Raw genomic sequence first — 230686 nt, forward strand, 5'->3', positions numbered from 1 at the left:
GCCGAGCACCGGTTCGATTTTCAGTGAAATTGAGGAGGAGGACGCAAAGTGACATTTCATACCAGGATTCGGGGCCTGGCGCTCATGGCAACCGTTACGGTCGCCATGGGGTTCAATGCGCAGGCACAGGACAAGATCGACCTGCTTTATTCCGATGTCACCTCGGCCGATGTGCCGCGGTCACAGGCCATGACAGGCATTTTCGCGGACGAAATCAGTGACGATTTCAACCTGAAAGCCCATTTCAATGGCACGCTGGTCAAGCAGGGCGCGGAACTGGTCGCCGTCCAGCGCGGCAATCTCGATCTGGCCATCCTGCCGCCATCGGATTTCGCTGAACAGGTGCCGGCATTCGATATTCTCGGTGCTGCCTATGTCGTGCGGGATGCGGACCATCTCATGCGAATTTTCAACAGCGAGGTCGGCGATACGTTCCGCGAACTCGCGCGCGAAAACATGGGGATCGAGATCCTTGCGCCCGCCTATTACGGTCGCCGCCAGGTCAATGTCGTCGGTGACAGGAAGATCATGACGCCCGCAGACATGTCCGGCATCAAGCTGCGCATGCCCGGCGGCGAAAGCTGGCAGTTCCTCGGCAAGGCGATCGGCGCCAATCCGGTGCCGATCGCTTATCCAGAGGTTTATACTGCCCTTCAGACCGGCGTGATCGACGGGCAGGACAACCCGCTTCCCAACGACAAGGCGATGAAATTCTACGAGGTGACGGATCAGATCGTGCTCACCGGACACAATGTCGGTTTCGGCATGCTGATCATGAGCGCGGACCGGTTCGACAGCCTGAGCGAGGAACAGCAGCAGACCCTGCGCGATGCGGCGGAGAAGGCCTTTACCTGGTCGAATGCGCAGTATCTGAAAGAGGAAGACGAACTCGTATCCTTCTTCAAGGAGGAGGGGCTCGACGTCTACACGCCGGATGTCGACGCTTTCCGCACCTATGCGCAAAAGCAATATCTCGATTCGGACATGTCTAAGGACTGGCCGGAAGGCATGTTGGACAAGATCAACGGTCTTTGAGGAGGAGCGGGACTACGGACTGAGGAATCATGAGAGCGTGCGAGATGTCGCACGATAGTGAGGACATCCTGCAACGGGAGACCGGCGGGATGCAAACAGGAGGAAAAAGAAATGATCAATCGCAGAAATCTATTGGGCGCCGTTGCGTCCGTCGGACTGGCATTTGCAAGCATCACACCGGCGCTGGCACAGGACGTGCCGCAGCTCCGGTTCTCGGCGGTGTTTTCCGAGCAGGATATCCGAGCGGACATGATGAAGCAGCTTCAGGAAAACGTGGCCGATATCGCCGACCTCGAGCTTTATTACGGCGGCAACCTGTTCAAGCAGACCACCGAGATCATCGCCATCCAGCGCGGCAATCTGGAAATGGGCAACGTCTCGCCCCAGGATATCGCCTCGCAGGTACCGGCCTTTTCGATTCTGACATCGGCCTATCTGTTCCGCGACGCAGAGCATCTGAATGAATTCTTCAAGAGCGATGCCGGGGCCGAGATGAAGGCCATGGCGGAAGATCAGCTTGGCATCCATATTCTCGGGCCGACCTATTTCGGCACGCGTCAGGTCGGTTTGCGCATCGACAAGGAGATCAACACACCAGAGGACATGGCCGGCGTGAAGCTCAGAATGCCCGGCGGCGATGCCTGGCAGTTCCTCGGCCGCGCACTTGGCGCCAACCCGACGCCGATGGCCTATGCCGAGGTCTATACTGGTCTCCAGACGGGCGCGATCGACGGTCAGGACAATCCGCTGCCCAATGTCGAGAACATGAAGTTCTACGAAGTCATGGACCAGATCGTGATGACCTCGCATCTGGTCGGTTATGACCTGCTGGTGATTTCCCAGAAGGTCTGGGATTCCTTTACTGACGAGCAACGGGCGGAATTCGAGGCGGCAGCGGACGAGGCGATTGCCTGGAGCACCGAGCAGCATCTGGCGCGTGAAGGCGAACTGGCTTCGTCGTTCGAGGAACAGGGCCTGAAGATCTACACGCCCGATGTCGATGCCTTCCGCGAACATGCCCAGAAAATGTATCTTGATTCCGACCTGTCGAAAGACTGGCCGGAAGGCATGCTGGATCGCATCAACGCACTCTGAGCCGATGCATTAACCGTCAATGTCCGCACCCGGCGTGCCGGGTGCGGTCCGTTCGAGGCAGAAAACCTTGCAGAAACTGATGCAAACAGGCGCATGGCTGCACCGCAGGGCCGAGAATATCGCAGCTTTGATGCTGGCGGTGATGTTCTGCGCCTTCATTGTACAGGTCGCGTTCCGCTATCTTCTCAACCTGCCGATCGGCGGTGCGTCCGAGCTGACGATCCTGATGTGGCTGTGGCTGGTGCTCTGGGGCGCGGCTTTCGTTCTGCGCGAATCCGACGAGATCCGCTTCGACTTCGTGCTGGCGCTCGCCAGCCGTCCGGTCCGGCGCGTGATGTCGGTGCTGGCGGCGGCAGCGCTCCTGTTTCTCTACGGCTATTCGCTGCCGGCGGTATGGGACTACGTAACCTTCATGAAGGTCCAGGAGACGTCCTATCTCGATATCCGCTATGACTACGTCTATTCGATCTACGTCATCTTCGCCGTCGCGACACTCGTGCGCTATGCTTGGCTGTTGTGGTGTGCCCTGACAAATCGTTATGTCGAACATGCCGAGCGCGGGGAGCATGAGGAATGATGGATCCCTTCACGCTCTGCATCATTTCGATCGTTCTTCTGGCGCTTATGGGTTTGCCGGTCGGCCACGCGATGATCGCCTCTTCAATTCTGTATCTGATGCTTGCCGGCCTCGATATGGGCACGGCTGCCGAGCAGATCCTGAATGGCCTGTTCTCGAGTTACATCCTTCTCGCCGTGCCGCTGTTCATCCTGGCGGCCGAACTGATGAATTCCGGAAGCATGACTCTTCGCCTTCTGGCGTTCTGCAATGCATTCGTCGGCCGGTTTCCGGGCGGGCTGGCTCTGGTCAACGTCGTGCAAAGCATCATCTTCGCCGGCATGTCCGGCTCCGCGCTCGCCGATGCGGCGGGCACCGGCAAGATGATGCAGAAGATGATGACGGAGGGCGGCAAATACCCGCCCGCCTTCGCCGCCGCCCTGACGGCATCCACCGCCGTGATCGGGCCGATCATTCCGCCATCGATCCCGATGGTCATCTACGCGCTCGTTTCGGATGCTTCCATCGGCTACCTGTTTCTGGCGGGCATGATCCCGGGGCTTTTGATGGGACTGGTGCAGGCCGCCATTGTTCTCACAAGCGCGCGCCGCCGATCGTTCCCCGTCGAGGAGCCGGTTCCGGTTCGCAAAATGCCGGGCATTGTGGTCAAGGCCTTTCCGGTTCTGATGATGCCGGTCGTGCTGCTGGGCGGCATCTATGGCGGTGCGACCACACCGACGGAAGCAGCCGCGATCGCCGCGCTCTATGCGCTTGTCATTTCCGCTCTGCTCTACAACAGCGTCTCGGCAGGCGCGGTCTATCATTCACTGCTGTCGAGCGCGCGCACCACGTCGTCGATCGGCATGCTGATTGCCGGGGCTCTAGTCTTCAATTATGTCGTGACGATCGAGAACGTGCCGACAATGCTGAGCCAATGGCTTTCGGGCTTCGATCTCTCGCCGGTGATGTTTCTGCTGATCGTCAATCTCGTTCTTCTGGCGCTGGGCTGCCTGCTTGAAGGCACGACGGTGCTTCTGGTCATCGTCCCGGTGTTCATTCCCACGGCCAACGCGCTCGGCATCGATCTGGTGCATTTCGGGGTCGTGTGCGTGGTCAACATCATGCTTGGCCTGATCACGCCGCCATACGGCCTGCTGCTGTTCGTCATGTCGAACATATCCGGCAAGTCATTGCACGCAATCATCCGCGAAATCCTGCCTTTCCTGCTGGCGCTGATCGCCGCATTGCTGTTGATCACGCTGGTCCCGGATATCTCGCTCTGGCTTCCGCGGCAGTTCGGTTACAAGGGGTAACAACACATGAAAAAACCGGTTTATGTCCTCAACGGACCGAACCTCAACCGGCTCGGCCTGCGCGAGCCGGACATCTACGGTCACACGACGCTCGCAGAAGTCGAGGCGTTGTGCAGGCAAGCGGCGGGCGAGGAGGGGCTGGTGTTTCGCCAGACCAATTCCGAGCAGGAGATGATCGAATGGATCCACGAGGCGATTGACAGCTCGAGCGCCCTTTTGATCAACCCTGCCGCCTTCACCTTCTACTCGATGGCGATGATGGATGCGTTGAAGATGTATCCCGGCCCGATGATCGAGTTCCACATTTCCAACGTCCACAAGCGCGAGCCGATGTACCACAACTCGCTGGTCTCGCCCGTGGCAACGGCGGTGATGGCCGGCTGCGGCGCGCGCGGCTATCCCCACGCGGTGCGGCTGCTGCGCGAAATGGTGGCGGAAGGATATTGAGGGGCCGGATATTACAGCCGGCTAGCAAAATTGCGCGAATTGGCTCTGACATAGCAACCAGGCCGGTTTCGGTTCAGCCCTTTCTGCGCGGGCTTTTTCCAAGACCGAAGGTCTTGCGCAGGCTTCCGTCCACGGCCTTTGCCGGCATGAAGCGGCGCAGCCTGCTCAACAGCGTCGCCTGGCCACCGACGGGCCAGCGCATCTTGTCTGGGCGCGTGATTGCGGCGAGGACCGTTTCGGCAACCACGCTCGGCGGCGGCGCCGTCCTGATCTGGTTTTCCACGGTCTTGATGGCGGCTTCGGCCTGATCGGCATAGGCGCCGGGCGGGGCCTGGGTGCGTGCGGCGTTGGTGTCGATATTTGTGCTTGTAAAAGCGGGCTCGATCAGCAGGACGCGAATATTGAAGTCGCGCACCTCGTGATCGAGCGATTCCGACAGGCCCTCAAGGGCGTGCTTGCTGCTGGCGTAAAGCCCCATGAACGGCGCCGGCAGAAAGCCGAGCACGGAGCTGATATTGACGATGAGCCCGCTGCGCGCCGCGCGCATCGACGGCAACGCGGCGCGGATCATGCGAAGCGGGCCGAGCACGTTGACATCGAAAACCCGACCGGCTTCGACTGGCGTGGTGTTTTCGACCGGCCCGCTCAGTGAAACGCCCGCGTTGTTGATCAGGATGTCAATCTTCCCGGCTTCGGCGAGGACGTAATCGACGAATGCCGTCACGGAGGTATCGCTCGTCACATCGACTGCGGCGAACTGAACCCCGGGAATTGCCTCCGCCCGGTTCGGATCACGGGCACCGCCGAAGACGCGGTAGCCCCTTTCGGCAAGAAGGCGGGCGGTGGCCTGGCCGATGCCCGACGATGCCCCGGTGATAACGACGACTTTCTGCTCGGCCATCACGGCCTCCTTTGCTTGTTGTTCAACTGGTCCCGCTGAGCCTCGATGCGGGAAATGGGGGAGCAACCGGAAGCCGCTCCTCCATATTCCGGTGTTTCCCATCCGTTATTGCGTATTGAGGATCGCGCCCGTTTCCTCCGAACCGTCCATGTGGGTTCCCTCCGGCGCCTTGATGCGGAACCATGTTGCGTAAAGGGCGGGAAGGAACAGCAGGATCATCACCGTGCCGACGGCCGTGCCGCCGATCAGCGTGTAGGCCATCGATCCCCAGAACACGGAATGGGTGAGCGGGATGAAGGCGAGCACGGCGGCAAGCGCGGTCAGGAGCACCGGCCTCGTCCGCTGCACGGTCGCCTCGATCACCGCATGGTAATCGTCGAGACCTGCCGCCTTGTTGTCCTTGATCTGCTCGGTCAGGATCAGGGTGTTGCGCATCAGGATGCCCGCAAGTCCGATCAGGCCGATGATGGCGTTGAACCCGAAAGGCTGGTTGAAGATCAGCAGCACCGGCACGACGCCTGCCAGACCGAGTGGTCCGGTCAGCATCACCATCGTCATCGTTGACAGGCTGCGGACCTGAATGATGATGACGATGAGCATCGCGGCGATCATCACCGGGAAGACCTTCACCAGCGCGGCATTGGCCTTGATCGATTCCTCGATATTGCCGCCCATCTCGATGCGGTAGCCGGGCGGAAGCGAGACGACCAGCGGCTGAAGCGCCTTTGCCACCTCTTTCGAGACCTCCGGCGGCTGCATCGCCTCGTTGATTTCCGAGCGGACCGTGACGACCGGCGTGCGGTCGCGACGCTTCATGATCGGTTCCTCGAAGGTGATTTCCGCGTGACCGATCTGATCGAGCGGTATGGCCCGGCCGTCCCTGGTGATCAGCGAGAAGTCCGACAGTCTGGACGGATCAAGCCGCTCCCCGCCACCGCTGCGGGCGACGATCGGAACATTGCGGATGTTTTCGCGCATCGCGGTGACCGGGATGCCGCTCAAAAGCAGTTGCAGTTGCTGAGATGCTTCCGCAGGCGAAAGGCCGATCAGGTTGAGACGGTCCTGGTCCGGGACGAAACGGACCACGGGAACGCGGTCGCCCCAGTCGCGGCTGGGCTGGCGGACGTCGGGAACCGTCTTCATGATTGCGAGTGCCTGTTCCGACAGCTCGTACAGTTTTTGCGGGTCGGGACCCATGATGCGGAATTCGACCGGGAACGGCGTGTAAGGCCCGAAGACCAGTTGCGACACGCGCACATAGGCAGCAGGCGCCAGACCGTCGGAAACGGCTTCGCGAAGACGGTGTTTCAGCGCCTCGCGGGCCTCGGCATCGGGCGTCAGCACCACGATCTTGGCAAAGGACGGGTCCGGCAGTTCCGGCGACATGGCGAAGAAGAAGCGCGGTGCCCCCTGGCCGATATAGCTGGTGACGATTTCAGCCTCCGGCTGGTTTTCCAGCCAGTCTTCGATTGTCTCGACAGCTTTTGTCGTGGTCTCGATGCTGGTTCCTTCCGGCAGCCGCACTTCCACCAGAACCTCGGGGCGGTCCGATGTCGGAAAGAATTGCTGTTTCAAAAGGCCCATGCCGAAGACGGAAGCCGCCATGATGAGCGCGACGAGGCCACAGGTCACGAATTTGTAGCGGACCGCGAATGCGATGAGACGGCGAAGCCTGCGGTAGTTCGGCGTGTCGTATATGGCGTGGTGACCGCCTTCCACCGGCTTGATCTCCGGCAGCATCTTGACCCCGAGATAGGGCGTGAAGATCACCGCCACCAGCCATGAGACGATGAGGGCGAAGCCGACGATCCAGAAGATGTTCCCGGCATATTCGCCCGCCGTGGACCGGGCAAAACCCACCGGCATCAGGCCGATCACGGTCACGAGCGTGCCGGAGAGCATCGGCGCTGCCGTGTGGCTCCAGGCAAAGGCCGCCGCCTTTGTCCGCTCCATGCCTTCTTCCATCTTCACGATCATCACCTCGATGGCGATGATGGCATCGTCGACGAGAAGCCCGAGCGCCAGGATCAGCGCGCCGAGCGTGATACGGTCGAAGAAGCGCCCGGTTTCGAGCATGATCAGGAAGACGACGCCGAGCGTGAGCGGCACGGCGAGCGCGACCACCAGCCCGGCGCGCCAGCCGAGGCTGATCAGGCTGACGAACAGCACGACGCCGAGCGCCATGGCGAATTTGAGCATGAACTCGCCAACGGCCCCCTGGATGTTGACGGCCTGATCGCTCACCTTCGTCAGCGTTATGCCGAGCGGCAGGTTTTCGGCAATGGCTGCGGAACGCGCTTCAAGCGCCTTGCCCAGTTCCAGTCCGTTCCAGCCCTGCTGCATGACGACGCTGAGCATGATGGACGGCTCGCCGCCATTGCGAATGACATAGGTGGGCGGGTCTTCATAGCCGCGTTTGACGTCGGCGATATCGGAGAGCTTGAGCGCGCGCCCGTTCGCCACGATCGGTGTATTCGCGATCTCATCGATGCTGTCATAGGCGCCGTTGAAACGGATGAAGACCTGCGGTCCCTCCGTATCGATCGACCCGGCCGGGGTCACGGTGTTGCGGCGCTGCAGGGCGGCGGCGATATCCTGCGCCGATATGCCCAGCGTCGCCAGCTTGGCATAGGAGAACTCGACGAAGATCTGCTCGGCCTGTTCGCCGAGGATATTGATTTTCTTGACGCCCGGAACATGCAGCATGTCCTGCCGGATCGTCTCCGCCTGCCGCACCAGATCGCGCATCGGCATACCTTTTGCTTTCAGGGCATAAAGGGCAAAGCTGACATCGGAATATTCATCGTTGACGAATGGGCCGAGCACGCCCTGCGGCAGGTTGCGCGCTTCGTCTCCCAGCTTCTTTCGCGCCTGGTAGAATTCCTCGGAAACGACGCTGGCCGGCGTGTCGTCCCGCATCGTGACCGTCAGGTAGGCGTAACCGGGCCGGGTGGTGGTTTCCACGCGGTCGTACCAGGCGAGCTCCTGCAGCCGCTTTTCCAGCGGTTCCGCGACCAGTTCCTGCATTTCCTGCGCCGTGGCGCCGGGCCAGACGGCCGTGACTGTGAGTGTCTTGATGGTGAATGACGGGTCTTCCGCCCGGCCCAGCTTGACGAAGGCATAGGCGCCGGCGGCTGCCAGAAGGACGATGAAGAACAGGGTGACGGCGCGTTCGCGGACGGCGAGCGCGGAAAGATTGAAGCCGGTCAGTTGAGCACCTGTCAGTTTTTTGTGGCGGTGCGCACGCTGGCACCGTCGCTGAGGAGATAGACGCCGAGGGCGACAACGCGCGCTCCGGGGGCGAGATTGGTGACGGTTGCCGTCTCGTTGCCGATCCGCTGAAGCGTGACGTCGCGGAAATGAACGGTGGATGTCCGCTCATCCAGCACAAAGACGCCCGTGCGGGTTCCATCATCGACAACGGCGCCGACAGGGACATCCGTGAGCGCCGATGCCTGGCTGTTTTCGAGGCTGATGGTCACGGTCGCACCGAGCGGGGCCGATGCAGCCGAGCCCTGCAGCACCCAGCGGGTTTCATAGGTCCGGGTCTGGGGATCGGCCGCATCCGATATCTGGCGCAGGCTCGCGTTCTCCGCGCCGTCGCGGCCATAGATACTGGCCTTGGCGACAGTCCCGATTTTCGGCCGCAGATTTTCCGGCAACCAGACCAGCGCCTCTCGCGGACCCGACTGGGCAAGTCTGACAACCGTCTGTCCCGCAGAGACGACCTGCCCCGGTTCGCCCAGCGTTTCGACGACCGTGCCGTCCGCATCGGCGACCAGTACCGCATACTCGACTGCGTTTTCGGCGACATTCGCGTCTGCCCTGGCGGCGGCAAGCTGGGCGCTGGCGGTATCGAGCGCCGCCTTTGCCCGCTCGTACTGCTGGGAAGAAACCGCCTGAGACTTGAGAAGAGACGCAAAGCGCTTCTCATCGGCCTCGGCCTGGACAAACGTCGCCTGGGCCGCAATCACGGCGTTGCGTCTGGCGGCAAGCGCCAGCTTCAGATCCGTTTCGTCGATCCGCATCAGCGGTTGCCCGGCTTTGACCTGGTCGCCAAGACCGACATATCGTTCGACGATCTTGCCGGGAACGCGAAAGCCGAGGTCGCTTTCCACGCGCGCCGCGACCGTTCCCGTGAAGCTCCGATCGAATGCGGCAGGGGGCTTGGCCCTGGCGATGTCGACAAGGGGCGGCAGGCTGCGCGGGTCCGCAGCCTCGGCGTTCCTGCTCGCCGACGGCAGCAGGAATACGGCCGCTCCCAGTCCCGAAAGAACGAGAGCGGCGGATATCGAGATAATGATTTTTCGTCTCACAGGTCTGGCCTTATTGCGCATGATGGCGTAAATTAGATTGCAATCTAAATCTAATGTGACTTAGATGTCAATCTAAATCTAAAAGGAAGATCCAGATGCGGGTGAGCCGTGCACAGGCAGAAGAAAACCGGGACAGGGTCATCACCGTCGCAAGCCGTCTGTTTCGGGAGCGTGGTTTCGACGGGATCGGGCTCAAGGATCTGATGAAGGGGGCCGGCCTCACGCAGGGCGGTTTCTACAAGCAATTCCAGTCCAAGGACGACCTAGCCGCCCTGGCCTCCAGGCGTGCGCTTGAGGAGGCCACGCGACGGTGGTCGGATGCCGCCGCGGACAGTGACGATCCGCTGGGCGCCGTTGCCGCATTCTATCTCTCCAGGGACCACAGGGGAGAGAAGGCTGAAGGTTGTCCGATCGTTGCTCTTGGAGCAGATGCCGCGCGTCAGAGCGCAGAGGTTCGAAAACCGTTCGAGGACGGAATTCGGGCCCATTGCGAGGTTCTGGATGAAATGATGGGAGGCGTCGCGGCCAAGGATCCGAGCAGCAAGGCCATGGCAATCCTCTCGATGATGGTGGGGGCCGTAACGCTGTCGCGGCTTATCGCGGACGAGCATCTGTCGGAAGGATTTCTGGATGCCGCCACGGAAGAGGTCAGGCGTATTGCCGCGCGTGATGACGATAATTGAAGGCGATACGGCCTGACCGGGCTTTGCCGATCAGCCCCTTGCATCGCGCTTGAAGCCGAACCAGGCAACGGCGCCCGCGACCAGGATCACAACGACATTGAGCCAGAGCACATCCGTTTCGCCGCGCACAAGATGGAAGGCGAGGGCTGCCAGTTGCAGGACCGTCATGCCCGCCGCGGCAAGGTTTGTAAGCCATGGCAGGATCCGCGATGCGGCCGGAAGAATGATGCCGACGGCACCCAGCAACTCCATGGCGCCGATGAAGGCGATGAGCGATGGCGGAACGTCCATGGTCCAGTGCCAGCCCAGGGCGGAAAGGGCTTGCGGTGTCCGGCTCAGCTTGAGGACGCCGGCATAGGCGAAAAACAGGGCAAGGACTGCGCGTCCCGCCCACAGGCTGATGTTCCAGATCCGCATGAAAGGTCTCCAGGATTTGCGTGGGCATGGCCGTATATGATAGCATTGACTATCGTCTGTATATGAGGGTCATAACTATCATATGGAGTCAAGTGCATGAAGGTCTGGCCCGATGGACACCCGAAGGGAAAGGCGATGGCCAGGCGGCAGAGGGACATCCTCGATGCCGCCAGAGCCTGTTTCGTCCAGACGGGTTACGGGGGAACGAGCATGGACGCGATCGCGGCTGCGGCCGACATTTCGCTCATGACCCTCTACCGTCACGCCGAAAGCAAGGACGACCTGTTCGCCGCCACGATCAGCGATGCATGTCGCGCAACAGACGACGTGGAACGCCGGTATTTTGAATCGCTGATCGCTTTGCCGTTTCGCGAATTGCTGGTCACCAGTGGCATTCACATGCAGGCCAAGTTCTTCCGGCCGGACAATATCGCATTAATGCGGCTGGTGATCGCGGAGAGTTCGGTCTTTCCCCATCTCCTGCAACTCGCCTATGAGGGCATTCCGGGACATTTCGAGAGCCTGGCGGCGATCATCATTTCAGCCAAGTGCGACGCCGATGATGAAGACATCGCGGAAGCCGCCCGCCTCTATATCGATTGCCTGCTGGGGGGCGAGGTGCTGCGCCTGCTGCTCGGACAAGGGGAGCGCCCGGACGCGGATCAGCGCCGCAGGGCGGAACGGGCAGCGGATGTCGTGCTGGGTATGCTCGAGGCAGGGCCGGCTTGCTGAAATGCAGTCCATGAGGTTGCACAGGCAATCGCTCTCCTGTTCCTGGCCCGTCCGGCGCGCCGCGCCGGATCATGTGGCAAACCAGCTGGCAATCAGAACCATTGTAAAGCTCAATCCGCCCAGGAGCGCGGCAAGCAGGAATGCGGAGGAAAGCAGAATGCCCAACAGGCGGAATATGGTCTTGCGGGTCATGTCATCATCCTGTTCTGACGGAGTTGGATTGTTCGGCACGATGGAGACCGGACATGTCCATGCCCCGGATTGCAGAAGCATTGCGCCCGGCCGTTTGGTTTCCGCAATCCTGTTGCAATCCTGATGATGGAGAGGTCTGACAGGGAACCCGCGGAGAGACGATGAGACTGCTGCTGATCGAGGACGAGAGAGAACTGGCGAATGCGCTGTCGGCGGCGCTTGGCCAAAAGCAGCGGCGCCGGTCTCGGCCTCAGTCTGGTGAAGCAGATCGTCGCAAATCATGGCGGTGAGGTTGTCATGCAAAGCGGTCCCGCCGGGACAGAGGTGACGATCCGGCTTTAGAGCTCGTTTCGATCTGAATGGATCAGGTCAGCGCTCTATCCATGTTGAAGTCCCGCAATCCGTTCGGAACCGGTTTCAGGAGTGACCATGATGGCGAGTGAAAAACGAAACGATCTCGATCGAACCGCGACAGCCCCGGACGGCAGGCATCTTCCGCTGAACCGCAGGGGCTTTCTCGCCGCCGCGCTGTCGGCGGCGGTCGCGTCCGGCGCGTCCGGAGTCAGCCCGGCCCATGCCGGCGGCCCCCCGAGGCCGCAAGGACCGCCGGTGACGACATATGCGTGGGAATACGCCTATGTCTACGCCTATGGATAGTGCGGGACGACCGGTCGATATTGTGGACCGGTCGTCCTGTCGCCGCGCCGATGACGGCGAGACCGTCTGTTGCGTGGCACCATGCATGGGCGCCCGGCATGACGCTGCCGTCACGCTTCGGCTCTGCCCTTTCTCCTCAGTGTGATCTGCGTCAGGAGTACGCCAGAGAGACACAGCAGCGCGCCCAGGACGAGGGACAAGGTCACTTGATCTCCCATGGCGACGACGCCGAGCGCCATGGCGACCACGGTCTGCAGGAGCGCGAAGGGCGCGACCCGCGACATGGGCAGCCGCCCGAGCAACCAGAACCACAGCGCGAACCCGACCCCGGCGCCGAGGAGCGTGGCATAGGCGAGCGAGCCCCACGCCGCCAGATCCGCCTGGCGGACGGCCTGCCACTGGCCCGTTTCCAGCAGCGACGAGGCCAGCAGGGTTTCGGGCACGGTGAAAATCGAGAGCCAGGCCATGAGGCGCATCGGCGGGATCGGCCCGAGGCGCTTGGCCAGCACATTGCCCAGGCCCTGCGCGGCAGCGCCTCCGAGCACCAGCAAGGCTGCGGCAACCGGAACGCCGGCGCCGGGATCGGCCATTGCCAGCGCCACGCCGAGAAAGGCGATCGTGAGCCCGAAAAACACCTGCCCCGTAGGTTTCTCGCCCAGCAGCGGCCAGGCGAACAGCACGGTGAACGGCGCCATCAGCTGCGCCATGACCGCGGCGATCCCCGCCGTGCCGAGGTGGATCCCGGCGAAGGTCAGGCCAAAGCACAGGCCCCCGAAGAACACCGAAATCACCGCGCAGGCCAGAATTTCGCGTCGGCTCGCGCCGCGCGCGAAGGGCAGGAACAGCACCGCGACGCCGGCGAAGCGCAGGGCAACGAAGAACAGCGGCGGGAAGCTGTCCACCCCGACCTTGGTGGTGACGAACTGAATTCCCCAGATCAGCGGGACGAGCAGCGCCGCGCCCAGTTCCTTCGCGCTCATCGTGCTGCCAGCCCGGCGGTGAATTCGGCGAGCTCCCGGTTGAAGCGCGCCGGGCGCTCATAAAACGGGGCATGACCGGCGCCATCGTAGACGGACATCCTGGCCCGTGGGTTCAGATCCAGGACGCGGCGCGACATCTCGTAGCGAGTATGCTGTTCCTCGTCCCCCCAGCTCAGGAGCAGTTCGGGCAGTTGCGCCCAGACCGTGTCAAGACCCTCGCTTTCCAGCATGACGACGGCTTTCTGGACCGCCCGTGGCACCATGCCGTTATAGACCAGCATCTGTTCCAGATCCGCTGGATCGGGCGGCGTGGCAAAGCAGGACTTCAGAAAACTCGCATAGGCCTTAACCCGTTCGGCAAGGTCCTCCGACCCGAGCGGTCCGGCATGGTGCAGAGCGGCGATGCCCAGAAGCGCGGGGTCCAGCCGGGTCACCGCCCCCACGAGGTTCACGCCGGCAACATGCGCCGCGCCGTGGTGACGCAGGAAATAGCCGGTGATCAGCCCGCCGAAGGACCAGCCGACGATCACCGGCCGGCGGAACCCGGCCGCATCGATCACGGCCTTCAGGTCATCGGCCCAGCGTTGCGGATCGGAATATCGGCCAGTCTCGTCGGGGCGAGAGGAATCGCCGTGTCCGCGAAGATCGTAGCTCAGGATCCTGTGGGTTTCCGCCAGCGTGCCGCCGGTCTGCCGGATCCAGCTCAGCCGGCTTTGACCGAGCCCGTGGACGAGGACGATTTCCTTGCCTTCCTCCGGGCCGTGAAGCGCTGCGGAAAGGGTCAGCCCGTCGGATGTTTCGACACGGAAACTCCGGGCGGTGAAGGTGGCGCGAGTGGTCGCATCAAGCATAGTGATAAATCCAATCTATAGTGATCGCTAAACAAATACAGGCTTGCGCGGAGGCGTCAAGATATGTTTAGTGATCACTATGGAAAAAGAATCCCAACCCACGCGTGGCCGCCGTCGAGGCTTCGACCGCGACGAGGCCGTCGATATGGCGATGCGGCTGTTCTGGCGGCATGGCTATGAGGGCGTGTCGATCAACGATCTGACCGGCGCCATGGGGATTGCGCCGCCCAGCCTCTATGCCGCCTTCGGCACCAAGGCCGATCTCTACCGCGAGGCGCTGCAGCGCTATACCGACCGGCCGGAGACGCAGTTTCATCCCGAGCCGAGGGGTACCCTTGCCGAAACCATCCGGCATCTGCTGGAGACGGCCGCCGATGCTGTGACTTCGCCCGAAGGCGAGACTGGCTGCATGGTTTCGACGGGTCTGCTGGCCTGCGGCGAGGCGCATGCGGATCTTGCCCAAGAGGTGGCGGCGATCCGCAAAGGCATGCATCCGCAACTCGTCGCGCTACTGAAACGTTGGCTTGCGCCCCGGAACGCGCAGGCAACCGCGACCTACCTCCTGACCCTTATGCAAGGCATGGCGATTCAGGCCCGGGATGGCGCCGACCGCGCGACGCTCCAGCAGATCATCGAGATTTCCCTGTCCGGCCTGCCCGGAAACGAAGCGGCGAAGCCTGACGCCTGATCCCTGGTATGAGCCTGCGGCCCCCTTGCCGTTCCTTCTCCTGTCTCGCCCCTCTCGCGGGGAAGGCCGCATCGCGTCAGAAAGAGGTCATCGCCGAAGCCATGCCTCCGCAATATCGATGCGCACAAGCGATAAGTCGTTGTTAAAAGACCCCCTTGCGCAGACATAGCGGCCGCGCGGCGCAGGCTGGACTTCATTTGGTTGATCGAACCCCTTGACCGGTCCGAAGTTGCCACCCATATAGTTGAGTATCTACTCACTCAATTATACGGCAGAAAATATGGCGCGTCCCCTCAGTGAAGAAAAGCGACAGGCACTGCTTGACGCCGCGGCCGAGCTGGTCGCCAGCCTGGGCACCGGCGCGTCCACGGCCAAGATCGCAAGGGCGGCGGGCGTTTCCGAGGGGACGCTGTTTACCTACTTTCCAACCAAGGACGATCTGCTCAACCAGCTCTTCGTCGCAATCGAAACCGATCTTACGGAGACGATGCTGGCGCCTTATCCCGCGGACGTTTCCGACAGGGAGCGGCTCTGCATGGTCTGGAACCGTCTGATCGACTGGGGCCTGGCACATGCCACGGCGCGCAAGGCGCTCCGCCAGCTGAAGGTGTCGGGTCGCGTGACGGCGGAAAGCCGCAATCGCTGCCATGCCATGCAGCGGGATGCGCGAACCATGGTGGAGGCATGTCTCGCCGGCCATGCCGCGCCCGACAGGATCGGTTTCTACATCGATACCATTCTCTTCGACCTGGCCGATATCAGCATCAATGCGATCACCGCCAGACCGGAGGAAAGCGCGACCATCCGTCAGGCCGGGTTCGACCTGTTCTGGAAGGGGTCTGCCGCCTGAGTTTTAACCAAATAATGAGTATGTAGTCACTCATGGAAAGGAACCGAAAATGACCAGCAGCAAGGGCTTCACCGAAGCCGATGTTCCGGATCAGTCCGGCAAGACCTTCATCGTCACCGGCGCCAATGCCGGCGTCGGTTTCGAGATCGCGCGGGTGCTCGCCGCAAGGGGCGCGCGCGTCCTGCTTGGCTGCCGCGAGCAGTCCAGGGCGCAGGATGCCATTGCCCGCATCAGGAGGATCACGGCGGATGCCGATCTCGTGTGGTTGCCGCTCGATCTCGCCGATCTGGAGAGCGTTCGCTCCGCAGCCGCGATTGCCATGGAGGAGAAGCGGATCGATGCGCTCGTCAACAATGCCGGGATCATGGTTCCGCCGCTGACGCGCACGAAGCAGGGGTTCGAATCGCAGTTCGGCGTCAATCATCTCGGCGTGTTCGCGCTCACCGCGCTGCTTCTGCCCAAACTGGAGCAGACGCCGGGCGCGCGCGCGGTCGTGACCTCGAGCGTCGCGCATCTGAAGGCCAAGATCGACTGGGACGATCTGAATGCCGACAGGAGCTACATCAAGAATGATCGCTACGGCGCCAGCAAGCTGGCGAACGCGCTGTTCTTCTTCGAGCTGGATCGCCGCCTGCGCGCGGCGAATTCGCCCGTCACCGTGGTCGGCGTCCACCCCGGCATCGCCGCAACGAGCCTTGGCCGTCACATGGGGATTGCCCGGCTTGCAGGCCCGATCGTCGGCCTTGTGCTCAACAGCGCCGACAAGGGCGCATGGCCGGCGCTTCTGGCCGCGACCGGAAAAGTGGAGCCGGGCGGCTATTACGGTCCCGCCGGGTTTGCCGGCATTCGCGGTGTCGCCGGCAAGGCAAAACGCGCGCCGCAAGCGCAGGATCCCGCACTTGCCGGGCGGCTGTGGGAGGTTTCGGTGGCAATGACGGGGATCGATCCCGGTCTCCCGGCCGCCTGATGTCACGGGCGGCGCGCCATCGCGCCGCTTCGTCTTACACTTCAACTGAAAATGGTGATCATATGTCTGAAAAAATCTGGTTTATCACAGGGGCCTCACGCGGTTTCGGCCGCATCTGGGCCGAAGATGCGCTCAAGCGGGGTGACAAGGTCGTTGCAACGGCGCGATCGCTGGACGCCGTCGCGCCGCTTGCCGATACATTTGGCGATGCCGTCCTGCCGCTGGCGCTGGACGTCACAAACAGCGACCAGGTAGCCGAAGCCGTCGCCAGGGCGCACGCGCATTTTGGCCGTCTGGATGTGGTCCTGAACAATGCGGGCTATGCGCTCATCGGTGCGATCGAGGAAGGGAGCCTCGACGAGGTTCGTGCCGAGTTCGACACCAACGTCTTCGGCGCCCTCTCCGTCATCCAGGCGGCCCTGCCGTTCCTGCGGGCGCAAAAGAGCGGCCACATCGTCGGCGTCTCGAGCGTTGCGGGGGTCTATGCCGGCGCGATCACCGGCTTCTACAACGCCTCCAAATGGGCGTTCGAAGCGCTCCACGAGAGCCTGTCACAGGAAGTCGCGCAGTTCGGCATCAAGGTCACGATGCTGGAACCCGGTCCGTATGCAACGGACTTTTCGAGCCAGTCCTCGCTGAAGCTTACCACCGGCCTCAATGCCTATGCGGAAACGAGAGCGCAGGCGTTTGCCGGCGGTGCGACCACGAATTTCGGCGATCCTGCCGCAACCTCGACGTTGCTGTTCACGGTTGTGGATTCGGCGGAGCCTCCGCTACGCATCTTCCTTGGCACGGAAGGGCTGTCAGTGGCGCGCGCGGCCTATGCCGAGCGTCTTGCCTTGTGGGAAGCCTGGGAGGAGGTTTCGAATGCGGCCCAGGGCGCGCCCAGGAAGAAAGTCATCGACCTTTGACCGGGATGTAAAACGAGGCCGGAGCATTGCCGCGCCGGCCTCGTGCAGGCAAGGGCGAACCGGCTGCCGCCGTCGCGCTGCGGCCGGAAATCGGCTGATGGAGCCGGTCATACCAAGGACCGATGATTAGAACCCATATGACCGGAGCGATTTTGAAAGCCGGCTAGGCGAAAACCGCAGTCGTAGCATAGCTACGGCGAGGATTTTCAACGACGCGGGCTTTCAAAAGCGCCCGGCCCTGAAAGGGTGCGGCTGGAATGGCCCCCGAGGGCGTCAAAATCCTCGCGCGATGCTCCAGCATCGCTCTGCGGTGTTTTCCTACTCGGATGGCCATTCCAGCGCGCATCATATGGATCCTAATCATCGGTCCTTGGTATCAGGCAGCGCGCCGCCCGGCGCTCGGTCAAAGGGCGTGCGGCAGGACGTCGAACATGTGCATGACGGGCGGTGCGGCGAGCAACGGCGCGGTCAGCGGCCGGTTGGCCGCCATATGCGACGATGCCCGGTGCGCGGCGAGCGCGGCCTCGTCCTCGTAGATTTCGATCAGCGTGTAGCTGTCGGCAAGGGTGCGCGACCTGAACAGTTCGTACAGGCGATTACCCGGTTCGCTGGCACGCACCGCGGCGGCCTGAGCGGCAAAGAGGCGCTCGAATGTCGCCGCGTTGCCCGGCGTCACCGTGAGTTCGACCATCATCCCGATCATTGTATCGCCTCGCATCTGTAGCTGGACGGAAGCCCGGCCCCGCCGCGGGGCCGGATCCAGTTTTCAATCATCATGCCTGCGACAGAAACGTCTGCGTGGTGAAGGCGTTGGCATAGAAAGGTGCGATCTCGGCCACGAAATCGTCCTGCTGCTTGCGGGTATAGCCGGATGACGCGTCGTAGATGACGTTGGTGTTGTAGCCGAGGTCGTGCGCGTTGCGCATCGAGGATTCGACGCACTGGCGTAGCGAGAAGCCGGCGAGATAGATGTCGAAAATGCGGTTGTTGCGCAGATAGCCATCGAGCGTGGTTCCGACGAAGACGCTGCTGCCGCCGGCGCGCTCGCGGACGACATGCTCGCCCTCCGCAGGCTCGAAGCCGGGGAAGAAATCGGCTTGCTCGCCCAGGAACGAGCCATAGTCGCGCATCATCTTGCGCAGGCCGTATTTTGCCTCGCCCAGGACCTTGAAAGTGGGCTCGAACTTCAGAGAGGCGTGGATCACGTGCATGCCGCGACTCCGGGCCTCTGCGAGGATGAGCTTCGAATTGGCGATGGCGGTGTCGACCTGCTCGAGGTCCTGAAACGACGGATAGATGCCACCGGTCGGCGAAAGCCAGTCGTTGACATATTCGATCAGGATCAAGGCGCTCTTGGATGCATCGGTCATAGTGTAACTCCTTCAGATTTTTTGTGGTGCTAGAACGCCGTGCGTCCTTCTGGACGCACAAGGACGCTCTAACTTATTGAATTTGCGCATCGTTTTTTTCGAGCCGATGCGCTAAGCGGCGATCATCGCGCCGTGCTGGCGCAGGTGATCGCGGAACAGCTCGGGATAGGCGTCGGTCACGGCGTTCCGGACGCTGGGGCGCCCGGCAAGTGCCGCGCGCCACGGCGCCACGCGGGGCAGGCCGGCGAAGATCGGGGCCGCCACTTCCGGGTCGATGATCCCGAAATAGCGGAACAGCGGTGCGTAGACCGCATCGACCAGACCAAACGCGGCCCCTGCGAAATAGGGCCCGTCACCCAGTTCCGCCTCGAGCTTGCTCAGCCGATCGCGGAAGGCGGCTCGTTTGGTGTCGGCGGTCTCCGTGTCCTTGGCGTGGAGGAACTGCCACCCTTCGGCAAAGGTCTGGGTGGCGAATTCGATCCAGGCGCGGTGGCGGGCACGCAGCAATGCATCGTCGGGATACATTGCCGCGCCACCCTGCGTTTCGTTCAGATATTCGCAGATCACCACGCTTTCGAAGAGGATCGCATCCCCGCCGTCGGGCTGGCGCACCTTCAGTACCGGCACCTTGCCGGTCGGCGACAGCGCCAGAAACCAGTCGGGCTTGGCCGACAGATCGATATTGACCCGGTCGAACGCCACACCCTTCTCGAGCAGGACGATCGCGGCGCGCTGCACGAACGGGCACAGCGGGTGGCTGACGAGAGTCAGGTTTTGCGCAGTCATGATAGTGCCTCTCTGTGCGGAGAACGGATCAGAGCGACTGGCCGCCCGATATGTCGAACGTCGTGCCATTGGCCCAACCGAGATCGTCGGACAGGATGGCGGCGACTGCGCCACCGATATCGTCGGGCTCGCCGACGCGGCCGAGCGCGATCGTTGCGGCGACAAAATCGTTGATGTTCTTATCGTCGCGCACACCGCCACCGCCGAAATCGGTCGCAATGGCACCCGGCGCGATCGCGTTGACGCGGATCTGGCGTGGGCCGAGCTCGACGGCCATGAACTTCGTCAGCGTCTGCATCGCCGCCTTGGCCGCGGCATAGAGGCCATAGCCCGCCATCGTCGTGCGAACAAAGGCGGTGGAAACGTTCAGGATGCGCCCGCCATCGGCGATCAGCGGCAGCAGTTTCTGGGTCAGGAACAGCGGTCCGCGCAGGTGCATGTCGACCATCCGGTCGAACTGATCCTCGCTCGCGTCGGCCACCATCGCATAGACGCCTTCGCCGCCATTGTTCACCAGATAGTCGAACCGTTCGACGCCGAAGGTCTTTTCCAGCGTGTCGGCGACGGCGCGGGTGAAGTCGGGAAAGCTTGCCGTGTCGGTGACGTCGAGCGCCATCATCGCCGCCTTTCCGCCCAGGGCCTCGATTTCGTCAACCAGCGTCTGGGCTTCTGCGGCGCTGCTTCGGTAGGTGCCGATAATGTTGACGCCGCGCCGGGCGAGATGCAGCGCCATATTGCGGCCGAGGCCGCGGCTGGCACCGGTGATAAGGGCTGTTTTCGTGGTCATGGTGTATCCTCATTGGATGGTTGTTGTATGAAGCGGCACCATCGCGGCACCCTTCCATTATCCCGAAGATAGGTGATGCCTGTCCGCAATGCCCCTCCGATCCGCTCAAGTTTTTGCCTGATTGTCTCAATCGCCTTGCGGCGTGGATCGGGCGTGCTATGATCTGACCATGACAGACGATCTCAGACCGCATATCGACATCGCGCTGCGCCACGCGCGACCCGGATTGACCGTCTCGGCGATCCCGCGGCTGGAAATCAGCGTGGGCGAGGCGACCACGGACAAGGCCCCGTGCCTGTATCGCTCGATGATCTGCTTCATTCTGCAGGGGTCGAAGCAAGTTGCGATCAACGAGGATCTTTTAAGTTACGATCCCGCGCATTACCTCATCAGCGCACTCGATCTGCCGCTCATCGGCCAGATACTGGATGCCGATGACGGCCAGCCCTATGTTGCGGTGTCGCTGGTTCTGGACCCCGCTCTGCTGGCCGATATTGCCTCGACCATGCCGCAGGTTCGCGACGGCGATCCCCGTGGCATCGGCATTGCGATCAACCCGATGACGGCGCCGCTGCGCGACACGCTGCTGCGGCTTTTGTCCCTGCTCGATACCCCGGACGACATTCCCGTGCTTGCCCCCATGGCGGAACGGGAATTGCTTTATCGTCTCCTTCAGGGGCCGCAGGGGCGCCTGTTGCGCCAGATCGCCCAGCCCGAGGGCGCGCTAGGCCGTATCCGGCGCGCTGTGGGGTGGATCCGGGACAACCAGAACGCCCGCCTGAGCATCGAGGCGCTGTGCGATGCAAGCGGCATGAGCCGCGCCAGCCTGCATCGCCACTTTCTGGCGATGACCGGCCTGAGCCCGCTTCAGTATCAGAAACAGCTTCGGCTTCAGGAAGCGCGCCAACTGTTGCTGGCCGGGGACCATAATGCATCCGAGGTCGCCTTCGCGGTCGGTTATGAGAGCGCTTCGCAATTCAGCCGCGAATATCTCCGGCAATTCGGAGCCCCGCCGGCACGCCACGTTCGCCAGGTCAGGCAGGCGATCGGTGGCGCCATGGGCTGACCGGGCGCCGTCCGCGACCCGGGTGCTCGCTTCGCTGACAAAATGCGGAAACTTATGAATCACAGCAAAACCGTCTTGGGAATCCTGAATGTCGAGCCGTCCTAGAGCTCTGCTTAAAGAATCGCGCAGTTGAAGAGAGCGCCACCTCTCTCGTGCGCGAACGAGGAGAAATCGCGGCGATGCCCTTTGAGATCGCTGTGAAGCGCTTGGGGCCCGAGCAGGGACTAGAGTCGAGTTGGCTGCTGCGTTAGGTTTCAGACAAGAGGAGTCGAAAATCCCACCTAGCACCCCGGCCCATTCGCGTACGGAGTTTCCGTCGCTGACAAAGCTTAAGTATCTTAAATATAAAGATATTTTTGGTAGCGGAGGAGGGATTTGAACCCCCGACACAAGGATTATGATTCCTCTGCTCTAACCTACTGAGCTACTCCGCCAACCTGCGCACCGTCGGGCGGTGACAAGGGATCCGGCGCTTTGCGCGGGACGGGGCGTTATTAGGGCCTGCGGCAGGGGGTGTCAAGCGTCAAGGGCGGGTTTTCCGATCGGTTTGCGGGAGAGGTTTTCGCGCCCGGCGCGGCAGCTTGATCCGGGGCGGCGATGCCGGCGCAATCTTTGCTCGAAATCTCCGGCGAAAAGGCCTATATGGGCCGGACGAAGGAGCTTATATGGCGATTGAAAACAAAAGCGAGGACTGGCAGGGGCGCTATTCGCCCAGTCTCGAGAGCGTGGAATCGCTGGCGATCGAGGCCTATGCCAAATTGCCCGAGGCGTTTCGGGCGCTGACCGGCGACCTCGTGATCGAGATCGCCGATTTTCCGAGCGACGAGGTATTCGAGGACATGGCGCTGGAAACGCCCTTCGATCTGCTCGGCCTGTTCGAGGGCCGCGGCGTTTCGGAGCGCTTCACCATGGAAACCGGCGAGATGGTCAACCGGATCACCCTCTATCGCCGACCGATCCTCGATTACTGGGCCGAAAACGAGGAAACGCTGGGCGATATCGTCAGCCACGTGCTGATCCACGAGATCGGCCACCATTTCGGCCTGTCGGATGACGACATGGAGCGGATCGAGGAAAGCGTCGACGACGACGCGGACGACGCCCGGCGCTGACGCGCCGGACGCTGTCTCATCAATCCGGACGGATGAAATCGCCGGTCTTGTTGTCCATCACCCACAATTCGCCCGATGAAATGTCGAACCAGGCGCCGTAGAGCTTCAGCTTGCCCTGTTTCTCGGCCTCCTTCACATTCGGGAAGGAGCGCAGATTGGCGAGCGAGTTGCGGATTGAAATCCGCTCCAGCGCGGTCTGGCGCTCGCCTTCCGTCATGATCGAATTGGAGTTGATCTGGGCGGCGGCGGGCTTCAGCAGGTTGATCCACTTGCCGATGAAATCCCCCGGCGACAGCGGATCGGCATTGGGCGAAAGCGCTGCGTGGATGCCGCCGCAGCGACCATGGCCGAGCACCACGATATTCTTGACCTTCAGCCCCTCGACCGCGAATTCGAGGGCGGCGGAGGTGCCGTGATACTGGCCGTCCGGCTCATAGGGCGGCACCATGTTGGCGACATTGCGCACCACGAAAAGCTCGCCCGGGCTGGCATCGAAAATCGTTTCGGGCGCGGCCCTGGAATCACAGCAGGCAATGAACAATGTCTGTGGTTTCTGCCCTTCCTCGGCGAGTTGGCGATAGCGGGCGCTTTCTTCGACATAGCGTCCGGACATGAAGTTCTTGTAGCCATCGAGAAGGTATTTGGGGAAAGAGTCCATCAGTCTGCCGTCCTTCTTCCAAAGCATTTCCGGAGGAAACCGGATCACCGGAAATGCTCTATCTATTGTTTTTAAGCGCGTCCGGACGGAAAACCGGTATCCACTTTTCCTGAACGCGCTCTCAGTGCCGTGTTGGTTCTTCAGCTTCTTTTACGTCGCCGGGACGGATGCATCAATTGACGAAGGCCAACTTTTGCGAATGGCGCCCGCAGACTTTGCGCATCCTTTTCCGGCATCAACTCGTCAGCGCCTTCGCGCACCGCGCGCGTCAGGGTTTCGAATACGGAAGCGGTCGATTTTTCAAGCGCCTCGGCCGGCGGCTTGCCGGCGAGCCTTGCGGCCAGAAACAGCGCGGAAAACAGGTCGCCGAGCCCGTTCGGCGGATTTTCGACGCGCGCATGCTCGGCAAGCAGGGCCTGTCTGCGATCGACGAACAGCGCCGCCACGCCCTGCTTCAGCATCGAATGGGCCGAGGTGACCACGACTTCCGCAGGACCGAGCGCAAGCGCGGCGTCGATCGTCGCCGTATTGTCCTCAAGCGCGCGTCCCGCAAGCCATGAAAGTTCGAATCGGTTGGGGGTCGCGATATCGGCGAGCGGCAGAAGCCGGTCGCGGATCGCGATCGCGGTCTCGTCCCCGACATAGAGCCCGCCCTCATCGCCGATCACGGGATCGCAGAGATAGAGGAGATCGGGATTTTCGGCGCGCAGGCCTTGGACCAGTTTTGCGATCCCTTCGGCCTGGCCGGCATTCGCGAGATAGCCGCTGATGACGGCGCGAACCTCGCCGCGCCAGCGGCTTTCTCCGAGTTCGCGCAGCGCCGTCGCGAAAGCCTCGCCTTCAAATTGCAGCCGCGTCGCGCGCCCGTGGCCGGGGTGCCAGGGCAGCACGACGGTGGGCACGGACCATGTGTTGTGACCAAGCGTTTCCAGTGCAAAGACGATGGCGCGGTTGCCAATCTTGCCGCGCATGACGTAGCTTGAAATCGCGATAACGGCGCCATCAGGCATTTCGAATGTCATATTGGGCCCTGTTGGTGCCTGGGGTGAATGCAACCCCAACGATAAAACGGCGAAATTGTTTTGCCATTCGCCTCAATTACGCTCTAAATCGCCTATTGGAGCAAGCTGTCAAGCGCCTGTCATGGCCACAGCGTTTAACGATATCCGAATGGCGCGAAAAATCGCCCAAAATAGCGGCTCGATCCGCTGACATAAAATAAGCTGGAGGAAACATGGACACCAAAGCCGACCAGAAGCGCAAGTCCCTGATGCAGCAGGCCGAGCGCCTCGCCAGGGAAAGCAACAAGGCTTACATCAATCCGGCTTTCATGTTCGACCATGCAAGTCCCGAGGATCTGGAGCGTTACACACCCGAAGCGATCGCGGCCGCGGCATACCATGCGGCCGATGAGATCGCGGCCTATGACGGCGGCGACGCGCGGGTCACGATCGGCGCGGTCGAAGGCATCGCGCCGGAGGGCATCGCAACCGACGTGATCACGGTCACCGACCGCAACATGCCGTTCATCTATGATTCGGTGATGGCGGAGATCGCGGAATTCACCAATGACTTCATGCTGGCCGTGCATCCGATCCTGGTCGTGACGCCGGGGCAGGCGCCGGTGGCGTTTTCATCGGATATCGAGCATGCAGAAGACGACCGCGTCAGCCATGTCCAGGTCCATGTCCGACAACTGGCGCCGGAAACACGCGCGCGGCTGAAGGCGCAGCTCGAATATATCCTGAACCATGTTCGTCTCGCGGTCGCCGGCTGGCCGGAAATGCTCGCCAAGCTCGAAACCGCGATGCAGGAGATGAAAACCCGCGCGCCGGCCGCACTCGCGGATGCGCGGGAGGAGGCGCTTGCCTTTCTCGCCTGGCTGCGTGATGGCAACTTCACCTTTCTCGGCATGCGCGAGCTTGTCTATCTCAAGGATGCGGACGGCGCGCGGGTCGAGCATGTGCCGGACGCGGCGACCGGCATCCTCTCCGATCCGGAAATGCGGGTGCTGCGGCGCGGCCCCAATCCCGTGGTCTCCACGCCGGAAATCATCGGCTTTCTCGAAAGCCCGAAACTGCTTCTGGTGACCAAGGCCAACACCACCTCCACGGTCCATCGCCGCGCCTATATGGATTATATCGGCGTCAAGCGTTTCGGCGAAAACGGCGAGGTGGTTGGCGAGCTCAGGATCGTCGGCCTGTTCACCTTCACCGCCTACACCCAGTCGGCGGTGCGCATTCCGCTCTTGCGCGCCAAGATCGCCGATGTCACGCGCCGCTTCGGTTACGAACCGAAGAGCCATGCGGGGCGGATGCTGCAGAACATTCTGGAATCCTATCCGCGCGATGAACTGTTCCAGGCCCCGGTGCCGCTGCTTGCCGATTTCTGCGAGCAGATCATGGCGATTGCCGATCGGCCGCGCATCCGGGTGCTGAGCCGGATCGACAATTTCGATCGCTTCGTCTCGGCGCTCGTCTATGTGCCGCGCAACCTTTACGATTCGCGCCTGCGCGAGAAGATCGGCGACTACCTGGCCAGCGTCTACAAGGGCAGGGTGTCCGCCTATTATCCGTCGTTTCCCGAAGGGCGTTCGGCGCGGGTGCATTTCATCATCGGCCGGCGCAGCCTGGACAAGACGCCGGATGTGCCGCAGTCCGAACTCGAAGCCGAGGTGACGCGTCTTGCCGCCGACTGGACGGAACGGTTCAAGGAGCTGACCGGCCCCGGCGCGCCGGAGATCGAGGCCAATGACGCCTACCACGAGGCCTTCTCCCCGGATGACGCCTATGCCGATCTCGGGCTGATCGGCTCCGCGGCGAAAGAGGGCATGCGCATCGATTTCTACCGCGACCGGCATGAGGACGAAGCGGAGGTGCTTCGTCTGAAGATATTCCATGGCGGTTCCCATGTGCCGCTGTCCCGGCGCGTGCCGCTTCTGGAAAATCTCGGCTTCTCCGTCGTCTCGGAGCGGACCTTCGAACTGGAATATGCCGAAAGCGGCGTGGCCGGCAGGGAGGTTGTCCTTCACGACATGGAATTGCTGGTTGCGGGGGATGTCGATCTCGATCTGGAGGGCGATGGCGACCGTCTGGAAGAGGCCTTCATCGATGCCTTCCGCGGCGCGATCAGCAATGACAGCTTCAACCGGCTGGTTCTGCTGGCGAGACTGAGCGGACGCCAGGCCAACGTGCTGCGCGCCTATGCGCAATATCTGCGCCAGGCCGGCGTCAACTATACCGGCGACTATATCGCCAATTCGCTCTGCCAGTATCCGGTGATCGCCCGGGCCTTGTTTTCCCTGTTCGAGACCGCCTTCAATCCGGCGCTCACCGAGGATGCCCGCAGTCAGGGCATGAAAAGCGCCCGCGGCACGATCATGGAAGGGCTGGAGGGCGTGCCCAATATCGATGACGACCGCATCCTGCGGCTGTTCGTCAAGCTGATCGACGCAACGCTCAGGACCAATTATTTCCAGACCGACGAGAATGGCGCGCCGCGCCCCAACCTCGCCTTCAAATTCGCATCGCAGTCGCTTGCTATCCTGCCGCAGCCAAGGCCGTTCCGCGAGGTCTATCTCTACGGCCCGCAGGTGGAAGGCGTGCATCTGCGCTTCGGCAAGGTCGCGCGCGGCGGGCTCAGGTGGTCGGATCGCGGGCAGGATTACCGCACCGAGGTGCTGGGTCTGGTCAAGGCCCAGCAGGTGAAAAACGCTGTGATCGTGCCGGTCGGCGCCAAGGGCGGCTTCTACCCGAAAAACCTGCCCCTCGGCGGCAGCCGCGAGGAGGTGTTCAACGCCGGACGCGAGGCCTACAAGAGCTATATCCGCACCCTGCTGTCGATCACCGACAACATCATCGACGGCGAGGTGGTGCCGCCGAAGGATACGGTGCGTGCCGATGAGGACGATCCCTATTTCGTCGTCGCCGCCGACAAGGGCACGGCAACCTTCTCCGACACCGCCAATGCGTTGGCGCAGGAGGCGGGTTTCTGGCTCGACGACGCCTTCGCCTCCGGTGGTTCGGCGGGCTATGACCATAAGAAGATGGGCATTACCGCGCGCGGCGCCTGGGAGGCGGTGAAGCGGCATTTCCGCGAGATGAACATCGATATCCAGACCACGCCGTTTACCGTGGCCGGCGTCGGCGACATGTCGGGCGATGTCTTCGGCAATGGCATGCTGCTGTCTGAACAGATCCGGCTGGTCGCCGCCTTCGACCACCGCGATATCTTCATCGACCCCGATCCCGATCCGGCAACGGGCTTTGCCGAGCGCAAGCGGCTCTACGACCTGCCGCGCTCGAGCTGGCAGGATTATGACCGGGAGAAGATGTCGGCAGGCGGGATGATCATCTCCCGCAACGAGAAATCGGTGCGGCTGACGCCCGAGGCGGCGGCTGCGATCGGTCTCAAGGCCGAGGAGTATTCGCCGTTCGATGTGATGACGGCGATCCTCAAGAGCCAGGTCGACCTGCTCTGGTTCGGCGGCATCGGCACCTATATCAAGGCCGCCGGCGAAACCAATGCCGAAGTCGGCGATCGCGGCAATGACGCGATCCGCGTCAATGCCAACGAGCTTCGCGTCAAGGTCATCGGCGAGGGCGCCAATCTCGGCGTCACCCAGAAGGGCCGCATCGCCTTCGGTCTGAAGGGCGGGCGCTGCAATTCCGACGCCATTGACAATTCCGCAGGCGTCAACTGCTCCGACGTCGAGGTCAACATCAAGATCGCGCTGGCCTCGGCCATGCGTTCGGGCCGGCTTTCGCGCGAGGACCGCGACCACCTGCTTGCGGAGATGACCGAGGCGGTGGCCGAAATCGTGCTCGAAAACAACTATCTCCAGACGCTGGCGATCTCGCTCAGCACCCGCGAGGGGCTGCAGAGCCTGCTCTCGCTGTCGCGGATGATGGACGTGCTGGAGCGCGAGGGCCATCTCGACCGCGCCGTGGAAATGCTGCCGGACGAGGAGGCGCTGAAGACGCGCCGCCAGGCCGATCAGGCGATGACCCGGGCCGAGACCGGGGTGCTGTTGTCCTACGGCAAGATCGTGCTGTTCGACCAGATCCTGGAAAGCGATCTTCCGGACGATCCCTATATGGAGCCGATGCTTTACAATTATTTCCCGGAACGCATGCGCAAGGCATTCTCCGACGATATCGCCGGCCATCGCCTGCGCCGGGAAATCATCTCCACCGGGCTTGCCAATGACGTCATCAACCGCGGCGGTCCGGAATTCGTTATCAATGCCTGCGACATGACGGCGGCGACGCCTGCCGAGGTGGTCAAGGCCGGTATCATCGCCCGCGACGGTTTCGCGATGGAGGAGGTCTGGGAGGCGGTCCATGCGCTGGACGGCACGATCGACGGCGATGTCCAGAACGCGATCTATGCGCAGCTTCGCTATCTGTTCCGGATCCTGACTCATCTCTTGCTGCGAAACGGCCTTGCCGACGGCGATATCGCCGGGTCGGTCAAGAAGTTGCGTGATGCCTTTTCCCTGTTTGAGGCCGACATCGAGGGCCTGTTGCCCGAGGCGCGGGCCGAATGGCTGGCGGAGCAGGAGGCGAGCTGGCTGCAGGCGGGCGTGCCGGAGGCGCTGTCGCGGCGTCTCGCGCATCACCTGGCGATGATGTTCGTGCCGGAGGCGCTGCAGATCGCAAGCCGCAGCGGCCAGAGCCTGGAAAAGGCCGCCAAGGCCTATTTCGAGGTGACGCGGATGTTCTACGTTTCGCCGCTCTTGTCGGCGGCGGCCCGGATGAGCCCCAGCGACTTTTACGATTCGCTCGCGCTGGCGCGCTCCATGGACCAGATTTCCGCAAGCCGCCGCGATCTTGCGGCCAATGCGCTGATCGGCCATGGCGGAACGGCGGAACCCGTCGAGGCCTGGCGCGAGGCGCATGCCAAGCGGGTGCTGCAGGTCACCGACCAGCTCTCCCGGCTTGCCGCTTCGGGTGATCCGACCATCGCCAAGACGACCGTGGCGGCCGGCCTGCTGGGCGACCTCGCGCGCGATCTTGTCTGATCGCTTGCGAAACGCCTGCCGTCATTCTATCGGATAGTGGCAGGCGTTAATAAGGGGCGACGGGGGTGACACTGGCTGAGAGCGAGGCCGACGGACGCGTGGCGGGCCGGTCGGGCATCCTTGGTTGGATGTTCTTCGACTGGGCGGCGCAGCCCTTCTTCACGGTGATCATCACATTCATTTTCGGCCCCTATTTCGTGGCCTCGCTCGGCGCTGACAAGGTTGCGGGCCAGACGGCGTGGGCGAATGCCGCGACGGTGGCGGGCGTCGTGATCGCGCTCACCGCCCCGCTGGCCGGCGCGCTGTCGGATGCAACGGGCGGCAACAAGCGCTTCATCGGCAGCCTCGCCATCGTCCAGATCGCGGCCCTCTGCCTGCTCTGGCAGGCCGCGCCGGGGACCGGCTATTTCTGGCCGGCGGTCATGATCGTGCTCGCCACGGTGGCCGCCGAGCTTTCGGTGGTCTTCAACGACGCCATGCTGCCCCGTCTGGTCGAGCGGGGCGCGATCACCCGGATTTCCAACGACGCCTGGGGGCTCGGCTATCTCGGCGGCATGATCTTCCTCATCCTGTTCCTGCTGTTCCTGCCCGCCGATCCCGATACCGGCCTCACCATCCTCGGCAATCCGCCGCTATTCGGGCTGTCGGCGGTTGAAGGCGAGCCGGCGCGCCTTGCCGGGCCGCTTTCGGCGCTATGGTATCTGGTGTTCCTGACGCCGATGATCCTGCTGACGCCCGATCACGTGAAAGCCGAGGCGGCGGGAAGGCGGCTGAAGGGCTGGCTTGCGGACTTTTTCGCGACCCTTTTAAGCCTCCGTCGCCGCCCGGCGCTGTTCCGCTTCTTTATCGCGCGCATGCTCTATATGGACGGGCTCAACGGTCTGCTGATCCTCGGTGGCGCGTTTGCCGCCTCCCTGTTCGACTGGTCGATCACCGAAATCGGCATCTACGGCATGATCCTCAACGTCGCCGCCATTCTCGGCTGCTTCTGCGCCGCCCGCCTCGGCCACCGCGTCAGCGCCGGGCGGGTGGTGATCGTCACGCTGTCGATGCTGATTTTCGCGACCCTGGGCGTGGTGTCCACAAGCGTCAACGCTACCGCATTCGGTCTGGTGCCGCTGTCGTCGGCGGATGGCGGGCTGTTCTCGTCCGGGGCGGAAAAGGCATTCCTGTTCTATGGCGTAATCATCGGCCTCGCATTCGGGCCCGTGCAGGCGGGCTCGCGCGCGTTTCTGGCGCGGGCGGTGGATGTCGCTGAATCCGGCCGCTTCTTCGGCCTGTTTTCGCTCACCGGCCGGCTGACGAGCTTCATGGCGACGGCGGGCTTCGCGGTGCTCACAAGCTGGACGGGCTCGCCGAATATCGGCATGGCGAGCCTGCTGGTGTTTCTGGTGGCGGGGCTGGCGCTGTTCGTGCCGGCGGCGGCCGCTGTCAGTGACGGAAGGTCCTGACCCCGGTGAACACCATCGCCACGCCATTGGCGTTGGCGGCGTCGATCACCTCCTGGTCGCGGATCGAGCCGCCCGGCTGGATCACGGCGGTGGCGCCGGCGGCAACGGCCGACAGCAGCCCGTCGGCAAACGGGAAGAAGGCTTCCGAGGCAACCGCCGAACCGCGTGTCATCGGCTCGGGCCAGCCGGTGGCCTTCGCGGCTTCCTCGGCCTTGATGCCGGCGATGCGGGCACTGTCGATGCGGCTCATCTGGCCCGCGCCGATGCCGGCGGTCTGGCCATCCTTGACATAGACGATCGCGTTCGACTTGACGTGCTTGGCGATCGCGAAGGCCATCTTCATGTCTTCCAGCTCGCGGTCGGTCGGCGCGCGTTCTGTGACCACGTTGAGGGCGATCTCGTCGATCATCGCGGTATCGCGCGATTGCACTAGGAAACCGCCGGCAACCGTCTTGAAGTTCATGCCGCGCGCGCGCGGGTCCGGCAGGCCGCCGGTGGTCAGCAGGCGCAGGTTCTTCTTGGCGGCGAGGATTTCACGGGCGGCGTCATCGGCGTCGGGCGCGATGATCACCTCGGTGAACAGCTTGACGATCTCCGACGCGGTCTCGGCATCGAGCGTGCGGTTGAGCGCGACGATACCGCCAAAGGCCGACTGGCTGTCGCAGGCAAGCGCCCGCTTGTAGGCCTCGACCAGCGTCTCGGCCCGCGCCACGCCGCAGGGGTTGGCGTGCTTGATGATGGCGCAGGCAGGCGCCATTTCCGGCGGGAATTCCGCGACCAGTTCGAAGGCGGCGTCGGTGTCGTTGATATTGTTGTAGGAAAGCTGCTTGCCCTGATGCTGGACGGCGTTGGCCACGCCCGGCCGCTTGTCGCCGGTGACGTAGAACGCCGCCGACTGGTGCGGGTTCTCGCCGTAGCGCATTTCCTGGCGCAGCGTGCCGCCAAGCGTCATGTGGCGCGGATTTTCGATCGACAGCGCCTCGGCGAACCAGCCTGAGATTGCGGCGTCATAGGCGGCGGTGCGGGCATAGGCGCGGGCTGCAAGCGTCTGGCGCAGTGCGTAGTGCACGGCGCCGTTGCCGGCTTCGATTGCCTCGCGGACCTCGTCATAATCGGCCGGATCGGTGATCACGGTTACATAGGCGTGGTTCTTGGCCGCCGCGCGGATCATGGCCGGGCCGCCGATATCGATGTTTTCGACCGTTGTCGGATAATCGCCGCCGGCGGCGCGCACTTCCTCGAACGGATAGAGATTGATGACCGCGAGATCGATCCCGGAAATGCCATGTGCGCGCATCGCCGCCTGATGCTCCTCGTCGTCGCGGATCGCCAGCAGGCCGCCATGGACATTCGGATGCAGCGTCTTGACCCGGCCATCCATGATTTCGGGAAAACCGGTGATGGCGGAGACATCGGTCACTTCAAGGCCGGCTTCGGCCAGCGCCTTGTGGGTGCCGCCGGTTGAAAGCAGCCTGATCCCGCGGGCCGCAAGCGCGCTTGCGAATTCGACGATGCCGCTCTTGTCGGAAACCGAAAGCAGCGCGGTTTTCACGATGACGAGATCGGGTGCGGGAATTTTCTTGGAGGCGACAGCCATGGCGATGTCCTTCGGGCGGTCGCTGCGGAGGCCGCAGCGCTGAAATACGGGGATACCTGCGGCGCTTTAGCATGGTGCGCGGCAATTATAAACCGTGCCGAGGCCGCTTTGGCGCGTGTCCACTTATATGAGATCGCCTCAGTCGAGACGTTTGAACTGCCAGGCGATGTCGGCGTGTTCGGCGATCTCGGCGGTGATCACGATCTGGCGCGAGGCCTTGGCGCCCGTGCTTGCGGCAAAGAAGACGTCGTCTTCGAGCTCAGGCGCCATGCCCGGGGCTGTGAACAGCCAGCTTTCATTGTCCGGCGCGGTCATGAAGATCGTGTCGGCGTCCTCCCGCATCGTCCAGATGGACGGATGGAGGTGGAAGCGGATGGTGGCGACATGGCCGTCGCGGGCGAGCGGCAGGGCGTCGTGCGGGCGGCGGAACCGGTCTATGCCGGAAAGCGCATGCCCGTCCCGCGAAAGCGTCAGGCTGCGTTCGCAATAAATCCGGAACCGCGACAGATAGCCGTCATGGCGCATGACGAGACGGTCATCGCCGCGCTCGTCCTCATCCCGTTCAACCGCGATATGGCGCAACCCGCCGAAGGCGACGGGGCCGAGAAAGTCCGAGCGGGAGAACCGGATCGAGGAGTGGTCGTCGATCGTGGCCGTGGAATGGGCGGCGGTGGCGCGCGCCATGCGGGCCGCATCGCTGCGCGGGGAGGCGGGAACGCCGGCATTGACGATGAAGCGGTTCCTGCCCGATGACAGCTCGAAGGCGGTCGCGCCGGCATGGGCGGTTTTCGACAGATGCGCGGAGAGCGGCTTTCCGGCATCGGCGATCAGCACGGTTCCGCCGGCCTCCAGCCGCTGGAAACCGGTATGGGGCAGGGCCTTGAAACCGGCGCTACCGATCTCGTCATAGCGCAGCAATGCGGAAAGCGCGGTCGAGGGCACCCGGCCCGAGCCGTTGAACAGCGCGAGCTCGCCATCGCTGTGGCGGAAGAAATTCAGCGCCGCATAGGCTCGGTCGATGCTGGCGAGCAGGCGTTTGGGTAGCGGCTGTTCGAGATTGATATAGGTCTGCCTAAGCGGCAGAAGACCGAGCAGGAGCCGCAACAGCGCGTCGGGGCAGCGCGAGATATGGCCGCCATCGGGCAGGATCTGGCGGGCAAGTTCGTCATCGAGCCTTTGTCGCGCCTCGGACTTGCGCCGGTCGGAAAGATCGAGGCTGATCGAGGCCATGGCGAGCGTCATGGCGACCTGCAGCTTCAGCTCATCGCGCGCCATGCCGCGATAGCGCCGGCGCAGCAAGCGCTCGTGACGGATGACAGCATCGATGAATCGGCGATAGAAGGCGGCGTCCGCGCCCTTGAGGATGACAGTGGAATGGCAGAGCCAGGCATTGAGCCGCGTTGCGACCGTTTCGGTCGTCCAGCTTGGGCCCGTCCGCGTCCGGTGGCGGCGAAGGAAACTCAGCACCGCGGCGCGCGCGAATTCATTGGCGCTGCTGTCGCGCTGGGTTCTCAAATGCCGGAGCCATCCAAAGCCGGACACGATCCGCTCGAAGGTTGGGCTCGGCATTTCACAGGAAAAGAGCGGTCGGCCTTCCGTCAGCAGCAATTCGCCGGCAAAGGCGAAGCGGCCGGAAACGATGTCCTCACCCTCCAGCGGATCGGCGATGCGCAGATCGGTGGGCGCCACCAGCAATTGCGGCGTTGCGCCGCCGGGCCAGCGCGGCAATGGCAGCGACAAGACGGCCGCCCTGGCGCGCCGGAGGGATTCCTCGGCGTACAGAAAGGCATATCGTGCGATTTCCGCGCCCGGAAAAACCAATTTCAGACCCTTTTTATTTGTTTCGTTCGCCGGAAACCGGCGTGACCCGACCTTACGGGGTAGCGCAAGAGCCTGAACACTTGCTTAACAGGTTGTGTTTCGTCAGTTTCTGCTTACCCGTCTGTCCGTCGGAGCGCGACCGCGTAGAAGCCGTCGAGCCCGGTCTTGCCGTCAAGTTGTGCAGCCGGCGTGGTCCGGATCGCGCCGTTGGCATCGAAGAACGGCGCAAGCGTGTCGGGTCGTCCAGCGGGGAAGGCCGCGCGCTCCGCAGGCGCGCCATCGGCCAGGAGCCGCTCGACGACGGTTTCGCCTTCCAGTGGATCGAGCGAACAGTTGGAGAAGATAACGATTCCGCCGGGGCGCACCAGATCGAGCGCACGCCGGGCCATGGCATATTGCACCTCCGCCAGCTTCTCGATGTCGGAGAAATCCTTGGTCCAGAACACGTCCGGGTGCCGGCGCGCGGTGCCGGTGGACGAGCAGGGAGCGTCCAGAAGGGCGGCGTCGAACGGCACCTCTGGCTGGTATTCCATCATGTCGGCTGCGATCGTTTCGGCGGAAAGCTGCAAGCGCGCGAGGTTCTGCTCCAGCCGCCGGAGCCTGCTTTTGGAGCGCTCCAGCGCGGTCACCTGGCCGCCCTGCATGACCAGTTGCGCGGTCTTGCCGCCGGGAGCGGCGCAGAGATCGATAACGCGCTGGCCCGTGAGATCGCCGAACAGCGTTGCCGGGATCGCTGCGGCGGCATCCTGCACCCACCATTCGCCCTCGGCAAAGCCGTCCATGTCGGAGACCGCGCCGGAGGGCGCATCGAGGCGGATCGTGCCTGTGGAAAAAAGGACCGTGCCGCCAAGCCGCGCCGCCCAGCCTTCCGGATCGGACTTGACGCTGATATCGATCGTCGGCGGCTGAAGCTGGGCGCGGCCGATGGCGTGGGCCGTGTCCGCGCCATAGACGGCGGTCAGCCGCTCCGCGAACCAGTCGGGAATCGGGCTCACGCTTTCGAGTTCGTCCAGGATTTTCGCCTTGCGCCGCGTCATGCCGCGCAGCACGGCGTTGACGAGGCCGGAAAACCGCTTGTTGCGCGGATCGGCATTGGCCTGTTCCACGGCGATATCGACGGCGGAGTGATCGGGCACGTCGAGATAGAGGATCTGCGCGGCGGCGATTGCCAGCACATGCGACAGCGCCCGCGCGCCGCCCGGTAGCGGGCGGTCGAGCAGAGAGGCGATCGCCTGGTCGATCATCGGCTTGTGGCGAAGCGTGGTCAGCACCAGCGCGCGGGTGAGCGCCCGGTCGGCGGGGCCGAGCGCGCGGTAGGCGGGATTGCCGTGTTCGGTGTCGATCATGCCGTCGAGCGGCGTCTTGCGGTCGACCACGGCGGCGAGGATTTTGGAGGCGGCGGCGCGTGCTGCGTAGCCGGGCTTGTCGTTCGGACGGTCCTTATTCGGGGCCGTCCGCTTCATGTCATCATTCAAGACCAGGGACCTTTGAAGGGCGGTTCATTGCCGTTGCCGGTGTTGGGAACCGACTGCGATCTGCGGGTCGCTGTAGCAGGCCGGTAGCTCTGCGTCGAGGTCTGCCCCATGCTTGCGGCCTGATCGCGAAGGGCCGCGATCCGGTTTTCGGTGTTGGGGTGGGTCGAGAACAGATTGTCCATGTTCTGCCCCGAGAGCGGGTTGATGATAAACATGTGCGCCGTCGCCGGGTTGCGCTCGGCGCGTTCATTATGGATCGCCTGGGCGCCGTGATGGATTTTCTGCAGCGCCGAGGCAAGCGCCATGGGATTGCCGCAGATCTCGCCGCCGCGCCGGTCGGCCGAATATTCGCGGGTGCGGCTGATCGCCATCTGCACCAGCGCCGCTGCCATCGGGGCGACGATCATCATCAGCAGAACGCCGACAATGCCGAGCGGATTATCGCGTCCGCGCCCGAAGAAGAAGGCGAAATTGGCGAGCATCGAGATCGCGCCGGCAAGGGTGGCGGTGATCGTCATGGTCAGCGTGTCGCGGTGCTGGACATGGGCGAGCTCATGGGCCATCACGCCCGCAAGCTCATCGCGCGAGAGCATTTTCACAATGCCGGTCGAGGCGGCGACGGCCGCGTTTTGCGGATTGCGGCCGGTGGCAAAGGCGTTCGGCTGCGGGCTGTCATAGAGGTAAACCTTGGGCATGGGCAGGCCGGCCCGGCCGGCAAGCTCGCGCACCATGCCGTAAAATTCCGGCGCAGTGCGTTCGTCGACCTCCTGGGCGCCGTACATTTTCAGCACCATGCGGTCGGAATTCCAGTAGGAGAAAACGTTCATGGCGGCGGCGGCGAAGAAGGCGATCACCATGCCGCTCTGGCCGCCGAGCATATAACCGATGCCCATGAACAGCGCCGTCATCGCGGCGAGCAGCATGGCGGTGCGAACGAAATTCATGTCGAGGTCTCCTGAAGCGACAATGAGGAACTCTTCAGATTGGTTGAAGCTTGCCCTATAATTGGTGCATGGTTGCGCATATATCAATATTGCGGCGACGCAGGGTTTGATTGACGAGAGACGTGGCATGACAGACGGAAACGACGGCAACAGCAACGAAAACGATATCGCCGGCCTGCCATCGGCAGCCGATCTGGCGGCGCTGACGTCGACGCCGGAAAAGCACACCGACGCGCCCGATGCGGCTCTCCGCGACCTGCCCGAGGCTGCGAAACGGGCCCTTTCCGAGGCCGAGGAACGTCGCCGCAACGCCGAGGACGCGGCTCGCAATGCGGCAACCGAGGTCGGTGGCCGTGGCGGGCTCGACCCGGCCCGGTTCGGGGACTGGGAGATCAAGGGCCGGGCAATCGATTTTTAACCATAGGTAAAAATTCCTATTGATGTCACGGAAACAAAGGAATAAATTCCTTTGTCATGAATCGCCTCTTTTTCACATGCGCGCTGGTGAGCGCCGTTTTCCTGTCGCTGCCGCTTGGCGCCGGCGCTGTCGAGATATTCGCCGGGCCGGTGAGCGCGAAGGTCGTGCGCGTTGTGGATGGCGATACGATCGCGGTCGAGGCGCGCCCCTGGCCGGGGCAGATCATCGAGACGCTCGTTCGGGTGCGCGGGGTGGACACGCCAGAGCTTCGCTCGTCCTGCGGGGCCGAGAAGGAAGCGGCCAATATTGCGAAAGACTATGTGATCTCGCTGCTCAACGAGGGCGACCGGGTGGAGCTGCGCGCGATCGCGGGCGACAAGTATTTCGGCCGCGTGGTGGCCGATGTCGGCGTGCCCGAGAAGGGCGATCTCAGCACATTGCTGCTGACCGGCGGCTATGCCGTTCCCTATGACGGCGGCCGCAAGACGCCGTTCGTGTGCCCGTCGTCCTGAGGCTCACGTCGCGTCTGCGTGGGTGAGGATGTTGAGCAGCAGGCCATCGGGATCGCGCACGAAGAAACGGCGCACGCCCCAGGGTTCGTCGGCGGGGCCATAGGCGAGGGCAAGGCCCATCGCCTCCGCACGGGCAAGGGTCTCGTCAAGATCATCGACCTCGATGGAAAGATCGGGCACCGGCGTGCCGGAACCGCCTTCGCTTGCGAAAGCGATCTGGACCTGCGCGCGTTCATCCGACGCCAGGGTGACGATCCAGCCGTGATCCATCACCGGTTCGAGCCCCAGCAGTTCCTCATAGAAGCGGCGGCGCTCCGGGATCGACTGTGTGGCGATGTTGGCGACGATTCGCTTGACGGTCATGTTTCCCCTTCGGCTTTTCCAATTGCGCGCGTGGCCAAAATCCGGTTCAGATCGAAGCCCCTGCTTCATTGAAAAAGTGTAATTTTTCCGGCCGGAATTTCAAGCCGACCTGCTTGCGGCGCATCCCGGCCTCGATCTCCGCGACGCGCACGATCAGGCGGCCGGCGCTGCCGCAATCGACATAGAGAAATGTGTCGGAGCCGAGATATTCGTCGATCTCGACCGTGCCGGTGACCTGTCCCTCGCCGGGGGCCACAACCTCGATATGTTCGGGGCGAATGCCGAGCGATGTCGGCCCATCGCCTGTGCCATCCGGCAGCGCGCCGCCGCCATGGCCTTCGATGGCGTATTTTCCGTCGCCGCCGGTACACGGCAGGATGTTCATCTTCGGCGAGCCGATGAATTGCGCCACGAACAAATTGTCGGGTTTCTCGTAGAGGTCGCGTGGGCTTCCGATCTGCATGATCTTCCCGTCCTTCAGCACCACGATCCGGTCGGCAAGCGTCATCGCCTCGACCTGGTCATGGGTCACGTAGATCATCGTCGTGCCGAGCGTCTCGTGCAGGCGGGCGATCTCGAAACGCATCTCGACGCGCAGTGCCGCATCGAGATTGGACAGCGGTTCGTCGAACAGAAAGCCCTTCGGCTCGCGCACGATCGCGCGGCCAATCGCGACGCGCTGGCGCTGGCCGCCGGACAGCGCCTTGGGGCGGCGGTCGAGATAATCGTCGAGCTTCAGGATTTCGGCGGCGCGGCCGACCTTTTCCTCGATTTCCGATTTCGGGCTGCCGGCGGTCTTCAGCGAAAAGCCCATATTGTCGCGCACATCCATATGCGGATAGAGCGCGTAGGACTGGAACACCATCGAAAGTCCGCGTTCGGATGGCAGTCGGTCGGTCACGTCGTCGCCATCGAGCAGAATGCGGCCGCGGCTGGTCTCCTCGAGCCCGGCGATCATCCGGAGCAGCGTCGACTTTCCGCAGCCCGACGGGCCGACGAAGATCACGAACTCGCCATCGCCGATCTCAAGGTCGATGCCCTTGATGACCTGCAGGTCGCCGAACCATTTTTCCACGTTATCGAGCTTTATGGAGCCCATATCATTCTCCTTCAGCCTGCAGCATGTCGTCGCCCATGGCCCAGGCGAGATGGATGGCCGCCGTCCAGGTGAACAGCTTGCCGCCCAGCCCCTCGCCGGAAAGCGGGTCGAAATATTCGTAGAAGCCGGATTTTTCCACGGCCTTGCGGGTGTCGGCCCGAAGCCGTTCGGCAAGCGCCGTCTCGTCCTTGTCGGCAAGGCCGATTGCGATCATGTAGTTGACCACCGACCAGATCGGACCGCGCCAATAGCGCCGGCTTTCGAACTGCTCGTCGCGCGGGTCCCAGCTCGGAAAACCATAGCTGCAGTTGTCGAGAATGGCGGCGATTTCGGCGACAGAGCGGTTCTGTTGATCCGGCGTGCCGGCATCGGCGTAGAGCGCCATGGCCGAGGCATTGGTGAAGGCGGTCGAGAGCCCGCCAGAGCGCAGGTCCTTGGCAACGAAGCCGCCAACATCCTCGCTCCAGAAGGTTTCGCAGCCTTCCTTGGAATGCTTCAGCCAGCTTTCCGCCTCGTCGCGGATGCCCGGCTCGCCGAATGCGTCGGCGAGTTCGGCAAGGTCGCGGTCGCCGCGCATCAGCGCGAACTGGACGCAGGGGTCGACCATGAAGAACGGGCCGTTGCGGGCGATTTCGAGATGATCCCATCGACATTCCTGACCGAATTTCACGATCGCGAGGTAGCGGTTATACTGCTCCGCAGTTGGCCGTTCGGAGGGGTCGACATGGGTGATGTCGCGGCGCGGCAGGTCGCCGAGGTCTTCGGGCACGGCAACCTCGGCCATGCCGATATCCCAGTCCGGGCAATTGTCGCGGCCGGATTCCCACGGGTGGATGATGCCCACCACCCCGGTTTCATCGGGATCGCGATAGGTGTGGAACCAGCGGTGCCACCGGATGAGCTTGTCGAACAGCGCCTTCGCCCGTGCGCGGTCTATCGCGCCGCCGGTCTTCATCATCGTCAGCATCGCGCTTGCGGCGACCGGCGGCTGGGAGTGGCCGGAGGAGGGAGGGACGGTGTTGGATTTCCACATTTCCGGACCCGGAAAGTAATCCGGGTCGGTCTTGTGGAAGATGATGTGCGGCACCATGCCGTCGGCCCACTGCCCGGAAAACAGCGTCTCGATCTCGACCCAGGCCCGGTCGCGGTCGAAGGTGGCGAAGCCGAGCGCGGCGAACACGGAATCCCATTCCCACTGGTAGGGGTAGAGCCGCGCCGTCGGCACGGTATAGCCGCCCCGGTCGTTCATGCGGAGAATGTCGATCGCCTGCTGCTTGAGGGATGTGTGCATGCTCATCCTTTCACGCTGCCGGCGGTCAGGCCCGCCACCAGGAAGCGCTCGAACCAGAGGAACACGAACAGCACGGGTACGGTTGCAATCACCGCACCTGCCATCAGGTGCTGGCGCGGCACTTCCGAGGAATTGAGCGAGACGACGCCGCGCGAGAGCGTGAACATGTTGATGTCGTCGAGGAACATGAAGGCGAACAGGAATTCGTTCCAGGCGATCATGAAGACGTAGAGCGCGACCGAGGCGAGCGCCGGCAGAGCGAGGGGAAGCGTGATCTTCATGATCACGCCAGGCCGCTTCAACCCGTCCATCAGCCCGGCCTCCTCCAACTCGGACGGCAGGCCACGGAAATAGCCCTGCAGCATGTAGAGCGCGACCGGGATGGTGGTCGCCGGATAGACGATCATCAGCCCGAACAGCGAGTTTCTGAGGCCGATCTGGGAAAAGGCCGAATAGAGCGGGATCACCAGCACGATGGCCGGCACCATGTAGATCAGCAGGATCGAGCGCGACAGGAAGTTCTGGCCGGGAAACCGCAGTCTTGCCACCGCATAGGCGCCGGGCACCGCGAACACCAGCGTGATCACGACGGTGGCGACCGAGACGATCGCCGAATTCATCAGGAACGTGCCGAAATGATAGGTGGTGAACAGCTCGATATAGGAGCTGAACAGGCCGGAAAGCCCCTGCGACAGATCGATCGAAAGATCGAGCGGGTTCGCGACCAGCGATTGCTGGCTCTTGAAGCTCGTCATCACCATCACATAGAAGGGCAGGGCCACGACGATGGTGAACAGCGTCAGCCCCAGCCCCTTCATGAACCGCAGGAACACGACTTCCAGATGATAGCGGCCGATATTGCCGGCTGGCTGGTCGTGGAGGACGGCGATAATCGACCAGGTGAGCGCCGCGATGAAGGCGACGAGCGCCACAAGCTGATAGAGTGTGGTGTAGAGCAGCGACAGGCCAAATGGCTCGCCGAAGGTCACGAGCATCAGCACCGCGAAGATGGCAATGACAATGACGGCCTGAAGCCTTGTGCCGCGCGCTTTTGGCCGGTCCCGGGTCTTCACCGGCGACAGGATGTAGATCGCCGCGCCGATCGCGCCCGCGAGCGACGCCACCCACACCTGCGGCGCGCTGGGCTCGCCGGCGAACAGCGTGTAGATCAGGCCGATGACGACCATCCAGACCGCGCCCCAGAAGGCCCCGACAAGGATGGCGGCGATGAAACCGGTTCCGATACGCATCATCCCTCGTCCTGCGGTGAGAATTTGAAGAACAGCAGCGCGAATGCCAGAAGCACGACGAACACCACCACCGCGACCGCGGCACCCGCGCCGAGATTGGAGACGGCGAATGCCTGTTCATAGACATCGACCGTCAGCGTGCGCGTTCCCGCAGCCCCGCCGGTCAAGAGGAAGATGTCGTCGAACTTGTTGAAGGTCCAGATGAAGCGCAGCAGGAACAGCACCGCCAGAATGCCGACAAGCTGCGGCAGCGAGATGTACCAGAATTGCTGTAGCGGCGTCGCGCCATCGATCTCGGCCGCTTCGTAGACATCGGTCGAAAGCGCCTGCATGCGGGCCAGAATGAACAGGAAGGACAGCGGGAAATAGCGCCATGCCTCGAATGCGATGACCGTCGTCAGCGCCACCGGGAAATCGAAGGTGAAGCCGAACACCGAAATCGGAATGTCGCGCTGACCGAAGAAATCGATCGGCGTGCCGATCATGCCGGAGCGTACCAGCAGCGCGTTGAGCGTGCCCGAATAGGGATCGAGCAGGATTACCCAAGTGAAGGCGACGGCGATGACGGGGGCGACATAGGGAAACAGGAACAGGCCGCGCAGCGCGGTGCGGCCGCGAAAGCTCTGGTTCAAAAGCTGCGCGGCGAACAGGCCCAGAACCAGCGCGCTCGCCGTGCCGAAGACGGTGTAATAAAAGGTGACGCGCAGCACCTTCCAGAAATCCGGCGAGGAAAAGATGCGCGAGAAATTGTCGAGCGTGAACTCGAAATTGGTCAGGATGTTTTCCGCGCTGCCGAAGGCTGCCGGGTCGCTGTCGCGCGGGTTCACCGGCGTCTGCAGATAGGCGGTGTCGGCGATCACCTGAAGACGGATGCTGTCCCGGAATTTCGGCGGCAGATCGCCAAGCGTGCAGCTCACCTGCCGGTCCTCGACCACGCAGCGCTCATCGACGCCGGTCACCGTCAGGCCATCGGGCACGATGTCGACGAAGCCAGCCTCGTAGATCGAGGCATCCTGAGAGGTGTTGCGCAATCGGTATTCGAGTTCGACCGCATCGCCGGCGTTTTCGATATCGCCGCGAATGCGCTCATTGATGTTGAGCTGCGGCGGGCGCAGGTCGGAAAGCTGAACCGGCTTGAACGAGATCCAGAAATTGGCGATCAGCGGCATCAGCACGACGGCGAGCACGATCAGGAAGGTCGGCGCCAGCATGGAATAGGCAAAGCGCATCTCGCGCCTGGCCATGCGGCCTATGGTCTTCGGCGGCCCTTTCGGCGTCGGTTCGGTTGTGTCTGTCATGCAATCGGTTCCGGAGATAGGGTCGACCGGGCGACCGTCAAAGGCCGCCCGGCGGTTTTGCCCTCAAGGGAAATCAGTTGATCGCCCCAAGCTCCGAATTGAGCTTCTCGACGGCCTGCTGACCGTCGATCTCGCCGTCGATATACTGGCGCACGACCTGATTGATGATCTGGCTGTTGATCATCTTGGAGGCGAGCGCGAGCTGGCCTTCCTTCACACCCCAGCGATTGGCGGTTTCAAGACCAGTCACGATCTTGTCCACCGTCGCTTCCGGGTAGAGATCGGCAAGTGGGGCCTTGCGATCAACGCCGACCGGCAGCGTCGCCCATTCCTCGACGAACGCTGTGGGTTCATCCGCGGTGCCGCGACGGACCGGGAACTTGCCTTCCGGCGCCATCGACAGCGTGCTCATATAGCCCTCATCCATCGAGAACTTGATGAAGTCGGCGGCGACATCGATATTGGCGTCCGCGGTCACGCCGAGATAGCGGATATCGGCCCAGGCCGCACCATCCGGATTGGAGGGGCCGGAGAAGGTGGTAACGACATCGGTCTTCTGCGCCAGTTCGGTGGAGGTCGGGTCGTCATTGATGGTCGGCGGCGCGCTGTCGCGCAGGCCCGCAAGCTCATCGAGGATGAAGGGCGACCAGATGATCATCGCCGCCTTGCCGTCGAAATAGAGCGAGCGCGACTGGTCCCAGTAGAGTTCGCCGGCGGGCGATGCATCGGCCAGCGTCTTGTAGAATTCCAGAACCTCGATCGTCTTCGCCTCATCCAGCGGCTTGAAACCGTTTTCATCGACCGGCGTCACGCCGTTTGCGAGGAAGACATGCTCCAGCACCTGGCTCATATAGTTGTCGTCGATCTTGGTGGCGGCGACGAAGCCGTAGATTTCCGGCGGATTGTGAAGCGCCTCGATCGCTGTTGCGATGTTCTCGTAGGAATCCGGCGCGGCAAGGCCGTTCTCGTCGAACAGATCCTTGCGGTAGATGATCATCTGCGTCCAGCCATCGACTGGCACGGCCGCGGTCATGCCCTCGAACTGCGCCATTTCGATCGCGCCGGGCGCGAAGGTGTCGATGCCGAGATCGTTGACGATCTCATCGTTGATTTCGACGTCCAGAATGCCGGCTTCGGCCCAGGGCAGGACATATTGCACGGTGTGGTAGATCACGTCGGGAAGGTCGCCGGCGGCAAAGGCGGCGGTGGCGCGGGTGCCGAGATCGGTCTCGGTTACCGGAATGACCTGAACCTCGTGGCCGGTCGCTTCCTGGAAGGCGTCGGCGATTTCCTGCTGCTTGGCAAGGCGCTCCGGCTGTTCCTCGGTGGTCCAGAAGCGGATCGTATCGGCCTGCGCCATGGTTGCGGTGCTGGCGGAAAGCGCCAGAGCGGCGGTCAGTTTGCTCAAAGTCGACATATAAGTCCTCCCTCATTTTCAACCGGCGGCGTGCCGGTGCCGAACTCCTGCGGGGCAAAAATGCGATCGACCGGGGCGGCCCCTGTCCCGGTGTCGTTGGCAAAATCCATCATATGCGGCCCGAAGCACCGGGTCGGCGTTTCGCTTTGAAAAGCAGACTTCACCGAAGGTGAAGCACCCTCCCTAACGCGTTGGGCGCGTCTTTTGTTGCACAAAAAATACGCCTGACCGCTTCTTAGGCAAAAATGTAGCGCCGAAAGCGACACGGGGTCAAGACGCGGCGGCATTTCGGCCCTTTGCCACTTTGGTCTGATGGGGCTTGGGACCGACGCCCGCGCGAGGAACAAAGCCACGGGCCGCACGTTGGCTCACTGTCTATCCACGCAAAACAGGATTGGGGAACGTCGTATGGTGAAGGGCGCGAGATGGCTGAAACCGCTGGCCCGCACGGGCTATTTTGCCCGGGGCATGGTCTACACCATCATCGGACTGTTCGCGTTGCTGGCCGCCATCGGCTCCGGCGAGAACAAGGATACCAAGGGCGCGCTGGAGACACTGCTGGGCCAGCCCTTCGGGACGGTGCTGATTGCGCTGTTGATCATCGGTCTTGTCAGCTATGCGGTCTGGCGGCTGTTCCAGTCGGTCATGGATCCCGATGAGCACGGCACCAAGCCGACCGGGCTTGCCGTGCGCGCCGGGCTTCTGGCCAGCGCCTTCACCTACACGCTGCTCGCCTTCTATGCGCTGTCTCTGATTGCGTTTTCAGGCTCCGGCGGCGAAGGCGGCGGGCAGTCGCCGGCGCAATATATCGCCGGTTTCATCGGCTCGCGGCCCGTCTCGCTCGGCCTTGCGGCGATCTTCGCCGGCGTTGCGATCGCCCATTGGGTCAAGGCGGTCAAGCGGAAATACGCCGATCACCTGAGGGCGTCGGAAGAGGTGATGGCCTATGTCCATCCGATTTCGATCGCCGGGCTGACGGCGCGCGGCGCCGTGTTCGCGATTTTGTCGGTCATGTTGGTGTTTCGCGGCCTCACCGCCGACGATGCCTCCGGCACGCCCGGCATCAAGGAGGCCATGGAGTTCATCCAGGGGCTCCCCTTCGGCGCCATCCTGCTTGCCGCCATGGGCGCCGGCGTCATCATGTTCGCCGCCTATTCCTTCGCGGAAGCGATCTGGCGGGAGATCAATATCGAGGATGCTTGAGGCGGGGGAGGCCTCTTGTTCTCTGAAGAGCAACTATCGGAGACCGGAGCGTCCGTAGCTCGCAGTTTGCCGCCAAAGCTATCCTTTCTACGGGCGTCATCCTCGGCCTTGTGCCGAGGATCTAACCACGCTCCCACACGAGCGGCGTTGGCGTCTTGTAATAGGTTGTATTCTAACTGACTTTTCGTCCGACACGCTTGTCGTGTTGATACGTGCTTAGATGCTCGGGACAGGCCCGAGCATGACGGCGGTGAGTGGGGCGAGCTTGGCCAACATTCTGAAAGCATACACGCTCTATTTGCTTTCGAACTCGGTCGGCGCGGTCTCGCTGAGAAGGTCGCCGCGGCCGCGAGACCGGCGCTCCCGTTCCATGCGCCGCTGGAGGCTGGGGTCGATATCGGTGTTTTGCGGAATGCCCGTTTCTTCTCGGACCTTTTTGGGAGCGGGTTCAACCGGCTTTTCCTCGGTGCCGGAGAAACCGGAAAGCGCCGATTTGAGGTCGTCATCGTCGAAGCGCAGGCGATAGATCGGCTCCGGCAGCGAGAAGCCGTTGGACTCGAGCGCGCGTTTCACCAGCCGCATCGCCTCGGACCGCGCCTTGGCCCAGTTGGTGCTGCTCTGGTCGATCCAGCCGACGAAATAGAGCACTACATTGGAATCGCCGAGTTCCTCGATCCAGGCATCGGCTTCGGGGTCATCGAGAATGAAGTCCTGCCCCGCGATGGTTTCAAGCCCGATCTTCAGGGCCAGGTCGAGATCGCTGTCGGCGCTGACGCCGAGTTGGAAGGTGAAGCGGCGCTGCGGATTGACGGTATAATTGGTGATCGCGCTCTTGAACACGGTGGCGTTGGGAATCCGGATGTGATTGCCGTCGACTTCCATCAGGATGGTGGCGCGTGAGGTCAGGCTGATGACGAACCCCTCGAAGGCATCGATCTTGACGAGGTCCTTGGGCCGGAATGGCTGGCGGATGGAAAGCAGGATACTTGCAATATAATTCTCGACCGTGTCGCGCACCGCAAAACCGACGGCGAGACCGACAATGCCGGCAGCGCCCAGCAGCGTGCCGAGCAGGGCGGTTGCGCCGAGAATATCGAGCGCCAGGACTCCGCCGATCACGAAGAACACGATCCGGACGACCTGACGCAGAAGATCGGCGATGAAGGCGTTGGGCGCGATCCGCGACCACGGCCAGCTTCGCGATGCGAGATAGAGGCCGAAAACGATGACGATGACGCAGACGACGAAGGCCACCAGCAGCAGCGGCAGGTAGCTCAGCGCCTGTGCGGCCCGGTCTTCCAGCCTGTCATAGACCGGCTCCAGCCGTTCGCCGAGCGAGGTTTCCACCATGATCCGGCCATTGACGGCGACGACGCCGTCAAGGCTGCCGGCAAGCTCCCTGGCGCGGCTTGCAAGCTGGGCCTCCTGAACTTCGCCGCCAAGCGTGACAACGCCATAGTGCACGGAAACGTCGACCGTCGACAATCCCTCGATCTGGCTGAAAATGCCCTCAAGCCGGTTCCGGATCGCGGTGTCCGCGGTGGCATCGGCATCGCCCGGCACAGTCCGCGCGCTCTCTGCCTGCGTGGGTTGTTGCGCCAATTGTGCGAGAGAGGGAGACGCCGGGGAGAGCAGGATCAAAGTTGCAATCGCCAGGCGTCGGAGAAGCGTGACGCATCCTGCGGTGCGTCCGCCAGTGCAAAACGACAAAAACCCGCGGGCGCGCCGCGGGAGGGTAGGAAAAAGGGCCCGGTGCGGGCCCTTTTTTGTGGCGTTGACTGCCATGCTTACGGCTGCGTGCGGCGGAAGAACGGGCCGCGGAAGGCCGAGATCGCAATGCCTTCGTCGCGGTGGTTGCCGCCGGCAAGAGCCGCAAACCATGCGCCTGCCGCACCGAGAACAGCGCCGGCGCCGGCCGCGAAGGCGGTGATCGTGGAGGCCGAATGCATCAGCTGCATCATTTCGGCGCTCACGTCCGGATCCGCAGCGGCAGGGGCTATCGCGGACGAGATCGCCGCCGAAAATCCGGCCGCAAGGCCCATCGCCACGGTGGCGAGCGCCCAGACAACGATGCCGTGAATGCCGTCGCGGAATTCGCTCTCGTCCGCGGTGCCATCGCCGAAATGCGAGCGCATGCGGCCCGCGACGTAGCCGCCGGCGCTGGCGCTGGCGAAGGGGATGAGAACCAGCCACAGGCCGACGAGGAAGATCCCCCAGGTGAGGCCGTCTTCAAGCGTAGGGTCGGCGGTTGCGAGACCGATACCGGCGCCGAACTGCGTCAGCACCACGGTCAGCGCGCCGGCAACAACTGCGCCGGCGAAAATGGCGCCCCATTCGATGTATGAAACGCCCGGCCTTGCGGCGGCGGTGGTTACGGGTTTGTGATCAATATCACTCATGATCACGCCAGCCCAAGAACGGACAGGATGAACATGACGACCACGATCAGTCCGACGAGATAAATAATACCACTCATTTTTCTGCTCCGATTGAAATTGATATCCGGTACAACGGCTTGACGCCGCGAACGTTCCGCAACCGGCCTGTTTTTTCAGGTCGGCGCATCGATCCCAGGTCGTGGCTGGGCTCGGGAACGGCCTTTTTCGAAGGGAGAAAGTCGGAAATCTGCAAAACGCCCGTGGACCGGGGCGGAGAGTTTCGCCACTTTGCGGCTGAGGAAAGCACTATCGGGAGAACAATGAAAATGTCGCATCGCCGCCTGCGTTCACAAGACTGGTTCGACAATCCGGACCACGCGGATATGACCGCGCTCTATCTCGAGCGGTTCATGAACTACGGCACCACGCCGGAGGAACTGCGCTCCGGCAGGCCGATCATCGGCATTGCCCAGAGCGGCAGCGACATTAATCCCTGCAATCGCCACCACCTCGATCTCGCGCGCCGGGTGCGCGATGGCATTCGCGACGCCGGCGGCATCCCGATCGAGTTTCCCTCCCATCCGCTGTTTGAAAACTGCAAGCGCCCGACGGCGGCGCTCGACCGCAATCTCGCCTATCTCGGTCTCGTGGAGATCCTTTACGGCTATCCGCTGGACGGGGTGGTGCTGACGACGGGTTGCGACAAGACCACGCCCTCGGCGCTGATGGCGGCGGCCACGGTCAATATCCCCGCCATCGTCTATTCCGGCGGGCCGATGCTCGATGGCTGGCATGAAGGCGAGCTTGTCGGCTCCGGCACGGTGATCTGGCGGTCGCGGCGCAAGCTTGCCGCCGGCGAGATCACGCGCGAGGAATTTCTGGAAGCGGCGCTCGATTCCGCGCCGTCGGTCGGCCATTGCAACACGATGGGCACGGCCTCGACGATGAATGCGCTGGCCGAAGCGCTCGGCATGTCGCTCACAGGCTCGGCGGCGATCCCGGCGGCCTATCGAGAGCGCGGTCAGGTCGGCTATCGCACCGGACGCCGCGCGGTGGAGCTCGTCAACGAGGATATCCGTCCGCTCGATATTCTCACCCGCCCGGCCTTTCTCAACGCGATCCGCGTCAATGCCGCGATCGGCGGATCGACCAACGCCCAGCCGCATCTGGCGGCGATCGCCCGCCACGCTGGCGTCGAACTGAAGCCGGAGGACTGGCAGGACTACGGTTACGACATACCGCTGCTCGCCAATGTCCAGCCGGCCGGCAAATATCTCGGCGAACGGTTCCACCGCGCCGGCGGCGTGCCCGCGATCATGTGGGAACTGTTGAAGGCCGGCAAGCTTGATGGCGGCGCGCCGACGGTCACCGGCGCGACCATGGCCGACAATCTCGAAGGGCGCGAGGCGGTCGATCGCGAGGTGATCCTGCCTTACGACAGGCCGATGCAGGAGCGCGCGGGCTTTCTGGTGATGAAGGGCAATCTCTTCGATTTCGCGATCATGAAGATGAGCGTGATTTCCGATGCATTTCGGCAGCGTTATCTGATGGAGCCCGGCCATGAGGGCGTGTTCGAGGGCAAGGCCGTGATCTTCGACGGCTCGGAGGACTACCACGCCCGCATCAACGATCCGGCGCTTGATATCGACGAGCGCACCATATTGGTCATCCGGGGCGCCGGGCCGCTCGGCTGGCCGGGCTCCGCCGAAGTGGTCAACATGCAGCCGCCGGATCATCTCATCAGGAAGGGCATCACCAGCCTGCCGACAATCGGCGACGGGCGCCAGTCCGGCACGGCCGACAGCCCATCCATCCTCAATGCGTCGCCCGAGAGCGCTGCGGGCGGCGGTCTCGCCTTCCTGCGCGACGGCGACACGATCCGCATCGATTTCAACCAGGGGCGCTGCGACATGCTGGTCGATGACGCCGAATTGGAGAAACGCAAGGCCGAGGGGCTGCCGAAGGTGCCGGACGACGCCACGCCGTGGCAGCGGCTCTACCGCCAGACCGTGACGCAACTCTCCGACGGCGGGACGATCGCCGGCGCGGACGAGTTTCGCGATATCGCCCGCCGCCCGCCGCGCCACAATCACTAAGCGCGCGCAAAAACCGGGCGAGGGTTAAAAAGCAACCATGAATACGGTATCTTTAGAAATTGCGGATACAGCTATTGACAATCGCGCTGTTGCCTTTTTCCGGGGCGGGACAGCGCATTAGGCAAGTTTGCCGTTGAATATGGCCCGGTCGCGCGGGCGATGCGGTTGACGCGAAACTTTCAGAGTGTGTTTTCCGGGCGCGAAATTGGCTTCCGGATGTTGAGACCCAAAGGAGGGTCATGTGGTACGAGTAAGCGTGTTTGGCATCGGCTATACCGGCACCGTTTCCGCGGCCTGCCTCGCCGAGCAGGGTCATCAGGTGGTTGCGGTCGATATCGATCCCGCCAAGGTCGCCTCCATCAATGCCGGGCGTACGCCGATCGTCGAGGAACGTCTCGATGAGCTGGTTTCGACCAATCACGCTGCCGGCAGGCTGTCGGCGACCACGGATATCGCCGAGGCCATCCTGAACACCGATGTCTCGATCGTCTGTGTCGGCACGCCGGGCGAGGATACGGGCGCGATCGGGCTTTCCTATGTCACGGCGCTCTGCCGGTCGATCGGCGCGGCGCTGGTGGAACGAAAGGGCCATCACAGCGTCATCCTGCGCTCCACGCTGGTGCCGGGCACGATGGAAAGCGTGTGTGTGCCGGAGCTTGAACGCGCCTCGGGGCTGAAGGCCGGTACGGATTTCGGCGTCGGCTATTTCCCGGAATTCCTGCGCGAGGGCACCGCGGTCGCGGATTACTTCGAACCGTGCCTGATCGTCTACGGCGCGATGGATGATCCGACGATGGCGATGCTGCGCGAGCTCAATGCGAGCCTGCCGGGCGAACATCACGCCGTCGACATGAAGACCGCGGAGATGATCAAATATACCAGCAATAGCTGGCGCGCGACCAAGATCACCTTCGCCAACGAGATCGGCAACATCGCCAAGAGCGTCGGCGTCGACGGCCAGGCGGTGATGAAGATCCTCTGTTCGGACCACGAGGTGGCGATGTCGCCCTATTTCCTGCGCCCGGGCTTCTCCTTCGGCGGTTCATGCCTGCCCAAGGACCTGAGGGCGCTGCGCTTCCTCGCCAATTCCAACGATGTCGCCGCGCCGCTGCTGGAAGGCGTGCTGGAGGCCAACGAGAACCAGATCGCCCGCGCCGAGGCGCTGGTGAAGCGGTTTGAAGGGCGCACGGTCGGCATGGTCGGCATCAGCTTCAAGCCGGGCACGGACGATCTGCGCGAAAGCCCGCTGGCGGCGCTCGCCAGCCGGCTTCTGGATGGCGGCTACGAGGTGAAGATCTACGATCCTTCCGTCAAGGCTGCCTATGACGAGGGCATGAGCGGGGCGGGCCGCGGCAATGACAGGATCGGCGATCTGCCGGAAAGGCTCGTCGGTGATTTGAAAGACCTGATAGCGTTGTCAGATATCATCGTGGTCGGCCATCGCTACAAGGAGGCCGTCGCGCCGCTTTCCGCGCTGATCGGCGACAAGCCGATGGTCGATCTTGCCCGCATCGCGCCGGGCGTGGTCACGGGCGATGCCTATGAGGGGATCTGCTGGTAGGAACGGGATGCTCTATCATATCCTCTACATATGCACGGCCGTGAATATTGCGCTGTTCGCCGCGCCGAACGTCGTCGGCAAGTCCGGCACGCTCGCGCTGACGATCGGGGTGCTCGGCATCTGGCGCTATTCGTGGGGGATATTGAATTTCATCCGCGCGAAATACTACATGCGCTTCGCCTTCCCGCGCCGCCGCAGGCGGGCCGAGGCGCTCTATGCGCTGCAAACCTATCGGGCGCATGCCTTCTTCCTGGTGACCACCTACAAGATCGATCCCGCGATCACCGCGCCGGTCTATCGCTCGATCTTCGAGGCGGCGCGAAACTCCGAGGGCGGGGCGACGATTGTCGCCTCGGTCGTCGATGCGAGCGATATCCGCCTGATCAAGGCCGTGTTCGCCGGTTCCGATGCAAGCCGCGGCGGTTCGGTCTCGCTGGTGTTCGACCGGATTGCGGGCACCGGCAAGCGCGATGCGCTGGCGACATCGCTGCGCACCATCAGGCGTCTCAATCCGACGCGTCACGACATGATCTTTCTGGTCGACGGCGACACACGGGTGCCGGCGTCCCTCGTGGCCAAGTCGGCGCCTTTCTTCACCGACGAGAAGATGGGCGCGCTCACCTCCGACGAGGTTTCCGATGCGACCGGTGGTCGGCTTTTCCAGGACTGGTTCCACCTGCGGTTTGCCCAGCGCCAGCTCATGATGAGCTCGATGGGGCTCAGCGAACGCGTGCTGACCCTGACGGGGCGCATGTCGGTGTTTCGCGGCGACCTTGCGACCCAGCCCGGCTTCATCAGCGGCGTGCAGCACGATTTCATCGATCACTGGCGCTTCGGCCGGGTGAACTTCCTGACCGGCGACGACAAGTCGACCTGGTTCTGGCTTCTGAAGCACGGCTACAAGATGGGCTATCTGCCCGATGTGAAAACCGTTTCGGTCGAAACTCAGCCGCGCGACAGCTTTTATGATTCCGCGATTGTGCTGATGCGGCGCTGGTTCGGCAACACGCTGAGGACCAGCAATCGCGCGCTGGCGCTGCCGGCGAGCCGGATCGGCTATTTCACCTGGTGGTCGATCCTGGACCAGCGCATGTCGATGTGGACGACGCTTGCCGGGCCCTGCGGCATGCTTCTGGCGGCCTATGTCTTCAATCCTTACGTCTTCCTCGCCTATCTCGCCTGGGTCATGGCATCGCGCTACGTGATGTGCACGATGATCTCGACTTTCCGGGCCGGCGGGTTCCCGGTCACTTACCCCTTCCTTCTCTATTTCGGCCAGATCGGCGGGGCGCTGGTCAAGACGTACGTGCTGTTTCGCCTCGACCGGCAGAAATGGACCCGCCAGAACACCGCAACCGGAACCGCCCGGCAAGAGAAGGGCTTTCTCGGATCCGACGGATTTTCTTTGTATCTTCATGCGCTCGCAGTAGCATGGCTGATACTGGGCATGATCTGGTTCGTTGATATTTCGGGCGCATAGGAGCCTCGCATGCTTATGGAACACCATCCGAACGCCGAAACCGACGCTGAGGAAACCGCGATCGAATTGCCGGATAATGGGCATGACACCGATCACCCCTCGATCTGGATGCCGTTTTCGGTGTTCATCGACGGGCGCGAGCTGGAAGGGATCGGCGTTTCGCTGGTCGCTGCCTATGCCGGCGGCTGGCATGGCGGGGATATGTCCGGCGATCGCGTGATCGCCCGGTTCAGCTTTCAGTTCGAGGGCTATTCCGTCGTGCTGCCGATCGAGGTTCGCGCCGAGCTGGAATCGGCAAGCGGCGGGGTCTACAAGCTGGTGTTCCTCAATCCCACTGGTCCGCATCTGCCGCATCTGCGCTATCTGATGAACGCCTATCTGGCGGGCGATCTGGTGCAGATCAACGAATTGCTGCGCGTGCCGCCGGAAGCGCGGCAGAAATCGGTGGCGGCACCCCCGCCGCGCAAGAGTTTTCGCGAAAGGATGCGGCGTATGGCGGGCGCGGGAATGGTGGCGGCCCTGACGCTTGGCCTGATCGCGCTCACGCTTTACACCATCCACTATCACATCTTCGTCCACCGGGTGCCGGGCCTTGCGACCGTCACGCCGGCGGGGCTGCCGCTGACGGCGCCCGAGGCCGGGCAGATCGCCTATGTGGATGCGAATGCCGGCGAGGGGGACGTGGTGTTCTCGCTGCAATCGGCGCGCGGCGGCATGCTGAATTTCTCCAATCCCTGCGATTGCAGGATCGTGCTGACCGAAAACGGCGCGGTCGGCGCCACCGTTCTGCCCGGAACCCCGATCGCCTATGTCAGGACCGATGATGCCGGCCCGACGATCAAGGTCACGATGCCGGACGATCTGGCAAAACTTCTGCTGTTCGGCGCAGAGGCCCATGCCTCGCTACCGAATGGCGACGACCTGCCGCTGACCGTCAAGGACGTCAAGGCCGAGGACGGCGCGTCCGGCACGACGGCGGCGGTGACCTTCAGCGCCGCGCCCGATGCGCTGACGGCGGCCGATATCGGCAAGACTGTTGCGCTGACGGTGACCAGCAAGCCCTATGCGAGCTTCCTGGAGCGGATCAAGACCCGGCTTTCACGCTTTACCGCCACGAAGGAGATGAGCGAGCGGGCCAAGGCATGGCCGTTGATCGGCAATGCGCAGGCCGCGACGGAGACGGGCCGATGACGTCCGTCTATCCGCTCATCATGTGCGGCGGCGTGGGCATGCGGCTGTGGCCGCTGTCGCGGGCGGAAACGCCGAAGCAGTTTCACCGTGTCGCTGGACGCGGCTCGCTGAGCTTCTTCCAGGCGACCGTCCAACGTCATGGCGGCCCCGGCTTTCACGAGCCCTATGTCAGCGTAAACAATCGCTATGAGACGCTGGTGCGCGCGCAGCTTCACGCGATCGGCCGCAAGGGCGAACTGATGATCGAGCAGAGCTCGCGGCACACCGGCCCGGCGGTGCTCGCGGCCGCCTTGGCCATCGAGGCCCGCGATCCCGGCGCGCTGATGGCGGTGCTGCCTTCTGACCATCTGATCGAGGGCGATTTCGGCGCGGTGGTGCTGTCGATGCGCGCGGCCGCTGAGAGCGGTCACATCATGCTTTTCGGCATCCGTCCCGCCTACGCCGAAACCGGCTATGGTTATATCGTTGACGACGGGCCGAATACCGACTTCGCCGGCGCGCGCAACGTCTCTCATTTCATCGAGAAGCCGCCGCGCGAGACCGCCGAGAAACTGATCGAGAATGGCAATGCCTATTGGGCGTCGGGCGTCAGCCTGTTCCGCACGGATGTGCTGATTTCGGAATATCAGCGCCTCGACCCCGAAACGACGGAGACCGTCAAAGCCGCGGTGGTGCGGGCGGCCCGGGAGCCGGGCCGCACCGTTCTCGATGACCGCTGCTTCCGAAAGGCCCACGCCGCGGCAACCGAAAGCGTCGTGTTCGAACACAGCGACCGGGTGTTGATGGCCCCGGCCGCGATCGCCTGGAACGATGTCGGAAGCTGGCGCTCGCTCTACGAGATCGGCAGGAAGGACGGCGATGGCAACGTCCTGAGCGGCGACGTCGTGTCGGTGGATACGGGCAATTCCTACATCCGCGCCGAGGATGGCAAGCTGATCGCGACGATCGGCGTCGACAACCTCGCCATCATCGACACCGAGGACGTCCTGCTGGTCGCCGCGCTTGACCGCACCCAGGACGTGCCGCAGGTGCTCTCCGCGCTGAAGGAACGCAAGGGCGATCTGACCAAGCCGAAATGGGCGCATTCGGGAACGCCGTTGAAGACCGGCCCCGGCTTTCGCCTCGCCGAACACGAGATCATACCGGGGGCGGTGTTGACGATCGAGGCGGAGGAAAGCCGCCGCCGGGTGCTGACGATCTGCGCCGGAACCCTTCAACTGGAGCAGGATGGGAGCCGGCGCGTCGGCGAGGCCGGAGACAGTTTTACCATTCCCGCCGGCCATGGCGGCGTGCTGCGCAATCACGGGGATGTCACCGCGACGCTGATCGAACTGCAGTATGACGCCGACGACCTGAACGACACGCCCTTCCTGGTCTCCGGAGGCGAGGCAAGATGATCCGCGTCGGGCGCGTTCATGGATGTTGCGTGGCCTTGCTGCTGCTCGCCTTCGCGCCTGTTGCCGACGCGCATGATCATAATCGCCTGGCCGAGATCAACCGCAATGCGGACAGCCTGCTCGAGACGCTGAAGAGCGACGCGGCGGGCATCGCGCCGACGCTTGACGCGGCGCGAAAGCTGCTGGACGAGGCCGGCGTCAAAACTGTGCCGCAGCCCCCGGAACCGACAGCCCGATCCGCCGAAGCAGGCGAAAGCGCGACGGCGCCCGCCGAATTCGACACGGTGCTTTTCGCGCCGCTCCTGCAGCAGATCGCGCTGGAGACCGGCAATCTCGGTCACCGCGAACTGATGGAGGCGGCCGCGCCCTCGGGCGGCCAGGCGCTGTTGCTGAAGCGCGGGGCGTTTACGCTTGCAGGTCTGGCCGACGCGCTCTCCGGCGATGGCGGCGTGCTTGCGGCCGCAGACAATGGCTACCGCCTCGCGCTCCCGCTTTTCATTTCCGAAGACGCCGCGCTTGCGATGAGCGACGGCGACCGGCTGGAAATGGCGACGGAGCGGGGGGTCTTTATCATCAATGAGGGGCTGCTGACGATCCGCGACGCCGAGGTGACCGGCACGGATGCTGCGCCAAGAGTTGTCGATTTTCATCCCTTCATCCTGACCGTGCGCGGCGGCCGGGCGGAGATCGAAGACAGCCGGTTTTCCGCTCTCGGCTATGACGGGCAGCCGCTGATGAGCGGGATCAGCTTTGCCTCCAGTCGCTTTGCCGGCAAGCGGAGCAGCGGACGCGTTACCGGCAATATCCTGGAAAATATCCGCTCGGTGGAAGCGACCGGCATTGCCGATTTCAGCTTTTCCGAAAACCGGATCGATGGCGCGCGCGGCATCGGGCTCAGGCTCGAGCGGGTAGATCATGGCGTCATCAGCGACAATCTGGTCGTGGCGAGCGGGCAGCACGGGCTGCTGATGATCGGCGGCAAGAAGACGGTGGTGAGCGGGAACGTGATGGCGGAAAATGCCGGACGCGGCATTTTCGCCCGCGACGGCGTCGGCCATGCGACGATCGCGGACAACGTCCTTCTTGCAAACGGCGTCGAGGGGATTTCTGTCGCGGGCGGGGCCTGTGTCGATATTTTCTCCAACGCCGCCCTTCGCAATCGCGCCGATGGCATTCGCGTGGCGCAAAGCCTCGGGGTGCGGATTTCCGGCAATCTGCTTGCGCGCAACCAGGGCGCGGGCATCGCGGTTACCGATGCGATCTCGCCCGATGACGAGACCGAGATTACCGACAACATCTTCCTCGCCAATGTTTCCGGCATCTCGGCGGAACGCTTCTCGCGTCTGTTGTTGAGACAGAATGATCTGTCCAACCAGTTGCCGGTGCTGTTTGCCGGCGCGCTGCAATATGAAACACCGCGCTATCTCACCTTTCAGCGCAGTCTCTCCAAGGCATCCGATGCCGGTTTCCGGATATCGGCCGACGCGTCCGCCCCGCCATCGCTGTTTCGCGGCAATGGCGGGCAGTTCCGGCTGTCCGATTTCACCGGATGCCACCCCGGGGAGGGCGAGTGATATGGCGAAGGCCCATGCGATTTTCGCCGTATTGCTGTTCTTGCCGGCCCTTGCTTTCGCCGGGGACGGATCTGTCCGGACTGTTGCCTCGATCTACGACAATGCCCCGCGCCTCAAGGATATCCGGGCGCGGATCGTCGCCGATGAGCCGGTGACGATCACCGAGCTTCAGATCCTCGCCGATGTCGGCGACGGGCTGGCTGCCTACAAACTGGCAGAGCGGCTTCTGGCGATGAACCGGCCGGACCTCAATGGCAAGGCGGCGCACTATCTCGCGATCGCGGTGAATGATGGCCGCACTTATGCCGTACCCCCGCTGTTCGCTATCCTGTCGGATCGGACCAGCGATATTTCGCCGGTGCGGCTCGCCCATATCGAAAACGCGCTCAACCGCCAGGCGGCGACCGGAGACCCCGCATCGGTGCTCGCGCTGGCGCGGCTTTATTTGCAAGGCCATCCATTCGGCGCCAGGCCGGAGAAAGCCAAGGCGCTGTTGCGGGCTGCCGTCGACCAGCAATTCGTCGATGAAGCGCTCGCCCTGCAGATGGCGATGTTGATTGCCTCCGGCGCGCCATTGTCGGCGGAGGATGAAGCGGCGGTGCGCGCCTATTTGCGGGTGGCGCAGGAAAGCCCGGACATTGGAACGCGCACGGCGGCTGAAAACCTGCTACGCGCCTTTGCAGAACCGGAAGCTCTCTCGGGGGAGGATGAGCATGGATAGCATGAAAACGATAGCGGCATTGTGTGTTGCGGCCGGCCTTGGTTGCGGTATTGCCCAAGCCGAAGAAGCTCAATCGCTTTACGGTTGCGCCAATCTGGCGGAGAAGGGCGAGCCACAGGCTCTGGAGGGCAAGGACGGGTATTTCTTCACCGTGATGGGCGATATCGCGATGAAATCGGTCGCCGATCCGGCGCTGGCGGAGAGCGTCGCGGCGTTCTCGAAGCTGTTGAAGGCCCACGGCACCATTCTCATATTCGTGCCCGTTCCCACGCGCAGCCAGGTGCTGGCAGACAAGGTGCCGCAAGCGGCATGGCTCTACGGCTACAAGGAAAACATAAATACCGAAATCTATCAGGAGGCGATCAAGCGGCTGAATGACGCCGGCGTGGTCACGGTCGATCTGTTGACGCCGATGAAAGCAAAGGCCGCCGATGACAGCCCTGTTTACCAGAAGGCCGATCCGCTTTGGACCACTGAGGGCGCGCGTTTTGCCGCGGAGGCGATCGCCGGCAAGATCACGGCCATGCCGCAATCGCGCAAGGCCAACCTCATGACCTTCACGACCACAAAGGGAGAAGACTACACGCGCCGGTCGGACCTGCGCGAGGCGATCCAGGCCCATTGCAGCGAAAGCCTGCCGCCGGTGACGGAAACCCGCTACGAGACCGTGGGCGAGGAAGCCTTCGCCGCTGATCGGCCGTTCAATATACTGGGCGCGGAGGCGCCGGCGCCGGTTGTGCTTGTCGGGTCGCGGTTTTCGGCCGATGGCCAGAGCCATTTCGACGGGTTCCTGAAACAGTTCTCAAACATGGACGTCGATAACCGGGCGAGCGCTTCGGCCAATCCGTTCAAGTCGATCACCGACTATCTCCGGTCCGGCGACTTACAGGCAAAGCCGCCGCTCTTCCTGGTATGGGAGGTGCCGCCCGGCAGCAATCTCGCAAGCTACGGTCCCGAGCCGTGGGAGACGCTCGAGGCGAGCGCCGCCGGTGATTGCGGATCGGATGGCTGCGGCGCGGCGGCGAAAGGAAGCGAATGAAGCGTTTGAGCATTCCCGGATTGCGAAACGCCGGCCGCGGTCGCGCCCGGTCACTTCTGTTGGCGCTTGCGCTATCGGCGGCGGCATCGACGGCAATGGCGCAACAGCCCGTCATCGATTTCCGGCCGCCCGATATCGAGGCGGCGAAGGTGTGCGCTGACCGCAAGTCCAACGACGCGCTGGAGCTGCAATGGTCGAACTGGGATGGAAGGCAATTGCCGCCGGGCGTCGAATACCGCGATCTCGACCGCGAGCTGATGCGGCTGCGCAATATTGATGCAGACAAGTATTTCGACACGGTCAAATCCGCCTACGACCTGCGCCGCCAGGAAGACCCCTATTACAGCCGGGCGGCCTATCTGCTCGATGTCGTGGCGCTTTATGTCGAGGCGGAGCGTTTCGACGAATTGAAGGCAACCGGCTTCGTCACGGAACTGGAAACCATCGGGCCTTCGGCAACGCCGGGCACGATCAACTTCCTCGCCGACCTTTATCTGGAGGGCAAGGCGGTGCCGCAGGATATCGATCGCGGCATCCAGCGCAAACTTCAGGCCGCCTATAACGGCGATCCCGACGCGGTTCTCTTTCTGGCCGAGAAGACCAGCAAGGGGGAAGATGTCCCGGGCTGGGACATGGATCCGCAACTCGCTTTCACGCTCGGCTTTTCATCGCTGCTCGGCAATCTCGACAACGCGATCTGCGGTCGGGTGCGCCGCATCGCGCGGGCGTTCGAAAGCGGGGAGGTGATCGCGCAGGACCATGCGCTCGCCGAGGCATGGTATCGTTTCGCGGCCGATCTCGGCGACGACCAGTCCGCCTGGCAGACGGCGCGCTATCATCTTTCCGGCGAAGGCATTGAGAAGGATAACACGACCCTTCTGCGCTACCTCCAGCAAGCCTTCGACGCCGACATCGTTCCGGCGAAAGTCCAGATGGCAAAGCTCTACGAGGAGGGTGACCTGGTGCCGCCCGACCTCGGCCGGGCTATGGCGATCTATGATGATCTGGCTGCCGATGGGGAGCCTGTCGGCTATGAACGCGCAATCCAGCTTCTGGCGCGCCGCGGCCTCGATACGCCTCAGGACCGGCAGAAATATGAAGACATGCTTGAGGCCCTGACGAAACTACCCGATGCGCCGGGCTGGGCGTTTTCGCGGCTCGGCGTGCTCACCCAGGAAGAAAACGGTCTTTGGACGGATCAGGAGGCGAGCCGGCGCCTGTTCGAGGCGGCCGCGGAGCGTGGCGATGGCGAAGGCAAGCTTCATCTCGCTCGCCTCTATCTGCGCGACGGCGACGCGCAGGATCACCAGAAAGCCATTGCAATACTTGAGGACCTTATCTCGACAGAAGCCAAGGCGGGCGCGATCGACGCGCTCAGGAATGCGCTGCTCTGCACGGCGCCCGACGGACCGCAGATTGCCGAGTGGGCGCGATGGAAATCGCTCGAAAACGAGGACTGGTGGCGGCTGTTCGAAGACGTGACAGAGGCTAAACTGACCGACAAGGCCGACGCCTTCGCCGATCTGCAGACCTCCGCGATCGCGGGCAGCATGAAAGATGCGGGCGGCGTCGCAGCCATCCTGACCGAGCTTGAACCCGCCCGCGTCGACGACATCATCGAACACTGGCGGGCCCTCGTGCGCGATCATGACGGCGGAGAGGCCAGCGTTCTGGAGGGCGCCTACAATGCTGTCGATACCGACGCCCGACGCGAGAAAATCCGCTCCGCCCTGCAACAGCTTGCCGATGGCGGTGATATCGCCGCCATGGCAGCGCTTGCCGAAATCTACATGAATGAAGACGATGCGGCATCGCTCAAGAAAGCGACGGATCTGGTTGAAGGGGCCGGCGGGCGGATGAAGGGGTCGGTCCTCTGGCATCTTGACGATGCCTACCGCGAGGCGGGAAAAGGCCGTTATCAGCCACCGGAGACCTTGCTGAACGAGATCGCGGCCTTCGGCGATTTCCAAGCGCTTCTGTTCGCGGCCGACAGGGTGAAAAGCGACGAGCGGCGGGCATTTTACTATGATCGCGCGGAGCTGATCATGCCCTGCGATATCGACGCGCTCGGCGTCAAGGCAGGCTATGCGCTCGACGCGGGTCGCCCGGACACCGCCGACGAGGCGCTTACGGTCGCGTTGGCGCTTTCGCCGGAAGAGGGCTGGCAGCAGGTGAAGCTCGGCGATATCTACCTGACTCTCGGTTCGATTGCCGATCGCGAGGCTGCTTTCAAGCTTTACACCGAAGCCTATGAACAGGGCTACAGGCCCGCCGCATGGCGACTTCTGGACTGGTATTCCGATCCGGGCAGCCGGTTCTATCAGGAAGACGACCATGTCAAGCTTCTGACCGAGCTGCTCAACAGCGCCGAGCCGGACGAGCTTTACAGCATCGCCAGTCGGTTGAAGAAGGCGCCCGATAGCGTCAGGGCCAAGATCAGCCAGGTCTTCGACATGAAGGATGCCTATCGTCAGGCAGCAGGCGCGGGCAATCCCGTTGCCATGCGCGAACTCGCCAAACTGCTGCGTGACGGCGCTTCCGTGGAAAGCGAGAAGAACGAGGCAAGCGATTGGCTGGAAAAAGCCGCAAAAGCCGGCGATGCGGAGGCGATGCTGATGCTGGCCCAGGCGTATGCCTTCGGCGTCGGCGTCGAGCATTCCGCGGACAAGGCCAGGGAATGGCTGAAGGCGGCTGCGACCGCAGGCGACGAGACGGCGGCCAACCTGCTCTCCGGCCTCGAAACAAACTGAATCTAGCCAACCGAAAGGCTTGCGATTTGCCCGACACTTCACCGTCCCGCTCGTTTCTGCGCCAGACCGGTCTTCTGCTGGCCGGCGCGTCGTTCCTGACGCTCGCCGGCTCTCCCGCCCTGGCCCAGGAGGGCGAAAAGTCCTGTCCGGCGTTTCCGCCACCGACGGTCACGCTCGATTACGGCAGCCGTTACGACGAAGGCAGCGCCGATCGTTCCACGCTCGATGAGGAGAGCGACGCCGCGGTGGACGCGGCGCTGAAGGATGCCGATGACTTTATTCGTGAGATCACCGGGCTTGCCAATGACGCCCGGGCCAATCCCGGCATCGCGGCCGTCAACGCCGCCTGCGTGATCAACGGCGTTCATGGCTGGGCCGCGGCCGATGCCTTTGGCGACCTGCAGACCGAGAACGCCAAGATGACCTATGCCGCCCGCGTCGGCGGCATTGCCAGCGCCTACCGCCAGGTGCGCGATCTGGCCGACGGCCTGACCGACGAGAAGGCGACAATCGAGGCGTGGCTGACGAAGAACGGCGATTTCCTGATTGCCTATTGGGACAATGATGCCCCGCCAAAGGCGAAGCTCGGCAATCTGCGGCTATGGGCCGCTTATGCGGTGACGGAAATCGCGCTGATCGTCAAAAGCCAGGATTACATCAACTGGGCCTTTGCGAGTCACCGCGCCGTGCTGGAAACGGTCGCCGAGGATGGCAGCATGCCCTATGAAATGCGCCGGGGAAAATACGCGCTGCATTATCAGCTTCATGCGCTCGCGCCGCTCTCGGCCTCCGCCGCGCTGATCTGCCATAATGATTACAGCTATACCTCGGACGAGGAGGCGGTGATCGAAAAGGCCGTCGGCTTCGCGCTTGCCGGGATCGAGGACCCGTCGAAGGTCGCCGCGATCGCCGGCGTCCACCAATCGGTGCCGCAGGGGCTTGCCGAACAGGAGCCGTTCACGATCGCCTGGCTGGAGGCCTATCTGAGCTTGGTGAGCGATGGCGATCTGGACCGGGCGCTCGCGCCGCTGCGCCCGCTTTCCAATTCCAAGCTCGGGGGGGATCTGACCCTGCTTTATCGCAACAACCCGGCCATGCAGCCGGGATGCTTCGGGAAGCAGAAGTGATCAGGAGCAGCGACGAAGCTGCGCCTCGTAGATCTGGGTCATCTTCTGGGCGCGGGCCGCAGCGCTCTTGGCCACCGGCCTGCTTTTCCATACCCCGCGGGAATAACCGCTGTGGCCGGAATGATAGGCAAGGTAGAGATTGTAGGGATCGTTGAGCGCGATGCCGTTCCGGATATGGCTCTGGTAGTGATACCAGGCGATGAAGTAGATCGCATCGCCGAAATCGGTGCGGCTTGCCCCGCGCTGGCCGGCTCGGGCCTGATATTCCGCCCAGGTGCCGTCCAGCGCCTGCGAATAGCCGAGCGCGCTGGAGGCGCGGGGACCCGGAATGAAGCCGAGGATTTTCTTGCGCGGCGGGCGGGCATGAGAATCGAAGGAGGATTCGACATAGATCGTCGCCATCAGCACGGAGACGGGCACGCCGTAGTCGCGCGAGGCCTTCTCGGCGTCGCGCCGCCAGTTTTCGAAGATTCCGTTCTTCTGCGCGAAAATCGCGCAGCTGTTGCCGACATTGCTGACCGTGGTCGAGCAGGAGGCGAGCGCGGCAAGCAAGATCACCGCAAAGAGCGTGGTGAGACGACGAATAGACATGGAACCAGCATCTACCCGGCAGGATTTAAGAAAGGGTTCTTAAAAATGGTTAACGACGAAATTGGAGGTTTTTGCCCGTACCAGTCGTCGTCCGAAAAACGATGAACTTAGCCTTTGACAGACGGACGGCATGACGATAAGGGACCGCCTGATGCAAAAGCGCACAGGCGCTGGTGATGCCAGCCTTCAACCGCAACATGAGAGGTCGATCGTGGCGAAAGCGGAACTCGGAACCAAAAGAACATGCCCCGATACGGGCAAGAAATTCTATGACCTGAACAAGGACCCGGTGGTTTCGCCCTATTCGGGCGGTTCCTGGCCGCTTTCCTATTTCGAGGATACCGCCTCGATCGCGGTTGTCGAAAGCGAGGAAGAGGAAAACGACGTCAAGGAAGTCGATACCGAAGAGGGCGATGTCGAGCTGGCCTCCATCGAAGCCTCCGACGACGACAGCCCTTCCGACAACATCCCGGGCGACGATGACGACGATGTCGACCTCGATGACGACGACGACGATACTTTCCTTGAAACCGACGATGACGACGATGACGACGACGTCTCCGGTATCATCGGCGTCTCGGATGACGACGACGACAGCTAAGATCGCTGACGGCGATTATTGAAGATGAAGCGGCGCCGGGTTTTTGACCCGGCGTTTTGATTTTGTGGTTATTGAAAAGGGCGCCTGTTTCAGGCAAGTCCGGCGGAAGATCGGGCCCGGCCGATTTTTTTCCGGCCTTTGATTTTTTGGGGCTTGCATCGGGCGAAAATCCACAGTAACAAGCCGCCACCCGACGCGAAAACGTCGCTTCGCACCGCCCCGGCGGTCTCGAAGATTGGGGCTATAGCTCAGCTGGGAGAGCGCCTGCATGGCATGCAGGAGGTCAGCGGTTCGATCCCGCTTAGCTCCACCAAATTTTCCTTTTTGTGTAAAATGTCACATAGATTGACCTTTTTGTGCAGGCTTTGACCTTTTCGGTCACTTGGCTTGAGCTTTTGGTCGTTTAGAGCTGCTATGCGGGCTTGGTATCTGGGGTTCAGGGAGAGGGGCAATCCGATCTTACCCCGCTCCGGATCGTCGCTCCGTGAGATAGGACTAAGCTCGATATACATGCGAGCACGATGGGCACGCTCGGCTTCGAGCTGGAAATCCTCGCCGCTAATATCCTTGCCGAGATAAAGAAGGCCGAACGGGTCTTCGTCGACGAAACGACGTTGCCGACGCTTGCTCCAGGTTTGGGAGCAACGAAAACAGCCTGGCTGTGGGCCTATGCCAGAGATGATCGACCGTTCGGCGGCAGCGGTCCCCCGATGGTTGTTTACCGCTTCGGAGACACTCGAGCCGGCGAATGCGTCGCCCGCCACCTGAATGCGCGCTGGGGCGACCTGCCGGAAGACTGTTTCGGCCCGTATCAAACCGTCAAGCGACGGTATTACCGGTGGATCGAGCAAGGCGTGTTCGACCGGATCTTCGAGGCAGTCGCGACGAACCCTGACACGGAATGGCTCGCCATACGCTCCTCAAACTGGAGCGTGATGTCACGAGCAGGGGTTTCGCGGATCAATCCCCTGGCTGCGTTCCCAAAACGCTTTTCCAGTTGACCAAAACCTCAGTTTCCAGACGACTGAGTAAACATGTAATAAAACCGAAGAATTATTTGTAAATAATGTAATGTGATATCGAATAAATAATTATATTACTAGATATATTGTATTTTCTATTTTCACATATATTTTTAATTTGTCGGATACGCACGAATTTAATTGTATATCCAACGAATAAAATCCCTATTTTTAATGTGGAGAGAGAAAATGACACGTAAAACTCAGGAATCCGGTGGGATTTCGGGATGCGGCGGGAGCTTTGTGCCTCCCTCCATTCTGGAGTACGCATTTGTCAATGTCATTTCGGGACACGGGGTGCCCGGAACGATCGTCAAGCTGACCGATGGCGGCAGTTTGATTTTGGGGTCGGCCACGGTGGCTTCGGACGCCAGTTGGTCTATTCCGCTGGACCAGCCAACGAAGATGTACACCGTTCTTCGCGCAACGGCATATAACCCCACCAGCGAGAAAACATCCGCGGCGGCACAGGTCACCGTCGGCGGCGCGCAGCCGGAGATCACGGAGAGTTACGCAGGCAGCGAGGGCGCGGTCGGGATCGCCGCCCGGGCCGCACGGGTTACCATTTATGGCCCGGACGGCGAACAGGTTGGATGGGCTGTTCCGGATCCGCGCGACGGCGCATGGCTTGCCCGTTATGCCACAAAGCTGAATGCCGGCGACACGGTTACCCTTATCGCAAACGCCGGAAACGGAAATACGTCGGTCCCGGTCACGCTGGTTGCCGGACGCTTTAACGTCACCCATCGCACAGGACGCCGCATCGGCGCTTCCGGCGCGGAGCCGGGATCGACCATCATGGTCTATAACGCCGACACCGGCCACCTGATCGACGAGGCGGAAGTGAATGCCGATGGCGAATGGTCTCTCGACTTCCACCAGCCGCTTGCACCTGGATCCAGGGTCCGCTTTTATGCCGTGAACAGCCAGGGGCTGACGACGAATGCGGTTACCGTTGTCCTCAGCGCCGCGGCATTGGCGCCTCCGGTGATCTACAAGTATTCCACGCAGGGCGTCTCCGGCTGGGCGCCGCCGAACAAGCAGGTTTACATCCTCGGGCTCGACACGGGATGCGGCAAGGCAGTCAATGTAGACAGCCAGGGACAGTGGACGACGGTTGGCGTGAAGACGTTCCAGGAGAACGAAGTTGTCTTTGCCCGCACGCTTGACAGCGAGCCAAACCAACTGATCCGAGCGCAGGAAAGCGATACAGCGGACAGTTCCATAAACACGTCCGTGACGATCTCCCAGTACAGGCCCAATCCGCCCACTGTTGAAAAAGTGGAAGAGCAGGGAGCAAAAGGCACCGCCGAGCCGGGCGTATTTGTCTACGCAGCCACGGTCGAGCCATTCGCTCTAGTCGGCAGTGTGCTGGTTGGCGACGACGGTGGATGGGAGATTGATTTTCCCAACGGCATAAAGAACGGTCAGATGATCGCGTTCAATGCTGTGGCCGATCTTAACGTGCTTGCGGGGCTGGCGCCCGATTCGACATCAAACAATATGGTCCATACAGTTGGAGAAGATCCCGCGATTGAGGTCGAAACACCAGTCTTCACAGTTTATAACGGGACGGTATTCTCCGGGACGGAAGCAACGCCAAATACGCGCGTTGTTGTTAACCGGGACCATAGCGACTCGGTAGGTAGTGTCAGAGTGGATGCGGACGGAAACTGGACGTTCTCGGTTACAGGTGCGGATATCGTCGCTGACGGTGTGCAGGTTTATGCAATTGCGGAAGTGCGGCCGGCGGGGTTCCCGACGTCGCAAAAAACCAAACTCGTGACAGTCGACAGCTATGTGCCCGATCCGCCAGATGTGACGGGTCCATATCCGGATGTCGTCTCCGGTACCGAGGCGGGGCCGGCCGACCAGTTGCCGAAGCTGAAGATCTATATCGCATACGCATCCCTTCCGGACACGCCTATCGGACCCGGCAGCCCGGTGGATGATGAGCACAATTGGGCATACGGACCGGCCGGCCTGAAAATCGGCGACAAGATGGTGGCCTGGGCCCAGACGGACGCAGGCAATCAGTCTGCGAAGAAGCCCTTCACGATCCTCGGCGAGAGCCAGCCTCTTCCGCCGCAGATCCGCAAATATAACGGGAATCCGGTTAGCGGGACGACCTATGACGACGAGGTGACCGTCAGCCTCTACGAAGACTCGACCTCCGGAACGCTTCTCGGAAGTGAGGCTCTGACTGCAGGCGTCTACAACTGGTCGATCGATGCTGGCGGGGCTTTGCCGTCCAGCACAAAACTGGTTGCCATCGTGACCGACGCGCTCGGCAACGTTTCGGATTCCGCGGTGGAGAATGTCGACATGCCACAGCCGAATTATCCGAGTGTCTCGGACATTCAACCCGGATACGTCTCGGGTCAGGGTGACCCCGACACGATCGCCTACGCTTACAGTTACGATACAGGCAAACAGCTTGGTAGCGTGACGGTCGGATCGGACGGCGCTTTCGAAATCCCACTGTCGCCGGAGCAACTTGAAGGCGCTTATATCGTCACCTTCCTGGCAGATGATTCAACGGGAAGCCTGTCACCCTTCTTCGTTCAGGCCGTCGGATACTCCTATTCCTGAGCGAACATGATGGCCGAGCAGTTCGGCCCGAAAAACCAGTCGGCGGGCAATCCGCCGGCTGGCCCCCAAACCAAAACCGGGCGGCGCACATTCTTCCTGAATGTATCCAGATCAGGAGTGCCCGTTCCGACCTGCACACCCACAGAAACGACGGCAGCCAGGCACTTGTGAACCCGGCACGGGAAAAGTGCGCCCTGCCGTCACGGATATCGAGGAGAGAGACTGATGACGTATATGTATACAACACCGCGAGTGCCTGGCGGCTCCGCCCGGGCGATTGCCGGCAAAGACAGAAGCACGAGACGCTTTGGCACGGCTCTTGTCGCTTCGCTTGCAGGCGCCTTCCTGCTTTCTGCAGCGATTGCAGGGGCGTCGAACGCGCAGGAGGACCGGTTCTTTTCCGTCGAGCATAGCAACACGGCTCAGGTCGCCGGATCCGGGGGCGTGCCGGGCGCAACCATTACGGCATATGATGCCGAAACCGGTGCGGAAATCGGCCACGCTGACGTCAACGGGAACGGAACCTGGGGTATCGTCTTCCCGCAGACCCTTGAAAGAGGCGCTGCCATCAGGGTCGAGGTGCCTGCCACGCAGACGGAGAAGGCAAGATCCATACCGGTCATTCTTGCAAACGTTCCTGTGTTGCCACCGCAAATCAATTACTTTTCCACTTCGGGCCTCGGCGGCTATGCGCCGGCGAATGAACACGTTCTGGTTCAGGCGGCCAGTGGCGGACAATTGAAGATCCCGACTGCTCCCGACGGTTCATGGAAAACCGGAGGGCAGCTCTCACTATACAGCAATGAACAGGTCAGCGCTTCCACACAGGACAGTCAAGGCGACCAGTCGATCTCCAGTCAGGTTGATATTGGAGGAGAGCGGCCGAACCCGCCCTATAACATCGCGTTGAGCAATTCGAACGCGAGTGGCATGTCCGGTCCCAATGAACTTGTCACAGCGTTTTTATCTGACGGCACAGTACTCGGGTGGGATGAGGCCGACGCGAGTGGCAACTGGGAATTTAGCATTATGTTTCCAGTCTATAACAACCCGGTTTTCTTTGCCGCGGCCAGCCAGCGCTTTGGCTCAGACTACACAACGTCGGTTTATGCAATTCGCCAACAAGGTGTTGACATCGCCAGTCCGGTTATCAACCACGCAACCACTACAAGCATTTCAGGCACAGAAGCAACGCCGGGTACACGCGTTTGGGTCTATAAGGATCACGGCAGTTCGGTGTCCGCAAACGCGGCCACCGTGCAGGCAAACGGAGACTGGAGCGTTACACCCGACGAACCGCTTGAAACCGGCACGGCAATCTACGCCTTTGCAGAATTGGCGAATAAGCCTTTCGTAGGCTCTCAGCTCTCACACTTTGCCATCCTTGGCGATGAAGAATCGGCAACGGTGAATTATATGCCGTATGTTTCTTTCATGGTTGATAGCTCTGAAAGCATAATTACTTCTGAATTTGATCTTGAGGTTGATATCGTTCAAAGTTATCTCGATAAAATGAAAGGCGTTTCTGTGCTTGATGCTGGCTTTGGGCATAAGGCCAACAAAAGCATAGCGACTCACATATCTGCATTTGTGATCGTTGATGCGGAGTCATTTGATATTGGTAATACCGATTATCAATATGTCTCCGAATATCCAGGATTTTTTGACCCTTCGATCTTCGATGGCCAGCCATTTGAACAGGCGTTTTTTTCGAACAATACGACTCTGGATGACCTTAGCAATACGATAGGAAGTTGGGGACGACCCAGCGGGCTCTCTGTAAATCTCAGTGGCTTTGTCTGGGGCGTGCAGACCGTTTACAATACTCAACCCTCGGCAACACATCCTCAAGCTCTGGGAATGTACAATGATGTGAAAGCGGCAATGGCCGTTGTATTTGCTGACGGCTATGACAACGCACCGAACGAGGGAGGTCTGACGCAGGCATTCGAACAGAATGACACCTGCAGCATGGTTGCGCAGACACTGCAAGGTAAAGGTCTGAAATTTGAACCTTACTGGGTGACCGTTAACGGCACAAATGGCGAGTCTCAGCCGGTTAATACGTCGTTTCTGACGAGTTGCTTCCATGGCGCAACAGTCAATACGTATAATACAAATGGCGATTTGTCTCCTGACGGAGTTGAGGGCGCTGCTGATGACGTTTTCAACGCCATTATCACCCTTGGGAACAGCGTGCCGCGCGCAACGCAGTGAAAACCCCGATTTCAGGCTCTTCCTGGAAGCTGAAAACCGGAAGGACAAGTGAAAATGGCGACCGAACCATCCGGTCGCCATTTTTATGCCATTTCGAAGATGGAGGCGCGGGCGTCACCACCGGACGTGGAAGCCGAGATTGCCGCCATAGCTATAGGACCCGCCGCCGAAGCCAGTGGAAGCCGTTAACTCGCCATGGAGACTGTATAGAATGTCATTCGCGCCTTCCCGGTCATAGGTTCCACCGAAGCCGATCTCGCCGCTAAAATCGTCGAGTGAGGAACTGAGAAACCAGCCACCCCAGCCAAGTCAATCTTCAAAGCATTGAACTAAAAGACAGTTTTATTTGTTCCCTTGCACCGTTTCTCGACCTGAAGGCCGCAATCAAGCTGCGCAGCGTTTCTCATGGACAATCCTTGCGGATGTCGGATGCCTTCACCGTGACGGATGTAAGTTCGCTGGTGTAGACATGCGCCCCCATCCGCCATGGACAACGGATATCTCGTCGATGAAGACGAGACGGTCCGATTGCTCGCGCATCCGCGGCTGACGCTATATTTTCCGGGCTTCGGCGATATCAGTGCGTTCCCCGTCAATTCCGGCAGGTGATATCGGACTGCGTTTCGACCGCTTTTCAAACCGATGATCTAAGTCGCTGCGCTTGCGGGACGCACCGAGCTGCGTTCGACCAGGCGTACGGGGATGAAGTGGTGGGAGGAGGGGGCGTTGGCCGGGCCGGTGATGGCTTTCAGCGTGGCCTGGGTCAGCGAGGACAGCGACTGGCTGACGGTAGTGAGCTGATGCGAGGACCAGTCGGAAATCGGCGCGTCGTCGAACCCGATCACGGAGACATCGCCGGGAACGGAGAGACCGAGTTCGTGGCGGGCGGTGTTCATCACGCCCAGCGCGATTTCGTCGGTGACCCCGAAAATTCCGTCGATGCCCGGCTTGCCGAGAAGCCCGTGGGCGGCCGCGATCCCGGTCTCGTAAGTGTTGCGCCCCTGGCTCCACTGGGTGACCGGAATACGATGATCCTCCATGACGGCAATGAACGCTTCCGCGCGTGCGAGTTTGGCGGAGGTGCGGGAGCCGGACAGGACAACGGCCACGTTGCTGCAACCGGCCGCAATCAGCCGCCGCGCCGCCAGCGCGCCGCCGGCCGCCGAATCCGCCTCGATCTGATCGACAAGACCGATCTTCTCCGGCAGCGGCCGGTTGATGAGAACGAGACGCGTGCCATTGGCCGACGCCAGCCGCATCAGCGTATCCGGCACGGCTCCCGACAGAAGGACGACCGTGCGGACCCTGTATTCAAGCAGCTTTGCAACGGCATTTTCCATGTCGTTCTGCTGACCCGCCAGATTGAGCAGCATGCATTGCAGCCCGTTTGCGTAGAGCGCCGCCGTCAGCGCATCGACCTGGGCGGAGATATAGGGGTTGGAGAGGTTCGCGCCGACAAGGCCGACGAGATCCGAGCGTTCCTTGTGCAGCGTGCGTGCAAGGAGGTTGACGCGGTAGCCAAGCTCCTCCGCCGCCTGCATCACCCGGGCGCGGGTCTTGGGCGCAACGCTCGCGCCTTCGGTGAATGTGCGCGAGACGGCGGAGCGGGAAACGCCGGCGAGGCGGGCGACATCGCCCGCGGAGATGAATTTTTCGGCCATGCTTCACCTATATCGCGTGTTCCGCGCCAAGCAGGCCGCGCAGCCTGACCTCTTCGGCAAGGGCGAGCATTGGCGGCAGCGGGTAGCTCTCGTCGAGCTCGCGCAACTGTCTCAGATGCGCAAGAGCGCTCTCGAAGCTGGCGAACCGGTCGCGGGCGAATGTGGAAAGCCACAGCGCGATCAGCGCGACCGAGCGCGAGCGTCCGCCGCGGCAATGGACCAGAATATTGCCCTTGCGATGGCTTGGATAATGCGGTTTCGAGGGGACATAGCCGCGCATCAGCCCTTCGATCGTGAACACGCCTGCCGCCAGAAGATGCGGATCGTTGCCGTCGCCGTCGATCATCCCGATCTGGTAGCGGCGGATATGGGTGCCGTCCGGAAGCAGCAGCGGACCGGGAAACATGTTGATCGAGACGTTGAGGGTTTCCGTGATCCCGGCGTCGAGAAGGCAATCGGGGTCTTCGGCGGCCGCAAGATTGCCGAGAAACAGCGTCTTTGCGTGCGGTCCGACGCCGTCGATGACCGGAAACAGAAGCGGCCGATCATCCTCGCGCGCTTCATTTTCAGGCACGTGGTCGGGAACGCCGAGGCGCTTTTCTGTCATCGTCAAATCTCCGTCTCGCGTTCCAGTCTTAGGCGTTCGCCGAGGCCACGCGCAAGTTCCGGGGCAGTGGTCATGTCGACAAAGGCGGGCAGAACCTGCCGCGACCCGCAATGATCGGCAAGCGCGAGGACATCGTCCTTGCGCGGATGGACGTTCCAGGGAAGCCAGACGGCCTCGTTGCGCTCTATGAGTGTACGCGCCGGGGTGCCGCTCGGGACGTGGCTTGAAAATATCAGGCGAAAATCCCTCCTTTGCAGAAGTGCAGCCGCAAGACCGGCCTCCGCGTTGGATTCCGTCGCGACGATGACCTGGTCAGGCATTGCGCTTTCGACGTCGACGACGGGGAACGCCCTGCCGGTCGCGGCCTTAACTTCCCTGCCGATGGCCGCGCAGACATGGACGTCATGTCCACGCGATGCCATTGCAAGCACCATATCGGTTCCCCGTCCGGCGCCCGGACAACAGAGCACCGCGCCCCCTTCGGCGTAGTCGGAAATGGCCGTGATCTGGTCATCGAGATCCTGCGCGCGGTCGCCATAGGATGCATCAACCAGAAGGGTCGACGCCAGCGGGGGAGGGTCGAACGTCATGCCGCGCGATTCAAGGCTGATGTCGCCGGTGTAGACGAAACCGCCCGCTGCCGTCTCCATATGAAACCAGACCCCGCCGGGCGCATGGCCGCACCGTCCGGTCGTGAGCGCAAGCCCGCAGGCCTCGAAGGAACCCTGTTCCGGAATGACGTGTGCAGCGTCCGAGGGAAGACGCCCCTGAAGGAAATCCAGTGTCCGTCCGGTTGCGAAGACGGCAGGATTGCCGACCGCATCGAGGCGTCCGATCGACCCGGCATGGTCGCAATGCGCATGGCTGAGGAAGATCGCATCGACGGCGCCGATGGCGTCGATATCGGGGTGCTCGTCCTTGTCGAGGCCGTCGCCGAAATCGAACAGGACGCGCTTGCCGGCCGCCTCGACGAGGAAGATGGCGGCGCTCTTGCGGTTCAACCCGCTGATCACGGTCAGTCGTGCCACGGCAATACACCTTGCGGAAGCCTTCTTGCGAAGGTCAGGCTGACGAGCATCAGCGCGAGGATCACGATGACCATCAGACAACCGACGGCGGCGGCCAGCGTCGAAGACCCGGCCTCCTCCAGGAAAATGATCATCGGGCCGATGGTCTGCGCGCGCGACGAGACCAGCAGCACGGAGGTCTGGATTTCGTTGATGGCGGTCATGAACACGAGGATGGCGGAGGCCGCGGCGGCGGGCGCCAGGACCGGCAGGATGATATCCCTGAGCCTGCGGAAGATACCCGCGCCGACCACCTGCGCGGCCTCGTCGAGCGACCGCTCGATCTGCGCGAACCCGCCAAGGATCGGCTGAAGCGCCAGCGCCAGGAAATTCGAGAGGTAGGCCGCAAGAATGACCCAGATCGTTCCGTAGAGACTTGTGCCCAGGACGGGCAGCGGCTTCAGGAAGAACAGGATCATGGCCACGCCGATGATGATGCCGGGAAGCGCGTAGGCAAGCTGGGAGGAGAGATAGAGCAGGCGCGGGGTGACACCCTTTCGCCAGCTCAGGAAATAGCCGAGCGCGACTGAAGTCGGAATCAGGATGGCGACCGCAAGCCCCGTCAACCAGAGGCTTGTGAAGAAGGCCTCGCGGATGCCCTCGTGATGAAAGATCGCGTTGGAGAAATTCTCGAAGGTCAGCGTCTCCAGCGTGAGCGGCTGCCCGTAACCCCGCACCAGAGCCGAAGCGGCCAGCGCCGAAAGCGGCAACGCCAGCGCAAACAGGAGATAACCCCACGCCAGAGCGGTGACGGGAAGGTGGAAGCGCGAGAGCGGAAATTTGAACGGTCTGGAGGCGCCATCGACGCGCTGGTCGCCCATGCGGCCCAGAAGGCCGGCAAGCCCCATGCCGAGAATGGTCAGCACGGCCAGCAGCAGCGCCAGAAGCGCCATGTCGTTCAGCGCCGACGGGCCATAGGCGTTGAGCTGCCGGTAGATCAGCGTGATCAGCGTGGGCACGCGGGCCGGAATGCCGAGCATGGCCTGGATACCGAAATTGCCGATCGACGACACGAAGGCAAGCGCCGCGCCTGCGAAAATGCCGCCACGGATCAAGGGCAGGATCACGCCGATTGTCGCGCTCAGCGGCGTGGCGCCCACCGCGCGGGCCGCTTCCACCAGATCGGCGGGAACGCGACGCAGATTGGCGCGCACGGCCAGAAACACCAGAGGCGCGTTATAAAGGCCGAGCAGAAGAACGATCCCGCTCGCGGAATAAAGCGGATGCCGCATGCCGGGTTGAAGGGTAATGCCCAGAAGGCTCATGATCGGGCTTGCCGGCGAGAAGGCCTGGATCCAGGCGAGCGCGATGACCTGCGGCGGGATCATCAGCGGCAGAACGAACCCGAACACCCAGGCAGTCCGCCCGCGCATGTCGCTCGCGCCGACGAGAAGCGCTGCGATCGTTCCGGCGAGCGTGGCAAGCGCTGTGGCTGAAAGCGAAATCCAGATCGTATTGACCGTCGCCTCGAACACGCGGCGGCCGCCGAGGACGTCGGCGATGCGGCTGAGCTCGAATCCGGCGCTGGTCACAAAGGCCGCGTAGACGAGCCGTCCGAGCGGCAGGATAGACAGGACGCCGACAAACAGCGCCAGTATCGCCATCAGCGCACGCTCGTTCTTCAGGAGCCCGGAAAGGGTGGAGAGCGTCCATGAAGGACGCCCTCCGGCGGCTGTGGTCGATAGCGACATTGCGATTACAGACCGAAGATCTCGGCGAACTGCTCGCGCACCTGGTCATTGTTCTTCACGGCCTCGTCGACGTCGTAGCCGATCAGCTTCATCGAGGAGAGGTCGGGATAGCCCTCGGGTGCTGCAACGCCCGGCAGAAGCGGGATATTGCCCTGGGCGGAGACCAGTTCCTGACCTTCCTTCGAGAGCAGGAAATCGACGAACTTCTTCGCGGCTTCCTCGTGATCGGTCGTGCTCATGATGGCGACCGGCTCGCCGATGAAGGAAACGCCTTCCTGCGGCGCGATATAGTCGACCGGCGAGCCGTCGGCCTTGGCACGCAGCGTGTTGGCGTCGACGATGATGGCGTATTTGGCCATGCCGGAAGCGACAGCCTTGGTCGCCGGACCGTTGCCGCCCTCGGGCACGACGTCGAGATCGTTCAGGCCCTCATAGAACTCCCAGCCGATTTCCGGCGTGTTGATCAGGGCATGCAGGTGGTTCAGCGCCGCGCCGGAATAGAGCGGGCTCGGGACCGCGATCATGCCGCGATTGTCCTCGACCAGAAGATCGTTCCAGCTTTCGACCGGCTCGGCGATCTCGGTATTGTAGGCAATGCCCGTGGTGATCGCCTTGGTGCCAAAGAAGGTCATGTCCTTGTCGTAGGCGGCCTTGTCATAGCCGTCCACCGGTGCTTCCGGATAGGCCATCAGATGGCCTTCGGCCTTCAGCGTGCCGAGGTTGATCGGATCGGCGACGAGCAGGACGTCGGGCTGGATGTTGCCGGCTTCGATTTCGGCGCGCATCACGTTCATCAGCGCCGAGGTGCCGTTGCGGGTCCAGTTGACCTTGATGTCGGGATTGGCGGCCTCGAAGGCGTCGACGGTCTGCTGGGCCTGTTCGGGCGGCTGGCTGGTGTAGAGCGTGATGGTTTCCTCGGCATGGGCCGCCGTGAAGGCAAGCGTGCTGAGGGTCGCAAGGGCAAGCATGGAGAGTTTCATCGGGGATATCCTCGATTGTTGGTGCTCAGTGGGAGGCTTCTTCTGCTTTCGGGTCCGGCAGGACCCAGCCGTCGGTAAGCGTGACGGCCACGCGCTGCCCGGCTTCGATGCGTGCCGGGGCAGGGACGTTCATGAAAAAGGTTCGCTCATCCGGGCCGAGCGAAAGCTCGACCCGCAAAATGTCGCCGCGATAGGTGATGCGGCGGAGGGTGGCGGCAAGGCCGCCTGTGTCGGTCAATCTGAGGTCGCCGGGGTGAAAGGCAATGCGCGCTTCGCTGCGGGGTAGGGCCGAAGGCGGATTGCGCACCCGCACCTGCTCACCGAAGAAGCGGGCGAAACCATAGCCACTGCGATCAGGCTGGAAATCCGTAATCGGCGCGATCTGGCCCTCTCCGATAAAGGTCGCGACCATGTCATTTGCCGGCTGGCTGTAGAGTTCGGACGGGCTTGCGAACTGGCTGATCCTGCCGCTCTCCATCACGGCCACGCGGTCGGCCAGCGCGAGCGCCTCCGACTGGTCATGCGTGATGTAGAACATCGTCGCGCCAGACGCTTTGTGGAAGCGGGCAAATTCTTCCTCCATCTCGCCGCGCAGATGAACATCCAGATTGGCCAGCGGCTCATCGAGAAGGACGAGGCCGGCATCCATCGCCAGGCAGCGGGCGAGCGCCGTGCGCTGCCTCTGGCCGCCCGAAAGTTCCGCGGGCCGGCGATCCGCAAACGCAGTCAACCCGACCGTCTCGAGAACGCGGGCCGTGCGCGCCTCGCGTTCGCCGCGCCCCAGCCCCTTGACCTTGAGGCCATAGGCGACATTGCCGGAGACCGTCATGTGCGGCCACAGCGCATAGCTTTGAAACACCACGCCGATGCCGCGTTCTTCCGGGGCGACATGCCGGCCTTGGCCGGAAAGAAGCGTGTCGCCGACCCGGATTGCGCCGCTGTCGATCTGCTCGAAACCGGCGAGAGCGCGCAGAAGCGTGGTCTTGCCGCAACCGGAGGGGCCGAGCACAGCGACGAACTCCCCCGAACGGATCGAGAGCGAAATCCCACGCAGAACGCTCGTCTTGCCGAAAGACTTGTCGACGGTCTCGATTTCGATCGCGCTCATAGGGTCTGTCCCGCGCTGTCGGTCACAGTCGGAAGAACCTTCCGAGACCGGTGGAATGGCGTTTTGCAATGCTTTGCAATCTTCGCCGCCATCAATGCACCGATCGTGTGACAGTTCTGTTTCAGTGTGTTTTCGGTTTTGTGAAAATTGACTTTTGAAAGCGCGGCGCCCGCACGTGGAAGTAAGCAGGCCCGATCGCGGCCATGCCTTCTCGGGCGGTCCCGGCTATAGCGTCGGGCGAAAGGGGGCGCCGGTTTTTTTGATAACCCGACGCGCCAAAGGAAAGAAACTAGAGTTCATCCGCCTGCAGCGTCAGGCTGCGCAAATGCTCAAGCATTTTCTCGGCGGCTGGACTGAGCCAGTCGTCCCGCAGGCGCTGGATGCCTGTGGTCCGTTTGGGCAGCGACCGGGAAAGCGGCAGTTCGGTTAGGCTGGGATGACCCCGCAGGATTGGCGTGACGGCGAAGGTGAGGGCGTCGGACTGTTCCAGATAGGTGGTGATGAAACCGTTGGAGGTTGATCGAATGCGGGCGACGGGCGGGGTGAGGCCCTCGGTTTGAAACAGCCCGTCGAGCCGCTTCTGGGCGTTGACGGCCTTGTCGGGCATGATCCAAGGAAATTCGAGCAGATCCGGAAGCTCCAGCGTTCCCGCCCGCTCCAGCGGGTGCCCCCGGCGCGCGACCACGGCGTAACGCGCGGATGCGAGCGGTTCCGAATGGAGATCGGAGAATTCCGGGTCGTCCGTCAACTCGGTGAGGATGAAAGCGACCTGTCCGCGCCGGACCAGTTCGGCAAGCTGGCGCTCGAAACCGCCGATTACGCTGATCGAGACGCCGGGCAGGTCCCGCGTGGTCAGGTTGATCGCGCGCGGCAGCAGGCCTGTCAGCCAGACCGGGCCAGAACCCACGGAAAGCTCCGTCTCCTCATGTTCCTGCAGGTGCCGGATTTCGTGCTGGGCATCTTCCAGTTGCCGGAAAATGCCCTGCGCCCTGCGCACCATCACCCGTCCGAATACGGTCAGCCGCATGGCCTTGGGAAGCCGCACGAAAAGCTGTGCTCCCACTTCCTCCTCAAGCGCGGCAAGGCCGCGGCTCAGTGCCGGCTGGGTCATGTTCAGCTGCTCTGCCGAGCGGGTCATCGACCCCGTTTCGGCTATGGAAAGAAGGTAGCGCAGGTTCTGCAGGTTCATGTTTTCGATTACCAAAATGCATGACGAATGCGTTGTTAATTATTTGCATTAATGAAGACCTCTCTTTAGCCTTTGTCAAATCCAAGGGAGGAGAAATGATGAATTCCAAATCACTGGCCCGCTTTGCGGGCGTGGCTCTTTCGTTTGCCGCTTTCGCCGACGCAGCTGCGGCACAGGACTTTCCGACGCGCCCGATCACGATGATCGAGCCCTGGGAGGCCGGTACGTCCGGCGACATAACGGCGCGCATCGTTGCCGAGTTCGCTTCCCAGAAGCTGGGGCAGCCGATCGCGGTGCAGAACATCGCCGGCGGCGGCGGCGCCAAGGCGATGCTGGCGCTTTCCGAGGCTGATCCCGATGGCTACACCATCGGCAATTCGTGGGTCGCCACCCAGATCATGGTGCCTACGTTCGAGCCGCGGATCGGCTTCGATCCGATGGGCTTCGACCCGATCGGGCTGATGTGGGTGAACCCCTTCACCCTGACGGTGGCCGCCGATCACCCCGCAAACAATGTTGACGAATTCATTGAATGGGCAAAGGCCCAGGACGGTGTTCTCAGGGTTGGCGTCTGCCCGGCGGTCAGCCTGCCGCATGTGGTGATGCGGCGGTTCCTCGAGGTGGCGGAGATCACGAAATACCAGCCGATTCCGGCGGATGGCTGCGAAACCTCGAATATTCAGGGCCTGTTCGATGGCTCTCTCGACTTCACCACCGGCGCGCTCGGCGCGGTGAAGATCTACGGCGACAAGATCAAGACGCTCGCGATCTTCACCGAGGAGCGCTCCCCGATCGAACCCGGGATTCCGACGGCAAAGGAACAGGGTTACTATCTTGACTGGGGTGCTGCGACCGCCGGCTGGTCGGGACTGGTGGCGCCTGAGGGTACGGATCCGGAACGCTTGAAGAAGCTTCAGGACGTGTTCCGCGAGGTCATCAATTCCGAGCCCTTCAAGAAGAAGATGTTCGAAGGCGGGTTCACCGTCCAGTACATGGAGCCGGATGCCTTTCAGGATCTCTGGCAGGTGTCGCTCGACCGGCTGGCGCCGGCACTGGAAAACCTGAAGAAAAATTGAGTGTTTCGCGCCGCTCCATAACATTGGCCGGCGGCGCGATTTCCTTTCAGACCTGAGGTTTTCCCGATGTCCAACGACGAAACCCTTCAGGCTCCGCAACGGGAAACGGCAACCCGGTCGCAAGACCTTGCCGCGGTCGTTGTCGGAGCAGGATCCTTCATTCTCGGCCTCTGGATGGTTCTGGATATCGCGGCGATGGAGGATAATCCCATCGCATCGCTGTCGGGGGGCATCGATGCCAAGCAGTACCCGACATGGCTGGGCGCGGGCCTGATGGTCCTGGCGGTTGCTGTTATCGTCCGCCCCGCGACGCGGCTGATTTCCTTGCACGACCGGCCCGACGAAGCCTTGCCATGGGCGCGCATTGTCGGCGTCGTCGCGGCGCTGTTTCTCTATCTTCTGGCGTTTCCGCGCTTTGGCTATATTGCCTCGACAACGCTTTTCGGCGCCGCACTGATGGTTGCCGGCGGCGCGCGCAGGCCGCTTTCGATCGTCGGCTTTCCGGTGGTGTTCTCACTGGCTCTTTACTGGCTGGTGCGGATCGTCTTCGACATTCACCTGCCCTTCGGGAGGTTTCTCACCGCCCTGATCGGAGGCTGAAGGACATGGATACCCTGCTTTCGGCGTTGGACCTCGCCAGCGTCCTGTCGCTTCTTCTGGCCATCATTATTGGCATCGGCGTGGGCATCATCTTCGGCGTCCTGCCGGGCATGGGGCCATTGCTGGGCATCGCGCTCGCGATTCCGTTCACCTTCTACATGGATCCGGTCCCTTCGATCGCCCTGCTGATGGGCATCTATCAGGGGGGCAATTTCGGCGGCGCGGTCACCGCGATCATGATCGGCGTTCCGGGCACGCCGATGGCCGCGGCGACGCTGCTGGACGGCTTTCCCATGGCCCGCGCCGGTCGCGTTTCCGACGCATTGGTGCTTGCCACGCTGTCGTCGTTTGCCGGCGCTCTCATCAGCGCGGTGCTGCTGATCCTGCTGTCGCCCTATCTCGCCGCCGCCGCGGCCAATTTCGGGCCGATGGAGACGATGCTGCTGGCGGCGCTCGGCCTGTCGACCGTTGCTTCGCTGACCGGAAAATCCCTGCCGCGGGGCCTGCTGGCGGCAGCGCTCGGCCTGTCGGCCGCGGCGATCGGGACCGACCCGATCCTCGGCCTGCCGCGCATGACGATGGGCCTCAGCGGCCTCGATGGCGGGTTCAACCTCGTTGCACTCCTGATGGGGCTGTTCGCGGTCTCCGAGCTTCTGACCCAGGTGGCCGAAGGCGAACACCTGAAGGCAGGCCGCGTGCGGCTTCAGTTGCGCAACGGCGTCCTCGGAAACTTCCTCGGCCGCTGGACGAACTGGCTCCGCTCCAGCGCCCTTGGCATCTTCATCGGCGCCATTCCCGGCATCGGCGGCGATGCTTCCGCCTATATCGCCTACCGCGTTTCCCGCGACTTCTCCGATGAACCCGAGAAATTCGGGCAGGGCGCGGACGATGGCGTCGTGGCCTCGGAATCCGCCAACAGCGCCACGACCGGCGGAGCGCTTCTGCCGATGCTGGCGATCGGCATTCCCGGCGATCCTGTCGTGGCGGCGCTCATGGGCGGGTTCCTCATCCAGGGGCTCACTCCGGGCCCACAACTCTTCCAACAGCATCCGGAAATCGTCTATGGGGTTCTGGCGGCCTTTCTGCTCGGCGCATTGCTGCTGCTCCCGATCGCGCTGGTCATGCTGCGCGCCCTGATCCGCACGCTGGCGGTCCCCAAACCCTATCTCGTCGCCGCCGTCGGCATGTTCAGCGTGCTCGGCGTGTTCATGGTGCAGCGCTACATGTTCGACCTCTGGGTGTTCTTCGCCTTTGGCCTGATTGGCTACGCGCTTCGCCTGGCGGCGATCCCGCTCGCGCCGCTGATCATCGGCTATGTGCTGGGCTCGACCTTCGAGGAGGAACTCAGGATGACCTCGCTGGTCACCGGCGGCGACTGGGTCGGCTTCTTCCTGAACCGGCCGGCCTCGCAGATCATTCTGGCGCTTCTGGTTCTCGTTCTTTTTACGCCGATCGTGCAGGCGCTGCTGCGCCGCCGCGCACGCCGCAAGCTTTCCATTTCGACACGTGAGACCCATTCATGACCGATACCCGTCCCAATATCGTTTTCGTCATCACCGACCAGCAAAGGCACGACACGATCCGAGCCATGGGTTTTCCTTACATGGATACGCCCAATCTCGACGCGCTGGTGGAAGAAGGGACGGCGTTTTCGAACATGTATGTGACCTCGCCATGCTGCGCGCCCTCGCGGGCAAGCCTGTTCACCGGGCTCTATCCGCACAATTCCGGCGTGCTGCGCAATGACGAGGTCTGGCCCTCGACCTGGGTCAGCGACCTGGCGGCGGCCGGCTATCACTGCTGCAATGTCGGAAAGATGCATACCCATCCCTTCGAAGCGCCGTTCGGCTTTCATGAACGCCATGTGGTGGAAAACAAGGACCGGGCCCATCCGAACCTGCCCTTCTTCCTTGATAACTGGGACAAGGCGCTGATGGCGCGCGGCGTCGAGAAACCTGACCGCCGCAGCTATCGCCGACGGCAGGACTATGCGACCGCGCTCGGCGCGTTTTCATGGGAGCTCGACCGGGACCTGCATCCGGATGTCTTCACCGGCCGGCTCGCCTGCCGCTGGCTGAAGGAGTGGAATGGGACGAAGCCGTTCTTCCTTCAGGTCGGCCTGCCTGGACCGCACCCGCCCTACGACCCCGCGCCCGAGGATCTGGAGCCCTATCTTGATCGCGACCTGCCCGCGCCCATTCCCTCGGACATAGAGGCGCAGCCGAAGGCGCTGCAGGAACTGCAGGCAAACCATATCCGCGACGACCATGACGCCGTGCGCCACCTTGCGCATCCGACCGATGAACAGACCAGGCGGCAGCGTGCGCATTACTACGCCAATGTCTCGATGATCGACGGCATCATGGGGGAGATCAGGGCAGCGCTCGAACAACGCGGCGTCGCCGATAACACGATCATCATCTTCACCTCTGACCACGGCGATTGTCTCAACGACCACGGCCACAGCCAGAAATGGACGATGTACGAGCATTCCGTGCGCGTTCCGGCGATCATCCATGATCCCCGCCATCCCGGCGGAACCCGCGTCGACGATCTCGTTTCGCTCATGGATCTTGGGCCGACCGTGCTGGAATTTGCGGGCCTTGTTCCCCCTTCATGGATGGAGGGCATATCGCTCGCGCCCTGCATCCGGGGTGAAACCGAAGCGCCGCTGAGGACCGAGGTCTTCGCCGAGCTGGCGCGCGACATGATCCAGAGCAACGCGGCGTTCTTCACCATGATCCGGACCGGGCCTTGGAAGCTGGTGCACATTTCCGGAACGACGGAAGGGCAACTCTTCAATCTTGAGGATGACCCGGACGAATGCGCCAATCTATGGGACGACGCGAACCATGCCGACACGCGCCGGCAACTGACCGCGCGGCTTCTGGAATGGCGCATCGAGAGTGGCCTGGCCGCCCAGGGTTGGCTCGGAAGGGTGGCATGCTGATGTCGGCGAACTGGGACTTTTCGGTTGAGGGCAAGCGCGTTTTGATCACGGGCGGCCTTGGCGGCATCGGCTCGGCGCTGGCCGAGGGTTTCGTCCGCCATGGCGCGGAGGTCATCGTCACCGGTCGAGCGCCTGATCGCGCCCCGCCAAAGGGCTGCCGATACGAAGCCGTGGACCTCACGAATGATGCCGATGTGAACCTTCTTGCCGAACGAACCGGCGCGATCGATACGCTGATCCACTGCGCCGGGCAGATCGAGCGCGAACGGGAAATGCAGCCCGATGGCTTCAACGCGGTGCTCGACGTTCATCTGACCGGCGCGCTGCGGCTTGCCAATGCCTATCGCGCCGGACTTGCCGCAAATGGCGGTGCGATCATCAATGTCGCCTCGATGTTTTCCTATTACGGCGCGCCGCATATACCGGCCTATGCGGCTGCAAAGGCCGGCGTGGTGTCGCTGACGAAATCGCTGGCGCTTTCCTTCGCGGAGGAAGGCATCCGGGTCAACGCGATCGCGCCCGGCTGGATCCGGACGCCGATGACCGAGCGCGGCCGGGCCGACCCGGAGATCCGTCAGAAAGTCCTGACCAGATTGCCGAAGGGCGGCGACTGGGCCGATCCGGACGAGCTCTGCGGTACGGCGGTGTTTCTGGCATCTTCGGCGTCGCGCATGATCACCGGCGTCACGATCCCCGTCGATGGCGGATATACGGCCGCATAGGCAGGATGAAACAAGGGAGGACGGCTCGATGGCCGGACATATTCTCATTACCGGTGCCGGCGGCGGCATCGGTTCCGCCACGGCGCGCATGGCGGCGGCGCGCGGCTACGCCGTGAGCTTGATGGCGCGTTCCTCCGGCAGCAAGGAAGCCTCGGCGCTTCTGGGGGAGATCGCCGCGAAAGGCGGAGAGGCACAGGTGGTGACCGCCGATGTCACCAGCGAGGGCGATATCGTCGACGCGTTCAAGAAAGCGGCCGACCGGTTCGGCCCGCTCACGGCGCTGATGAACTCGGCAGGCATCGCCTACAACGCGCCGGTCAGCGCGCTCGATTGCGAAAGCATTGCCCGGGTGATGGCGGTGAACGTCGTCGGCCTGATGCTCTGTTGCCGGGAGGCGGTCAGCTACATGTCAACCGAAGCCGGCGGGCAGGGCGGTTCGATCGTCAATATTTCATCGATGGCGGCAACCATCGGCGGCCGCCCCGGGGCGAGCGTCTATGCCGCCTCGAAAGGCGCGGTGGACGTTTTCACCACGGGGTTTGCGCGCGAAGTCGCGGATCAGGGTATTCGCGTCAACAGCGTCAGGCCCGGCATGATCGCGACGAAGATGACCGCCAATCTGGAACAAGATGCCGCTCTCAAGAAATCGGTGGAGGCTTCCATCCCCATGAAGCGGATCGGGCAGCCGGAGGAGATCGCCGAGATCGTGCTGTGGCTCAACTCGCCGGCAGCGTCTTTCGTGACCGGCGCCCATATCAATGCGGGCGGTGGCGGATTTCACATCGCATCTTCCTGAGGAGGAACAACATGACTGTACTGGTGACCGGAGCGACAGGCTTTATCGGCTCCTATCTGATTCCGGTTTTGCTCGAGCGGGGCTACGACGTCGCCGCCACCGATCGCATGCCGGCGCCGGAATGGATCGCAACGCGCTCCAATATCCGCTATATCCAGACCGATCTTGGCCGTGAAGCGGACATCCAGAAGCTGATGGGCATCGTCCGCCCCGAAAAGATCGTGCATCTGGCATCGGTGCTCGCCGGGCCGTGCGAGGCCGACCCGCTGCTCGGCTACCGCGTCAACTTCATGTCGACCGCGACACTGCTGGATGCCGGACTTGCCCACGGACTGAAGCGCTTCGTGATGACGAGCGCCGGATCGGTTTTCGGCCAGGGTCTGCGGGAACCGGTGCGCAACGACGCCGAGCGGCTGCCGCGTACCGTTTATGGACAGACCAAGCTGGCCTGCGAGCATCTGATTGAATGGTATCGCAGGGTGCATGGGATAAGCTGCGGGGCTGTCCGCTTTCCCTGGGTCTACGGACCGGGCAGGAGCACCGGCATTACGGCCGAATATTCGTCGTTGCTGCTCGACAGGATCGCCAGAAACGAGCCCCTTGTCATCTCCAATCCCGAGGAGCGGGGCGACTGGCTCTATGTCAAGGACGCGGTAAAGGCGCTGATGCTGCTCCTTGAGCGGGAGGAGCAGCCCGAGATCAGCTATAACATCATGGGGAGCGTCCACAGTATCCGGGAGGCGATGACGCTTGCCATGCAGCTCTTCCCGGAAGCGCGCGTAACCTTCGAGGAGAGTGGCCGGACAACCCAGCCTTATGCCTCCTCTTATGATGACAGCAAGGCGCGCGCGGATATCGGCTGGCAGCCGGATTACGCGCTTGCCGACGGCATCAGAGAGCATGTGACTCTGGTCAGGCAACGTCATGGGGCCTGACCAGAAGAAAGCTTGCCCTGGAACAGGGGGCCGCAGGAAAGTCACGCGGACCTTGCGATGCTGAAAGATCAAGCGATCGTGGTTCATGCCGCGAAAGATCTCCGTTCGGAGACGCGCGATCTCGTGCCTCTCGTTGCGGGTGAGGTCAGGCTCGAGATGGCCTGGGGCGGGATTTGCGGCTCCGATCTCCATTTCTATCGTCACGGCGGAACCGGCGTGGCAAAACTCCGCCAGCCAATGGTCCTTGGCCACGAGCTTTCCGGCCGTGTCTGCGAGACTGGTCAGGATATTCGCGGTTTCGCCGTCGGCGATGCCGTCGTGGTTCATCCGGCACGAGTCTGCGGCCAATGTCATGGCTGCCTCTCCGGCCGCGAGCAGCTTTGCGAGGACGTGCGTTTTCTTGGAAGTGCGGCGCGCATGCCCCATTGCGATGGCGGTTTCCGGCGTTTCCTGACCGTCGAGGCAACCCAGCTTCGGCGGGTGCCCGAAGGACTGCCGCTCGATATCGCAGCGCTGACCGAACCGCTGGCGGTCGCCCTTCACGCCATCGCGCGGGCAGGCGACGTCGCCGGCCGCGCGGTGCTGGTCATGGGTGCCGGGCCGATCGGCGCGCTGCTCGTCGCCGCGCTGAGGCTGAAGGGCGCCGCCCGGATCGTCGCGGCCGACATCAGCGACTTTCCATTGGCCCTGGCAAGGCGGGTGGGGGCGGATGAAACCTGGAACATGACCCGTACAGCCCCGGAAGACATGTTCGATATCGTTTTCGAGGCCACCGGCGTGGCCGACGGTCTGTCCGCGGCGATGCAGCGCGCGCGCCGGGGCGGCGTCGTTGCGAAAGTCGGGATTTTTGCACCCGGGCTCGTGCCGGCTCCGCTGTCCCTGGTTGTCGGTCGTGAGATCGATTTCAAGGGCTGCTGGCGTTTTGGCAGCGAGTTCGACGAGGCCCTCGAAATGCTGGCCGAGCATTCCGCACAGTTCGGCAATCTCGTGACACACCGGTTTTCCGTCGATGACTATCGATGTGCCTTCGAGACCGCCTCGGACCGGACACGCGCGATGAAAGTCCTGCTCGACCTTGCTGTGGCGAACAAGGGACTGGAAGTCCGGGCTGATACGTCGAGCTCGCGATGGGGCGAGAAGCCGACTTGGCGTCTGCTTCCCTGCGGAGCGTGCCCGGCGGGGAATTTCCGCTTGACGTTGACCTTCGGTCCGTCTTGATTGTCGCCACACGATCCGCCGCCGCCCGTAGCGCGCAAAAGCGGATGGCCGAAGGAGAATGACATGGCAGCAATCGACACCACCCCCGCTTTTGAAACCTGGACCTATGTCGATGGCGAATGGCTTCCCGGCAATCCGCCGCTGATCGGCCCGACCTCGCATGCGATGTGGCTCGGCTCCACCGTCTTCGACGGCGCGCGCTATTTCGAGGGCATGGCGCCGGATCTGGACGAGCATTGCAAGCGCATCAACCGCTCCGCCCGCGCGCTCGGCCTGCGGCCGACCAAGACCTCGGAGGAAATCGAGGCGCTGGTCTGGGAAGGGCTGAAGAATTTCAAGGGCGCTGAAGCGGTCTATATCAAGCCGATGTACTGGGCCGAACACGGCCTTGACGGGCTCGTGCCCGCCGATCCGGCCTCCACCCGTTTCGCGCTTTGCCTGTTCGAAACACCGATGCGCTCCACCGTGCCCGTGCGGCTGACGGTCTCGCCTTACCGCCGCCCGTCGCCGGAAGTGGCCATGACCCACGCCAAGACCGGCAGCCTCTATCCCAATTCCGGCCGGATGATGTTGGAGGCGCGCGCCCGCGGCTTCGACAATGCGCTGGCGCTCGACATGCTCGGCAATGTCGCCGAGACGGCGTCGGCCAATATCTTCATGGTCAAGGACGGTATTCCGATGACGCCGGCGGACAATGGCTGTTTCCTCGCAGGCATCACCCGCAAGCGCATTCTCAAGCTGTTCCGCGACAATGGCATCGCCGCCAAGGAGAAGACGCTGACCGTCAAGAACTTCCTCGAAGCCGACGAACTGTTCCTGACCGGCAATTACAACAAGGTCGTGCCGGTGATCAAACTCGACGACCGCGATTTCGAACCGGGCCCGATGGCGAAACAGGCGATGACGCTTTACATGGACTGGGCACGCTCGACCTGCAAATAGTATTGTTGGATGTGTACTTATGTGATATAACTTTATTGGTTAAACATCGTAGGGTTGTGTTGGGCAATGTCACTTAGAAGCGTGCAGACGCAGTTTATAAGAGCCAAGGACAAAAATGGGATTCTACAAAAGTTCTTCATATATGGGGCTTTTGAAGAAACGATAATGTTGGATGGTAGTGTCTCAAGCCATCAACTCCCTCGTAAAATAAGGAGTCCGAAGGGCGAGCCAGTAGAATTTGTGGATCGGCACCATCTTAAAATTTTGGGATCCGACGACGTCTACACCATCGTTTGGAACTAGGTTTTCCTAATCGTTTGTTTTTCGGATTGACAACACCCGCGTTTCGGCGCATTGGATTTTCCATGATCAAGACCGTGACCCACAATCATATGTATTTTTGGCTGTTCCAATAGGAGCGGCCGATTGATCATGTTCATCACCGGCCGCCTGGGGGCGGCAAGGTGTTGAAAGAAAACGTCCCCCACGGCGGCAGAATTCGAAGGCCAAGGGACGATACAATGACTGACGATCAAGACAAAATCGCACTGGAACGACCAGCCCTGATGACCATCAGGAAGGCGGTCGAATCCGATATTCCGCAACTGCTCGAGATGATCGGGCTGCTTGCCGCCTTTCACGATGATCCTTCGGAAATGACGGCGGAAAGCCTCAGACGCGACCTCTTCGGGCCGACGCCATGGGTGACCGCGCTGGTCGCCGATGCCGGCGCGCAGCTTCTCGGCTACGCGCTATTGACGCCGCTCTACCGCGCCCAGCAGGGCCGGCGCGGCATGGATCTGCATCACCTGTTCGTGCGCGACGGCCACCGCAACCACGGCGTCGGCCAGCACCTGATCGCCCGCGCGCGCGATTTCGCCAAGGCTGCCGGCTGCACCTACCTGTCGGTCAGCGCCGCCACCGGCAATTTCGGCGCCCACCGTTTCTACCAGCAGATGGATTTCGTCGCGCGCCCGGTGACCGGCATGCGCTACATGCAGACGCTCGCCGATTGAGCGTCACCGTGCGGGTACGGCCTTCAGATAGGCGGCGATGGCTTCGAGGTCGGAGCGCGGCAGATGCGACAGGTTCTGCTGCACATCGACCATCGAACCGCCGGCGGTATCGAAGTCCGGCGTGAAGCCGGTTTCAAGATAGTCGGCGATCTCCGCCGCCGTCCAGTTGCCGATGCTTTTGGAGCCCGGGGTGATGTCCGGGATCGTCCCTTCGCCGTCGGGGTTCGGCCCGCCGGCGAGCCACTTGTCATATTCAAGCCCGCCGAGCGCGTTGCGCGGCGTGTGACACTCGCCGCAATGGCCCGGCCCCTCGACCAGATACTGGCCACGCATGATTTCGGGCGAGGCGTCGGTGAATTGCACCCGCGGTTCGTTCTTGAAGAACAACTGCTTCCAGAATGACAGCCCCAGCCGGACATTGAACGGGAAGTCGACATCATGCGGCTTGCTGGGCGTATCGCTCGGCGGCAGCGTCATGATGTAGCCGTGGAGATCCTTAACATCCTGATCCTTCATCCGCACATAGGAGGTGTAGGGCAGGGAGGGGTAGAGATTGCGCCCATGCGGACCGACGCCCTTCTTCACGGCGTTGGCGAAGTCCATGAGCGACCAGTCCCCGATGCCTTCTTGTTTGTCGGGCGAGATATTGGGCGCATAGAAGGTTCCGAAATCGCTCTCGATCGGGTGTCCGCCGGACAGGACAAGTTTCTCCTCGCCGGCCGCGCCCGGGGCGGCGTGGCAGCCGGCGCACTGGCCGGCCCAGAACATCTTCGCGCCATTATGCGGATCTGCGGCCTCAAGGTCCTGATAGTCCGCCGGATCGAGCTTCGGCGGGGTGAAGGCAACCACGAAAGCCGCCCCCATGAACAGAGCGGCGACAGCCAGTACGATGATCGTCAGCTTTTTCACGCCGGGTCTCCCTGTTCCCGAATTTCAAGAGAAAACAGCAATTCCGGGCGAACTGGGAACCGCTCCAACGCCCGGAACTGCGTCACGATGGTGAGAAGGCTCTACTTGTCGACGCGATAGAGCTTGTGGCAGGCCGCGCAATTGGCCCCCAGCGTCTTCATCGCGGCTCCAACGGCGGCCTGATCGGCGGGCAGATCGGCCAGCAGGGCATCGGCGTCATCGGCGAGCTTTTGCGCATGAGCCTCGAAGTCGTCCATGTTTTCCCAGATCGCCGGGCTAGCCTCGGTGCCGTTTCCGGTTTTCGAATCAGGCGGGAAATGGGTCGGGAAGTCGGTGATTTTTGTGGAGATATCGGTAAGCGCGCCCTGAACCACGATCGGGTCGTAGGCGTTCTCGCCCTTGGCGATGGCGCCGAGCTGGCCCATGGCCTTGCCGATCGCCTTCATGTCGTCCTGGCGCAGCATCTGCGGCGCATCCTGGGCAACCGCAAAGCCAGCGCTGAGACAGAGCGCGACAGCGCCGGCGATCATAAATCCGTTTTTCATCCAAAGCCTCCTTCGTTGCTCAGGCCGCAGTATACGCAGCCTCTGTTTGGAAGCTAGGGGCAGGATTAACGTAGGGAAGATGAACGGCGGCTGACTGCGGGGCCGACGGCATCACGTTTTGGTGACTTCGCCCCATAACTGGTGGAAATGATGGGTCGGTCCGTGGCCGGAGCCGACATGCAGGCTGTCGGCTGCCGCGATCGCGCCGGCGACATAGCGCTTGGCGTTCGCCACCGCCTCGGAAAGGGGCGCGCCCTTGCCGATTTCGGCCGCGATCGCGCTTGAAAGCGTGCAGCCGGTGCCGTGGGTGCTGGCGGTGTCGATGCGCGCGCCCTCCAGCCATTCATGGCCATTGGCGGTGACCAGCAGGTCCGGGCTTTCCGCCCCCTCCAGATGGCCGCCCTTCAACAGCACCGCCTGCGCGCCGAGGCCTCTCAACGCGGTTGCCTGTTCGATCATCTGATCGCGGGTGGTGGCGGTCTCGGCGTCGAGCAGGGCGGCGGCCTCCGGCAGGTTCGGTGTCAGCACGGCGGCGAGCGGTATAAGGTGGTCCTTCAGCGCCTCGATCGCATCCTCCGGCAGCAGCCGGTGGCCGCCCTTGGCGACCATCACAGGATCGAGCACGACCGGCACCTCCACATGGTGGCGCAGGCTGTCGGCGATGGTGACGGCGACATTGGCATTGACCACCATGCCGATCTTGATCGCGTTGACCTTTACGTCATCGAAGATCGCTGCGATCTGCTCGGCGACGAAGGCAGATGGCACCTCGTGCACGCCGGTGACGCCGCGGGTGTTTTGCGCCGTCAACCCGGTCAGCGCCGCCATGCCGTAAGTTCCAAGCGCGGAAAAGGTCTTGAGGTCGGCCTGAATGCCGGCGCCGCCCGAGGGGTCGGAACCGGCGATCGAGAGAATGTTTGCGATCATTGCTTCGCCTTCCGGATGGCTTCGGCAAGGTCCGCCGTCGCCTGATATGGATCGGGCTGGCCGCAGATGGCCGAAACGACGGCGATCCCGTCGGCCCCGCTTTCGAATGTGGCCGCCACATGCTCCCCTTTCAACCCGCCAATGGCGACGGTCGGCAAGCGGCAGAGGTTGATCATCTCGCGAAGCCCGTGAAAACCGACGGGAAGCGCGTGGTCGGGCTTGGTGCCGGTCGCGAAGATCGGGCCGGCGCCGATGTAGTCGATGCCGGCGGGATCGAAGGCGCGCGCGACATCGAGGCCGTTGACGGAAACGCCGAGAATCTTGTCATCGCCGATCAGATCCCGGACATCTTTCGGGCGGGCATCCTCCTGACCGACATGAACGCCATCGGCATCGATCGCGATGGCGGCTTCGACGTCGTCATTGACGATCAGCCGGACCGGCGTGCCGGCTGTCACCTGTTTGAGCGCAAGCCCCATGTCGATGCGTTCGCGCGTCGAGGCGTGCTTCATGCGAAGCTGCACGATGGCTGCCCCGCCGGCGATCGCATCCCTTGTGGTGGCGACCATGCCGTAATCGCCGCAAAGCTCGGGATCGAGAACGAGATAAAGGGAAAGGTCGAACTTCATGGCCATTCGATCTCCGCTTCGCTGGCAAGGGCTTGGGGCGTGACGGCAGCGAGCGCATCGAGGAAATGGGCCTGGAACGAGCCGGGACCATCGGCCCGCACATGCGCGCGGCTGCCGGCCACGCCGTAATGGGCAAGCGCCGCGACGGTTGCCTCGAAGGCATCCGCACGCCATGCGCCGGCATAACCGCCGACCAGCGCCGTCAACGCGCAACCGAGCGCCGTCACCCGCGGCATCAGCGGCGATCCGCCGCCGATGCGGGCGCTGCGCGTGCCATCGGTCACGAAGTCGCGTTCGCCGGTGACCGCCACCACCATGTTGCGCTCTCGGGCAAGCGTCTTCGCGGTCTCTTCGGCGGCCGCCACGCTGTCGCCGGCATCGACGCCCTTGCCGGCGCTGGTGGCGCCGGAGAAGGCGAGGATTTCGGAAGCATTGCCGCGCAGGATCGTGGGCCCGAGATCAAGCAGCTCAAGGGCTGCCCTGGCTCGGAAGCCGGTGGCGAAATGGGCGACGGGGTCCAGCACCCAGGGCGTCCGGTTGCGGTTGGCCGTCTCGGCCGCTGCCTTCATGCCGGCAAGCCAGTCGGGTGAAAGCGTGCCGATATTGATGGTGACCGCCGAGGCAATGCCGGCAAATTCGCCGGCTTCCTCTTTCGCATGAACCATCGCCGGAGAAGCGCCGGCGGCGAGCAGCACATTGGCCGCGATATTCATCGCCACATAATTGGTGATGCATTGCACAAGCGGCGCGTCTGCGCGCATTTTCTGAAGAATGGGGGCGATGTCGGCCATCGGCGTCCTCCTTGCTGGGCGGAGAAACCAGACGGGCCGGAGGGACGAAGCTCGCGAACCCGAGTGACTCCCTCCGCCGGTATGATCCGGATCAGGTTCCAAGGGTTCATCTCAGCCCGCTGTCGCGGACGCCCCTGTCGCTCTTGTGGCCGCTATATAGCAGAAAAACGCCGCCCGGTAAGGGGCGGCGCGGTATTTACTTCATCGTCGGCATCGAGAATTCGGCGCCGGCGCGGATGCCCTTGGGCCAGCGCTGGGTGATGGTCTTCAGGCGGGTGTAGAAGCGCACGCCTTCCGGGCCATGCATGTGGTGGTCGCCGAACAGCGAGGCTTTCCAGCCGCCGAAGGAGTGGAACGCCATCGGAACCGGGATCGGCACATTGACGCCGACCATGCCGACCTTGATCTTGTGGGCGAATTCGCGGGCGGCATCGCCGTCGCGGGTGAAGATCGCGGTGCCGTTGCCGAACTCGTGGTCGTTGATCCACTGGGCGGCCTCGTCATAGCTCTTGGCGCGGGCAACCGAGAGAACCGGGCCGAAAATCTCTTCCTTGTAGATCTTCATGTCGGTCGTCACCTTGTCGAACAGGGTCGCGCCGACGAAATAGCCGTTCTCGTAACCCTGCAGCTTCAGGCCGCGACCGTCGACCACCAGTTCGGCGCCTTCTTCCACGCCCGAATCGATGTAGCCGGTGACGCGTTCAAACGCAGCGGCCGTCACCAGCGGGCCCATATCGGCTTCCGGATCGGTGCCGGGGCCGACCTTGAGGGCGGCAATGCGCGGCTTCAGCTTGTCGATCAACCGGTCGGCGGTCTCGTCGCCCACGGGCACCGCCACCGAAATCGCCATGCAGCGCTCGCCGGCGGAGCCGAAGGCCGCGCCCATCAGCGCGTCGGCGGCCTGGTCCATGTCGGCATCGGGCATCACGATCATGTGGTTCTTCGCGCCGCCGAGCGCCTGGCAACGTTTGCCGTTGGCGGTCGCGGTGGTGTAGATGTAGCGCGCGATGGGGGTCGAGCCGACGAAGGAGACGGCCTCGATATCCGGGTCGTTCAAAAGCGCGTCGACGGCTTCCTTGTCGCCCTGGACGACGTTGAACACGCCATCCGGCAGGCCCGCTTCCTTCAGCCATGCGGCAATCAGCAGCGAGGCGGAGGGGTCGCGTTCGGACGGCTTCAGCACGAAGCAGTTGCCGGCGGCCAGCGCGATCGGGAACATCCACATCGGCACCATGGCCGGGAAGTTGAACGGCGTGATGCCGGCGACGACGCCGAGCGGCTGGCGTATCGCGTAGCTGTCGACGCCGGTGCCGACATTTTCGGTGTATTCGCTCTTCAGAAGCTGCGGGGCGGCGGTGGCGAATTCGACCACTTCCATGCCGCGCTGGATTTCGCCGAGCGCGTCGGAATGGACCTTGCCGTGCTCGGCGGTGATGACGGCCGCCATCTCATCGATCCGGGCTTCCATGATCGACAGGAACTTGTTGAGGATACGGGCGCGGCGCAGCGGCGTGGTCGCCGCCCAGTCCGGGAACGCCGCCTTGGCGGCTTCGACGGCGGCGCGGACATCGGCGGTGCTTGCCAGCGACAGCTCGCCGCTCTGCTCGCCGGTGGCGGGGTTGTAGGTCGGCACGGTGCGGGTGCTGGTTCCCGCAAAGGGCTTGCCGCCGACAAAATGCTGAATGGATTTCATGAGTATTCCTCCGGTGATACTGCCTGTGAGGCTTTTTGGATTCTGAAGCCATCGATCTCCCCGCTTGAGGGCAAGGCTGTTGTCCATGGCCTTTCCGTATAGCCCCCCAATCTTCTCGCCCCGGAGGGGAGAGATGTCGCGACAGCGACAGTGAGGGGGGAGTTTTTCCCCACGGAGGCCCTCACGGTTTGAAACGCTGCTTCACCCTCACTGCCCCTTTCGGGGCATCTCTCCCGCAAGCGGGAGAGAGTATTGGGAGCAAGCCGCATGGCCAAATGCAATTTCCCTGCCTTCAATGGGAAAGATCAATGCTGTTTGTCCCGACACTATCGCCTATTCATTTCTGCAAAGAAACACGATAATTCTAAAATCCATTGTGCGGAAATTATAGGATGGGTGCATGGACTGGGATCATCTGCGGGTCTTTCTGGCGGTGGCGCGACGGGGGCAGATCCTTGCCGCGGCGCAGGCGCTCGGGCTCAACCACGCGACGGTCGCCCGCCGGCTGAACGCGCTGGAGGAGGCGCTCGGCGAACCGCTGTTCGAGCGCCGTCCGTCCGGTTCGACGCTGACGGAAGCGGGCGAGCGGCTGCTGGCGGTGGCCGAACGGGTGGAGACCGAAATCCTGGGCATTGCGGAAGATACCAGGGCGCGCGGCGCAAGCCTCTCCGGCACGGTGCGGGTCGGCGCGCCGGACGGGCTCGGCACCTATTTTCTCGCCGCCGAGCTCGGACGCCTGCAGGAGGAGCATCCGGGCCTGATCGTCGAACTCGTGCCGCTGCCGCGTACATTCTCGCTGTCGAAGCGCGAGGCGGATCTGGCGATCACGCTCGATCCGCCGGCGGAGGGGCGGCTGGTGGTGTCCAGGCTCACGGACTACACGCTCGGCGTCTATGCCGCATCATCCTATCTCCGCCAGCACGGCGTGCCTGAAAGCGAGGAGGCGCTTGCCGACCATGTCGTCGTCACCGGCGTGGAGGATTATGCCTATGCTTCGTCGCTGAATTATGCCGGGCATCTGGCGCGCTTTGCCGGCCGGCAATTCCGCTGCGCCGGCGTCGCCGGGCAGATGGAGGCGGTGAGGGCGGGTGTCGGCATCGGCATCCTGCATGATTTCGTGGCGCGCGATACCGAGGGGCTGGAGCGAATCCTGCCTGAGGTCAATTTCCGCCGCGCCTATCACCTTCTCTCCCACCCCGATACCGGCAGCCTTGCGCGAATCGCGCTGATTCGCGCGTTTCTGGCGCACCGGTTCAGGGAGGAGCGGATGCGGTTCGCGCCGTAGCGAACGCCCTCAGCTATCGAGGCCGAGAACTTTCTCGAGATCTTCCCAGCTTGTGTCCATGGCGTAAGGCCCGATGCCGGGCAGGGCGACGTGGCCATAGAGCGGCGAAAGCTGCCATTCGGCGGTTTCCTCATCGACGCCGCCGAGCTGCTGGAGATAGATCACGGAGGCAAGCCCGGTGCGGTCGGCGCCCGCCTTGCAGTGGATCAGGATCGGTTTCGGCGCGTCGCGCATCAGCGCCAGCAATTCCATGCTGCGCTCCGGCGACAATATGGCGCGGTCCGACATCGGGAAATCGATATGCTCGACGCCCTTGGCCGCGCTCACCTTGATCTCGTCGTCATACCACGCCCGGCCGGGGCTCGCGCCGCGCAGGTTGATCACGGTCCTGATGCCGTGTTGGTCGATATAGCGCGAAAGCGCGTCCGGGCTGGGCTGCGCCGAGCGATAGAACTCGCCGGCCTTGACCTCGTGAAAATTGCCGCTTGCCTGCAGCCCGCCGAGATAGATGCCGCTGGTTAGGACCAGCATGCCCACAGCAGCTACAACCCGGCGCACGTGACGCTTTCTGTTCATCCGGTAGTCCTCACTCGCCCTGACCATCATAACCGGGTTTTCGGCCACGCGACAGCCGTGATGGCGCATATCCGGCACAGGCGTCGCAAATGTGTCAAAAGCCGGGCAATTTATCTTGACAGTTATAGTCATGTTTTATAGCGGATAGTCCAACACCGGCGACCGCCGGAAAATACCCAGCCAGCCAGTACGCCATGCCGTTCGCAAGCCAGCCAGGTTCTTCAATGAAAAAGAAGGATTCGGTGATGCGTATTTCGCGGATTTTGGCATCGTGCACGGCTCTGGCCACCCTTTTAAGCGCCACGGCCACTTTGGCTCAGGACAGCACCCAGACGACCGTGCTTTCCCCCGTCAGCGTGACGACAACAGGCGGCAAGGAGGGGATCGCCGATACCCCGCTTGCCACAGAGACGACGCGCGAGGATCTTGACCAGAACATCGTCACCGATTTCGACGATTACACCCGCATTCTGGAACCGGGCGTGACCTTCGTCGGCGATGATGCCGGTTCGGTCAACATTCGCGGCATGCAGGGCCCGCGCGTCTCGACCGTCATCGACGGCATCCAGATTCCCTATCTCGACGACACCGCGCGTTCGGACGCCAGCGGCGGCGGAGATGCCTTCTCGTTCGATTCGATCGCGACGATCGACATCGTGCGCGGCGCCGACAGCTCGCGGTCCGGCAGCGGCTCGCTCGGCGGCACGGTCGTGCTCAGAACCCTTGAGCCCGAAGACCTGATCGATCCCGGCAAGGGCTATGGCGGCCGCATCGGCTTCACCTATGACAGCGCCGATAACAGCATGGACGGCGAGGGCGCGTTCGCCATCCAGTCGGGCGGTACCGCGCTTCTGTTCCAGGGCGACATCGCCACCGGTCATGAAATGGACAACCAGGGCGATGTCGGCGGCTACGGTGCGACCCGCAGCGAACCGAACCCGGCGACCTTCGACGAAAACAACCTGCTGTTCAAGATCCGCCAGAACATCATGGAAGCGCACACCATCGGCCTGACGGTGGAGCGCTACGACCGCGACAAGGATATCGAGCTTCTGACCGATCAGGGCGCCACCTATGCGCCGGACAACTGGGACGGCAGCGAAGACAAACACCGCGACCGCATCTCGATCGACTACAATTACAACGCCATCGCCGATGACGGTCTGATCGACCAGGCCTTCAGCACCTTCTACTGGCTGAAGAGCGAGCGCGAAAGCGGCACGTCCGGCATCCGCCTGCCATCGCGCGGTGCACCGCCGTTTGGCGAATATTCGCGTACATCCAAGACCGACGAGGAACGCTACGGCTGGTCGGGCTGGGCCGAGAAAAGCATCGACACCGGCTCTCTGTTGCATACCTTCACGCTTGGCGGCGACTTCTACTATTCGCAGACCAGCCAGTATTCGAGCGGCGTTGACAATTGCGGCCCCGGACCGTTCCCGCCGTTCAGCACCTGCAGCTTCCTGCACACCAACCAGGCCGACACGCCTGATGTGAACGGCTATGTTCTGGGCCTCTACGCCCATGACGAGATCGTGTTCGGCGACAGCGGTTTCGCGCTGACCCCCGGCGTTCGCTTCGACTGGTACCAGTATGATCCTAAGGAAACCGCCGCCTACCGCGACAACCCGAACTATAACGGCCTGCCGGAAGGCCAGAGCGACTGGCGGATTTCGCCGAAGCTCCTTGCCACCTACGAGCTCAACGATTTCACCCAGCTCTACGGCCAGATTTCGACCGCCTTCCGCGCACCGACCCCGGGCGAGCTCTATGTCGACTACGGCGCGCCAGGCAGCTATCTCAGGATCGGCAATCCCGATCTAGAGCCGGAAACGAGCTGGGGCGTCGAGCTTGGCGCGAATTTCGGCGATGATGACGATGGCGGCCGGGTTTCGGCCTTCTATAGCCGCTACAAGGATTTCATCGACACGCAGTCGGTCGATCCGCTCGACCTCGGCTTTGCCGCCGGCCTCTATCCGCTCGGCATCACCCAGACCGTCAACATCGACAATGTCGAGATCGCCGGTATCGAGGCCAGCTACCAGAAGACGTTCCTCAATGACTGGGACATGCACGCCTCGCTCGCCTTCGCCCGCGGCTGGAACATGGATACCAACGACATTCTCGGTTCGGTCGCGCCGCTGAAGGCGGTGATCGGCGGCGGCTATAATGTCGAGACCTGGGGCGCGAACGCTAACTGGATCCTGTCGGCCAAGGTGCCGGATGGTTCCACCGCCGAATTCAAAGCGCCGGGCTATGGCATCGTCGACGTCACCGCATGGTGGTCGCCGGAGCAGTTCGAAGGCCTGCTGGTCCAGGCCGGCGTCTACAACCTGTTCGACCAGACCTACTACAACGCGCTGGACCTGCAGGACACCGACATGACCCAGCCGGAGCGATTCTATTCCGAGCCCGGCCGGACATTCAAGGTATCCGTGACGCAGACGTTCTAGGCGGCGTCAGACGCGCATGAAGAAGCCGGCCTCCGAGGAGGCCGGCTTATTGCTTTCTGGAGTTCTTCCCGCCCCGAAAAGGCGGGCGGCAGACACTACTTCTTCAATATCTCGACGCCCGGCAGAACCTTGCCTTCCATCCATTCCAGGAACGCGCCGCCGGCGGTCGAGACATAGCTGAAATCATCCTTGACGCCGGCATGGTTGAGGGCGGAGACGGTGTCGCCGCCGCCGGCGACCGATGTCAGCTTGCCGGCCTTCGTGCGTTCGGCCGCGAACTTTGCCGCGGCGACGGTCGCCGCATCGAAGGGTTCGATCTCGAAGGCGCCGAGCGGGCCGTTCCAGACCAGGGTTTCGGCCTTCTCGATCCATTCATTGATGGTCATGACCGATTGCGGGCCGACATCGAGCATCATCTTGTCGGCGGGGATCGCGTCGATTGCGACGGTTTCGTTTTCGGCATTGGCCTTGAACTCGCCGGCGACGACGCCATCGACGGGCAGCACGATCGCGCAACCGGTCTTTTCGGCTTTTGCTATGATGGTCCGGGCGGTATCGGCAAGGTCGTGCTCGCACAGTGATTTGCCGACATCGATGCCCTTGGCCGCGATGAAGGTATTGGCCATGCCGCCGCCGATCACCAGCGCGTCGACCTTGTCGATCAGGTTTTCCAGAAGGTCGATCTTGGTGGAGACCTTGGCGCCGCCGACGATCGCCACGACCGGGTGCTTCGGATTGCCGAGACCGCTTTCCAGCGCCTCGAGTTCGGCCTGCATGGTGCGGCCGGCATAGGCCGGCATGTGGTGGCCGAGCCCCTCGGTCGAGGCGTGGGCGCGGTGGGCGGCGGAAAAGGCGTCGTTGACGTAGACATCGCCGTTTGCGGCAAGGGCTGCCACGAAATCGGGGTCGTTCTTCTCCTCGCCCTTGTGGAAGCGGGTGTTTTCGAGCAGCAGGATATCGCCGGCGGTCATCGCCGCGATCGCCTTTTCGGCGGGTTCGCCGACGCAGTCATCGGCGAAGGCAACGGCGTGATCGAGCACTTCCTCAACGGCGTGGACAATCGGCTTCAGCGACATGTCGGGCACGACCTGGCCCTTGGGGCGGCCGAAATGGGCCATCAGGATCACCTTTGCGCCCTTGCCGGAGAGCTCGGTGATCGTCGGGGCGACGCGCTCGATCCGGGTCGCGTCGGTCACCCGGCCGTCGCTGAAAGGCACGTTCAGATCGACGCGCACAAGGACGCGCTTGCCGTTGATGTCAGGCAGATCGTCGAGGGTCTTGAAAGCGGGCATGGGTCGTCCTCTTGCGTGTTGCGGCGCCCCGGGGAAGGGCGCGGGTTTGGCTGCGGCGCGTCTCGACATCTACTGAAGAGCGGCCACTGAAATCAACGAATGGAGTCCTATTCAAAAACCGCCCGCTCGGCAATGTCGCAGCGATGAAAAGCCTATCGCCGCACCCTGCGGCGCAGGCGGCCGAAGAACCGGCTCAGGGAGCGGAGAGGCCCTTCAGGGCGTTCGCTCGCGGCATCGCGCCAGACCCCGATCGAGGTAATGTTGTGCTCGGCATCGGCATCGCGCACGATCAGCGCCAGCGGGCCGAGATGCAGCCGGTCGGCGATGATCGGCTTGCCGCCGAGTTCCTGTTTCATGTAGTCGGCAAGCCGCATATCCTCGATCCCCGCCGGTATCGCGACCGTCGGGTCGATCGCACGCAGCTCCTTCAGGGGGCGGTCGGGCAACAGCACCTGGGTGCCGAGCAACGGCTCCTCTCCCGCGTTTGCCGCAAGTGCGGGATCGGCGAAAAGCTGGTCGAGCAGGTAGGACATGCCCGGGATGACGAACAAATAGAGATAATCGCCGGCCTTCAGGTTTCCGGCATAGAAATAGCGCATCGAAAGCCCGTCGCGCACCACCAGCGAGGGGATGGCCCAGCGCGGTATCGACGCGCCGTCGAGTACCGGCGCTCCCTCGGCAAGGCGGTAGACCAGCAATTCGTGCTTGGCGTTTTCGTGGAGGTCGATGTCGACGATCTCCAGCGCGCCGCTTGCCCTTGGCTGGACCAGCTTCAGGAGCCGGGCGAGCGGCGCCAGCGTCCAGCCCTGCAGTATCAGCGATACCAGCACCATGACGAAGACGATGTTGAAGATGAGTCCGGCATTCTCCAGGCCGTAAAGGCTCGGCAGGATGGCAAGCAGGATCGAGGCCGCTCCGCGCAGGCCGATCCAGGCGATGAAATTGGTCTCGCGCGGCCTGTAGTTGAATTTCCACAGACAGAGCCAGACGGCGGCGGGGCGGGCGACGAAGACCAGAAACAGCGCCAGCGCGAAGGCCGGGAGAAAGATCTCGGGAAAGTTCCGGGGCGTGGCCAGCAGGCCAAGGAGCAGGAACATGATGATCTGCGCCAGCCACGTCATGCCCTCCTGAAACCGCCTGATGGAGCCGACATAGCGAACATGGCGGTTGCCGGCGATCAGGCCCGCGACATAGACCGCCATGAAGCCGCTGCCGCCGGCGGCGCCCGTGGCCGAGAAGATCAGGAGCGCCGCCGTCAGCACCAGGATCGGCGCCAGCCCGCGATTGAGGCTGAACCTGTTGGCGATCAGCACCGTCAGGCCGCCGCCGACCACGCCGAACAGCAAGCCGAAGCCGATCTCCTGCACGAAATGGAGCAGCATTGGCAGGATTTCCTGAACGCCGGTTTCATTCATCGAGAGAATGGAAACCAGCGTCATGGTCAGGAAGATCGCCATCGGGTCGTTGATACCGGATTCGACCTCCAGCGTGGCGCTGACCCGGTCCATCACCCTTATGCCGCCGATGCGCATCAGGAAGAACACCGCCGCCGCGTCCGTCGAGGCGACGATCGCACCAAGCAGAAAGCCCTCGAGCAGCGAGAAGCCGAGGATCAGCGCGGCCGCCACCGCCACAAGTCCCGCTGTCGCCACCACGCCCGCCGTTGCCAGCAACAAGGCGGGCGCCGCGCTCGTCTTGAAGGTCTTGAACGACGTGCCGAAGCCGGAATCGAACAGGATCACGGCGAGCGCCAGCGAGCCGACATAGAAGGTCAGCGCGTCATTGTCGAACTCGATCCCGAAACCGTCGGTGCCCGCCAGTAGGCCGACGCCGAGAAACAGCAGCAGCAGCGGCGCGCCGAAACGGAAAGCGAGTGCGCTGGAAAGCGCGGCAAGAAGGACGAGGCCGGAAAATACCAGCACCGCCAGATAAAACGTCGTCAAATTGTGTCCTTCCGGCAGAGCGGCGCGAGGGCATGGAAACGAGGTTTGGCGAAACCTGCTTTTTTCAACAAAATAGGCTGTTTGCGGCATTTTTTAAAGCGTTGCCTCTAATGTCGCCGTTTAAAGTCGGCGTACGGCGGAAATAATCCGATCGCGGCTTATCCGGGCAGGCGTAAGGCGCTTCTTTCAGGCGGAACGGGCTGCGACGCGGAAACTTTTGCCGCTATCATCATTGCCACGCTTGACGCTTGTGGTAACCAAGAGGCCAATGTTGATATCCGGCGCAATGGCGGCTTCCCCGAAACCGTTCGATCCGTGCTCGCTTCGCCCTGAAGGAGGTTTTTCGTGAATTCCAGTCTGACTGATGCCCATGCCGAGCCGCATCCGGGCCGGTGGGTGGCGCTGGCCGTCTTGCTGTGCGCCGTGTTCATGAACATGCTCGACGTCACCATCGTCAATGTTGCGCTGCCCTCGATCCAGAAGGGGCTTAAGGCCTCCAATTCCGATATCGAATGGGTGGTCGCGGGCTATGTGCTGGTGTTTGCCTTGGCGCTGCTGCCGTTCGGCAGGCTCGGCGATATCGTCGGCAAGAAGCGGATGTTCATGATCGGGGTGTTCAGCTTCACCATAGGCTCGGCGCTTTGCGGGTTGTCGCATAATATCGAGCTTTTGGTTGCGTCGCGCCTGTTCCAGGGCTTCTCGGCCGCGATGATGACGCCGCAGGTGCTGGCGCTGGCGCAGGTGATGTTTCCCCCGCACGAACGCGCGCGGGCCTTCTCGTTCTTCGGCATGATGGCGGGGATTGCAACTGTCAGCGGCCCGATCATCGGCGGGTTGCTGATCGACCACGATGTTTTCAGCCTCGGCTGGCGCGCGATTTTCCTGATCAACCTGCCGATCGGCGTGTTTGCCGTTCTGGCCGGGTGGAAGCTCGTCCCCCATACGGAAAGCCATCCCGGCGGGCGCAACGACTATGCCGGCATCGCGCTGATTGCGGCGGCGATGTTCATGCTGATCTTTCCGCTGGTCGAGGGCCGCAATTTCGGCTGGCCGGCCTGGTGCTTCGCGATGATGGCGGCCGCCATTCCGATGCTGGCGGCGTTCGTGTTGTGGGAGCGTCGCCAGAACCGTCGCAACCGGCCGCAGCTTCTGGCCTTCGCGCTGATCGCGAACCGCAATTTCATGGTCGGCAGCGTGATGGCGCTGGTGTTCTTCTCAACCATGCCGGGTTTCTTCCTTTGCCTTGCGATTTTCCTGCAGGTCGGATTCGATTTCGACCCGTTGAAGTCGGGGCTCACCACGGTGCCGTTTTCAGTCGGCGTGTTCCTGGCATCCGTTGCCAATGGCCGCTTTGGCAGCGTGGCGTTGAAATTCAGGATGATCTGCGGGCTGGCGCTGCTTTTCGTCGGCATTTTCTGGCTGCGCTCCTATGTGCTGACTATCACCGATACGATTTCACACTGGGATGTGCTGGGTCCGTTGCTGACGGCGGGGCTGGGGCTCGGCATGTCGATCGCCTCGATCTTCCAGCTCGTGCTGGCCGGCGTGCCCGCCCGCGAGGCGGGCTCGGCCTCCGGCGCGCTGCAGGCCGTTCAGCAGCTCGGCGGCGCGTTCGGGATCGCGATCATCAGCGGGATTTTCTTTTCCAGACTGGCGAGCCTGCTTCCGGCCGGCGGCGACCAGCACCCGGCCTATGTCCAGGCCTTTGCCGGCGCGGTTGTCTTCAATCTGGTCGCCTATGTGATCGTGGCCGTGCTGGCGACGATGCTGCCGGCCCACAAGGCCGCAAGCGGGCCGGGCAAGGCAGAGCCGCATATCGCCTGATGTTGCCCTGTCGTAGGGCGAAGCCTACCGGTTCGCCCGGCTTGTTCAGGGCACCAGCAGTGTGCCCGCGCCGCCCTTGGTGAGGATTTCGAGCAGGACCGAGTGCTTGACCTTGCCGTTCAGGATGACCACGCCTTCGACGCCGGCCTCGATCGCCTCGATGCAGGTTTCGACCTTGGGTATCATGCCGCCCGAAACCGTGCCGTCCAGGATCAGGTTGCGCGCTTCGGCAACCGACAATTCCTTGATCAGCTCGCCATTTTTGTCGAGCACGCCCGGGACATCGGTGAGGAACAGCAGGCGCGTGGCGCGCAGCGCGCCGGCAATCGCGCCGGCAAAGGTATCCGCGTTGATGTTGTAGGTCTCGCCGGCGCGGCCCGGGGCCACCGGCGCGATCACCGGGATCATCTCGGATTTCGCCAGAAGGTCGAGCAGGGTGGTATCCACGGTCACGACCTCGCCGACAAAGCCGAGATCGAGCACGCGCTCGATGTTGGAATCGGGGTCGATCACCGTCTTCTTGGCCTTTTCGGCAAACACCATGTTGCCGTCCTTGCCGCAGAGCCCGATTGCCCATTCGCCGGTCTGGTTGATCAGGGCGACGATCTCCTTGTTGATCGAGCCCGCCAGCACCATCTCGACGATCTCGACGGTCGCCTGGTCGGTGACCCGCAGCCCGCCTTCGAACTTCGATTCAATGCCCATCCGCTTCAGCATGCCGCCGATCTGCGGCCCCCCGCCGTGAACCACAATCGGGTTCACGCCCGACTGCTTCAGCAGCGCGATATCGCTGGCGAAGGCTTGGCCAAGCTCGCTGTCGCCCATGGCGTGGCCGCCATATTTCACGACGATCGTCTTGTTCTCGTATTTCTGCATATAGGGCAGGGCCTGGACCAGGAGCCGCGCCTGCTGTTCGCTTTCCGACAGTGACATGAAGTTTCCCGCTGCAATTTGCTCAGCGGCCTTTTAGCGCAAACTCGCGATCTGGGAAACTCCTGTCCGGCGTTAACCGAAAGATGAGCTTGCGCCGGCAAACTTGATGTTTATCATCTGGGAGCGCGCATGAGGGAGGAACGGAACGCAATGGCAGGGCAGGGCTTTCATGGCGGGTGAAGACCTCGGCGTTCTGATCTCCCGGATTTCGATGCGCGATCGAAGCGCGTTCGAACTGCTTTATGAGCAGGCGAGTCCGAAACTTTTTGCGATCTGTCTTCGTATACTGGGCGAACGCGGCGAGGCGGAAGACGCCTTGCAGGATATCTTTGTGCGGATATGGCAGCGCGCCGGCACGTTCTCGACCGATGGACGCTCGCCGATGGGTTGGCTCGCCACCATCGCCCGAAACCACTCAATTGACCGGCTCCGGCAGAAAAAGCCCGCGACGCGCGATATCGATGATGTCTACGATCTCGCCGACGGCGCCAGAACGCCGGAAGAAGACGCCCACCTGAAAAGCGAGGGCCGCAGGATTGACCACTGCATGCAGCGCCTCGAGCCCGATTGGGCCTCGGCCGTGAAGGACGCCTATGTGCAGGGACTGAGCTATAATGAACTGGCGGAGCAGTACAGGGTTCCGCTCAACACCATGCGAACCCGGCTGCGCCGCAGCCTGATCAAACTGAAAGAGTGCCTGGAAGCATGACGACGCCGGAAGACACATCAGGCGACAAGCCCTACGACAGCGTCGTTGCCGGCGAATATGTGCTGGGCACGCTGTCGCGGGATGCGCGGCAGACCGCCGAGGCGCGAATGCGTTCCGATCCGGCCTTCGCCGCGCTGGTTCACGCCTGGCAGGCAAGGCTCGAGCCGCTCGACGAGGAATATGGCGAGGTGACCCCGCCGGCCTATATGCGCGGCGCCATCGAAACCCGGCTGTTCGGCACGGGCAAGGAGAAACAGGGGTTCGTTGGCCGCGCCTGGGATTCCGTCGCCCTTTGGCGCGGCGTTGCGGCGGTGGCCATCATCTTTGCTGTCGCCTTTCTTGCGAGCGAGCGCTTCCTCTCAGAGGCCCAGCCGACCCTGCTTGCCGAACTCAGCGGGCCGGACAATGCCGTCAACCTCGTGGCGCGCTACAATGCGCGCAACGGCATCGTGACGTTCACGCCGGTTGCCGCCGGCGCGGCGGATGAGCGTTCGCTGGAGCTTTGGCTGATCGCGGGCGAGGATGCACCGCTGTCGCTCGGCGTATTGCCGCAGACCGGCGAGGGCGAAATCGCGGTGCCGCGCACTGTCGCCAGCCGCATCGATGCCGGCGCTTCCTTCGCGGTCACGATCGAGCCGTTTGGCGGCTCGCCCTCAGGCGCGCCGACCGGACCGGTGATTGCCGCCGGCGAGCTGAGATCGCTCTGAGTTTCAAGAAAATATCATTATAAAACATATACGTAAAAGAAAATCGAAGAAAACTGAAACTTCTCTGTCCGGCCTTTCGTCCTTTGTTTCATAGCCAGCCACGAGGACTGGCGGAACACGAAAAGTTTGAGGAGAATTTCATGTTTGCACTTCTGAAGAAAACCGCCATCGCCGCCGCGCTTGTTTCGGGCACCGCGATCGCGGCCTTCGCCGCCAACCCGATGGTCGGCGGCGCCGAGATGTATCCGGACAAGAATATCGTCGAAAACGCCATGAATTCCGCCGACCACACCACGCTGGTCGCCGCCGTGAAGGCCGCCGGTCTTGTCGAGACGCTTCAGGGCGATGGCCCCTTCACCGTCTTCGCGCCGACCAATGAAGCTTTCGCGGCGTTGCCGGACGGCACGGTCGACACGCTTCTGATGCCGGAAAACAAGGATGCGCTGGCCAAGATTCTGACCTGCCACGTCGTCGCCGCGGATGCGATGTCGTCCGCGATCGAGAAGATGATCGCCGATGATGGCGGCGAGCATGACGTGCCAACCGTGGGCGGTTGCGTGCTGAAGGCAAAGGAAATGAACGGCACCATTACGCTGACCGATGAAAACGGCGGCGTAGCCACGGTCACGATCGCGGATGTCGAGCAGTCGAACGGCGTCATCCATGTCATCGACAAGGTTCTGCTGCCTGCCAGCTGAGGCCTCGCGGCCGGAAGCCAGCTCCAGCTTCCGGCCGGTCACGGAACCTCAATGACTGGCTGAATAGGGGCGGCAGCCCCGGGGAGGGATGGCTCGCGCCGTCCCTCTTCCTCCCCCGGGTGGTTTCATCATCCTGGTCTCGGACGACGCAGTTTCCTTCGGAATACCTGTTTTCCGCCGCGAATACGACACGCAAAAGGGGAATAGTGATCCGAAGCAACTCAGAGATGAGGAGGTTCGATCTGACAGCGTCAGGAGCGGGCTTCGCTCTGAACTGCTCGATACCGACCGGATACATGACGAGAAGACCCGGCGGAAAACACCAACCCCGGTGTCAACTGACCGCCCTTCGGGGCGGTCTTTTTGTGCGGTCACATGTTGATCGTGTCGATGATCGCCTGGCGCAACGCATCGAGCCCGTCATGTTTTTCCGAAGACGTCGCGAGAATGACGGGGTAGGCGGCGGGGCGCTTGCGGATTTTTTCTGCGGTGGCGGTCAGAAGCTTGGCGACCGCCGGCGGCTTGATCTTGTCGCTCTTGGTCAGCACGATCTGGTAGGAGACGGCGGCCTTGTCGAGCAGATCCAGCACATCCTCGTCATTCTTCTTGATGCCGTGGCGGGCATCGATCAGCACATAGACCCGCTTCAGCGTGGCGCGGCCGCGCAGATAGTCGAACACCAGCTTGGTCCACTGCTCCACCTGCGCCTTGGGGGCCTGGGCGTAGCCGTAGCCGGGCATGTCCACCAGCGCCATTGGCGGCAGGTCCTCGCCCTCGCCGGAATAGCCGTCGGGAACGAAATAGTTGAGTTCCTGGGTACGGCCCGGCGTGTTGGAGGTGCGCGCCAGCCCCTTCTGGGTGAGCAGCGCATTGATCAGCGAGGACTTGCCAACATTGGAGCGGCCGGCGAAGGCGACCTCGGCCGGGCCTTCCGGCGGCAGGAACTTCATCGAGGGCACGCCCCGGATGAAAATCCATTGTCGGGCGAAAAGCGCTGCATCCTGGGCGATCTGCTGGGTCATATCCCGATCCTTACCATGAAGAAAACGCCCGGCAAGGGTGCCGGGCGTGTTTTCCTTGAGGCGTTTGCCGCCATTTGAGCCTCTCCGAGTAGGGAGAGCTGGTCAGGCCTATTCCGAAGCCGGCTTCTTCTTGCGGAACACGCCCTTCAGATTGTCGAACAGCTCGATCTTGACGCCGTGGCGCTTCATGATGATCGACTGCTGCAGGATCGAAAGCGTGTTGTTCCATGCATAGTAGATCACCAGTCCCGCCGGGAACTGCGCCAGCATGTAGGTGAACACGACCGGCATCCAGTTGAAGATCATCGCCTGGGTCTTGTCCGGCGGCGTCGGGTTCATGCGCATCTGGATCCACATGGTGATGCCCATGATGATCGGCCATGCGCCGATCATCAGAATGGACGGCACGGACCACGGCAGAAGACCGAACAGGTTGAACAGGCTGGTCGGATCAGGCGCGGAAAGGTCCTGGATCCAGCCGAAGAACGGCGCGTGGCGCATTTCAATGGTGACGTAGAGCACCTTGTAGAGCGCGAAGAAGATCGGGATCTGGATCAGCATCGGCCAGCAGCCGGCGACCGGGTTGATCTTCTCCTTCTTGTAGAGCTCCATCATCGCCTTCTGAAGGCCCATACGGTCGTCGCCATACTGCTCTTTCAGCTCGGTCATCTTCGGCTGCATGCGCTTCATGTTGGCCATGGAGGCATACTGCTTGGAGGCGAGCGGGAAGAAGATCAGCTTGATGATGACGGTGGTGATCAGGATCGCGACACCGAAATTGCCGACCTGATGGTAGATGAAGTCCATGAGCTGGAACAGCGGCTTGGTGATGAACCACAGCCAGCCCCAGTCGATCATGCGGTCGAAGAGCCGGATGTTGTACTGGTTCTCATAGGCCGTCAGCGTGTTGGTTTCCTTCGCGCCGGCAAACACCATGGTCTTCAGGTCGGCCGACTGGCCGGGCGCGATCGTCAGCGCGGCATTGTCGGAATAATCCGCCTGATAACGCGGGCGGCCATCGGTGAAATGCGAGAACCGTGCATCGTAATTGACATTGGCCTGCGGGATGACGGCGGTGCCCCAGTATTTGTCGGTCACGCCGAACCATCCGCCGGTCGCGCCATCGAAGCTCTGGTTTTCCTTGTCGACCGACTTGTAGGTTTCCAGGGTCACGCCGGCATCGGCGCCGAACACGCCGAGGAAGCCTTCATGCAGAACCCAAGCGGACGGCTCGTCGGGCAAGTTGAAGCGGGTGATGCGGCCATAAGGCGTCACCGCGGCCTGCTTGTCGGAATTATTGGTGACCTTGTCGTCGACGGTGATCATGTATTTGTCGTCGATCGAGAAGGTCCGGGTGAACTTGATGCCGGAATCATTGGTGTAGGAAATCATCACCGGGGTCGACGGCGTCAGCTCGGAGCCCTTCTCCAGCGTCCAGACCGTCTGCGGACCCGGAACCGTTCCGGAATTGTCGCCCTGTACGAAACCGAGTTCGGCGAAATAGCCGTTCTCTGTGTCGGCCGGCGAGAACAGCGTCACGATCGGGCTCGTGGGATCAACCGAAACATGGTAATCCTTGAGCTTGATATCGTCGATCCGGGCGCCGGCGAGATTGATCGAGCCTTCGAGTGAGGGCGTCTCGATCTTGACGCGCGGCGCGGAGGCCTGCTGCGCGCCTGACTGGGAAAATACCGCATCGCTGCCGCCGGTCTGGCCCGAGACTGCTGGCGAAGCACCCTCTGGCGTAACGGTCTGTTCCTGCGTCTGCTGCTGCAGGGCGGCCTGTTCCTGGGCCTGGCGCTGGGCCTCCATGCGCGGACCCATGAAAAAGAACTGCCAGGCGAGGACGATCAGGACCGTCAGGCCGATCGCGATCATAGAATTGCGGTTATTTTCCATCTTTAATTCCTGGTGCGGAGGCCTTCCGGCTCCGTCGGATTTGAGGCGGGTTCGAGATCCGCGATTCCAGCGTGTCGACAAGCCGCGCAAACGGTGCATCGAGCACCTCGCTGCGGCCCACGATGACATAATCGCAACCGGGCTGCATTGCAAACGCTGCCTTCAGGCGGACCGCCTCTTTCAGGCGGCGGCGAATGCGGTTGCGCGCGACGGCATTGCCCTGCCGTTTTGTCACAGTAAAACCGACGCGAGGCTCCGATTGGGGCTCGCGTCGGTCGAGAACTTCAAGCAGAAAAAGGGGGCCCTTGCGCCGCTCGCCCTTTTGTACGGCGAGAAACTGTGGACGGGTCTTCAGCCGTCCGACTTTGGCCTTTTGATCGGGCCCGGACATAAGGGCGAAACGCCCTTACGCCGAAAGACGCTTGCGGCCGCGGGCGCGGCGGGCGTTGAGGACCTTGCGGCCGCCCTTGGTTGCCATGCGCGAGCGAAAGCCGTGGCGGCGTTTGCGAACGAGTTTGGAAGGCTGGTAGGTACGCTTGGTAGACATTTGTTTTAATACCGCGGTGTGCGGCCCTTCTTGAAAACCGGCCGAAACCGGTTAAGCGTGTGGTTGATGTCGTTCGCTCCGCAAAAATATATGGGTGCAGAGCCGAAACTGCGCGGCTTATAAGGGAAAGCGCCGCGAATTGTCAATCGCGCGGCTGAGAAGTCGCAGCTAGCCCGGCCCGGTTTTGCATTTGCGGCGTTCGGGCATAGTATGGCTTCAGGTTGAATCGGAGAAAGCGGATGCGGTCTGAAAACCGCCCTCGGGGCACGGAAAGTGCATCTCCCCGCGTCAGTGCCGACGGCATCGCGATGCCGCGTTTTCTCTCCGGCCTTTCCGGGCGTATCCTGATGCTGACGGTCGCCATCATCATGTTTGCCGAAATCGTGTTCTTCGTGCCGGCGGTCGCCACCATGCGCCTGCGCTGGCTTGACGACCGGCTGAACACCGCCGCCGCCGCGGTCACCGTCATCGACGGGCTTCAACCGCTCTCCCTGCCGCGCGCGCTTCAGGACGAGACGCTGATGGCGACGGGCACAAAGGCGATCGTGCTCAGGAAGGACGGCATGTCGCAACTGCTGGCGGTGACCGACATGCCGCCTGAAATCAGCCGCAGCTACGATCTGACCGATGTCGGCCCGGTGGAGGCGGTGGTCGATGCCTTTGATGAGCTTCTGTTCGGCGGTGATCGGGCGATCCGTATTCTCGGCAATATCGGCGACAGCGACGCGATCATCGAGCTGGTGATCTCCGACGACGAATTGCGCCACGCGCTGCTGATCTATGCGCGCAATATCTTCGCGCTCAGCATTCTGCTGTCCTCCGTCACCGCGATGCTGATCTTTTTCCGGCTGAATTCGATGCTGGTGCGCCCGCTCAGGCGCCAGATCGCCAATATGCAGGCGTTTTCCGAACATCCCGAACTGCCGGAGAGCGTGTTCCGCCCGAGCGCGGAACCCGATGAACTGGGCATTGCCGGTCGTCATCTGGCCACTATGCAGAGCGAATTGCAGAAGACCCTGCGCCAGCAGAAGCGGCTTGCCGAACTCGGTCTGGCCGTTTCCAAGATCAACCACGACATGCGCAATATCCTGTCCGCCGCCCAACTGATGTCGGACCGCATCGCCGGCATCGACGACCCGGTGGTCAAGCGGGTCGCGCCGAAGCTGCTGCGCGCGATCGACCGGGCGGCGCTCTATTCGCGTTCCGTGTTGAGCTATGGCCAGGTCTCCGAGGCGGAGCCGAAGCGCCGGATGATAGACGTCCAGTCGCTGGTCAACGACGTTCACGACTATCTCGAACTCTCCGCCGATCCCTCGATCGAATGGATCAACCGGGTGCCGGAAGGGCTGAAGATCGACGCCGACCCCGAGCAGTTGTTCCGGGTGATCTTCAACCTCTGTCGCAACAGCGTCGAGGCGCTCGGTCAGCAGGCCAAGGCCGAATCGGTCAACTGTCTGACGATCTCCGCCCAGCGCCATGGCAGCGTGGTGTCGCTGACGATCGACGATACCGGGCCCGGCATGCCGCAGAAGGCGCGCGAGAACCTGTTCGCCGCCTTTCGTGGCTCGGCCCGCAGCGGCGGTACGGGGCTTGGGCTCGCCATCGCCCGCGAACTGGTGCTCGCCCATGGCGGCACGATCGGGCTTGTGGAAAAGGCAGGCCAGGGTACGCTGTTCCGCATCGAAATTCCCGACCGCCCGGTGATGCTGGAAAGCTGGCGCGAGGAGAACGAAGCCGGCAGCTAAGGGCTGCGCGTGGGTATCGTCATTTTCATGTTTCAGGAAAATGACAACAATTTTCCGAAATCCGCTTGCATTCCAAATCGCAAGGTCTTAGAAGCCGTTTCGCACGCCGCAGACAGACGCGGCGACCGCAAATGGCAAGCGCTCGTAGCTCAGCTGGATAGAGCACCAGACTACGAATCTGGGGGTCAGGAGTTCGAATCTCTTCGAGCGCGCCACTTCTTCACGCACGAAAAACTTGAATATCCGCGTGCCGGGCGAGGCGTTTTGGCGTGTAGCCGCCGCGGTGCGCTTTCAGCGCGTTCGACGCCTCTGCCGGCGCGACCTCCTTCGAAAAGCTGGAGCGTCGGGCGAAAAAGTGGTCACTGGTTTTTCGCCCGACGCGGCAAAGGATCTGGGGATGGTGGCCTCATTCGGGTTGCTTGTCCGCCCATTCCGGCAGCGGAAACACCAAGTCATAAGCCCAGTTGAAGCCGAGCGCGTAGACCATGTAGAACAGCGCGAAGGATATATCCATGGCCAGCGCCTGAACGAGCGAAATGCCGAGATACCACGCGATGAACGGCATCAGCACGATGAGCAGGCCGAGTTCGAACAGAACCGCATGGACCACGCGCGACGGCATCGCCTTCTCGGTGGTGGCGAACAGGCGCTGCATGATGTGGTCGAAGATATAGTTGTAGACCATGTTCCAGAGGGCGGCGAGCGTGGCGCTTGCAACGCCCACCACGCCGATGTCGTGCATGGGCATGCCGAAGGCGAATGCGCCGAGCGGAACGATCAGAAGCAGGCCGATAATCTCGAAGCTGAGTGCATGGCGAAGGCGATCGAGAGGGGAGCGCATGGGCAACCTCAAATGAGATGCCGGGTCGTCCCGGCTGTTGTCCAATTCGGGGAGGTCGTCCTCACGCAAGCGGAGATGGCGCATGCGACCGCTCGTTTCAAGTGCCGACATTTCGAAGTGTGAAAAAGTTTGCTTCGACGTTTTGCGGGAGCGGGAACGGCGAGAGACCCGCGCGACGGTCACGGGAGCGTGTTGTCGTGGTTGACGACACGATTGCGGCCGCCCCTCTTGGCGACATAGAGGCGCGTGTCGGCGTTCTTGAACAGGGCGTTCCAGCTTTCGGACGGTTCGCGCGTCGCGACGCCGAAGCTCGCGGTGACGTCAGTTGCGCCATCCGGCAGGCCGTAGTGATGTGCCTCGACGGCGGCCCTGAGGCGTTCGGCGAACTGCAGCGCCGCCTCGACGTCGGTATCCGGCATCAGGATAGCGAATTCCTCGCCGCCCAGCCGCCCGATGATGTCGTGCTTGCGGGCATTCTGGCGCAGGACCTTGCCCACTTCCCTGAGGACCACATCGCCCTGATCGTGACCATAAAGATCGTTTATGCTCTTGAAGTGATCGATGTCGCAAAGAACGAGGGAAACCGGATTGTCGATGACCGGCAATTCCGTGTCGATCCGGTCGCCGAAACCGCGCCTGTTCAACACCCCGGTCAGCGCATCGTAGTCACGCTCGCGCCGCAAATCGTGCAGGACATCGGAAAAGGCAGCAAACAGCAGCGTAAGCGCCAGCACCGCCGCGAGGAGACCGATGGAGAAGAGCATGGCCTGCCAGAACACCGAATTTGCAAAAGCGGCCACGCCGGGAGCGATCCAACTGCCGACGGTCAGCAGGGTTCTCGGAAAGAAGTGAAGGGCGAAAAGCAGCAGGACCCAGAAGAGAACGCGATCGACGGGGCGGGGCGCCGGACGCTTCGCAAGGGGAACCGTTGCCGAAACCATGATCAGGCCATAGCCGAAATGCTGTACGTAGATACGGGCGGTCAGATTCCGATCAACATAGAAAAAATACCAGAGCAGCGCCATGATGACCGCGAATACGGCCAGGCAGAGCCACCAGTTGAATGGTTTTTCGGCGCGCAGGAGTATCCCCTGCACGGTCAGTAATACCGCAAGCGTATAGAGTGCGCCGGAAACAAGGGCATTCGCTCCAACGCCCGGAGGCCAGCCGAGAATTTGCGAGAGCGAGCCCAGTGTGAACAATAGGCACGATAGCGCTAGCACCGGCAAATAAAGCAGCCGCCTTTCGATCAGCCAGAACACTGCAAAGGCGAGACTGAATGTCAGAACGATGCCCGGACCCGTCAAGGAAAGGATTGTTCGCGCTACCACAGTTTCCATCGGACATCAGGCTTCTGAAATAAACAGCTGGTGGAAATCAACATCGGAGAAGGCTGCGATCAATCTCTCCGGACTGCAGGCGACTGCACGTATAGATTGTTTCCGGAGAAAAAGTAAGCTTTTAGTTTCAAAATATTTCATTGTCGGCACGTTTTGAGCGTAGGCGGCAAGAAATATCAACGCCAATTAGAGCAATTCTGACTGAAATGGAAGCAGTTATGTATGTCTAGCCCTACCTTTACATGCGGGTAGGGTCACCCGACGTGGTCGTTGCTATGCTCGGGGATTTCGAAAACGCGGCAGCCGGTTTGGCTTGCAGCCGTTGACTTTCATGATTTCAGGATCGCGGAATGCCCGTGATTCAGCCGCCACAATCGGTTACGGGCGCGGTACCGGCTCATGTAGAGGGAAGTAACGCCGTGTAGAGGCAGGTCTCAACAAAACGACCCGCCGCGACTATCCGCGACGGGTCGTTTTGCGAGCGACCGTTTTATAGCAATTCCAGGTGAAGTGGACACCGGTGCACCGTCCGGAATTGCGTAAAAACAAAGAGATAGAGCCTTTCCGTGAAATGCGGAAAGGTTCTAAAGAACAGGTCAGCCGTATTCCGCCATATCGGCCGCCACTGCGGCCTGCATCTCGTCCAGCACGTCGGGAAGCGCGCTAAGGACCCGGTTCCAGCGCGGCATCAGCGGCGTTGCGTCCGGGGTTTCGAGGAAGGCGTTGCCGGCTTCCGTCAGGTTGGTCGCAAACAGTTCGACCGCCTGTTCCTCCTTGTGCCGGTCGGTGGAAAGCCCGTTCATGCGGGCGTCGTTGTGGTAGGTCTCGACCAGATCCAGCGCGGTGCGGAAATAGGCCGCCTTCACCGTTCTGAGCGTCTCCTGCGAGAAGGTCACGCCGTCGGTCGCAAGCTTGCGGAAAACGGTCTTGCAGATGTCCGTGGACATGCGCGACAGACCCTGCTGGGCATCCTCCTGCGAAAGCGGCTGGTGCTTGTGGTCGTAGGCGTCGGAAATATCGACCTGGCAGATGGCATTGTTGGAATAGTTGCGCCACAGTTCCGACAGCACGCCGATCTCGAGGCCCCAATCCCACGGAATGCGGATATCGGGCAGGATGTGCGTACGCATCGCGAATTCGCCGGCGAGCGGATAGCGGAACCCCTTCAGGTAATCGAGATAGGGCTGGTGGCCGATGGTCTTTTCCAGCGCCAGTAGAAGCGGCGTCACCAGAAGCCGGGTCACGCGCCCGTTGAGCGAACCGTCGGCGATGCGCGGATAATAGCCCTTGGCGAACACATAGGGAAAGGCGGGGTTGGTGACCGGATAGACCAGGCGGGCCAGCATCTCGCGGGAATAGGTCACGATGTCGCAATCATGCAGAGCCACGACGGACGAGTTGCGCGCGCCGAGAACATAGCCGATGCAGTACCACACATTGCGGCCCTTGCCGGGTTCTGCCGGCGCCAGCGACGCTTCGCCCAGCCGGTTGTGGACGGCCTGCATGCGCGGGCCATCGTTCCACAGCACCGCGTGGTGCTGGGGCAGGCGGCTGAAATATTTCAGCGCGTAGCGATACTGTTCCTCATCGGCGCGGTCGAGGCCGATGACGATGTTGGAAATATAGGGCACCTCAGTCAGGTGTTTGACGATGTTGTCGAGTGCCTCTGCCTCGAGCTCGGAGAACAGGGAGGGCAGGATCAGCGTGATCGGGCGGGTCGCCGAAAAGCTCGAAAGCTCGCGCTCTACGCGATGGAGCGAGCGTTCGCGCAGGTTGTGAAGCGTCGCGACGACGCCGTTTTGATGAAAGTCAGCCATGGCGACGCTCCTGATTTTTGTGCTTGCGGCAGCGACGGGCTGCCGATTGGAATATGGATCAGAGCGGGCGGCTTTCAACGCTGCAAGGCCGCTCGATCGTCATTGTTATGCGGCAACTCCGCGAAGGGCGGGTGGGTCCGTCCAAGTGCGAACTGCTCATGCATTTACCAACTATATTATGCCAATAATTGCAATATCATGTCATTCCAGCCGTAAGGGCCCGTCCGCTCGGACCGGGCGATGAAGCCTTCGCGCTCGCGATCCGAGACCGGCAATTCGGCATGGGCGGGATTGGCGATGATGAAACCCCTGTCGGCGGCCTCCAGCATGGCCGCGTCATTGGGCGCATCGCCAAGCGCCACGGCGAAAACCGGCTCATCCGAGGTTTCCGCAAAGTGGCGGGCGATCTTTTTCATGGCCTCGGCCTTCGAGGTTTTCGGCATCAGCGTGAAGAACCGGCCGCCCTGGACCGCCTGAAACCCATGCGCGTCGAGAATTGCGGCAAAGGTCGCGCGCGCGTCCTCGCCGCCGGACCAGAGGCCGGGCTCGGAAAAACGGCGTGTGCGGGCAAGGCGGGCGCTTTCGAGCGACATGCCGGTCCTCTCGGCGACCTCGGCATCGCTCCAGTCACCGAAACCCTGGTAGTGGCGGCGCAAATCCGGGTCCATGGATGACAGCACCGCGCGTAGCCTGTCATAGACACCGTCTTCCTCCGCTTCGCCATCGGGCATGTTGACGATGCCCGCGCCGTTTTCCACGATCATCGGGTGCTCGATGCCGATCGCGGCGGCGATCGGTCGCATCTCGGCCTCGGTCTTGGAGCTTGCGAGAACGAGCGGGATGCCCCGCGCCTTCAAGAGCTCCAGCGCCGGTCGGGCTGGCTCGAAGGAATAGGTCTCGTGGTCGAGGAGCGTGCCGTCGAGATCGGTGAAGACGATGTGCATCGGATGACCTTTATGCGTCTCAGTTTCTGGCAAGAAACTGCCGCGCCGCATAAAGCGCGATCGCCGAGGCATTGGAAACATTGAGCGATTTGATCTCGCCGGGCATGTCGAGCCTTGCCAGCGTGGTCACTGTCTCGCGGGTCTTCTGGCGCAGCCCCTTGCCTTCCGCGCCGAGCACCAGCGCGATCTTGTCGCCGCGAAGGCTCTCTTCCAGCACGGCGGGCCCCTCCGAATCGAGCCCGACCGTCGTGAAGCCCATGGCGTGGAGTTCATCCACCGCCTTGGCCAGATTGGTGATCTGGATATAGGGAATATATTCCAGCGCGCCGGAAGCGGATTTGGCGAGCACCCCGGATTCGGCCGGGCTGTGGCGCATGGTGGTGATCACCGCGCCGGCGGCAAACGCGACGGCGGAACGCAGGATCGCGCCGACATTGTGCGGGTCCGTTACCTGATCGAGCACCAGGAGCAGCGGGCTGTCCTGCAGCGCATCCAGCTTGCGGACCGGCAGCGTGCGCGCCTTCAGCATCACGCCCTGATGGATCGCGTCCTCGCCGAGAATGTCGTCGATCTCCTTCGGCCGGACGATCTCCACCGGAAGGTCTGCCGGCAGTTCCAGCCCGTCCGTCAGGCGGGCAAGCGCGTTCTGAGTGATCTTGAGCGCAATCAGCGTGCGCGCCGGATTCTCGATTGCCGCGCGCACGGTGTGCAGCCCGTAAAGCAGCACCTCGTCGTCCGCCACCGGCAACGGACCGGCCGGGCCGCGCTTGCCCTGACGGGGCGGGGCAGGGGGCAGGTCGCCGCGCGCGCGCTTGCTGTCGCGGTGGGTGCGTCGGAGCTTGGCGTAGTGGCTGTCTTTGGCGGAGCCGTCGCGGTCGTGTTTCTTGTTCATGGTCTTTTTATAGAGCGGCGGGCCGCTTCCGGCTAGACGGTTGGCGCCGGTTTTGCACTGCGGCGCGCCCGCATTGCGGGCCAGATGATTTTTCAGCGGAATTTGTGAAGCGCCGTGTTGACAGAGCGTCATCAGCCGGTCATATACGCGGCGCAGATCGAAGCGAGCCGGCGTGCCGGCGCGGTATCGATCGGCGGCATGGCCGCCATCCAGGCTGGTACTGGAGGAGTGCGTGAGTGGTTAAAACGGACGGACTGTAAATCCGTTGACTTAGTCTACGTTGGTTCGAATCCAACCTCCTCCACCACCGGACCTGGGACCTGATCCGAGCGGAGCGAGGACCGGCGGATCACGCAGACAAGTTGCTGGTTGGAACGCCGATCCGAGTGTATCGAACCGAACGCTCTTCTTAAGTTCCGCGGGTATAGCTCAATGGTAGAGCAGCAGCCTTCCAAGCTGAATACGCGGGTTCGATTCCCGCTACCCGCTCCAATCCATCTCACGCCAATATCACAAGAATAATCTTTCATCGCCCTGGTTACGTGGACGATTATGTTGCGTCACGCCATTGCGTTCGTTATGGAAGTCTCGTATAGGTTGTATTTCGTTGTGATGCGTTTCGGGGTTGCGGGATGGGGCGTGTTCCGGGCGGGCGTGGGGCGAAAGCGCCTGCGGGGATTGACTTGGACCACTGTTTCTTTTGAATAGGCCGGAGTTCAACCTGTTTCAGGTTTATGCCGACCGATTGGAGTGGCCTGACTTTGCCGTCGCCGCTCCTACAGTCCCTGACGCATAAAGGTTTCGGTCGTCGCGGTTGCAGCAGCGTGATGAGTTTGATGGGGTTCTCCGGCCGGTGGATATCATGCAGTCATTGATCGTGACGGGTGGGCTGGCGATTCTGGCGGGCAGCTTTGTCCTGGCCTGGTTTACCGGCGGCCGGCAGCGCTATCTGATGCTTTTCGCAATTGCGCTGCTAACGGTGGACGCGGCCTTCATAGGCATGTTTCTCCGTCCTTACGTGCCGGATAATATCGCCTTGCCGTTCAGCAATATGGCCTTCATCGCCGCCCAGCTCACCTTCGGGGAATCTCTGCTTCAGCGGCGCGGCAAGTCCTTCGGGCGGACTTTCATAATCGGCATGTTCGTCCTCCTCAGCGCGGTCTATGTCGTGCTCTACCTTACCTCGACGATCGAGATTCGCACCGCCGGCATCAATATCGGCCTGATCGTCATCTTCGTCGTCACCCTCAAGCATATCTGGATCCGTCGCGACGACACCATTCACGACAAGCTGATCTTCTGGACCTTCATAACCCTTGGGCTGATGCACACCATCCGCACGGCCGGCGTGTTCTTCAATCAGGATATCGCCAACCCGCAGTCGGTCTTCTGGGGCTTCCTGCAGCTCTATATCCTGCTTCTGGCGATGATCCTGACGCTCGAGCTGCTGGCGTCGCATTTCGTGGAACGACTTGAGACGGCAAACACGCTGAGGGATCGCGATCACCTTACCGGTGTCCTGAACCGGGCCGGCTTCGAGCGCGCGGTGGGCGCGATCTATGCCGGGCGGACGCGGGTGATGGTGAGCCTGGTGTTGATCGACATCGACGAGTTCAAGGCGATCAATGACGCGCTCGGCCATCCGGTGGGCGATGCGGTGCTCCGGCGCGTCGGCGCGGTGCTGATCGATCAGTCGCGCGCCGGCGACATCGTCGGGCGCATTGGCGGCGACGAGTTCGCGATCCTTGCCATCGACCTCGGGGCGGAGGGGGCCGGCGCGCTCGGCGAGCGCATTCGGCGGCGGCTCGACGAAGATGCCTCAGCCGGTCAGGGCCGGCAACTCTCCGCCCGCTGCAGCGTCGGCGCTGCGACCATCAACATCGAACGTGGCTACGAGACGCTCTATGCCGCCGCGGATGCAGCGCTTTACGAGGCCAAAAGGCTGGGCCGCAACCGTGTGGTGAGCGGTGCGGCCGACAGCGGCCGCGACACGGAGCAGGGCGCCGGACGCGTGGTGCCGTTCGTATCCGAGCGGCGGCGCACGGACATCTGACGGGCTTTCGGGCGCTTCCCAGATTTTGTCTTGCTTATTGCTTCCGAAAGCCTTAAACGGCGGCACTAAACCGGTTCGCCGGGGCATCCGTGTTACCAGTTACAGGAAGCATTCACATGGCAAAAGCAAAGTTTGAGCGGAGCAAGCCGCACGTAAACATCGGCACGATCGGCCACGTTGACCATGGCAAGACGTCGCTGACGGCAGCGATCACGAAGTATTTCGGCGATTTCCGCGCGTATGACCAGATCGACGCGGCTCCGGAAGAAAAGGCTCGCGGCATCACCATCTCGACCGCGCACGTCGAGTATGAGACCGACAAGCGTCACTACGCCCACGTCGACTGCCCCGGCCACGCCGACTATGTGAAGAACATGATCACCGGTGCTGCCCAGATGGACGGCGCGATCCTGGTCGTGTCCGCCGCCGACGGCCCGATGCCGCAGACCCGCGAGCACATCCTGCTTGCCCGTCAGGTTGGCGTTCCGGCGATCGTCGTGTTCCTGAACAAGGTCGACCAGGTCGATGACGAAGAGCTGCTCGAGCTCGTCGAAATGGAAGTCCGCGAACTGCTCGACTCTTACGAGTTCCCCGGCGACGAAATCCCGATCATCAAGGGTTCGGCTCTCGCCGCTCTCGAAGATTCGGACAAGAAGATCGGCGAAGACGCCGTTCGCGAACTGATGGCCGCCGTCGACGACTACATCCCGACGCCCGAGCGTCCGATCGACCAGCCCTTCCTGATGCCGATCGAAGACGTGTTCTCGATCTCGGGTCGCGGTACGGTTGTTACCGGTCGCGTCGAGCGCGGCATCGTCAAGGTTGGCGAGGAAGTCGAGATCGTCGGCATCAAGGACACCCAGAAGACGACGGTTACCGGCGTTGAGATGTTCCGCAAGCTGCTCGACCAGGGCCAGGCCGGCGACAATATCGGCGCGCTTATCCGCGGCGTTCAGCGCGATCAGGTCGAGCGCGGCCAGATCCTCTGCAAGCCCGGTTCGGTTACCCCGCACACCGTGTTCAAGGCAGAAGCCTACATTCTGACGAAGGACGAAGGCGGCCGTCATACGCCGTTCTTCACCAACTATCGTCCGCAGTTCTACTTCCGCACCACGGACGTGACCGGTGTTGTCACGCTGCCGGAAGGCACGGAAATGGTTATGCCGGGCGACAACGTCACGGTTGACGTCGAGCTGATCGTTCCGATCGCGATGGAAGAAAAGCTGCGCTTCGCGATCCGCGAAGGCGGCCGCACGGTTGGTGCAGGGATTGTTGCTTCGATCATCAAGTAAGACTTGATCGAACGAAATTGAGAAGCCCCGTCGGAGCGATCCGGCGGGGCTTTTTTTTATTGGCGCGATTGAAATCCATGGAAAGCAAGCTTGACATCGCGAATGCTCAGCTTCAATGTAAAGCAAGCTTTACAGGAGGTGCGCTATGAAAAAATACCTGGGTCTGATGTTTGCGGGTCTCGCCGCATACATGCTGACGCTCTTCCTCGCCCAACGGCTTCTGGCCGGCGGTCTTGAGCCGGACTGGTTGCGCATCTCTCTCTCGATCGCGCCCATGCTGCCTGTGGCGGCGATATGCTGGATCGTGTTTCGGTCGATCTCCAGGCTCGATGAAATGCAGCGCAAATTGCAGCTGGAAGCGCTGTCGCTCGCGTTCGCGGGCACGGCGCTGATCACCTTCGGTTACGGGTTTCTGGAAGGCATTGGCATGCCGCGGCTTTCCATGTTCGTCGTCTGGCCGCTAATGGCGGTTTTGTGGGTGGCCGGTTTGGTGATCGGGCGGATTCGGTATCGATGAACAATCGTATCCAGGAGTTGCGGCGCGCCCGCGGCTGGTCGCAGGCGGATCTGGCCACGCGGCTTGAGGTATCCCGTCAGACCGTCAACGCGCTTGAGCGCGGACGTTACGATCCGAGCCTGCCGCTCGCCTTCGCGATTGCGCGCCTGTTCGAGCTCGCAATCGAGGACATATTCCTGCCGTAGGAATTCCCGGCCCGGGGAAGTCAGAGCGTCACATCGGCTCCCCGACCTCGACAATGTGTCCGTCCGGATCATAGCAGCGAAACACCTTCTGGCCCCAGGCCTGGGTTTCGATGGGATGGATCAGCTCTGTCTCTTGTGGCATCCGCGCTAACATCGCCTCAAGTTCGTCGGTTTCGAAATAGAGCATGAGATTGCCGCGGCCGTAGCGGCTTCGCTCGCCGACCGGCGAGCCGAACATGGTCGCCTCGAGGGCAGCGCCGTTGTGGAGCGCGAGGCCGTTTTCCAGTTGGACGAAATCGCCGTGGTCTTGCGCGATCGTCTGGCCGAGCAGGTCGCAATAGAAGGCGAGCGACCGTTTCATGTCGGAAACGAAGACGAGCGTATTGATGAAGACCGGCCTTGCCATGGCATCAGCCGCCGCCCACGAGCAGCAGGGCAATCGGCAGCGTTATGATCGAAACCACCGTCTGTACCGTCACGACCGCGGAATAAAGCCTCGCGTCGCCGCCGAGCTGGCGGGCGAGCACATAGCCGTTCATGGCGGTCGGCACGCTGGCGCCGAGCACCATGACGGTAAGCGCCATGCCGGTGATGCCGAAGGCCGTGGCAAGCGCGTAGGTGACCAGCGGAAACAGGATCAGCTTCAGCGCCGTCGGCAGCAGCACCATCGGCTTCGGCTTCAACGCGTCGGAAATCACCAGTCCCGCGCCGACCAGAAGCAAGCCCATGCCGAGCGCCGCGCGGGCCATCAGGTCGAGGCCGGCATAGAGCGGATCGTAGATCGGTATGCCCAGCACATTGATGATGATCGACACGAGTGCCGCGATAATCAGCGGATTGGTGACGACATTGCGCACCATCACCATGATGTTGGTCTTTCCCTCCGAAAACAGCACCAGCACGAGAACATTGATGATGTTGAGCGGAACGATCGTCGCCGTCATCATCAGCGAGATCACCGCCATGCCCTCGAGGCCAGCAAACTTGTCGGCGATCGCGAGCGCCACAAAGGCATTCCAGCGCGTTGTCGTCTGGAACACGGAGGTAAAGGCCGGGCGGCTGAGGCCGGTGCGTTTCAGGATCGGCCAGAGCGCGATGGAAAGCGCGGTTATCGCGGCGACGGCCAGAAGCGCGACCCAGCCGATCCGTCCGGCATCGAGCGACGAGAAGTCCGCGCGCGCCAGCGTGGTGACCAGCAGCGCGGGAAACAGCACGTAGTAGCCGAGCTGGTTGAGGCCGGACCAGAACGCCTCGCTGAACAGCGGTACGCGCTTCAACACCGCGCCGAAGGCGATGACGAGAAAGATCGGCAGGACGCTTTCGAAGATGATGAGCATGCGGATTCCCGGTTATCAATTGTGCCGCGGTTAACTTTGCCGCCGATCACTGCTTGCCAGATGGCTGCGGTTTCTGCCAGAGATAAGGTCGGAAGGGTAAAACAAATGCAGGAAGTCCGCGTGCGGCGTTATCAGGTGGCGATATTGGGCGTGTGTCTCGCATGCCTGCCAGTGGAACTCGCCGTCAGCGGCGCAATCCTGCTGGCGATCGCCTTCATCGATTACATGTTCGACCCCAACCGCATGCTGCGCGGCGATCTGGAGCCGATGCAGGAATAGCCCGTCATTGCTGCCGGGCGATGGCCGCCATGCGGTCTAGCGCACCCTGCAGAATGAACGAGGCGGCCGCCGAATCGATCCGCCCGGCGCGTTTCTGGCGCGAGACATCCATTTCCAGCAGCGCGCGTTCTGCGGCCACCGTCGACAGCCTTTCGTCCCAGAAGCAGAACGGCAGGTCGGTCTTTTCTTCCATGCTGCGCACGAAGGCCCGGGTCGCCTGCACGCGCGGCCCGGCGCTGCCATCCATGTTCATCGGCAGGCCGATGACGAAACCGGCGATGCGCTCCTTCTCCGCGAATGCCAGCAGCGTTTCGGCATCCCGGGTGAACTTGGTCCGCTTCAGCACCGGCCGCGGCGTGGCAAATCGGCGCGAGAGGTCGGAAACGGCAAGGCCGATGGTCTTGGTGCCGAGATCGAGCCCGGCAATGGCTTTGGAAGGGGCAAGCGCTGCGGCCAGCTCATCGATTGTATGGACTGTCATTATTTTCCTGGCGCCTTTTGCCGCGCTGTGATGGAAAATGGCGCGCGATCGCATTAGGTGTTGGAGGAACACTTAACGCCAGCAAGGAGGAAAAGCAAAATGAAGCTTACCTGGCTCGGGCATTCCGCGTTTCGTCTGGAAACCGCGAAGGCAACCATTCTCATCGATCCGTTCCTGACCGGCAACCCGTCGTTCAAGGGGCTTGACCGCGATGCCGCGGTCAAGGGCGTCACCCATGTACTGCTCACCCACGGCCATGGCGACCATCTCGGCGATACGGTGCCGATCGCCAAGGAGACCGGCGCCACCGTGCTCGCCAATGCCGACCTTGCCGCCTGGCTTGGCAAAAAGGGCGTGGAGAAGCTTGAGGCCGGCAATACCGGCGGCACGATCGATTTCGGAAACTTCACCGTCACCTTCACCAACGCGCTGCATTCCTCCGCCTTCATCACCGAGGATGGCGTTTCCCATGCGCTCGGCAATCCGAACGGGCTGATGCTGCATATCGATGACGAGCCGACGACCTACCACATGGGCGATACCGACATCTTCGCCGACATGGCGCTGATCAACGAGTTGCACGCCCCGCAGGTGGGTCTGGTGCCGGTCGGGGACCGGTTCACCATGGGCGGCGCGGTGGCGGCGCTTGCCTGCCAGCGCTATTTCAATTTCGAGACGGTGCTGCCGATCCACTACGGCACATTCCCGATCATCGACCAGACGCCGGAGTCTTTCGTGACCGGCATGGCCTCGGGGCCGACGGAAGTGCTGACGCCGAAACCGGGCGAAACGGTCGAACTCTGATCAATTGCCCCGTTGCGAAGGGCGGTCCCGCCCTTTATAGCGTCAGGGACAGATTAGAACCGGAGAGCTTTCATGTCCGTAGACACCGCGACCGTAAAACGTGTTGCCAAGCTGGCCCGCATCGCCGTCGATGACGAAGCGGCCGAGCGCATGACCGGCGAGCTGAATGCGATCCTCGGTTTCGTCGAACAGCTTGGCGAGGTCAATGTCGACGGCGTCGAGCCGATGACCTCGGTGATGCCGATGGCGATGAAGAAGCGCGAGGACATCGTTACCGATGGTGACAAGGCCGACGATATCGTCGCCAACGCGCCCGAGACGGAACGCAATTTCTTCCTGGTGCCGAAGGTCGTCGAATAGACCCCGCCGCCTTCCCCAGCGACCCGCAACAAAGTGACGCATATGACCGAACTGACCAGCCTGACCATCGCCGAGGCCCGCGACAAGCTCAAGGGCAAGGAAATCACCGCGACCGAGCTCACCGCCGCTTATCTCAAGGCGATCGATGCGCACAATGCCGCGTTCAACGCCTATGTCGCCGTCACCCACGACCAGGCGACGGCGATGGCCAAGGCCTCCGACCTGAAGCTGTCGCAGGGCACGGCCGGCGCGCTGGAGGGCATTCCGCTCGGCGTCAAGGACCTGTTCGGTACCCGTGACGTGCACACCCAGGCGGCATCTAACATTCTCGACGGGTTCAAGCCGAAATATGAATCGACCGTCACCCAGAACCTCTGGGATGATGGCGCGGTGATGCTCGGCAAGCTCAACATGGACGAGTTCGCCATGGGCTCCTCCAACGAGACCTCCTATTACGGGCCGGTGATCAACCCGTGGAAGGCCAAGGGATCGAATATGGATCTGGTGCCGGGCGGCTCGTCCGGCGGCTCGGCGGCGGCTGTCGCGGCGCATCTGTGCGCGGGGGCTACCGCGACCGACACCGGCGGCTCGATCCGCCAGCCGGCGGCGTTCACCGGCACGGTCGGCATCAAGCCCACCTATGGCCGCTGCTCGCGCTGGGGCGTGGTGGCGTTCGCCTCCTCGCTCGATCAGGCCGGCCCGATCGCCCGCGATGTGCGCGATGCGGCGATCCTGCTGAAATCCATGGCGAGCGTCGATGACAAGGACACGACCTCGGTCGATCTGCCCGTGCCGGATTACGAGGCCGCCATCGGCCAGTCGGTCAAGGGCATGAAGATCGGGATTCCGAGGGAATACCGCGTCGACGGCATGCCGGAGGAAATCGAGAAGCTCTGGCAGCAGGGCATCGCCATCCTGAAGGATGCCGGCGCCGAGATCGTGGATATCTCGCTGCCGCACACCAAATACGCGCTGCCCGCCTATTACATCGTGGCGCCCGCCGAAGCCTCCTCCAACCTTGCCCGCTATGACGGCGTCCGCTACGGGTTGCGCGTGGAGGGCAGGGACATTGCCGACATGTATGAAAAGACGCGGGCCGAAGGCTTCGGAAAGGAAGTGCAGCGCCGCATCATGATCGGCACCTATGTGCTGTCAGCCGGCTATTACGATGCCTATTACCTGAAGGCCCAGAAGGTGCGCACGCTGATCAAGCGCGACTTCGAAAACGTGTTCGCGGAAGGCGTCGACACCATCCTGACGCCCGCCACGCCATCGGCCGCCTTCGGCATTGCCGATCAGGACATGGCGAATGATCCGGTCAAGATGTATCTGAACGACATCTTCACGGTGACGGTCAACATGGCCGGCCTTCCCGGCATCTCCGTGCCCGCCGGCCTCAACCCCAAGGGCCTCCCCCTCGGCCTCCAGCTCATCGGCAAGCCGTTCGAGGAAGAGACGCTCTTCCGCACCGCCGCCGTGATGGAGCAGGCTGCGGGCAGGTTCACGCCGGAGAAGTGGTGGTAGTTTTCCGCCGGTTCGCCAAACCCGGCGGCGAGCGCTGCCGGGCTCCGGTTTTCTCACCGACCTGACGTTCCTCAAGCCCTGAATTTGGGTCATTCTGCGGCATTCTCAAGACCTCTTTTTCCCGCCGCCTCCGGGTGTCATTTCCGCCATATTCAAAAGGCTCTTGCCGGCCAGAACTGATTTGGAAGGCAAGGTTTGAAAACGTTTTCTCTGGTGATGCTGGCAGGCCTCGTTGCGCTGTCGGCCTGTACGCCCGCGCTCTCGCCGCAGAACGAGACAGCCGCGATCGATCATTTCGTAAGCCCGCTGGAAGGCAAGTCGGAGGCCGATGGGGCTGCCGGTCCCGATGACCGGCTGCGTCTGTCCTACGCCGCGGACAAGCCCGCCCAGACATTGACGGCGGCCTCGAAGGCGCTGGACATGGTGCTGCAGCTCGGCAGCAACAAGATCAGCGTCTATCGCTACCGTGATCCGGAAAGCGGAAAGGCCGTCTATTTCGACGGCGACGGCAACAGGCTCGGCCAGTATCTGTTGCGCAATCCGGTGCCCGATGGCCGGGCGACATCCGGCTTCGGCCCGCGGTATCATCCGGTGCTTGGCTATTCGCGCATGCATTCGGGCGCGGACTGGGCAGCCCCCGTAGGCACCCCGATCTACGCCGCCGCCGACGGGACGGTGACTTTTGCCGGTTCCCATGGCGGCGACGGCAAGAGGATCGAGATCGATCACGGTCACGGCTACGAGACCAGCTACAGCCACCAGAGCAAGTTCGCCGCCGGCGTCAAGGTGGGCAGCCATGTAGAGCAGGGCCAGTTGATCGGCTATGTCGGCAAGACCGGCCTCGTCACCGGCGCGCATCTGCACTACGAAGTCTCGATCAATGGCCGCAAGGTCGATCCGCGAAAGGTGCACTTCATCCGCGAGGGCAGGCTTGAGGGCACGGCGCTCGCGAAGTTCAAGGACTATGTGAACGGAGACGAAGACGCCTGACGACCCACGGGGGTGTCGGCGGAAGCTTGCACGCGTGAGCGATCTGCCTCGGCCTCACTCCGCCGGGCTGGTGATCAGCGCCGAGAGTTTGGCCGAGGCCTCGTTCAACAGGCCGACATGGCCGATCGCCTCTTCCAGCGACAACCGCTGCAACGGAGCGTGGAAGGAGAGCGAGGAGACGAGGCGGCCGAAGGCGTCGCGGATCGGCACGGCGACGGCGATCATGCCGTCCATGAATTCCTCGTTGTCGGTGGAATAGCCGTTTTCGCGTATGCGCTTGACCTCGGCCATCACCGCCTCGGGCGTTGTCATGGTATTGGTCGCGTGCGGGGTCAGTTCCGCCGCGTTCAGATAGCCTTTTAGGTGCTTGTCATCGAGCGAGCTCAGATAGATCTTGCCGGCGGAGGTGCAATAGAACGGCACCCGCGAGCCCACGGGGAGCTGGATCCTCAGCGGCCACTTGGTCTCCACGCGCTCCAGATAGATCATCGCGTCGCGGTCCGGCAGCGAGATGTTGCAGGTCTCGTTGATCTGTTCGGCCAGCGCCGTGAGGATCGCCTGGCGCGCGGTGCGGATCCTCAGCGACGACATGATGCCCGCCGACATGATCCGGAGCCGGCTTCCGGGTGAATAGCCACGACCATCGATCTCGCGCTGGATGAAGCCTTCGGCCTCGAGCGTCGAAAACAGCCGGTGGATCGTCGGCTTCGGCAGGCCCAGCGCCTGGTTGACTTCCGTCGGCGTGACGGGCGCGCCCGCTTCCGCGAGCGCCTCCAGCACCATCAGCAGGCGAAGGTTGGTCGGTATCTGGCCGGTCTGATCATCCACGGGTTGCCACCATTTTTCATTATGAACTGATCGGGGCGGCGGATGCTCCGCCGTCCCGGGGGCTTACCTGTTCGGCAGTAGCATTGTGGAAAGCGAAGGCACAAGGGCAACCAGTATCCACACCGCGACAAGCGCCAGGATATAGGGGTAGATATAGCGCAGTATCCTGAAGTAGCTCACGCCGGTCACGCCCGCGGCAACGTAAAGGTTCAGCCCGTAGGGCGGAGTGATGAAGCCGATCGAGGCGCCGACCAGGAAGATCACCGCGAACTGGATCGGATCGACGCCGATCGAGGCTGCGATCGGCGCGAGGATCGGGGCCATGATGATCGTGGTCGGCAGGCTTTCAAGCACCATGCCGGTGACGAATACGATCGCCATCGCGGTGAACAGCACCGGATAATACCCGCCCATGGAGCGCACGAAACCGCCGATCGCGTCTTCCGCGCCCATGACCGACAGGATCTGCTGCATCACGACCGAAATCGCGATCAGCGGCGCCAGAATGCCGGTGATCTGGGCCGAGCGCAGCGTGATCTTTGGAATATCGATCGGGCTGAAGCCGCGCACCACCAGCATTTCGCCATAGCTGCGTTCGCTCGGCGGGCGATCCTCGCTGGGCGAACCCATCATCTTGTGCAGCGGCAGGCTGACGAAGCCGACGACGACGCAGAACGCGACCGTGACGGCGGCGGCTTCCGTTGGCGAGAACTTGCCGGTGTAAATGCCCCACAGCACGATGCCGATGGCGAAGAAGCCCAGCCATGAGCCGATCGCGGTCTTGAAGACCCGGGACGGCTGCAGCCGGATCAAATGGCCCCAGCCATTGATCGAGCAGATGACCCAGCAGAAGGCCATCATCGCAAGGCCCATCAACAGGCCGGGAATGATGCCGGCGACGAACAGCTCGGAGATCGGCAGGTTCATCAGGAAGCCGTAGACGATGAAGATGATCGACGGCGGAATGATGATGCCGAGCGTGCCGCCGGCGGCCGCCGTCGCCGCCGAGAAGCGCTCGTCATAGCCGCCCTTCTTCATTTCGGGATGGAGCATGGAGCCGATCGTGGCGGTGGTCGCCGAGTTGGAGCCGGAGATCGCGGCAAACAGCCCGCAGGCGCCGATCGCGGCCATGGCGAGCCCGCCGCGCAACCAGCCGAGGCAGGAGTAGGCGAAATCCGACATGCGCCGCGCGATGCCCGACTGGTTGATCAGGTCGCCGGTGAGGATGAACAGCGGCATGGCAAGCAGCGCGAAGCCATCCGTGAAGACATCGGAAAGCGCGGAGCCGAGATTGTCGAGCGGCAGGCCGAGCAGCAGGCTCATGCCGATGACCCAGATGCCGATGACCAGCAGCACCGGCACGCCGAGCAGGAAGACGCCGGTCGCGCCGAGCGAGATAAGGGTGATCCAGAGAGAATCGGACATCAAAGGCTCCTCAGTCGCCGAATTGGGTCGTGGCGGAAATCAGCGGCGCGCCGTCCCGGTAATTCTGGTAGTCGATTGCCAGGTTCTCGAAGGCGCGTCCGGCCATCAGCAGGAAGCTGACCGGAACGGAGGTGAGAAGCCACCATTGCAGCACATTGTCGGTGCCGAGCAGGATCTGGAAATTGGCGGCGGAGTTGAACACCACCCGCGTCGAGGTGACGATGACCACCCAGGAAAACAACAGCCAGAGTGCCGCGTCCAGCACGAGGCAGGCGAACTGCCCGGCGCGCGGCATCATGGCCCGGAACTCGGCGAAACTCAGATGGTTGCGGAACTTCATGTTGTAGGCGCAGCCCGCCCAGGTCATGAACAGGAACAGGAACGGGGGCAGGGTGGTCGACCACGGTTCCTGAACGGAAAAGACGAAGCGGCGGAAGACTTCCACCGAGAGAATGGTGGCGATCAGGAGGTAGGACCAGATCATCACCGTCTTTTCGAGGTGTCGTTCGAGGAAGGGCAGGCGGGCGTAGATGAACGCCACCAGCAGGCCACCCACAATCGTCACAACCAGACCGACGAGCCATGCGCCACCGGAGCGCATCGCCTCGCTGATCGTCCAAGAATCCCAGCTTCCGATCGCCGCAACGATCGACCAGGCGCCGCCAAACAACGAATCCATCGTCATTCTCCTCCCAAAACATGGGCTTTATTGCCGACAGCCGGCATTCCTCCTCGAAATGCCGGCTGCATAACTTATCGGATGAAGCGGATCAGCTCTTCCACCAGCGGCGCGGCTCGACGTTTTCCGGCTTCATGTCGGCGGGCACCTGCCGCGCGATGGCGCTGATCTCGGTGTAGGTGTCGATGCCGCCGGCCCAGTTGTTGAGGCGCTCGCGCCACTGTTCCCACGGTTCCGGATTGTATTCCGGCGAACACATTTCCTCCGCCATCTTGATCTGGTCGTCGGCCAGGAAGGCCGGCCGGACATTATTATCGGCGAACACGGTGTTTGGAAGCTGCGGATCGGAGAAGCCGACTGTCTTCACGAGTGCGGCCTCGTTCGCGCCCTGGATCGCGGCCTGCGTGAAGTAAGAGGATTCCATCACGGCGTCCTGCACTTCCGGCTCGAAACTGTCGAACACCTTGGCATTCATCGAGGTGTGCTCGGTGCCGCAGAAGAATTTGAGATCGACCGACTGCGAAACCACCGGCGCCATGTTGGCATAGGCCACGGCAGACGCCCAAGTTTCCGCGCCGTCGATCAGGCCCTGCTTCAGCCCGTCCAGCGTTTCCTCCCAGGCGATCGGAACCGGGTTGAGGTTCAACAGCTGCATGGCGATGCGGCCGAGCTGGGTGCCGGTCACCCGGTTCTTGGTGCCGAACAGTTCCTCGAGCTTTGTGATGGTCGGCTTGTCGGAATATTTGAGCCCGAGCTGGATGCCGCGCAGTTCGCAATGGGTGAACAGGAACTTCAGGCCGTGCCGCTTTTCCAGCGGGTCGCGCAGGATGCGCTGCGATTCCGGGCTGTAGAAGAAATGATACTGCGAGGCGCGGCCCGGGAACATATAGGCGTAGTCGAGCACGTTCAGATAAGGCGCGCCGCCCGCCGAGTTCTGGGTCGAGGCGGTGTAGATATCGACAATGCCGAGCTGGGTCTTTTCGACGCAGTTGAGCTGACCGCAGATCTGGTTGTCGCCGATGAACTCGACGCGGACCAGCCCGTTGGTGCGCTCCTCCAGATCGCGGGCGAATTCCAGGCAGCCGACACGCTCGATCAGCGTGTTCTGGGCGTTGAAGCCTGCTGCGCCATATTTCAGCGTGTATTTCGGTTCGTTGCCGAAGCGCTTTTCATATGTGGATTCAACGGCTTTTGCCAGGCTCGGTAGTGTGACGACCCCCGCCATCGAGCTTGCCGCCAGAAGCGTGGAGCTCAACCCGAACCGTCCCGATAATTTGAAAAGATCGCGGCGCGATATGTTGCGCAGCTTTTCGTCCAGTCCTGTCATTTTCTTCCCTCCCTGTCGAAAAATGAGACTTGCGGTATCGAAATCAATCATATATCGAATGCCCTTGCAAGATACTTTCGTCGCTTCGGCGGCAAATTCAGGGCTTGAGGGGGGCTCATGGAGCGGCTGGAAGCAGACTATGTGATCGTCGGCGCGGGCTCCGCCGGCTGCGTCATCGCCAACCGGCTGAGCGCCGACCCGAATGTCAGCGTCGTGCTCTTGGAAGCGGGGCCTGCGGACCGCAATCCTTGGATTCACATTCCGGTCGGCTATTTCAAGACGATGCACAATCCGACGGTGGACTGGTGCTACAAGACCGAACCGGACCCCGGCCTCAACGGCCGTTCGCTCGACTGGCCGCGCGGCAAGGTGCTCGGCGGTTCCTCCTCCCTCAACGGGCTGCTTTACGTGCGCGGCCAGTCGAGCGACTACGACCGCTGGGCCCAGATGGGCAATCGCGGCTGGAGCTGGGAGGATGTGCTGCCGCTGTTCAAGCGCTCGGAAAACCAGGAGCGCGGAGCGGACGCCTTTCACGGCGCCGATGGCGAGCTGTCGGTCTCCAACATGCGGCTGCAGCGCCCGATCTGCGATGCCTGGGTGGCGGCCGCCACTGCTGCGGGCTACCCGTTCAACCCGGATTATAACGGCGAGACCCAGGAGGGCGTTGGCTATTTCCAGCTCACCGCCCGCAAGGGCCGGCGCTGCAGCGCCGCCGTCGCCTTCCTCAATCCGGTCAAGAGCCGGCCCAATCTGAAGATCGTCACCGGCGCGCTGGTGAAGAAGGTCGAGATCGAGAACGGCCGCGCCACCGGCGTCAGCTACCTGGCGCATGGCAGAAGCGATGCGCTGGTGACCTGCCGGCGTGAGGTGATCCTGTCGTCGGGCACGATCAATTCGCCGCAACTACTGATGCTGTCGGGTATCGGCGACGGCGCGCAGCTCAAGGACAACGGCATCGAGGTCGTCCATCACGCGCCGGATGTCGGGCGCAATCTGCAGGACCATCTTCAGGCCCGCCTCGTGTTCAAATGCAACGAGCCGACGTTGAACGACGAGGTCCGCTCGCTGTTCAACCAGGCGCGGATCGCGCTGAAATACGCGATGTTCCGCGCCGGGCCGATGGCGATGGCGGCAAGCCTCGCCACCGGCTTCATGCGCACCGGCGACCATGTGGCAACGCCGGACATCCAGTTCCACGTTCAGCCATGGTCGGCCGACAATCCCGGCGAGGGCGTCCATCCGTTTTCCGCCTTCACCATGTCGGTCTGCCAGCTCAGGCCCGAAAGCCGGGGCGAGATCGTGCTGAACGGCCCGGATCCGCGCACCTATCCGAAGATTTTTCCGCATTATCTGTCGACCGAGACCGATCGGCGCACCATTGTCGAGGGCGTGAAGATCGCCCGCAGGATCGCGCGTCATGCGCCGCTGAAATCGAAGATCGCCGAGGAGTTCAGACCCACGGCCGATCTTGCCATGGATGACTACGAGGGTACGCTCGACTGGGCACGCAATTACACCGCCTCGATCTATCACCCGACCGGCACGTGCCGCATGGGCCAGGATGAGCGCGCGGTTGTGGACGAGCGTCTGAGGGTGCGCGGCGTCGCCGGGCTTCGCGTCGCCGATTGCTCCATCATGCCGGAGATCGTTTCCGGCAATACCAATGCGCCGGCGATCATGATCGGCGAGAAATGCAGCGATCTCGTGCGAGAGGACAACCGACAGATCGCCTGACACCGAACACCAAATTCCTAGAGGAGACCACCCATGAAAATGACCACCGAAGAGGCTTTCGTCAAAGTTCTTCAGATGCACGGCATCGAGCATGCCTTCGGGATTATCGGCTCGGCCATGATGCCGATTTCCGACCTGTTTCCGCAGGCCGGAATCGCATTCTGGGACTGCGCCCATGAATGCAATGCCGGAATGATGGCCGACGGTTACAGCCGCGCCACCGGCAAGATGTCGATGGTCGTTGCCCAGAACGGGCCGGGCATCACCTCGCTGGTCACGCCCGTCAAGACCGCTTACTGGAACCACACCCCGCTTCTGGTCGTCACCCCGCAGGCCGCCAACAAGACCATCGGGCAGGGCGGCTTTCAGGAAGTCGAGCAGATGGCGCTGTTCAAGGACATGGTCGCCTATCAGGAAGAAGTGCGCGACGCCTCGCGCATCGCCGAAGTGCTGAACCGCGTGATCCTGAAGGCCAAGCGCGCTTGCGGCCCGGCCCAGATCAACATTCCGCGCGATTTCTGGACCCAGGTCATCGATATCGAACTGCCGGCCATCGTGGAATTCGAGCGGCCCACGGGCGGCGAGCAGGCGATCGAGCGCGCCGCGAAACTCCTCAGCGAAGCCAAGTTCCCCGTCATCCTCAACGGCGCGGGCGTTGTTCTCGGCGGCGCGATCGAGGCCTCGAAGGCGCTTGCCGAACGGCTGGATGCGCCGGTCTGCGTTGGCTATCAGCATAATGACGCCTTTCCCGGCAACCATCCGCTGTTTGCCGGTCCGCTCGGCTATAACGGCTCGAAGGCGGCGATGGAGCTGATCGCCAAGGCCGATGTCGTGCTGGCGCTCGGCACCCGCCTCAACCCGTTCTCGACGCTGCCGGGCTACGGCATCGACTATTGGCCGAAGGACGCGGCGATCATTCAGGTCGACATCAATCCCGACCGCATCGGCCTCACCAAGCCGGTCACCGTCGGCATTGTCGGCGATTCGAAGAAGGTCGCGACCGGCATTCTCGACAGGCTTGCCGGCAATGCGGGCGATATCGACCGCGACGACCGCAAGGCGCTGATCGCGAAGACCAAATCGGCCTGGGCGCAGGAACTGACTTCGCTCGACCACGAGGAAGACGATGAGGGCACGACGTGGAACGAACGCGCCCGCGATCGCGAGCCGGAGCGGATGAGCCCACGCATGGCGTGGCGCGCAATCCAGAAGACGCTGCCGAAGGATGCGATCATCACCTCGGATATCGGCAATAACTGCGCGATCGGCAACGCCTATCCGACCTTCGAGGAGGGCCGCAAATATCTGGCGCCCGGCCTGTTCGGCCCTTGTGGCTACGGCTTCCCGGCGATCGTCGGCGCCAAGATCGGCCAGCCGGATACCCCGGTCGTCGGCTTTGCGGGTGACGGCGCCTTCGGCATTTCGATGAACGAGATGGTGTCGCTGAAGCGCGACAACTGGCCGGCGATCACCATGGTGATCTTTCGCAACTACCAGTGGGGCGCGGAAAAGCGCAACACCACGCTGTGGTTCGACGATAACTTCGTGGGCACCGAACTCTCGCTCGACGTCCGCTATGCCGATATTGCGAAGGCCTGCGGCGTCGAGGGCGTGCAGGTGACCTCGATGGAGCAGCTTTCTACGGAGCTCGACAAGGCCGTCGAGCGGCAGATGAAGGAGAAGAAGACCACCTTCATCGAGGTGGTGCTGAACCAGGAGCTGGGCGAGCCCTTCCGCCGCGATGCGATGAAGAAGCCGGTCTCGGTCGCCGGCATCAACCGGGCGGATATGCGCAAACAGGCGGTTTGATCCAACAAGCGAGGCAATGGCGGGGGCAAGCCTTCCCGCCATTGCCTATTGAAAATCAGGCGGCGGGCGACCTTGCCAATCGTCGTCGAAACGCTTTTTATGGGCCCGTCGTCCCGATCAGCGCAATCAGACCCGCAGGGTGAGAACATGAACCAGCTAGAGAAGATTTTCGCCAACGCAAAGCGGCTGAAGAAGACGATCATACTGCCGGAATCGGGCGACAAGCGCGTGCTGGAAGCGGCCTGCAAGGCGGCCGATTTGGGCGTTGCCCGCATCATTCTGGTCGGGGTGAAAAGCGATGTCGATGCGCTCTGCGCCGAGATCGGCATTACCCGCCCGGACGCGATCGAGGTCATCGCTCCGGAAAGCTCGGCACTCCTGCCCGAGCTCTCGAAGCTCTATTACACGCTGCGCAAGCACAAGGGTGTCACCGAGGAGGACGCCGACAAGGCCGCGCGCAACCCTTATGTGTTCGCGGCCCTGATGGTGAAGGCCGGGCATGCGGACGGCACGGTCTCGGGCGCGGCATGCTCGACGGCCGATGTCGTTCGCACGGCGATCCAGGTGATCGGCGCGGCCCCCGGCACCCGCCTCGTTTCCAGCTTCTTCCTGATGATGCTGGAGGCCGACCACCACGCCAAGAAGGGCGCCTTCCTGTTTTCCGATTGCGGGTTGGTGATCGATCCGGATGCGGCGGAGCTCAGCAAGATCGCAATCGCGGCGGCGGGCTCCTATACCATGCTCACCGGCGACACGCCGCGCGTGGCAATGTTGTCCTTCGCCACTCGCGGCAGCGCGTCCCACCCCATGGTCGACAAGGTCGAACAGGCCGTGAAGCTGGTGCGGCTCAACCGGCCCGACCTTCTGGTTGACGGCGCGCTGCAGTTCGATGCCGCCTTCGTTCCCGAAATCGCCAAATCCAAGGGGGCGGCCGAGCCGCTCGGGGGCGAGGCCAATATCTTCATCTTTCCCGATCTGCAGGCCGGCAATATCGGCTACAAGATCGCGCAGCGCATCGGCGGCGCATCGGCCATCGGCCCGGTGCTGCAGGGGCTCGACAAGCCGGCCAATGACCTGTCGCGCGGTTGTTCCGCGCAGGACGTGCTCGACATGATCGCAGTGACCGCCTGCCAGGCGGGCGCGCAGAAATGAACCGATCACGCGGGCAAGCGGTCGCCCCTCAGCCCGGCATGAGGTGAGGGCGCATGCCCGACCTTGCCATTTCCTTTCCGGTGTTCGCCGGCTTTGCGGCCTGTCTGGCGATGGGCGCTTTTCTGCGCGGCCTTGCCGGTTTCGGCATGGCGCTGGTGGCAATGCCGTTTCTGGTGCTCTTGGTGCCGCCGGCGGATGCCGTGCTTGCCGTGCTGGTGGTGCAGATCACGCTGACCCTGATCGACCTGCCGGAATGCATCGGCCATGCCGATCGCCGCGCCGTCGGGCTGCTGACGCTCGCGGCTTTTTTCGGAACGCCGGTGGGGCTGCTGTTCATTTCCGTCGTGCCGCTCTGGCTGGCGCAGATCGTGATTGGCACGATCACCGCCGGGGCCGCGGCTGCGCTGTTCTTCAGGTTTTCCCTCGGACCCCGGCCGGGCGCGGTCTCCACCACGGCGGTCGGGTTTTTCGCCGGCCTGTTCAGCGGTCTTGCCGCGGCGCCCGGTCCGCCGGTCGTGGCCTATTTTCTGGCGCGTGAGGTGCCGGCGCGCACCAAGCGCGCCTCGATGATCATCCTGTTCGCGATCCTTGCGGTTTTCGCACTGGCGACGGCGGCTTTCAAAGGCGCGCTTCACCTCCACGTCGTCCTGCTCGGGCTTTTTTCCGCGCCGCTCTGCGCCGGCGGCTCCGCGCTCGGCGCCTATTTCTTCCGGCGCGGCTCAGAGACCAGCTACCGCAATGTGGCGCTTCTGGCGATGGTATGCTCGGCGCTGTTCGGTATCGTACTCGGCATGTCGGCCTGGCTGCGGCTCTAACCCGCCTTTGGACTGCTCCAGTCGGGCGAGCGCAGGTTGGCGATGCGGTTCTTGAACTGCAGGCCGGTGCGGAAGGCGAAATCGGCGATGCCTGAGACGGGCGCGGCCTTGCGCGCGGCATGCTGGCCGCGGATCGCGGTGACAGCGGGGACGTAACGCGCCGGCGTGTCGCTGCGCACGATCCTGGCGATCAGCGCAAACATATTATAGTCCTCGATCACCCGCCGCCTGGCCTCGATGATGGCCGGCAGACGCTTTTCGTATTCATTCGAGGCGATGGCCGCTCTCATGATCTCGACAGCTTCGGCCGGTTTGCGGATGTCGACCGGGATCAGGCTTTGCGCGGGAAAATAATCGAGCACATTGGGTGCGCCGAAATAGAAGGGCAGCGAAAGGCCGAGGAACGGGTCCGAGAGCTTTTCGGTGATGTGGTGGGGAGCGACGTGGTTCTCGATCGCCAGATGATAGCGGAACCTGTCGATGGCCTCGGCCTTGTCATCCATATGCCGGCGGCCATGCCCGAAAACCTGAAGCTCGGGCAGGTGTTTGGCGGCATATTCCGTGAAATCATAGCGCAGGCGATGGAGCGTATGGCTCTGCCGCTTGCTGGAGCAGACGGTCGCGATCGTTTCGGACTTTTCGGGGAAGCGTCGGGCGATCTCGTCGACGGGCAGATAGTCGTGGCGGTTCTCGTCCATGCCATAATACCATGTCAGCCCGGCCTGGCTCCAAATCCGGCCGGGGTGGCGCAGCGCGATCGGCTCCTGGCTGGTCAGGACATGGCCGAACTGGCGGACGAAAGAGCGGCCGTAAACCTTGACGCCGCTTGGCTCCGAGGTGATCAGCAGGGTGTTTTCGGGCGGGCAGGCGAGCGGTTCCTCGGTCATGCCGATAAAGCGCGGCAGGTCGTCATAGACGACCAGCCAGTCGTAATTCCGGGCGTCGGGGTCGAAGATGAATTCGAGGCCGTTGGCCTCGGCCCAGCCTGTTGGCAATTGCCGGGAGAACCTGGGGTTTTCCGGGTTCACCGGCGGAGAACGGCTTAGAATCTTGACCCTGATCGCCATATCAGACCATTGCGTGCGGGAAGCCGGCTTATTTCCAGACGACTTCCAGAATTTCATAGGCGCGGGCTCCGCCCGGCGCATTCACCTCGATCGAATCACCGACTTCCTTGCCGATCAGCGCGCGCGAGATCGGGGAGGAGATCGAGATACGGCCTTCCTTCACATCGGCTTCGAGGTCGCCGACGATCTGGTAGACCTTTTCCTCTTCGGTGTCCTCGTCGACGAGCCTGACGGTCGCGCCGAAGCGGACCTTGTCGCCCGACATCTTGGCGGGATCGAAGATCTCCGCGCGGGTGGTCACATCCTCAAGCTCGCCGATCCGGCCCTCATTGTAGCTCTGGGCTTCCTTGGCGGCGTGGTATTCGGCGTTTTCGGAAAGGTCGCCATGGGCGCGCGCTTCCGCGATTGCCTGGATGATCCGGGGACGTTCCTCCTGCTGGCGCCAGCGCAGCTCCTCGCTGAGCTTGGCAGCCCCGATCTTGGTCATCGGTACTTTTTCGACCATATCTTTATCCTTTGGTCTGTCGTTGGACGCGGCGGAGGCGGGCTCCGTCGCGTCCGTGCATGTTCTTCGTTTTCGTGGGGCGAACAGCCGTTGACTTGGGAAGCGCCCGGCCGATTTGCAACACAAAAAGAAACAGGTTCCGAAGCGTGACCCCGGAACCAGTTTCATAGCTGACGAAACTTATAACAGATGCGACGGCGCGATTTCCAGACAAATCGTCTCATCTCTTCGGCCCCGGCGATCGGGAGAGGTGCAGCCGCGCCGTGAAAGAGGCGCTTCAGTGCCCTTCCACCGGACGCGGTGGCTCTCTGCGATAGACCCTGTTGGCGGAAAATGACAGGGCGAGCAGGGCGAGCACGGCAACGAGCGCGCAGGCGGCGAAGCTTGCGCAATAGGCGTCGCGCGCAGCAGTGAGCCAGGGGGCATCGCTGACGCCAAGCTCGCGGGCGGCGTCCACCGCGCCGGCGAGCGTCTGGCCGGTGTCGAAGGCGGCGGATGGCGGCAGGGCGGAAAGATCGACCGGCTGCATGGCGAAGCGGTAGATCACCGTCGCAAGGCTTCCCAAGAGGCCGACGCCGAGCGCGCCGCCGAACTCGGCGCAGGTTTCCGACATCGCCGAGGCGACCCCGCCGCGCTCCGGCGGCGCCGAACCGATGATCAGCCCGGTCGTGGTCAGGATCGCGGGAATAAAGCCGAGGCCCAGAACGACATTGGCGATCAGCATGCCGGCAAGGCTCTGGTACCAGGCGGCAAGACCGATGGCCGCGGCGCCGATCGCGTTGATCACCAGACCTGTGATGACCGTCGGGATCGGGCCGAGGCGGTTGGTCACCCGCCACGCCTGCAGCGACATGACGGTGAAGAACACGCCGGGCAGGGCGCTCCAGAGCGCCGCCTCGAGCGGGCTCAGCCCCAGCACGAGCTGGAAGAACTGAGCCTGCAGCAGGAAGATCGAGAACATGAAGAACACGACCGCCATATTGACCAGCATCGAAACCGTGAAGGCCGGAAGCCGGAACAGCCTGAGGTCGATCAGCGGTTCGGTAATCCGATTCTGCCGGCGGACAAACAGGACGCCGAAGCCGATGCCGGCGAAGACTGGCAGCAGGTCGGTCGCGTGAAAGCCATGGGCCGCGATCTGCTTGAAGCCGTAGATAACCGGCAGCACGGTGGCCAGTGAAAGCAGGACGCTCGTCAGATCAAGCCGCGGGCTTTCGCCGGAACGGTATTCCGGCAGCAGAAAGGGACCGCTTGCCAGAAGTGCCAGCATGATCGGCACATTGACCAGAAACACCGAGCCCCAGTGAAAGAAATGGAGCAGCACCCCGCCGATCAGCGGGCCGACGAGGCCGCCGAGTGCAAAGGCCGTGCCCCACACGCCGATCGCGCGGTTGCGTTCGCTCTCGTCGCGAAACATGTTCATGATCAACGACAGCGTCGAGGGCGCGACCGTGGCGCCGGCGATGCCGAGCAGCGCGCGGGCGAAGATCAGCATGCCCGCCGTCTGGGCCATGGCTGCGAGGATCGAGGTTATGGCGAAGGCGGCCGCGCCGATCAGGAGCAGCTTGCGCCGGCCGATGCGGTCGCCGAGCGCGCCCATGGTCACCAGGAAGCCCGCCACCATGAAGCCGTAGATATCGTTCATCCACAGTAGCTGCGGCGCGGACGGCTCCAGTTCGCGCACGATCGAGGGGATGGCGAGGAACAGCACCGAAAGGTCCATGGAATAGACCAGACAGGCGACAGAGAGGACCACGAGGCCCACCCATTCGCGGCGGGTCGCCTTGACGGTTTCGGTCATGAGGTATGCTCCGGCTTCGGCACCACGTTTGCAAAGTGCTGCACGCGTTACCCCAAAACGCGGACGTATCCCAGCATTTTGCGATTCGCGCACCCAATTAGGAGCCGATTCCACGAGATCGGCTGCAACGAAAAATGCGCCGGTCGTCCGGCGCATTTGAGGTCGGAATGGCGTTGGTCCTCAGCGTCTCATCGACACGAGGCAGAAGAACGCGCCCTGCGGATCGAGAAACTGGGCGACGACCGCGCCATCCGGAACGTCCATCGGACCGTTGAGCAACTGCCCGCCGCCGGCCTTCACCCGCTCGATCGCGGCATTGAGGCCATCGACCTGGAAATAGTAGCTCCAGGCCGGCGTGGGCATGCCGTCGGGCATCCGCATCATGCCGCCGAGATCGTCGCCATCGCCGGCGAAGAGGTGGTACTTGCCCATCGACCCCATATCGACCTCGTGCGTCGGCTTCCAGCCGAACATCTTTCCATAGAAGGTGACGGCGGCTTCAGGATCGCTTGTGTAGAGCTCGCTCCACGCCACGGTACCGGTCGTGCCGCGCGGCGGAAACTCCGGCATGCCGCCTTCGGGCGGGATCGGCGTGAAGACGCTGATCGCCGCGCCCTGCGGATCGCTCACCACCGCAAACCGGCCGACGCCCTGAATGTCATGCGGCTCCATCAGCACATCGCCCCCCGCAGCCTTGAATTCCGCAGCCTTGGCGTCGACATCGGCGACATGGACATAGCCCATCCAGTGCGGCGGAATGTCCTGCGCGCACATGTCCTTAGTCAGTTCCATCAGGCCGCAGACATGGCTCTCATAGCCTTCGATGCCGAGCAGCGTGTAGGCCACATCGGGATGGCCGGCATCCTGAGCCTTCCAGCCGACGACATCCTGATAGAACGCCTTCGCCGCCTCTGCATCCGTCGTCATCAGATCGTACCAGATAAATTCGCTCGCCATGCATTGCTCTCCCTGTTGCCGGATACCGGTGCTTTGTGGTCTATTTTTAAGTTGATATCAACCTATAATCTCTCGGTCAAGCCTGTAGCGGCATCGCGATCGTAGCGGCCGATCATGACAATAGCAGGACTGGAGGCGAACGGCCTCAACCGGCATTGCCAACTCTTGAGGCCCGCGCTAGACTTTTCGCCAGCGGACCTTCGCGCCGATGGCGTCGTGCGCAGGGGAAGGCCGCGATCACCATGATGATGGTCCTGCACGCCCGGACGTTTGAGCGTTTTGACGAACGCTTCGAACCGGGCAGGGGTAGTCCGTCCGGTTCAGCGGATGAGGATTGACCCATGAACGGACTGGCCACGCGCCCCGAGAATTTCGTTTGCGAGAATGGCGAGAAGGCGCCGCTGCCCTTCAGCCAGGCGGAATATGACCGCCGTCTTGCGCTTTTGCGCGCGAGGATGGAGGCACGCGGCGTCACCGCCGTGCTGTTCACCTCCATGCACAACATCGCCTATTATTCCGGCTTTCTCTACTGCGCCTTCGGCCGGCCCTTCGGCTGCGTGGTGACCGCCGAGCGCTGCACCACGATCTCCGCCAATATCGATGCCGGCCAGCCCTGGCGGCGCAGCCATGGCGACAACATCATCTATACAGACTGGAAGCGCGACAATTTCTGGCGAACGGCGGCCGGTCTTCTGAAGGGGCATGCCCGGATCGGCATCGAGGGCGACCATATGACGCTCGCCGCCCGTTCGGCGCTTGAAACAGTGATCGGCACTGCGGAAATCGTCGATATCGCGGCCGATGTCATGGCGCTGCGCATGATCAAGTCCGCCGAGGAAATCGCGCTGATCCGCGAGGGCGCGCGGATCGCCGATATCGGCGGCGCGGCGATCCGGGATGCGATCGGTGAGGACGCGCGCGAGATCGATATCGCCATGGCGGGGCGCGATGCGATGGAGCTTGCCATCGCCGAAGCCTTTCCGGATGCGGAATATCGCGACAGCTGGGTCTGGTTCCAGTCGGGGCTGAACACTGACGGCGCGCACAATCCGGTCACCGCGCGGCGTCTTCGGAAGGGCGATATCCTCAGCCTCAACGCCTTCCCGATGATCTCCGGCTATTACACCGCGCTGGAGCGCACGCTGTTTCTTGGTGCGCCGGATGCAGCATCGTTGAAGCTCTGGGAGACAAATGTCGCCGCCCATGAACTCGGCATGTCGCTCATCCGTCCGGGCATCTCGTGCGCCGCGATCTGCGCCGAGGTCAACCGGTTCCTTGCCGAGGCCGGGGTGCTGCAATACCGCTCCTTCGGCTATGGCCATTCCTTCGGCCTGCTCAGCCATTATTACGGCCGCGAGGCGGGGCTGGAACTGCGCGAGGATATCGAGACGGTACTCGAGCCCGGCATGGTGATCTCGATGGAGCCGATGCTGTTCGTGCCGGAGGGCACGCCTGGCGCGGGTGGCTACCGCGAGCACGACATTCTGGTCGTGGGTAAGGACGGCGCCGAAGATATCACCGGCTTTCCCTATGGCCCGGCGCACAACATCATTACTGGCTAGAGCAGGCGCGCCGATTTAGCCGGACAGGCGGCTGGCATAGGCATCGAGCTTTGCCAGCGTCTGCCGGCCGCCTTCGACGGCGCCGAACTCGAGGGTCGCGTCACGAGCCTCGACCGTTTCGAAGATCAGGATCAGCGAAACGCGGGTCTTTCCGCCTTCGTCCTCGAGCAGGATCAGGCCCCGGAAATGGGCGGGCTCGCCGCGTTCGCCACCATGGTCGTAGGCAATGCGGGCCGGAGGGGTGATCTCCGTGTAGCGGATCCAGTTGGGCCAGTCCTTGCCGTCGGGGCCGTGCATCGTGTAGTGCCACAGCCCGCCGACGGAAAAATCCATGGCGTGGGTCTCGTTGACGAACCCTTCCGGCCCCCACCATTGATCCAGGTGCTTTTCATCGGAAAGCGCCTTGAACACCAGTTCGCGCGGGGCGTCCATGACGCGCTCCAGCCGGATGATTCTTGCGGGATCAAGGTCAGCGGTCATTGGTTTTCTCCCTCCAGAAACTGTGCGAGGCGGTCGAGATTCTGGTCGTTGGCGGCCTTGAGGAAGTGCGCCATAGCCTGGTTTTCCTCGGTCGGCTCGAAATCCATTCTCCAGACAAGGCGGCTTCCGCCGGCGTGATCCTCGAACCGCATTTCCAGCACGAAATCATGCACCGGCAGATGATGGCGGGCGCGGACCATGCGGCCATTCTCGATCGCCAGAAAACTCCAGTGGTTGTCGAATTCATCGCCGTTCGAGGCGGTCATGACGATCCGCCAGCTTCCGCCGGGGCGAAAATCGAACGCCGTGATCCGGTTTTCGAACCCGTGCGGCCCCCACCAGCGTGCGAGCTTTGCCGGATCGGCCACCGCGGCAAACAGCGTATCGCGGTCCTGCGGAAAGCGTCTTTCGTTGTGGATTTCGAGGTTTGCGTTGGGCTTTTCCTCGCTCATGGCGTTTCCTCCTTCTGGATTTGCGCGAGATGGGCTTCCAGCCGGTCGAGCCGCTGTTCCCAAAGCGCCCGGTAGTCCGAAAGCCAGCCATCGACCGCCTTCAGCGTCTCCGGCTCTATCCGGCAGGGCCGGGTCTGCGCCTCCCGGCCGCGGGAGATCAGCCCGGCGCGCTCCAGCACCTTCAGATGCTTGGAGACCGCCGGCAGCGACATCGCGAACGGTTCAGCCAGTTCATTCACCGTCGCTTCGCCCTTGGACAGCCGCGCAAGGATCGCGCGGCGGGTCGGATCGGCGAGGGCGGAGAGCGTCCGGGTCAGCGGATCGGACATTTTGTGTTTATCCCATCGGTTAATTAACCTATTGGATAAATAAAGGAGGCAAATCTCTGCGTCAAGTCCGAAGAAAAGGGCAGGCGCTGGGCCTGCCCTTCATGAGGCGTCTCAGTCCGATACGGCTCAGGCGTAGCTTTGCAGCGGGCGCACTTCGAGCTGGCCCTGTTTCAGCGCCTTGATCGCCTGGGCGGCGGCCATGGCGCCGGCCATGGTGGTGTAGTATGGCACCTTCTGGGTGAGTGCTGCACGGCGGAGCGACTTCGAATCCGAGATCGTCTTGTCGTTGCTGGTCGTGTTGAACACCAACTGGACCTGACGATTGCGGATCGCATCCTCGATATGCGGACGGCCCTCGCGCACCTTGTTGATCTTGGTGGCGGAAATGCCGTTTTCCTCCAGGAAGTCGCGGGTGCCGCCGGTCGCCATCACGGTGAAACCCTGCTCCACCAGAAGCCTGACGGCGGGCAGCACGCGCTCCTTGTCTTCCGACTTGACCGAGACGAAGACGCAGCCATCGCGCGGCAGATCGACGCTGGCGCCGAGCTGCGACTTGGCGAAGGCAATTGCGAAATCCTTGTCGAGGCCGATGACCTCGCCGGTCGAGCGCATTTCCGGGCCGAGCAGCGTATCGACGCCGGGGAACTTGGCGAAGGGGAAGACCGCTTCCTTGACCGCGATGTGGTTCAGCTTGCGCGGGTTGGGGCGCTCGCCGTAAGACGCGATCACATCGTTCAGCTTCTCGCCGGCCATCACGCGGGCGGCGATCTTGGCGATCGGCGAACCGATGGTCTTGGCCACGAACGGCACGGTGCGCGAGGCGCGCGGGTTCACTTCGAGGATATAGACCGTGCCGTCCTTGATGGCGAACTGCACGTTCATCAGGCCCTTGACGTTAAGCGCGAGCGCCAGCGCACGGGACTGTACCTCAAGCTCATCGAGGATTTCGTCCGACAGGGAATGGGGCGGCAGCGAGCAGGCGCTGTCGCCCGAATGGATGCCAGCTTCCTCGATATGCTCCATGATGCCCGCGACGAACACGTCGGTCCCGTCGCAGAGGCAGTCGACATCGACTTCGATGGCGTTGGTCAGGTAGCTGTCGAACAGAAGCGGGTTCTTGCCGAGCAGGGTGTTGATCTGCCCGGTCTTGTCGTTCGGATAGCGCTGCTTGATGTCCTCGGTGACGAGTTCCGGCACCACTTCCAGCAGGTAGTGCGACAAACCGGCATCGTTGTGGACGATCTCCATGGCGCGGCCGCCGAGAACGTAGGACGGGCGAACCACCAGCGGATAGCCGATTTCGGCCGCCACCAGGCGGGCCTGCTCGACCGAATAGGCGATGCCGTTATTGGGCTGGTTGAGGTCCAGCTTGATCAGCAGTTTCTGGAACCGGTCGCGATCCTCGGCAAGGTCGATCATGTCCGGTGCGGTGCCGAGGATCGGGATGCCGTTCTTTTCCAGCGCTTCGGCGAGCTTCAGCGGCGTTTGGCCGCCGAACTGCACGATGACGCCGACGAGCGTGCCTTTTTCCTGCTCGGCGCGCATGATCTCGATGACGTCTTCGGCCGTCAGCGGCTCGAAATAGAGCCGGTCGGAGGTGTCGTAGTCGGTCGAAACCGTTTCCGGGTTGCAGTTGACCATGATCGATTCATAGCCCGCATCCTTCAGCGCGAAGGCGGCATGGCAGCAGCAATAGTCGAACTCGATCCCCTGGCCGATCCGGTTCGGCCCGCCGCCGAGAATGACGACCTTCTTCGCATCCGAAATACCGGCCTCGGAGCGGGTCTGGCCATCGAAGGGCGTCTCGTAGGTCGAATACATGTAGGCGGTCGGCGAGGCGAATTCGGCGGCGCAGGTATCGATGCGCTTGTAGACCGGGCGCACGCCGAGCTTGTTGCGAAGCTGGGCGACTTCCTTCGGGCGGCCATGGGTGAGGCTTGCCAGCCGCTGGTCGGAAAAGCCCATCGCCTTCAGCATGCGCAGGTTTTCGGCATCCTGCGGCAGGCCGTGCTCGCGCACGCGCTCTTCCATATCAACGATTGCGCGCAGTTGATCGAGGAACCACGGGTCGATCTTCGAATGCTCGTGGATTTCGCTCTGGCTGACGCCGAGACGCATTGCCTGCGCGACCATGCGCAGGCGGTCCGGCGTGCCGGTGCCGATCGCGGCGCGGATGGCGTTGCTCGGCTCGCCGTTCTCGATGCCTGGGATCTCGATCTCGTCGAGGCCGGTCAGGCCGCGTTCCAGACCGCGCAGCGCCTTCTGCAGCGATTCCGGGAAGGTGCGGCCGATGGCCATGACTTCGCCCACGGATTTCATCGCCGTGGTCAGCGTGTTTTCCGCGCCCGGGAATTTTTCAAAGGCAAAGCGCGGGATCTTGGTGACCACATAATCGATCGACGGCTCGAACGAGGCGGGCGTCGCGCCGCCGGTGATGTCGTTTTCGAGTTCGTCCAGCGTGTAGCCGATGGCGAGCTTGGCGGCGACCTTGGCGATCGGAAAGCCGGTTGCCTTCGACGCGAGCGCCGAGGACCGCGACACGCGCGGGTTCATCTCGATGACGACGAGCCGGCCATCGGCCGGGTTGACGGCGAACTGCACGTTCGAGCCGCCGGTCTCCACACCGATCTCGCGCAGCACCGCCAGCGAGGCGTTGCGCATGATCTGGTATTCCTTGTCGGTCAACGTGAGCGCCGGCGCGACGGTGATCGAATCGCCGGTATGCACGCCCATCGGATCGACGTTCTCGATCGAGCAAATGATGATGCAGTTGTCCGCCTTGTCGCGGACGACCTCCATCTCGTATTCCTTCCAGCCGAGCACGGATTCCTCGATCAGCACTTCGGTGGTCGGCGAGGCGTCGAGGCCGCGCTCGACGATCTCGAAGAATTCCGAACGGTTATAGGCAATGCCGCCGCCGGTGCCGCCGAGCGTGAAGGACGGGCGGATGATGGTCGGCAGGCCGATGACGTCGAGCGCCTGCGCCGCGATTGCCATCGCATGCGACATGTAACGCTGCTTGCGGTCGGTATTGCCGAGGTTCCACTGGTTCTCGAGCTCGTCGAGCGCGTTGTCCAGCGCATCGCCCGAAAGCGTCTTCTTCAGTTCGGCGCGCTTGGCCTCGTGTTCCTGGCGGTGCTGGTCCTTGATCTCTGTGGCGTTGGCCAGCATGGACTTCGGCGTTTCGAGCCCGATCTTGGCCATGGCCTCGCGAAACAGCGCGCGGTCCTCGGCCTTGTCGATGGCGTCCGGTTTGGCGCCAATCATCTCGACATTGTAGCGCTCCAGCACGCCCATGCGGCGCAGCGACAATGCGGTGTTGAGCGCGGTCTGGCCGCCCATGGTCGGCAGCAGCGCGTCCGGGCGTTCCTTGGCGATGATCTTGGCGACGACTTCCGGGGTGATCGGCTCGACATAGGTGGCGTCGGCCAGTTCCGGGTCGGTCATGATCGTGGCCGGGTTGGAGTTGACCAGAATGACCCGGTAACCCTCTTCCCTGAGCGCCTTGCAGGCCTGCGCGCCGGAATAGTCGAACTCGCAAGCCTGACCGATGACGATCGGCCCCGCGCCGATGATGAGGATGGATTTGAGGTCTTGGCGCTTGGGCATGGGCGGTATCCGTCGTTTCTTCTTATCGTCCCTGCATCAAAAACCGGCACGGTTGACCGGGCCGGGTAAGGGACGTGAAATCATGTAGGCTAGGTGGGCCTTATAGGGAAGTTGCCGTGGCAACGGAACCCCGAAAATGCACCGCGCGAACCGCCATCAACGATGTTTTTTCGGCTTTCATGCACTTAAACGTGAACTTTTCGTTTACATGCCGCGTTATTACTCCAAACCGGAGACAAAACCATGTTTGAATATCTGCCTCTTATCGCATTCCAGATCGTGTTCGCGGCTGCAGGACTTGCTATTCTTTACCGGATCGTCGGCGGCAGGATTTTTGGCGCGGACGACGCCCAGCGCAAGAGCCATGGCGAAATCTTTCGCAGGGCCAGCAAGACGTCGCATGCCTGAGCGCGCACGTCTCACCCGGTGACGCCCGTCGGCGTCACCGCTTCGGCGGCACGGTCAGCCTTTCCGCCTCGCTGCCATCGACCCTCTCGTAATTGAATGTCCCCTCCGTAAGCACCTCTTCCGCTGCCTGTTTCAGGCCGGATAGCGCGGCCCGGGCAAACGAGCCGCCGACGCTGATGCGCCTGACGCCGGCGCGTTCCAGCGCTGTAACGGAATAGTTCTCGCCCTGAAGCCCCATCACCACGTTGACCGGCTTGTCGACGGCCCTGCAGACCGTGGCGATCGCCTCGATATCCGGTAATCCGGGTGCGTAAAGCACGTCCGCGCCAGCCTCGGAAAAGGCCTGGAGGCGCCGGATCGTGTCGGCGAGGTCGGGGCGGCCCCACAGGAAATTTTCCGAGCGCGCGGTGAGAATGAACGGCTTTCCGGCCCGGGCTTCCGCCGCCGCGCGCACGCGCTCGACAGCGGCGTCGAAACCATAGATCGGGTCGTCGGGTCGCCCCGTGGCATCCTCGATCGAGCCGCCGACGAGACCCGCCTCGATGGCAAGCCGGATCGTCAGCGCGCAGTCCTCGGGCAAATCCCCGAAGCCGTTTTCAAGGTCGGCGGAAACCGGCAGGTCGGTGGCCTCCACGATGGCCTTGGCGTTGGCAAGAATGTCGTCGCGCGACAGGTCCGCAGCCGAATCGCGGCGGCCGAGCGAAAAGGCAAGCCCCGCGCTGGTGGTCGCTAGCGCCTCGAAGCCGAGATGGGCCAGCAGGCGCGCCGATCCGGCATCCCATGGATTGGGCATGACGAAAGCGCGTTCGCGCGCGTGCAGCGCCATGAACCGCCGATATTTTTCCTCCTGCGTGACCACGATGACCCTCCTGTCGTTTTCTGGAACGTATAGTGAACATTCAGGGTTGTAAAGGTTTGTTTTGTGGTTGCGCCCTGCCGCTCGGCCCGAACAAACCTTGACGTGGCGCGTTAGCTCTTCAAACCGGAGACATTTATGAATTTTGAAAATCTGACTTTGGTCTGGCTGACGGTTCTTTTCCTGATGGCCGGCGCGGTCATTCTCGGTTGCGGCGTCAGGATCACCGACGTGGCGGACAGGATTGCCGACCGCACGGGGCTCGGCGAGGCGCTGATCGGCGGGTTGCTGCTGGGCGCGGCGACGTCGCTGTCCGGCACGGTCGTGTCGGTGACCTCGGCGCTCGATGGCCGGGCGTCGCTGAGTTTCTCCAACGCCGTCGGCGGTATCGCCGCGCAGACGGCCTTTCTGGCGTTAGCGGACATGATCTACCGCCGGGTCAATCTCGAACACGCGGCGGCCGATCTTTCCAACCTGTTTCAGGGCGCGCTGCTGGTTCTGCTGCTGAGCATGCCGCTTCTGGCCTATGCCTCGCCGGAAATCACGCTGTTTGCGGTCAGCCCGGTCTCGTTCGCCCTGTTCGGCGTTTACATCGCCGGAGTTGTTGCCTCCAAACGGGTGCGCGACGAGCCTATGTGGACGCCCGTTGGCACGCATGAAACGCGCACGGACCAGCCCGAGGAAGAGGAGAGCGATGCCCGCGGCAATATCGGCATCTTCGCGGTGTTCATCGGTCTGATGCTGCTGATGGGCATTTCCGGCTATGTGATTTCCGAGATCGCCGGCGTGATCACCGACCGTTACGGCCTGTCCGCCTCGCTCGTCGGCGCGCTGATGACGGCGGTGGTGACCTCGCTGCCGGAACTGGTGACGACGCTTGCGGCCGTCAGGCGCGGTGCGCTCCAGCTTGCCGTCGGCGGCATTATCGGCGGCAACACGTTCGATACGTTGTTCCTGACGCTTTCGGATATAGCCTATCGCGACGGCTCGCTCTATCACGCGATCGGCAAGGACGATCTGATCTGGCTTGCGGTGGGTCTGTCGGCAACCGCGATCCTGCTGCTTGGCCTGATCGTGCGCCAGAAGGCCGGTCCCGGGCGCATCGGGTTCGAAAGCGCGGGCATCCTCGTTCTTTATTTCGGGGCAATCGCGATCACGGCAATCTGACCAGGCTTGTCAACGCGTATAAAGCAGTGCATATCTAAATCGAACCGTTCGGTTCGATCATATCGGAAGGTGGCTTCATGCTCGTTCACTATCTCGAAGATTCTCGCGCCCATCGTATCCTCTGGCTTCTGGAGGAACTCGGGGTCGACTACGAAATCAAGCGCTACAAGCGCGGCGAGAATATGAGCGCGCCGGCGGAGCTGAAACAGATCCACCCGCTCGGCAAGTCGCCGATCATCGAGGATGAGGGCCGGATCATCGCCGAAAGCGGCGCGATCGTCGAATATCTGATCGACCGCTACGGCGATGGCAAGGGCCTCAGGCCGGAGCCGGGCACGGATGAGGCGCTGCGCTATCGCTATTGGCTGCATTATTCGGAAGGCTCCGCCATGCCGCTTCTGGTGATGAAGCTGGTATTCCAGAAAATCCCGGAACAGGGCCCGCGTCTGCTGAAGCCGCTGATGAGCAGGATATTCAGGGCCGTGACGTCGAAACTCACCGACCCGCAACTGAAGACCCATGGCGCCTTCTGGGAAGAGGAATTGCAGCGCGACGGCTGGTTTGCCGGCGCGAATTTCACGGCCGCCGATATCATGATGAGCTTCCCGGTCGAGGTCGGCATGGACAGGATCCCGTTCGGCGAGCGCCCCCAGGCCGTGCTCGATTATCTCGTGAAAATCCACGCCCGCCCCGCCTATCGCCATGCCTTGCAGCGCGGCGGCGCCTATCGCTATGGCGGCAATCCGATCTCCTGATCAGACTCCGCCACCCCGGCCTGCCTATAAGGGTGGCAATTGCCGAAAAAAGAAGCTAAGGAATTGGCGCCGCCGGGGCCCCGATATTGCATGGCCCCGGCGCGTCAGCTTCTGGTGAATTTCATGTCTGTCACAATGCCTACTGCGCAAGCAGCCGGCCATTCGTGGTTCTCCCACCTCAAGGAAACCCTTACCCTCGGCATCCCCCTCATCGGCGCGCAATTGGCCCAGCAGGGCATCAACGCCACCGATATCTTCATCCTCGGGCAGTTGAGCGCGCTGGATCTCGCAGCCGCGGTCCTTGCCACGCAGTATTATTTCACGATCTTCATCTTCGGCATGGGGCTTGCCATTGCGGTGATGCCCATGGTGGCGCAGGCCTATGGCCGCGGTGACGAGGTTGCCGTGCGCCGCTCCATGCGCATGGGCATGTGGGCCTCGATCATCTATGGGGCGCTGGCTTTGCCGTTGTTCTTCTGGTCCGAGCCGATCCTTCTGGCACTCGGTCAGGAGCCGGATGTCGCGGCCAAGGCGGCGCAGTATCTCCATATTGTCGGCATCGCGCTGTTCCCGGCGCTGCTGTTCCAGGTCCTGCGTTCGCTGGTCAGCGCCACGGGGCGGGCGCGGGTGGTTCTGTGGGTTTCGCTGTTGACGCTGGTTGTCAACGCAGTGGTCGCCTACGGGCTGGTGCTCGGCGGGTTCGGGATGCCCCAGATCGGCATTCGCGGCGCGGCGATCGCCACCTTTGTCGGTCAGGCCTTCGGCTTCCTGTATCTGGTCGCCTATATCGGCCGCGATGCGATGCTTGCCCGCTACGAGCTTTTCGTCCGCTTCTGGAAGCCGGACTGGCAGGCTCTCCGAGAGGTGGTCCTGCTCGGCCTGCCGATCGGGATTTCCGTTCTGGCGGAGGTTTCGATGTTCACCGTCTCGTCGGTGCTGATGGGGCAGATCGGGGCGATCCCGCTTGCCGCCCACGGCATCGTGCTTCAACTGGCCTCGATCGCCTTCATGGTCCCGCTCGGCCTGTCCCAGGCGGGGACGGTCCGGGTCGGCATGTTCCACGGGGCCGGCGACAGGGAGAATGTCATCCGGGCATCGGTGACGGTGATGGCAATCGCGATCTGCTTTGCCGTCGCCAGCGGCCTGACCTTCGCGTTCGCCCCCGTGCCGCTCGTATCGCTGTTCATGGATACCGGCTTGCCGAATGCGCCGGAGGTGCTGGCCTATGCCGTGCCGCTGGTGTTTGTCGCGGCGCTGTTTCAATTGCTCGATGGCGGGCAGGCGACGATGAACGGCCTGCTGCGCGGCCTCAAGGATACGCGGGTGCCGATGTTTCTGGTGCTGATCGCCTACTGGGTCGTCGGCCTGCCGCTCGCATGGCTGCTGGCATTTCCCTTCGGCCTCGAAGGCGTCGGCATCTGGGTCGGCTTCATGCTGGGGCTGGGGACTGCGGCGGTGATGCTCGCGCTGCGCTTCCGCCATCTGCTGCGCGCCGGAGCGGCGACCACCTAAAGGAAAGCGGCCGAGCCCGGTTGGGGCGGCCGCTCCCTGAGGCGGAAAAATATCAGACTGCTGACAAACCCTTACATACGTAGGTTTACGTCCTCACTGGTGTTCCCCCACAGGGGTCATGCTCGGACTTGATCCGAGCATCCAGGCGACTTAAGCGATTGAACTTCAATGGACTTATTGCGAACCCTTGCCGCGTTGCCTGGATCCTCGTGTCAAGCACGAGGATGACGCCGAGTTCGAGGACAGGTTTGTCAAAAAAACGGAGCGGCCGTCGTCCCGGCCGCTCTTTTAGAGTACGGGATTCTCGCTGTTACTTGGGCGAGATCATCAGTTCGGGGCGGACGATCTCGTCATATTCTTCGCCGGTCACAAGCCCGGTCGCCAGCGCTTCCTCGCGCAGCGTGGTGTTGTTCTTGTGCGCGGTCTTGGCGATCTTGGCGGCGTTGTCGTAGCCGATCTTCGGGGCCAGCGCCGTCACCAGCATCAGCGAGCGCTCGACGCCGGCCTTGATGTTTTCCTCGCGCGCCTGGATACCGACCACGCAATGATCGGTGAAGGAGCGGGCGGCATCGCCCAGAAGCTGGACCGACTGCAGGAAATTGTAGGCCATCATCGGATTGTAGACGTTGAGCTCGAACTGGCCCTGGCTGCCGGCAAAGCCGATCGCGGCCTGGTTGCCGGCGATATGGGCGCAGACCTGGGTCATCGCCTCGTTCTGCGTCGGGTTGACCTTGCCGGGCATGATCGAGGAGCCGGGCTCGTTTTCCGGCAGCGACAATTCGCCGAGACCCGAACGCGGGCCGGAGGCGAGGTAGCGGATATCGTTGGCGATCTTGAAGCAGGCCATCGCCGCCGCATTGATGGCGCCATGCGAGAACACCATGGCGTCGTGGGCGGCCAGCACCTCGAACTTGTTCGGCGCGGTCACGAAGGGCAGGCCGGTGATGCCGGCGACTTCCTCGGCCACCTTCTCGGCAAAGCCGACCGGCGCGTTGAGGCCGGTGCCGACCGCCGTGCCGCCCTGGGCGAGCTGGTAGAGGCCCGGCAACGTCAGTTCGATGCGTGCGATGGCGGAGGCGATCTGCGCGGTGTAGCCCGAGAACTCCTGACCAAGCGTCAGCGGCGTGGCATCCTGGGTATGGGTGCGGCCGATCTTGATGATATCGGCGAATTCCTTTTCCTTGGCGGCGAGCGCATCGTGAAGGTGCTTCAGGTTCGGCAGCAGGTGATGAACGATCTGCTCGGCGCAGGCGATGTGCATCGCCGTCGGATAGGTGTCGTTCGACGACTGGCTCATATTGCAGTGGTCGTTGGGATGCACCGGCTTCTTGGAGCCCATCTCGCCGCCGAGAAGTTCGATGGCGCGGTTGGAGATCACCTCATTGGCGTTCATATTCGACTGCGTGCCGGAACCCGTCTGCCACACCACCAGCGGGAAGTGATCATCAAGCTTGCCGTCGATGACTTCCTGCGCGGCTTCGACGATGGCGTTGCCGATTTCGGCGGGCAGCCGGTCGAGCGCCATATTGGCCCTGGCGGCCGCCTGCTTGACGATGCCGAGCGCGCGGACCACGGAAAGCGGCTGTTTTTCCCAGCCGATCTTGAAATTGCCGAGCGAACGCTGGGCCTGCGCGCCCCAGTAGCGGTCGGCGGCGACCTCGATCGGGCCGAATGTGTCGGTTTCTGTACGGGTTGCGGTCATGGTGTTTCTACTCCTGCCATTGCCCCGATGGGCGATCGTCCTTGCGAAAATCGGGATATGCAATCGCGCGCGCCGTGCCGCTCTGTCAATAATTGGCGAAAACTTATTCGATTAGTATCGGCGATTTGCCAACCGAAACTGACGAAAATGGGTGGTCGAAGCGGCAAAGCCTGGTCCCGTGGCCTGAAGGACGGCGAGGAAACATTTTTGCGGGGGAACCAGCGCCTTGTCGAACCGTTGAAATCCTGTAGCCCGGATCAATCGTCGCATGTTGCGTTGCACACAGAATTCGCTCGTGTTTAAGCCCCTGTTAATAGGCGCTTGATAGGCTGATCCGGAACGGCAATCGATCGGCAAGCGGACCAAAGTGTTGTTTTTCCACGACACAACCAGAAGGTTTGCGCACAGATAGCGCAAATGTTATTGGCTCGCCAACGGGCTTGCGGATAGGATGTCAATGAAATCGTTGACTTGCAAAACGGGGTAGAACATTGCGCAACAAACTCTCAGTTCGCGTTTCATCTGTGGCTCTGGCCGTGGCGGTTTCTGCCGCCTTCGTGCCGAGTGCGGCCAACGCCCTGACGCTGATGGACATCCTGCGCGGCCGGCAGAAGGAATCGCAGCGCGCGCCGGTGGTCGAGCAGCAGCCTCAGGTGCAGCAGCAGAAACAGGTCCAGCGCACCTACTCCGCCCCCAAGGTCGCGCCGCCGAAATATTACGCCTATCGCGCCGATCCCGTTCGCATGATCGATATCGGCGAAATTCGCGATCCGGTCGTTACCGGCTCGATCACTCCCGATGAAGCGGAGGTCGAAGAGACGACGACGGAAGTCGCCGCGCTCGATCAGGGCTCGATGACCGACGCCGTGGAAACGGAGACCACCGTCGCGATCGCCCAGGACGACCCGCGCCAGTATCTCGCCGATGCCCAGGTGAAGGCCATTGATGATGTCGCTTCGGCGATCGAGGACTATTATTCCAATGGCGGCGAGCTGATCTGGGTGCAGGATGGCAAGGTTTCGCAGAAGGCCCGCGCTGCCATGCGGACGCTCGGAAATGCCGACGTCTTCGGCCTGGAGCCCGACAACTACCGGGTTCAGCTGCCGGACCTGCTCGCGGCCGAGAACGAGGATGAGGAAAAGGCTGCCCTGATGCAGTTCGAACTCGCCCTTTCCGCCAAGGTGCTTGCCTACATGCAGGACGCCAAGCGCGGCCGCGTCGATCCGAACCGGATTTCCGAGTTCCACGATCTGAAGCGCAACCCGGTCGATCTCGGCGAAGCGATCGACAGCCTCGCCGGAACGGTTGAGGTCGCCGCGTTCATCGAAAGCTACAATCCGCAGAACCAGTTTTTCCAGGACCTGAAGGCGGAACTCGCCGAACTGCGCAGCACCGAAACCGTGGTTGAGCCGATCGTTTTCACCGGCAGCGTGTTCATTCGTCCCGGCCAGACAAACCAGAATGTCCCGAGCGTGGTCAAGGCGATCGAGCGCAAGGCCTCGCCGGAATTCAAGGTGGACCACGCGGAAATCTTCGCTGCCTATGACGGCGTCAGCGAGGAATACACGCCCGAACTGGTGACCCTTGTGAAGGACTTCCAGAAGTCGGCGGGCCTTTATGTCGACGGCGTTGTCGGCCCCAACACGGTAAGGGCCTTCGACGTCGAAACCAATGACGACCGCACCCAGAAGGTGCTCGACGCCATGGAGCGGCTGCGCTGGCTGCCGGATGATTTCGGCCCGCGCTATGTCTTCATCAATCAGCCGGCCTACCGCGTCTATTATCATGACGACAACGGCGAAAGCTTCGACATGGGCGTCGTGGTGGGTAACCCCACCAACCAGACCTATTTCTTCAAGGATGAGATCGAAACCGTCGAATTCAACCCCTATTGGGGCATTCCGCGCTCGATCGTCGTCAACGAGTATCTGCCCAAGCTGCGCGCCAATCCAAGCTATTTCGACCAGATCGGTTACGAGGTCAGCTATAATGGCCGCCGGGTCTCGTCCTCCTCCGTCAACTGGGCTTCCGCTCCGATGGTCGATGTGCGCCAGCCGCCGGGCGAGCGCAATGCGCTTGGTCAGCTGAAGATCCTGTTCCCCAACGATCACGCGATCTACATGCATGACACGCCGCAGAAGAGCTATTTCGAGCGCGACATGCGGGCGTTGAGCCATGGCTGCGTGCGTCTTTCCGACCCCAACAAGATGGCCGCCGCCGTTCTCGGCGTGCCGGAAACGGATATTGACGACTATATCGCGACCGGCAAGAACACCCCGGTCGACGTTCCGGAGAAATTCCCGGTCTATGTCGCCTATTTCACCGCATGGCCGGATGCCAATGGCGAGGTCCAGTATTACGACGATGTCTATGACCGCGACATGTATCTGAAGCGGGCCATGGACGCCGAGAGCGAGGCGCGCGTCGGCAGCTGATAGCTGGAGAATGCCCTAAACAACAAAGGCGCGTCCGGTCCGCGGGCGCGCCTTTTGCGTTTTACGGGTCATTGCTGCCGTTATTGCCGCGCAATCACCGCGCGCGCCAGATCGGGCGTCAGCTCGTCGAAATGGCTGATCATCCGGTCGGCGGCCATATCGGTGACCGGGCGGTCGGCGTAGCCGAAGGTGACGGCGATGGTTGCCGCTCCCGCGCCTTTTCCCGCATCGATATCATTGGAACTGTCGCCGACCATGACCGCGTTCGCGACATCGCCACTGGCGCGCGCGATGGTCTCCAATACATGGCGGGGATCGGGCTTGCGGAAGACGAAGGTGTCGCCGCCGGTGATCGTGGTGAAATAGCCGGTGAGATCGAGCGCGTCGAGCAGCGGCATGGTGAACGATTCGCGCTTGTTGGTGCATACCGCAAGGTCAAAGCCCGCGGATTTCAGCCGGTCGAGGGCCGCGACGATGCCGGGATAGGGGCGGCTTTCGCCGGGAATGCCCGCGCGATAGTGTTCGCTGAAGCGTTCGAAGCAGGCATCGAACGTATCTTCGTCGAGCGATCGGTCGCGATGCTCGAAAGCCCTTTCGATCATCACCCTTACGCCGCGGCCGACCAGTGTCTTCGTGTCCTCGACGCCGTAGGGGGCAAGCCCCACAGGGGCGATGGCGTGGTTCAGGCTTGCGATCAGATCCGGCGCTGTGTCGATCAGCGTTCCGTCGAGGTCGAATATGGCGAGCGGTGCGGGCATTGGCGCGGGTCCTTCATTTTCCGGCAGACGACGCTCGCCGTCCGCTTCACGGCCCGGTTCATACCCGCCAGTCGCGGGCCTGCCAAGCATTTGGCGCGGGCTTGGCGCAAAAGGTCTTTTGTTTGACGCGCGTGGCGTGTAAACACCTTACCGTTAGCCAGAAGGAGCATGTGACGCATGGATGCGCGTCAATTGAAGATAAAGGCTGCGGAAACCGCGCTTGAATATGTCGAAGACGGAATGCGGCTCGGCATCGGAACCGGCAGCACGGCGCGGGAATTCATCGCGCTCCTCGGCGAAAAGGTTGCCAGTGGGTTCAACGTCATCGGGGTTCCGACCTCCGAGGCGACGGCGCGCCAGTGCCTGGAACTGGGCATCACGCTGAATTCGCTCGACGAAACGCCGGAACTCGATCTCACGATCGACGGCGCGGACGAGATCGATCCCGCGCTCAATCTCATCAAGGGGGGCGGCGGGGCGCTGCTGCGGGAAAAGATCGTGGCATCCGCCTCGAAAGCCATGATCGTGATTGCCGACGAGACCAAGGTCGTGGATTGCCTCGGCGCCTTTCCGCTGCCCATCGAAGTCATGCCGTTCGGGCTCGGCGCCACCCGCCTTGCCATCGAACGCGCCGCATCATGGCTCAATCTTTCAGGCTCGCTCGACCTTCGCCAATCGGGCGACGGGCCCTATATGACCGATGGCGGGCACTATATTATCGACGCATCATTTGGCCGCATTCACGATGCACAGGCATTGTCAGACGCGCTCAACGCCATTGCGGGCGTTGTGGAGCACGGGCTGTTCATTGACATCGCGACACTCGCCATCGTTGCATCCGACGGCGGTGTACGTACACTCAAAGCAACTGAGTAGACAGGAGTCCTTTATGAAAACGAAATCCAGGTTCGGCCTTTCCGTGGCCATCGCCGCGACGATTATGGGACTTGGCGCCTTTTCGGTTGCTTCTGCGCAGGATATTTCGCCTGAGCATGAGGCCGCCGCCAAAGCCGCGCTCCAGGCCTTGGGCATCAACAACCAGTTCGATGAAATCCTGCCGAATCAGGCGGATCTCGTCCAGTCGCAGTTGACGCAGGTCTATCCGAACTACCACTCGCTGATCGACGAGGTCGTCACCGATACGGCGATCGCGCTGGCGCCGCGCCGCGCCGATCTCGAAAAGGAAGGCGCGCAGATCTACGCCAACATCTTCACTGCGGAAGAACTGAACCAGCTTGCCGAGTTCTATAGCTCCGATGTCGGCAAGAAGTTCATCCAGTATGGCCCGATCGCCGCGCGCGAACTCGGCCAGGCCGGCGATATCTGGGCGCGCGGCATTGCCCGCGATCTTTCCCAGCAGGCTCAGCAAGAGCTGAACCGGCGCATCGAAGCCGATGGCGGCACGCCCGTTGAGGCGACCGAGATTCCGGCAGTGCCCGCGCAGTAACAGGGCCATTCGCCCCTTGCATAACAGCCCGCCGACCCCGGCGGGCTTTATTTTTGGCGGAAAGTCGCCATATTCAGCCAAAATCGATTGTCCCCGAATACCCCCACCGCAAGGAGCCCTCCCATGACGCGCTATGACTTCGACCTGTTTGTGATTGGCGGCGGCTCCGGCGGTGTGCGCGCCGCCCGCCTTGCCGCCGCGATGGGCAAGAGGGTGGCGATCGCCGAGGAATACCGGTTCGGCGGCACCTGCGTCATTCGCGGCTGCGTGCCGAAGAAGCTGTTCGTCTATGCCTCTCAGTTTCCCGAGCATTTCGAGGACGCGGCCGGCTATGGCTGGACCGTCGGCGAGCGCAGCTTCTCGTGGCTGGCGCTGATTGCCGCCAAGGACCGGGAAATCGACCGTCTGGAGGGGCTCTACCGCAAGGGCCTGGAAACCAACGGCGCCGAAATTCTCGAGACCCGGGCGGAGATTGCCGGCGACCACCGCGTCCGACTGCTGTCATCCGGCCAGGAGGTGACGGCGGAAAAGATCCTGGTCGCGGTCGGCGGTCATCCCAACCCGCACCCGGAAATGCCGGGCTCCGAGCTTTGCATCTCCTCCAACGAGGCCTTTCATCTGGAGGAACTGCCGAAGTCGATCGCGATCACCGGCGGCGGCTACATCGCCGTTGAATTCGCCAATATCTTCGCCGGCCTCGGCGTCGAGACCACGCTTGTTTATCGCGGCGAGGAAATCCTGCGCGGCTTCGATATGGACATGCGCGTCAATCTGCGCGAGGCGATGGAGAAGAAGGGCATCCAGGTCATCTGCCGCGACACGATTGTCGAGGTCGCCCAGGCGGCCGATGGCAGGCTCAAGGCCCAGACCCATAACGGCCATGTGTTCAACGTCGACAAGGTGATGATGGCGCTCGGCCGGCAGCCGAACACCAAGGGGCTGGGTCTCGAATCCGTCGGCGTCGAACTGGATGCCAAGGGCGCGATCAGGGTCGACGATTATTCGCGCACCAATGTCGACTATATCTGGGCGCTGGGCGATGTCACCGACCGCGTTCAGCTGACCCCGGTCGCGATCCATGAGGCGATGTGCTTCATCGAGACGGAATATAAGGACAACCCGACCAAGCCGGATCACGACCTGATCGCGACGGCGGTGTTCTCGCAGCCCGAAATCGGCACGGTCGGTCTTCCGGAGCATGTCGCGGCCGAACGCTATGAGGAACTCGAGGTCTATCTCGCCAAGTTCCGGCCGATGAAGGCAACGCTGTCGGGCCGCGACGAGCGCACCGTGATGAAATTGATCGTCAATGCCGCCGACCGCAAGGTGGTCGGCGCCCATATTCTCGGCCATGAGGCCGGCGAGATGGCGCAGCTGATCGGCATCGCGCTGAAGGGCGGCTGCACCAAGGACGATTTCGACCGCACCATGGCCGTTCACCCCACGGCATCGGAGGAACTGGTGACGATGTACCAGCCGAGCTACCGGGTGAAGAACGGCGAGCGGGTCTAGACCCGCTTTTCCCGGAGAATGCGGCTGATCAGACGCGCCATCCCTTGGTGCCCTCGCCACTCATCGCCCTCCAGCGGGTCGGAGAGCGGATGGCGGGGCTTCTTTCTCCGGTGTCTGACGACGGTGAACCAGTCGAGCATGGCTTTCTCCATTTCTGCTTGACCGAAAGCTAGAGACGGCGGGACGGCGGCTGTAGAGCCGCGTATGAAAGGCTCGTTTCATCCGTGAACGGTTCGCGCTTGCGGGGCGGGACGGTATAAGATGGCCGTTTGACAACGGAGACAGCCGATGGCCGAGGCGAGCTGGGACGATCTGCAGCTTTTCCATGTGGTGGCGGAGGCCGGCGGGCTGAGCGGCGCTGCCGCGCGCACCGGCATCTCCGCGCCGACGATCGGCCGGCGCATGCTGGCGCTGGAACGCACCCTCGGGCGCTCGCTGTTCACGCGCTCGCAACGTGGGTATGAGCTTGCCCATGATGGCCGGGAATTGCTGAAGCAGGTGCAGAGGATGCGTGAGGTCGCGAGCGATATTGCCGACTGGCATGCAGAGGCCTTTGCCCTGCCTTTCGTCACCATCGCGACCGATTGCTGGCTCTCGCCGCTTATCGCCGACAATCTTGGCGAGGTGCGTCAAAAGGGCGATCGTTTCCGCATCTGTTGCAGTTCGGAAGGCGCCTCCGCCGACCTCACATTCCGGGCAGCCGATGTCGTCGTTCTGGCGAAACGGCCGGAAAGCGGCAATATTGCGGTTCTGCCTTCGGTGGCGATGGCCTACGCGGTCTATCGGCCAAAGGCTGCGGGATCGGAAGACCTTCCATGGATTTCGTTGGGGACCGCAGCGGCAAGCGAACCGCGCGACCGCTACGTGTTCGAGAATTTCGAAGGCGCGATCATGACCTGGACCGAGGACCGCCACCTGTTGCCGCGTCTCGCAATGTCGGGGGCCGGCAAGGCGGTCCTGCCGGTCTGGGTCGGTGATGGCCTTTCAGAGCTGGAGAGGGAAGGGGAGGTGATCGAGGCACTGACGCACCCGCTCTTCATCGTCGCCCATGATGATGACCGGCATCGCCGCGAGGTGCGTCTGGTCATAGAACGGCTGGCCGCCCTTCTGAAAAACAACGCTGCCCGGCTGGCGGGCAGGAGCGGCGACGATCGCGCGGGTATACAATAGAGCCGGAAGCGGCTATAAGCGCGCCAAAAATCGGGAGAGAGCATGTCCGGCGAGAGGCCGGGCGGGCAAGGACAGGTGATTGAAATGAGCAGCGCGAAAAACTGGACACCCGGAAGCTGGCGACACAAGCCGATCCTTCAGGTGCCGGAATATCCTGATGAGGCAAAGCTTGCGGAGGCCGAGGCCGCGCTTGCGACCTATCCGCCGCTGGTCTTCGCCGGCGAGGCGCGCCGTCTGAAGAAGGCGCTGGGCGAGGTGGCCGAGGGCCGCGGTTTCCTGCTCCAGGGCGGCGATTGCGCCGAAAGCTTCGCCGAACACGGCGCCGACACGATCCGCGACTTCTTCCGCGCCTTCCTGCAGATGGCCGTGGTGCTGACCTTCGGCGCCCAGCAGCCGGTGGTCAAGGTCGGCCGCATCGCCGGCCAGTTCGCCAAGCCGCGCTCCAGCTCGAACGAGACGATCAACGGCGTGACGCTGCCGAGCTATCGCGGCGACATCATCAACGGCATCGATTTCACCGAGGAAGCCCGCATTCCTGACCCGCAGCGCCAGTTGATGGCCTACCGCCAGTCGGCCGCGACGCTGAACCTGCTGCGCGCCTTTTCCATGGGCGGCTACGCCAATCTGGAAAATGTCCACCAGTGGATGCTCGGCTTCGTTAAGGACTCACCGCAGGGCGAACGCTACCAGAAGCTCGCCGACCGGCTTTCGGAAACCATGTCGTTCATGCGCGCGATCGGCATCCGCGCGGAAAACAACCACGCGCTGTCGGAGACCGATTTCTTCACTAGCCACGAGGCGCTGCTGCTCGGCTATGAAGAGGCGCTGACCCGCGTCGATTCGACCTCCGGCGACTGGTACGCGACCTCCGGCCACATGATCTGGATCGGCGACCGCACCCGCCAGGCCGATCACGCCCATATCGAATATGCCCGCGGCATCAAGAACCCGCTCGGCCTCAAATGCGGCCCCTCGCTCGCCGAGGACGACCTGCTGCGGCTGATCGATACGGTGAACCCTGAAAACGAGGCCGGCCGGCTGACGCTGATCTGCCGCTTCGGCCACGACAAGGTCGCCGACCATCTGCCGCGCCTGATCCGCGCGGTCGAGCGCGAGGGCAGGAAGGTGGTCTGGTCCTGCGACCCGATGCACGGCAACACGATCACGCTCAACTCCTACAAGACGCGGCCGTTCGAGCGGATCCTGTCGGAGGTCGAGAGCTTCTTCCAGATCCACCGCGCCGAGGGCAGCTATCCGGGCGGCATCCATATCGAGATGACCGGCAAGGACGTGACGGAATGCACCGGTGGCGCCTGGGCGCTGACCGGCGACGACCTGCACGACCGTTACCACACCCATTGCGACCCGCGCCTCAACGCCGACCAGGCGCTGGAACTCGCCTTCCTGCTCGCCGAGCGAATGAAGACGGCGTATGAGGAAAAGAAGCTCGCGATCAACGAGTGAGGACGCCCGGCAGGCACCGGATTTTCACATGATTTACGGCGCGCCGATTGTTAATCGCCTCTCGCCGCACAGCCCCCGATAATCTCCCCCCTTGAGGGGGAGATGTCGCGAAAGCGACAGAGAGGGGTAAAGGGCGCAAGCCCTAAAGCCGCAAACACTGTGCTCTCGGAGAGGGTTCACCCCTCTCTGCCCCTGTCGGGGCATCTCCCCCTCAAGGGGGGAGATTGAAGGAGAGTAACACTTTAGCTTTCTGTTTTGAGCCTCCGAGCCTTTTCCGGTTTGATTTTTCCCTGAAAACATGGTGTCCATCCCTCGTCGGACCTGAAAGGTGGAATTGCCATGGACAGCATCACAATAGCCCTCGCCCAGCTCAACCCGACGGTCGGCGATATCGCCGGCAATCTGGAGAAGTTGCGCGCGGCGCGGCAGACGGCGGCCGACAAGGGCGCGGACCTCATCATGTCGACCGAGCTGTTCATCTCCGGCTACCAGCCCGAAGACCTCGTGATGAAGCCGGCCTTCCTCGCCGCCTGTGAGAAGGTGGTGGAGGCGCTCGCGAAGGACACCACCGATGGCGGTCCCGGCGTGATCGTCGGCTTTCCGCGTCAGGGCGAGGCCGGGCGGCATAATTCGGTCGCGGTGCTCGACGGCGGTGAGATCATCGCGATCCGCGACAAGGTCGACCTGCCGAATTACGGCGAATTCGACGAGAAGCGCGTGTTCGTGCCGGGCGAGATGCCGGGACCGGTGAACTTTCGCGGCGTCAGGATCGGCATTCCGATCTGCGAGGATATCTGGGGCGAGCTCGGCGTCTGCGAGACGCTGGCCGAATCGGGCGCGGAACTGCTGTTGTCGCCCAACGGCTCGCCCTATTATCGCGGCAAGGTCGATGTCCGCCATCAGGTGGCGCTGCGCCAGGTGATCGAGACCGGCCTGCCGCTGGTCTATCTCAACACGCTCGGCGGTCAGGATGAGCTGGTCTATGACGGCGGCAGTTTCGGCTTCAACGCCGACCGCTCGCTCGCATTTCAGATGCCGCAATTTGCCGAAGAGATCATGCTTTCCAAGTGGCGGCGCGGCGCGGATGGCTGGATCATCGAAACCGGCGAGATGGCGGCGTTGCCCATAGGCGAGGCCTCGGACTACCACGCCTGCGTGCTGGGCTTTGCCGATTACGTCAACAAGAACGGCTTCAAGAGCGTGGTGCTCGGCCTGTCCGGCGGCATCGATTCGGCGCTGTGCGCGGCGATCGCCGTCGATGCGCTGGGCGCGGAGCGGGTGCATTGCGTGATGCTGCCCTACCGCTACACCTCCGAGGATTCGCTGAAGGACGCCGCCGATTGCGCCAAAGCGCTCGGCTGCCGCTATGATATCGTCCCGATCGAGGAGCCGGTGACCGGCTTCATGTCCGCGCTTGCCGATATGTTCGAGGGCACCGAAGAGGGGATCACCGAGGAGAACCTGCAAAGCCGCACTCGCGGCACCATTTTGATGGCGATCTCCAACAAGTTCGGCGCGATGGTGGTGACCACCGGCAACAAGTCGGAAATGTCGGTCGGCTATGCGACGCTCTACGGCGACATGAATGGCGGCTTCAACCCGATCAAGGACCTCTACAAGATGCAGGTCTATGGCGTCTCTGCCTGGCGCAACGGCGCGCGGCCGGACGGCATGCTGGGGCCGGAACGCGACGTGATCCCGCAGAACATCATTGACAAGAAGCCCTCCGCGGAGCTGCGTCCCAACCAGACCGACCAGGATTCGCTGCCGCCCTATCCGGCGCTGGACGATATTCTGGAATGCCTGGTGGAGAAGGAAATGTCGGTCGAGGCGATCGTCGCGCGCGGCCACGATGTCGAGACCGTGCACCGCATCGAGCACCTGCTCTATATCGCGGAATACAAGCGTCGCCAGTCCGCGCCGGGCGTGAAGATCACCAAGAAGAATTTCGGCCGCGACCGGCGCTATCCGATCACCAACCGCTTCCGTGACCGCTGACGCGCCTGGCAGGAACTGCCATGCAGTGACATGGGCGCTCACAATGCTATGCTCCGGGCGGTGTTTTGAGGAGATGTCCGGTGCGCAGTTCAGTCGAAATCTATGATATCGCAAGCCGGCAGGCGCGCGTCGTGTTCCAGTCCGATGCGCTGATCGAGGCGCCGAACTGGTCGCCGGACGGCGGCCACCTGATGGTCAACAGCGACGGCATCATGTACCGGCTGCCGCTTGATGGCGCGCCCGCGCTTGAGCGCATCGACACCGGCTTTGCCGTCCAGTGCAACAATGATCACGGCATCTCGCCCGACGGCGCGACCATCGCGATTTCCGACAAGTGCGAATTCGGCAAATCGGCGATCTATACGGTGGCGGCCGCGGGCGGCACGCCCAAACTGGTGACGGAAAATCTGCCCTCCTACTGGCATGGCTGGTCGCCGGATGGCGCGCGCTTTGCCTATTGCGGCATCCGCGAGGATGTCTTCGATATCTACACGATCGCGGCAACGGGCGGGGAGGAGCTGCGGCTCACCCATGGCGAGGGCCGCAATGACGGGCCGGACTATTCCTTCGATGGCGAATGGATCTATTTCAATTCCTCGCGCACCGGGCTGATGCAGATCTGGCGCATGCATCCGGACGGCACGGGCCTTGAGCAGATCACCGGCGATAATTACGGAAACTGGTTCCCTCATCCATGCCCGACCAATGACCGCGTCATCCTGATCTCCTACGATCCGGACGTGTTCGATCACCCCCGCGACAAGTATGTGCGGGTGCGGATGATGGACATGGATGGCGGCAATCTTGAAACCCTGTTCGAGCTTTTCGGCGGGCAGGGCACGATGAATTCGCCGAATTGGTCGCCAAAGGGCGATGCCTTCGCCTATGTGCGTTATCAGCCTGTCTGAAGTCCTCTCAACCCCCGCCCAAGAACCGCATGTCATCAAGTTGAAATACGACTCTGCTTTTAACTCTTGTGACGACAACAAGGCGGGGCGGGTCGAAGGCATGGAACCCAGGCAATTCAGAACACTGTTCATTTCTGATGTTCATCTCGGCTCCAAGGCCGCCAAGGCGGATTTCCTGCTTGATTTCATGCGTCATCACGAAGCCGACACCATCGTGCTCGTCGGCGATATCATCGACGGCTGGCGGCTGAAGCGGAACTGGTACTGGCCGCAGGTCTTCAACGATGTCATCCAGAAGATGCTGCGCAAGGCGCGCAAGGGCACGCGCATCATCTATATTCCCGGCAATCACGACGAGTTCCTGCGCAACTTCCCCGGCACCCATTTCGGCGGGGTCGAGGTCGCGGAGCGGATGATCTTCGAGGCCGGCGACGGTAAGAAATATCTGGTCATCCATGGCGATGAATTCGATGTGGTCGTGCGTCACGCCCGCGTCGTCGCCTATCTCGGCGACTGGGCCTATGATGCCGCGATCGCCATCAATCAGGTCCTCGCCTTCTTCCGCCGCAAACTTGGGCTGCCCTACTGGTCTTTTTCGGCCTGGGCCAAGCTGCAGGTCAAGCATGCGGTGAACTTCATCGGCGAGTTCCAGCGCGTGGTCGTTGAGGAGGCCCGCCGCAACGAGGTCGATGGCGTGATCTGCGGCCATATCCATCATGCCGTGATCGAGGATATGGACGGGATTCGCTACATCAATACCGGCGACTGGGTGGAAAGCTGCACGGCGGTGGCCGAGCATTTCGACGGCACGTTCGAACTGATCTCCTGGCAGAAAATCGAATCGGCGGAGGCGCCTGCCGCGGCCGAGCCGGTCGAGGCCGATCCGCTGCCGCTGCTTCTGGCCGCCCGCGACGGGAACCGCGCTGCATAAGCGCGGGCGAACGCTCTTCCCCGCCATTGAAAAGACTTGCAATCTCCGACAGCCCGTGAAAAGCCTAGCAAATGTTATTTGCAGGGTTGCGCCCTGGCCTGCGCGCCGGCTTCGAAGGTCGCGCGGTGCGCTGTCCGGTCGGCCGGATCGCGGCGTCCACCCGTTCCAAGAGCGCACGAAACTGGATACTGGCTTTTGCAGAAAGCGGATAATTCCACAGCCTCTCTCACCTTCAACGCCGGCGAGCAGCCGGCTGCGCTGTCATTTGAAGGTGATTGGACCGTTCACAACGCCGCAGCGCTCTACGGCGAACTCGACGGTCTCGGCGGCAAGCTGAAAGGCGCCGGCGGCGGCTCTGTGGTATTTGATCTCTCAGCCATCGCGGTGATCGACACCGCGGGCGCCTGGCTGATTCGCGAAGCCGAGGCCAAATGCGGCGATGCCGGTCTTAAAGTCGAGATGAGCGGCATGACGGACCGTCTCGGCGAACTGCTCGAGGCCATCCCCGAGGAGCTGCCGGAGCCGGAAAAGATTCCGGCCAGACAGCGGTCGATCGTCCAGCATGTGCTGGAGCCGGTCGGCATTTCCGCGGTGGCGGCCGGGCGCGATATCTATACCGGCGTCGGCTTCTTCGGCGCGCTTTTTGTCGGGCTCGGCGAGCTGTTTTCGAAACGCGGCGGCGTCAACATGGCCGCGATCACGGCTCAGATCGACAATATGGGCGTACGCGCTGTGCCGATCATTGCGCTGATGTCGTTTCTGGTCGGCGCGATCATCGCCCAGCAGGGGGCATTCCAGCTCAGCTATTTCGGCGCCGAGCTGTTCGTGGTCGATCTGGTCGGGATCCTGCAGCTTCGCGAGATCGGCGTGCTTTTGACCGCCATCATGATCGCCGGCCGCTCGGGAAGCGCGATCACCGCCGAAATCGGCGCGATGCGCATGCGCGAGGAAATCGACGCATTGCGGGTCATGGGGTTCGATCCGGTCGCGGTGCTGGTTTTTCCCCGCATGCTGGCGCTGCTCATCGCCTTGCCGCTGCTGACGATCCTGGCCAATTTCGCAGCACTCCTGGGCGCTGCGGTCGTGGTTGATCTCTATGCCGGCATCACCTATGAGACCTTCTTGCAGCGGCTGCAGGAGGCGATCGATCTTGCCGACCTGATTTCCGGTCTGGCCAAGGCCCCGGTGATGGCCGTGATCATTTCGATCGTCGCCGCGCTTGAAGGCATGAAGGTCGGCGGCAGCGCCGAATCGCTTGGTCAGAAGGTCACGGCCTCGGTGGTGAAGTCGATCTTCGTCGTCATTCTGGCCGACGGCATCTTCGCGATCTTCTACGCCGCGATCGATTACTGAGGAGCCGAGGTGGATATCGAACAGCAATCGCAGGGCGACAGGGACACGGTGCTCAGTGTGCGCGACCTCACGGTGGGGTTCGGCGGGCCGACGGTGCTCGAAAACCTCGACCTCGATGTCTATCGTGGCGAAATCCTCGGTTTCGTCGGCGGATCGGGCACGGGCAAATCCGTGCTGATGCGCACAGTCTTGCGGCTGAACCAGCGGCAGGCGGGAACGATCAATATTTTCGGCAAGGATTTCGACCATCTGAGTTACGAGGAGCGGCTGGCGATTGATATGCGTATCGGCGTGCTGTTCCAGCATGGCGCGCTGTTTTCGGGCCTGACCGTGCTTGAGAACGTGCAGGTGCCGATGCGCGAATATCTCGACCTGCCGAAAAAGCTCATGGACGACCTGGCGCGGCTGAAGATCGAGATGGTGGGTCTGAGGCCGGAGGCGGCCGAGCGCTATCCGTCGGAACTTTCGGGCGGGATGATCAAGCGGGCCGCCCTTGCCCGCGCGCTGTCCCTCGATCCGGACCTCGTCTTTCTCGACGAGCCGACATCGGGCCTCGATCCGATCGGCGCGGCGGAGTTCGACGAACTGATCGCCCGGTTGCGTGACACTTTGGGCCTGACGGTCTATATGGTGACCCATGACCTCGACAGCCTGCACGCCGTTTGCGACAGAATCGCGGTACTGGGCAAGAAGAGAGTTCTTGTCGAGGGAACGCTGGACAAGCTCCTCGCCTTTGACGACCCCTGGGTTCAGAGCTATTTCAGGGGCAAACGATCCCGCGCCATTTTCGGCGCCGGCCAGAATAGCCAATAGCGCGGACGGACAGTTATGGAAACCAAAGCAAATTATACCGTTGTCGGCTTCTTCGTCCTGCTGGTGCTGGCCGCCGGGGCCGGGTTCATTTTCTGGATGCAGGAATATGGCCGACAGGGCCCCGTCGCCGACCTTATCGTGCGCATTCCAGGTTCCGCGAATGGCCTCAGCGTCGGTTCCGCGGTACGCTTCAACGGCATCCAGGTAGGCTCGATCAAGTCTCTGGAAATCGATCCCAGCGACTCCCGCTACACCATGGCCCGGACCCAGGTGAAGGCCACCACGCCGGTCTACAAGAGCACCAATGCGAAGCTGGAGCTTCAGGGACTGACCGGTACCGGCTATATCGAACTGTCGGCCAATGGCGAGCAAGGCGACAATATCCTGCAGGAATCGCTGCGCACGGACGAGCCGGCGGAACTGACGGCCGACAAATCGGGCCTTTCCAACCTTCTGACCACCGCAGACCGGATCATGAAGCGTCTCGATGACACCGTCGGCCAGGTGCAGAAGCTGGTGGATGACGTCAGCACGCCGCTGACCCAGACGGTCAAGAACGTCGACACCTTCACCGGCGCGCTTGCCGACAATTCCGATCAGATCGGGGAGTTCCTCGAATCCATCGGCAGAATGTCCGATACCGTCGACGGGCTCGCCGGACGCCTCGACAAGACGGTGGCCTCGCTTGACGTTCTGATCAAGGCGGTCAACCCGGAAGAGGTCGGCAAGATCGTCACCAATGCAGAGACGATTACGACCAACGTTGCCGTCGCCTCGAAGAACCTGGAAGAGGTCATTACGCAGTTCGGCGATGCAATCGAAAGCTATGCTACGTTCGGAAAAACGGCGCAGGATGTGTTCAAGCAGGTCGATGCGATCGTCACAACGATAGATCCTGAAAAGGTCGGCAGTTCGATCGATGATTTCTCGGTTGTCATGTCGGACGCGAAGGTTGCCGTTGCGTCCGTCAAGAATGTCGCCGATTCGATCAGTGCCAAGACCCAGAGCATCGACACCGCGATCGAGAACGTCTCCAACATGTCGATCAAGCTCAATCAGGCGTCCACGCGGGTGAACGAAATTCTGGTGAAGGTTGACGAGCTGCTCGGCTCCGACAATGTCGAATCGCTGTCCGACCAGGCGCGCGATACGCTTGTCGCGGTGAAGCAGGCGGCCGAGACGCTGAATGCCCGGATCGGGCCGATCGCGGCGAATATCGAGAGCTTCTCGGGATCCGGCCTCAGGGATGTGCGCGGTCTCGTCAGCGATACCCGCCGCACGGTCGAAAGCCTCAATCGCACCATCGAATCGATCAGCAACGACCCGCAGCAGTTCATTTTCGGGTCCGACAGCATGAAAACCTATGACGGGCGCAACCGTTATTGAGCCATTGGCGAGCAGTGCCGGCGGATGCGGGCTATGGTTGCAATGCGGCAAGCCACTGAAAAAACAAGCATGTCAGGTCTTTGCAATCGCTGGCGTATGCCTTAATTCTGACAGATAACAATTCGGCCAGTCCGGGGAAGTTTGGATAGATGCTTTTTGCCGCGATCGATAAAACCGGAGTGAGACCGCTTCTCGCGCTCGGTCTGCTGGCGGCTGGGCTGAGCGGCTGCGCGCTGCGCCCGGCGCCCGACACCTTCGATCTGTCCGCACAGCCGGTCGTGACCTTCGATAGCCAGAAGGCGCTGCGCTCCCAGCTTCTGGTGCCGACGCCGTCGGCGATCCAGGTGCTCAACAATCGCGGCATCGTGGTGCGTCTCGGCGGTGCGGAACTGCGCTACCTCGCCGGAGCCCAGTGGAGCGACCAGCTTCCTGTGGTGATCCAGGCACAGCTTGTGGCGGGCCTTGAGAACACCGGCCTGTTTTCCGGCGTCGGCATGCCGGGGCAGGGGCTGGCCATTGATTATCAGGTCGTCGTCGAGGTGCGCGAATTCGCGATCGATGCCGCGGGACCGGGCTCCGCCAATGTCGAGCTCTCGGTCAAGCTGCTGGACGACAGGACCGGCGTGGTGCGGGCGCAGAGGTTGTTCAAGGCAAGCGTTCCGGTCAGCGCCGCCGCCTCAAGCAACGTCCTCGTCGGCGCCCTCGACGACGCCTTTTCCAAGGTACAATCTGAAATCGTGAGCTGGATTGCCGCCACGCTCTGAGCGGCTGATGCGCAAGTCTGTTTTCGCTAAACTCACTGCCGTTAGGTTTTGTGTGACGTGTTGGCAGCCATCAATCTCTCCCCTTGAGGGAGAGATGCCCCGACAGGGGCAGAGAGGGGTGAACCCTTTCCGAGAGCACGGAGCCCGCGGTTTTTAGGGCTTACGCCCTTTACCCCTCTCTGTCGCTTTCGCGACATCTCCCCCTCAAGGGGGGAGATGGTGGGCTGGGAACTCCGGCGGATTGCCGACGGTCTTAGGATGGCTGGACTTCTTCAGAACCGCACAGCGCCGCGTTCGCCCAGAGCGCGTTCAGATCGCGTCGGTCCATTCCAGCAGCGCGGTGGCGACGGCGGGGAGGTCTTCCATGCGGTGGATCACCGTTTCGGCGCCGGCTTCCGTCAGCTTGTCGGCGTGGGTGGGCGTGGTGTGCGAGGCGCCGGTGAAACCGACGACGCGCATGCCGGCGGCCTTGGCGGCGGTGACGCCGTGGACCGAATCCTCGATCACCAGCGTGTTCTTCGGGTTCGCGCCCATTGTCTCCGCGCCATGGAGGAAGATGTCCGGCTTGGGTTTCACCCGGTCGGGGCCGAGGGTTTCGGCGGAAAAGATATTGGGCTCGAAGATATCGAGCTGTCCGGTCTTCTTCAGCATCATGCGGACGCGTTCCGGCGTCGAGTTGGAGCAGATGCAGCGCGGCTCGGAAAGCTGGGCGACGGCCTCGCGCACGCCGGGGATTGGCTGCAGTTCCCGCTTGATCCGCTCATCGAGCTTGACGATTGCCAGGTCGAGAAGGGCGGCGGACAGCGGAATATTGGCTTCGCTTTCGACGGCCAGCAGAATGTTGCGCCAGGTCATGCCGGAAAAGCGTTCGCCGATTTCGCCGGCGGTGATCGGATAACCGGCATCGCTCAGAAGCCGCGCTTCGACTTCGGCGGCAAGAATTTCGGAATCGACCAGAACGCCGTCGCAGTCGAAGATGATGAGGTCGTAACGGGCCATTTCGTAGTCCTTAAAAAGAGCGGGCGCGGTGGACATAAACCTGTTCGCGCGCGAGATCAAATCACCGTTGCGTCGCGCGTGTCGATAAAACGCTCCACCAGTATCTGAAGCGTGGCGGATAAGAGCGGCATTCCGCCGCTGCGCCAGCCGAGCGCGTTGAGCCGCGTCGTCGTCATTGCGCTGACCGCGCTCTGGTCGGCGCGCGGCGGAAGCGGGCGGGGGGATTGCAGCGCCGCCTTCAGCGGCGCGAGGATGGTGTGGGTGTCGGTGACGATGTCGGACACATGAAACGCCTTGCCGGAAATTTTCGGGATCGGCGCGTCGAGCAGCGTCAGGATCGCGCCGGCGAGATCGCGGCCATGGACCTCGCTGCCCGCCCGGGCTGCGATATCCTCGCCGCCAGCATAGCGCTCGAACAGCTCTCCCCATTTGTTGGGCACAAGGTCGCCGTAAACGCCGGTCGCGCGCAGGTTCACCGGGATGAAGCCGGGGCGGGCGAGGGCGGAAAGCGCCTGCTCGACCTCCCATTTCGCCTTGCCGTAAAGGCTCTGCGGTTGGGGCGGGGTGGTTTCCGGCAGCGGCATGCCGGCGGGATAGCCGTCAAACACCGCGCGGCTCGACAGGAAGAAGGCATGCTTGACGCCGGCGCGACATGCTGCCTCGAAAAGCGCGATGCTGCCCGCGACATTGGCTTTCAGGAACCCCGCTGGATCATCGCCCTCGCCGCCGCGATAGCGCCCGGGCGCGTGGGAGAAGGCGGCGTGGATGAAGACGTCGATGCCTTTGAAAAAGCCGGTAGAGCCTGGCCCGCCGAGTTCGAGAGGCAGAAAGCTTACCGGCGCGGCGAACAGGTCGGCGGCGGGCGCGTTCCTGCCGGCCACGGTTAGATCATGACCGGCCGCAAGGCATTCCTCGACGATGTAGCGCCCGACCAGCCCCGTCCCGCCGCTGACGAGAATGCGTTTCATGCTGGCTTGGTCGGATTTTCGAGCGTGGCGATATCGGGGATGCCGTCGCCGTCGAAATAGGCCCACCAGAGGTCGATCAGCGGCTTCAACTCAACGGCGCGCGGGTGGTCGTCTTCCCACGGCTTTTCGTACTGGTAGTGCAGAACGCCGATATCGGACCAGTTCCACAGTTCCGGCATGTTGAACCAGACATATTGCAGCATGTTCATGAACACCGGCAGGCCATGCCAATCGGGGAAGAATTCCTGCAGGAAAGTCTGGTCGGTGCGCTTCCAGAACGCCTCGGGCTGGTCGAGTGCCGCGAGCATGGCGGCGAAGGTCTCGACGTCCGGCCGCGCCACGAACACGCCGGAATTCATCCGGTGAAAATCGGTGAGGCTTTCGTAGACATTGGGCGCCGCCGAAAACTCCGGATAGAAGAACAGCTTGTCGATGTTTTTTAACACCAGAGCATCGGCATCGATGAACACCGCTGCGTGATACTCGACGAGCTGCCACAGGCGCAGCTTGCAGAAATTGTCGAGCGGGGTGTGGAAGCCGGGCTTGCGTCCCTTGGTGAACGGGGCCTCGCCATGGATGTTCTTGCGCGCATGGCGCTCGTTGAACGCTTCCGACAGCGGCAGGTGATCGACGCCGATCAGCCGGCAGCCGAGATCGGCGAGATGCTTGAGGCCTTCCTCGGGCGCGCCGCCGGTATGCAGCACCACGACATCGGCCGGGGTTCCGGTCAAAAAGATCGAGCGCGCCAGCGCCAGCGCGCCCATGGCGTAGTCGTTGTTGGTGACCAGCGTGACGAAGGCGAACGGATATTTGGCGTCCACGCTGCGGTGGACGCCTTCATTTGCGGGGTCGCTCATGGCCTTACGAGACCGACTTCAGCGACTTGCCTTCCGGATCGCGGTTGATCTTGGTCGCGATATCCTTGGTCCAGGCGGAAACGGCCGGAACGCGTTTGCGATCAACGCGGTAGGCGTATTTCTTCGCAATGTCGACGATCTCGCCGAGCAGGCCTTCCTTGAGCGTGGTCGGGTTGAGGCCGAGCGCCAGGAACTTGTCGTTCTTCACGATCAGGTCGTTTTCCGGCGCTTCCTTGCGCGGGTTCGGCAGCCAGGCGATCTCGACGCCGGACATGTCGGAGATCATCTTCGCCAGGTCGCGCACCCGGTGGGTCTCGGTCATCTGGTTGAAGATCTCGACCCGGGCGTTCTTCTCCGGCGGATTGTTGAGCGCCAGTTCGATGCAGCGCACCGAATCCTGGATGTGGATGAAGGCGCGGGTCTGGCCGCCGACGCCGTGGACGGTCAGCGGATAGCCGATAGCCGCCTGGATCAGGAAGCGGTTCAGCACCGTACCGTAGTCGCCGTCATAGTCGAAGCGGTTGATCAACTGTGTGTGGCGTTTGGTCTGCTCGGTGTGCGTGCCCCAGACGATGCCCTGATGCAGGTCGGTGATCCGGAGGCCGTCATTCTTGGCGTAAAAGGCGAACAGAAGCTGATCCAGGCACTTGGTCATGTGGTAGATCGAGCCGGGGTTCGACGGATACAGGATTTCCTGGGAAACCTTGTCACCGGAATTGGTGGTGATATCGACCGGCAGATAGCCTTCCGGGATCGCAGCACCCACCGTCGAATAGCCGTAGACGCCCATCGTGCCGAGATGGACGACATGGGCGTCGAGGTCGATCTCGACCAGCGCATTCAAAAGGTTGTGGGTGGCGTTGACGTTGTTGTCGACCGTGTAGTTCTTGTGGCGGTCGGTCTTCATCGAATAGGGCGCGGCGCGCTGCTCGGCGAAATGAATGATCGCGTCAGGGCGCTCCTCGGCGAGCCACTGCTTCAGGATTTCATAATCCTTGGCGAGGTCGATGAGATGGAAATGGATGCGGCGGCCGGTCTCGGCATGCCAGATACGGGTACGTTCCTGGATCGAGTCCATCGGCGTCAGCGACTGGACGCCAAGCTCGGTGTCGATCCAGCGGCGTGACAGGTTGTCGACGATGTGAACTTCGTGTCCGGCATCCGACAAATGCAGCGAGGTCGGCCATCCGACAAACCCGTCTCCGCCCATAACTGCGATCTTCATTGCGCGTCTCCGTTCCATTTCAGCGATTCATCTTGTGCGTTAAACGCAATCAATATGACATAAATGCAATGGTTTTTTTACGCAATCTGCCAGGCGGAATGAAACAATCTGCCTCTGCGCCGTGTTGCGACGCGCTATGTTTCAAACTAGGTATGGCCAAAAATTGATGGATGAGGCGGACATGACCGAAACCGAGAATCATGGTCTCAGTGGCTGGATGGAAGGCGGGACGCATCACCTGCACCAGCGCGTTTATTACGAGGACACGGATTTTTCCGGCATCGTCTACCACGCGCGCTACCTGCATTTCTTCGAACGCGGCCGCACCGATCTTCTGCGCTGCCTCGGCGTGGAACAGCGCACGCTGCACACGATCGACGAGGAAGGCCTGGCCTTCGCGGTGCATCACATGGACCTGAAATTCGTGCGTCCGGCGCGGATGGATGATATCCTCGACATCACGACGAAAACCGTGAAGGCGACGGGCGCGCGCATGGTGCTGGAACAGGCGATCCACGCCAATGGGCAGTTGCTGACAACGGCGAGGGTGACCGTGGTGGTTATCAACAGGGCCGGGCGCGCGCGCCGCATGCCCGATGATCTGGCCGCCACGCTGCTTGAAGGTCAGTCGACGTAAACGGGCGCATTATGCCGAAAGCCCCTGGAATCCGGGCTTGCTAAAACATGAGTATTATGTGAAGGAATTCGCGCCGCCGCGGGAGACGTCTGGTGCGGTCAAAGCCTTGCCTTCAGGGGCTGGCGATAAAATCGTAACCGGACGTTAACCATGTTCGGGTATTCTGCGAAAAGCGGAGTTTTAGGCCGGTTTGCCTAGCTTTCACCATGATTTTCAAGGACAGGAAGCAAAGATGCGAATCCACTTAAATTCCGAGTTGAACACACCAGCGTCTCGCAGGCGGCTCTAACCATATCGCCCGGCTTGCCGGGCCAATCTATTCAGGGACTTCGTCATATGGAACAGCTTGGGTTGGAAGCTACGCACGCCGATGTCGGCCTTCTGGCGCTCTTCTGGCAGGCGGGATTCGTCGTCAAGATCGTGATGTTGGGACTGATCGCCGCGTCGGTCTGGACCTGGGCGATCGTGATCGAGAAGATCATCGCCTACAACAAGGAACGCCGCGCCTATAATCAGTTCGAGGATGCGTTCTGGTCGGGCACCTCGCTCGAAAAACTCTACAGCAACCTCTCGGATCGCAAGACCAGCGGCATGGCCGCCGTGTTCGTCTCGGCGATGCGCGAATGGAAAAAATCCTTCGAACGCGGCGCCCGCGCCCCGATGGGGCTGCAGATGCGCGTTGAAAAGGCGATGGACGTCGCCATTCAGCGCGAGGCCGAAAAGCTCGAAGCCCGTCTCGGCTTTCTGGCAAGCGTCGGTTCCGCAGCGCCGTTCATCGGTCTGTTCGGTACGGTGGTCGGCATCATGACCTCGTTCCAGGCGATCGCCGGATCGAAATCGACCAACCTCGCCGTCGTCGCGCCCGGCATTGCCGAGGCGCTGCTTGCAACGGCCATCGGCCTTGTCGCGGCCATTCCCGCCGTTGTCGCCTACAACAAGTTCTCCGCCGATTCCGGCAAGCTTGAAGGCCGCATGGAGGGCTTTGCCGACGAGTTCTCATCCATCCTGTCGCGTCAGATCGACGAAAAGCTGCAGTCGCGTCCGGCTGCCGAATAGCGAGGGGAGAACCAACCAATGGCAATGTCCATGGGAACAGGCGGCAAGGCCGGCGGTCGTGGCCGCAGGCGCGCAAGACGCGTCCCCGTCAGCGAAATCAACGTCACGCCGCTGGTCGACGTCATGCTGGTGCTTCTGATCATCTTCATGGTCGCGGCGCCGATGATGACGGTCGGCGTGCCGATCGACCTGCCGGAAACCCAGGCGCAGGCGATGAACTCGGATACCCAGCCGATCACCATCTCGGTCAATCCGGACGGGCAGATTTTCCTGCAGGAAACCGAGATCCCGATCGACGAGGTCGTGCCCAAGCTCGAGGCGATCGCCACCACCGGCTACAATGAGCGCATCTATGTGCGTGGTGACGCCAATGCCGATTACGGCACGGTGATGAAGGTGATGGCCCGCATTTCCGCCGCAGGCTTCAAGAATATCGGTCTTGTCACGCTGCAGGAACAGGATAGCTGATCTTAGCCCATGAAGCGCAGCCTTGCCATTTCATTCCTGTTGCACTGTCTGGTCCTCGGCTGGGCAGTGTTTGTGCTTGGCGCGCCTTCATCACTTGAAGTGGCCGATGTCGAAGCGCTGCCGGTGACGCTTATACCGGTGGAAGACATTACCCAGGTCCAGCAGGGCGACGAGACGGCGGAGCTTGCCGATATCGCAGCCCCCGTGCCGACCCGGCGGCCGCAGGAGGTCGCCGAGGCGCAGAATGTCGGCGACAACGATATCGACCTCGAAACCGACACCAACGCGACGCCGGACGATATCGCGCAGGAACAGGCAGCCCTGCCGACGCCTGCCGCCGAGCCGACGCCGGAACCCGCGCCGGTGGAAGAGCCCGCTTCCGAGCCGCCGCCGCCCACGCCGCAACCGGCCGAACGGCCCGAACCCACGCCGGAGCCCGCTCCTGCGCCGGAACCTACCCCCGAGCCCGCGCCGGCCCCGGAGCCGACGCCTGCGCCGGAACCCGCGCCAGCCCCCGAGCCGACGCCTGAGCCGGAGGCGAGCCAGCCGGCTGCGGAGACGCCGCCGGAACCGGAACTCGCCTTCCCCGAGCAGGCGCCGCTGCCGACGCGCCGTCCGCCGGAGCCGGTGCTGCGCGAAACCCGCACCGCCGAGGCGCCCAGAACCGACAGCCAGACGACGGCGTCGACCACCGCCGAGGAAGACGATTTCGACGTGGACCAGATCGCGGCGCTTTTGAACCGCACCGAGGCCACCGGCGGCGGCGCGCAGCGTTCCGAGGCTCCGGCCGCTGCGGGCGCGACCCGCACGACTGGCGGCTCGACGCTGAGCCAGAGCGAGCTTGACGCGCTGCGCGGGCAGATCCAGCGCAACTGGTCGATCCTCGCGGGCCTTGACGGCGCGGACGATGTGCGCATACGCATCCAGATGAAACTCGATCCCTCCGGCGCGATCGTGGGCGCGCCCGAGGTGACTGCCACCGGTGGCAGCGAGAGCGCGCGGCGAATTCTCGCCGGCGGCGCGCGGCGCGCGGTGCTGAAGGCCTCGCCCTTCAGCGGGTTGCCGCGGGAAAAATATGACGCCTGGAGCGAGGTCATCGTGAACTTCGACCCGAGCCAGATGCTTTAACTCTTCATTCGGTGCCGCCTGAGGGCGCGATCCCCGGCGAACCGGAGCAATCAACGCTGAAAGGCCAGTCCTGTCATGCTTAAAAATTGTCTCGTCTTCCTTTCCGTCGCGTGGGCCGGCATCGCCGTGCTGTTCGTGACGCCCGCCAACGCGCTGGTGGAAATCGACATCTCCAGCGGCAATGTCCAGCCGCTGCCGATCGCGATTACCAATTTCATGTCCGATGATGGCCTCGGCGCGGACATTTCCGGCGTCATCGCCGCCGATCTGAAGCGCTCGGGCCTGTTCAAGCCGGTCGACAGCTCCGCCTTCATCGAGCAGATCAGCAATCCCGACCAGACCCCGCGTTTCGAGGACTGGCAGGTCATCAACGCCGAGGCGCTGGTGGTCGGCCGCGTCACCCGCGAGCCCGATGGCAGGCTGCGCTCCGAATTCCGGCTGTGGGATACCTATGCCGGCCAGCAGATCATCGGCCAGCAGTTCTTCACCCAGCCCGACAACTGGCGGCGCGTCGCCCATATCATCGCCGATTCGATCTATCAGGCGCTGACCGGCGAGCAGGGCTATTTCGACAGCCGCATCGTGTTCGTCTCCGAAAGCGGACCGAAGACCGACCGCAAGCGCCGCCTCGCGATCATGGATCAGGATGGCTTCAACGTGCGCATGCTGACGGATGGACAGTACATGGTTCTGACCCCCCGGTTCTCGCCGAACCGGCAGGAGGTCACCTACATGTCCTATGAGAACGACCAGCCGCGCGTCTATCTGCTCCAGCTTGAGACCGGACAGCGCGAGGTTGTCGGCAATTTCCCGGGCATGACCTTCGCGCCGCGGTTCTCGCCCGACGGCCAGCGCATCATCATGAGCCTGCAGCAGGATGGCAACGCCAACATTTATACAATGGACCTGCGCACCCGCTCGACCACGCGGCTGACGAATACCGGCGCGATCGACACCTCGCCATCCTATTCGCCGGACGGTAACCGGATCGTGTTCGAAAGCGACCGCGGCGGGCGTCAGCAGCTCTATGTGATGAATGCCGACGGCTCCAACCAGCAGCGGATTTCCTTCGGCGACGGCAGCTATTCGACGCCGGTCTGGTCGCCGCGCGGAGACCTGATCGCGTTTACCAAACAGTCCGGCGGCAAGTTCTCGATCGGGGTCATGAAGCCCGACGGCAGCGGCGAGCGCATCCTGACCACCGGTTTCCACAATGAGGGACCGACATGGTCGCCGAACGGAAGAGTGCTGATGTTCTTCCGCCAGAATGCCGGCGAGGGCGGTCCACACCTTTATTCGATCGACCTGACGGGTTACAATGAACAGCGCATCCAGACGCCGGATTTCGCATCCGACCCGGCATGGTCGCCGCTGCTGGAGTAGAGCGCAAGGGACAGAATTCGTTCGCGCCGCGATGCGGGCTTGCCTTTAACGTTTTCTTAGCCATTTCCGTTGAGGGGACGTTAACAGTGATTTGCTAGCACTTTGCGGCAAGGTCGGCGGTCTGCGTACCGTCCATTGAGTTGAGTTGTATTTCCGCGTTATCGACCGGGCATCCGGTCCATGTTTTGAACGCTTCTTAAGGAGAGCGGTAATGAGCCGAGCCACGTTTGGGGTTGAAGGCAATGCGAACAAATTCAGGGTGAAGCCCGCAATGGTCGCGCTTTGCGCGGTGCTTGCGCTGGCCGGCTGCGCCAAGGACAACAAGAACAACCTGCCGGGCAGCGGCATGGCGGGCGGCGCTGGCTCGTCCTCGGGCATCGCATCTCCTGGCAGCGTCCAGGACTTCGATCTGAATGTCGGCGACACGGTCTATTTCGAAACCGATTCGGCATCGATCACGCCGATCGCCGCCCAGACGCTCGACAAGCAGGCCCAGTGGCTGCAGCGCTACCAGAACTACGCGATCCGCATCGAAGGTCATGCCGACGAACGCGGCACCCGCGAATACAACCTTGCGCTCGGCGCCCGCCGCGCCACGGCCACCAAGAACTACCTGGTGTCGCGCGGCATCCCGGCCAATCGCCTGTCGACGATCTCCTACGGCAAGGAACGCCCGGTCGCGGTCTGCGACAACATTTCCTGCTGGTCGCAGAACCGCCGCACCGTTACCGTGCTGACGGGCGCTGGCAGCTGATCGGTCCGAAAGCAGACTTGAAAAACCGGCCTCGCGCCGGTTTTTTTATGTCCGCCGTGCAACAATTCGCGTTTTGATCTAAATATGGCCAGAAACACAGTGTGCGAAGGTTCGAGGCAAAAGGTTTGGGACATGCGATGATGAAAAAAGCGATGATTTGTCTTCTGGCCGGTTCGGCGATGCTGGGAGGAAGCGCCAATGCGGCAGTCTTTCCCGCATTCGGCAAGGCGGCCGGACAGAACACGCAGGTGGTTCAGGTCCAGGCTACGGATCCGTCCCTCAGGATTCAGCAGCTTGAGGAGCAGGTGCGCAACCTGACGGGCCAGGTCGAGGATCTCGGCTTCCAGATGCTGCAGATGGAAGAGAAGATCCGCAAGATGCAGGAGGACATGGAGTTCCGTCTGCAGGATCTTGAAAGCGGCATGGCGACGCCGCCCTCCAACGGTGCTGGCAATGCCGCCAGCGCCGACAATGATGCGATGGCGACGATGGATGCGCCGCCGCCGAACCCGGAACCCTCGGCGACCGCCGATGTGCCGGCCGATCTGCCCGAAGCGGCCGAAGGCGGCGGGTCCGATGCCGATTTCTACAAGCTCGCCTATGATCTCATTCTCTCCGGCGATTACCAGCAGGCCGAGGAGGCTTTCGGCGAGTTCGTGCTGAGCTATCCCGACAGCCCGCTCATTCCCGATGCCAGCTTCTGGCTCGGCGAATCGATGCTGGCGCAGCAGAAATACAATGAAGCCGCCAAGACATTCCTGAATGCCTACAAGGCCTATGGCGATTCCGCCAAGGCGCCGGAAATGCTGCTGAAGCTCGGCCAGTCGCTGGCCGGAATGGACAACAAGGACGCCGCCTGCGCCACCTTCGCCGAAGTGCCGACGCGTTATCCGAACGCCGCCCAGGCCGTGCTGACCAAGGCTGAGGCCGAAATCAGGGCCAATGGATGCTGACTGCGGTGTCGGCCAGTTCACAGACAATTTCGGGTGGAGAAGCCGCCCTCAATGCCGCCTTCGATTTTGCGAGCCGGCTCAAGCCGGGCTGTCATGTTCTGGTCGCGGTGTCCGGCGGCAGCGATTCGCTCGGGCTGCTGGCGGCACTTTGCGAAGCCGCTGACCGGCTTTCCCGCGCCGACATCCGCATTTCGGTCGCCACGGTCGATCACGGCCTGCGCGCGCAATCCGCCGATGAGGCGGAAACGGTCGCCCGTTTCTGCGCCACCCGTGCGATTGGACATGAAACGCTTTCCTGGCGCGGCGAAAAGCCGGCGACGGGGCTGATGGCGGTCGCGCGCGACGCCCGCTATCGCCTGCTCGCCGACCATGCCGCCCGGATCGGCGCGGATGTGATCGCCGTGGCCCACACGCTTGATGACCAGGCCGAGACGCTGGAGATGCGCAAGGCCCGCAACCCCGACCCGCCGGTTTCCGGCATGGCGGCCGAAACGCTTCTGATGGGTCACGCCTGGGTGGCGCGTCCGTTCCTGTCCGTTTCCCGTGAGGCGATCCGCGACCTGCTGGTCACGCGCGACATCGCCTGGATCGACGATCCCTCCAATGACAACCTTTGCTATGAACGCGTGCGTGTGCGTCAAGCCCTGGGCGGCGCGGTCGCGACACCGGGCGCCGAGGCCGTCATGGCCGGGCATATGCGTCGCCGCCTCTCCGAAGCCGCGGCCGAGCTTCTCGTTTCTTCCGTGCGCACTCATGGCGCGGCTGTGGCCGAAATCGACCTGGAAGCGATCGCAGCGAACCCGGATGCGGCCCGCTATCTGCTGAAGGCGCTGACGGCGGTCATCGGCGGCGAAACCCACGGGCCCGGAAAAACGGCGCTTGCCGATATTCTGGCGATGGCCGAAGCGCCGCATGGCGCGCGCATGACGGCCGGGCGTTGCCTGTTCGAGCGCAATCGGACGCGGCTTTTCATGCTGCGCGAACGGCGTGGCCTTGAGAGCATTGAGGTTCTACCGGGGACGACGCGGATTTGGGATGGTCGGTGGCGGATTGAAAACCGCTCCGGAGCGACCGTTGAGATTGACCCCGCTGGCCTTGACGGCGAACCTGTCGAGGCCTTCGCCGCGCTTCCCTCCCGCCTGTCGAAGCTGGCACGCTTGACCATGCCTTGCGCAGGGCAGGGCGCATTGCCGGGCGAGGTCGGGATCAGCCGCATTCTCTCGCCATACCAGCGCTATCTGCCCGGTTTTGATCTGGCGCTGGCCAACCGGCTGGCGGAGGCATTCGGCCTTTCGCGTTTTCCCGCGCCCGGCTATTTCGGCGGTTAATATTAAACTTGGGATGCGCTTGTCTTGGCAAGACATGGCGGCGACCCTATGTTAGGCCTAACTCAGCGGCACCACCGTGCCGGTTATAGGATTTCGGGGATTTTGATGAACCCAAACTTACGCAATATTGCGCTGTGGGCCATAATCGCGTTGCTGCTGGTCGCGCTGTTCAGCATGTTCCAGTCGACGCCGTCGCATAACGGCGCGACGCAGGTGGCTTATTCGCAATTCGTCAGCGATGTCGATTCCGGCAAGGTCAAGGATGTGACCATTACCGGCAACACCATTACCGGCACCTATTCCGGCGGTGGCGGCAAGACATTCCATACCTATGCCCCGGTCATCGACGATTCCCTTCTCACCAAGCTGGAAAGCGCCAACGTACAGGTCGATGCCAAGCCCGTGAACGACGGTTCCGGCGGTATCCTGAGTTATGTCGGCACGCTTCTGCCAATGCTTCTGATCCTCGGCGTCTGGTTGTTCTTCATGCGCCAGATGCAGGGCGGCTCGCGCGGGGCGATGGGCTTCGGCAAGTCCAAGGCCAAACTTCTGACCGAGGCCAATGGCCGAGTCACCTTTGACGATGTCGCCGGCGTGGACGAAGCCAAGCAGGATCTCGAGGAAATCGTCGAATTCCTGCGCGATCCTCAGAAATTCCAGCGCCTTGGCGGACGCATTCCGCGCGGTGTGCTGCTGGTCGGCCCGCCCGGTACCGGTAAGACGCTGCTGGCCCGGTCGGTTGCCGGTGAGGCCAATGTGCCGTTCTTCACGATCTCCGGTTCCGACTTCGTCGAAATGTTCGTCGGTGTCGGCGCATCCCGTGTGCGAGACATGTTCGAGCAGGCCAAGAAGAACGCGCCCTGCATCATCTTCATCGACGAAATCGATGCGGTCGGCCGTCATCGCGGCGCCGGTCTCGGCGGCGGCAATGACGAGCGCGAGCAGACGCTGAACCAGTTGCTGGTCGAGATGGACGGCTTCGAGGCCAATGAGGGTGTTATCCTGATCGCCGCCACCAACCGTCCCGACGTTCTCGACCCCGCGCTTCTGCGTCCCGGCCGTTTCGACCGTCAGGTCGTGGTACCGAACCCGGATATCGTCGGTCGCGAGCGCATCCTGAAGGTTCATGCCCGCAATACGCCGCTTGCCCCGAATGTCGACCTGAAGGTCGTTGCCCGCGGCACGCCCGGCTTTTCCGGTGCCGACCTGATGAACCTCGTCAACGAGGCGGCGCTGATGGCGGCAAGGCGCAACAAGCGTCTGGTGACCATGGCCGAATTCGAGGACGCCAAGGACAAGATCATGATGGGCGCCGAGCGGCGTTCCACCGCGATGACCGAGGCCGAGAAGAAGCTGACGGCCTATCACGAGGCCGGCCACGCGATCGTGGCAATGAAGGTGCCGGTGGCCGACCCCGTACACAAGGCGACCATCATTCCCCGTGGCCGCGCGCTCGGCATGGTGATGCAGCTTCCCGAGGGCGACCGCTACTCGATGAGCTACAAGTGGATGATCTCGCGCCTCGCCATCATGATGGGCGGTCGTGTTGCCGAGGAACTGACCTTCGGCAAGGACAACATCACCTCCGGTGCATCCTCCGATATCGAGCAGGCGACCAAGCTTGCACGGGCTATGGTGACGCAGTGGGGGTTCTCCGACGAGCTCGGACATGTCTCCTATGGTGAGAACCAGCAGGAGGTCTTCCTGGGGCATTCGGTCTCGCAGTCGAAGAACGTCTCCGAGACCACGGCGCAGAAGATCGACAGCGAAATCCGCCGCCTGATCGACGAGGCTTACACCGAGGCCACCCGCATATTGAAGGAAAACCACGACGGCTTCGTTGCGCTGGCCGAAGGCCTGCTCGAATATGAGACGCTGTCGGGCGACGAGATCAAGGCGATCCTGAAGGGCGAGAAGCCCGCCCGCGATCTCGGCGACGACACGCCGCCCTCACGCGGTTCCGCGGTGCCCTCGATGGGGCCGAAGAAGGACGCGCCCGCGCCGGCAGACGGCAAGGGCGACGGGTTCGAACCGCAGACCAATTGACCATTCAACCGCCGGCCCCAAAGCCGGCGGTTTTTTTGTTGGCGTTTGGAAGGGCGTCCCGGACGGCGTTTGCGGGCTACTGGTCAATCGCGCCACGGTAACGCCATGTTAGCGGTGTTGACGTTATTTTAAGTGCCCTGAGGGCGATAATCTGCGAAGACACTCTCGTTTGTATTTTAGCTTTGGAGCGACGCGGCGCGCGCGGCGCTGAAGAGGATTGCCATGACACGTAAATATTTCGGCACCGACGGTATTCGCGGACAGTCCAATGTTTTTCCAATGACGCCGGATCTGGCGATGCGCGTGGGCATCGCCGTCGGCACGATCTTCCGGCGCGGCGATCACACCCACCGCGTGGTGATCGGCAAGGATACGCGGCTTTCCGGCTATATGCTGGAAAATGCGCTGGTGGCGGGCTTCACCGCGGCCGGCCTCGATGTCTATCTGCTCGGCCCGATCCCGACGCCGGCCGTCGCCATGCTGACGCGCTCACTGCGCGCCGATGTCGGCGTGATGATCTCGGCCTCGCACAACCCCTTTGCCGATAACGGCATCAAGCTGTTCGGGCCCGACGGCTACAAGATGTCCGACGAGATCGAGGCGCGGATCGAAGCGCTGATCGACCGCGACAATTTCCATGCCCAGCTTGCCCGCTCGCACGAGATCGGCCGCGCGAGCCGCGTCGACGGCGACATCTATCGCTATATCGAATTCGTCAAGCGCACCCTTCCGCGCGACGTCACGCTGCACGGCCTCAGGGTCGTCGTCGATTGCGCCAATGGCGCGGCCTACAAGGCGGCCCCCACCGCGCTGTGGGAGCTTGGCGCCGATGTTGTCGAGATCGGCACGGAGCCGGACGGCCTCAACATCAACAAGGAATGCGGCTCCACCTATCCCAAGACCCTGCAGGAAAAGGTGCATGAGGTGCGCGCCGATATCGGTATCGCGCTCGACGGCGATGCCGACCGCGTCATCATCGTCGATGAGCAGGGCAGCATCATCGATGGCGACCAGGTGATGGCGGTGATCGCCGGCAACATGGTCGAGGACAAGGAATTGAAGGGCGGCGGCGTTGTCGCCACCGTCATGTCCAATCTCGGCCTCGAGCGTCATCTGAACGGCATGAACCTCGACCTGGTGCGCACCAAAGTCGGCGACCGCTACGTCGTCGAGCATATGCGCAAGAACGGCTACAATGTCGGGGGCGAGCAGTCCGGCCATATCGTGCTGTCCGATTTCGGCACCACCGGCGACGGGCTGGTGGCGGCGCTGCAGGTGCTGGCCGCCGTCAAGCGCGCGGGCAGGCCGGTCAGTGAGGTCTGCCGCAAGTTCGACCCCGTGCCGCAGCTTCTGCGCAATGTCCGCATCACCGCCGGCGCGGCGCCGCTAGAAGACGGCAATGTCAAAAAGGCGATCGCCGATGCCGAGGCCGAACTCAAAGGCCGCGGCCGCCTGGTGATCCGCCCCTCGGGCACCGAGCCGCTGATTCGCGTCATGGCCGAGGGCGACGATCCGGCACAGGTCGAAAGCGTCGTCTCGGGCCTGATCGACGTGATCTCGAGTGTGCGCACGGCTGCGTGAGGTCTGCCGCCGAACAAACAATCCGCTGACCGCTGAAAGAGTCTGCGCGGAATTGACGAACCACACGTCATGCCATGTTTGACTTTGTCTGATCCCAGCGTCTCAAATGTATTCGACAGAGGAACAGCTCTACCCAATGAGGGAAGAGTGGAAGAACGGTATGCCGATAACACGAGTAAGCCTGTCGGAACCATGCCCAACAATCTTGCAGAGTAACTCACCAGCAACTCGAAGCCGGCCTTGATGTCTCAGACCACTTCTGACAGTCAGAACGTCCGCTGGGCGCACCCTGTTTTTAGAACGTTGGTTGCTTGCGATGCGACTTCCGTCTCTATTTCCTGTGGGGCAGAACCTGCGTACACCAGAAAGGACAGGGTCTCATTCGATGACGGGACTTCCGTTTCGATACAGGCGACCACATAGTCCGCTTCCTTCCTGTCCAGACTTCTTTTCTCGCCTTTTTCCCAACATGCGCCAAGCATATTCACGCGAAACGGCAATGAGTTGTTGCACGCGTTCCTGGGACTCAAATCCTTGCCAATCTGATTTCCGTCCTGATAGGCACGGATTGTCAGCTCGAAGCCCTTTGTATCGGCTGGAAAGGTGAATGCGCCGGGCCCCTCATAGTGGCGAAGGCCGCAAAGTACCTCGCCCTTGTCAAGCGCAGCCCATTTTATTCCGCCCATAAGGGTGCTTCCGATTGCCGGCAGCCAGTCAGCAGCCGAATCCAGCAATTCCTCACTGCTCCCGCCTGAAACAGTGCACATTGCCGCGACTTTGAAGTTGTTGTCGATGTCCGTGGTTGTGAACCCAAAATGGTTTGTCTGCTTGGTGTCATACGCTTGTGCGGAAACCACCAATCCCGCAAAAAAAGTCAATAAAGTAACGTTGAGCTTCAATAGGCGCATAATATCCCCCGCTCGAATGAATGTTTATCCGATGTTATACCAGGTAAACGTCACTCTATCGACAATATATTTGAATTCAACTGCGGAGAGGAGGTTTTCTCTCGACCGGCTGTGTTGCTGCATCGCTTTGAGGGTTGGGTCAGGTTCAAGCGACCGATGGGAATTATTGTCGTTATCGCTCTCATTTCGTCCCATGCCGTGAATTTCCGCGTTTGCCTACTCCAGTGCCAATGAAGTGAACCTTACAAGAACATTCGGTGATGTGTTGTGTCAGTCCCGGCCGTTTGCTCTCTCTCTATGGTCGTGTCTCGCTCGCGCGAACTTGCTGACCGTCATCACCCGGTCATCTTTTCCCTTGCCTAATCCCTACGTCTCCCATATATCCGACGGCGGGACACCTCTCCCCAACGAGAGGCCACTATCTGAAAGGGTAGACTATGACTGATATGACCAAGCCGGACGTGCGTCCGGCCAATCCCCGCTTTTCTTCCGGCCCCTGTGCGAAGCGTCCCGGCTGGACGCCCGAAGCGCTCAATGATGCGCCGCTTGGCCGTTCCCACCGTGCGAAAATCGGCAAGGCGAAGCTCAAGGAAGCGATCGATCTTACCCGCGAGATCCTCGGCGTTCCCGGCGATTACCGCATCGGCATCGTGCCGGCGTCGGATACCGGCGCGGTCGAGATGGCGCTGTGGTCGCTGCTCGGCGAACGTGGCGTCGACATGCTCGCCTGGGAATCGTTCGGTTCGGGCTGGGTGACCGATGTCATCAAGCAGCTCAAGCTGAAGGACGCGCGTAAAATCGAAGCGCCCTATGGCCAGCTTCCCGACCTTTCCACTGTCAATTTCGACAATGACGTGGTCTTCACCTGGAACGGCACCACTTCGGGCGTGCGCGTTCCGAACGCCGATTTCATTCCCTATGACCGCAAGGGCCTGACGATCTGCGACGCGACGTCCGCCGTGTTCGCGCAGGACCTTGACTTCAACAAGCTCGATGTCGTCACCTTCTCCTGGCAGAAGGTGCTGGGCGGCGAGGGCGGCCATGGTGTCCTGATCCTCTCGCCGCGCGCTGTCGAGCGGCTGGAGAACTACACCCCGGAATGGCCGCTGCCGAAGATCTTCCGCATGACCAAGGGCGGCAAGCTGATCGAGGGTATCTTCGTCGGCGAAACCATCAACACGCCATCCATGCTCTGCGTCGAGGATTATCTCGATGCGCTGAAGTGGGCGAAGCAGGTCGGTGGTCTTGAAGGCCTGATGGCGCGCGCTGATGCCAATGCCAAGGTGATCTTCGATTTCGTCGAGAATAACGACTGGATCGAGAACCTCGCCGAAGTGGCCGAAACGCGCTCCAATACCTCCGTATGCCTCAAGATCGTCGATCCGGCGGTTCTGGCGCTCGATGATGCCGGACAGGCCGCCTTTGCCAAGGCGATTGTGACCGCGCTCGACAAGGAAGATGTCGCCTACGACATTGGCGCCTATCGCGATGCCCCTTCCGGCCTTCGCATCTGGGCGGGGTCCACGGTCGAGACCGCCGACATGGAAGCGCTGGTGGGCTGGCTCGACTGGGCCTTCCGCACGGAAAAGGCCAAGCTTTCCGAGAAGGCGGCCTGAACCGCTCAACGGAGGCCGTGCAATGTCGCCGCGCATGCTCAATTTCATCGCAGACACGACGGCCCTGGTGATCTTCTTCACCATCGTCAGCGGTTTCAATGAGCGTTTAATTGCCGGCATGGCCTGGAGTGAGCTTCTGGTCTCGCGGTCGATCGGAGCGGTGCTGATGGTGCTGACGGCGAGGCCTTATGGCCTTTGGCGGGACTTTCTCTTCGGAAAGGTCGAGCCAAAGACCCGGACCGGCGAATTCGCCACCGATTGCTTTTCGCTGCTGGCCTTTCAGGTGCCGATCTACATCGCGATCATCGCGGTCGGCGGGGCTTCCGGCATGGGGATTCTCAAGGGCGCGGCGGGTTTCGCGGTGCTGATGCTGGTGCTTGGCAGACCTTACGGCATGTTCCTCGAGTTCGTGCGCAGCCGCTTTGGCCTTGCAGGCAAGGGGCAGAAGCCCATGTCGCTTGGCGGCTGAGGAGTTTTAACCGGGGCGCATGACGGCCCGGACCATTCACGGATTAACATTCGTCGCGGCTCGGCCCGGCGCAAACCTACAGGAGGCCATCATGGCACCTCGCGTACTCGTATCCGACGCGCTGTCGGAAGCTGCCGTCCAGATCTTCAAGGATCGCGGCATCGATGTCGATTTCCAGCCGAAGCTCGGCAAGGACAAGGAAAAGCTGCTCGAAATCATCGGCCAGTATGATGGCCTTGCCATCCGCTCGGCCACCAAGGCGACCGAGAAGCTGATCGAGGCGGCGACCAACCTCAAGGTCATCGGCCGCGCCGGCATCGGCGTCGACAATGTCGACATCCCGGCCGCCTCGCGCCGCGGCATCATCGTCATGAACACGCCGTTCGGCAACTCGATCACCACCGCCGAACATGCTATCTCGCTGATGCTGGCCGTTGCCCGCCAGATCCCCGCCGCCGACGCCTCGACCCAGGCCGGCAAGTGGGAGAAGTCGAAATTCATGGGCGTCGAGATCACCGGCAAGACGCTCGGCGTCATCGGCGCCGGCAATATCGGCTCGATCGTCTGCAACCGCGCGCTCGGCCTGAAGATGAACGTCATCGCCTTCGACCCCTTCCTGTCGCAGGACAAGGCCGAGAAGATGGGCGTCACCAAGGTCGAGCTCGACGAGCTGCTGGCCAAGGCCGACTTCATCACGCTGCACGTGCCGATGACCGACAAGACCCGCGGCATCCTGAATGCCGAGGCGCTGGCCAAGACCAAGAAGGGCGTGCGCATCATCAATTGCGCCCGCGGTGGTCTGGTCGATGAGGCAGCGCTCGCCGAGGCGATCAAATCCGGCCATGTCGCCGGCGCAGGCTTCGACGTGTTCGAGACCGAGCCCGCGACCGAGAGCCCGCTTTTCGGCCTCGAAAACGTGGTCTGCACCCCGCATCTCGGCGCATCGACGACGGAAGCGCAGGAAAACGTGGCGCTTCAGGTTGCCGACCAGATGTCGGACTACCTGCTGAAGGGTGCCGTCACCAACGCCATCAACATGCCCTCGATCTCGGCCGATGAGGCCCCGCGCCTGAAGCCGGTGATCAAGCTTGCCGAAGTGCTGGGCGGCTTTGCCGGCCAGGTGACCGAAAGCCCGATCAAGCAGGTCGAGGTGCTCTATGACGGCATCTTTGCCGACATGAACACCACGGCGCTGACCAGCGCGATGCTGGCCGGTCTGCTGCGCCCGGTCGTGGCCGACGTCAACATGGTCTCGGCGCCGATCATGGTGAAGGACAAGGGCATTATCCTGCAGGAAGCAAAGCGCGATAAATCAGGCGTTTACGATGGTTATATCAAGCTGACGATCACAACCGAGAAGCAGACCCGCTCGGTCGCCGGCACGGTGTTTTCCGATGGCAAGCCGCGCTTCATCCAGATCAAGGGCATCAACATGGATGCCGATGTCGGCCGCCACATGATCTACATCGCCAACACCGATGTGCCCGGCATGATCGGCTTCATGGGCTCCACGCTCGGCGATGCCGGCGTCAACATCGCCAACTTCCAGCTTGGCCGAGACAACCAGGGCGGCGACGCGATCGCGCTGCTTTATGTTGACGAGGAGCCCAAGCAGGAAGTCCTCGACAAGCTGCTGGCCAACCCGGCGATCAAGCAGGCGAAGCCGCTGGAATTCGCGGTCGAGTAACGGCAGTTGCCGAAAAATCAGCCCGGTTTCCTTTGGAGGCCGGGCTTTTTTTGTGTCGAAAGTGCTCTACATTGACGAAAAACTATCCGCGAATGCGTCAACCGAAGAGAGTATGAATGCCTGAAACCTGTATCGGCTGCCGCGATGGCGAGGCCCTGGCATTTGACTTTTCCATGGCATTTCAGCCGATCATCGATCTCCGCGACGGCTCGATTTTCGCCTATGAGGCGCTGGTGCGCGGGACCGCCGGCGAAGGCGCCGCCTCCGTCCTGAGCAAGGTAACCCAGAACAATCTCTACGCTTTCGACCAGCGCTGCCGCGTCAAGGCGATCGAACTGGCCGGCAAGCTCGGGCTTGTGGAGACAGGGGCGCGGCTCTCGATCAACTTCATGCCGCGCGCGATCTATGAGCCGCGGGCCTGTATCCGGCTCACCCTGTCCGCCAGCCGTCGCTGCGGCGTGCCCGCCGACCGGCTGATTTTCGAGTTTACCGAGGGCGAACAGATCGATGCCGATCGGCTTAACGCGATCCTCACTGTCTATGAGGAACTCGGCTTCAGCACCGCGATCGATGATTTCGGCGCCGGTCATTCGGGACTGTCGCTGCTGGCCGACGTCACGCCGTCGATCCTGAAGCTGGATATGGCGCTGGTGCGCGGCATCGACAGCAGCCGCTCGCGCCAGAGGATTGTTCGTCATATGCTCGCCCTGGCGGGCGAGATGTCTGTCGAGGTGATCTGCGAGGGGGTTGAGACCGCGGCGGAACTGGATACTCTTACGTGGCTGGGCGCCGGTCTGGTGCAGGGCTATCATCTCTGCCGGCCGCTGTTCGAACGGCTCGCGACGCCGGAGGAAATAAACGGACGCGGCTGAACCGCGCCTTTACATGACAAGGAGAGGATCATGCGGACATCCGCGCTGAACGCACTCGATCGGGCGTTAGAGCAGCTTTCGGCTGCCGGCTTCACGATGGGCCCGGCATGGGAGGAGACCCATGAGCTTTGCCAGGGGCATGAGGGCGAAAGCCTGTTCGATGCCGCCCACGCGCTCTGTCACCGGATCGAAGGCGATGACGGCAATGCCGGCTACTGGTACCGGCGTGCGGGAAAGCCGGTTGCGACGGGGAGCCTTGCGGAGGAGTGCGCGGCGCTGCGGGCGGAGATTTCCGGGGCCTGACCGCGGCGCCCACCCGAGTCATTCCAGTATGAAGAAAGGGCCGCGCCTTCTTAAAAGACGCGGCCTTTCTCGTCGCACTCAATTATTTGCAAGTTCGACCGCCGGCGGGCTCCACGCGCCGCTCAGCACGGCGAGCTCCGGCCAGTAGAGGCGCATCGTCAGGCTGAAATGCCCGCTTGCAGGCGCCGGCAGCCAGTTGGCTTCCTTGTTCTTGCCGGGCGATTCCCGCTGGATGTAGATATCGATCGAGCCGTCGGGGTTTTTCTTCAGCGGGTCATTGCTGCCGAGCGTGTAGCGGTCGATCGGGTTCTTGGCGAAGAACTGATCCTGATTGTAGAGCGTGACCGACCAGAAGGCGCGCGCCGGCGGGGTCTCACCCTCGTCGAAATGCAGGACATAATTGTTGGAACTGTCGAACGGATTGCCATCGGCGTCCACGAAGGCGCTGGGATAGACGGCGTCGACCGGCTTGTTGGCGCCAAGCCCGCCAAAGGCGACGCCCGCGCGATGCATGTAGTCTGAGCCGTAGCTGCCGATCCCGGTCAGATTGATCCGCCAGCCGTTGACGAGTTCGCCGGACTTTACCCAGGTGTTCTGGATGAAGGGCAGAACCTTGGCGGGCGCTGACGCAACGGCGTCCTGCACCGCCTGCGGCTGTTTCGACGGGTCGTAGCTTTCGCCGGGCACCAGCCCGATCTGGCGCATCAGGTCGACGGCGGATTCGTCATTGGCGTGGGGTGGATTTTTCTTCATCAGTTCGGCGAAGCGCTTGAAAAACGCCGGACCGTCGAGTTTTTCGATCTGGGTGACCGGCGAGGTCATGTCCTGCGCGGCGTTGACCGTGCCCTTCGGCGCAACATAGTCGGTGCCCCAGGCGCTGAGCGGCACGGCCTTCAGGTCTTTCTGGAAGGCATGGACGGCGTCGTAATCGTCCTTCCCCCTGGTTTCGATGCGTCCGAGCATCCAGCCATTGGCCGTCGGGCTCTGATACGCCCTTACGCCGTCCGGCAGTTTACCCTGCCAGCCGGGACCGACGATCGCGAAGGTAAAGGCGTCATCGCCGGTGGTCCGGCTTCCGGGTGAGGCGTAGACCTCGGTCCACTCGTCCATCATCTGGAAGAGGTAGTAACGCCCCTTCGAGGCCGGGACCGAAACGATCAGCGGCTCCTTCGAAACATCATAGGTAAGCGAGGAGTAGAGCGTGTTGGCATTGGGCCGGACGACGGTATCGAAGGAGGCATCGGGAAAGGCCGACAGATTGGCGAACTGGTTGATCGGCGCACTCACGCCCCCCGGCTCGGCGACATTGGTGGAGATCGCCGTGCTGAGATCCATCAGCACCATCGGATAGGCCATGACATAGATCGAATAGACGATGGCCTTGGCCTGTTCCTCGGTCAGCGGGCTTTTGGCCTCGACCTGGGTCTGGGCAAATACGGGGCTGTTGACCACCGGCGAAAACGTCACCGCGAGGCTGAGCGCGGCAATGGCAACTGGTTTTAGCTTCATCGGGTATCTCCTCAAAGTTGTGATACGCGCGTTAGCGTATAAGTTGAAGAGATTTTATGACGTGTAAGAGCTCGGGGGGCGCGGCAGGTTGACGCAGACCACGTTCTACGGGTGCAAAGGCGCGGCGGCATTGAAGCGCCGCGCCCCTTATTTACCGGTTGTCCGGCTGGCTGCGCACCAGTTCCAGTCCCCTTGCGGTGATCTGGTAGGGCCTGCCGCCGCGCGAGCGGATCGCCCGCTTGGCCTTCAGCTTGCGAAACAAGGTCAGATCGAGGCCGGGGTAGCGCCAGCCCTCGCGGGTGTAGCAGTCGATCCGCTCGATCTTGCGTTTTTCGGTTCTGATGAGTTCGATCCTGCCGCCCTGGGCGAGCAGGTGTAGAATGCGCTGTTCATCGCGCGAGATGTCCATGGTCGTCAATTCCGGATGGGCGCCTTGGGGGCGCGTGAAAACGTTTCCCGCAGGCCATTGCCATGCGGGGCTCTTCGTTTTCGGCCGCTGCGCGCATCATGCCCGAAGGGGCAGAGCGGGCAGGGCCCTTACCGGGATTCCTGACGGTTGGACATAAACACTCCGTGTTGACCGACACGAGATAATCTCGCCGCGGCCGAAGGTCAAGGTTTTGAAGGGCTGCGGCCCACCCAATCGCTTGCGTCTTGCCCCACTTTGCTCTACCTCACCAACGATATCCCGTGAATGAACGATGAGCTGACCATGACCATTGTCGATACCCGCACGCCCGATCCCAAACGCCTGATCCCCGGCGCCACCGGCGATTGGGAAGTCATCATCGGTCTCGAGGTGCATGCGCAGGTCACCAGCAATGCGAAGCTGTTCTCCGGCTCGTCCACCACATTCGGCAAGGCGCCCAACGCCAATGTCTCGCTGGTGGATGCGGCCATGCCCGGCATGCTGCCCGTCATCAACGAGGAATGCGTGAAACAGGCCGTGCGCACCGGTCTCGGCCTCAAGGCCAAGATCAACAAGCGCTCGATCTTCGACCGCAAGAACTATTTCTATCCCGACCTGCCGCAGGGCTACCAGATTTCCCAGTACAAGGACCCGATCGTCGGCGAGGGCACGATCACGATCTCGCTCGGGCCGGACAAACAAGGCAATTTCGAGGATATCGAGATCGGCATCGAGCGCCTGCATCTGGAGCAGGACGCCGGCAAGCTGATGCATGACCAGCATCCCTCGTTCTCCTTCGTTGACCTCAACCGTTCGGGCGTGGCGCTGATGGAGATCGTCTCCAAGCCGGACCTGCGCTCGGCCGACGAGGCCAAGGCCTATGTCACCAAGCTGCGCACCATCGTGCGCTATCTCGGCACCTGCGACGGCAATATGGACGAAGGGTCGCTGCGCGCCGATGTGAATGTCTCCGTGCGCAAGCCGGGCGGTGAATTCGGCACCCGCTGCGAGATCAAGAACGTCAACTCGATCCGCTTCGTCGGCCAGGCGATCGAGAGCGAGGCCCGCCGCCAGATCGACATTCTGGAGGACGGCGGCGCGATCGATCAGGAGACCCGCCTGTTCGATCCGGTCAAGGGCGAGACCCGCTCGATGCGCTCGAAGGAAGATGCGCACGACTATCGCTACTTCCCTGACCCCGACTTGCTGCCGCTCGAATTCGACGATGCCTTCATCGCGGAACTGGCGAAGGACCTGCCGGAACTGCCCGATGACAAGAAGGCCCGTTTCATCGAGAAGCTCGGCCTCTCGGTCTATGACGCTTCCGTTCTGGTCTCCGACAAGGCGGTGTCGGACTATTACGAGAAGCTGGCCGAAGGGCGCGACGCCAAGGCCGCGGCTAACTGGGTGATCAACGATCTGCTCGGCGCGCTCAACAAGGCGAGCAAGGGCATTGACGAGACTCCGGTCTCGCCGGAACAGCTCGGCGCCATCCTCGACCTGCTGAAGGAAGGCGTGATCTCCGGCAAGATCGCCAAGGACCTGTTCGAGATCGTCTGGAACGAGGGCGGCGACCCGAAGCAGATCGTTGAAGACCGCGGCATGAAGCAGGTGACCGATACCGGCGCGATCGAGAAGATCGTCGACGAGATCATCGCCGCCAACCCGGAACAGGCCGAAAAGGTGAAGGCCAAGCCCTCGCTTGCCGGCTGGTTCGTCGGTCAGGTGATGAAGGCCTCGGGCGGCAAGGCCAATCCGCAGGCGGTGCAGGCGCTCGTCAAGGAAAAGCTGGGCGTCACGGAGTAAGCCGATGTTCTTTGTCCGCACGGCAATGGAGGCGGATATCCCGGCGGTGTGCAGCCTGCTGGCCGAGACCTGGCATGTCACCTATGACGAGATTCTCGGGCCCGAAAAGGTCGAGACGATCGTCAACAGCTGGCTGTCTCCCGAAGCGATGCTGCGTCGGCTGCGCCGGCCCCATGGCGAGTTCCTGGTGGCCGACAGCGGCACGATGATTGGCGGCATGGCCTTTGCTGCACCCGACAAGGATAACGCCGAGACCGTCAATCTCAGCCAGCTTTACGTGCTTCCCGGGTTTCAGCGCCAGGGCATCGGCGAACAGCTTTTCGCCGAGATCGAAACCTGTTTTCCAAATGCAAAGCGGCTCGCGCTGGAGGTCGTTCCGCAGAACGCGCCGGCGATCCGCTTCTACGAGGCGCACGGCATGCGCGAGGTCGGACGCCACAATGAGTGCGGCGCGCCCAATTCCGGCATTCCGGCCATCCGCATGGAAAAGGAACTAGCCAATGTCTGATCCGACGCCCGATCTGGAAAACCTCGTCACCCGCGAGGCGCGGCTCGACGACCTGCCGGTGCTGATCTCGATCTTCGCTGCCGACACGCTCGGCGGCCATGGCGACACCACTTCGGATGAGGCCTATGATGATTACCGGGATGCCTTCGAGGCGATCAAGGCCTCGGCCAGTAACACGCTTTATGTGGCCGAGCTCGACGACATCATCGTCGGCACGTTCCAGACCACCTATATCCGCACGCTGACGGGCAGGGGCGGCGCGTCGCTGACGATCGAGGCGGTGCAGACCCATCCCGACTGGCGCGGGCGCGGCATCGGGGCCAGGATGATCGAAACCGCGATCGACGAGGCCCGGATCGAGGGTTGTCGGCTGGTGCAGCTGATGTCCAACGCGGCGCGGGAAGACGCCCACCGCTTTTACGAGCGGCTCGGTTTTCGCCAGTCGCATCTCGGTTTCAAAATGAAGCTTCACGGCGCCTGAGACGTCTCGTCGCTCTGGACAAGAGCGGCCTGACGCGCCATACACGGGTGAGAGCGTCGGGCGACAAAGTGGTTGCCGGTTTTTCGAAAACCCGACGCGCCTGACAATGCAAACGGGCCGCACGGCCGGACGAAGGAAAGAAAATGGCTGGCTTTCTGACCAAGATGTTCACCTGGTGGAACGGATCGACCATCGGCACGGATGTGTTCACGCGCCGCTTCGGCAAGAAGGTCGGCGAGGACGAGTTCGGCAACATCTATTATGAAGGCGGCATGTCCACCTATGGCCTGAAACGTCGCTGGGTGATCTACAAGGGCTATGCCGACGCCTCCTCCATTCCGCCCGGCTGGCACGGCTGGATGCACCACCGCATCGATACGCCGCCGACCGAGCAGGGCTACAAGCCGCGCGAATGGGAAAAGCCGCATAACCCCAACCAGACCGGCACGGCCTACGCCTATCGCCCCAAGGGCTCGCTTGCTGTTCAGGGCGAGCGCGACCGCGTCACCGGCGACTACGACGCCTGGACGCCGGGCGGCTGACTGCGTTTCTGCCGCATTTGCGCGGTATCGAATCGGGTGCTGTGCGACATTGAGAATGAGACAAGCGCGGCATCTGCCGCGTTTTCTGCATGAGAAGGATGAAGGATGCGTCAATCGGGTTTTGGAAAGACGGCCGCGACATTCGGCCTCGTCGCGGCAGCGCTCGCAGCGGCGACGCCCGCACTTGCCGCCCGCGTTGAAAACCCGGTCGCCGTGTTCGGCGGCATCGACAAGATTACCGGCCGCACCTACACCTTCGATGCCTATGTCGGCGAGACCGTGCAGTTTGGCCGCCTGCAGGTGACGCCGCGCGTCTGTTATTCGCGTGACGATACCGAGGAGCAGCGCATCGATGCCTTCGTGCAGGTCGACAAGGTGTCGCTGCAGAACGATGTCAGCCGCATCTTCTCTGGCTGGATGTTCGCCGATTCGCCGGCGCTCAACGCCGTGGAAGACCCGATCTATGACGTCTGGCTGACGGATTGCGTGGCGAGCGCCGAAGTGCCCGCGCCCTGAATGCGCCTCACGGGAATGGCTGATCCGGCCATACCAGCGCCGCGTTCAGAAGCGTCATATACCGATCCTTGGAAATATCGATCGCGCCCATCGTCTTCAGATGATCGGTGGTGAACTGCGTGTCGAGAAGCTGGAACCGGTTGGCCCTCAGCCGCTCGACCAGATGCACGAGGCAGATCTTCGAGGCGTTCGGCCGGCGCGAGAACATGCTCTCGCCGAAGAACGCGGCCCTCAGCGATACGCCGTAAAGCCCGCCGACCAGTTCGCCATCCTCGTAAGCCTCCACGGAATGGGCGTGGCCCATGCGGTGCAGCGCGTTGTAGAGCGAGCGGATTTCCGCATTGATCCAGGTTTGCGGGCGATCCGGCGCGGGCATCGCGCAGGCCGCCATCACGGCGTCGAAATCGTGGTTGAAGCGGATTTCGTAAGGGGACCTGCGCAATTGCTTGCGCAGGCTATGGGAGATGTGCAGGCCATCCAGCGGGATAATCCCGCGGACTTCCGGCTCGACCCAGAACAGCTCGGTATCCTCGGCCGATTCGGACATGGGGAAGAGGCCGATGCTGTAAGCATTCAAAAGCAGTTCCGGGGTTATGCCGCTGCCTTTTGCGCTGCCTCTTTCCATGAGCTACTTCGGCTTGTTTTCCAGATAGTGTTCCAGCCAGTGGATATCATAATCGCCGTTGGCGATATCCTGGTTTGCGATCAAATCCTGAAAAAGCGGCAAGGTCGTGTCGATCCCGTCGACGACGAATTCGTCGAGCGCCCGCTTCAGCCGCATCATGCATTCCACGCGGGTGCGGCCGTGAACGATCAGCTTGCCGATCAGGCTGTCGTAATAGGGCGGGATCTTGTAGCCCTGATAGACGCCGGAATCGATGCGCACGCCAAGCCCGCCCGGAGCATGAAAATGCGTGATCGTGCCCGGCGAGGGCCGGAAGGTGGCGGCGTTTTCCGCGTTGATGCGGCATTCGATCGCGTGGCCGGAGAAGGTGATGTCCTTCTGCGTCACGGAGAGCCCGGCGCCTGCGGCAACCCGGATCTGTTCGTGCACGAGGTCGATGCCGGTGATCGCTTCTGTGATCGGGTGCTCGACCTGCAGGCGGGTGTTCATCTCGATGAAGTAGAACTCGCCGTTTTCATAGAGGAACTCGACCGTGCCGGCGCCGCGATATTTCATCTTGCGCATGGCGTCGGCGCAGATTTCGCCGATCTTCATGCGCTGCTCGACGTTGAGCGCCGGCGAATTGGCCTCTTCCCAGACCTTCTGGTGGCGGCGCTGCAGCGAGCAGTCGCGTTCACCCAGATGGACGGCATCGCCCTCGCCGTCGCCGAATACCTGCACTTCGATATGGCGCGGCTTGTCGAGGTATTTTTCCATGTAGACGGAATCATTGCCGAAAGCGGCGCCTGCTTCCCCGCGCGCGGTGCGGTAGGCCTCGATCAGGTCGTCCTTCGAGCGCGCGAGCTTCATGCCGCGTCCGCCGCCGCCGGCCGTCGCCTTGATCAGCACCGGATAGCCGATCTCTTCCGCCGTGCGGAAAGCGTCGTCATCGGTGTCGACAGAACCGGCGGAGCCGGGAACGACCGGAATACCGAGATCTTCCGCGGTGGTTTTCGCGGTGATCTTGTCGCCCATCATGCGGATATGTTCGCTGGTGGGGCCGATGAAGGTGATGCCGTGGGCCTCGAGGATCTCGGCGAACTTGGCGTTCTCGGAGAGGAAGCCATAGCCCGGATGCACGGCGTCCGCGCCGGTGATCTCGCAGGCGGCGACGATCTGGTGGATGTTGAGATAGCTCTCGCGCGAGGAGGGCGGGCCGATGCACACGCTCTCGTCGGCAAGGCGCACATGCATGGCGTCGGCGTCGGCCGTGGAGTGCACGGCAACGGTCGCGATGCCGAGCTCCTTGCAGGCGCGCAGGACGCGAAGCGCGATTTCGCCTCGGTTGGCGATCAGGATCTTGGAAAACATGAGCTCTGCCACCCGTTATTCGATGACGACGAGCGCTTCGTCGAATTCGACCGGCTGGGCGTCATCGACGAGGATCTGCACGATCTTGCCGCTCTTCGGCGCGGGGATCTGGTTCATCGTCTTCATGGCTTCGATGATCAGCAGCGTCTGGCCTTCCTTGACGTTGGCGCCGACTTCGATGAAGGGGCGGGCGCCGGGCGCGGGCGCGAGATAGACCGTGCCGACCATGGGCGCCTTGACGGCATCATCATGCTTGGGCGCGGCAACAGCGGCGGCCGGCTCCGCGGCAGCGGAAGGAGCGGGCGCAGCCGGAGCGGCGGACGGGGCAGGGGCGTAGTGCATCATCTGCTGCGGAGCCGCCATGACTTCACGCGCGACGCGGATGCGCATGCCTTCCTGCTCAACCTCGATTTCCGTCAGTTCGGTATCGTTGAGGATGACCGCCAGTTCACGCACGAGCTTCGCGTCAACAGCCTTCTTCTGTTCTGCCATGGGATGTTTTCCTTTGTTCTTGTTATTCCGCGAGGGTTTTGAGAGCGCGTATCGCCAGAAGGTAGCTATCTTGTCCGAAGCCACAGATAACCCCCTTCACCGCAGGCGATATCATGCTCTTGTGGCGAAACGCCTCGCGGGCATGAATGTTGGAGATATGGAGCTCCACGACCGGCACTGCAATGGCGCGGATCGCGTCGTGAAGCGCAATGGATGTATGCCCGTAGGCACCGGGATTGATGGCGACGCCGGCCGCCTTCTCATTGGCCTCGTGAAGCCAGTCGACAAGCACGCCCTCATGATTGGACTGCCGGAAGTCTATCGAAAAACCGAGTTCCTCGCCGAGCTTGCGGCATTCATTCTCAATTGCGGCGAGCGACATATCGCCGTAAATGCCGGGCTCGCGCTGGCCCAGCAGATTGAGATTTGGTCCGTTGAGGACGAAGATCGCGCGTGTCATGCATCAATTCCGGTTTCGCCTTCTCCTATAGACGTTCAAGCCTTACAGGAAAAGCCCCAAGACACACCGTTGCCGGGATGTGGTTAAGCTTGTTCAGCCAAAAATAGTCAAGAACACACGCCCTTGCCGCAGTCGCGGATATTGTCGATGGTCTCCTGCAGGCGGTCGGCGCCGACCGCGCCCGGCAGCATCACATCGCCGACAATATAGGAGGGGGTGCCGGAGACGCCGAGCGCGCCGGCGAGGCCGAAATGCTCCTGAAGAGCCTCTTCCGCCGGGTATTCCTGCATGGCCTGGTCGATCGCCTGATCGTCGACGCCGAGGGAGGCCGCCACGGCGCGGGCTGTCGCCTCGGTCGCGCGCGAGCCGGAGCCCATCAGCGCGCGGTGGAATTCCTCGTATTTCTCAGGCGCAGCCTTGAAGAAGGCGTAGGAGATGCGTTGCGTGGCTTCGGATTCCGGACCGAGCACCGGGATTTCCTTCAGCACGAAGCGGACATCGTCATTGGTGGCGATGATCGCGTCCATGTCGTCAAGCGCGCGCCGGCAATAGCCGCAATTATAGTCGAAGAACTCGACGACGGTGATCGCGCCGTCCGGATTGCCCATGATGCTGTCATAGGCCGGCAGATAGAGCTTGTCCTGATTCTGGGCGATCACCTGGGAAGCCTGGGCCTGCTGCTCATCCGCCTGCTTGCGCTGCAGCGCCACCTGCACGTCCAGAAGCACCTCCGGGTTGCTCATGAGATAATCATGAACCCGCTCGCCGAAATCTGCCTGTGCCGGCGCGGCCGCCGCTGTTTCCGTGTTCTGCGGGGCGAAATGATAGATCGCTGCCGTCGTGGCCGCCGCCGATGCGATTGCCGTCGCAAAAATTGCGGTCACCGCCAGTGTCAGTCCCTTTGAAGACATGTTCTCCCCTTTAGGCATCATCGTCTCGCCCGGCCGGGCCGACATGCGAAACAGTCCTTGGTTGTGCGCGGCCCCGCGCGCTTCGGGCCCGGACCGCTCTTAAAAACCAATTGTGCGCAAATGGCGGCGTTGTCCATAGCGACGGGATCAATTCTGCCGCCCATCCGATCAAAATCCCGTTTTTTTGCGCTGCGGCATTGCGGGGGCGGGGTTATTGGTTCATCCCGGAACCGGACCATCTGAAAGAGGACACGGCATGCCGTCGAAGCGCAGCGACATCGATTCATTCCTGGCCATGGACGTTCTGGCAGAGGCGAACCGGCTGAAAAAGGCTGGCCGGCCGGTGATCTCCATGGCCGTCGGCCAGCCCTCGCATCCGGCCCCCGACGCGGCGCTCGCGGCGGCGCGCGCGGCGCTGGAGCACGGCCATCTCGGCTATACAGACGCCTTCGGCCGCGAAAGCCTGCGCGTGGCGATCGCCGAGGATTACCGCGCGCGCATGGGCATCGCAATCGACCCGGCCCGCATCGCCGTCACCACCGGTTCGTCCGCCGGCTTCAATCTTGCGTTTCTGGCGCTGTTCGACGCGGGCGATGCCGTCGCGATCGCAAGACCCGGCTATCCCGCCTACCGCAACATCCTGAAAGCGCTGGACCTCAAGGTGGTCGAGGTGGATGCCAATGCCGAGCACGACTTCACGCTGACGCCCGAGGCGCTGGAGGCGGCGGAGAAGGCCCACGGCGTTACACTTGCCGGCGTGCTGCTCGCAAGCCCGGCGAACCCGACCGGCACGGTCACCGGTCGCGCCGCGCTGAAGCGGCTTGCCGACTGGTGCCATGCGCGCGGAACCGCCTTCATCTCCGACGAGATCTACCACGGCCTGGTGTTTTCGGGCGAGGAGGCAAGCGCGCTTTCCTTCACCGACGAGGCGGTGGTGATCAATTCCTTCTCGAAATATTACTGCATGACCGGGTGGCGGATCGGCTGGATGGTGCTGCCGGAAAAACTGGTGCGGGTGTTCGAGCAATTGACGCAGAACATCTATATCTGCGCGCCCGACCTTTCCCAGATCGCCGCGGAGGCGGCTCTTTCCGAGCGAAAGCAGCTCGACGGCTACTGCAATATCTACCGCAACAACCGCAACTTCCTGACCAGCGCGCTGCCGGCGATCGGCCTTCCTGTCGCCTCGCCGATGGACGGGGCTTTCTACGCCTATGTCGACGTCTCGCGCTACACCAATGACAGCCTCGCCTTCGCCCGGCAGATCCTGCACGAGGCCAATGTCGCGGTCACGCCCGGCGTCGATTTCGATCCGGAAAACGGCGGGCGATTTCTACGGCTGTCCTACGCGGGCACCGAGGCCGAGATCACCGAGGCCGTGGAGCGGATCGGCAACTGGCTGCCGGCGAGATAGTTGCAACGTCATGCCGCGTTCGTCCTGTGAGCTTGGTTCTTGGCACGGGAGGTGGGCTTGCTCCCAATACTCTCTCCCGCTGGCGGGAGAGATGCCCCGAAAGGGGCAGTGAGGGTGGATCAGCGTTTCAAATCGTGAGGGCGTTCGCGGGGTGGGTCTCCCCCCTCACTGTCGCTTTCGCGACATCTCTCCCCGCCGGGGCGAGAAGATTGGGTGGCTGTGCGGGAAGGCCCTGGGTTAAAAGTCCAAAACAAAAAAAAGCCGCCGTTTTCGCAAACGGCGGCCTTTCGTTCATTCAAATCAACCGGCTCAGAAGAAGCCGCGGCGGTTCCACCAGCCACGTTTGGGCTTGGCTTCCTCGTCTTCGTTTTCGGCCTTTGCGCCGCCGGAGGTGACCACCGGCGCGGAATGGGTCACGTTGGAGGCGCGGTTGGAGCGCTTGGGGGCGTTTTCTGCTGCGACTTCTTCCACAGCAGGAGCCGCAGCCGCCTCGTCGTCGAGATCTGCGGCCGCTTCGACGGTCGCATCTTCCTCGACTTCGGTTTCGCCGGCCGGTTCCGCGGGCGTTTGCTCGACGGCCTCCTTGGCCGTTTCCGCGTCTGCCTGTTCAGCCGGCGCTTCGCTCTCGGCGCGCTTGGGCTTGCGGCGGCGGCGCGGCTTGCGGCCTTCGATCTCGGTCATGGCCTCGTCCTCGGTGACCTCGGACGGCTGATCGGCGGGGGCATCGGCCTCTGCGGCCGGTGCATCGCTGACCGTCTCGGAGGCTACCGCTTCGGAAGCGACCTCTTCAACCGGCTGGCGATTGTCCGCATCAACCGCTTCGGCGTCAGACTGGTTCTCGGCCGACGTATCGGCGTTGTTGTCCTCGGCCGTCTGCGGCGCGTTCTCATCGCTGCGATTGCGACGTCCGCCACGCTTGCCGCGGCGGCGCTTGCGGCGCGGCTTGTCGGAACCCTGGTCGCCGTCGTCGCTGGCCGATGACTGATTGTCATCGTCGCCCGCCTCGGCGGTCTGTTCGTTGTCGCCTTCGTCGTTCTGCTGACCGTTGCGGCCGCGGCGGCGGCGGCGCTTGCGGCGCGAGCGGCCATTGTCCTCGTCGGCGCTTGCCTCGGGCTTGCTTGCCTCGGGCTGGTCGTCATCTTCCGTTTCGTCGATCTCCTCGACGATGTCGTCTTCCGGCTCATCAGGGAAATCGAGCAGCGTCTCGATCTTGACCGGCGTCTCCACGGGCTCGCCGCGATCGATCTCGAAATGGCTGGTCGTCAGCGTCGCGTCTGCCTTGATGATGATCTCGACGCCGAAACGGGCTTCGTAGTCCACGATCGTGTTGCGCTTCTGGTTGAGCAGATAGAGCGCGTTTTCGGGCGTGGTCCGCACGGTGATGTTGTGCGTGGTGTTCTTCAGCAGATATTCCTCGACCCCGCGCAGCACATGGAGCCCGACGGAGGACTGCGAAAGCACGTGGCCGGTGCCGCCGCAATGGCTGCAGACCTGGGTCGTGGATTCCAGCACCGAGGCGCGGATGCGCTGGCGCGACATTTCCAGAAGGCCGAAATGCGAGATGCGGCCGACCTGGATGCGGGCGCGATCGTGTTTCAGGCAGTCCTTCAGCTTCTTCTCGACGGCGCGGTTGTTGCGCTTTTCTTCCATGTCGATGAAGTCGATGACGACGAGGCCTGCAAGGTCGCGCAGGCGAAGCTGGCGCGCCACTTCTTCCGCGGCCTCGAGGTTCGTCTGAAGCGCGGTGTCCTCGATCGAGTGCTCGCGGGTGGAGCGGCCGGAGTTGACGTCGACGGCGACCAGCGCCTCGGTCTGGTTGATGATCAGGTAGCCGCCGGATTTCAGCGTCACCTGCGGCTGCAGCATGCGGTCGAGCTGGGCTTCGATGCCGGAGCGCGAGAAGATCGGATGCACGTCGCGATAGCGCTGCACCACCTTGGCGTGGCTCGGCATCAGCATCTTCATGAAGTCTTTCGCTTCACGATAGCCGTTTTCGCCGGAGACGATGATCTCGCTGATATCCTTGTTGTAGAGATCGCGGATCGAGCGCTTGATCAGGCTGCCTTCCTCGTAGACAAGGCAGGGCGCGGTCGATGTCAGCGTCTTGGTGCGGACATTTTCCCAAAGCCGCATCAGATATTCGAAGTCGCGCTTGACCTCGGCCTTGGTGCGGTTGGCGCCGGCGGTGCGCAGGATCACGCCCATGCCCTGCGGCACTTCGAGATCCTTGGCGACATCCTTAAGCCGCTTGCGGTCGGCCGGATTGGTGATCTTGCGGGAAATGCCGCCGCCGCGCGCGGTGTTCGGCATCAGCACCGAATAGCGGCCGGCGAGCGAGAGATAGGTGGTCAGCGCCGCGCCCTTGTTGCCGCGTTCTTCCTTGGCAACCTGCACCAGCAGGATCTGGCGGCGCTTGATCACTTCCTGGATGCGATACTGCTTGCGCGCCTTGCGGTGGTTGTATTCCGGCACTTCCTCCATGGCGTCCTCGGCGCCGACGGATTCGACGCTGTCGTCGTCATCGTCCACGTCTTCGGAAACCGTGTCGGCATCGACCTCGGCCGCCATATGCGTCGGGCCCTTGCCATCCTTGGAAGAGCCGTCATCGGACGGGCCGTCTTCAGAGGCGGCGCCTTCATTGGCGGCATCCGCGGGCTTTTCGGCCTCGTCGCTGGCCTTGGCATCCTTCTTGGCGGCGGGCTTGCGGCGACGGCGCGGCTTCGGCTTCTTGGCGGCTTCGTCGTCGCTCTCGGCGGTTGCCGCATCGGCGTCCGCCGTCTTGGCGTCGGCTTCCGCCGCGTCGGCCTTTTCGGCGGTGTCGGTGTCCGCGGGCGCTTCGGCCTTGGGTTCAGCGCTCTCGTCCGGTTTGGCGTCCTGCGGCTTGGCCTCTTCGGCCTTTGCGTCCTCTGACTTTGCGTCCTGGGCCTTGGCGTCGTCAGTCTTGGCCTTGGAGGTTTTGGCGCGGCCACGGCGGGTGCGCGGCTTCGGCTTGGTTTCGTCCTCGGCTGCGGCCTTCTCGGAGGCCTCCGACGGCTGCGACAGCGCGCTGTCGGTATCGTCGTCGTCATCGCTGTCGGAGACTTCCCTCAGCAGCGCTTCACGATCGGCGAGCGGAATCTGATAGTAGTCGGGGTGAATTTCCGAAAAGGCGAGGAAGCCGTGGCGGTTGCCGCCATAATCCACAAAGGCGGCCTGGAGAGAGGGCTCCACCCGCGTGACCTTTGCAAGGTAAATATTGCCGCGCAGCTGTTTCTTGTGCTGCGATTCGAAATCGAACTCCTCTATACGATTTCCGCGAACGACAACGACGCGTGTCTCTTCTTCATGAGACGCGTCGATAAGCATTTTATCTGCCATTTAAGATGAGCTCCTCGGCGCGCATGGCTGGCGGCTTCGGAACGGGTCGATGCCCTTGTCCGGAAATGGTCGCCAGCGGAAACGCCGGATGAAATAATGTCCGACCGTCGCAACGAAACGCGGGCGGCTGCTTCTCGAATCAGTCCGGCGCCCTCGAAGGGGGCGCGGGCCGATGGAAGAATTTGACGCTTCGTTCTCATATATAGCCAGTCGAAACAAACATTGCCTAACCCCGAATTCGGGGCGATGAAATCGCTTCCGGGAAAGCCCGGGAAGCATTGACCCTTAAGCCGCAACGCTTTTGTGAGTAGCGTATGCCGGCCAAGATATACTGTCCGGTGAGTGGAACGACGGCGGACGCTCAATCGCTTCATGTGGCGCCAATCGTGGAAAGACCGGCTGCCCTTGCGCGCAATTGTCCCGTCATAAATGTCCACCTGAGCCACATTAGTATGTATTCGTTGATGCAATAGCAAGAAAAATCCAATCCACGGTAATATTTGAGAAATTGCCGAAACTGCTTTATTACGACGCAAGGTTGTGGCGAAGGCTGATATGTTTCGGAAAGCGTCACGTTTTTGCCATGCCTCTGTCCTTAAACGAGAGGCCTTGAAGGCGAAAGCGGGTTCGCGCGGAAAGACCTATGAGAGGTGGCATGAGGGGAAGGCGGCAAGGCCTTGTTTTTACACGATTGACGATGCTGGTCCTTCGACCTTTGTTTGTCGTTCTCGCCTTGGTGTGCGCGCTTTCGCCGTCCGTTTCGGCGCGTGCTTCCGACGACGATGCGGCCGCGCCGCTGATCGCCTACAACGCCCTGCTTGTCGGCGATGACGCCCGGGCCCGGCTGGTGGTCGATTTCGACCGCAAGCCCGAATTCAGCTATCACTATCTCAAGGATCCGGCGCGCGTGGTGATCACGCTGCCCGCCACCGCCTTCGGCTTTTCCGATGACGCGGTCGAGGCGCGCGGGCTGATCAGCGACATCCGCTACGGCGTCACCGGTCCCGGCCAGTCGCGCATCGTGCTCTCGGCGCGCGAGCCGATCCAGATGACGCTCGCGGAGGTGCGCGAGGAAGGCGATGCTGGCTTCCGTCTGGTGATCGATCTGGCGATTGCCGACAGCGCTCTCTTCGAGAAGCTTCTCGCCGGCCGGCAGGAAACGCCTGCCGCGGCGTTCGCCCGGCAGGATGTTGCCGCGCCGGAGGAGGACGACAGTTTCGTGGTTGCGATCGATGCCGGCCATGGCGGCATCGATACCGGCGCGATCGGCGAAGATAGCCAAACGCTGGAAAAGGACATCACCCTCGATTTCGCCCGCGCCTTCGCTCAAAAGCTTCAGGCCGTGCCCGGCTATGATTCCTATCTGACCCGTGACGCGGATATCTATCTGTCGCTTACCAGGCGCGTCGAGCTTGCCCGTCAGCACGGCGCGGACCTGTTCATTTCGCTGCACGCCGATTCGCTCAACCAGCCCGATATTTCGGGCGCGACCGTCTATACCCTGTCCGATCGCGCCTCCGACCGGCTGGCTGCGGCGCTCGCCGAGCGCGAAAACCTTTCCAACGAGATCATGGGGATCGAGGCCTCGGTCGAGCCTGAGGAGGTGACCGACATCCTGCTGGACCTGACGCGGCGCGAGACCCAGAGCTTTTCGATTTCGCTCGCGGACCAGGTCGTGGCCGCGTTCGAGGGCCAGATCAGCCTGATCAACAATCCGCACCGCTATGCGGGCTTCATGGTTCTGAGAGCGCCGGATATCCCGTCGATCCTGCTCGAGATCGGATTCCTGTCCAACCCCGAGGATGAGAAGCGCATGCTCGACCCGGTCTGGCGCGACAAGCTTGTCGACAGGCTGGTCGATGCGGTGACGCGCTATCGCAGCCCTATGGTATCGGCCATGCCCTAGACTTCGGGCGATAATGAAAGGTTTATCAAAGCTGTCGTCGCAAAAAGCGCACATTCATTGTAAAAAGGATAGCCGGGTATTTTAATTCGGGCCTGCGGGCGATATCTGCGATAAATCGACGGCGGCGAAGGCAGGGCGATGCGGTAAAGCATCGGCACAGCCTCGCGGAAATCCGGGGCGCGGCGAAGGCCGCGACGCCGGCGGCGCGTTCAGGACAAGGTATGAAAAACACGTGACTGTGATCAAGTTCATCGGATATCTCTTCGGCATCGCATGCGCGCTTTTCCTGGTCGTTGCGGTCGGCATCGGGATCTATCTCGGCAATGTGGCGAAGGACCTTCCGGACTACGAGGTGCTTGCGCAGTACACCCCGCCGGTGACGACCCGCGTCTATGCCGGCAATGGCGAGCTGATGGCCGAATATGCCCATGAGCGTCGCCTGTTCCTGCCGATCGACGCCATTCCGATGCGCGTGCGCGGCGCCTTCCTCTCGGCGGAAGACAAGAATTTCTACACCCATCCCGGCATCGATGTCGTCGGTCTTGCCCGCGCGGTGTTCACCAACGTGAAGAATATGGGCACCGGCCGTCGCCCCGTCGGCGCCTCGACCATCACGCAGCAGGTTGCCAAGAACTTCCTTCTGTCCTCGGACCAGACCTATGAGCGCAAGGTCAAGGAGGCGATCCTCTCCTTCCGCATCGAACAGGCCTATTCGAAGGACACGATCCTCGAACTCTATCTGAACGAGGTCTATTACGGCCGCAACGCCTTCGGCATCGCCGACGCGGCGCTGACCTATTTCGACAAGCCGGTCTCCGACCTGACGATTGCCGAAAGCGCCTATCTCGCGGCTGTTCTCAAGGGACCCGCCAACTACGATCCCTATCGCCATCCCGATGCCGCGATCGAGCGCCGCAACTGGGTGATCAGCCGGATGGAGGAAAACGGCTACATCACTGCCGCGGAAGCCGATCTCGCCCGCGCCGAGCCGCTCGGCGTCGTTTCCGGCTACCAGAACCAGCCCGTTGTCGGCGACGAGTATTTCGCCGAGGCCGTGCGCCGCGAGCTGAAGGATGAGTATGGCGAGGAGATGCTTTACGAGGGCGGTCTGTCGGTGCGCACCTCGCTTGATCCGCAGATGCAGCTTTATGCGCAGCAGGCGCTGCGTGACGGGCTGATCCGCTATGACGAGGCCGCCGGTTATCGCGGACCGATCGATCAGATCTCGACGGCCGAGGACTGGGGCCCGGCGCTGGCGAAGATGACGCCGCTCTGGGACGTGCGGGACTGGCAGATCGCGGTGGTGCTCGGCGTCAGCGCCGACGGCGCCGAGATCGGCCTGCGTCCGCCGCTCGATGCCGCCGGCCGGGTTGCCGATGCGCGCGATACCGGCTTCATCCCCGCCGCCGACATGAAATGGGCCTATCGCTTCCTCGAAAAGGGCAAGAAGAACGCCACCAGCCCGGAAGGCGTGCTGTCGCCGGGAGACGTCGTCTACGTTCAGCCGACGGGCGAGGGCAATAATTACCGCCTTCGCCAGGTGCCGAAGGTGCAGGGCGGCCTTGTGGCCATGGACCCGGAAACGGGCCGCGTGCTCGCCATGGTCGGCGGCTTCTCCTTCTCCAAGAGCCAGTTCAACCGCGCCACCCAGGCGATGCGCCAGCCGGGTTCGTCGTTCAAGCCGTTCGTCTACGCCGCCGCGCTCGACAATGGCTATACGCCGGCCTCCGTGGTCATGGATGCGCCGGTGGAGTTCGAATCGGGCGGCGAGATCTGGAAGCCGCAGAACTATTCCGGCGACTTCTCCGGTCCGCAGACGCTGCGCACCGGCATCGAGAAATCCAAGAACCTGATGACGGTGCGTCTCGCCAACGACCTTGGCATGGATACGGTCGCCGATTACGCCGAACGGTTCGGCATCTATGACCACATGGACCCGGTGCTCGCCATGTCGCTCGGCTCCGGCGAGACCACGGTGATGCGGCTGGTTTCGGCCTATGCGGTGATCGCCAATGGCGGCAAGCAGGTCAACCCGACGCTGATCGACCGTATTCAGGACCGCTACGGCAAGACCATCTTCAAGCATGAGGAGCGCGAGTGCGAAAACTGCAACGCGCCGGTCTGGAGCGGCCAGGGCGAGCCTATCCTGATCGACGCCCGCCAGCAGGTGCTGGACCCGATGACCTCCTACCAGATCACCTCGATGATGGAAGGCGTGGTCCAGCGCGGAACGGCGGCAAGCGCGGTCAAGCTCGACCGCCCGGTCGCCGGCAAGACCGGCACCACCAATGACGAGAAGGATGCCTGGTTCGTCGGCTTCACGCCCAACCTCGTGGCCGGCCTCTATATCGGCTTCGACCAGCCGGCCACGCTTGGCCGTCATGGCACGGGCGGCGGGCTTGCGGCGCCGATCTTCAACGAATTCATGACCAATGCGCTGAAGACGCTGCCGAAGGAAAACTTCATCGAGCCGGAAGGCATGACCAATATCGCGGTCAATCGCTCCACCGGCATGCGCGCATCCGGCTCCGGCCCCAATGTCATCATGGAGGCGTTCAAGCCCGGCTCAGGCCCGGCGGAAGCCTTCGACGTGATCGACATGAGCAGCTACAAGTCGCCCGAGCAAATCCTGCGCGAATCCCCGCAGGCGCAAAAGGCGATCTCCACCGGCTCCAGCGGCCTCTATTGAGGCGGCGGCGGGGTTTACATCCGCCCGCCGCCCGCTTATTCACCGGCCAAACGGATTTTCAGGAACGACAGAGAGTATCATGCGCGCGGAAATCGAAGGCATTGTCGACGATATCAAGCAGGGTGTTGGCCTGCTGAGGAGGCATCTTTGACTGGGATCAGGCAATCAAACGGCTGGACTGGCTGAACAACAAGGCTGAAGACCCGAATATCTGGAATGACGCTGCCGAGGCCCAGAAGCTGATGCGCGAGCGCCAGCTTCTGGAGGATGGCATTTCCGCCGTCCGCCGGGTCGAGGACGAACTTTCAGACAATATCGAACTGATCGAACTTGGCGAGGAAGAGGGCGACGAGGCCGTCGTTCGCGACGCCGAGGAAGGCCTGCGCAAGATGCTCGCCGATGTCGAGCGCCGCCAGGTGGAGGCCATGCTTTCCGGCGAGGCCGACGGCAACGACACCTATCTCGAAGTCCATTCGGGCGCGGGCGGCACGGAAAGCCAGGACTGGGCCAACATGCTTTTGCGCATGTATACCCGCTGGGCCGAGCGGCAGGGCTACAAGGTCGAGGTGCTGGAAGTCCATGACGGGGAAGAGGCCGGCATCAAGTCCGCGACCATCCAGGTCAAGGGCCACAATGCCTATGGCTGGCTGAAGACGGAATCCGGCGTGCATCGGCTGGTGCGAATTTCACCCTATGACAGCAATGCCCGGCGACACACCTCGTTTTCTTCCGTCTGGGTCTATCCCGTGGTCGATGATTCGATCGAGATCGATATCAACGAGAGCGATTGCCGGATCGATACCTATCGTTCCTCCGGCGCTGGCGGGCAGCACGTCAACACCACCGATTCGGCGGTGCGCATCACCCATATTCCGAGCGGGATCGTGGTGCAGTGCCAGCAGGAGCGCTCCCAGCACAAGAACCGCGCCAAGGCGTGGGACATGCTGCGCGCCCGCCTTTACGAGGCGGAACTGCAGAAGCGTGAGGACGCGGCCAACCAGGAAGCGGCCTCCAAGACCGATATCGGCTGGGGCCACCAGATCCGTTCTTACGTGCTGCAGCCCTATCAGCTCGTCAAGGACCTGCGCACCGGCGTTGAAAGCACGTCGCCGTCCGACGTTCTCGACGGCGCTCTGACGCCGTTCATGGAGGCAGCGCTCGCCAATCGCATCGAGGGCAACAGCGAAGGCGTCGAGGATATCGACTGACCGGGAGCGGGCTCAGTCTCAGCCGCGAATTTCCCCCTCAAGGGAGAGATTGATAGCGGGGAGGGTCCCCGGACCAGCCAGATGTGCGCGTGCTCTGTGCACTTGGTCAATAAAATGAAGCCGCCCCGGAGGTCCGGAGCGGCTTTTTCATATGCTTGTTTCAGTAAGGCCGCGCGGCCTACCGGATCGCGTTCAACAGCGAAGGGGTTGGCCAGCCATCGGCGGGTTGGCCGAGCTGAAGCTGAACGCTGCGGACCGCATCGCGGGTGCCAGCGCCGAGAATGCCGTCGATCTTGCCGACATCATAGCCCTTGGAGGCCAGGATCTGCTGGAGCTGCTTCATCTGGCCATCGGAAAGCCCCTGCTCGGGATTGCCCTTGTCGTAGGCCTGCGCGCCCTCGAACCGGGTCGCGAAGAAGGCGACCGAGGTAGTGTAGATGAACGACTGGTTCCACTCCAGATAGACATTGAAATTCGGGTAGGCCAGGAAGGAGGGGCCGAAACGTCCCTGCGGCATCAGCAGGGCGGCGGGCAGGTTTGCAAAGCGGGTATTGCCGTCGCGCGGCTGAACGCCGAGCTGGAACCATTGGCCGGCGGTCAGACCGCCGCCGAAGCCGGTCTTGTCCCAGGGCAGGCTCTGCGGCAGCACCACTTCCTGGATCCAGGGTTCGCCGGGACGCCAGCCGAGGCTGCGGATATAGTTCGCGGCCGTCAGAAGCGCGTCGGGGGAGCTCTTCTTGACGCGCACATGGCCATCGCCATCGCCATCGACGCCGAAACGGATGATATCTTCCGGCAGCATCTGGACCTGGCCGAGTTCGCCGGCCCATGCGCCGGTTTCGGTCGCCGGATCGAAATCGCCGTGCTGGGTCATCTCGATCAGCGCGATCAACTGCGGGCGGAAGATTTCCGGACGGCGGCAGTCATAGGAAAGCGTTACCAGCGCGTCGCGGGTGTTGAAGTCGCCCTGAACCGCGCCGAAATCGGTCTCCATCGCCCAGAAGGCGGTCAGCACGCCGGCGGGCACGCCGAATTCGCGCCGGGCACGGTCAAAGGTGCTGGCATATTGCTGCATCTTCTTCTTGCCGGTCTGCAGACGCGCATTGCTGGCGGTGCGCTGCGAAAATTCGAGGAAGGTCTGCTTGAAGACGCCCTGCGCGCGGTCGCGGCTCAAGACGGTCTTGTTAACCGAGGCGCCCGACAGCACGGCGTCGGCTGCCTGCGGCGACAGTCCGCGCTGCACGGCCTCGGCCTTGACCCCGCTCAGGAAGCTGCCGAAATCACCGCCGCATTGCTGGGCGGCCACGGGGCCGGCGAAAAGTGATGTCAGACCGGCGGCAACGACAACCGCCCGGATCGATTTTGAAAGCATGGACGTCTCCTCAGAAACTTTCGGCCCGCATAGGACTCGTCAAATCGGTTCGCACGCTAACCTAGACCACCTAAGCTTTCATTAAAAACATGAAATTGTTGCTTATGCGCGAAGAACGGCGTGCCAGGCGTAGCCTCGCCCGATGGTTTCGAACCGGAGTTCGGCGTCGATCGCCTCGGCCTCAAGCACCGCCGCCATCTCGGCGCGCGGCGTCACGTGAAATTTTGCGAGCCAGGCCTCGAGACCTGCACGAAACCAGGCCGGCAGCCCTTCCTGCTGGCCGAAGTCGACGATGTGGAGCGAGCCCCCCGGGTTGAGGGCGCGTCTTGCAATCTTCACAGCCTGCTGCCAGTCGGGAATCATCGACAGGGCATAGGAGATGACGATGCGGTCGAACCCGGCCTCGCCAAAGGTGGCCGGCGCGAAGTCGCAGGCATCGGCGGCGACGAAAGCCGGCGGGTTTTCGGATTTCGAGAATTTGGCGCGGGCGGAAACCAGCATCTGCTCCGATATATCGAGGCCGTAAAGCTTCGCGCCGGGGTAGCGCTTGGCAATGCTGACCAGATTGCGGCCGGTTCCGCAGGCGATTTCCAGCACCTTGTCGCGCGGCGCGCAATTGAGATCGGCGATCAGCCGGTCGCGGCCGAAAAGATAGTATTTCCGGGTGAGGTCGTAGACATGCCGCTGGTAGCGATACATCGCGTCCATGGTCGCGGCGTGGTCGCGCGCCGGCACGTCAGCCATTCCGCATTTTCTCGTAGATGTGGAAGCCGCCATAGATCGCCGACCGGTCGAGCATGCCGAGCTCCCTGGAGGTCTGCGCGAGATAGGTCCATTGCCCGGCGGTGTCCGCGCCGAGCCGGCCTTCGATGATGCTTTTCTCGCCGGCGGTGCGGAAGATCACCCGCGCGCCGTCTCGCGCAGTCCGGGTGATTTCGCTCCACAGCGCGTTGATCTGCTGGTCGTTCATCCAGTCCTGCGCATCAAGCAGGACATAGCGGTCCACGCTTTCGGCCGGCTTTCCGGCAAGCAGTTCGGTGAAGTTAGCATGATGGACCGTTGCGCGCTCGGCATTGGCGCGGATGGCCGGGAACGCCTCAGCCTGCAGATAGGTCGGCATCGGGCCATCTTCCGGATAGCGCCGGGCAAAGGCCTGCCAGGCGAAGTAGTTCTCGTGGAGCGGAAACTGGCAGGCGAGCTTTTCCAGCCTTTGCCGCAGCACCGGGGCGAGCGTGCCTGTCTCGCTCGATTTCGCCAGCTCCTCATATTGCCGCGGCGGAATGCCGAGGCCGAACAGCGATGATTTTCGCGCCGTGGTCCAGCGGATCAGCGGCTTGTCGAACAGCGGCGCGATCCGCTCGTCGAAGAACCGGCGCTGTTCGCGCATGGATCGCGCCTGCGTCAGTTCGGTGATGTCGACACCGTGAAGGCGAGCGACCAGATGACCGGCGCCGATGAACTGGCCGAGCAGGCCGGTGCGGTAGATATTGCGCTCGAACACCGAGATGCGCTTGCGGCCGAGGCTGTCGCGGCCTTCCCAGTAGCGCCGGGTTTCGGCATCGAGGTGCGGCGCGATGTGTGTCTCGTAGTCGCGCGCGCTGCCCTTCTCGCCATTGCCGAACAGCCGAAGCACGCCGGCATGGTCGGGCAGGTGCCGGAAGGCGGCGAGCTTCAGCCGGTTGAGCGCGATGTGGTGGGTATTGAGATCGACCACGTCGATATGTTCGGGGCTCCGGCTGAGATAGGCGAGCACATTGCAGCCGCCCGAGCCGATCGTGACGACGCGATGGCCGGGACCGAGTGCCATCGCGGCGATGTCGACGTCCGGGTCTTCCCATATCTGCGGGTAGACGAGGCCGGAAAACAGCAGGCCGAAGAGCCGTTCCGAAAGGCCTTCCCGGCTGAACGCCTTGTGTTGCAGCAGCGCCGATTTGAGCCGCCCGGTTTTGCCTCTGCCGTATTCGACTGCACTCATCGCTTTCGCCCTCTGTCGTGCGCGGGCTTTCACGCGCCGCGTCCTGGAGCAGGGCTAGCGCCGTTGTGCTACGCTTTGATGACGATGAGGGGCTGATCCACAACCAGGCGCTTCAGGCCGCGTCCTTGTTGCGGAACCGGGCGGAGACCCGCGGCAGGCCGGATCGCAGCAGCCGGGCGACGCGCTCGCGTCGGGCGGCATACTGGCGCTGGTTGAGCCGGGCAAGGACCGGTCGCGCGAAGGCGGCGTAGAGCAGAAGCGCCGAAACGCTCGCCGCCAGATGGGCGACAGCGAGCATCTCCGCCGTTTCGAGATTGGCGGTTGACGCGCCGACAAAGAGCATCAACACCGCCGCGGCCAGCGCCGTTTCCCGGGCCGCGCCGTCGCGACAGCGCATGCCCTGCCAGATGCTCCGCAACGGCCGCGGCTTGGCGATATTGTCGTTATCCGCGCCGGGGAAGGGGCGTTTGAGGCCGGAAAAGCCTTTCAGCACCGCGATGACGATCACCACGCAGGCGACGATCCGCGCAAGCGCCATGCCGCTCGGCATCACGCGCACAAATGCCATGGTCGCCGCAAGGCCGATGCCGAAAAACACGGCGCGGGCGAGCAGGATGCCGAGGCCGACCGCGGGCAGGGCCTTCAGTCCGCGCTGATAGCGCCTGTCGGCGAAATCCAGCATTCGACCCGAAGGCAGAGAGAAGAGCAGGAAAACGAGCGCGGCGTATGCCGCCGCGATACCGGTACTCAAGGGCATTCCTCCATCCGCAATGATCATAAAAAACCTCGCGGCGGAAAAGGTCAATCGGCGGGAGCGATTTCCTGACCGATTTCCTCCATTGCGGAGATGAACCACGGCGTTTCGATATCGAAGCTGCCGCCGCCCTTGATCCGGTCGAATTCGATCGTGCGCAATTGTCCGCTGCGTTCGACATCGTGGCCGGTCACGCCCGAAATGCCGTCCAGCGCGCTTTCCACGGCAAGGTCGACCATGGAGTGGATCAGCCGCAGATCGTCATTGTTTGCCGGTGCGGAACGGGCGTAATAGCCGGACTTTTGGACCATGGCGCGCTCGGCGCCGAGCAGCGCGGCGAACTGCTTGGCGAACCAGTCGCCGACATTGATGGTGTCAAGCTTGACATGGCCGAAGGCATCGCGGGTGACCTCGGCGCCGGAAACCTCGCGCTCGGCGACGATCGCCTCGAGGCAGGCACCTTCGGAGACGAACAGCGAAACGGTGCCGTTTTCGTCCATCACCTGCTTCAGGCGGGCCGCTTCCTTCTCCAGGTCGAAGGCGGTTTCCGGCAGATAGACGCCGTCGATCATCTTCATCGCCCGGTTCATCAGCATGCCGTCAACGAACTCGGCCGATTTGATCCGGTCGAGATAGGCGCGCGCGGTCGCTGCCGTCAGCCAGCCGCAGCTCCGGCCCATCACCTCGTGGATGATCAGGGTGCGGGGCGCGGCGCTCTGTTCGTTCGAGATGTTGTCGAAAAAGGCCGCGCCATATTCGGCCGCGGTCCACGCGCCGAGCGTCTGGCGGATCGGCTTGACGTCATTGTCCACCGTCTTCGGCAGGCCAACCACGGTCAGGTCGTAGCCGTTGGTCTTGAGATAGGCGGCGAGATCGGCCGCGGTCGTGTTGGTATCGTCGCCGCCGATCGTGTGGAGAATGGTGATGCCGTCCTTCGTCAACTGCTCGGCGGCAACCTGCAGCGGATCGGCGCCGGCGGGCACGAGGCCGCGCTTTTCGCAGTCCTTGCGGTTGGTCAGCTTCACCCGGCTATTGCCGATCGGCGAGCCGCCGAACTTGTGCAGGAGATGGGCCTGCTGGCGGATATTGGGCGTAATCGGCATGCTGTCGCCGGTCAGAAGCCCGGCATAGCCGGAGCGATAGGCGATGATCTGGGTATCGGGAGCGATGTCCGAATAGCGCTCGATCAGCCCGCCAACGGCGGAGGAAAGGCAGGGGGCAAGCCCCCCGGCGGTGAGCATGGCGACTTTGTGCTGGGACATCGGACCTCTTTCCTGGCTGCGACTTTGCGCCATGGATGCGTCAGCCGCGCCGGGGTGTAAAGACCGTTCAGCAATAAAATCGGTTTGATGGGGCGGCCACGCGACCGGAAATGAAGGGACGGACGCGAGCGGCGATTGCTCGCGTCCATGTGACCGGAACGGGCATGTGCTACGCGGCGAACGTTACCACCTGACCTTCAGCCCGACATTGCCGCCATAGCCGTATGAGCCGGTGGAGAACCCGGTGGAGGCGGTGAGTTCTGCGAAGGCGGAATATTGCAGCTTGCCCGCCTGCCAGTCGATCGAGCCGCCGAAGCCGATTTCTCCGGTGAAGTCGTCGGGTTCCGAGGAGAAGTCGAGCACATCGGCGACCGTCGCCGTGGTCTTGCCGAGGAACTCGTAATAGAGATTGGCGAGGCCGTAGATATTGGCCGCGCGCGCCTGGCCGTTGACGTCAGTCCAGGCGCTTTCCTTCTCGATTGACAGACCGACGCGCCCGAGCAGGCTCTGGCCATCCTCGAAGTTGACATCGTCGGAATAGGCGCCGGTGAAGCTGTCGACGGAGACCGAGGCGAAGGAAAGCTGGGCCTGTGGCGTCAGCGAAACGCCGTCGCCGATGCCGAAAGCCTGCCCGGCCTCCAGCGACAGCGCGTAGCCGAAGGCATCGCTGTCGTCGGGAGAAAGCGGCAGGTCATCGGCCTTCAACTCGCTCGAATACCAGGTGAGGGCGGCCTGGGCATCGGTATAAAAACCGTTTGTACCGAACCATGTCAGCGTGCCGCCGAAGCCGTAGCCATCGGGATCGATCTTGCTGTCGCCATAGCGCGAATGCACCTTGGCCTCGCCGGTCTGGTAATGGGCGGTGAAACCGCCGACAAGCGCGCCGGCCGCACTGTCGAGGAACAGCCCGTCGAGCCCCGCCTGCATCTCGAAGCTCGACATGTCGTAGTCATAGCCGGTGGTGGAGGATTGCGGATCGAAATGATCAAACCCGCCGCCGACGCGCCCCCAGACGGCATCGAGCGCCGGCCCCGCGGTAATCGCCTCGCCATTGTTATAGCGCCCGCCGGAGCGCGTCTTGAGCGAGGGCAGGCGGGTCATTTCCAGAAGCACGGACTGATAGGCTTCATAGAGGGGGACGTAGGGTTGAAGCGTCAGACCGGCGTCGATCAGCTCCTTGATCGTTGCCCGATGGATGAATTCGTCATCGAGGAAGGCCGCTGCGTTGGCGGGTGCTGCAGGCGTCAGTATGAAACCGGGCGGAAGCTGTTCAGATGGACCCGCGAGTCCATTCGGATAGTATGCCAGCGAGTAGGCGAGTGCCGACACCACAACAGGCCCTTTCAGAAGATGAAAGGCATTGGGATCAACGCCCGCTGAAGGATTGACCGTGACGATATTGTAGACGCGCGGCGTGCTTGATGGACTGAAAGGGGCAACCAACATAGCGGTTCTGCCCGAAACGCTTCCGGTCGTTATCAGAGCATCATTGAAGCCCGACCGGGAGAAGTTGGCATTGACCGAAAGAACTCCGCCATTGCCGCTGTAGCTGCCTTCGGTTGTCAAAGTTCCGGTGCCGGGCGCATCTGCCGCATCGAATGTGATAAGCCCGTTGTTTTCAATCGACCCGCTGAAGACCACATCACCTGGCAGGATAGAGAATGTATTGCCGCCTGACATGACGGTGAGGCTGGCCTCGATCCTCGTCGCTACATTCGTGTTTAACGGAATGATTTTCCAGTTGCCACCGTTCGTGAGGGTGATCTCGCCAAAGGGATGACTGCCGGTGGAATCGGTGAAGCCGTTGAGGCTGAGGGCAGTCCCTCCATTGGACGTCAGCTGGAAAAGCCCATTTGTAAGCGTCAGTTTTTCGAAGTTGGTTATCTTCGTGCCGTCAAAGCTTTGCAGAGAGCCAGCGTTGAAAATGAAGGTATCGATGCCATCGCCACCGTCGAACTTGGCCGCAGCCACAGCATTGCTGTTGGAAATTCGGACCTCGACGCTGTCGTCGCCGCCCTGGCCGTAGAAGCCGCCATTGAAGCTGCCGCCGCTCCAGATGAAATTGTCATTGCCTGGATACCTGGTCCCGTCCGGGTTGTTGCGGACAATGTCATCATCGCCGTAAACATCGCCGGTCAAAGAGCCCCCGGAAAGCGTGAAGGTTGAAGGCCCGCCGCCAAGCATGCTGTCGCCGACTACGGTGCCTGCGGTGCTTACCAGCATCTGATTGTCAGGGGCGTCATTGAGGTTGATGATGGCATAGTAGGCATTGGAAGCGTCCAGGGTCATTTGCGAGCCGATAGTGATTGAGGTCGTCACACCCGGTTCCGAAGGCATGTTCTCCAAAGTGGGATCGCCGACTGCAACACCGTAGCCTTCATGCCGGCCTTTGTAATTGACGACGAGATATCCGCTTTTCAGATTGATCTGTGTCGTCATTTCATTGTTCACGTAGGCAAGGATCCCGTTGGCATTGGTAGCGGTGATCGTACCTCCGTCTACCGTGATCTTATTGGTGATCCCATCAGCAAAGTTGGCAGGTATATAGATTGCCGACGAATCGACGATCAGATTTCCGGTCACTTCCTCGCCAGCCGCCGTCACGCTGAGCGTGCCGCCCGTCATGGAAATTGTCGAGTTTCCAAACTGGCGCTCATCTTCTGTGAATAAACCATCGTCAAAGAAATCCTGAGTCATAAGGCCATATGCTGTGGCGCCTATGACGGTAATATCGCCGCCGCCCATGGAAACCGTTGCCATGTTGCCATAGCTGACCGCTTGTGCGCCGATCAAGGTGGGAGTCCTCAAAGGGGAGCCCACGGCGGAGATGGTGCCGTCTCTGATGGTTACCGAGGTATCTTCGCTAGCACTGGAGACTGACAGTGCCGCGTTTATCTGGTCGTCGGACGTAACATAAGACAAAGTGCCCCCGTTGAATTCGATGCTGGCGGTACCTGCCTGACTCACGTCCACGAGAAGGGCGGTTTGCAGAAAAGTCTGCCCCAACTGGTCGTCTACAACGATCCTGTTGGTACTGCCGAATACGGGAGCGACATCTGATCCGATGCTGAGGAGAGTAGTGGCAGGTGCATATATGGTAGCACCGTCGATGTAGATCGACGAATGGGGAACGCTCCCGTTCTGAACAACTGCGAGATCGACGATCGGAAATTCGTCGACAGCATCGTGCGGATAGTTCAACGTTCCTCCCGTTAATGATATTGAAAAATCTCCGCCGCTGGAATTACCGCTAATGAGCCCGGTAAACTCCCCTCCCGAGATATTGATCGAACCATCGAAGCCGCTTGCCTCGATATTTCCGCTGACGGATCCACCGGTCATGGAAAAATTGGACGCACCCGAGCCGGTATTATTGAGCGAAATGGCTGTGGTGTTGTCCGCCTGTTCGATGACGGCATTTCCCGTTACAATGACGGTCGCGTCTCCCGAACCTTGGGCCGTTGCCGAAATGGCGGGACTTGAGGTCAGGTTGTTGATCCAGACGTCACCAGAAATGTCGACCTGAGCATTTCCGGTGGAGCTTGACGTTGCTGCCAGATTTCCCTGGATTGCAGCTGTGTTGGATGGAGTTGGGGTCTGAATGATAATGTGGGACAGTTGTGTCGAGAATGTGCGAATTTCACTGTTGATTTGCAGGTATTCCTGCGCCGTCAAAATGGCCGGCCCGACGCCATCGTCAAACGAACCTATCGTGATGACACCACTGGTTGTCATGTTTGGGTTGGAGAGGGTTACGTTGCCGCCATTCGAATAGGTGATACCGTTGTAGTTCAAGCCGTCGCAGATCACGCTGCCGTTCTGTAAAGGCCCGCACTCATCATCTGCCAGCGCCTCTCCGAAGTTGGCCGTGAAACTAAGCAGCGTCAGAAAGGAAGATGACGCGAGAAGGCGGAATTTACTGATATTATCTGCAGTGATGTGTAAGCAAGCTCGAAAATAAGACATTTACCTCTCCATAATAGAATTTTGTAAATTTTTATTGTATATAATAGGTCATTTTTAAATATAAAATGTAATTTAAAATTGAATTTTGCTCTATATATTCCCTTTAATTGTTGATGAAATGCAACAAATTTTATTTTAGTTTATTATTATATTTCTTTATTACTTGTAAAAGGTGATGTTTTTCGGAGGAAAGAGGGGCGAGGCTGTCCCAGAGCGGTTTTTGAAGCCCGTCAGGCGGAAGCCGCAGCCATTGCGACATTGGGGACTTTCGACGACGCGAGCTTTCAAGGTCGCCTGGCACTTCGGGGGCGGCTCCGGAAAGCGTCAAAATTCTCACCACTAGGGGGCATTTCCGGTGAAGCCGGATCATCCGAAATGCTCTATCTATTTATTTTTACGCGCGTCCGGACGGAAAGCCGGTATCCATTTTTCCTGGACGCGCTCCAGTTGCTCGAAAGCCAGGCGCGCGGTGCTGGTTCCGTGCGAAAAAAAGCAGGCGGAGCCACGAGCGCCGCCTACTTTCTCTGCGTCAGTGCTGTTGCCCGCCGCTATGAAAGTACCCGCGCTTGCCCCAGCGGTTGCTGCACCAGCGGCGGGAAATCGGTCGGGGTGATGGCTTCCTTTTTGAGCAGCATGCGGGCGCCGTCGTCGAGGTCCTTGCGGCGTTGGTTCAGGACTTCCTTGGCGCGATCATAGGCTTCGTCGATCAGCTTGCAGATGGCGAGGTCGATCTCGCGGGCGATGACGTCGGAGTAGTCCTTGGCACCGCCCATGCCGAAGCTCGTGACGTATTGCCGGCGATGTCGGTGACGCGGGCAAGGTCATCGGAGGGCCGGTGGAGATTTCGCCGTAGACGATGTCTTCCGCGGCGCGTCCGGCGAGGAGCACCACCATGCGATCACGCAGTTCGCCGGCGATGATCTGGGTATCGGGCGCAATGTCCGAATAGCGCTCGATCAGCCCGCAACGGCGGAGGAAAGGCAGGGGGCAAGCCCCCCGGCGGTGAGCATGGCGACTTTGTGCTGGGACATCGGACCTCTTTCCTGGCTGCGACTTTGCGCCATGGATGCGTCAGCCGCGCCGGGGTGTAAAGACCGTTCAGCAATAAAATCGGTTTGATGGGGCGGCCACGCGACCGGAAATGAAGGGACGGACGCGAGCGGAGATTGCTCGCGTTCGCGTGAGCGGTACGGGCATGTGCTACGCGGCGAACGTCACCACCTGACCTTCAGCCCGACATTGCCGCCATAGCCGTATGAGCCGGTGGAAAACCCGGTGGAGGCGGTGAGTTCTGCGAAGGCGGAATATTGCAGCTTGCCCGCCTGCCAGTCGATCGAGCCGCCAAAGCCGATTTCTCCGGTGAAGTCGTCGGGTTCCGAGGAGAAATCGAGCACATCGGCGACCGTCGCCGTGGTTTCGCCGAGGAACTCGTAATAGAGGTTGGCGAGGCCGTAGATATTGGCCGCGCGCGCCTGGCCGTTGATATCGGTCCAGGCGCTTTCCTTCTCGATTGACAGACCGACGCGCCCGAGCAGGCTCTGGCCGTCGTCGAAGTCGACATCGTCGGAATAGGCACCGGTGAAGCTGTCGACGGAGACCGAGGCGAAGGAAAGCTGGGCCTGTGGGGTCAGCGAAACCCCGTCGCCGATGCCGAAAGCCTGCCCGGCCTCCAGCGACAGCGCGTAGCCGAAGGCTTCGCTATCGTCGGGAGAAAGCGGCAGGTCATCGGCCTTCAACTCGCTCGAATACCAGGTGAGGGCGGCCTGGGCATCGGTATAAAAACCGTTTGTACCGAACCATGTCAGCGTGCCGCCGAAGCCATAGCCATCGGGATGGATCTTGCTGTCGCCATAGCGCGAATGCACCTTGGCCTCGCCGGTCTGGTAATGGGCGGTGAAGCCGCCGACAAGCGCGCCGGCCGCACTGTCGAGGAACAGGCCATCGAGCCCCGCCTGCATCTCGAAGCTTGACATATCGTAATCATAGCCGGTGGTGGAGGATTGCGGATCGAAATGATCGAACCCGCCGCCGACGCGCCCCCAGACAGCATCGAGCGCCGGTCCGGAGGAAAGCGCCGCGCCGCCGTCATAGCGTCCGCCGGAACGGGTCTTCAGCGAGGGCAGGCGGGTCATTTCCAGAAGCACGGACTGATAGGCCTCGTAGAGGGGGACGTAGGGTTGAAGCGCAACCCCGGCGTCGATCAGTTCAGCAAGGCGAATGCCCGGCCGTTGCAGGAAAGAGTTGTATTCTGCAACTGAATTCATGGATGAAGGATCAGAGGAGGCAAGATAGACGCCGGAGTTTTTATCATCCAGTATATAATAAATGTCGTACTGATATATACCGGAAACCGGCTGACCGTTCTCTTCCAGCTGAAAAGACCCCTCTGGCGGTGGATTTGCGCCGGTCAGAATGATCGGAATAGCGCCGGGCGAGCCCGCGTTGCCATATGGTATGACGTTAATCTCGGTTGTTCCTGTGATTTGACCGTTAATTCTGGCGCTATCTGAGGTCAAACGACCGAAGTCGGTGTCTATGACGATTATGCCGGAGATGCCTTTGTAGTCGCCGCCGATTATGAAGCTGCCACCCACAACACCATCTGCGAGATTGAGAGATCCGCCGTTCCCGACGTTGCCGCTGATTATGGTAAGAGACTGGCCGTATGAGCGCCAGGCGCCACCACCAAGCTTCAGATTGCCGGCCAGCGTGAACGATGTACCCGAACTGCCGGACTTGTTGGTTTCGATAGTGCCTCCAGTGTTGACGAACAAGTCGCCAAGGTCATTGAAATTTCCGCCGAGTGGAGACTGATCGAGTGTGAGCAAAGTGTCTGTAAAATTGACTGTGCTATACTCGATGATTATCCTTTCCCAGCGTGTGAGGTACCTGCCTTCGATATCGAGCGGTTCATTGTTGGAAAGTGACAGAAGATCGAAATCCTGATTGGTCTCGCTATCGTTATCACTTTCTCCTCCATCAAGTTGGAAGACGTAGTTGCCCGTCTCACTCGGCAGAGTGCTCAGATTTGCATAATCGTTGCCGCCACCGCCAAAAAAACCGCCACTCAAGGTGCCTGCGGTCCAGTTGAGCGTGTCCGTGCCCTGATTTTGTGTATCCAGCGGTGTTCCATAAACCGTATCAAAATCACCGTAGATGTATCCGTTAATACTTCCGCCAGTAAGGTTGAACGTGGATCCGCCACCGCCGAGCATTATATCGCCCTCGATGATTCCAGATGTTGTGATTTCCAGAATGTTGGAGGCACTGTCGTTGTTATTGGCGAAAACATAGGATCTCGCATCGGCGGTAAGACTTGCTGCAACCCCGATCTGAACGGTCGTGGTATAGTTATCGGCGCTAGCCGTGGGCGTTGAATAGTTGGTAACGCCGAGGCCAAAGTTTCCGGTACCTTCAACCTCTATGGTGCCGCCCGTAATGTTGAAATTGGCCGCACCTCCTGGATGCGGTATGTAATTTACACCGAGAGCGTCTTTCGCCGACAATAGGCCTCCCGTCATAGTAAAATTCTGGCTTGCATTGAGAATCGCATCAAATGAAACCGCAATTGCGCCACTGGAGGCGCTGACTTCGCCGCCGGATATTTCAATGTTGTAGCTCGGCGACGCGTCAAGCGCTGATTGCTCCTGATAGGTGCGAAGACCTATGTTTTTAGGTCCCGCAACGCTAACAGATCCGCCGCTCCGTATGTCGATTTCCCCATGACCATAAATCGTATTGACTACGGCCGCTGCGCTTCCTTCGCCATTTGCCTGTTCTAGAAGAATGATTCCGCCATTTGATACGGAGATATGGGCGACGCCGCTTTGTAGCGGAGAAATTGCCTCGACCAGGGAGATGTTTTTTCCTTGTTGAGCGGTGGATATAGTGGCTCCGTTTACCTCTATGCGCGCCTCGCGGTTAGCGCTGAACGCGAAGACCTGTCCATCTATGTCTGCCGGCGCGAAAGGGTTTGTTGGATCCCATGTGTTGTATAGTAAAATTTCTGAATCTCCATCTCCATCATTGGTTGAATTTATTGCTTCTCCTTCAAAAGATGTGACATATCCACCAAAAAATCGAACACTTGCCTTTCCTTTGTTGTTGCTAACTGCTGAAATTCCTGTTCCTTTATTTGAAATAGAGCCCCCGTTCATGTCTACGATAGCGTTGTTGTAGCCATCGGCCAACACAGCATTGGCGGATGAGGAATTTGCATCGAGTTGGGTGGGGATGGAGGATTGTGAAATACTGACTACCGCGTCACCGTAGTCGCTGGAGGCGTAGATATAGGCGTTTGGTCCACCGGCTGAAGTGTCCGGACCGCGAATGTAGCCGCCCCAAAAGTTGACGGCGGCGGTTTGAGCGACTTCCTTTACATACGCAGTGACGGTGTTTTCGATCTCTAGGAGCCCATTCACGGTAACTTCGGCTTGATTGCCCTTCGATACGGCGCTGACCGGGCCGCTTATGCGGGTCGGACCTGTCAATGATACGTAAGCCAAATCGTGATTGCTCGAGACGGAAACCGTTCCGCTGACGGTGGTCAGCGTTGGGGCCGTAAGGTAAAGCTCTGCTGCCCACAAGTCACTGCTTACCGACACGTCGCCATTTATGGTAGAGAAAGCATCCATATCCAGACTTAGCGCCGCTTTGGCACCGGTCGCAGCGGAAAGCGCAATGCCTGTGTCGACGACCATATCGGGCTTGTCCAGTTGGACGATCAAAGAGTCTTGCACCGCGTCATAAGTTATCCCGTTGGGATAGCTTTGCTGTGTACACGAGAGCCTTTCGGTAAGGGCTGGCCCGCATTCATCAGAAGCGAATGCGTCACGTGCCATTCTCCCATCCACAGTCAATGCCGTGAGCGTGATCGTTGAAACCGAGGCAATAAGTCGTCGTTTGCAATGACGACCGGCATTTCCGATTTTCGTCTTACCCATGGTCTTTCCTTCCCTACGCAGATCCAATACCGGAGTCAGAATGTAGGAAATAAGAAAAATACACAACCATGCGTACTTTTAATTTAGTTATTCATGTTATAGTTATATTTTATATTATTTTTATTTGTCGGCTGATGGTTTTTTGTGGTCAAAATTATTGTTATTTTCCTTTGCAAAGGCCAATCGCGAATGCTGGCCTTGTAAATCTGGCGGACTATGACAGCACCCGCGCCTGCGCCAGCGGTTGCTGGACCAGCGGCGGGAAATCGGCCGGGGTGATGGTTTCCTTTTCGAGCAGCATGCGGGCGCCGTCGTCCAGGTCCTTGCGGCGCTGGTTCAGGACTTGTTTCGCCCGCTCATAGGCCTCGTCGATCAGCTTGCGGATGGCGAGGTCAATCTCGCGGGCGGTGACGTCGGAATAGTCCTTGGCGCCGCCCATGCCGGGGGCCTCGGGCATATATTGCGCGCGCTTCTGTTCCAGCGCCGCCTGGCCGATATCCGGGTCCATGCCGAAGCTCATCACATATTGCCGGGCGATGTCGGTGACGCGGGCGAGGTCGTCGGAGGCGCCGGTGGAGATTTCACCATAGACAATGTCTTCCGCGGCGCGTCCGGCGAGCAGCACCACCATGCGGTCGCGCAACTCGCCGGCGGTGATCAGGAATCGGTCCTCGGTCGGGCGCTGCATGGTGTAGCCGAGCGCGCCGATCGAGCGCGGGATGATCGAGATCTTGTGCACCGGATCGGTTTTGGGGAGCGCGGCGGCGGCCAGCGCATGGCCCATTTCGTGGAAGGCGACGCGTTCGCGCTCGTCCGGGTTCAGCAGTCTGCCGCGCCGTTCGGAGCCGGCGACGGTGCGCTCCACGGCCTGGGTGAAATCCTCCATCGTCACCTTCTCGCCGCCGCGCCTTGTCGCGAAGATCGCGGCCTCGTTGACGAGGTTGGCGAGATCGGCGCCGGAAAAGCCCGGCGTCAGCGCGGCAACCTGGCCGGCATCGACATCCTCGGCAAGCCGGATTTTCTTCATGTGGACGGCGAGGATTGCCTCGCGTCCCCCGCGATCCGGGCGGTCCATGACCACCTGCCGGTCGAAGCGGCCCGCGCGCGTCAGCGCCGGGTCGAGCACTTCCGGCCGGTTGGTGGCGGCCAGGATGACGATGCCGGCGGCGGGGTCGAAGCCGTCGAGCTCGACCAGAAGCTGGTTCAGCGTCTGCTCCTTCTCGTCATTGCCGCCCATGCCGAAGGAATTGCGGGCGCGGCCCAGCGCATCCAGTTCGTCGATGAAGATGATGCAGGGCGCCATCTCGCGGGCCTGCTTGAACAGGTCGCGCACGCGCGCAGCACCGACGCCGACGAACATTTCGACGAATTCCGAGCCCGAGATCGAGAAGAAGGTGACGCCGGCCTCGCCCGCGACCGCCTTGGCGATCAGCGTTTTGCCGGTGCCGGGCGGGCCGACCAGGAGCAGGCCTTTCGGAATATGCGCGCCGAGCCGGCCGTATTTCTCGCGTTCGGTGAGGAAGGAGACGACTTCCTTGAGTTCCACCTTGGCCTCATCGGCGCCAGCCACGTCATCGAAGGTCACGCCGGTATCGCGCTCGACATAGATCTTGGCCTTGGACTTGCCGATATTCATCATGCCGCCGAGGCCCATGCCCTGCTTTTCCGCGAACTTGCGGAAGAACCATGCCCAGATCGCGAAGAAGATCACGATCGGCAGCACCCAGGAGAGGATCTGTGTCAGAAGCGAATGGTCGGGAACGCCAGTCACATCGACCTTGTACTTGTCGAAATCGACCGCCAGTTCCTGCGGCACGCGGTAGGTGACGAAATATTCCTTGCCGTCCACCGCCGTCTTGAACTTGCCCTCGATCGTGTTTTCGGCGATCGCGACCGACTGGACCTGACCCTTCTCGATATAGTTGATCATGTCGGAATAGCTGATCCGCGCGACGTCGCGCGACGTAAACCAGAGCTGAAACCCGATCACGATCAGGAAGGCTACCAGAAAATAGCCAAGGTTGAATGTATTCTTGCGTTCCATGGCGCGAAATCTCCCGGTCATGCGTCCCTGCCCATGTCTATAGCCACCCGCTTGCCGGGCAGGCAATCGGAAAAGGCGGGCGCGGCTCCGGAGCGCGCGCGGGGCGGGGCGAAAATGTCGCAGCGCGATCACGGAAAATTTCTGATTGAACCGGTCGGTTCGACTTGCATGCGCCGCCGTTTTTGTCCAATCTGGCGATTCTTGAGAAGGCGGGTCGCACCGCCGGGAGCCTGTTGAATGTCATTCTGGGAAAAACTGGTCCATTTCGTCAGCCAGTCCGCCGGCAACGTCCTTTCGGGCGTGGTCGAGGCGGTGCGCACGCTGTTCGAGGGCGACCCCGAAACCCGCCGCCAGGTGGCGTTTTCCGTTTCGCTGATCGCGCTTTCGGCGAAGATGGCGAAGGCCGATGGATTCGTGACCATGGAAGAGGTTGCCGCCTTCCACGAGATTTTCGAAATCCCGGAGGAAGAGCGCGTCAACGTCGCCCGGCTCTATAATCTCGCCCGGCAGGATATCGCCGGCTACGATGCCTATGCGCGCAAGCTCAAGGGGCTCTGCTCGGATGGCGAGGAAGGCTGCCCGCTGCTGGAAGAGGTGATTGACGGCCTGTTCCACATCGCCAAGGCCGACGGCAGCATCCACGAGAAGGAGCTGGATTTCCTGGCCCATGTCGCCGAAATCTTCGGCATCAGCGAGGCCCGCTTCCAGACCATCTGCGCGCGCCATATGGATATGGGCGACCGCGATCCTTACGGCGTGCTCGGCGTCTCCCGCAATGATGACTTCAAGACCATCCGCAGCCGCTACCGCGCGCTGGTGGCCGAAAACCATCCCGACCGGCTGATCGCGCGCGGGGTTCCGAAGGAATTCCACGCCGCCGCCAATGATCGCATGGCTCGCATCAACGCGGCCTATGAGGCGATCGAGCGCGAATTGAAGGCGGCGTGATATGAGTGCCGCGCCTATCCGCCTACTGCTGGCTGCCACCTTCCTCCCTGCAGTTCCCGCCTTTGCCGCCGATGACGGCCTTGCGACCGCGAAGGCCATGGTCACCGCCGCCCATCCCGGCCAGTGCGAGAGCGATCTTGCCGAACGCTTCGACGGGCTCGAGGATCAGACGTTCGACGTGTCCTGGCCGGAGACCCGCTACGACGGGACGGTGGAGGACGTGAAGGGGCGGCTTTACCAGATCACTTGCGGGCTCGGCGCCTATAACGTGGCTGTCGCCTATGTCTTTGCCCGCGAGGACGGCTTTCCCGAGGAAGGCGAAATCGTATCCTTCGCGACGCCCGCGTACTCCGTCGATTACGAGCCCGGCGACGACACCTATACCAAACTTGTCCGTGATCCGGCGGTGACCGGGTTTACGGCCGGCACGATCCTGGTCAATCCGGAATTCGATGCCGAGACCAACACGATCTCCACCTTCGAGAAATGGCGCGGGCTGGGAGATGCCTATTCCACCGGACGCTGGACGCTGGAGAAGGGCAGTTTCGTGCTGAAGCACTATGTCATCGATCCGATCTACGAGGCCAATCTCGAAGACCCGCCCGAAGCGCTGAGCGACACCCAATACACGCTCTATGACGCCGGGCCCTGACTCGGCTTCGTTATCTTTCCCTTGCATTGCCGGCCCGGCTCGGTGAAGCTTCGGCAAATTTCCAGAGAGCGGGTCATGACACGACATTTCAGGACAATCATCATCGGTCGCGGTCTGATGGGCGCTGCGGCCGCGCGTCATCTGGCAGGCATGGAGGAGGGCGTCGCCGTCATCGGGCCGGATGAGCCGGTGGACAAGGCTTCGCACACGGGCGTTTTCGCCAGCCATTACGATGAGGGCCGCATTACCCGCACCATCGACCGAAATCCG

At 62.2% G+C, this 230686-nt stretch carries 202 protein-coding genes, 5 tRNA genes, 2 pseudogenes and 1 riboswitch (2 of these 210 only partly in view); of the genes and pseudogenes, 114 read left to right on the forward strand and 95 right to left on the reverse strand.

The window, feature by feature from the left end; all coding sequences use genetic code 11:
• From Mame_RS11350 to Mame_RS11375, 6 genes are all read left to right on the forward strand, one after another.
• Window positions 1–27, forward strand: partial view of an SMP-30/gluconolactonase/LRE family protein gene (locus Mame_RS11350; protein ID WP_210162229.1) — the 3' portion only. The gene continues 861 nt to the left of window position 1, outside the view; the window shows 27 of its 888 coding nt (coding positions 862–888); its start codon lies beyond the left edge, outside the window; the stop codon is at window positions 25–27.
• Between the two features lie 21 nt (window positions 28–48).
• On the forward strand, window positions 49–1035 hold the full coding sequence (locus tag Mame_RS11355) for a sialic acid TRAP transporter substrate-binding protein SiaP (RefSeq protein WP_018063812.1): 987 nt from the start codon (window positions 49–51) through the stop codon (window positions 1033–1035).
• A 111-nt stretch (window positions 1036–1146) separates the two neighbouring features.
• Complete coding sequence (gene dctP / locus Mame_RS11360; protein WP_018063811.1) at window positions 1147–2130, forward strand: TRAP transporter substrate-binding protein DctP; 984 nt, start codon at window positions 1147–1149, stop codon at window positions 2128–2130.
• Window positions 2131–2209: 79 nt separating this feature from the next.
• Window positions 2210–2707, forward strand: coding sequence for a TRAP transporter small permease (locus Mame_RS11365; RefSeq protein WP_033409724.1), 498 nt, complete (start codon window positions 2210–2212; stop codon window positions 2705–2707).
• Complete coding sequence (locus tag Mame_RS11370; RefSeq protein WP_018063809.1) at window positions 2707–3999, forward strand: TRAP transporter large permease; 1293 nt, start codon at window positions 2707–2709, stop codon at window positions 3997–3999. Before Mame_RS11365 ends, Mame_RS11370 begins: the two co-directional genes overlap by 1 nt.
• 6 nt (window positions 4000–4005) lie before the next feature.
• Window positions 4006–4446, forward strand: a complete 441-nt coding sequence (locus Mame_RS11375; protein ID WP_018063808.1) for a type II 3-dehydroquinate dehydratase — start codon at window positions 4006–4008, stop codon at window positions 4444–4446.
• Window positions 4447–4519: 73 nt separating this feature from the next.
• On the opposite strand, the gene Mame_RS11380 is transcribed toward Mame_RS11375, so the two are convergent.
• The 3 genes from Mame_RS11380 to Mame_RS11390 form a co-directional block, all read right to left on the reverse strand.
• A complete protein-coding gene (locus Mame_RS11380) occupies window positions 4520–5347 on the reverse strand; it encodes an oxidoreductase (protein ID WP_018063807.1) in 828 nt (275 codons plus the stop codon).
• A gap of 105 nt (window positions 5348–5452) precedes the next feature.
• The gene (locus tag Mame_RS11385) at window positions 5453–8557 is read right to left on the reverse strand and encodes an efflux RND transporter permease subunit (protein WP_033409672.1); all 3105 of its coding nucleotides are present in this window, start codon (window positions 8555–8557) and stop codon (window positions 5453–5455) included.
• A gap of 11 nt (window positions 8558–8568) precedes the next feature.
• Window positions 8569–9663 carry an efflux RND transporter periplasmic adaptor subunit gene (locus tag Mame_RS11390; RefSeq protein ID WP_026173298.1) on the reverse strand — a complete coding sequence of 365 codons (1095 nt, stop codon included), beginning with the start codon at window positions 9661–9663 and terminating at the stop codon, window positions 8569–8571.
• A 95-nt stretch (window positions 9664–9758) separates the two neighbouring features.
• Between Mame_RS11390 and Mame_RS11395 the strand changes: the two genes are divergently transcribed.
• A complete protein-coding gene (locus Mame_RS11395; protein WP_018063804.1) occupies window positions 9759–10346 on the forward strand; it encodes a TetR/AcrR family transcriptional regulator in 588 nt (195 codons plus the stop codon).
• Between the two features lie 30 nt (window positions 10347–10376).
• On the opposite strand, the gene Mame_RS11400 is transcribed toward Mame_RS11395, so the two are convergent.
• Window positions 10377–10763, reverse strand: coding sequence for a DoxX family protein (locus Mame_RS11400; protein WP_018063803.1), 387 nt, complete (start codon window positions 10761–10763; stop codon window positions 10377–10379).
• 96 nt (window positions 10764–10859) lie between these two features.
• Here Mame_RS11400 and Mame_RS11405 point away from each other — a divergent pair, with 96 nt between their 5' ends.
• Complete coding sequence (locus Mame_RS11405; RefSeq protein ID WP_018063802.1) at window positions 10860–11495, forward strand: TetR/AcrR family transcriptional regulator; 636 nt, start codon at window positions 10860–10862, stop codon at window positions 11493–11495.
• Window positions 11496–11564: 69 nt separating this feature from the next.
• Here the strand turns inward: Mame_RS11405 and Mame_RS27520 are convergent, their stop codons facing one another.
• Complete coding sequence (locus Mame_RS27520; RefSeq protein ID WP_257789090.1) at window positions 11565–11687, reverse strand: hypothetical protein; 123 nt, start codon at window positions 11685–11687, stop codon at window positions 11565–11567.
• A 225-nt stretch (window positions 11688–11912) separates the two neighbouring features.
• Between Mame_RS27520 and Mame_RS11415 the strand changes: the two are divergent.
• Both Mame_RS11415 and Mame_RS11420 read left to right on the forward strand, forming a co-directional pair.
• Window positions 11913–12029, forward strand: a pseudogene (locus Mame_RS11415) (ATP-binding protein); the annotation flags it as partial.
• Window positions 12030–12119: 90 nt separating this feature from the next.
• On the forward strand, window positions 12120–12344 hold the full coding sequence (locus Mame_RS11420; RefSeq protein WP_155122088.1) for a twin-arginine translocation signal domain-containing protein: 225 nt from the start codon (window positions 12120–12122) through the stop codon (window positions 12342–12344).
• A 110-nt stretch (window positions 12345–12454) separates the two neighbouring features.
• On the opposite strand, the gene Mame_RS11425 is transcribed toward Mame_RS11420, so the two are convergent.
• Together Mame_RS11425 and Mame_RS11430 are read right to left on the reverse strand one after the other, a co-directional pair.
• Window positions 12455–13324: a DMT family transporter gene (locus tag Mame_RS11425; RefSeq protein WP_018063798.1), complete on the reverse strand. Its 870-nt coding sequence runs from the start codon at window positions 13322–13324 to the stop codon at window positions 12455–12457.
• A complete protein-coding gene (locus tag Mame_RS11430) occupies window positions 13321–14175 on the reverse strand; it encodes an alpha/beta fold hydrolase (protein WP_018063797.1) in 855 nt (284 codons plus the stop codon). The genes Mame_RS11425 and Mame_RS11430 overlap by 4 nt, the downstream gene beginning before the upstream one ends.
• Window positions 14176–14254: 79 nt before the next feature.
• Here Mame_RS11430 and Mame_RS11435 point away from each other — a divergent pair, with 79 nt between their 5' ends.
• The 4 genes from Mame_RS11435 (at window position 14255) to Mame_RS11450 (ending at window position 17591) form a co-directional block, all read left to right on the forward strand.
• Entirely contained in the window at window positions 14255–14863 is a 609-nt protein-coding gene (locus Mame_RS11435; RefSeq protein WP_018063796.1) for a TetR/AcrR family transcriptional regulator, read from the forward strand.
• A gap of 280 nt (window positions 14864–15143) precedes the next feature.
• Window positions 15144–15713 (forward strand): TetR/AcrR family transcriptional regulator, encoded by a 570-nt coding sequence (locus tag Mame_RS11440; RefSeq protein WP_018063795.1) that lies wholly within the window; start codon window positions 15144–15146, stop codon window positions 15711–15713.
• A 49-nt stretch (window positions 15714–15762) separates the two neighbouring features.
• Window positions 15763–16680: an oxidoreductase gene (locus Mame_RS11445; protein ID WP_018063794.1), complete on the forward strand. Its 918-nt coding sequence runs from the start codon at window positions 15763–15765 to the stop codon at window positions 16678–16680.
• A gap of 62 nt (window positions 16681–16742) precedes the next feature.
• Complete coding sequence (locus Mame_RS11450; protein ID WP_018063793.1) at window positions 16743–17591, forward strand: SDR family NAD(P)-dependent oxidoreductase; 849 nt, start codon at window positions 16743–16745, stop codon at window positions 17589–17591.
• A 403-nt stretch (window positions 17592–17994) separates the two neighbouring features.
• Here the strand turns inward: Mame_RS11450 and Mame_RS11455 are convergent, their stop codons facing one another.
• The 4 genes from Mame_RS11455 to Mame_RS11470 all read right to left on the reverse strand — a co-directional run bounded on the left by Mame_RS11455 (window position 17995) and on the right by Mame_RS11470 (window position 20534).
• Window positions 17995–18294 (reverse strand): putative quinol monooxygenase, encoded by a 300-nt coding sequence (locus Mame_RS11455; RefSeq protein ID WP_018063792.1) that lies wholly within the window; start codon window positions 18292–18294, stop codon window positions 17995–17997.
• Window positions 18295–18364: 70 nt separating this feature from the next.
• On the reverse strand, window positions 18365–18961 hold the full coding sequence (locus Mame_RS11460; RefSeq protein WP_018063791.1) for a cysteine hydrolase family protein: 597 nt from the start codon (window positions 18959–18961) through the stop codon (window positions 18365–18367).
• 111 nt (window positions 18962–19072) lie between these two features.
• On the reverse strand, window positions 19073–19747 hold the full coding sequence (locus Mame_RS11465; protein ID WP_026173297.1) for a glutathione S-transferase family protein: 675 nt from the start codon (window positions 19745–19747) through the stop codon (window positions 19073–19075).
• Window positions 19748–19775: 28 nt separating this feature from the next.
• Window positions 19776–20534: an SDR family NAD(P)-dependent oxidoreductase gene (locus Mame_RS11470; RefSeq protein ID WP_018063789.1), complete on the reverse strand. Its 759-nt coding sequence runs from the start codon at window positions 20532–20534 to the stop codon at window positions 19776–19778.
• Window positions 20535–20703: 169 nt separating this feature from the next.
• Here Mame_RS11470 and Mame_RS11475 point away from each other — a divergent pair, with 169 nt between their 5' ends.
• Window positions 20704–21600, forward strand: coding sequence for an AraC family transcriptional regulator (locus Mame_RS11475; protein ID WP_018063788.1), 897 nt, complete (start codon window positions 20704–20706; stop codon window positions 21598–21600).
• 357 nt (window positions 21601–21957) lie between these two features.
• Here the strand turns inward: Mame_RS11475 and Mame_RS11480 are convergent.
• Window positions 21958–22034: transfer RNA gene (locus Mame_RS11480), tRNA-Met, on the reverse strand.
• Window positions 22035–22265: 231 nt separating this feature from the next.
• Here Mame_RS11480 and Mame_RS11485 point away from each other — a divergent pair.
• Window positions 22266–22712 carry a metallopeptidase family protein gene (locus Mame_RS11485; RefSeq protein WP_018063787.1) on the forward strand — a complete coding sequence of 149 codons (447 nt, stop codon included), beginning with the start codon at window positions 22266–22268 and terminating at the stop codon, window positions 22710–22712.
• A gap of 19 nt (window positions 22713–22731) precedes the next feature.
• Here Mame_RS11485 and Mame_RS11490 read toward each other — a convergent pair whose 3' ends face one another.
• Window positions 22732–23370, reverse strand: a complete 639-nt coding sequence (locus Mame_RS11490; protein ID WP_018063786.1) for a carbonic anhydrase — start codon at window positions 23368–23370, stop codon at window positions 22732–22734.
• Window positions 23371–23510: 140 nt separating this feature from the next.
• Window positions 23511–24380 (reverse strand): pyridoxal kinase, encoded by an 870-nt coding sequence (gene pdxY / locus Mame_RS11495; RefSeq protein ID WP_018063785.1) that lies wholly within the window; start codon window positions 24378–24380, stop codon window positions 23511–23513.
• 224 nt (window positions 24381–24604) lie between these two features.
• Here pdxY and Mame_RS11500 point away from each other — a divergent pair, with 224 nt between their 5' ends.
• Window positions 24605–29392, forward strand: a complete 4788-nt coding sequence (locus Mame_RS11500; protein WP_018063784.1) for an NAD-glutamate dehydrogenase — start codon at window positions 24605–24607, stop codon at window positions 29390–29392.
• 65 nt (window positions 29393–29457) lie between these two features.
• Entirely contained in the window at window positions 29458–30843 is a 1386-nt protein-coding gene (locus Mame_RS11505; protein ID WP_328286097.1) for an MFS transporter, read from the forward strand.
• Here Mame_RS11505 and purH read toward each other — a convergent pair.
• The 4 genes from purH to htpX all read right to left on the reverse strand — a co-directional run bounded on the left by purH (window position 30824) and on the right by htpX (window position 36680).
• Window positions 30824–32440 carry a bifunctional phosphoribosylaminoimidazolecarboxamide formyltransferase/IMP cyclohydrolase gene (gene purH, locus Mame_RS11510; RefSeq protein WP_018063782.1) on the reverse strand — a complete coding sequence of 539 codons (1617 nt, stop codon included), beginning with the start codon at window positions 32438–32440 and terminating at the stop codon, window positions 30824–30826. The two genes, Mame_RS11505 and purH, sit on opposite strands and share 20 nt — an antisense overlap.
• Window positions 32441–32578: 138 nt before the next feature.
• On the reverse strand, window positions 32579–34180 hold the full coding sequence (locus Mame_RS11515) for a heparinase II/III family protein (protein ID WP_155122089.1): 1602 nt from the start codon (window positions 34178–34180) through the stop codon (window positions 32579–32581).
• 194 nt (window positions 34181–34374) lie between these two features.
• A complete protein-coding gene (locus Mame_RS11520) occupies window positions 34375–35742 on the reverse strand; it encodes an RsmB/NOP family class I SAM-dependent RNA methyltransferase (RefSeq protein WP_026173295.1) in 1368 nt (455 codons plus the stop codon).
• Window positions 35733–36680, reverse strand: coding sequence for a zinc metalloprotease HtpX (gene htpX / locus Mame_RS11525; RefSeq protein ID WP_018063779.1), 948 nt, complete (start codon window positions 36678–36680; stop codon window positions 35733–35735). Before htpX ends, Mame_RS11520 begins: the two co-directional genes overlap by 10 nt.
• Before the next feature lie 127 nt (window positions 36681–36807).
• Here htpX and Mame_RS11530 point away from each other — a divergent pair, with 127 nt between their 5' ends.
• Both Mame_RS11530 and Mame_RS11535 read left to right on the forward strand, forming a co-directional pair.
• Entirely contained in the window at window positions 36808–37098 is a 291-nt protein-coding gene (locus Mame_RS11530) for a DUF1674 domain-containing protein (protein ID WP_079920996.1), read from the forward strand.
• Window positions 37099–37154: 56 nt separating this feature from the next.
• Window positions 37155–37610 carry a thermonuclease family protein gene (locus Mame_RS11535; RefSeq protein ID WP_018063777.1) on the forward strand — a complete coding sequence of 152 codons (456 nt, stop codon included), beginning with the start codon at window positions 37155–37157 and terminating at the stop codon, window positions 37608–37610.
• Between the two features lie 3 nt (window positions 37611–37613).
• On the opposite strand, the gene Mame_RS11540 is transcribed toward Mame_RS11535, so the two are convergent.
• The 6 genes from Mame_RS11540 to Mame_RS11565 form a co-directional block, all read right to left on the reverse strand.
• On the reverse strand, window positions 37614–37973 hold the full coding sequence (locus Mame_RS11540; protein WP_018063776.1) for a VOC family protein: 360 nt from the start codon (window positions 37971–37973) through the stop codon (window positions 37614–37616).
• Between the two features lie 46 nt (window positions 37974–38019).
• The gene (locus Mame_RS11545) at window positions 38020–39072 is read right to left on the reverse strand and encodes an ABC transporter ATP-binding protein (RefSeq protein WP_018063775.1); all 1053 of its coding nucleotides are present in this window, start codon (window positions 39070–39072) and stop codon (window positions 38020–38022) included.
• 1 nt (window position 39073) lies between these two features.
• The gene (locus Mame_RS11550) at window positions 39074–40363 is read right to left on the reverse strand and encodes an MGH1-like glycoside hydrolase domain-containing protein (RefSeq protein ID WP_051085079.1); all 1290 of its coding nucleotides are present in this window, start codon (window positions 40361–40363) and stop codon (window positions 39074–39076) included.
• 2 nt (window positions 40364–40365) lie between these two features.
• Window positions 40366–41613 carry a carbohydrate ABC transporter permease gene (locus tag Mame_RS11555; RefSeq protein ID WP_026173293.1) on the reverse strand — a complete coding sequence of 416 codons (1248 nt, stop codon included), beginning with the start codon at window positions 41611–41613 and terminating at the stop codon, window positions 40366–40368.
• Window positions 41613–42911 (reverse strand): carbohydrate ABC transporter permease, encoded by a 1299-nt coding sequence (locus tag Mame_RS11560; protein WP_018063772.1) that lies wholly within the window; start codon window positions 42909–42911, stop codon window positions 41613–41615. Before Mame_RS11560 ends, Mame_RS11555 begins: the two co-directional genes overlap by 1 nt.
• A gap of 73 nt (window positions 42912–42984) precedes the next feature.
• Entirely contained in the window at window positions 42985–44328 is a 1344-nt protein-coding gene (locus Mame_RS11565; protein ID WP_018063771.1) for an ABC transporter substrate-binding protein, read from the reverse strand.
• Window positions 44329–44736: 408 nt separating this feature from the next.
• Here Mame_RS11565 and Mame_RS11570 point away from each other — a divergent pair, with 408 nt between their 5' ends.
• Window positions 44737–45531, forward strand: coding sequence for a DUF1206 domain-containing protein (locus tag Mame_RS11570; RefSeq protein WP_018063770.1), 795 nt, complete (start codon window positions 44737–44739; stop codon window positions 45529–45531).
• 294 nt (window positions 45532–45825) lie between these two features.
• On the opposite strand, the gene Mame_RS11575 is transcribed toward Mame_RS11570, so the two are convergent.
• Together Mame_RS11575 and Mame_RS11580 are read right to left on the reverse strand one after the other, a co-directional pair.
• Window positions 45826–47094 carry a mechanosensitive ion channel family protein gene (locus Mame_RS11575; protein ID WP_018063769.1) on the reverse strand — a complete coding sequence of 423 codons (1269 nt, stop codon included), beginning with the start codon at window positions 47092–47094 and terminating at the stop codon, window positions 45826–45828.
• A gap of 224 nt (window positions 47095–47318) precedes the next feature.
• Complete coding sequence (locus Mame_RS11580; RefSeq protein ID WP_018063768.1) at window positions 47319–47930, reverse strand: hypothetical protein; 612 nt, start codon at window positions 47928–47930, stop codon at window positions 47319–47321.
• Between the two features lie 299 nt (window positions 47931–48229).
• Here Mame_RS11580 and Mame_RS11585 point away from each other — a divergent pair, with 299 nt between their 5' ends.
• The 10 genes from Mame_RS11585 (at window position 48230) to Mame_RS11625 (ending at window position 62845) form a co-directional block, all read left to right on the forward strand.
• Window positions 48230–50005 (forward strand): IlvD/Edd family dehydratase, encoded by a 1776-nt coding sequence (locus Mame_RS11585; RefSeq protein ID WP_051085078.1) that lies wholly within the window; start codon window positions 48230–48232, stop codon window positions 50003–50005.
• Between the two features lie 241 nt (window positions 50006–50246).
• Entirely contained in the window at window positions 50247–51566 is a 1320-nt protein-coding gene (locus Mame_RS11590; RefSeq protein ID WP_026173290.1) for a UDP-glucose dehydrogenase family protein, read from the forward strand.
• A 7-nt stretch (window positions 51567–51573) separates the two neighbouring features.
• Window positions 51574–53046 carry a glycosyltransferase gene (locus tag Mame_RS11595; RefSeq protein WP_018063765.1) on the forward strand — a complete coding sequence of 491 codons (1473 nt, stop codon included), beginning with the start codon at window positions 51574–51576 and terminating at the stop codon, window positions 53044–53046.
• 9 nt (window positions 53047–53055) lie between these two features.
• Entirely contained in the window at window positions 53056–54237 is a 1182-nt protein-coding gene (locus Mame_RS11600; RefSeq protein ID WP_018063764.1) for a hypothetical protein, read from the forward strand.
• Window positions 54234–55634 (forward strand): mannose-1-phosphate guanylyltransferase, encoded by a 1401-nt coding sequence (locus Mame_RS11605; RefSeq protein WP_018063763.1) that lies wholly within the window; start codon window positions 54234–54236, stop codon window positions 55632–55634. The genes Mame_RS11600 and Mame_RS11605 overlap by 4 nt, the downstream gene beginning before the upstream one ends.
• Window positions 55635–55663: 29 nt before the next feature.
• A complete protein-coding gene (locus tag Mame_RS11610; protein ID WP_157624513.1) occupies window positions 55664–57208 on the forward strand; it encodes a right-handed parallel beta-helix repeat-containing protein in 1545 nt (514 codons plus the stop codon).
• A gap of 1 nt (window position 57209) precedes the next feature.
• Entirely contained in the window at window positions 57210–57929 is a 720-nt protein-coding gene (locus Mame_RS27015) for a hypothetical protein (protein WP_018063762.1), read from the forward strand.
• Window positions 57922–58968 (forward strand): alginate O-acetyltransferase AlgX-related protein, encoded by a 1047-nt coding sequence (locus Mame_RS11615; RefSeq protein ID WP_018063761.1) that lies wholly within the window; start codon window positions 57922–57924, stop codon window positions 58966–58968. The genes Mame_RS27015 and Mame_RS11615 overlap by 8 nt, the downstream gene beginning before the upstream one ends.
• Window positions 58965–61718 (forward strand): tetratricopeptide repeat protein, encoded by a 2754-nt coding sequence (locus Mame_RS11620; protein WP_155122090.1) that lies wholly within the window; start codon window positions 58965–58967, stop codon window positions 61716–61718. Before Mame_RS11615 ends, Mame_RS11620 begins: the two co-directional genes overlap by 4 nt.
• Window positions 61719–61744: 26 nt before the next feature.
• Window positions 61745–62845 carry an alginate lyase family protein gene (locus Mame_RS11625; protein WP_018063759.1) on the forward strand — a complete coding sequence of 367 codons (1101 nt, stop codon included), beginning with the start codon at window positions 61745–61747 and terminating at the stop codon, window positions 62843–62845.
• Here the strand turns inward: Mame_RS11625 and Mame_RS11630 are convergent, their stop codons facing one another.
• Window positions 62846–63436: a transglycosylase SLT domain-containing protein gene (locus Mame_RS11630; RefSeq protein WP_018063758.1), complete on the reverse strand. Its 591-nt coding sequence runs from the start codon at window positions 63434–63436 to the stop codon at window positions 62846–62848. It lies immediately after the preceding gene.
• Window positions 63437–63647: 211 nt separating this feature from the next.
• Here Mame_RS11630 and Mame_RS11635 point away from each other — a divergent pair, with 211 nt between their 5' ends.
• The 5 genes and pseudogenes from Mame_RS11635 to Mame_RS11655 all read left to right on the forward strand — a co-directional run bounded on the left by Mame_RS11635 (window position 63648) and on the right by Mame_RS11655 (window position 69868).
• A complete protein-coding gene (locus tag Mame_RS11635; RefSeq protein ID WP_026173289.1) occupies window positions 63648–64037 on the forward strand; it encodes a TIGR02300 family protein in 390 nt (129 codons plus the stop codon).
• A gap of 237 nt (window positions 64038–64274) precedes the next feature.
• Window positions 64275–64350: transfer RNA gene (locus tag Mame_RS11640), tRNA-Ala, on the forward strand.
• Between the two features lie 208 nt (window positions 64351–64558).
• Window positions 64559–64942 (forward strand): annotated as a pseudogene (locus Mame_RS27310) (IS66 family transposase); the annotation flags it as partial.
• Between the two features lie 306 nt (window positions 64943–65248).
• Window positions 65249–67651 carry an Ig-like domain-containing protein gene (locus Mame_RS11650; RefSeq protein ID WP_155122091.1) on the forward strand — a complete coding sequence of 801 codons (2403 nt, stop codon included), beginning with the start codon at window positions 65249–65251 and terminating at the stop codon, window positions 67649–67651.
• 225 nt (window positions 67652–67876) lie between these two features.
• Window positions 67877–69868, forward strand: coding sequence for a hypothetical protein (locus tag Mame_RS11655; RefSeq protein WP_018063754.1), 1992 nt, complete (start codon window positions 67877–67879; stop codon window positions 69866–69868).
• A 647-nt stretch (window positions 69869–70515) separates the two neighbouring features.
• On the opposite strand, the gene Mame_RS11660 is transcribed toward Mame_RS11655, so the two are convergent.
• The 7 genes from Mame_RS11660 to Mame_RS11690 all read right to left on the reverse strand — a co-directional run bounded on the left by Mame_RS11660 (window position 70516) and on the right by Mame_RS11690 (window position 78171).
• A complete protein-coding gene (locus Mame_RS11660; RefSeq protein WP_018063752.1) occupies window positions 70516–71529 on the reverse strand; it encodes a LacI family DNA-binding transcriptional regulator in 1014 nt (337 codons plus the stop codon).
• A 7-nt stretch (window positions 71530–71536) separates the two neighbouring features.
• A complete protein-coding gene (locus tag Mame_RS11665; protein ID WP_018063751.1) occupies window positions 71537–72136 on the reverse strand; it encodes a dual specificity protein phosphatase family protein in 600 nt (199 codons plus the stop codon).
• A gap of 2 nt (window positions 72137–72138) precedes the next feature.
• Window positions 72139–73164 (reverse strand): MBL fold metallo-hydrolase, encoded by a 1026-nt coding sequence (locus Mame_RS11670; protein ID WP_018063750.1) that lies wholly within the window; start codon window positions 73162–73164, stop codon window positions 72139–72141.
• A complete protein-coding gene (locus Mame_RS11675; protein WP_155122092.1) occupies window positions 73152–74894 on the reverse strand; it encodes an ABC transporter permease in 1743 nt (580 codons plus the stop codon). Before Mame_RS11675 ends, Mame_RS11670 begins: the two co-directional genes overlap by 13 nt.
• Window positions 74895–74899: 5 nt before the next feature.
• The gene (locus Mame_RS11680; RefSeq protein ID WP_026173287.1) at window positions 74900–75874 is read right to left on the reverse strand and encodes an ABC transporter substrate-binding protein; all 975 of its coding nucleotides are present in this window, start codon (window positions 75872–75874) and stop codon (window positions 74900–74902) included.
• A gap of 25 nt (window positions 75875–75899) precedes the next feature.
• Window positions 75900–76982: an ABC transporter ATP-binding protein gene (locus Mame_RS11685; protein WP_018063747.1), complete on the reverse strand. Its 1083-nt coding sequence runs from the start codon at window positions 76980–76982 to the stop codon at window positions 75900–75902.
• Between the two features lie 289 nt (window positions 76983–77271).
• Window positions 77272–78171 (reverse strand): LysR family transcriptional regulator, encoded by a 900-nt coding sequence (locus tag Mame_RS11690; RefSeq protein ID WP_018063746.1) that lies wholly within the window; start codon window positions 78169–78171, stop codon window positions 77272–77274.
• Between the two features lie 98 nt (window positions 78172–78269).
• On the opposite strand from Mame_RS11690, the gene Mame_RS11695 reads away from it, so the two are divergent.
• The 10 genes from Mame_RS11695 to Mame_RS11740 all read left to right on the forward strand — a co-directional run bounded on the left by Mame_RS11695 (window position 78270) and on the right by Mame_RS11740 (window position 88426).
• On the forward strand, window positions 78270–79247 hold the full coding sequence (locus tag Mame_RS11695; RefSeq protein WP_018063745.1) for a Bug family tripartite tricarboxylate transporter substrate binding protein: 978 nt from the start codon (window positions 78270–78272) through the stop codon (window positions 79245–79247).
• A 66-nt stretch (window positions 79248–79313) separates the two neighbouring features.
• Window positions 79314–79847 (forward strand): tripartite tricarboxylate transporter TctB family protein, encoded by a 534-nt coding sequence (locus Mame_RS11700; protein ID WP_018063744.1) that lies wholly within the window; start codon window positions 79314–79316, stop codon window positions 79845–79847.
• Between the two features lie 5 nt (window positions 79848–79852).
• On the forward strand, window positions 79853–81370 hold the full coding sequence (locus tag Mame_RS11705) for a tripartite tricarboxylate transporter permease (protein ID WP_018063743.1): 1518 nt from the start codon (window positions 79853–79855) through the stop codon (window positions 81368–81370).
• Entirely contained in the window at window positions 81367–82797 is a 1431-nt protein-coding gene (locus Mame_RS11710; RefSeq protein WP_018063742.1) for a sulfatase family protein, read from the forward strand. Before Mame_RS11705 ends, Mame_RS11710 begins: the two co-directional genes overlap by 4 nt.
• Entirely contained in the window at window positions 82791–83519 is a 729-nt protein-coding gene (locus Mame_RS11715) for an SDR family NAD(P)-dependent oxidoreductase (RefSeq protein WP_018063741.1), read from the forward strand. Before Mame_RS11710 ends, Mame_RS11715 begins: the two co-directional genes overlap by 7 nt.
• 28 nt (window positions 83520–83547) lie before the next feature.
• Window positions 83548–84315, forward strand: a complete 768-nt coding sequence (locus Mame_RS11720) for an SDR family NAD(P)-dependent oxidoreductase (protein ID WP_018063740.1) — start codon at window positions 83548–83550, stop codon at window positions 84313–84315.
• Window positions 84316–84326: 11 nt separating this feature from the next.
• Complete coding sequence (locus Mame_RS11725) at window positions 84327–85250, forward strand: NAD-dependent epimerase/dehydratase family protein (protein ID WP_018063739.1); 924 nt, start codon at window positions 84327–84329, stop codon at window positions 85248–85250.
• Window positions 85251–85307: 57 nt separating this feature from the next.
• Complete coding sequence (locus Mame_RS11730; protein WP_018063738.1) at window positions 85308–86468, forward strand: L-idonate 5-dehydrogenase; 1161 nt, start codon at window positions 85308–85310, stop codon at window positions 86466–86468.
• Between the two features lie 63 nt (window positions 86469–86531).
• On the forward strand, window positions 86532–87410 hold the full coding sequence (locus Mame_RS11735) for a branched-chain amino acid aminotransferase (RefSeq protein ID WP_018063737.1): 879 nt from the start codon (window positions 86532–86534) through the stop codon (window positions 87408–87410).
• A 521-nt stretch (window positions 87411–87931) separates the two neighbouring features.
• The gene (locus Mame_RS11740) at window positions 87932–88426 is read left to right on the forward strand and encodes a GNAT family N-acetyltransferase (protein WP_026173286.1); all 495 of its coding nucleotides are present in this window, start codon (window positions 87932–87934) and stop codon (window positions 88424–88426) included.
• Between the two features lie 3 nt (window positions 88427–88429).
• On the opposite strand, the gene Mame_RS11745 is transcribed toward Mame_RS11740, so the two are convergent.
• The 6 genes from Mame_RS11745 to Mame_RS11770 all read right to left on the reverse strand — a co-directional run bounded on the left by Mame_RS11745 (window position 88430) and on the right by Mame_RS11770 (window position 93920).
• Complete coding sequence (locus Mame_RS11745) at window positions 88430–89290, reverse strand: cytochrome c (RefSeq protein ID WP_051085083.1); 861 nt, start codon at window positions 89288–89290, stop codon at window positions 88430–88432.
• A 146-nt stretch (window positions 89291–89436) separates the two neighbouring features.
• Entirely contained in the window at window positions 89437–89880 is a 444-nt protein-coding gene (locus Mame_RS11750; protein WP_026173285.1) for a c-type cytochrome, read from the reverse strand.
• Between the two features lie 111 nt (window positions 89881–89991).
• Entirely contained in the window at window positions 89992–90807 is an 816-nt protein-coding gene (thiD, locus tag Mame_RS11755) for a bifunctional hydroxymethylpyrimidine kinase/phosphomethylpyrimidine kinase (RefSeq protein ID WP_018063733.1), read from the reverse strand.
• Window positions 90804–91442 carry a thiamine phosphate synthase gene (gene thiE / locus Mame_RS11760; RefSeq protein WP_018063732.1) on the reverse strand — a complete coding sequence of 213 codons (639 nt, stop codon included), beginning with the start codon at window positions 91440–91442 and terminating at the stop codon, window positions 90804–90806. The genes thiD and thiE overlap by 4 nt, the downstream gene beginning before the upstream one ends.
• Window positions 91433–92227 (reverse strand): hydroxyethylthiazole kinase, encoded by a 795-nt coding sequence (gene thiM / locus Mame_RS11765; protein WP_018063731.1) that lies wholly within the window; start codon window positions 92225–92227, stop codon window positions 91433–91435. The genes thiE and thiM overlap by 10 nt, the downstream gene beginning before the upstream one ends.
• Before the next feature lie 51 nt (window positions 92228–92278).
• Window positions 92279–92373, reverse strand: a riboswitch (TPP riboswitch).
• A gap of 50 nt (window positions 92374–92423) precedes the next feature.
• A complete protein-coding gene (locus tag Mame_RS11770; protein ID WP_018063730.1) occupies window positions 92424–93920 on the reverse strand; it encodes a CoA-acylating methylmalonate-semialdehyde dehydrogenase in 1497 nt (498 codons plus the stop codon).
• A gap of 400 nt (window positions 93921–94320) precedes the next feature.
• On the opposite strand from Mame_RS11770, the gene Mame_RS11775 reads away from it, so the two are divergent.
• Entirely contained in the window at window positions 94321–95205 is an 885-nt protein-coding gene (locus Mame_RS11775; RefSeq protein ID WP_018063729.1) for a LysR family transcriptional regulator, read from the forward strand.
• A gap of 9 nt (window positions 95206–95214) precedes the next feature.
• On the opposite strand, the gene Mame_RS11780 is transcribed toward Mame_RS11775, so the two are convergent.
• A complete protein-coding gene (locus Mame_RS11780; RefSeq protein ID WP_018063728.1) occupies window positions 95215–95742 on the reverse strand; it encodes a dual specificity protein phosphatase family protein in 528 nt (175 codons plus the stop codon).
• A gap of 133 nt (window positions 95743–95875) precedes the next feature.
• Complete coding sequence (locus Mame_RS27025) at window positions 95876–96058, reverse strand: hypothetical protein (protein ID WP_162141077.1); 183 nt, start codon at window positions 96056–96058, stop codon at window positions 95876–95878.
• A 34-nt stretch (window positions 96059–96092) separates the two neighbouring features.
• On the opposite strand from Mame_RS27025, the gene Mame_RS11785 reads away from it, so the two are divergent.
• Window positions 96093–98234: a TonB-dependent hemoglobin/transferrin/lactoferrin family receptor gene (locus Mame_RS11785; RefSeq protein ID WP_235726797.1), complete on the forward strand. Its 2142-nt coding sequence runs from the start codon at window positions 96093–96095 to the stop codon at window positions 98232–98234.
• A gap of 95 nt (window positions 98235–98329) precedes the next feature.
• Here the strand turns inward: Mame_RS11785 and Mame_RS11790 are convergent, their stop codons facing one another.
• Together Mame_RS11790 and Mame_RS11795 are read right to left on the reverse strand one after the other, a co-directional pair.
• The gene (locus Mame_RS11790) at window positions 98330–99526 is read right to left on the reverse strand and encodes a phosphoglycerate kinase (RefSeq protein ID WP_018063726.1); all 1197 of its coding nucleotides are present in this window, start codon (window positions 99524–99526) and stop codon (window positions 98330–98332) included.
• A gap of 152 nt (window positions 99527–99678) precedes the next feature.
• Window positions 99679–101469: a potassium/proton antiporter gene (locus tag Mame_RS11795; RefSeq protein ID WP_018063725.1), complete on the reverse strand. Its 1791-nt coding sequence runs from the start codon at window positions 101467–101469 to the stop codon at window positions 99679–99681.
• 345 nt (window positions 101470–101814) lie between these two features.
• Here Mame_RS11795 and Mame_RS11800 point away from each other — a divergent pair, with 345 nt between their 5' ends.
• On the forward strand, window positions 101815–103293 hold the full coding sequence (locus tag Mame_RS11800) for an MFS transporter (RefSeq protein WP_018063724.1): 1479 nt from the start codon (window positions 101815–101817) through the stop codon (window positions 103291–103293).
• Window positions 103294–103338: 45 nt separating this feature from the next.
• On the opposite strand, the gene argB is transcribed toward Mame_RS11800, so the two are convergent.
• On the reverse strand, window positions 103339–104226 hold the full coding sequence (argB, locus tag Mame_RS11805) for an acetylglutamate kinase (RefSeq protein ID WP_018063723.1): 888 nt from the start codon (window positions 104224–104226) through the stop codon (window positions 103339–103341).
• Between the two features lie 169 nt (window positions 104227–104395).
• Between argB and Mame_RS11810 the strand changes: the two genes are divergently transcribed.
• The 3 genes from Mame_RS11810 (at window position 104396) to Mame_RS11820 (ending at window position 106340) form a co-directional block, all read left to right on the forward strand.
• On the forward strand, window positions 104396–104935 hold the full coding sequence (locus Mame_RS11810) for a sigma-70 family RNA polymerase sigma factor (protein WP_018063722.1): 540 nt from the start codon (window positions 104396–104398) through the stop codon (window positions 104933–104935).
• The gene (locus Mame_RS11815; protein WP_018063721.1) at window positions 104932–105642 is read left to right on the forward strand and encodes an anti-sigma factor; all 711 of its coding nucleotides are present in this window, start codon (window positions 104932–104934) and stop codon (window positions 105640–105642) included. The genes Mame_RS11810 and Mame_RS11815 overlap by 4 nt, the downstream gene beginning before the upstream one ends.
• A gap of 140 nt (window positions 105643–105782) precedes the next feature.
• Window positions 105783–106340, forward strand: a complete 558-nt coding sequence (locus Mame_RS11820; protein ID WP_018063720.1) for a fasciclin domain-containing protein — start codon at window positions 105783–105785, stop codon at window positions 106338–106340.
• A 371-nt stretch (window positions 106341–106711) separates the two neighbouring features.
• Here Mame_RS11820 and yihA read toward each other — a convergent pair whose 3' ends face one another.
• The 4 genes from yihA to rpmH form a co-directional block, all read right to left on the reverse strand.
• Window positions 106712–107362: a ribosome biogenesis GTP-binding protein YihA/YsxC gene (yihA, locus tag Mame_RS11825; RefSeq protein WP_026173282.1), complete on the reverse strand. Its 651-nt coding sequence runs from the start codon at window positions 107360–107362 to the stop codon at window positions 106712–106714.
• Window positions 107363–107470: 108 nt separating this feature from the next.
• Entirely contained in the window at window positions 107471–109261 is a 1791-nt protein-coding gene (yidC, locus tag Mame_RS11830) for a membrane protein insertase YidC (RefSeq protein ID WP_026173281.1), read from the reverse strand.
• The gene (gene rnpA / locus Mame_RS11835; protein ID WP_079920767.1) at window positions 109251–109652 is read right to left on the reverse strand and encodes a ribonuclease P protein component; all 402 of its coding nucleotides are present in this window, start codon (window positions 109650–109652) and stop codon (window positions 109251–109253) included. The genes yidC and rnpA overlap by 11 nt, the downstream gene beginning before the upstream one ends.
• Before the next feature lie 15 nt (window positions 109653–109667).
• The gene (gene rpmH / locus Mame_RS11840) at window positions 109668–109808 is read right to left on the reverse strand and encodes a 50S ribosomal protein L34 (protein WP_079920770.1); all 141 of its coding nucleotides are present in this window, start codon (window positions 109806–109808) and stop codon (window positions 109668–109670) included.
• Between the two features lie 239 nt (window positions 109809–110047).
• Between rpmH and Mame_RS11845 the strand changes: the two genes are divergently transcribed.
• The gene (locus Mame_RS11845; protein ID WP_026173280.1) at window positions 110048–111553 is read left to right on the forward strand and encodes a sensor histidine kinase; all 1506 of its coding nucleotides are present in this window, start codon (window positions 110048–110050) and stop codon (window positions 111551–111553) included.
• A 138-nt stretch (window positions 111554–111691) separates the two neighbouring features.
• A tRNA-Arg gene (locus Mame_RS11850) sits at window positions 111692–111768 on the forward strand.
• Between the two features lie 191 nt (window positions 111769–111959).
• On the opposite strand, the gene Mame_RS11855 is transcribed toward Mame_RS11850, so the two are convergent.
• From Mame_RS11855 to Mame_RS11875, 5 genes are all read right to left on the reverse strand, one after another.
• Complete coding sequence (locus Mame_RS11855; RefSeq protein WP_018063714.1) at window positions 111960–112394, reverse strand: PACE efflux transporter; 435 nt, start codon at window positions 112392–112394, stop codon at window positions 111960–111962.
• A gap of 179 nt (window positions 112395–112573) precedes the next feature.
• A complete protein-coding gene (locus tag Mame_RS11860) occupies window positions 112574–113734 on the reverse strand; it encodes a GGDEF domain-containing protein (RefSeq protein WP_033409661.1) in 1161 nt (386 codons plus the stop codon).
• 596 nt (window positions 113735–114330) lie between these two features.
• Window positions 114331–115551: a glycosyltransferase family protein gene (locus Mame_RS11865; RefSeq protein ID WP_018063712.1), complete on the reverse strand. Its 1221-nt coding sequence runs from the start codon at window positions 115549–115551 to the stop codon at window positions 114331–114333.
• Between the two features lie 176 nt (window positions 115552–115727).
• A complete protein-coding gene (locus Mame_RS11870) occupies window positions 115728–116495 on the reverse strand; it encodes an HAD-IIB family hydrolase (protein ID WP_018063711.1) in 768 nt (255 codons plus the stop codon).
• A 19-nt stretch (window positions 116496–116514) separates the two neighbouring features.
• Window positions 116515–117387: a TrmH family RNA methyltransferase gene (locus tag Mame_RS11875; RefSeq protein WP_026173279.1), complete on the reverse strand. Its 873-nt coding sequence runs from the start codon at window positions 117385–117387 to the stop codon at window positions 116515–116517.
• Window positions 117388–117609: 222 nt separating this feature from the next.
• On the opposite strand from Mame_RS11875, the gene Mame_RS11880 reads away from it, so the two are divergent.
• From Mame_RS11880 to Mame_RS11905, 6 genes are all read left to right on the forward strand, one after another.
• Window positions 117610–117694, forward strand: a tRNA-Tyr gene (locus Mame_RS11880).
• 111 nt (window positions 117695–117805) lie between these two features.
• Window positions 117806–117879 (forward strand) — tRNA-Gly (locus tag Mame_RS11885).
• A 370-nt stretch (window positions 117880–118249) separates the two neighbouring features.
• The gene (locus tag Mame_RS11890; RefSeq protein ID WP_155122095.1) at window positions 118250–119440 is read left to right on the forward strand and encodes a GGDEF domain-containing protein; all 1191 of its coding nucleotides are present in this window, start codon (window positions 118250–118252) and stop codon (window positions 119438–119440) included.
• A 116-nt stretch (window positions 119441–119556) separates the two neighbouring features.
• On the forward strand, window positions 119557–120732 hold the full coding sequence (gene tuf, locus Mame_RS11895; protein WP_018063709.1) for an elongation factor Tu: 1176 nt from the start codon (window positions 119557–119559) through the stop codon (window positions 120730–120732).
• Between the two features lie 145 nt (window positions 120733–120877).
• A complete protein-coding gene (locus Mame_RS11900) occupies window positions 120878–121249 on the forward strand; it encodes a hypothetical protein (protein ID WP_018063708.1) in 372 nt (123 codons plus the stop codon).
• Window positions 121246–121434, forward strand: coding sequence for a helix-turn-helix transcriptional regulator (locus tag Mame_RS11905; protein ID WP_018063707.1), 189 nt, complete (start codon window positions 121246–121248; stop codon window positions 121432–121434). Before Mame_RS11900 ends, Mame_RS11905 begins: the two co-directional genes overlap by 4 nt.
• 28 nt (window positions 121435–121462) lie before the next feature.
• On the opposite strand, the gene Mame_RS11910 is transcribed toward Mame_RS11905, so the two are convergent.
• Window positions 121463–121840 carry a VOC family protein gene (locus Mame_RS11910; RefSeq protein ID WP_018063706.1) on the reverse strand — a complete coding sequence of 126 codons (378 nt, stop codon included), beginning with the start codon at window positions 121838–121840 and terminating at the stop codon, window positions 121463–121465.
• Window positions 121841–121844: 4 nt separating this feature from the next.
• On the reverse strand, window positions 121845–122771 hold the full coding sequence (locus tag Mame_RS11915; protein ID WP_018063705.1) for an AEC family transporter: 927 nt from the start codon (window positions 122769–122771) through the stop codon (window positions 121845–121847).
• Between the two features lie 105 nt (window positions 122772–122876).
• Here Mame_RS11915 and Mame_RS26680 point away from each other — a divergent pair, with 105 nt between their 5' ends.
• A complete protein-coding gene (locus Mame_RS26680) occupies window positions 122877–123050 on the forward strand; it encodes a hypothetical protein (RefSeq protein ID WP_018063704.1) in 174 nt (57 codons plus the stop codon).
• A 4-nt stretch (window positions 123051–123054) separates the two neighbouring features.
• Here Mame_RS26680 and ruvX read toward each other — a convergent pair whose 3' ends face one another.
• Window positions 123055–123531: a Holliday junction resolvase RuvX gene (gene ruvX / locus Mame_RS11920; protein WP_018063703.1), complete on the reverse strand. Its 477-nt coding sequence runs from the start codon at window positions 123529–123531 to the stop codon at window positions 123055–123057.
• A gap of 99 nt (window positions 123532–123630) precedes the next feature.
• On the opposite strand from ruvX, the gene Mame_RS11925 reads away from it, so the two are divergent.
• The 4 genes from Mame_RS11925 (at window position 123631) to Mame_RS11940 (ending at window position 127209) form a co-directional block, all read left to right on the forward strand.
• On the forward strand, window positions 123631–124335 hold the full coding sequence (locus Mame_RS11925; protein WP_018063702.1) for a metal-dependent hydrolase: 705 nt from the start codon (window positions 123631–123633) through the stop codon (window positions 124333–124335).
• A 72-nt stretch (window positions 124336–124407) separates the two neighbouring features.
• Window positions 124408–124695 carry an Asp-tRNA(Asn)/Glu-tRNA(Gln) amidotransferase subunit GatC gene (gatC, locus tag Mame_RS11930; protein ID WP_018063701.1) on the forward strand — a complete coding sequence of 96 codons (288 nt, stop codon included), beginning with the start codon at window positions 124408–124410 and terminating at the stop codon, window positions 124693–124695.
• A 42-nt stretch (window positions 124696–124737) separates the two neighbouring features.
• The gene (gene gatA, locus Mame_RS11935) at window positions 124738–126219 is read left to right on the forward strand and encodes an Asp-tRNA(Asn)/Glu-tRNA(Gln) amidotransferase subunit GatA (protein ID WP_018063700.1); all 1482 of its coding nucleotides are present in this window, start codon (window positions 124738–124740) and stop codon (window positions 126217–126219) included.
• Between the two features lie 195 nt (window positions 126220–126414).
• On the forward strand, window positions 126415–127209 hold the full coding sequence (locus Mame_RS11940) for a M23 family metallopeptidase (protein ID WP_235726796.1): 795 nt from the start codon (window positions 126415–126417) through the stop codon (window positions 127207–127209).
• A 54-nt stretch (window positions 127210–127263) separates the two neighbouring features.
• Here the strand turns inward: Mame_RS11940 and Mame_RS11945 are convergent, their stop codons facing one another.
• The 4 genes from Mame_RS11945 to Mame_RS11960 all read right to left on the reverse strand — a co-directional run bounded on the left by Mame_RS11945 (window position 127264) and on the right by Mame_RS11960 (window position 131468).
• Window positions 127264–128037 carry an IclR family transcriptional regulator gene (locus Mame_RS11945; RefSeq protein ID WP_018063698.1) on the reverse strand — a complete coding sequence of 258 codons (774 nt, stop codon included), beginning with the start codon at window positions 128035–128037 and terminating at the stop codon, window positions 127264–127266.
• Between the two features lie 63 nt (window positions 128038–128100).
• A complete protein-coding gene (locus Mame_RS11950) occupies window positions 128101–129462 on the reverse strand; it encodes a TRAP transporter large permease (protein ID WP_018063697.1) in 1362 nt (453 codons plus the stop codon).
• Between the two features lie 10 nt (window positions 129463–129472).
• The gene (locus Mame_RS11955; RefSeq protein ID WP_018063696.1) at window positions 129473–130141 is read right to left on the reverse strand and encodes a TRAP transporter small permease; all 669 of its coding nucleotides are present in this window, start codon (window positions 130139–130141) and stop codon (window positions 129473–129475) included.
• A 91-nt stretch (window positions 130142–130232) separates the two neighbouring features.
• Entirely contained in the window at window positions 130233–131468 is a 1236-nt protein-coding gene (locus Mame_RS11960; protein ID WP_018063695.1) for a TRAP transporter substrate-binding protein, read from the reverse strand.
• Between the two features lie 117 nt (window positions 131469–131585).
• On the opposite strand from Mame_RS11960, the gene Mame_RS11965 reads away from it, so the two are divergent.
• From Mame_RS11965 to Mame_RS11980, 4 genes are all read left to right on the forward strand, one after another.
• Window positions 131586–133202 carry a GMC family oxidoreductase gene (locus tag Mame_RS11965; protein ID WP_018063694.1) on the forward strand — a complete coding sequence of 539 codons (1617 nt, stop codon included), beginning with the start codon at window positions 131586–131588 and terminating at the stop codon, window positions 133200–133202.
• A 33-nt stretch (window positions 133203–133235) separates the two neighbouring features.
• Window positions 133236–135011, forward strand: a complete 1776-nt coding sequence (gene xsc / locus Mame_RS11970) for a sulfoacetaldehyde acetyltransferase (RefSeq protein ID WP_018063693.1) — start codon at window positions 133236–133238, stop codon at window positions 135009–135011.
• Window positions 135012–135158: 147 nt separating this feature from the next.
• Window positions 135159–136163, forward strand: coding sequence for a phosphate acetyltransferase (gene pta, locus Mame_RS11975; protein ID WP_018063692.1), 1005 nt, complete (start codon window positions 135159–135161; stop codon window positions 136161–136163).
• A 53-nt stretch (window positions 136164–136216) separates the two neighbouring features.
• On the forward strand, window positions 136217–136978 hold the full coding sequence (locus tag Mame_RS11980; protein ID WP_018063691.1) for a sulfite exporter TauE/SafE family protein: 762 nt from the start codon (window positions 136217–136219) through the stop codon (window positions 136976–136978).
• Here Mame_RS11980 and Mame_RS11985 read toward each other — a convergent pair.
• The 4 genes from Mame_RS11985 to Mame_RS12000 form a co-directional block, all read right to left on the reverse strand.
• The gene (locus Mame_RS11985) at window positions 136975–138045 is read right to left on the reverse strand and encodes a glycosyltransferase family 10 domain-containing protein (protein ID WP_157624510.1); all 1071 of its coding nucleotides are present in this window, start codon (window positions 138043–138045) and stop codon (window positions 136975–136977) included. The genes Mame_RS11980 and Mame_RS11985 overlap by 4 nt on opposite strands.
• 28 nt (window positions 138046–138073) lie before the next feature.
• On the reverse strand, window positions 138074–138550 hold the full coding sequence (gene greA / locus Mame_RS11990; RefSeq protein ID WP_018063689.1) for a transcription elongation factor GreA: 477 nt from the start codon (window positions 138548–138550) through the stop codon (window positions 138074–138076).
• Between the two features lie 277 nt (window positions 138551–138827).
• Window positions 138828–140351: an MFS transporter gene (locus Mame_RS11995; RefSeq protein ID WP_018063688.1), complete on the reverse strand. Its 1524-nt coding sequence runs from the start codon at window positions 140349–140351 to the stop codon at window positions 138828–138830.
• A 180-nt stretch (window positions 140352–140531) separates the two neighbouring features.
• On the reverse strand, window positions 140532–141308 hold the full coding sequence (locus tag Mame_RS12000) for a VOC family protein (RefSeq protein WP_018063687.1): 777 nt from the start codon (window positions 141306–141308) through the stop codon (window positions 140532–140534).
• A gap of 341 nt (window positions 141309–141649) precedes the next feature.
• On the opposite strand from Mame_RS12000, the gene Mame_RS12005 reads away from it, so the two are divergent.
• Complete coding sequence (locus tag Mame_RS12005) at window positions 141650–142870, forward strand: aminopeptidase P family protein (RefSeq protein ID WP_018063686.1); 1221 nt, start codon at window positions 141650–141652, stop codon at window positions 142868–142870.
• Between the two features lie 15 nt (window positions 142871–142885).
• Here the strand turns inward: Mame_RS12005 and Mame_RS12010 are convergent, their stop codons facing one another.
• The 4 genes from Mame_RS12010 to carB all read right to left on the reverse strand — a co-directional run bounded on the left by Mame_RS12010 (window position 142886) and on the right by carB (window position 147740).
• A complete protein-coding gene (locus tag Mame_RS12010; protein ID WP_018063685.1) occupies window positions 142886–143350 on the reverse strand; it encodes an SRPBCC family protein in 465 nt (154 codons plus the stop codon).
• Window positions 143347–143802 (reverse strand): SRPBCC domain-containing protein, encoded by a 456-nt coding sequence (locus Mame_RS12015; RefSeq protein ID WP_018063684.1) that lies wholly within the window; start codon window positions 143800–143802, stop codon window positions 143347–143349. Before Mame_RS12015 ends, Mame_RS12010 begins: the two co-directional genes overlap by 4 nt.
• Window positions 143799–144131, reverse strand: a complete 333-nt coding sequence (locus tag Mame_RS12020) for an ArsR/SmtB family transcription factor (protein WP_018063683.1) — start codon at window positions 144129–144131, stop codon at window positions 143799–143801. The genes Mame_RS12015 and Mame_RS12020 overlap by 4 nt, the downstream gene beginning before the upstream one ends.
• A 126-nt stretch (window positions 144132–144257) precedes the next feature.
• Complete coding sequence (gene carB, locus Mame_RS12025) at window positions 144258–147740, reverse strand: carbamoyl-phosphate synthase large subunit (RefSeq protein ID WP_018063682.1); 3483 nt, start codon at window positions 147738–147740, stop codon at window positions 144258–144260.
• A gap of 243 nt (window positions 147741–147983) precedes the next feature.
• Between carB and Mame_RS26685 the strand changes: the two genes are divergently transcribed.
• Entirely contained in the window at window positions 147984–148148 is a 165-nt protein-coding gene (locus Mame_RS26685; protein WP_018063681.1) for a hypothetical protein, read from the forward strand.
• A 34-nt stretch (window positions 148149–148182) separates the two neighbouring features.
• On the opposite strand, the gene Mame_RS12030 is transcribed toward Mame_RS26685, so the two are convergent.
• Window positions 148183–149007, reverse strand: a complete 825-nt coding sequence (locus Mame_RS12030; protein ID WP_155122097.1) for an isocitrate lyase/PEP mutase family protein — start codon at window positions 149005–149007, stop codon at window positions 148183–148185.
• Between the two features lie 135 nt (window positions 149008–149142).
• On the opposite strand from Mame_RS12030, the gene Mame_RS12035 reads away from it, so the two are divergent.
• From Mame_RS12035 to Mame_RS12045, 3 genes are all read left to right on the forward strand, one after another.
• A complete protein-coding gene (locus Mame_RS12035; RefSeq protein WP_018063679.1) occupies window positions 149143–150171 on the forward strand; it encodes a sodium:calcium antiporter in 1029 nt (342 codons plus the stop codon).
• 77 nt (window positions 150172–150248) lie between these two features.
• Window positions 150249–150926 (forward strand): glutathione S-transferase, encoded by a 678-nt coding sequence (locus Mame_RS12040; protein ID WP_018063678.1) that lies wholly within the window; start codon window positions 150249–150251, stop codon window positions 150924–150926.
• 123 nt (window positions 150927–151049) lie between these two features.
• The gene (locus Mame_RS12045; RefSeq protein WP_051085082.1) at window positions 151050–152438 is read left to right on the forward strand and encodes an MATE family efflux transporter; all 1389 of its coding nucleotides are present in this window, start codon (window positions 151050–151052) and stop codon (window positions 152436–152438) included.
• Between the two features lie 310 nt (window positions 152439–152748).
• On the opposite strand, the gene fumC is transcribed toward Mame_RS12045, so the two are convergent.
• Window positions 152749–154140, reverse strand: coding sequence for a class II fumarate hydratase (fumC, locus tag Mame_RS12050; RefSeq protein ID WP_018063676.1), 1392 nt, complete (start codon window positions 154138–154140; stop codon window positions 152749–152751).
• 536 nt (window positions 154141–154676) lie between these two features.
• Here fumC and Mame_RS12055 point away from each other — a divergent pair.
• A complete protein-coding gene (locus Mame_RS12055) occupies window positions 154677–156575 on the forward strand; it encodes a L,D-transpeptidase family protein (protein WP_412768643.1) in 1899 nt (632 codons plus the stop codon).
• An 80-nt stretch (window positions 156576–156655) separates the two neighbouring features.
• Here Mame_RS12055 and Mame_RS12060 read toward each other — a convergent pair whose 3' ends face one another.
• The gene (locus Mame_RS12060) at window positions 156656–157333 is read right to left on the reverse strand and encodes an HAD family hydrolase (RefSeq protein WP_018063674.1); all 678 of its coding nucleotides are present in this window, start codon (window positions 157331–157333) and stop codon (window positions 156656–156658) included.
• Window positions 157334–157510: 177 nt separating this feature from the next.
• On the opposite strand from Mame_RS12060, the gene rpiA reads away from it, so the two are divergent.
• From rpiA to gor, 3 genes are all read left to right on the forward strand, one after another.
• Window positions 157511–158209: a ribose-5-phosphate isomerase RpiA gene (gene rpiA / locus Mame_RS12065; protein ID WP_018063673.1), complete on the forward strand. Its 699-nt coding sequence runs from the start codon at window positions 157511–157513 to the stop codon at window positions 158207–158209.
• Window positions 158210–158222: 13 nt separating this feature from the next.
• Window positions 158223–158780, forward strand: coding sequence for a DUF2059 domain-containing protein (locus tag Mame_RS12070; RefSeq protein WP_018063672.1), 558 nt, complete (start codon window positions 158223–158225; stop codon window positions 158778–158780).
• Window positions 158781–158903: 123 nt separating this feature from the next.
• On the forward strand, window positions 158904–160292 hold the full coding sequence (gor, locus tag Mame_RS12075) for a glutathione-disulfide reductase (protein WP_018063671.1): 1389 nt from the start codon (window positions 158904–158906) through the stop codon (window positions 160290–160292).
• Here gor and Mame_RS26690 read toward each other — a convergent pair.
• A complete protein-coding gene (locus Mame_RS26690) occupies window positions 160289–160432 on the reverse strand; it encodes a hypothetical protein (protein ID WP_018063670.1) in 144 nt (47 codons plus the stop codon). The two genes, gor and Mame_RS26690, sit on opposite strands and share 4 nt — an antisense overlap.
• A 148-nt stretch (window positions 160433–160580) precedes the next feature.
• Between Mame_RS26690 and Mame_RS12080 the strand changes: the two genes are divergently transcribed.
• From Mame_RS12080 to Mame_RS12120, 9 genes are all read left to right on the forward strand, one after another.
• Complete coding sequence (locus Mame_RS12080; protein ID WP_018063669.1) at window positions 160581–161462, forward strand: LysR family transcriptional regulator; 882 nt, start codon at window positions 160581–160583, stop codon at window positions 161460–161462.
• An 84-nt stretch (window positions 161463–161546) separates the two neighbouring features.
• Complete coding sequence (locus tag Mame_RS12085) at window positions 161547–162926, forward strand: class II 3-deoxy-7-phosphoheptulonate synthase (protein ID WP_033409692.1); 1380 nt, start codon at window positions 161547–161549, stop codon at window positions 162924–162926.
• A gap of 339 nt (window positions 162927–163265) precedes the next feature.
• Window positions 163266–164924, forward strand: a complete 1659-nt coding sequence (locus Mame_RS12090) for an NAD+ synthase (RefSeq protein WP_018063667.1) — start codon at window positions 163266–163268, stop codon at window positions 164922–164924.
• Between the two features lie 80 nt (window positions 164925–165004).
• On the forward strand, window positions 165005–165832 hold the full coding sequence (locus tag Mame_RS12095; RefSeq protein WP_018063666.1) for a TolB family protein: 828 nt from the start codon (window positions 165005–165007) through the stop codon (window positions 165830–165832).
• A 100-nt stretch (window positions 165833–165932) separates the two neighbouring features.
• Window positions 165933–166763: a UDP-2,3-diacylglucosamine diphosphatase gene (locus Mame_RS12100; RefSeq protein WP_018063665.1), complete on the forward strand. Its 831-nt coding sequence runs from the start codon at window positions 165933–165935 to the stop codon at window positions 166761–166763.
• 195 nt (window positions 166764–166958) lie between these two features.
• Window positions 166959–168116 (forward strand): ABC transporter permease, encoded by a 1158-nt coding sequence (locus Mame_RS12105; protein WP_018063664.1) that lies wholly within the window; start codon window positions 166959–166961, stop codon window positions 168114–168116.
• A gap of 9 nt (window positions 168117–168125) precedes the next feature.
• Window positions 168126–168929: an ABC transporter ATP-binding protein gene (locus Mame_RS12110; protein WP_018063663.1), complete on the forward strand. Its 804-nt coding sequence runs from the start codon at window positions 168126–168128 to the stop codon at window positions 168927–168929.
• 15 nt (window positions 168930–168944) lie between these two features.
• Window positions 168945–170315 carry an MlaD family protein gene (locus Mame_RS12115; RefSeq protein WP_018063662.1) on the forward strand — a complete coding sequence of 457 codons (1371 nt, stop codon included), beginning with the start codon at window positions 168945–168947 and terminating at the stop codon, window positions 170313–170315.
• A gap of 179 nt (window positions 170316–170494) precedes the next feature.
• Window positions 170495–171079, forward strand: a complete 585-nt coding sequence (locus Mame_RS12120) for an ABC-type transport auxiliary lipoprotein family protein (protein ID WP_026173275.1) — start codon at window positions 170495–170497, stop codon at window positions 171077–171079.
• 309 nt (window positions 171080–171388) lie between these two features.
• Here Mame_RS12120 and Mame_RS12125 read toward each other — a convergent pair whose 3' ends face one another.
• The 4 genes from Mame_RS12125 to Mame_RS12140 are packed head-to-tail and all read right to left on the reverse strand — an operon-like array spanning window position 171389 to window position 175128.
• Window positions 171389–172078 (reverse strand): HAD family hydrolase, encoded by a 690-nt coding sequence (locus tag Mame_RS12125; protein ID WP_026173274.1) that lies wholly within the window; start codon window positions 172076–172078, stop codon window positions 171389–171391.
• Window positions 172079–172134: 56 nt separating this feature from the next.
• Window positions 172135–173046 carry an NAD-dependent epimerase/dehydratase family protein gene (locus Mame_RS12130; RefSeq protein ID WP_018063659.1) on the reverse strand — a complete coding sequence of 304 codons (912 nt, stop codon included), beginning with the start codon at window positions 173044–173046 and terminating at the stop codon, window positions 172135–172137.
• Window positions 173043–173903, reverse strand: coding sequence for a glycosyltransferase (locus Mame_RS12135; protein WP_018063658.1), 861 nt, complete (start codon window positions 173901–173903; stop codon window positions 173043–173045). Before Mame_RS12135 ends, Mame_RS12130 begins: the two co-directional genes overlap by 4 nt.
• A gap of 4 nt (window positions 173904–173907) precedes the next feature.
• Entirely contained in the window at window positions 173908–175128 is a 1221-nt protein-coding gene (locus Mame_RS12140; protein ID WP_026173273.1) for an NAD-dependent epimerase/dehydratase family protein, read from the reverse strand.
• A gap of 181 nt (window positions 175129–175309) precedes the next feature.
• Here Mame_RS12140 and ybgC point away from each other — a divergent pair, with 181 nt between their 5' ends.
• The 10 genes from ybgC to glmM all read left to right on the forward strand — a co-directional run bounded on the left by ybgC (window position 175310) and on the right by glmM (window position 186462).
• Window positions 175310–175765, forward strand: a complete 456-nt coding sequence (gene ybgC, locus Mame_RS12145) for a tol-pal system-associated acyl-CoA thioesterase (protein WP_026173272.1) — start codon at window positions 175310–175312, stop codon at window positions 175763–175765.
• A 336-nt stretch (window positions 175766–176101) separates the two neighbouring features.
• The gene (gene tolQ / locus Mame_RS12150; RefSeq protein WP_026173271.1) at window positions 176102–176821 is read left to right on the forward strand and encodes a protein TolQ; all 720 of its coding nucleotides are present in this window, start codon (window positions 176102–176104) and stop codon (window positions 176819–176821) included.
• A gap of 18 nt (window positions 176822–176839) precedes the next feature.
• Window positions 176840–177289: a protein TolR gene (tolR, locus tag Mame_RS12155; protein WP_018063654.1), complete on the forward strand. Its 450-nt coding sequence runs from the start codon at window positions 176840–176842 to the stop codon at window positions 177287–177289.
• A gap of 9 nt (window positions 177290–177298) precedes the next feature.
• Window positions 177299–178417, forward strand: coding sequence for a cell envelope integrity TolA family protein (locus tag Mame_RS12160; RefSeq protein WP_018063653.1), 1119 nt, complete (start codon window positions 177299–177301; stop codon window positions 178415–178417).
• A 75-nt stretch (window positions 178418–178492) separates the two neighbouring features.
• Window positions 178493–179800, forward strand: a complete 1308-nt coding sequence (gene tolB, locus Mame_RS12165) for a Tol-Pal system beta propeller repeat protein TolB (RefSeq protein WP_018063652.1) — start codon at window positions 178493–178495, stop codon at window positions 179798–179800.
• Window positions 179801–180011: 211 nt separating this feature from the next.
• Entirely contained in the window at window positions 180012–180554 is a 543-nt protein-coding gene (pal, locus tag Mame_RS12170; RefSeq protein WP_018063651.1) for a peptidoglycan-associated lipoprotein Pal, read from the forward strand.
• A gap of 137 nt (window positions 180555–180691) precedes the next feature.
• Entirely contained in the window at window positions 180692–181507 is an 816-nt protein-coding gene (gene ybgF / locus Mame_RS12175; protein WP_018063650.1) for a tol-pal system protein YbgF, read from the forward strand.
• Window positions 181501–182835, forward strand: a complete 1335-nt coding sequence (tilS, locus tag Mame_RS12180) for a tRNA lysidine(34) synthetase TilS (RefSeq protein ID WP_018063649.1) — start codon at window positions 181501–181503, stop codon at window positions 182833–182835. The genes ybgF and tilS overlap by 7 nt, the downstream gene beginning before the upstream one ends.
• A 105-nt stretch (window positions 182836–182940) precedes the next feature.
• Window positions 182941–184881 carry an ATP-dependent zinc metalloprotease FtsH gene (ftsH, locus tag Mame_RS12185; RefSeq protein WP_026173267.1) on the forward strand — a complete coding sequence of 647 codons (1941 nt, stop codon included), beginning with the start codon at window positions 182941–182943 and terminating at the stop codon, window positions 184879–184881.
• Window positions 184882–185103: 222 nt separating this feature from the next.
• Window positions 185104–186462, forward strand: a complete 1359-nt coding sequence (gene glmM, locus Mame_RS12190) for a phosphoglucosamine mutase (protein WP_018063647.1) — start codon at window positions 185104–185106, stop codon at window positions 186460–186462.
• Between the two features lie 266 nt (window positions 186463–186728).
• Here the strand turns inward: glmM and Mame_RS12195 are convergent, their stop codons facing one another.
• Complete coding sequence (locus Mame_RS12195; RefSeq protein WP_018063646.1) at window positions 186729–187370, reverse strand: hypothetical protein; 642 nt, start codon at window positions 187368–187370, stop codon at window positions 186729–186731.
• Between the two features lie 437 nt (window positions 187371–187807).
• On the opposite strand from Mame_RS12195, the gene Mame_RS12200 reads away from it, so the two are divergent.
• From Mame_RS12200 to Mame_RS12220, 5 genes are all read left to right on the forward strand, one after another.
• Window positions 187808–188986 carry a phosphoserine transaminase gene (locus Mame_RS12200; protein WP_018063645.1) on the forward strand — a complete coding sequence of 393 codons (1179 nt, stop codon included), beginning with the start codon at window positions 187808–187810 and terminating at the stop codon, window positions 188984–188986.
• A 22-nt stretch (window positions 188987–189008) separates the two neighbouring features.
• A complete protein-coding gene (alaE, locus tag Mame_RS12205) occupies window positions 189009–189455 on the forward strand; it encodes an L-alanine exporter AlaE (protein ID WP_018063644.1) in 447 nt (148 codons plus the stop codon).
• Between the two features lie 91 nt (window positions 189456–189546).
• Window positions 189547–191142 carry a phosphoglycerate dehydrogenase gene (gene serA / locus Mame_RS12210; RefSeq protein WP_018063643.1) on the forward strand — a complete coding sequence of 532 codons (1596 nt, stop codon included), beginning with the start codon at window positions 189547–189549 and terminating at the stop codon, window positions 191140–191142.
• A gap of 116 nt (window positions 191143–191258) precedes the next feature.
• Window positions 191259–192014 (forward strand): EAL domain-containing protein, encoded by a 756-nt coding sequence (locus Mame_RS12215; RefSeq protein WP_018063642.1) that lies wholly within the window; start codon window positions 191259–191261, stop codon window positions 192012–192014.
• Between the two features lie 30 nt (window positions 192015–192044).
• Window positions 192045–192317: a hypothetical protein gene (locus Mame_RS12220; protein WP_018063641.1), complete on the forward strand. Its 273-nt coding sequence runs from the start codon at window positions 192045–192047 to the stop codon at window positions 192315–192317.
• A 78-nt stretch (window positions 192318–192395) separates the two neighbouring features.
• Here Mame_RS12220 and Mame_RS12225 read toward each other — a convergent pair whose 3' ends face one another.
• The gene (locus Mame_RS12225; RefSeq protein ID WP_018063640.1) at window positions 192396–193826 is read right to left on the reverse strand and encodes a DUF1254 domain-containing protein; all 1431 of its coding nucleotides are present in this window, start codon (window positions 193824–193826) and stop codon (window positions 192396–192398) included.
• 151 nt (window positions 193827–193977) lie between these two features.
• Entirely contained in the window at window positions 193978–194235 is a 258-nt protein-coding gene (locus Mame_RS12230) for a YjhX family toxin (protein WP_026173266.1), read from the reverse strand.
• Between the two features lie 303 nt (window positions 194236–194538).
• Between Mame_RS12230 and gatB the strand changes: the two genes are divergently transcribed.
• The 5 genes from gatB to Mame_RS12255 all read left to right on the forward strand — a co-directional run bounded on the left by gatB (window position 194539) and on the right by Mame_RS12255 (window position 198088).
• Window positions 194539–196041, forward strand: a complete 1503-nt coding sequence (gene gatB / locus Mame_RS12235; RefSeq protein WP_026173265.1) for an Asp-tRNA(Asn)/Glu-tRNA(Gln) amidotransferase subunit GatB — start codon at window positions 194539–194541, stop codon at window positions 196039–196041.
• Window positions 196042–196045: 4 nt separating this feature from the next.
• Window positions 196046–196549, forward strand: coding sequence for a GNAT family N-acetyltransferase (locus Mame_RS12240; RefSeq protein ID WP_018063637.1), 504 nt, complete (start codon window positions 196046–196048; stop codon window positions 196547–196549).
• Window positions 196542–197030 carry a GNAT family N-acetyltransferase gene (locus tag Mame_RS12245; RefSeq protein ID WP_018063636.1) on the forward strand — a complete coding sequence of 163 codons (489 nt, stop codon included), beginning with the start codon at window positions 196542–196544 and terminating at the stop codon, window positions 197028–197030. Before Mame_RS12240 ends, Mame_RS12245 begins: the two co-directional genes overlap by 8 nt.
• Before the next feature lie 143 nt (window positions 197031–197173).
• A complete protein-coding gene (locus Mame_RS12250) occupies window positions 197174–197572 on the forward strand; it encodes an NADH:ubiquinone oxidoreductase subunit NDUFA12 (protein WP_018063635.1) in 399 nt (132 codons plus the stop codon).
• Window positions 197573–197677: 105 nt separating this feature from the next.
• Entirely contained in the window at window positions 197678–198088 is a 411-nt protein-coding gene (locus Mame_RS12255; protein WP_018063634.1) for a DUF2155 domain-containing protein, read from the forward strand.
• A gap of 7 nt (window positions 198089–198095) precedes the next feature.
• Here the strand turns inward: Mame_RS12255 and aat are convergent, their stop codons facing one another.
• The 5 genes from aat to Mame_RS12280 all read right to left on the reverse strand — a co-directional run bounded on the left by aat (window position 198096) and on the right by Mame_RS12280 (window position 201926).
• Entirely contained in the window at window positions 198096–198713 is a 618-nt protein-coding gene (gene aat, locus Mame_RS12260; RefSeq protein WP_018063633.1) for a leucyl/phenylalanyl-tRNA--protein transferase, read from the reverse strand.
• Window positions 198714–198716: 3 nt separating this feature from the next.
• On the reverse strand, window positions 198717–200063 hold the full coding sequence (gene accC / locus Mame_RS12265) for an acetyl-CoA carboxylase biotin carboxylase subunit (protein WP_018063632.1): 1347 nt from the start codon (window positions 200061–200063) through the stop codon (window positions 198717–198719).
• Window positions 200064–200078: 15 nt separating this feature from the next.
• The gene (gene accB / locus Mame_RS12270; protein WP_018063631.1) at window positions 200079–200555 is read right to left on the reverse strand and encodes an acetyl-CoA carboxylase biotin carboxyl carrier protein; all 477 of its coding nucleotides are present in this window, start codon (window positions 200553–200555) and stop codon (window positions 200079–200081) included.
• Between the two features lie 22 nt (window positions 200556–200577).
• Window positions 200578–201015, reverse strand: coding sequence for a type II 3-dehydroquinate dehydratase (aroQ, locus tag Mame_RS12275; RefSeq protein WP_018063630.1), 438 nt, complete (start codon window positions 201013–201015; stop codon window positions 200578–200580).
• A 107-nt stretch (window positions 201016–201122) separates the two neighbouring features.
• Window positions 201123–201926, reverse strand: coding sequence for a DsbA family protein (locus Mame_RS12280; protein ID WP_018063629.1), 804 nt, complete (start codon window positions 201924–201926; stop codon window positions 201123–201125).
• A gap of 256 nt (window positions 201927–202182) precedes the next feature.
• On the opposite strand from Mame_RS12280, the gene Mame_RS12285 reads away from it, so the two are divergent.
• A complete protein-coding gene (locus Mame_RS12285) occupies window positions 202183–203340 on the forward strand; it encodes a pyridoxal phosphate-dependent aminotransferase (RefSeq protein WP_018063628.1) in 1158 nt (385 codons plus the stop codon).
• Window positions 203341–203649: 309 nt separating this feature from the next.
• Here Mame_RS12285 and Mame_RS12290 read toward each other — a convergent pair whose 3' ends face one another.
• A complete protein-coding gene (locus tag Mame_RS12290) occupies window positions 203650–206697 on the reverse strand; it encodes an Rne/Rng family ribonuclease (protein WP_026173264.1) in 3048 nt (1015 codons plus the stop codon).
• Window positions 206698–207394: 697 nt separating this feature from the next.
• Between Mame_RS12290 and Mame_RS12295 the strand changes: the two genes are divergently transcribed.
• The 3 genes from Mame_RS12295 (at window position 207395) to prfB (ending at window position 212500) form a co-directional block, all read left to right on the forward strand.
• Window positions 207395–208603 (forward strand): N-acetylmuramoyl-L-alanine amidase, encoded by a 1209-nt coding sequence (locus Mame_RS12295; RefSeq protein ID WP_018063626.1) that lies wholly within the window; start codon window positions 207395–207397, stop codon window positions 208601–208603.
• Window positions 208604–208841: 238 nt separating this feature from the next.
• A complete protein-coding gene (locus Mame_RS12300; protein ID WP_018063625.1) occupies window positions 208842–211292 on the forward strand; it encodes a penicillin-binding protein 1A in 2451 nt (816 codons plus the stop codon).
• 79 nt (window positions 211293–211371) lie between these two features.
• Window positions 211372–212500, forward strand: a protein-coding gene (gene prfB, locus Mame_RS12305) for a peptide chain release factor 2 (RefSeq protein ID WP_155122099.1) whose coding sequence is annotated in 2 segments (ribosomal slippage) — window positions 211372–211440 and window positions 211442–212500 — 1128 coding nt in all. Because the reading frame shifts where the segments join, the coding sequence is not laid out codon by codon here.
• Between the two features lie 178 nt (window positions 212501–212678).
• On the opposite strand, the gene Mame_RS12310 is transcribed toward prfB, so the two are convergent.
• The 9 genes from Mame_RS12310 to ftsH (Mame_RS12350) form a co-directional block, all read right to left on the reverse strand.
• Window positions 212679–213872 (reverse strand): lytic murein transglycosylase, encoded by a 1194-nt coding sequence (locus Mame_RS12310; RefSeq protein WP_018063623.1) that lies wholly within the window; start codon window positions 213870–213872, stop codon window positions 212679–212681.
• A gap of 102 nt (window positions 213873–213974) precedes the next feature.
• Window positions 213975–214616 (reverse strand): class I SAM-dependent methyltransferase, encoded by a 642-nt coding sequence (locus Mame_RS12315; RefSeq protein ID WP_018063622.1) that lies wholly within the window; start codon window positions 214614–214616, stop codon window positions 213975–213977.
• Entirely contained in the window at window positions 214609–215847 is a 1239-nt protein-coding gene (locus Mame_RS12320) for a BtaA family protein (protein WP_018063621.1), read from the reverse strand. The genes Mame_RS12315 and Mame_RS12320 overlap by 8 nt, the downstream gene beginning before the upstream one ends.
• Window positions 215848–215959: 112 nt before the next feature.
• Entirely contained in the window at window positions 215960–216598 is a 639-nt protein-coding gene (locus Mame_RS12325) for a hypothetical protein (protein ID WP_155122100.1), read from the reverse strand.
• A 50-nt stretch (window positions 216599–216648) separates the two neighbouring features.
• Window positions 216649–217863, reverse strand: coding sequence for a pyrophosphate--fructose-6-phosphate 1-phosphotransferase (locus Mame_RS12330; RefSeq protein WP_018063619.1), 1215 nt, complete (start codon window positions 217861–217863; stop codon window positions 216649–216651).
• Between the two features lie 183 nt (window positions 217864–218046).
• The gene (locus tag Mame_RS12335) at window positions 218047–221829 is read right to left on the reverse strand and encodes an autotransporter outer membrane beta-barrel domain-containing protein (protein WP_079920776.1); all 3783 of its coding nucleotides are present in this window, start codon (window positions 221827–221829) and stop codon (window positions 218047–218049) included.
• Between the two features lie 548 nt (window positions 221830–222377).
• The gene (locus Mame_RS27315) at window positions 222378–222602 is read right to left on the reverse strand and encodes a hypothetical protein (RefSeq protein ID WP_018063615.1); all 225 of its coding nucleotides are present in this window, start codon (window positions 222600–222602) and stop codon (window positions 222378–222380) included.
• Between the two features lie 441 nt (window positions 222603–223043).
• Window positions 223044–226772 (reverse strand): autotransporter outer membrane beta-barrel domain-containing protein, encoded by a 3729-nt coding sequence (locus Mame_RS12345; protein WP_079920778.1) that lies wholly within the window; start codon window positions 226770–226772, stop codon window positions 223044–223046.
• A 214-nt stretch (window positions 226773–226986) separates the two neighbouring features.
• The gene (gene ftsH, locus Mame_RS12350; RefSeq protein ID WP_018063613.1) at window positions 226987–228816 is read right to left on the reverse strand and encodes an ATP-dependent zinc metalloprotease FtsH; all 1830 of its coding nucleotides are present in this window, start codon (window positions 228814–228816) and stop codon (window positions 226987–226989) included.
• Between the two features lie 237 nt (window positions 228817–229053).
• Between ftsH (Mame_RS12350) and Mame_RS12355 the strand changes: the two genes are divergently transcribed.
• The 3 genes from Mame_RS12355 to Mame_RS12365 all read left to right on the forward strand — a co-directional run.
• Window positions 229054–229764: a J domain-containing protein gene (locus Mame_RS12355; RefSeq protein WP_018063612.1), complete on the forward strand. Its 711-nt coding sequence runs from the start codon at window positions 229054–229056 to the stop codon at window positions 229762–229764.
• A 1-nt stretch (window position 229765) separates the two neighbouring features.
• Complete coding sequence (locus Mame_RS12360) at window positions 229766–230416, forward strand: DUF1176 domain-containing protein (RefSeq protein ID WP_018063611.1); 651 nt, start codon at window positions 229766–229768, stop codon at window positions 230414–230416.
• A gap of 75 nt (window positions 230417–230491) precedes the next feature.
• Window positions 230492–230686, forward strand: the start of a protein-coding gene (locus Mame_RS12365) for an NAD(P)/FAD-dependent oxidoreductase (protein WP_018063610.1). 993 nt of this gene lie beyond the right edge of the window; the window shows 195 of its 1188 coding nt (coding positions 1–195); the start codon lies at window positions 230492–230494; its stop codon lies beyond the right edge, outside the window.

Source organism: Martelella mediterranea DSM 17316 (assembly GCF_002043005.1).
GTDB classification, from domain to species: Bacteria; Pseudomonadota; Alphaproteobacteria; order Rhizobiales; family Rhizobiaceae; genus Martelella; species Martelella mediterranea.

Excerpts from the sequence above, each read along its gene's own strand:
- dctP (WP_018063811.1), top strand. The coding sequence starts at position 1,147 with ATGATCAATCGCAGAAATCTATTGGGCGCCGTTGCGTCCGTCGGACTG.
- Mame_RS11365 (WP_033409724.1), top strand. The coding sequence starts at position 2,210 with ATGCAAACAGGCGCATGGCTGCACCGCAGGGCCGAGAATATCGCAGCT.
- Mame_RS11370 (WP_018063809.1), top strand. The coding sequence starts at position 2,707 with ATGGATCCCTTCACGCTCTGCATCATTTCGATCGTTCTTCTGGCGCTT.
- Mame_RS11375 (WP_018063808.1), top strand. The coding sequence starts at position 4,006 with ATGAAAAAACCGGTTTATGTCCTCAACGGACCGAACCTCAACCGGCTC.
- Mame_RS11380 (WP_018063807.1), bottom strand. The coding sequence starts at position 5,347 with ATGGCCGAGCAGAAAGTCGTCGTTATCACCGGGGCATCGTCGGGCATC.
- Mame_RS11395 (WP_018063804.1), top strand. The coding sequence starts at position 9,759 with ATGCGGGTGAGCCGTGCACAGGCAGAAGAAAACCGGGACAGGGTCATC.
- Mame_RS11400 (WP_018063803.1), bottom strand. The coding sequence starts at position 10,763 with ATGCGGATCTGGAACATCAGCCTGTGGGCGGGACGCGCAGTCCTTGCC.
- Mame_RS11405 (WP_018063802.1), top strand. The coding sequence starts at position 10,860 with ATGAAGGTCTGGCCCGATGGACACCCGAAGGGAAAGGCGATGGCCAGG.
- Mame_RS27520 (WP_257789090.1), bottom strand. The coding sequence starts at position 11,687 with ATGACCCGCAAGACCATATTCCGCCTGTTGGGCATTCTGCTTTCCTCC.
- Mame_RS11420 (WP_155122088.1), top strand. The coding sequence starts at position 12,120 with ATGGCGAGTGAAAAACGAAACGATCTCGATCGAACCGCGACAGCCCCG.
- Mame_RS11425 (WP_018063798.1), bottom strand. The coding sequence starts at position 13,324 with ATGAGCGCGAAGGAACTGGGCGCGGCGCTGCTCGTCCCGCTGATCTGG.
- Mame_RS11430 (WP_018063797.1), bottom strand. The coding sequence starts at position 14,175 with ATGCTTGATGCGACCACTCGCGCCACCTTCACCGCCCGGAGTTTCCGT.
- Mame_RS11435 (WP_018063796.1), top strand. The coding sequence starts at position 14,255 with ATGGAAAAAGAATCCCAACCCACGCGTGGCCGCCGTCGAGGCTTCGAC.
- Mame_RS11440 (WP_018063795.1), top strand. The coding sequence starts at position 15,144 with ATGGCGCGTCCCCTCAGTGAAGAAAAGCGACAGGCACTGCTTGACGCC.
- Mame_RS11445 (WP_018063794.1), top strand. The coding sequence starts at position 15,763 with ATGACCAGCAGCAAGGGCTTCACCGAAGCCGATGTTCCGGATCAGTCC.
- Mame_RS11450 (WP_018063793.1), top strand. The coding sequence starts at position 16,743 with ATGTCTGAAAAAATCTGGTTTATCACAGGGGCCTCACGCGGTTTCGGC.
- Mame_RS11455 (WP_018063792.1), bottom strand. The coding sequence starts at position 18,294 with ATGATCGGGATGATGGTCGAACTCACGGTGACGCCGGGCAACGCGGCG.
- Mame_RS11460 (WP_018063791.1), bottom strand. The coding sequence starts at position 18,961 with ATGACCGATGCATCCAAGAGCGCCTTGATCCTGATCGAATATGTCAAC.
- Mame_RS11465 (WP_026173297.1), bottom strand. The coding sequence starts at position 19,747 with ATGACTGCGCAAAACCTGACTCTCGTCAGCCACCCGCTGTGCCCGTTC.
- Mame_RS11470 (WP_018063789.1), bottom strand. The coding sequence starts at position 20,534 with ATGACCACGAAAACAGCCCTTATCACCGGTGCCAGCCGCGGCCTCGGC.
- Mame_RS11475 (WP_018063788.1), top strand. The coding sequence starts at position 20,704 with ATGACAGACGATCTCAGACCGCATATCGACATCGCGCTGCGCCACGCG.
- Mame_RS11485 (WP_018063787.1), top strand. The coding sequence starts at position 22,266 with ATGGCGATTGAAAACAAAAGCGAGGACTGGCAGGGGCGCTATTCGCCC.
- Mame_RS11490 (WP_018063786.1), bottom strand. The coding sequence starts at position 23,370 with ATGGACTCTTTCCCCAAATACCTTCTCGATGGCTACAAGAACTTCATG.
- pdxY (WP_018063785.1), bottom strand. The coding sequence starts at position 24,380 with ATGCCTGATGGCGCCGTTATCGCGATTTCAAGCTACGTCATGCGCGGC.
- Mame_RS11500 (WP_018063784.1), top strand. The coding sequence starts at position 24,605 with ATGGACACCAAAGCCGACCAGAAGCGCAAGTCCCTGATGCAGCAGGCC.
- purH (WP_018063782.1), bottom strand. The coding sequence starts at position 32,440 with ATGGCTGTCGCCTCCAAGAAAATTCCCGCACCCGATCTCGTCATCGTG.
- htpX (WP_018063779.1), bottom strand. The coding sequence starts at position 36,680 with ATGAATTTCGTTCGCACCGCCATGCTGCTCGCCGCGATGACGGCGCTG.
- Mame_RS11530 (WP_079920996.1), top strand. The coding sequence starts at position 36,808 with ATGACAGACGGAAACGACGGCAACAGCAACGAAAACGATATCGCCGGC.
- Mame_RS11535 (WP_018063777.1), top strand. The coding sequence starts at position 37,155 with ATGAATCGCCTCTTTTTCACATGCGCGCTGGTGAGCGCCGTTTTCCTG.
- Mame_RS11540 (WP_018063776.1), bottom strand. The coding sequence starts at position 37,973 with ATGACCGTCAAGCGAATCGTCGCCAACATCGCCACACAGTCGATCCCG.
- Mame_RS11545 (WP_018063775.1), bottom strand. The coding sequence starts at position 39,072 with ATGGGCTCCATAAAGCTCGATAACGTGGAAAAATGGTTCGGCGACCTG.
- Mame_RS11550 (WP_051085079.1), bottom strand. The coding sequence starts at position 40,363 with ATGCACACATCCCTCAAGCAGCAGGCGATCGACATTCTCCGCATGAAC.
- Mame_RS11555 (WP_026173293.1), bottom strand. The coding sequence starts at position 41,613 with ATGCGTATCGGAACCGGTTTCATCGCCGCCATCCTTGTCGGGGCCTTC.
- Mame_RS11560 (WP_018063772.1), bottom strand. The coding sequence starts at position 42,911 with ATGACAGACACAACCGAACCGACGCCGAAAGGGCCGCCGAAGACCATA.
- Mame_RS11565 (WP_018063771.1), bottom strand. The coding sequence starts at position 44,328 with ATGTCGACTTTGAGCAAACTGACCGCCGCTCTGGCGCTTTCCGCCAGC.
- Mame_RS11570 (WP_018063770.1), top strand. The coding sequence starts at position 44,737 with ATGGTGAAGGGCGCGAGATGGCTGAAACCGCTGGCCCGCACGGGCTAT.
- Mame_RS11580 (WP_018063768.1), bottom strand. The coding sequence starts at position 47,930 with ATGAGTGATATTGATCACAAACCCGTAACCACCGCCGCCGCAAGGCCG.
- Mame_RS11585 (WP_051085078.1), top strand. The coding sequence starts at position 48,230 with ATGAAAATGTCGCATCGCCGCCTGCGTTCACAAGACTGGTTCGACAAT.
- Mame_RS11595 (WP_018063765.1), top strand. The coding sequence starts at position 51,574 with ATGCTCTATCATATCCTCTACATATGCACGGCCGTGAATATTGCGCTG.
- Mame_RS11600 (WP_018063764.1), top strand. The coding sequence starts at position 53,056 with ATGCTTATGGAACACCATCCGAACGCCGAAACCGACGCTGAGGAAACC.
- Mame_RS11605 (WP_018063763.1), top strand. The coding sequence starts at position 54,234 with ATGACGTCCGTCTATCCGCTCATCATGTGCGGCGGCGTGGGCATGCGG.
- Mame_RS27015 (WP_018063762.1), top strand. The coding sequence starts at position 57,210 with ATGGCGAAGGCCCATGCGATTTTCGCCGTATTGCTGTTCTTGCCGGCC.
- Mame_RS11615 (WP_018063761.1), top strand. The coding sequence starts at position 57,922 with ATGGATAGCATGAAAACGATAGCGGCATTGTGTGTTGCGGCCGGCCTT.
- Mame_RS11620 (WP_155122090.1), top strand. The coding sequence starts at position 58,965 with ATGAAGCGTTTGAGCATTCCCGGATTGCGAAACGCCGGCCGCGGTCGC.
- Mame_RS11630 (WP_018063758.1), bottom strand. The coding sequence starts at position 63,436 with ATGTCTATTCGTCGTCTCACCACGCTCTTTGCGGTGATCTTGCTTGCC.
- Mame_RS11650 (WP_155122091.1), top strand. The coding sequence starts at position 65,249 with ATGACACGTAAAACTCAGGAATCCGGTGGGATTTCGGGATGCGGCGGG.
- Mame_RS11655 (WP_018063754.1), top strand. The coding sequence starts at position 67,877 with ATGACGTATATGTATACAACACCGCGAGTGCCTGGCGGCTCCGCCCGG.
- Mame_RS11660 (WP_018063752.1), bottom strand. The coding sequence starts at position 71,529 with ATGGCCGAAAAATTCATCTCCGCGGGCGATGTCGCCCGCCTCGCCGGC.
- Mame_RS11665 (WP_018063751.1), bottom strand. The coding sequence starts at position 72,136 with ATGACAGAAAAGCGCCTCGGCGTTCCCGACCACGTGCCTGAAAATGAA.
- Mame_RS11675 (WP_155122092.1), bottom strand. The coding sequence starts at position 74,894 with ATGTCGCTATCGACCACAGCCGCCGGAGGGCGTCCTTCATGGACGCTC.
- Mame_RS11680 (WP_026173287.1), bottom strand. The coding sequence starts at position 75,874 with ATGAAACTCTCCATGCTTGCCCTTGCGACCCTCAGCACGCTTGCCTTC.
- Mame_RS11685 (WP_018063747.1), bottom strand. The coding sequence starts at position 76,982 with ATGAGCGCGATCGAAATCGAGACCGTCGACAAGTCTTTCGGCAAGACG.
- Mame_RS11690 (WP_018063746.1), bottom strand. The coding sequence starts at position 78,171 with ATGAACCTGCAGAACCTGCGCTACCTTCTTTCCATAGCCGAAACGGGG.
- Mame_RS11695 (WP_018063745.1), top strand. The coding sequence starts at position 78,270 with ATGAATTCCAAATCACTGGCCCGCTTTGCGGGCGTGGCTCTTTCGTTT.
- Mame_RS11700 (WP_018063744.1), top strand. The coding sequence starts at position 79,314 with ATGTCCAACGACGAAACCCTTCAGGCTCCGCAACGGGAAACGGCAACC.
- Mame_RS11705 (WP_018063743.1), top strand. The coding sequence starts at position 79,853 with ATGGATACCCTGCTTTCGGCGTTGGACCTCGCCAGCGTCCTGTCGCTT.
- Mame_RS11710 (WP_018063742.1), top strand. The coding sequence starts at position 81,367 with ATGACCGATACCCGTCCCAATATCGTTTTCGTCATCACCGACCAGCAA.
- Mame_RS11715 (WP_018063741.1), top strand. The coding sequence starts at position 82,791 with ATGCTGATGTCGGCGAACTGGGACTTTTCGGTTGAGGGCAAGCGCGTT.
- Mame_RS11720 (WP_018063740.1), top strand. The coding sequence starts at position 83,548 with ATGGCCGGACATATTCTCATTACCGGTGCCGGCGGCGGCATCGGTTCC.
- Mame_RS11725 (WP_018063739.1), top strand. The coding sequence starts at position 84,327 with ATGACTGTACTGGTGACCGGAGCGACAGGCTTTATCGGCTCCTATCTG.
- Mame_RS11730 (WP_018063738.1), top strand. The coding sequence starts at position 85,308 with ATGCTGAAAGATCAAGCGATCGTGGTTCATGCCGCGAAAGATCTCCGT.
- Mame_RS11735 (WP_018063737.1), top strand. The coding sequence starts at position 86,532 with ATGGCAGCAATCGACACCACCCCCGCTTTTGAAACCTGGACCTATGTC.
- Mame_RS11740 (WP_026173286.1), top strand. The coding sequence starts at position 87,932 with ATGACTGACGATCAAGACAAAATCGCACTGGAACGACCAGCCCTGATG.
- Mame_RS11745 (WP_051085083.1), bottom strand. The coding sequence starts at position 89,290 with ATGGGGGCGGCTTTCGTGGTTGCCTTCACCCCGCCGAAGCTCGATCCG.
- Mame_RS11750 (WP_026173285.1), bottom strand. The coding sequence starts at position 89,880 with ATGAAAAACGGATTTATGATCGCCGGCGCTGTCGCGCTCTGTCTCAGC.
- thiD (WP_018063733.1), bottom strand. The coding sequence starts at position 90,807 with ATGATCGCAAACATTCTCTCGATCGCCGGTTCCGACCCCTCGGGCGGC.
- thiE (WP_018063732.1), bottom strand. The coding sequence starts at position 91,442 with ATGGCCATGAAGTTCGACCTTTCCCTTTATCTCGTTCTCGATCCCGAG.
- thiM (WP_018063731.1), bottom strand. The coding sequence starts at position 92,227 with ATGGCCGACATCGCCCCCATTCTTCAGAAAATGCGCGCAGACGCGCCG.
- Mame_RS11770 (WP_018063730.1), bottom strand. The coding sequence starts at position 93,920 with ATGAAATCCATTCAGCATTTTGTCGGCGGCAAGCCCTTTGCGGGAACC.
- Mame_RS11775 (WP_018063729.1), top strand. The coding sequence starts at position 94,321 with ATGGACTGGGATCATCTGCGGGTCTTTCTGGCGGTGGCGCGACGGGGG.
- Mame_RS11790 (WP_018063726.1), bottom strand. The coding sequence starts at position 99,526 with ATGCCCGCTTTCAAGACCCTCGACGATCTGCCTGACATCAACGGCAAG.
- argB (WP_018063723.1), bottom strand. The coding sequence starts at position 104,226 with ATGTCACTGTCGGAAAGCGAACAGCAGGCGCGGCTCCTGGTCCAGGCC.
- Mame_RS11810 (WP_018063722.1), top strand. The coding sequence starts at position 104,396 with ATGGCGGGTGAAGACCTCGGCGTTCTGATCTCCCGGATTTCGATGCGC.
- Mame_RS11815 (WP_018063721.1), top strand. The coding sequence starts at position 104,932 with ATGACGACGCCGGAAGACACATCAGGCGACAAGCCCTACGACAGCGTC.
- Mame_RS11820 (WP_018063720.1), top strand. The coding sequence starts at position 105,783 with ATGTTTGCACTTCTGAAGAAAACCGCCATCGCCGCCGCGCTTGTTTCG.
- yihA (WP_026173282.1), bottom strand. The coding sequence starts at position 107,362 with ATGACCCAGCAGATCGCCCAGGATGCAGCGCTTTTCGCCCGACAATGG.
- yidC (WP_026173281.1), bottom strand. The coding sequence starts at position 109,261 with ATGGAAAATAACCGCAATTCTATGATCGCGATCGGCCTGACGGTCCTG.
- rnpA (WP_079920767.1), bottom strand. The coding sequence starts at position 109,652 with ATGTCCGGGCCCGATCAAAAGGCCAAAGTCGGACGGCTGAAGACCCGT.
- rpmH (WP_079920770.1), bottom strand. The coding sequence starts at position 109,808 with ATGTCTACCAAGCGTACCTACCAGCCTTCCAAACTCGTTCGCAAACGC.
- Mame_RS11845 (WP_026173280.1), top strand. The coding sequence starts at position 110,048 with ATGCGGTCTGAAAACCGCCCTCGGGGCACGGAAAGTGCATCTCCCCGC.
- Mame_RS11855 (WP_018063714.1), bottom strand. The coding sequence starts at position 112,394 with ATGCGCTCCCCTCTCGATCGCCTTCGCCATGCACTCAGCTTCGAGATT.
- Mame_RS11860 (WP_033409661.1), bottom strand. The coding sequence starts at position 113,734 with ATGGAAACTGTGGTAGCGCGAACAATCCTTTCCTTGACGGGTCCGGGC.
- Mame_RS11865 (WP_018063712.1), bottom strand. The coding sequence starts at position 115,551 with ATGGCTGACTTTCATCAAAACGGCGTCGTCGCGACGCTTCACAACCTG.
- Mame_RS11870 (WP_018063711.1), bottom strand. The coding sequence starts at position 116,495 with ATGCACATCGTCTTCACCGATCTCGACGGCACGCTCCTCGACCACGAG.
- Mame_RS11875 (WP_026173279.1), bottom strand. The coding sequence starts at position 117,387 with ATGAACAAGAAACACGACCGCGACGGCTCCGCCAAAGACAGCCACTAC.
- Mame_RS11890 (WP_155122095.1), top strand. The coding sequence starts at position 118,250 with ATGCAGTCATTGATCGTGACGGGTGGGCTGGCGATTCTGGCGGGCAGC.
- tuf (WP_018063709.1), top strand. The coding sequence starts at position 119,557 with ATGGCAAAAGCAAAGTTTGAGCGGAGCAAGCCGCACGTAAACATCGGC.
- Mame_RS11900 (WP_018063708.1), top strand. The coding sequence starts at position 120,878 with ATGAAAAAATACCTGGGTCTGATGTTTGCGGGTCTCGCCGCATACATG.
- Mame_RS11905 (WP_018063707.1), top strand. The coding sequence starts at position 121,246 with ATGAACAATCGTATCCAGGAGTTGCGGCGCGCCCGCGGCTGGTCGCAG.
- Mame_RS11910 (WP_018063706.1), bottom strand. The coding sequence starts at position 121,840 with ATGGCAAGGCCGGTCTTCATCAATACGCTCGTCTTCGTTTCCGACATG.
- Mame_RS11915 (WP_018063705.1), bottom strand. The coding sequence starts at position 122,771 with ATGCTCATCATCTTCGAAAGCGTCCTGCCGATCTTTCTCGTCATCGCC.
- Mame_RS26680 (WP_018063704.1), top strand. The coding sequence starts at position 122,877 with ATGCAGGAAGTCCGCGTGCGGCGTTATCAGGTGGCGATATTGGGCGTG.
- ruvX (WP_018063703.1), bottom strand. The coding sequence starts at position 123,531 with ATGACAGTCCATACAATCGATGAGCTGGCCGCAGCGCTTGCCCCTTCC.
- Mame_RS11925 (WP_018063702.1), top strand. The coding sequence starts at position 123,631 with ATGAAGCTTACCTGGCTCGGGCATTCCGCGTTTCGTCTGGAAACCGCG.
- gatC (WP_018063701.1), top strand. The coding sequence starts at position 124,408 with ATGTCCGTAGACACCGCGACCGTAAAACGTGTTGCCAAGCTGGCCCGC.
- gatA (WP_018063700.1), top strand. The coding sequence starts at position 124,738 with ATGACCGAACTGACCAGCCTGACCATCGCCGAGGCCCGCGACAAGCTC.
- Mame_RS11950 (WP_018063697.1), bottom strand. The coding sequence starts at position 129,462 with ATGTCCGATTCTCTCTGGATCACCCTTATCTCGCTCGGCGCGACCGGC.
- Mame_RS11955 (WP_018063696.1), bottom strand. The coding sequence starts at position 130,141 with ATGGATTCGTTGTTTGGCGGCGCCTGGTCGATCGTTGCGGCGATCGGA.
- Mame_RS11960 (WP_018063695.1), bottom strand. The coding sequence starts at position 131,468 with ATGACAGGACTGGACGAAAAGCTGCGCAACATATCGCGCCGCGATCTT.
- Mame_RS11965 (WP_018063694.1), top strand. The coding sequence starts at position 131,586 with ATGGAGCGGCTGGAAGCAGACTATGTGATCGTCGGCGCGGGCTCCGCC.
- xsc (WP_018063693.1), top strand. The coding sequence starts at position 133,236 with ATGAAAATGACCACCGAAGAGGCTTTCGTCAAAGTTCTTCAGATGCAC.
- pta (WP_018063692.1), top strand. The coding sequence starts at position 135,159 with ATGAACCAGCTAGAGAAGATTTTCGCCAACGCAAAGCGGCTGAAGAAG.
- Mame_RS11980 (WP_018063691.1), top strand. The coding sequence starts at position 136,217 with ATGCCCGACCTTGCCATTTCCTTTCCGGTGTTCGCCGGCTTTGCGGCC.
- Mame_RS11985 (WP_157624510.1), bottom strand. The coding sequence starts at position 138,045 with ATGGCGATCAGGGTCAAGATTCTAAGCCGTTCTCCGCCGGTGAACCCG.
- greA (WP_018063689.1), bottom strand. The coding sequence starts at position 138,550 with ATGGTCGAAAAAGTACCGATGACCAAGATCGGGGCTGCCAAGCTCAGC.
- Mame_RS11995 (WP_018063688.1), bottom strand. The coding sequence starts at position 140,351 with ATGACCGAAACCGTCAAGGCGACCCGCCGCGAATGGGTGGGCCTCGTG.
- Mame_RS12000 (WP_018063687.1), bottom strand. The coding sequence starts at position 141,308 with ATGGCGAGCGAATTTATCTGGTACGATCTGATGACGACGGATGCAGAG.
- Mame_RS12005 (WP_018063686.1), top strand. The coding sequence starts at position 141,650 with ATGAACGGACTGGCCACGCGCCCCGAGAATTTCGTTTGCGAGAATGGC.
- Mame_RS12010 (WP_018063685.1), bottom strand. The coding sequence starts at position 143,350 with ATGACCGCTGACCTTGATCCCGCAAGAATCATCCGGCTGGAGCGCGTC.
- Mame_RS12015 (WP_018063684.1), bottom strand. The coding sequence starts at position 143,802 with ATGAGCGAGGAAAAGCCCAACGCAAACCTCGAAATCCACAACGAAAGA.
- Mame_RS12020 (WP_018063683.1), bottom strand. The coding sequence starts at position 144,131 with ATGTCCGATCCGCTGACCCGGACGCTCTCCGCCCTCGCCGATCCGACC.
- carB (WP_018063682.1), bottom strand. The coding sequence starts at position 147,740 with ATGCCCAAGCGCCAAGACCTCAAATCCATCCTCATCATCGGCGCGGGG.
- Mame_RS26685 (WP_018063681.1), top strand. The coding sequence starts at position 147,984 with ATGTTTGAATATCTGCCTCTTATCGCATTCCAGATCGTGTTCGCGGCT.
- Mame_RS12035 (WP_018063679.1), top strand. The coding sequence starts at position 149,143 with ATGAATTTTGAAAATCTGACTTTGGTCTGGCTGACGGTTCTTTTCCTG.
- Mame_RS12040 (WP_018063678.1), top strand. The coding sequence starts at position 150,249 with ATGCTCGTTCACTATCTCGAAGATTCTCGCGCCCATCGTATCCTCTGG.
- Mame_RS12045 (WP_051085082.1), top strand. The coding sequence starts at position 151,050 with ATGTCTGTCACAATGCCTACTGCGCAAGCAGCCGGCCATTCGTGGTTC.
- fumC (WP_018063676.1), bottom strand. The coding sequence starts at position 154,140 with ATGACCGCAACCCGTACAGAAACCGACACATTCGGCCCGATCGAGGTC.
- Mame_RS12060 (WP_018063674.1), bottom strand. The coding sequence starts at position 157,333 with ATGCCCGCACCGCTCGCCATATTCGACCTCGACGGAACGCTGATCGAC.
- rpiA (WP_018063673.1), top strand. The coding sequence starts at position 157,511 with ATGGATGCGCGTCAATTGAAGATAAAGGCTGCGGAAACCGCGCTTGAA.
- Mame_RS12070 (WP_018063672.1), top strand. The coding sequence starts at position 158,223 with ATGAAAACGAAATCCAGGTTCGGCCTTTCCGTGGCCATCGCCGCGACG.
- gor (WP_018063671.1), top strand. The coding sequence starts at position 158,904 with ATGACGCGCTATGACTTCGACCTGTTTGTGATTGGCGGCGGCTCCGGC.
- Mame_RS26690 (WP_018063670.1), bottom strand. The coding sequence starts at position 160,432 with ATGCTCGACTGGTTCACCGTCGTCAGACACCGGAGAAAGAAGCCCCGC.
- Mame_RS12080 (WP_018063669.1), top strand. The coding sequence starts at position 160,581 with ATGGCCGAGGCGAGCTGGGACGATCTGCAGCTTTTCCATGTGGTGGCG.
- Mame_RS12085 (WP_033409692.1), top strand. The coding sequence starts at position 161,547 with ATGAGCAGCGCGAAAAACTGGACACCCGGAAGCTGGCGACACAAGCCG.
- Mame_RS12090 (WP_018063667.1), top strand. The coding sequence starts at position 163,266 with ATGGACAGCATCACAATAGCCCTCGCCCAGCTCAACCCGACGGTCGGC.
- Mame_RS12100 (WP_018063665.1), top strand. The coding sequence starts at position 165,933 with ATGGAACCCAGGCAATTCAGAACACTGTTCATTTCTGATGTTCATCTC.
- Mame_RS12115 (WP_018063662.1), top strand. The coding sequence starts at position 168,945 with ATGGAAACCAAAGCAAATTATACCGTTGTCGGCTTCTTCGTCCTGCTG.
- Mame_RS12125 (WP_026173274.1), bottom strand. The coding sequence starts at position 172,078 with ATGGCCCGTTACGACCTCATCATCTTCGACTGCGACGGCGTTCTGGTC.
- Mame_RS12130 (WP_018063659.1), bottom strand. The coding sequence starts at position 173,046 with ATGAAACGCATTCTCGTCAGCGGCGGGACGGGGCTGGTCGGGCGCTAC.
- Mame_RS12135 (WP_018063658.1), bottom strand. The coding sequence starts at position 173,903 with ATGAGCGACCCCGCAAATGAAGGCGTCCACCGCAGCGTGGACGCCAAA.
- Mame_RS12140 (WP_026173273.1), bottom strand. The coding sequence starts at position 175,128 with ATGAAGATCGCAGTTATGGGCGGAGACGGGTTTGTCGGATGGCCGACC.
- ybgC (WP_026173272.1), top strand. The coding sequence starts at position 175,310 with ATGACCGAAACCGAGAATCATGGTCTCAGTGGCTGGATGGAAGGCGGG.
- tolQ (WP_026173271.1), top strand. The coding sequence starts at position 176,102 with ATGGAACAGCTTGGGTTGGAAGCTACGCACGCCGATGTCGGCCTTCTG.
- tolR (WP_018063654.1), top strand. The coding sequence starts at position 176,840 with ATGGCAATGTCCATGGGAACAGGCGGCAAGGCCGGCGGTCGTGGCCGC.
- Mame_RS12160 (WP_018063653.1), top strand. The coding sequence starts at position 177,299 with ATGAAGCGCAGCCTTGCCATTTCATTCCTGTTGCACTGTCTGGTCCTC.
- tolB (WP_018063652.1), top strand. The coding sequence starts at position 178,493 with ATGCTTAAAAATTGTCTCGTCTTCCTTTCCGTCGCGTGGGCCGGCATC.
- pal (WP_018063651.1), top strand. The coding sequence starts at position 180,012 with ATGAGCCGAGCCACGTTTGGGGTTGAAGGCAATGCGAACAAATTCAGG.
- ybgF (WP_018063650.1), top strand. The coding sequence starts at position 180,692 with ATGATGAAAAAAGCGATGATTTGTCTTCTGGCCGGTTCGGCGATGCTG.
- tilS (WP_018063649.1), top strand. The coding sequence starts at position 181,501 with ATGCTGACTGCGGTGTCGGCCAGTTCACAGACAATTTCGGGTGGAGAA.
- ftsH (WP_026173267.1), top strand. The coding sequence starts at position 182,941 with ATGAACCCAAACTTACGCAATATTGCGCTGTGGGCCATAATCGCGTTG.
- glmM (WP_018063647.1), top strand. The coding sequence starts at position 185,104 with ATGACACGTAAATATTTCGGCACCGACGGTATTCGCGGACAGTCCAAT.
- Mame_RS12195 (WP_018063646.1), bottom strand. The coding sequence starts at position 187,370 with ATGCGCCTATTGAAGCTCAACGTTACTTTATTGACTTTTTTTGCGGGA.
- Mame_RS12200 (WP_018063645.1), top strand. The coding sequence starts at position 187,808 with ATGACTGATATGACCAAGCCGGACGTGCGTCCGGCCAATCCCCGCTTT.
- alaE (WP_018063644.1), top strand. The coding sequence starts at position 189,009 with ATGTCGCCGCGCATGCTCAATTTCATCGCAGACACGACGGCCCTGGTG.
- serA (WP_018063643.1), top strand. The coding sequence starts at position 189,547 with ATGGCACCTCGCGTACTCGTATCCGACGCGCTGTCGGAAGCTGCCGTC.
- Mame_RS12215 (WP_018063642.1), top strand. The coding sequence starts at position 191,259 with ATGCCTGAAACCTGTATCGGCTGCCGCGATGGCGAGGCCCTGGCATTT.
- Mame_RS12220 (WP_018063641.1), top strand. The coding sequence starts at position 192,045 with ATGCGGACATCCGCGCTGAACGCACTCGATCGGGCGTTAGAGCAGCTT.
- Mame_RS12225 (WP_018063640.1), bottom strand. The coding sequence starts at position 193,826 with ATGAAGCTAAAACCAGTTGCCATTGCCGCGCTCAGCCTCGCGGTGACG.
- Mame_RS12230 (WP_026173266.1), bottom strand. The coding sequence starts at position 194,235 with ATGGACATCTCGCGCGATGAACAGCGCATTCTACACCTGCTCGCCCAG.
- gatB (WP_026173265.1), top strand. The coding sequence starts at position 194,539 with ATGACCATTGTCGATACCCGCACGCCCGATCCCAAACGCCTGATCCCC.
- Mame_RS12240 (WP_018063637.1), top strand. The coding sequence starts at position 196,046 with ATGTTCTTTGTCCGCACGGCAATGGAGGCGGATATCCCGGCGGTGTGC.
- Mame_RS12245 (WP_018063636.1), top strand. The coding sequence starts at position 196,542 with ATGTCTGATCCGACGCCCGATCTGGAAAACCTCGTCACCCGCGAGGCG.
- Mame_RS12250 (WP_018063635.1), top strand. The coding sequence starts at position 197,174 with ATGGCTGGCTTTCTGACCAAGATGTTCACCTGGTGGAACGGATCGACC.
- Mame_RS12255 (WP_018063634.1), top strand. The coding sequence starts at position 197,678 with ATGCGTCAATCGGGTTTTGGAAAGACGGCCGCGACATTCGGCCTCGTC.
- aat (WP_018063633.1), bottom strand. The coding sequence starts at position 198,713 with ATGGAAAGAGGCAGCGCAAAAGGCAGCGGCATAACCCCGGAACTGCTT.
- accC (WP_018063632.1), bottom strand. The coding sequence starts at position 200,063 with ATGTTTTCCAAGATCCTGATCGCCAACCGAGGCGAAATCGCGCTTCGC.
- accB (WP_018063631.1), bottom strand. The coding sequence starts at position 200,555 with ATGGCAGAACAGAAGAAGGCTGTTGACGCGAAGCTCGTGCGTGAACTG.
- aroQ (WP_018063630.1), bottom strand. The coding sequence starts at position 201,015 with ATGACACGCGCGATCTTCGTCCTCAACGGACCAAATCTCAATCTGCTG.
- Mame_RS12280 (WP_018063629.1), bottom strand. The coding sequence starts at position 201,926 with ATGTCTTCAAAGGGACTGACACTGGCGGTGACCGCAATTTTTGCGACG.
- Mame_RS12285 (WP_018063628.1), top strand. The coding sequence starts at position 202,183 with ATGCCGTCGAAGCGCAGCGACATCGATTCATTCCTGGCCATGGACGTT.
- Mame_RS12290 (WP_026173264.1), bottom strand. The coding sequence starts at position 206,697 with ATGGCAGATAAAATGCTTATCGACGCGTCTCATGAAGAAGAGACACGC.
- Mame_RS12295 (WP_018063626.1), top strand. The coding sequence starts at position 207,395 with ATGCTGGTCCTTCGACCTTTGTTTGTCGTTCTCGCCTTGGTGTGCGCG.
- Mame_RS12310 (WP_018063623.1), bottom strand. The coding sequence starts at position 213,872 with ATGCTTTCAAAATCGATCCGGGCGGTTGTCGTTGCCGCCGGTCTGACA.
- Mame_RS12315 (WP_018063622.1), bottom strand. The coding sequence starts at position 214,616 with ATGGCTGACGTGCCGGCGCGCGACCACGCCGCGACCATGGACGCGATG.
- Mame_RS12320 (WP_018063621.1), bottom strand. The coding sequence starts at position 215,847 with ATGAGTGCAGTCGAATACGGCAGAGGCAAAACCGGGCGGCTCAAATCG.
- Mame_RS12330 (WP_018063619.1), bottom strand. The coding sequence starts at position 217,863 with ATGTCCCAGCACAAAGTCGCCATGCTCACCGCCGGGGGGCTTGCCCCC.
- Mame_RS12335 (WP_079920776.1), bottom strand. The coding sequence starts at position 221,829 with ATGTCTTATTTTCGAGCTTGCTTACACATCACTGCAGATAATATCAGT.
- Mame_RS27315 (WP_018063615.1), bottom strand. The coding sequence starts at position 222,602 with ATGGGCGGTGCCAAGGACTACTCCGACGTCATCGCCCGCGAGATCGAC.
- Mame_RS12345 (WP_079920778.1), bottom strand. The coding sequence starts at position 226,772 with ATGGGTAAGACGAAAATCGGAAATGCCGGTCGTCATTGCAAACGACGA.
- ftsH (WP_018063613.1), bottom strand. The coding sequence starts at position 228,816 with ATGGAACGCAAGAATACATTCAACCTTGGCTATTTTCTGGTAGCCTTC.
- Mame_RS12355 (WP_018063612.1), top strand. The coding sequence starts at position 229,054 with ATGTCATTCTGGGAAAAACTGGTCCATTTCGTCAGCCAGTCCGCCGGC.
- Mame_RS12360 (WP_018063611.1), top strand. The coding sequence starts at position 229,766 with ATGAGTGCCGCGCCTATCCGCCTACTGCTGGCTGCCACCTTCCTCCCT.